Source organism: Bacteroides sp. HMSC067B03, assembly GCF_001811315.1.
In the GTDB taxonomy this organism is placed as follows: domain Bacteria; phylum Bacteroidota; class Bacteroidia; order Bacteroidales; family Bacteroidaceae; genus Bacteroides; species Bacteroides faecis.
Window position 1 is genome coordinate 197,895 of the sequence record NZ_KV804412.1, and the last position, 172,147, is coordinate 370,041.

Below are 172,147 nucleotides of genomic sequence, written 5' to 3' on the forward strand. Positions count from 1 at the left end.
AAGCAGGAGAACCTACCAAATGAATCATTTTGGGGAAATAATCACGGATAAATTCTTTACTTCCTGTTACCTCGTCATAAACATTGAGACAGAGGAACTCAACTAATTTAGCAAGTTGTACAGATTTTGTGTAGTCAGCAGGAATTAAATTATAGTCACGATCGGACTCAATATCTTCCATGCGATATTTAAAGTCTATGTTATAAGGAGTTACATAGTGTTTTACAATCCAACGATCGAAATCGTTTTCAACGCGCTGTGCTTCAGTAATAACGCTCTCACTGTTCAAGTCATCTTCTGAACAGGATACGAAGAGTGCGGCAAACAGCACAACTATAAAAATATAAATTTTATTTTTCTTCATTGTCTTTACTTCTTTTAGATGTAATACATTATTTCAATACTGAATCTTTTATCTTGGGTTTGGGGTAATACCGGCAGAGATAACATCAGTAGGGATTTGTAATGCACAACGGTTATCACGTACTTTCAACATATCTCCAATGGTGACAGGTTTCCCGCTTTGCATTGTACGACGGTAGATTTCGATGCCGTAACGTTTTATGTCAAACCAACGTAGTCCAGTGAATAGTGTTTCGTAACGCCGGGCGTAAAGCAAAAATTGTAAATATGCCTCTTGTTGTCCCTCTTCAATAGTAAATTCTGGATTTAGTTTTTTCTTAGGTGTAGGTGCATTAGGTGTATAATACTCATAGCTAGCTACCCAGTTCTCTATAGCCTCTTTCGTAAGTGTATACGGACCATTGATTGTATTATTTACCCATGTTTGAAGATCTGCCAGTGCTTTATCATATTCCTTGAGCAAGATATATGCTTCGGCGCGTGCCAACAGTGTTTCTTCAGCAGTAAAGGCTGCATAAACAGTTCTCGCATATCCGGTTTGCGCTACAGGGTCAGTATATTCTATCAAATATGGAAAACGAGGTACTAGTGTTTTGTCAAAATTGGTTCCAGTGGATGCCCAAGGATAGAATTTATACACTTTATTTGCAAACGGTCCCCATGGGCCACGGCTCATAAGGGTTTCTGTTTGTGCTAAATATGCTCCGTGTGCATAGCGAGACCCAGTATAATAAGAAGTAAATACTAATCCGAGTTGAGAATATGCAGTTTGCAATAGATAATTAGCTTTCACGTTTGCACTTACATATTGTTCGCATACTTTACTGAATGGATCTTTAGGTAGTGCATCTAGTGCGGCATAGTCACGAAGTTGTCCGGCAGGTGAAGAACCAAGTGCTTTTGTTGCACAGTCTATTGCGTCTTGCCATCTTTGATAATAAAGATAGAAACGAGTAGCAAAGGCGTAAGCTGCTTTCATATTAAAGTGATATTTAGGTACAGTATAGATTTCATCACTAATTAGTGGCAAGCCTTCTTTTAAGTCTTTTTCTATCTTCTCGTATACTTCAGCTACAGTGTTGCGTTCATATTTCGGGTCAAGTTCTGTTTCAGGTACCTCCATGTAAGTAATTCCCAAATCTGTTGCGGCATTTGCTTTTGTGTAATGCTGAGCAAATGTGTTGACGAGGATGAAGTGAGAATAGGCACGGCATATTAATGCTTCGCCTTTTGCCGCTTTTAAGGCTGACGTTTCTTCCATCTCAGCGATAGACGCCAGTGCTTGATTGGCTACAGCTATAGCATTGTAGCAGCCTTCCCAGATCCGGGAAGGGTCTTCGTTGTCTGCTTCAGTAATCACCTGCCAATTGTAAATCTGTTCCATAAAACGGTCGCCATAGGGATTTGATTCTCCGAAATCATCCACGTTATCTGTTCCTAGTTCCGTACAGAAAATATAGTCAGTTTCCGGATAGGCAGATACTAATAAACTGATGATTTTTGATTCGCTGTCCAGTTCGGCACGGTTATCAGGCATTTCGTCCAAGTAATCTTTGCACGAAGTAGCGGTCAGTATACCTGCCACAGCTAAAAATGTCAGTAATATATTTCTTTTTTTCATAACTTTTTTTGTTTTTTTACAGCAATCTATCTATTAAAATCCAACTCTCAATGTCAGCGTGAATTGTTTAGGTACGGGAGCTGCTACACCACCGGTGTTAAAGAATTCTGGGTCTTGTCCGTTCAGCTTCTTGTCGGCATAAAGCAGGAAGAGGTTGGTAGCCTGTAGTTTTAGTGAAAGGTTGGCTAAGTTCCATTTGCTTATCAAATCTTTAGGAAAGTCGTATGCTAGAGAGATTTCCTTCATACGGATAAAGTCACCTTTTGCTATACGTGCCGTTGAATAGTTATAAGAGTTGTATGCCACAGATAGATTGCGGTCATTCTTCTCTTGACGTACACTGGCAATTACAGGTATATCAGTATATTTCTCATCGCCTGGTACTACCCAGCGGTTACGAAATTCTTTTGGCATGGCGGTAAGGTCAGTATATTTTTTCTTGAATACCGGGTCAAGGCGAATTACGTTTCCAAACGAATATGTAATGAACAGGTTCAGACGGAAGTTTTTGTAGGTAAATGTATTACCTAAACTACCAATATCTGTCGGGTCTGCTGAACCGGAATATTGAAGAAAGTCTGTATGTTCACGATCTTGGAAGTATATATCAGATATACTGATGTTTCCATTCTGATCTTGGAAGGTGGGAAGTCCTTCTTCATTTAGTCCCATAAAAGGAATAGAAAAAATGGAACGTACAGGATAGCCTTCAACAGCAAATCCATTACCGGAAACGAGATCAATAATACGTTTTTTTCCGCCCTGCAATTCGGTGACTTCATTTTTGTTGTGTGAGTAGATGAAATCTGTAGACCAGGTGAAATCTTTGGTCACAATATTTCGGGTAGAAATAGAGAGCTCAAATCCACTGGATTTCATGGAAGCTACGTTTCCATATTTTTCGATTTCTCCACCTAGGCCTTGTGTTGTGATAATACCTATTAAATCATAGTTATTACGTTTATACCAGTCGGCAGTTACATTGATGCGGTTATCAAGGAAACCGAGGTCAGCACCAATATTAAGCTCATGCTTTTTTTCGTAGGTTAATGCACCGTTTTCAAGGTTCTTGATATAGAGAGCTGATTCTGTAACACCGCTTGATGGACGCCATGGGTTTCGGGAACTAATAACTACGCGTGAGTTGGTTACATTGCTTGGTCCACGGTCTGCAGTAAGGCTATATGATGCCTTTAGTGTGAGGTGGGACATGGCTGGTTGTAGTGCTTTAAAGAACTCTTCTTCATGTGCATTCCATGCGCCAGACACATTCCATGTAGGTAACCAGCGGGAAGAAGTGCTTCGCCCTAGTTTATTGGAACCTTCGTATCGAATTGTTCCATTAAGTGTATAACGTCCTTTATAAGAATAGGTACCGTTAGCGAAAAATGCGACATCGCGTGCATGGGTGTTATCCATCGTGAAATAATCTGAGTTTTCTTCTTTACTCTTTTTGAATACTTCATATGCGTAAAAAGGTATTTCCCCCATTGTATATTGCATACCCCAGCCACGGTTCCATGTTTTACGGCGGTCAATAGAATTGACTTCCATACCACCATAGAGGTTCATGATATGAATTTCATTAAATACTGTGTTATAAGCAGCTGATGCACGGAAGTCATAAGCCAACATTCGGTAGTCGGTACGCTCGTAGATACCCCCTTGTGGCAATACTGTAATGGGGACTGCATACGGATTGTCCGGATCTGTATAAAGGAAAGGGTTATTATCACGTATATGTGTAGTGGGCATTGCACGATAAGCCAGCGCTTGATTGGAATAATCAGTGATGGTGTGCTCCTGTGAGGTGGCCTGATATTTCACTGCTCCCAAAGCTGCCAGTTCCAGTCCTTTGACGGGTTTCCATTTCATTTCTCCTTGAAATTTCAAGTCAACTACATTGATGTCCAGGTAATTGTTTTCCAATTCATTGAAAATATTGAAATCAGCATAATTACGTGTGTAGATTTCTGTCGGATCAAGTGCGCGTGAAGTGTTTAGTGCATAAGAATATGGGTTGATGTCAAAGTCACGTTTTACTTCTCCGTTCACGGCATCGATTTCTGATGAGAGTGTTCCCGGTGCCCGCTGTTTGCGATAAGAAGCACTGGAAATTAAGTTCATCGATAGGTTTTTTAGGACATTGTAAGTAGCATTCAGGTTGGCTGTGTAACGATTTACTTCACTTTGACGTGACCATCCCGGATCGACCAATGCACTAAGAGAAGCATAGTAATTTGCTTTCTCATTACCAGAAGTAATGCTGACTGAGTGTGTTTGCATTACGTTGCTTTGGAAGAGCTCGTCAAACCAGTTTGTATTACGATATTCTGCATCACGGAGATAAGCGTTACGACTAGCTTCTGTATTCAGCAATGTACTATTAGATATTTTCTGATACATTTTCCCGTATACACCGCTTTCACTGGCATTAGCCAGATCGGCGTAAGTAAGCCATCCTTTCTGTTGCATTTCTTGATAAACAGCCATCTGGTCTTGCGAATTCATAATGTTGAATTCTGAATAATGGGGTTTCATGCGGTAGGTGAATTCTCCAGTGTAGCTGATGCGATTCATTCCTGCCTTCCCTTTTTTAGTGGTGACTACGATCACACCTGCCATAGCGCGTGCGCCATAGATTGAGGTGGCTGAACCGTCTTTTAATATCTGAAAGCTTTCAATATCGTCCGAGTTTAGTCCTGCAATGGCAGAACTGATTAGTGTAGTGGCATCTCCTGACGAAAGTTGATCGGCACTAACGTCTACAACATCTTCCATGATTACGCCATCTACTACCCATAGGGGTTTGGAGCTACCGTAGATGGAGGTAGCACCACGGACACGAATTTTGGGAGCGGTACCAAATGTACCGGAAACATTCTGTACAGATACTCCGGCTGCACGGCCTTCAAGTCCACGGCTGATTTCGGGAAGTCCGTCTAACTTTACATTATCTGCGGTTAAGTTGGCAGCTGCACCCGTGAAGAGACGTTTATCTACTTTTGTCATACCGGTAACAACAACTTCCTCAAGCACTTCCGAATCTGCTTTCATAACAATTTTCATCAGATCAGGTTTGATAGCGACCTCTTGGGTTTGCATACCAATAAATGATATTTTCAAAGTTCTAGAAGAACTTGGTACTTTATCTATGGTGAACTTACCATCAATATCGGTAACTGTTCCCATCGTTGTACCTTTCACTAACACGGATGCTCCCACAACAGGCTGATCATCTTCCTCAGAAATGACGACACCTGTCACCTTTTTAGGTGTTTGGGCAATCACTAGGCCTATGCTTGCCAGCAGGCAGGCCAATAACAGCATTAATTTTCTTTTCATAAACACGCTTTATTATTAATAATTAATAATCCGCTTATTTTATAAGTGCGATTTTACAAATATAAGCATATATTTATAAACGCAAAACAATATATCAAAAAATATTTGAAATTACTTGTATATTCATATTGATAGCAGTGATTCTAGTTTATGTATAAAGATATATCATTAAGGCAATTTTATTCATATTTTATTGGAATAACAAGCGGTAATATTATCAATATGTCACTTTATTCGTCTATTATTAATTGTTTAAGACTGTCAATGATAGAAAAAATATACTATTTCCGGACAATTTGTATAAAAAACGTTTATTACACAGTATGTACATATTTATTTGTTATATCGAAAGGGTGAAATATATAAAGTTCTTCTAGAACTTTGAAAGTTAGCTACATTGGAATGAAAACACAGGAAATTCCTATTAAATCTGGAACAATAAGAATCATATTAAAACCTGATGCCGAGGTCTTGGAAGAAGTTGTAGTGACCGGTATGCAGAAGATGGATAAACGTCTCTTTACAGGAGCGGCTACGAAAATATCTGCAGAGAATGCAAAAATGGATGGTTTGGCTGACGTTAGTCGTGCGCTTGAGGGGCGTGCTGCTGGCGTAAGCGTACAGAATGTCTCCGGTACATTTGGTACAGCTCCTAAAATTCGTGTTCGTGGTGCTACCTCTATCTATGGTAGTTCCAAGCCTCTGTGGGTAGTAGATGGCGTAATCATGGAAGATGTGACAGAAGTAGGTGCAGATCAACTTTCTTCCGGAGATGCGCAAACTTTGATTAGTTCTGCTATTGCGGGTTTGAATGCGGATGATATCGAAAGCTTCCAGATATTGAAAGATGGTTCTGCTACCTCTATATATGGTGCACGTGCGATGGCAGGGGTAATCGTTGTTACAACCAAGAAAGGAAAATCTGGCACAAATAAGATTAATTATACCGGAGAGTTTACTATGCGCATGAAGCCGAGCTATAGTAATTTCAATATTATGAACTCTCAAGAGCAAATGAGCGTGTATCGAGATTTAGAGGCGGCAGGCTATCTGAATTTTTCTGATTTATATCGCGCTTCTAAAAGTGGTGTATATGGAAAAATGTATCATTTGATTAATCAATATGATGCGACGAGCGGAATTTTCGGGTTGGAAAATACGCTCGAGGCACGAAACGGGTTTTTACAGCAGGCCGAATATAATAATACAGATTGGTTTGATTTGTTATTTAGTAATAGCATCTCTCAAAATCATGCTGTCAGTATGTCGACGGGTACAGAAAAGGCATCGTACTATACTTCATTGAGTGTTATGAGTGATCCGGGATGGAGTAAAAGAAGTAAGGTGTCAAGATACACAGCAAACGTCAATGCTTTATATAATATTTCCAAGCAGGTCTCATTGAATCTGATAGGTAATGCCTCTTATCGTAAACAGGAGGCGCCGGGAACCTTGGGCTCGCAATCTGACCCTGTGAACGGAGAGGTAAAGCGTGATTTTGATATTAATCCATATTCTTATGCATTGAACAGTTCGCGTACATTGGACCCTAATGAATATTATGTACGTAATTATGCACCATTCAATATATTTAATGAACTGGATAATAATTATATGGATTTGCATGTAGTTGATTTGAAGTTTCAGGGGGAACTGAAATGGAAACCCATTAAAAAGTTGGAGCTTTCAGCTTTAGGTGCCTATAAATATTCTACTACTACACAAAACCATTATGTAAAAGACTACTCTAACCAGGCATGGGCATACAGAGCGATGGATGATGCAACCATGCAAAAAGCTAATCCGTGGTTGTATACTGATCCGGATAAAATAAATACTTTGCCGGAATCAGTTCTGCCGGTAGGAGGTTTTTATCGTGAAACAAAATATGGTATGAACAGCTACGATTTTCGTGGAACTGCAAGTTACAATGATGTTTTTAACGAAGATCACATCTTAAATATATTTGCTGGTATGGAGTTGAACGCTACGGATCGTAGTAAAACGTGGTTTAATGGTGTGGGAACACAATATGGGATGGGAACATTGGCAGCTTATGATTATCTTTACTTTAAACAAGGGAATGAAGAAAACACAGCTTATTATACTATCGATGAGACCCGCTCTCGTGAAATAGCCTTTTTTGGAACTGCCACTTATTCTTATCAGGGGAAATATACATTGAATGGTACTCTCCGTTATGAAGGTTCTAATAAACTGGGTAAAAGTCGTTCTGCACGTTGGTTGCCAACATGGAATATTTCCGGTGCATGGAATGCGCATGAGGAAAAATGGTTTGAAGGGTTGCAACCTACACTTTCTCATGCTACATTAAAAGCCTCCTATTCATTGACTGCCGATAGAGGCCCTGCTAACGTCAGTAATTCTTATGTGATTATCAATAGTTATAATCCGTGGCGACCTAGTTCTGGGGTACAGGAATCCGGATTACAGATTAAAGAAATTCAGAATAATAACCTGACTTATGAGAAAAAGCATGAATTGAATCTGGGAATCGACTTAGGTTTTTGGGACAACCGTGTTAATATCGCTTTAGACTGGTATAAACGTAATAACTACGATTTGATAGGCATTACCAATACTCAGGGCGTAGGAGGTCAGATTGCAAAGTATGCTAATCTTGCCAGCATGAGATCTCATGGAGTTGAGTTTACTTTGTCTACTCGCAATATTGTTGGTAAGGACTTCAAGTGGAATACAGACTTCATTTTCTCTAAAGCAAAAAATAAAGTGACGGATCTTCAATCTAACTCTACTGTTATGGAATTGATTTCGGGCAATGGTTTTGCCATGGAAGGATATCCGGTTAGAGGTCTTTTCTCTATGGATTTTAGAGGTTTGAACGAGGAAGGTGTTCCGACTTTTATCAATGAGAATGGGGAGCTGACTACAAGTGATATTGAATTTCAGGAGCGTGATAAGAAGTCACACCTGGTTTATGAAGGACCTACAGATCCAACGATTACAGGTAGTTTTGGCAATATATTCATCTATAAGAGTCTGAAACTGAATGTATTCATTACTTATTCGTTTGGAAACGTAGTTCGTCTTGACCCGGCATTCCACAATAAGTATTCGGACTTGGATGCTACCCCCAAAGAGTTTAAAAATCGCTGGGTGAATTCTGGTGAAGAAAAATACACAACTATTCCGGTTATAGCAGATAAGCGTATGAATACGCAAGATACTCATTTAAGCCGTGCTTATAATGCATATAATTTTTCCTCCGAACGTGTAGCAAAAGGAGACTTTATTAGAATGAAGGAAATTTCATTATCATATGATTTTCCGAAACAATGGATGAGCCATTTAGGATTATCGACCGCTTCATTAAAGTTGCAGGCTACAAACTTATTTTTGATTTATTCGGATGATAAGTTGAATGGTCAGGACCCCGAATTTTTTAATACAGGTGGTGTGGCCGTACCTATGCCTAAGCAGTTTACTTTGACATTAAGATTAGGAATTTAATAGAATATGCATTATGAAAAAGAATATAATAACACTAACCTTTATAACTTCGCTTTTCGCGCTTGCGTCCTGTAGCGATTTTTTGGATACGGTGCCTGATAATCGTATTGATATTGATGGTGCTGATAAGTTTGCTCCTCTGTTGGTTTCCGCTTATCCGACAAAGTTACCTATGCTGATGGGTGAAATGTCTTCGGATAATGTTATGGATAATGGAGCGCAGTTTGATGATATGTTATTGCAGGAGCAGCTCTATTTGTGGGAAGATCCCACAGGCAATGACGATGATTCTCCTTATGGGCTGTGGGAAGCATGTTATAATGCTATTGCTTCTGCCAATCAGGCATTGGAAGGTATGGATGCTCTGGGTAATCCTGATAATGTCAAGGCCCAGCGTGGTGAGGCATTAATATGCAGGGCTTATTCGCATTTTCTGCTAGCCAATATCTTCTGTATGCCTTATAATCCCCAGACTGCAGATCAGCATTTGGGAATTCCTTATTGCAAAACGACAGAGAAAGAAGTTTTTGTTAATTATGAGAGAGGTACATTAGCTCAAACTTACGAACAGATAGCAGCCGATATTGAAGAAGGGTTGCCATTAATTAGTGACGCTTCATATAGTGTGCTTAAGTACCATTTTAATAAAAAGGCGGCAAATGCATTCGCTGCGCGTTTTTATCTTTACTATCAGAAATGGGATCAGGTAATAGAATGTGCAGACCGGGTCATTGGAAATAATCCCGGAACTTCCTTGCGTCATTGGGAAGAAGATTTTGGAGAATTGTCTTTAGTCTCTGATGTCGTTTCACAATATACGTCAGAAAAGAAAGTTGCAAACTTATTAATCTCTACGGCCTTCTCGGAATCAGGATATGTGACTGGTCCTTGGGATATATATAAGCGTTATGGTCATGGGCAAGAAATCTATAAACATCAGACAATAGATACTTATGGTCCTTGGAGTGTAAGAGGCGGATTGATGATGGCGAATTTTATCATATCAGTTCTTCAAAAAAATCCGTTCCCTAAAATTACTACATTCTTTGAATATACAGATAAGGCGAATAATATTGGTTATGCCCATACAGTTGTTGTTCCTTTTACCACAGATGAAACTATTTTATGCCGTGCAGAGGCCTATGTATTGAGTTCGCAGCACAATTACGAAAAAGCTTTGGAGGATATCAATAATTGGATTGTGTATCATAGTGTAATCAGTGAGGATGAAGGTGCTGACTTAACTCTTGAAGCTCTGAACAGTTTTTATGATGCTCTTCCATATGAACCGGCTTTAGTAAATACTGTTGCTGACAGAAGTTTGAAGAAGAAATTAAATCCTGAAGGTTTTACAGTCAATGCTGGAACAGAGGAGAATCTCATCCAGTTAATACTTCAATTGCGTCGTTTGGAGGGGCTGCAGGAAGGGCTTCGATGGTATGATTTGAAGAGATATGGAATTGAATTCTCTCATAATCGTGCTGGAAATGTTCCCATTGTTCTGACTAAAGATGATCCAAGACGCGCTATTCAGTTGCCGCCGGATGTGATTAATGCCGGAATGAAAGCTAATCCTAGAAACTAGTAAAAAATAGAAAGTATGAAATATATAAAATACATTGCGTTAGCAGCCTTCTTCGCGTATGGAGTGTGCTCCTGTAGTGAAGATAGTTTGGATGATCAGAGTGTATTTAGCACCGAGGCTCCACAAAGAAATGAATTTGATATATGGTTATTGAACAACTATGTATATCCTTATAATATCGACTTCAAATACCGTATGGAGGATAAAGAATCAGATCATGATTATAACCTGACTCCTGCGGATTATGATAAGTCTGTAGCCATGGCCAAATTGGTTAAATTTTTATGGATTGATGCATATACAGAAGTAATGGGAGATCGTACTTTTATATGTACCCTTGGTCCCAAAATGATTCATTTGGTAGGTTCTCCTGCTTACGATGAGGGGCAGATTACATTAGGTACGGCAGAAGGAGGATTGAAGGTGACTTTGTATAATGTAAATACGCTTGATCCTCATAACCCGGATATTGAAGTTCTGAACTTTTGGTACTTCAAGACCATGCATCATGAATTTACTCACATTCTGCATCAGACCGTTGAGTTTCCTAAAGAATTCTATGAAGTCTCAACAGGAAGATATACAGGAGCAGGTTGGGTAAATATTACGGATGAGAAAGCCTTGAAAAGAGGGTTTATAACAAATTATGCAAGTACTGAAGTTCATGAAGATTTTGCAGAAACCGTAGCTAATTATGTTACTCATGATGAGGCCTGGTGGCAACAGCAACTGAGTATTGCAGGTGACGGTGCTTCTTATATCGATCAGAAACTGGAACTAGCCAAATCTTATATGACAGAAACCTGGAATATTGATTTGGAAAGTCTGCGTGATATTGTACAACGCCGTTCTTCTGAGGTGGTGAGACTGGATTTGACAAACTTAAATGATTAGAGTTATGAGAAAAATATATAGTATTTGGTTTTTATTGGCTCTGCTGGCTTTTGCGGCATGTTCCCCGGAGGAAGACGATTTGTTTGATAAATCAGCGGCTGAACGAATAGATGAGGCTATTAAGCAAGATTTGTCCGTGTTGCGTGGAGCAAAGAACGGATGGGTAATGGAATATTATCCTTCTCCGACAAAGATGTATGGTGGATATACATTCTTGGTTTCTTTCGGTGAAGATGGGAAAGCGAATGTGATGTGTGATTTCTTTGCGGATGGCGAAGGAGTAAAAAGTGAATATGAAGTAAAGCAAAGTGCCGGTGTAATGCTGACTTTTGATACTTACAATGAAATCTTTCATTTCTTTTCTGAACCTTCCAATTATTTGGGTATAGGCGAACAAGGCGAGGGGATGGAAGGCGATTATGAATTCTTGATTCTGGAATGTACGCCTGAGAAAGTCGTACTTAAAGGTAAGAAAACAGGTAATAAAATGCTAATGACCCCATTGCCGGAGAATGAGGAATGGGCACACTATATGGGAACTGTGAAGCAAATAGCTAAAGAGGCTTATCCTGCTTTGTATGATGTCAAAGTTGGAGAGAATGTTGAGTATGCTGTGACGCAACGATATCATAAGTTTGTATTAGTCAATAAAGATGGCAGTGAGAAGGATCTTCCTTTTGTATATACAGTGGAAGGTATCAAATTCTCCGAACCTGTGACGATCGGCGGACAAGATGTGCAATCTTTGGTTTGGGACAGTGAAACGATGGCTTATGCTAATAATAATATCCGTATTGTAGCGCAGGAGCTTCCGGCTGGTTACAAAAAGTATGAGGAACTCTTGGGAGAATATATCTTTGTATATGGTGACGGAAATGATTCGGCTCCTGTACTTCTTCGGGAGGAATTATTTAATCATAGTTTTATAATGGAAGGCTTTCCGATGGACATCCGGATTGTTTTCAAAGCAGATAAAGGAGTTATAGGCATAGAGTCACAGCCTTTGGAAGGTAGTGTGTATTTATGCCCTTGGGCTCTTGGCGCATCAGGTTCTGGTCCTTTGACTAATATGTCAGGGACAGGTATGGTAGGGCAAAACTTGTCAAATGGTAGCATTTTACTAAAAGATAATGGAGTATGGGGAAATGTGGCTGACTCTTTCATTGCTTATGATTTAGCCTCTGGATCATCTATATTCCAAATTGCTTATGTAGTAGGAATGATAAAACAGTAAATCGGTGATTATGAATAAGATATTGTATACTTTGTTGGCTATACTCTGTATTGGGGTATCAGCTTGTAGTGACGACGACGCTGTTGAAGTTGCTTCATTGAATATTGTGCAGTCCACTGTTGATTTTAGTGCAGCGGGGGGAGAGGGCTTTATAACGTTAGAAAATGGAAATGATAATTTGGAAGTCTTATCTAATATGGAGTGGTGCAGTATTAAAAGTGTGACAAGTGATAAGATCACATTTAATGTTGCTTTAAATAATGATCTTGTTACAAGAGCTGCTGCAATAACTGTGAAATTGGGTGGAGAGATGAAGAGAGTCAGCATTACTCAATCTGGGGTAATTGCTAAATATGCTTCAGATACCTTCTATCGTTATTCTGAGAATGTAGCTTTTTCAAGAACCATAAATTTCACCAGTACTTTGCCGGTATCTGTGTCCATTAATTCTGATGCTCAGGATTGGCTCTCATACACAAATGCTGAGGGTGGCTATGTATTTACCGGTACGGCAAATGATACCGGGAGTGCACGTTTGGGTAAGGCTACTATTTCATCCGGTAGCACTTCGGTAGACTATTATTTCTATCAATATGGTATAGATGATCTGTTGGGGCAATATGCAGGAGCTATTCAAGTCTATTCGGATGTTTTTGGCCTTGATGGTGCTCTTCCGCTTGAAGATAACACTTTAATTACTAGTAGTGTAACTGGTGATGGGACCTATTTGATACAGTTGCCGATGTTGAATTTGTTGGGTGCAGTCTTAAAGATGACTGCCACTTATCGAAATGGCGCATTCGTTATAACGACTCCACAGCAGCAAGCTTATCAGATATCGGCTGGGTATGGTTCTATTATAGCTAAATCGGATGATGGACTATATTTGCAGGCATCTATTTTAATTGCTCCCACATTATTGTCTAATGGGCGAATAGGACTGGCTTATGGGTCCGATGTCTATCCAATTCTGGGATTGTTTAAGAATAGAGTACCTACGGCTAATAATTATACGGGATATTCTATCGATTTCCCTGTTCTTTTAATGCAAAAGGTTGTCCAATAATATAAGATATCAAACATACATGGATAGCTGATTGAGCTTAGCTATTCATTAATTAATAAGAGTTGCTTTCTTCGGGGAGGCAACTCTTGTTAGTTTAGCAGATTTACCTCAGAATCTTACTGTATTTTAATGTTGGGAATGGGTATTTTCTCTGCTGGAGACAAATGGGCAGAATATAAGTATTTTAATTTGAGTGTACGGGAATAGTCTTTCTCCTGTCACAGAACGCTTGATAAGTTCCATTTCATTAGAGGATAACTTGTTTTTCTTTAATGCTAAACTTGTTTTTTATTTAATGTAATCTATAAACGCAAGTTCCGTTTTTATAATTGCAAGCTTCAATTATAAAAACAAAGCTTTCATTTTTATAAATGAAGCTTGCAATTATAGATTGGTTTTATGTAAGAACCACTTTGTTATTAGGGAAAAGGAAGTTAGTATCGGAAGGAAAACAACTTTTCTATTAATGGATGACAGGGGAAAGAGCAGCCAATGTGATATAAACGAGTAACAGGTGAATGTTACGGTAGCTTTTATACCTTTGGATCGATGATTTGGGAATGTTTGTGCTCCCAAAGTACTTAAATTGCGGGCTCACTTTTATGGGAAAGTGAAGAAACTTGGTATTCTTATTGTTGGAAGAATGCTGTTGGCATCTCCTAAATGTTTGAAAATTAATAGAGTGTAAAGTCTGTGTTTTCTTGAAGTATAAGTGGCAGTGTGAGGAAAGATATAATGATGATGTAAATTAAAATGGGTTTCTACCAATAAGTTCTTGCAGAACTCTGCAAATCAGTTATATTGGTATGCGGACTCAGGAGGTTGCTATTAAATCTACTCCTTTGCGAGTGATATTGAAACCGGATGCAGAAGTTTTGCAGGAAGTTGTTGTAACAGGTATGCAGAAGATGGACAAACGTCTCTTTACAGGAGCAGCGGATCAGTTAGCGGCAGCTAATGTTAAGATCGACGGAATGCCAGAAATTAGCCGTGCATTGGAAGGACGCTCTGCCGGTGTGTCTGTGCAGAATGTATCCGGTACGTTCGGTACTGCTCCGAAGATTCGCGTTCGTGGAGCTACTTCCATTTACGGTAGCTCAAAGCCGTTGTGGGTCGTAGGTGGGGTCATCATGGAAGATGTGACGGAAATCAGTGCTGATGCATTATCTTCCGGTAATGCCGAAACTTTGATATCCTCTGCTGTTGCGGGATTGAACTCTGATGATATTGAGAGCTGTCAGATTCTGAAAGATGGTTCGGCAACCTCTATCTATGGTACGCGTGCCATGGCTGGTGTGATTGTAGTAACCACTAAAAAAGGTAAAGCGGGAACAAGTCGTATTAACTATACCGGTGAATTTACGATGCGTATGGAGCCTAAATACAATGACTTCAACATTATGAATTCTCAGGAACAAATGGGTGTTTATAAAGAGATGGAGGCCAATGGCTATCTGACTCTTGCTGGTACTTTCCGGGCAGCCAACAGTGGTGTATATGGGAAAATGTATCACTTAATTAATGATTATAACCCAGTTACAGGTGGCTATGGATTGCTCAATACGGAAGAAGCACGCAATGCTTACCTACGTGAAGCCGAATACCGTAATACGGACTGGTTTGACGAACTGTTCAATACGAATGTAATGCAGAATCATGCAGTCAGCCTGTCTACAGGTACAGAAAAGGCATCGTATTATGCTTCACTTAGCTTTATGAATGATCCGGGGTGGACCAGGCAAAGTTCTGTGCAGTGTTATACGGCAAATGTGAACGCATTCTATCATTTGAGTAAAAAGTTTGAATTGAATCTGATTGGGAATGCGGCTTATCGTAAACAGAAAGCGCCTGGAACATTAGGATCGGGCATTGATGTGGTTAGCGGTGAGGTGAAACGTGATTTTGATATCAATCCTTATTCATATGCATTGAATACTTCCCGTACGCTTGAATATTATGTCAGAAACTACGCTCCGTTTAATATCACGAATGAGTTGGTGAACAATTATATGGACTTGAATGTGCTTGACAGTAAGTTTCAGGCAGAACTGAAATACCGACCGATTTCAAAGGTGGAATTAGCTGTTTTGGGAGCTTATAAGTATTCTACAACTACTCAGTCGCACTATATCAAGGATTACTCCAATCAGGCATGGGCGTACCGTGCAATGGATGATGCGACGATGCGTGACGCTAATCCATGGCTTTATACAGACCCGGATAAAGCAAACTCGTTACCGGTAAGCGTACTTCCCGTAGGAGGGTTCTTTAAAGAAACCAAATACTCTATGAATAGCTGGGACTTCCGTGCCACGGGTAGTTACAATGATGTATACAATGAAGATCATATTTTCAACTTCTTCGGAGGTATGGAAGCAAACTCTGTTGACCGCTCGGAAACGTGGTATAATGGAGCCGGTATGCAGTACGATATGGGTATGCTGGCGGCTTATGACTATCTTTTCTTTAAACAGGGAAGTGAAGAGAATGCCCAATATTATACAGTGAAGTCTACCTCTACACGTTCGGTTGCTTTCTTTGGTACAGCTACTTACTCCTACCAGAGACGATATATGCTAAGCGGTACGGTGCGTTATGAGGGAACCAATAAACTGGGTAGATCGACCAGCGCCCGTTGGTTGCCGACATGGAATATCTCCGGTGCGTGGAATGCCCATGAAGAAAAATTCTGTCAGACTTTGGAGCCTACGCTTTCTAACTTTACATTGAAGGCTTCTTATTTGCTGACAGCCGATCGTGGTCCGGCTGACGTGTCAAACTCACTTGTTATCATTCAGAGTTATAACCCGTGGCGTCCTTTCACGAATGTGAAGGAGAGCGGACTTCTTCTTAAAGATGTAGAAAATAGTGCTCTGACTTACGAGAAGAAGCATGAGTTGAATATCGGAGCTGAAATCGGATTTATAGACAACCGTATTAACTTCGCAATCGACTGGTACAAACGTGACAACTATGATTTGATCGGATTGGTTAATTCTGCCGGTACAGGTGTCAAGATAACCAAGTTTGCTAATGTAGCAAGCATGAAGAGTCATGGTGTGGAATTGACGTTGTCTACTAAGAACATCAGAACGAAAGATTTCAGTTGGAACACCGACTTCATCTTCTCGCATGCGAAGAATGAAGTGACCGACCTTCAGTCCAATGCCCGGGTGATTGAAATGATTACAGGTACTGGATTTACGATGGCAGGCTATCCGGTTCGTTCTTTGTTCTCCATTGATTTTCAGGGATTGAACGAGTACGGTTTACCCACTTTCATCAACGAAAACGGTGAGTTGACCGTCAGTGGCCTCAACTTCCAGAAAACGATGAAGAAAGCTCATCTGGTTTACGAAGAACCTACAGATCCTACTATTACGGGTAGCTTCGATAACACCTTCCGTTATAAAGGTTTTAATCTGAATTTGTCCATCACTTATTCATTTGGTAATGTGGTTCGTCTCGATCCGGTATTTAAGAACACATATACGGACTTGACATCTATGCCTCGTGAATTTAAGAATCGTTGGACATTGCCGGGTGACGAGCAACATACCAGTATTCCGGTGATTGCAGATAAGCGGTTGAACCAACAGGATTCTCAGCTTAACTATGCTTACAATGCCTACAATTATTCAACAGCACGTGTTGCGAAGGGTGACTTTATCCGTATGAAAGAGATATCATTCGGATATGATTTTCCGAAAAAGTGGATAGAGCCATGGAAGTTGAATAACCTTTCGTTGAAATTGCAGGCTACCAATCTTTTCCTGATTTATGCGGATAAAAAACTGAACGGTCAGGACCCTGAATTCTTTAACGCCGGTGGTGTGGCAGCCCCTATGTCTAAGCAGTTTACTTTAACATTACGTGTCGGACTTTAAAGCAATTAGAAAATTATGAAGAAAATAAATCTATTATATACCGCCGTTATAGGAGTGACAATCGCACTTTCTTCCTGCAACGATTTTCTGGATAAAATGCCGGATAGCCGTACAGAGGTGAATAATGAGAAAAAGATTACTGCGATACTGGTGTCAGCTTATCCGCAGACCTATCCCATCATGTCTTATGAGCTTGCTTCGGACAATACGATGGATAATGGCTCCAACTATGATCCTTACTGGAAGTCAATTACCCAGATGTATCGTTGGGAAGATGTGAATGAAATAGATGATGACGATCCTAAGGGTATCTGGGAGGGATGTTATAGCGCTATTGCTTCTGCGAACATTGCCTTGCAGGCCATTGAAGAGTTGGGAAGTCCTGCCAGCCTGGATGCGCAAAGGGGCGAAGCGCTGGTTTGCCGTGCTTTTTGCCATTTTGTATTGGCTAATACCTTCTGTATGCCTTATAATCCGCAGACTGCAAAAACAGATGTAGGAGTTCCATATGTATTTGTATCGGAAACGAAACCTATGGAATTACCGGATCGTGGTACGATGGCCGAACTTTATGCAAATATTGAAAAAGACCTTGTAGAAGCGCTGCCGCTTATCAATGAAGATATTTATACTGTACCTAAATATCATTTCAACCGGAAAGCCGCTTATCCTTTCGCAACCCGTTTTTATCTGTTCTATACACATGCTGATAAGTCCAATTACACGAAAGCCATAAACTGTGCCAATGTAGTGCTTGGAGAAGGTGATCCTGCCAACTTACTGCTTAGTCCGATTCTGTCAGTATGGGGTTATGCACACGGACCTTATTCAGGACGTAACAGACGCTATGGTAATGCGAATACGCTTTTTGCTAGAGAAGGGCCACAGGCTGCCGGGTCATGGGGTACCTATTCTAATTTGTGTACGGTAGGAAAACAGTTCGGATTGTCTCAGAAGTCGTTTGTGCCGAAGATGAATGCTTATTTCGAATACGGTGATAAGGCAGCCGGTATCGGGTCTCTTCACTTGGTAGTTCCAATGTTTACCACAGACGAAATATCGCTTTGCCGTGCTAAGGCTTATATCTTAAATGGAAATCTGGATGCCGGAGTGCGAGATATCAATTACTGGCTGAAAAACCACACCGTGACGTATCAGGCGAAAAGTCGTACTGATCTGGTTGACTTCTATTCCAAAATAGCTTATATGCCTACTGTTCCTGAGAATATGGGCCAGCGTACAATTAAGAAGTAACTGAATCCTGTAGGTATCAGTGTTGAAGATGGCGATCAGGAGAATCTGATACAATGTGTGCTGCATTTACGTCGTGTTGAGACTGTGCACGAAGGATTGCGTTGGCTTGACATCAAGCGCTATGGTATTGAGATTTCGCACAACCGCGATGGTGAAACGCCGGATGTTCTGACTAAAGATGACCTGCGTCGTGCATGGCAACTTCCGCAGGATGTAATTTCTGCCGGTGTTCCGGGAAATCCGCGTAAGTAATACGAACTATTAACGAAATTAAAAAAGAGCATGAATATGAATAAGATATATTATTTAGTAATAGCTGTCGCAGCTCTCGTTTCGTTCGTTTCCTGCAACAACGATACAGATCTCGATCACAAAAGTATTTTCCCCGATGGCGTGGATAAGACTACGCAGAATGAGTTTGACCTGTGGGTAGATGCATATAATGAACTGATGGGACGGGATTTTTTGCGTCAATATTCTCCTCGTATGATTCAGCTGATCGGTTCGGCAGAGTACAAGGAAGACAGTTCTGAGGTGTTGGGTACTGCCGAAGGTGGTATGAAGATTTTCTTTAACAAGGTGAATTTGCTTGATCTTAAGAAACCTGATATGTCTGTTATCAGATTCTATTATATTAAGACCATGTATCATGAGTTTGGTCATATCCTCCAGCAAACCAAGAATTATTCGACGGATCTCAATACGATTTCTACCGATTATCAGGGTCCTAGCAGGGTGAATGTAGGCGATTATGAGAATGGCCGTGATACGGAAGCGCTCGAAATGGGTTTCATCAGCGCCTATGCTTCTTCGGAACCGGGTGAGGACTTTGTTGAGATACTATCTTTCTATGTCGTTTATGGTAAAGAATATTGGGAAAGAATGCTGACTCTTGCCGGTGAAGACGGTGCGGAGAAGATGCTTCGGAAATATGCTTTGATCAAAAACTATTTGAAAACGAAGTGGGAGATTGATATTGAGAAACTGGAGCAGATTGTTCAACGACGTATGGAAGAAGTGCCGGATTTGGAATTGACTGCACTGGATTAAGCAACGTAATTAATAAGAAACATTATGAGAAAACAGAAGATATATACTATGATTGGTTTGCTGACACTTTTACTATTGGGTGCCTGCTCGCTGCATGAAGAAGAGAACTTTTTCAATGACTCTTCAGCTAATCGTATGAGTGAAGCGTTGAAAAGTTATAAGGAGATACTTGTTGCACCGGAGAACGGCTGGCTTATGCAATACTATCCGGGCAATAATCAGGCTTTTGGAGGATACAACCTGCTGGTTTCATTCGATGAAAACGGAAGTGCGACCATAGCCGATGAACTTGCTGATGCTGATAAGTCTGTAACGAGTCTCTATACGTTGAAACAGAGTGCAGGCCCTGCGCTTACATTCGATAGTTATAATGATATAATGCATCTGCTCAGTGAACCTGTTGGTGGCTTGGGAGGTGATTTTGAGTTTACTATCATGAGTGCTGCTCCGGATAAAGTGGTGATGAGCGGAACAAAAACGCGGAATATGATTACGCTTACCCCGATGCCAAAAGAGCGGACATGGACTAGTTATTTGGAAGGTGTTCTTGCAAATCAGGACGCTATTTTTCTGGGAACGTTCAAATTAATGGTGAACGGAAAAGAAGTCGGGTCGGTTGTGCAAGATTATAATGTGTTTACTCTTACTTATAATGGTGCAGACGAGCGTGACCCTAAGGTGGAAATTCCTTTTTTATATACTGATGAAGGTATTAAATTGTATGAACCGATAATTATAAACGGAGTAGCGATGTCTGCTTTTAAGTCTGATGTTGCAAGCGTTTCATTTGTTTGTGCGGATGCAGGTGTAGACGCCAAACTCGAAGCTTTTTATCCTGGAGGCTATCGTTTCTACGATCAACTGGTTGGTACCTATAAAATGGGAACTAGGACGGTTACGGTGACTGCAAATGCTGATAGAAAGATTTATACACTTACCGGCTTTTATAGTCTTTCCAGAGTTCAGGCGGAATATGCGCGTTCAATAGGTACGCTTTCCATCAAAGCTCAATCTGTAGGTATGGCGTATGGTTACTATGCACAGTTGTGTGCATGGAATACTTCTAGTGGAAATTTGAACTGGATGGAAGGATTCGGCATGATGGGCGTAAATAGTACAGACGATCCATTGACTATTTCTTTCGTCGATAATGGTGTATGGGGGGAATCTGATTCATTCATTGTATATGCTTTCAGTGGGCTGCCGCCTGTAAATGGAAATGCTGTTGGATCAATCGAAAGAATAATTGGACCAGTATTGGTAAAACAAGATTAGTGGAAACATGAAAAAGTAAGTAAATTATGAAGAAATTATATAGTTTATTCTTCCTGTTAATGGGCCTTCTTTGCTTAACTTCGTGTGGCGATGACGACTATACGTATACTGCACCCGAAACATTGAATGTAACGAAAGCCGATTTATATTTCACATCAAGTGGTGGCACAGGAAACATTGAGATAAAAAGCAATAATGGGTTACAGGCAACATCATCTGTCGATTGGTGCACAGTCAGTGTGTCTGGTGGTGTAATCGCTGCCAAAGTTGCAGAGAATACTTCAATAGAGAGCCGTGCGGGTACAATAACTGTGAGTGACGGTGTCTTGACTTCTTTGGTAGCTGTTTATCAGGAAGGACTTGCCTGTACTATTGATACATCAACCTTGAAAATCGTTAATGACAATGGTGTGAATTCATCATATATTACTATAGATAGTTCATCGTCTTATGCCATTAACATTCCGTCCTATGCTACTTCCTGGCTAAGCTGTATAGACGAAGCAGGAAAGGTGACTTTCAATCTTACGGCTAATGAAACGGAAGTGCCCCGTGCGGCCAATGTTATCATAACAAGCGGCGAAAGAAAGGTTACCCTGACAATTGCTCAATATGAATTTGCAGGAACATGGACGGCTGATTTTCTGAACTCTAAAGGAGTTTCTACTACCGAGCAAGTAGAAATTGCAGACCTTGGCAATAATAAATTTGAGCTTAAGTTTAAAGCGCCTTATGCTAATGCACCAAATCCTGTATTCCAATGTACATACGCTAACGGAACTTATAAAATAGCGAATGGAACTGCAATGGGACAATATGCTGTTTATTATCTCTTTGGTATTTTCTCCTCTGAGGATGGCTATTTTTCCTGGGATACTAGTTATACTTACTCCAGTTCTTTTGATGTGGCAGAAGATTGCATTATCTCTTCCGTTTGGAGATGATGGTAGTTGGTCTGGTAAAGTGACTATAGGTATGGGAGTGGTTGCTTTTACTTCTGCTACTCCTTCTGGTTTAACGGCTGCTGCTTATTATGCAGTTTATGACAACTTGGTTTTGTGTAAATGACACCTTAACGACGTTCCGATATAAGTATGTATTATAATTCTGAAACAAGAAATACGACTTATACGGAGTGAGACTTTCCATAAATTCGACTCTTAAAGAGACAGGGGCAAAGTGATTTACTCCTGTCTCTGTTTTTATATTATATAGTTAAACTTATAATTATACGTATAAGTATGGTCTTGCATGCATGGCTTAAAACGTTTATTGTAGCAATATTTTCTATAGTGGTATACCTCCTATATCTAAGACTTTATTTTCCTCTTCTATTTTTATTAATGCATAATAACTTGGATATTTGGCAATTTGTATGCCATTTGAATTTAGTATGGAAATGGTTCCATCTTGGTTTATGTAATATGCGGAATTCAAAAAAGTTCTGGAATCCTCGTCATCGATTTGAAAGTAATTATTGTTTTCTAATGGCATTATTTGAATGCTTTGTCCTGATACAAGAATATTGTAGAGTTTGGAAACCGGTAAGGCTATGCTATCATCTGTCCCAGAATTAACAAAAGGATCGCCTTTGACTAGTTTGAGAGTAACGTTAATTCTATATGTTACTATTGGAATAATATAAAAACCTCCACTACAGACAGGTTTTGTCCACTCTGTTTTATAAGTTACAATATGAAAAGTACCCTTATCAACTTCTAATACACCTTTTGTGAAGATAGCTGAAGAAGGATCTATATGGAAATACATTTTGTCATCTTTGATGATGTAGAAAACGGTGCTTTCTGTTGTTTCTTCTTGGCCTTCTGCAGGATTGGAAATTACCAATTTGTCATTTGAATACTTTATTTTATCAGCCCTCTCCAGTTCGCTTTTCATAATTACAAAATCAGACCTTTTCGCATTATAAAAAATATCTGAATACTGATTTCTGTCAAAGTACTGTTCCGTTTGCTCCTCTTCACCTGTTTCGAATCTGATAGGCATTCCAGTAGCATTGTGGTAATATGGTAGGAGAAGGGGAGGATATAATATTTTGTTTTCACCAGTAACATAAATGTCTAATATATAATTCAGAGTTTGCTCTGTTGGCGGAGTAGATTCTGCAGGTAAGGGAAAGGCGATGGTACCTGTTCCTTTATTACTGTTCCCGCTTCCACCAGGCTCACCACCTGAAGTACCTCCAAATAGAAGTGCATAGGCATCACTAGGGAGGTAAATTAGAATAAATCGTCCTGTAGCATTATCGAAATGAATGTGATATAGAATGTCTCTAGAGTTAGAAGTACTGCCTGAATTTGCAACTAGTGCTTTATCGGCTATTTCATTTTCTAATTTTGAGTTTCCTCCTAATGAGGACAAAGATGAATCCTGTTCACAACTCCATATTATAAATACAGAGCATAGAGTTAATAAAAATGTTTTTGTTTTCATGATGTTATGATTTAAATTTAAGAAAAGATTATTACCTTAAATATAATCATAATTATCGGGAATGTATATTTGTTTCGTATGTTTTATGACATGTAATTTGGACGTATATTTAGAGGTAACAATAAAAATATCAGCTGTTAACTTTACTAAAGTATTATTCTTGATAAAGTATATTATATTAATAATCTCGGATGGAGTATAGGGGTAAATTTATTAACTGATTGATAATCAGATTTAGTTTGTCGCCAAAAATTGGTATTTGTCTGTATTTACATACATGAAGGCAACTCAAATCCAACGCATTCCAAATACAAAGGTATATGAATTTTATTAGCATTATTCACTAAAGAGCAACTTTTTAACGTAAGGTGCATATATAGAGAAAAATAAAGCATGTATGGTATCTATTTCTCCGTACATGCTTTATGAATATAACTTTATGATTATTACTATTTTACATCAATTCATATTATATACTATTAATTAGTATTAATTTAAGCGGGTGTACTCATGATGTAATTCAAAAAATGGAATTCATTTCATCCAGCATCTTTTCTTTATCATTAATTGTGTAATAATAGCGATAAATTGTTTGTGGAGTATTGCCTGTTTGTTCCGCGACCTGAAGCGGATGGTAGCCTTCATCAATCATTTTTGAAATATAACTGCTACGGGCAGAACTTATACATATCTTTTGTTTGATGCCTAATTGCAGGCATATTTTTCGGAGAGTTTCATTGATTTTTGATGACAGCCGTTTACACTTACCATATATTTGTACTTGAGTTGTTCTTTTATGCCTGATTATCGGGAATACATAATTCATATATCCTTTGTCCGCATATTTTTCAATTAGAATTTTCGCTTTCGCGATCAGTAAAGTCCTTGCTTGCCTGTCACATTTTGTCCGTTCATATACAAGCATATTCTCTTTTATACTCTCTTTAGTCAAAAGACAAATATCTATCAAAGACATACCTGCCGTATAATAACTGAACAAAAAAATATCCAAATAAAAAATTTCTTTGGACGTAAGATGCTGGCGGTCATATTCTTCAATTTGTTGTATTATTTTATGTGAAACAGCTTTTGGGGCAGTTTTAGGTGTTCTCAACAAACCTTTTACTGACGCGAAAGCAACAAGATTCACATTATACACTTTTGCCCGTTTTGCAGCCATGCATACGGCATGAAGTTTCTTTATTTTTTGATTGATTCCTCCTCTGGTTCCATTTTTCCCTCCTCTGGTCTTTTCATACAGCACATAATCCAGAAGAAACTGTTCTGTAATATCCCGGAACATAAATTTGGAAAAACATCGCCGATATTTGGACAGAGTGAAACGTTCCAAAGAACGCTTCAAATACAGATAGTGTTGGGCGTTTGGTATGCTCAATAGTATCTTTCCGTTTTTATATCGTTCTTGTTTCATGAAACGTTCGTATAATATATCAATCATTTCTGATACGCTCAAATATTGATTGCGCCGTTTAGATTTCTGCTCATAGAAGTGAGAGAGTTCCACCGGCAGCCAGTCTTTTCCTTCTGTCTCCCAACGCTCGGCAACTTTCAGATAGTTCAGTTTTTCGCGTTGGATTAACTTGTTCTTTTCTTCGCTCTCCCTGCTCTTATCAACAAACCGCTGTACTTTATTATCCCAATGTTTGTATAATCCGGTAATATGCAAAACTTTGGGAACTCTGGCATATCCGCTCTTATAGAAGATTAACTCTAATTTGACCCATTCTATATTGTTCGGGTCCCGATGTCCTTTGATATTGACTGAAAACATGGTCTTATATTTAATTTGTAAAATAATATCAGTTCAATGTTCAAGACGGCAAATCAACGGACTATGATTTATTCCAATTGGAGTGTATTATTGTCCACTTAAAGAGTCAGGAATATCTCCTTGAAACGGGTTTGACGAGCAGGTCGATGTGCTCGTGTTCAAGAATATGTTCCATAGCCTTGTAGATGGGCATTTTCTCGATACCGGCAATCTTCAGGGCTTCCATCTTGATGGTATTCTCGATGAGCAGCAGGTAGTCTTCCTCCTTCAGCTCGACATATTTCTGTGACTGTGATTTTAATTTTGCCATATTGATGTTGTTATTTGTTTCCGAAGTCGTCAGGAATCTCACCCCACAGGCGGTTGTCCCAGTGCAGCACTTCGATGTCCTTGATTCTTGCCTCCATCACTTTGAGGAATATCTCCGCTTTCTGCAATGCCGGGCATCTGCGTGAAGAGGCTGTCTGTTTGTTACGATACCACGTGATGGCTGTAATGCTGTCCGAGTAGATTGTTCGCGGACTTTCCGGATGTTCCATGACATATCTGACCGCCTCGACAATGCCGAGAAACTCCCCGATATTGTTCGTCCAGTTACCGATAGCTTTGGAAAAGAGTTCTTTTCCTGAAGAGAGGTCGACAGCCCGGAAGCGTGTCAACCTCTCTTTTGCAGAATGGGCACCGTCGGTCGCAATACCCACGACCGGTTTTTCTTTCATTGAATTCCTCCCTGATGTCTGTCTCCCGTATAGATGAACCCGTCGGATTCCATACGTCGTACCAGAGCACGCGCCTGATTCAGATAGTCGGTGATGACACCTTCCTTGTACTTGATATCCTTGCGTCCCTTGAGGATTTCCAGCACACCGTCTATTGTGCGGCTCATTACGCTCTTGCCGTCTTTCGGGTCGAAGAAAATCTTTTTGTTGCCGAACGTCACAGTTACTTGATACAATGTCTTCGGGACGATCACTGTTTCCACATGCGCCTGAAATAACACGGGGGTAGCGGCAACGACTACATACCCGTTGGCTTTGTGCATGGGTTTCAACTCTACCGAGTATAGTATGTTTGGCTCGAGAGTTCCTTTCAGGTCTTCCGAAAGGACACAAATCTGCTTGCCGAATCTTGAGTCTTCACGGACTCCCATCAATTTACGTGTCTTGGAATGGCGCGAAACGAACCCTATCAGTTCGCCCGTCTCTTCCGATCTCGCAAACTTCAGTTGCGATTTTTCCGATGTCATATTACTGTTCTTTCATATTCAATCTATTGCTTTCAATTGACAATCTGTTTTCAATGGGTCACTTTTCCATACAAATATATGCCAATTTTTCACGCCAACAAAACGTTTTAGTTATTAATTTTCAGATGGTTATGTGTAATATATATAGAGAAAAGGCTGCATTCAGTACAGCCTTTCCTCCTCTGTAAAATGACTGAAACGCTCGTCAGTATCAGAAGTTTGCAGTAGATAACGGCATTTCCAATAACGGTAAATCCGCCTTCCGTTGGGTATACAGTGATTTATATCGTCGGCATTCAGATATTGGTTCCCTTGTTCCGTGCCGTGGTGCATCCATGTGGCGCACCCGGGCAGGTCCGGGTTGTTCCGGACATAGAAGTCCATTTTCTCTTTACCGGCGACAAAGATGTTGTGTATCCGTACGTCCTTATCGATAGGAAACCGGTAGGCGTACAACGCGAAGTCACAGATGTCGGTTTCCAGCAGGTTGCCGCCAAAGTGTTCGGGAGCTTTCCGTTTCAGGTTCTCGAACCCCTCCAGAATACCCGGCCTGTCGCATATCTCGGCAAACCTTTCATCCGTTACCGGCGCAGCGGTCGCATAAACCACCCGAAAACCATTATCCGTACTGTCCAGTACCATGACATGCGCGACTATCCCCGGTGATTTGTTGATACTTTCGTCCATGCTGTCCGAGTCCGTGGTCAGACAGCATTTCAGCGTTCCGATGATTAATACCGCTACCACCAACAGTGTCCAAGGACCTATTGCTGCCGCTATCAATACCAATTCATCGGCCCGTTTCCGTATTTGTTTCATTGATTTTGAGAATGTGGCGGCCGGATACCCCCCGGACCTCGGACACGCATACCTTGCATCCTGCATCCAGCAACCGGTTTCTACATTCTTCCAAGGCGGCGTCGGAAATCCTGATGGCAGGTATACCCGCCGCCGTCATCTTGAACCGGGGCACTTCCGTGATCCGGGTAATCGTTTCGGCATCATCAAAATACGCCTCGAATGAATCTCCGACATGGAAAAGGATGATGGTTTCCACGCCATGCCTTTCCTTCATGCCGCCGTAACAGCGGCGAATAATCTCTTCCTTTTTCATATCAAACAGATATATTAGGTTTGATGTCAGCCAAACATGAAAGTGCCTGTAATCCGTTCAACTGCCGGGCTTTCGTCCGAAATACATATACAGACTTTCTTCATCTGACAAATATACAATAAATTACGGAACGACCCATGTCTATTGCATGAAACTATCCTTTCATCTTCACCTCCCTTCTTTCAAATTGTTCGTGGATGATTTCAACGAGTTGTCCGATGCTGTCGATTTTGTGACTCTTACCGCAGGCTTTGCCATGGAACAATGGCGTGAAGTACAGGTTAAAATCCTCATCGATGGAAAAACCTCCCACGAGGACAATACCCGCCTTGATACGGTAATACTCGCCGTACATGGCGTAATCATCCGTAGTTTTGGTGAACCCGTACTCCGGCAACAAGTCCGGCAAAGTGTCCAGGATCGGCCGGATGACATCCTTGAGAAAATTCGGGGTCTCAACTTCCTTTTTCCGTTTCCGACCTTTTCTGCCGGTTCCGTTATCGTCTTGCAGGTAATGGGCATCGAAACGATCCCGATACCTTTCTGTCAGTTCCTTAATATCCATATCCTTTATACATTTAATTGTTTTCCTCAAGCCACTCTTCCAGTGTCATGGAGTCCTCGAAACCGTATTCGTCAATCTGTACATAGCCGTCCTTTTCCGTGATAAACTCTTTCCTGGTCAAGATGGTTCCGCTATGATTTACCATCACCGTCGGTTCGATGGTCGCCAGACGGTCCCCGTCATCCGACTCCCGGATATCGTATGCGTACAGTCCCTCCGGAATGGCATTCCGGTCAATCCGCATGTCCGTAAACAATGCAGGCGTGTCATTGATGGTCATAGACTCAAAGGTTTCGTTGCCAATGTTTTCTTTTGTAATCATATTTATTGGTTCAAATAGTTTATTATTCCTGTTTGGGAAGTTCAATGGCTCTTACCCAATTGTTCCGGTCATCAAAACATTCATCATTGATGTTGGCTGTAAATTCCAGCGGTGTCATCTTCTCAACCCGCGTGGCGGGGTTATTTTCGTAATCACCGATAATTTTCCCGGTCGGAGCGTCACGGTCAAATTCGTCCAGCGGGAAAGAGAATATCCATATTTCCCGGTCTTTATCTTCCCCGAGAAACGCCTTGAGGTTGTCTGTATAAGCCAGGCATTTGTCCCACGAGGCTTCCACGAATGAAATGATTTCCTCTTCCGGTTTGCCGGTACGGTCTTTCAGGAATGCAACGGCATTCCCTTTCCAGATATCCTGCTCGACACAGAGTTCCAGATAACGTTCCCAGACTGTCACCAGCCAGTCCATGTTGATCTCGTGCAGGTGGCGGCAGGTGAAACGCTCCCGGCTTTCCGCGTTGTAAAGCGTGCAGCTTCCGTCCGTGCGTATCTCCTCCAACCGGTACATGGTGTATACCGGTATCCCGTGGCCATACCCGTCTTCCCCTTCCTCCTCGACATATACCGTATGGGGCAACATATTTTCCGGCATTTTCGGTATCGCACACAGGTTGGCTATAACTTCCTGTTCCAACGCTTTTTGTTTCTCCTGTATTCTCATTGTCTATCCATCTTTTAGTATGATTTTACCTTCTTGAAATAATCTCTGTTTGTAACGACGGTGGTTGCGTATATTTTCGGTATGTTTCTTCCGGTCATATTTATACAAGCCTTTTGCCTTGTTCTCTCTCAGCAGTTCCTTGTTCCGCTCTTCGCTTTCCGGATTCACGATGAAGGTTATCAGCCTGCGGCTGACACCGTATTCCCGGGCAAGCTGGCGCTGGCTGACAGCTTCTGTCATGTAACGGTGGAAAATTTCAGCCTTCTGAAAAGGAGTGAGCTTCTGCCTGCGGTCATATTGTGTCCCGCTGATGATTATTCCCGAGCTTTTGTATGGCATGGTGAAGTCTGTTTTTCGTTTGTGGTCCATGAATGGCAGATGCGTTGTTTGTCATCTAAGGAGAGCAGAAACCGGCGGCTATAAATCCGTTCCAGCGTTTCGGTGTCGTGCCCGTATATCGGTCCCAGTTCGTTTGCAAACATCGCCGCTACCTTCAGCCTCCTGGTATCGGACAGCTTCTCCCACCAGCGGCAAATGGCCTTGTACTGCTTCACGTCCGTTACAAGGTCCGGAACCGGAGCGGAGGAGATATATCCCGCCTCTTCGCCGCACGGTGCCTGCCAGAACCCCTGTTCGCAAAGTGCGCGTTGCTCGTCACAAACCCGTTCTGCAAAGGATTTGAGTGCCATTTGGAATATCTTTCTTTCCAGTTCTTTACGTTCCATGGACAGTTCATGCACACCCACGTTCAGCCCGTGCTTATTGCGTTCATCCGGGGAAAGTTTGTTGTTCAAGGCTTTCCTGACCAGTTCCAGCCGTTCTTTCAGAGGGCCGTATTCGTTGTTATCTAAATACCGGTTGAACAGTTCCTGTTCGTTTCCGGGCAGTATGAATATATTTTCCATCATGCATCATTTAAGTTATCGGATGTGAATAGGATATATCGCAGTGGATAGCGGGTGTCGGGGTGCGGAAATAGCCACGAGATCCCGTGCCGTCAAGGGACGCAGAAAAACGGCATCGAACTCCTGGGTATCGTCTTCACGGATATCTCGGACTTCAATGGTCCATGTGCCTTCATAGCGGCACCAGGCAATCACCTCCAAAATCATTTCCTTTCTGTAGTCAGCCGGTCCGTCCCCGAAACTTTCACGTATCCGCTTAATTGCATCGTCTGTCAGCCGGACAAATTCTCCTTTGCGGAACGGAGCTTCCGGCGTAACGGCAGGAGCCAGCATCTGCCAGTCTTCATGTCCGTCCAGGTCTTCCACGGCCATTGCGTAGGCTTTGTATTCAGCTTCGGTCTCGAAATGTCGGGTTATCACATATCCCCCGGATTCGGCCGTGCTCTCCACCGACGGGATATCCCCGGTTTCCCTGTATATGCTCACAGTATCCTTACCGAGTAGAACTTTTACTGTTATCATTATTGCAGATGGTGTGGTTTTATTATAAATGGAACTCCACATCTTCCTCCTCGAACTCCGTGTCATGATCCTCGTTGTACTCCTCGACGGTCGAACCAGGGACATAGGTCTCTCCGCCAATCCCATAACGTCCGGCATCGAGCAGTTTCCGAAGGGTTTCGGTGTCCCCGTTTAGAATCCTTTCGATCTCCTCCCGGCTGCCCCGGACGCTAACCCCGAGACGCAGCCAGAGATTTTCCTCTCTCGAGATGTCCGCCTCTTCCGACCGGTGGCGTATGATATGATAATCACTCCATCCGTCGGCATCGTTTACCCCGGCGATGTAGGCATTGTACTCCGCCTCAGTCTCGAACTCTTTCTCGTCCACGACGCCCCCGTTATCCGCCAGCCATTCTTCAGAAGGCAGTTCATTGTTCTCTTCATATTCCCGTACGGCGTCCTCGCCGAAAATCGTTGTTATCTTTATCATGTGTCTTTGGGTTTTGAATATTTGTTATTTAACGGTTATCAAACTCGTTTGCCCGAACCGCTTTGATTCGGCTCGCAGACAGCCACCCGGTTTCCGGCGCGTATCAGTTTGGGGAGATACACGTCCAGGTCACGAAAAGAAAACCGCAGTTCCTTGACGCCTTTCCCTTGCCAGTCGATGCGTTCGGCGGTGGCAATGCCTAAAATGCCGGAAGCGGCGATGGCATCATCCTCATACAATTCACAAGATTCCCCGTTTCGGAAAATGTACAGGGCATCCGGGTGCGCCGCTTTCATCTCGCGGTATTTTCCCATCATGTCGGAAACTCCCGGGACATTTCCGTTCCCCGTTACATTCCGGGTCTTCAGTAGGTTCCTCGTGGCGTCGATGTCGATGAAATTCGTCCAGCCGGCTTTATGAAGTTCGACAGCAGCTTCCCGCAGGGATACCTTCCCGTTCTTGACCTCCTCTTTCAGGGATTCGAGAATGTTCTTGATTTTATAATCATTCATCATATTTTTTATTCTTTGGTTACATTGTTACTTGTTCCGACGCTGTTCCGGTCAAGGGGAAAGCACCCGTGGCCTCCGGTAACCCGTCGATACACTGCCCGTCATCAGGATTTCCCCGACAGGTAATGCCCGATGGACTTGTAACGGTTGGGAATGTTCGCGTTCTCGTTGAAACCGTTCAGGCAGTGGAGCAAGGCATCTTCGAGCGTGACATAACGACGGTCGAAAGTTTGGATATTATCCAGACAATAAGCATTTACAGCGTATTTGAAAGGCGCATACATTCTTTCATTCTCCCGCTTTAGAATGACGAACCAGTCGAAATGGAGTTTCAAGCGGAAACCGTCGCTCTCGCCGACTTTCATCAGCCGCTCTTCGTCGAGGAGCCTTTGCACGAGTGCGGCATCGAGCTGACGGGTATACTCCCCGTACGCCTTGATACGGGCCGTGTAAGCCGCGGCATATTGTTCGATGTCCGTTTCTTTCAGCCGATGTTCCGCCGGGTAAAAGTCCAGCACCTCTTTCGTCGTGACGGGAATTTTCAGGTCGTCCACCCCGATCTCGTAGGTCTTGTTTTCCAACACGTCGTGGAACTCGAACCCTTGAATTCCCATGAGGGTAAATTCTCGCGCCGGGTCAGGGAGCGCAAGTGATTTGAGCTCTTCGAGGTCGCGGCACATGGCCACGACCGGATACTTCTCGACCACGTCTGACGGGCCTCCGATGCGGATATACGCCTTTTCACCCCCGTCGTAATCACCATGCCGGACAATGTCGCAGCAGGTGTAGTTGGGGGCGGCACGATGCCGCGCCGTATATTCCGTCCAAAGCTTGTCCAGCCCGGCTTTTACTTCGTCAGGGTCGGTCAGGGCAACGTTGCCGCACTGGCTGCACCGGCCGTCCGACAAGGCGTTGCGGGTAAATTCGAGGAACTGTCTGGTGTTCGGGTCGATGACGGCGGTACATTTCACTCCAGTTCCGCCGCAGATACTGCATACGATTGACATAAGTTTTTTGATTTGTGTATTTATTCGTACAATCTTTCTTTTTGACGCTTTTTCAAGGTCATCCGGAGATATTGCATCAGTTTCCCGCAGGGACACAGGGCATGTTCCCGTTGGCGGGCATAACTCAGGTCCCCGTTGGAGAGAACCATGCCTTCAGCATTGAGACAGAGGTCGCCGTAAACGTAGTTCTCCTCCGTAAGATAAATCCCATGGACAGGGTTCGGAAACCCCTCCGTGCTGCGGCCTTCCCGGAAAAGGAAGATACGCTCGGCCTGTCCCCGGACTCCGAAAAAGGGATACGGGGAAAGTGCCGCGAGCGTGGCGGCATGCTCTGCCGGATCATGGAAGCGGTCGTCGCTCATTTCGAGCATGTGGCCGGAGTCCTGTTCCTTTTCCTCCTGGTACTCGTACAGTGCGGCGCAGGCTTCTATGAATTCCTCCGAACGGGATGTGGCAGAGCCGTTGGTTACGATATAAAAGTCATTGACAGTAATACCGTAGGCGCGTACCCGTTCGAGGATATGGCGGATGGCCCGGACGTTAAGCGACGGCTCGCCGCCCGTGATGTTGAAATGGTGGATATGCCTGACATGCCGCAACAGGTTGCTTATATGTTTTAAAGAGATATCCACGGATTCGGCATCTCCCCGCATGCAATGGGCACAGCGCATGTTGCAACGTCGGGTAATCTCGATGCAGAGATTCTTGATATATAGTTCTCTCATATTCGATGTAGTTGGGCTTAAGTTTCATCCGGGATTTCCTTTCCCGTGTAAGGATTATACAGCGGTGTGTTGCCAACTGCCTCGGCGTCAATAGCGAAACTGCCACGACCTACGTCGTAGAAGAGTTCCAGCTTTAGTGGCGTTGAAGCGATGACTTTCTCAGCCTCGGCTTGTGACAGGCCTGAATACATCAGGCATTTGACACGACACCGGAACATTTCCGGATTGGTTTCCGGCGTGGTAACTACATCAACGACCTCGCACACTTCATCCGTGATGGCGAAGCGGTCGGGATTGGGTGTGCCGTTCCTTCTAGAGCCGTCCGATGCGGCATGTCCGGTGATTGAATGGTTCCGCACCTTTTCGGCGGGATAGGTCTTATCGCCTTTGGCGAAATACGACTTGCCGGAGGCGACACAGGCATGATAGATTACGCCGTGGACCTTTCGTCCATCGTCAAGTATAATTGTATAGACCGTTCCCTCCTGCAAGACAGGAACGGCATTCGGTTTATGAGACATAAGATTTGTTTTTAGCTGTTTATGAATTTCGGTCTTGCACGCCGCATGATGTGTAGGTCATCGTAACCGATGGCTCTCAGTTCGGAAAGCGGGTTGCGGTACTCCTTTTCACGGGCTGGCCGCGTCACGGCGATCACGCCCGCATAGTCGGCTGCGCCATGCTGGCCGACGTGCATGTAGGAGGTTATTACACCCCGCCGTCCGCTCCACGGTATGTCCGGGAACAGGGCGATGACCTGTCCGTCGGGATAGCGTCTAAAGACCACCTTCGTCATTTTTCCCGCAGATTTCCGTGTCGATTTCATAATCCCCGTAGTTTTTGAATTCGTAATCCACCTCGCTGACGATCTCGTCGATATCCTCTTCCGTGATCTCTTCGGTATTCGGGTTACAGATGTCGAGCCGTACCGTCAGGTAAACAGTTTTCGATGTCATAGTTGTTTCCTATCATTTAACACGGTCTACACCTGACTGATGGAGTATTCTTTTACCAGTCGCTTCCTGTATGCCTTGTCCTTTCCGGCTGCCAGGCTTGCCAGGCGGCGGATATTCCGGTTCGCTTTCTTCACGACTTGTTCCGCCGTCGGTTTAGGCGCCGCGAGCTTCCGGCAGTCACTACCGCAATACCGCCGGTTCCCCTTGAGCGGCTTGCCGCAAACCGGGCAGCGTCGTCTGCCGTCCCGTCCGAGCACTTCCAGCAGGTTGTCACGTATGCCTTCCCACCATTCCCGGCGGTCTATGTCATAATCGTAAACGGTTACCGTGTTCCCGAAGCCACGTGCCTCGACCTCGACGGCAATTCCCGTGTTTTCGAGAAAGACCTTCAACACCGGGTCGTCGTTAGGCTTGCAATGCCTGTCGTACCAGACTATGTAAGTGGGATCGTTCAGCTCGTTGGGCTCCCCCAGCGAGAGTTCCGTGAGGCCGTTGTTCACGAGGATGTCGCGGACGGCCTTCTGCAAATCATTGATACTTTCCATGAATGTTCCGTTTTATACTTGTTCCTTGTTTTGTCAGTTCATTTCCGAGGCGTGGCCGACAAACTGGAAGATGTCGGCGTATTGCTCGCTGTAGATGTAAAACTCTGTCCGTTTCTCCCCGGTATCGGGAATTGCGTACCTTGAAGGTAAAATCATCAATGAACGAGCTGATGCAATGAAGCACGTGACCGAATTCTTCCTTGCCGTAGGGCTGGGAGAAGTATGCTTTTATGTGCATTCTCAAATTCAGGATGTAGTCCGGGGCCTTGCTTCCGGTCGGTCCGGTCAGCACTATTTTATATTTTTCCATACCGTTCGTTCCGTTTAATTGTCATACCAGCCTTCGATTTCATCGAAATAGCCGTTCGAGTCCCATTCTTCCAGCAAGGTGCCCGGGTACGTCCATTCCAGGCTGTAGAACAGATCCTGGCACACTTCTTCATTACCTTTGCACAGGGCGAGCAGGGAGTTATGCGTGAAACAGCCGTCACTGTTCTCCGGCACACGCCACCCCTCATGATCTTCCGCCGCGTATTCAGGAACATAGCATACCTCATCGGGGCGGTTGAGAAAGGCATCCTCGTTCTTGTAGATGTTTCCCTCCCCGCCGTATTCCAGCTCGTAGAACACGCCTTCCGGCATTTCCACCTTTTTACCGATCTCTATCATTTCTTCCTTTATTTTAAGATTAGGTCCATCAGCAGCCGAAGGGGTGTAATATTCACCTCTTTTTTAGAAAAAAGACCGCCGCAGCCGTAGCCGCGACGGCCCGTCATCATTATGGCATGTGATGAACAGGTTCTATTTCCGTTATTCGTCCTCGTAGTACGGTACGCCGTGTCTTACCGCTGCTTTTTCCATTTCTTCCCACCAGATTTCATTATGGCGGTCGTTGTCAAAATCTATGGGCTTGCTTTTACCGAGCCGTAGCCGGTCCCGTGTCTCCATCTCCGTTTCAAATACAATCTGTTCCATCTCTTCATCCGTAACATGGTAGGTGTTGAACGGCTCCGGCAGGGATTCCAACTCCCTGCGTGACAGCCCGGATTGCCCGCAGGTGAAAACCTTGTCATAGAAAGCGTCATCTTTCGGCGGCAGTTCGGGTTCCTGTTCCGGCAGCACATCCAGATAATCCGACTCGTACAGGTAGTTCTCGTCGCGTCCCTGCGTCTGCCGGTTGTTCTCAAATTCTTCCAGGTCACTTTCCGTCAGGCGGAATTCCTTCTTCTTGCGCCGCAGGTACTCCATCATGTTTTCGAGGGAGGAGAACGGGGCTACAAGCTCCATGGAAGAACGGCTGTGCCAGGCGTCGCTCCGGTACAGCAGGTAGACCTGCGGGCGGTTCCGGGCCGCCTCCTCGCAGTATTCGCCGAACTCATACAGGGCGTTGTCGAAACTTCCGAATGCCAGCCTGATTTTGTCCTCGACGGATACGAACTCCCGGCATTCCTCGAACCGGCGTTGCACGTATCCGATGAAATCCGCATTTTCCAGAGACTCCATGACCGTGATGTCATCAGTCGAGAGTGCGATGTCGGCTCCCGCAAAATTGTCGGCTGACAGCACGTGCTTCTCTTCATTGTATTCGTCTTCCGCCTGGCAGACGGCCATGCCTGGCGTTTCCGCCTCGATCTCCACAACCTTGCGGAGCGTCTCTTCGATAGCTATCCGGTATTTTTTCATTGTATGATGTTTATTTGTTTCAGTTCACGTTTGTAGTCTCTCAATGACGGCTTGTGCCCTTTCTCCCTTACGATCTGGCGCATCTGTGCAAAGGTGTATGCCTTCTCCATGTCCAGGCCGTAGTCCGTGGCGAATGCCGTCATTCCGATATAGCAGAAGCCGAACTTCCTGTGCAGCATGTCAGCCGTATAAGGAGTCATGTCTTCCGCCAGGGTTACGGGGACAGCCATTCCCCGGATCTTGAACTTCAAGCCCTCGATAAGGGTCCCGCAGTTGTCGCTGTGGTAGGTCAGGTCCCCGCGGCGGGCGCAGTAACCGATGGTCTCGCCCATGAAGGTGTTGCGGAAGATTTCCGTACGGTTCAGGTCCTTCAACTTCTCGACACCGTAATAGCAGACCGCCTGTACGGCTTTCAACGCTTTGTCCACACGGGGTTTGACAAAGCGGGGGTCGTTTTCCGCCACGATCTTTTCCAGCCACGTGCGGTGGAAGGTTCCGACAGGCACGTCGAACACCTTCTCCGGTGTGCAATATTTTGAATCCGACCGCGTCATCATCAGATGTGCCGAGGACGGCTCGTATTGTTCTTTCAGGTAAAAGGCCAGACAGGTATTGCCGACTTTGCAGTAAGTATAGTCGTCACGGCTGTTTTTCAGCGACAGCATCGTGGTTTCCCCGCCGTAGAACTTCTCGGGCAGTCCGGTCTGTCGGCAGAACTCCGTGAGGAAATGTCCGGGGATGGCACGTGCATAACTGCGCTCCCGGTAGCACTCCTTCGCCATTTGTGGGGTGATGAACCGTTTGGCAAAGTCACAGATATGGTGATGGCCGTAATCATACGCCTCCCGCGTGTTCGCGGAGGTCTGGAACTTTTTGGACATCTGGCGGAACCAGCGGAAACACGTCCCGTGCTCCATGCAGTAGTCGACAAATTCCCGCGTCCATACATTTTCAGGAAATTCGGGACAGTTGCCGTTTCTTCGGATGAATGCCTTGCACACTTCCACCGTGAGCAGGGATTGTTCAGTTTCCTCGTCGATATAGCAGTTCGTCTCCCGTTTGCTGTTATCGATGGCAATGACCAGTCTTTCCGGTGTCTTGAACCGCTTCGGCAACTCCCCGAACATGTAAGGGTGTTTCTCCATCAGCCGGTCCGCCAGCATGTCGTCCAGATATACCGACAACGGCTTGAAAAACTGGGGGTCTGTGATGAAGTTTTTCCCTTCGGTCGAACAGACAGCCGCATGGAGAATCTCATAGGAATAGAACCGGGCGGGGACAAGCGAGAGGTCATGTTCCGCCATCTTGCGGTAGTATGCCGCAGTCTTGAAACGGGACGGCACGACGGCATCGGTAACCGTGCTCAATATTTTCATCCCGTCGAGCATCCCGTAATAGAACTCTTGAGTCTTTACCTCAACGGGGACATATCCGAGGATAAGCCCCGTTTTCATGACGGCGTCTGTCCTGCTGTCCGTGTAATACGGGTCGTAAATATAGCTGCGCAAGGCCAGGTATGCCAGTTGCGCGTCCCAAAGGCGTTCAGGTATGAAGGCGAGAATGTCGAAATCCCCGCGTCCGTTTTGGATGACCGCTTCTGCCATTTCTCGGGTAACCATTGCTTCGGGAACAGCCGTGATATTCTTCGGTTTTTTGCGCGTGGCGTAGTCACAGACTGCTCCCGAACGGTACGCCTCCGGGATATTGCGCAACTCGAAGCTGTGCCAGCTCTCCGTGCTGCCCGCGATGATTCGTTCTATACGTTCGGGTGTGAGGAAACGTCCCGGAATATGGCTCAGTACCTCTATTTCCTTGCTTTCGACGGCTGCTTCCACGATCTCTTCCGTGAACAGGTGTTCCGGCAGCCATTCTATGGCCGATACGATGTTATTGTGCCGCATACAGTTTCTTTTTAAGGTTGGATGAACGGACGATTCTCACAAGGCGGCACCCCCGGTAGACATAGAGTATCCTGGATTCCCGTTCGGCGAGTTCCTCAAGTCCCTGCCAGTGCTGCGGTGTATTTATCTTTTCGAGTCGGACATGGTTGTTCACATACACCGTGATCGGTTTCATGCTGTTATGGGAGGGCGTATCTTCGACGAAGAGCGGCGGTTCACAGTGTTCTCCCTTGTCCATGAGATGCCATCTGCCGTTATCGAACAGGAGGCACGTGTCCTCCATGCGGCCGAAAATGTCTGCGTTGTCCGCGATGCGTGATGCGGATTGCCGCGGTGTTTCCCGTCCGTCACGGATCTTTGAAAAACAGTGGATGACATCGCCGGTTCCGGTCCATTTTCCATAGGGTGACGGTCCCAGTTTTTGGATGTCGCCCAGCGACAGCAGGGCATCTACCCGTTTGTCATTGGGATAGAACACCCGGAGTTTCCTCACAAGGTCTTTTGAAAGCGTCTCGTGGAGCGCCTTGATGTGCCGGACACTGCCGTCCGGCAACAGTTTTCCGATTTGTATGCTCATAATAGTGCTATCTCTTGTTGTTGAAGTATAGCCGGGTCGTCCTTCTTTCGATTGACAGTCCGGCTTGAAAATTATGATTTACAGAAGTCTTCGGACTGGTATCCGGCCATGTCCGGCCCGAAACCGCGTGTCATTCCGTCCTGTCGTCTTCCTGTCTTTTCATTTTCAGTTCCCTGCCGGTTGCCGTGCGGCAGAGCGGCAGTTTCCCGGAAGCGGTTTGCTTGCATCCCTCGACGAGCCGTCCTTCGGACACCATTTTCCCGTACGTTTCCCTGATATAGCGGTATGCCGGGGAGGTGTTCGAATAAACGAACTTCCCACGGAGTGTCTTGACACGCAGCTTTTCGACGAGTATTTCCAGCACCTGCTCCCGGCTCTTGTACAGGTTACGGCGCTTGGTGCGGAAGGCATCGAGAAAGACACCCCCGATAGTCATGTCATGAGTCTTGTGGTAATACGCGAGTTCTTCCTCCTCCGTCAGGTCGAGAATCTCGCCGTAAGTGTCAGTACGCAGGTACTGGAAGGTCGTTCCTTGTGCCAGAATCTTCTCGATAAGCTCCATGTGCTCTTTAAGAACAGGACCCGATAACGATTGGGGATGACAGTACAGGCATGTCTTTCCGAGGTACACCTCGGGACAACCGTCTTTGTATTTGTTTTCCTTGATGCTGAACCCTGTTTCCGTGAAAAGGCGCTTTACCTCGTCGAAGAAGCGTCCGGCTTTCTCTTCCGGCATGCGACCGCCGTCATAGCCGGACTCGACGCGGAAGTATGTGTCGATATATATCGGTGTGTCCATTTGCAGTTCTGATTTTGATATGTTATATAAAGCATAGCCAGGAACCTCCCGTTCGGGTTCCGGGCATCGTTGAAAATATTCTCATAGACGTATGGAATCGAACACTTTGTCGATGTCCTCCTGCGCCAGCCCGATGTAGCGCCGGGTGGTTTCCAGGTTGGAATGGCGGAATATCTGGTTGAGCAGGATCAGGCCCTCGGCCGAGCGTCCCATCAGCTCGTAGACATAGCGCCCGAAAGTCTTGCGGAAGGTATGTGTGGAGAATGCCCTGATCGGCAGCCTGTACCTTACCCTGAATACCTTGAGCAGCCTGTTGATGTATTCCAGCGAGTAAGGTTTCCCGGTACGCGGGCTGAGAAAGATGTACTGTTCGGGGGCGGGTTGTCCGAGCATCTCGTACAGGAAACGGTTCTTCTCCTGCACGTCCCTGTTGAACTTGATCAGGCGGTTTTTCTTTGTTTTCTGCTCGATGCGGGTCATGGTGCTTTTTCCCAAGATGTCTTTCCAGCGCAGGGTCCTCACGTCGGAGGCCCTGCATGCCGTGCAGAACGACAGCCAGCAGTAGGTCTCCCACAGGTACTCGCCGTCCTTCTCAAGCCCGCGGACCAGCCTGTTATATTCCGCTATGGGCAGGTAGTCGGCTGTCGTCAGTTGTCCCTTGATTCTTGTCATGCGGCAGCCTTTTAAGATTTCGGCAACCCTTCCGAGAGCATCAGCTCGGCCAGCGCCCCGTTCTGGGGAATCATGGCCGGGATGTCCGTACGTCCGGGCTTGTAGATTTCGGTTGCCACGTTATAGATATCCCACGCCGTGAGCGTCTTCTTCTCTTCGGCGAGTTTGAGCAGGTCCTCGGTGAAGATGGAAATTTGGGACTGGTTCAGGGGATAGGTCTCCACCTTGGACGAAAGACGCTTGTCGGAACTGTCATGCGATACGCGCAATGCTGTCAGCAATCCGATGTAGGCGTACATCTCCACCGGGGTAATTACTTTCGCTTTCAGGCGGCGGATGCGTTCCCTGTCCTCGTTCATCTGTACCTCGAAGTTCGAGAGCCACTCGTCTACACGACCGAAAAGCTCTTCGGTGGAGACTTTGTCTTTCCCGTAGTTAGACACGCTGCGTTCGGGGGAGAGGATGCACTGGTTGTGGCACACCCTGACGCACGGGCCGATGGCCGCCTGGATGCCGTCCTGATGGAAGGCGATGACAATCGTTGTAGTCAGCTCGTCCGTTTCCCATTCCTTGATGCGGATGGTCGTATAAACGCGGCGCAGGATATGCGCCTCGACGGCCATCGCCCCGTACTTTTGTTCCACCTGGGGCAGGACGACCACGCCGGGCTGTGCCTTGTTCTTGTTCTGGGCGGCGAAGATTTCCTCCACCTCGTAGTTCAGGTTGTGTTTCTGGCAGATGCCCGCCATGCGCTCTATCACCTCGTAATGGTAGATTCCCTTGAGCGGGTTGCCATAGATGTCATTTTCCTTGTGTGTGCGCCGGAGCGTGTCGAGCGTCATCACCTCGACGTTGTTGTTCTGGAAATCGAACTGCACGGGGGCAGCCGTTGTTGCTAATACTGTTGCCATAATGATTGATATTAAAAAAGTTATACAATAAGAAAGGCGGTGAACCGTTGTCCATCGCCTTTCCGGAATTCATTTTGCGGTTTCAGGCAGGTAACACCTGCATATCAGGTCCGTGATACTCGGGTAATACACGTTGCCATAAGTTCCGTATGGTCCGAAACGGGCAAGGAAGCGGAAGTAAAAATCTACCGGACGCCGGTAGCTCGTCTGTATTTTGGTTTTCAGCAGGCGGTAGGCGTACCCGTCAGAATTTTCCACCTTGACCTTGCGCCCGTTGAAATAATAGTTTCCCTCCTTATCTGAAGAAAACGATACCTCTTCCTTTGCCGGACGCTCGCCGGTAACGACCCTGAAGAAGTCCCCCAGGGAGCGGCAATCCTGGTATTCTACCGGAATCGTGTCGCCCTCTCGCAGTTTCACGTCCAGCTTGTCAAGCAGTGTCTTGATGGCGGGCGTGTAGATATTTTCGGATTGGAAGCATCTTGTATCCCGCCAATATTTTTCGAAAAGAGAGCCGATTTCAAGGAGCAGGAACAGGGTTTCACGCGTTGTTTGCGGTTTATCGGCCAGATACGGAATATACTCGGTCACCAGTATGGAAAGTGAAAGATACTCCTCCGGTTGCAGTTCGCTCTTCTGGTGCAGGTTATAGTGCCTCTCGAGCAGGGAGTCGATGTCGGCTTCCCGCAAGCTTTCGTCCGTCCATGCCAGGCAACCTTCTCTCTTGCAGGCGGGACATTTATCCGCTCCATACGGCAGGAGCATCACCTTGCCGCAATCGGAACAGGTGACCAGGTCGCCTCGTTCCGTATAAACATCTACCGTTTCCATTCTCAATCCTCCGCGTAAGGCCATTCAAGGCAGCAGTCATTGCATACGGCCACGCCCTCGTCACTCAAAATGTCAATATCTGTGCCCCCACATTCGGGGCATACCGGTGCCTTTTTCTTGTCCATTCGTCGCTCTGCCGCTTCTTCCGTCAGAAGCAGCGGCACCCAGTATGCCGATGTGCCGAAATCCCGCATCCCGTTTTCATCCTGTATGGGTTCACAACCTTTCGTTCCCATGTATTTCTGGGAGTCCGGCCAGCACACGGCACGGTAACACTTGTCCCGCTCGGGCGATTTGCCGGTATGGCGTATATAGTCTTCCTCGGGCACGTAAAGCGCCCCGTTGTCCCCGCTTTCCCATGCCGGGTAACCGGTTCCTTGCTCCTCGAAAGGAGCACTTTCCTCGGGAAATTCCACGAGCACATACAGCTTGTCATCCCATGCCAGGGAACAATCGCCGCAGTGGAACCGGCTTTCGTGAATATCATAACGGATATTTTCCGAATTGCATTTCGGACAGATAATGTCTTTTGTTTTTACTTTCGGGAAACCCAGGATTTCTCCGGCAATGACTTCCATGCTGGGCCAGAACAGCTGTTCGCAGTAATCGTCGGCCATCTTTTCCGCCAGATTCCGCATGTCGTCGTCGCTGATCTTTTTCACATCGAAACCTTGTCCTTCCAGGTCATTGCGGTGGACGGACGTGATGGGGAAATACCCGGCATTCAGCTCCCGGATAAATTGTTTTTCCTCTTCTGTCGGTTCGGGTAAGTTGTTGAAATATTCCCTGAGCCGTTGATAAAGTTCTCTTACCATAATTATATTCCTGTTTTTAATCTAATATCCACCAATCGAGGACCAGTAGTTCCGGTCCATGATTTTTTCAAGTTCGAGGTCGGAACGTTCTTTCCAGAGGTCGAAGTCATCAAGCATCTCCGTTCCGTCCTCCAGAGAAAGCACCGTATCCTCATTGTCAGACAGATAGTCTTGTATGTCATATCCGGACGGATAACGGTTTTCCCGGATGATTTCTTCTGCAGTTTCCTTGTCCATTCGGTTGCCATTTTTTCAGTTCGCCGGTATTGTAACCGGATTCATTTGTTTTGTCTTTTCCCTGTAAAACCTGTCGATGGCAAAGAAGTAGTCCTCCGCATCCCAATCAGTGCCCGCATGTCCAGTCTCGAATTCCTCCGCCCACCGGACGATCTCGGCATTGACAGCACGGGAATCCCTGTCCTCCCACAGGTTGTCCGCCCCGGCATTGTAGGCAAGGTCCACGACTGTCTCCTGCAACTTGTTGTTGCCGTTGCACTCCCTGCCGTTGGAACGCAGCCATAAGTCCACGTCGACGGCATCCTCTTCCGTCGTCCCGTTGTGCAGGCACAGGCACTGCCCGTTGCCGTTATGGCATACGAGGACCGGTCGTTTGGTGTCGGGGCATATCCGTACCAGCAGCTCATTGGCGGCAAGTGTTTCTGTATCATGCCCATTGAGCATTGCAGGAAGCGCCTGGCTGACCAGACTCAGGATTTCCTGTTCCTCCTTTGTCCCGGACGGCTTGGAAGCCAACAGGTTCTGTATGCGTTTAAGAAGATTGTAAATCATAATCAGCAGTCGTTATGTTCTTTCCAGATTTTACGTTTCTCGTCATAGCTTTTGTTTTTCCACCATATATTACAGGCATCTACAAATTCCTGATAACTTTCTTTAGGAGAAAAATCATCCTGACAATATCCTGTGATACGCTTCATTTGCCGGAAGTCAGTGGAACCCCACCATTCCTCCATGCGTTCTTTGAACTCTTTTAAAGTACAGAATGGCTGATGGTCCTCGCATTCGTCGCACCAGTTGTCATAGCGGTCTATACCCGTGGTACCGATGAATGTACGGGCATTCGGATCCACCCATGCCTGGGTCTGTATATTGTCTGAACCGCACTCCTCGCATACGACAATCCCGTCGTCATTGACATCAGCGGAGATGAACCCGTGTTCTTCCAGCCAGTGGGCAATCTCAAGCAGTCCCTCGGTCTGTACCTGTCCGATGGGCTCATCGAAATCCTCGCCGGCTTCGCCGTTGAGCGTGCAGAGCAGTTTGCCGTTCCCGTCGATGAAAAGTTCATAAACGGTCGCACTTTCATAACCGCCGTATCCGTAAAAAGCGGAATTGTGGACCACCACTATCGGGGAGGTTTCATACTCCGGTGATTCCACCTCCCGGTAATGTACGCCGCAGTTGCGGTAGAACGTGCCGATGATGTTGTTCTCCTTCTTCACGGCATTGCGGATTTTCTCCATAAGTAATCTTCTGATGGAGATGATACTGAGGTGCGCATAATCCTTACGGAGGCGTCTGTACACTTCCTGCTCGAAGTTGCCTCGAACAGAGTCGAAAGGGGATACGCCGGCGTTCTCCCGGATATATTTGTCCTCGTTGAAGTTGTAGCGCCGACAGACAATATTCTTGACGCGGCGGAATTCCTCTCCGGCAAATTTGAGGATACTGTTCTCGCCTAGCGAAGTCGGAAAATAGCAGCGGGGCATGTGCGCTGTCATTTCACGGTAAAGTGCGTCATCGTCTTCCGGAAAGGTTCTGTCTGTTTCCGGCTTTGTGGATTTTTTCTGTTCCATGTTGCTTGTTTTTTATCTGTAGTTGAACAATTTCCGGTTTGCCGCCCGTTGCATGGCGGTCACCATATTCTTATGTCATAATCTTTAAAATAGTATTCCAACTCTTTTAATCCTTCCAAAGAGTGCAGCTCGTTCTTTCCGGTCACTTCGATGTCGACGGATACTGCATTTTCATCTTTGATATTTACTTTGGCATTGTCAAACACGCATCTTACATATTCTTCAATGCATGAGGCAGGCAGGTTGTTTTTTACAATATTGAGTACCATATTATTTATTGTTCATTAAATGTCTGTTACGTCCATAAACCGGGCACCGCTTGCGGTATCTGCATTCGCCCCGGGCCGCGTCGGTATGCGCCCGGTGCCATTCATCCCAGCTCTTCACTCCATTGTCTGTAAGGAACATGATCAGTTGCATACAGCAGAAACCGCGTTCCTCTCGTTTCCGGTCATGAAGGTTGGCCAGCCCGTTGTCCTTGAATCTCATTTGGAGGATTATTACAAGGAAATCATTTCGAGGATGGCACGGATCGTGTCATCCTCGAAATATCCCAGCGGAATTACCGCACAAGGAATACAGTCTTTTGAAAGCATGATATCAGGAATATACACGTTCTTTTCCGCATCAAAGATGACGGGCTTACCCGTATCATCGGTCAGGTCCCATTTACCACCGTTGTGTTTCAGCTGTCCCATGACATAGCCGAGCATCTCGGATACTTCGGCATTTTCTTCTGGTTTAATCGTTTTACTTGTTTCCATATCAATATTTATTGTTTTTCGCTTTTAGCATTTGTTCTCTCATGGCAAGCAGTATTGCCTCGATACCGCGGATGCTTTCCTCGTTCTCTTTCAGTTTGTAATAGTAGGCGTTCGCTTCGTCGTAGTCTTCCCGTGCCTTGCGCAACCTGCATTCCTTGGCGTCACGGACCTGTTCATAGGACAGGTCGTAACCGATGAACTCGTCCATGAAATAGGAAACCGTACGCCCGTAATAGTGGTCCGTGCGGGTTTCCACCGCAGTACGGATGATGTCGTCACACCGCCTTCCGAGTGTCCGGAGTACGTCGCTGATATGCCGGTCATGGTACTCGTAACCGAAGAAACGGGTATACCACTCGTGTTCCTGCCGGTTTGTCTTCCCCGCGTAATACTCGTACCATTGGGCGTCGCACTTGGTGTGCCTCTGGGTAACCTTGAATATGGCATACTCTTCACCGATCCATGTAAAACGTGAGAGTATCTCACTCGCTTCTTCCTCATAGTAGCTATCCCGCCAATTCAATTCTTCGGTCTGGCTGAGCGGGAGGAATGACTGTTTGGTGATCCACTGCCCGAAACCTTTGTGCGTGACATGCGGAAGCACTTTCACGACCTTGCTCCATGCCTCGTTGCAGGCTTCATCCAGTGAAGGGAAACTTTCAGGAAAGCGTTCCCTGTCCGTTCCGTCTCGCAACACCTCGTTCCAATCTTTGTCGCAGACAATGAGGGTGAGGTCCTCCCTCACATGGCAGTCGCGTTCGCAATAGCCGTAGGGAGCATCGCAGAGCGTGTACCACTCCTTCGGTCCATAACCGTCGTCACGTCCCAGATAGCGTCTGGGCTTACCCTTCTCTGTCTGCACCTCCCACACTTCCGTGCAGTTTCCACGGTCGATATGGTGCAGGCGTACCCTGATTTCCTTGTTATCTCGTTTTTCTTCCATGTCGTTCATTTTTAGTATGGCCTGTCTTTTTCTTTTCGAGAATCCGGTAGATTTCTTCAAGGTCATGCTCATTGTCTATCGGTTGCCCGTATTCCGTATCCACGATGACCACCCTGGCATTGGCCAGGTGACATCCTGCTATCGTCTTGTCATAGTCGCTCCATTCAGGATTGATTTCTGTTACCGTGTCAAATTCAAGTCCGTATGATGTCTTCATTGTATTTCCAGTTATTATGCGTATTTTTCTATTTTATGCTGCCGCTTTGTTCTGCCCGTCGATAATATGCCTGCATTCGGCTTCCAGTTCTTTCATACATTCCGTACCATAGAATCCCCAACAACTGTCCAGTTCATTGTCATCGTCACTTTCCGGCATGATGCGATACCCGAAAACTTCCCCGGTATAGTAGTTGTCAAGGGTACTGATTTCGTCTTGCAGGTATCCCTCGATCCGCTTCCTGCGTTTCGCGGTGATGTTCTTCCACCCGTATTCCCGGCGCACCTTGTCCAACGGTACCGCGATGATTCCGAAAAATCCGGAATCCCACGGGCAGCTGAACGGCGAGGTGGATATTGTAATGCCGCCATGGTCGTAGAGGTAGACCGACAGGGCGATATATTCCTTCAGGAACGATTCCCGGAAATTTCCGATATGCCCTTCAAAAACCTTGTCTATATCGAAGTGGTCATCGAACTCCTTCTCCGGGCGGTAGCGACGATGTGCCGTATAAAGCGTACCGAGATTGTCATACGCTTCACGCGGGCTTCGGGCGTCATCATCATAGTAGATGTTGATGTGATACCCGTTATATTTGATTTGATTATATAGGTTCATTTGCCTGGGTATTATGTCTTGTTACAAAGTCTTACAAATTGTTCCGTAATCTCGTCCCGCTCGAACTCGTCGCAGTTCAGGTCGAAGAATATACCCGAAGCCGCGAGCATGTCATGGGCTTCCCCGTAGGTAAGGTCGCTCCTGTGCCTGTATCTGTCCACCATGTCCCGATGTTCGGCTTCCGCCCGGTCGTGCAGCCTCATTTTATACTGCCTGTACCATGTGGGGAACTGTTCCTTGGAAACCATATGTTCCAGCTGCAAGTCCCGGTATCTTCCCGGTGCCAGCAGGATGTGGCTGTCAATGTAGGACTTCGCCTCGGCTATGATTCCCTCCCTGGTGAAGGGACGGTGGGAGCGTGCCGTGAAATGCACCCATCCACCATGCAACGGGTGTTCGATTTCAATCTGCACACCCTGCCTCCTGACATGTACCACGATATAGGCGGTCTGGCCGGGGAACATATCGTCCTTGAGGCTCACTTCCCGGCAGGCCGGCGGGTCAACATGGATGTAGTGGTCCTGCCTTGTGCCCTCGAGGAACCTTTCAAGCTGCCGCATCGACTGGCAGTAGATGAATGTCCCCACGCGGCACTGGCCTCGGCGGATGTCGCCGTAATAGTACTTTCTTGCCCTTGCTCCGGTAATGCGGGACTCGTCCGATGCCTCGAAATAGCTCCGGTAGGTATCGTCCGTACGGCAGAAATCATATATTTCCTGAAAAGTCCTTGTTTTCATTTGTTACTCCTTTTTATGTATTGTCTTCTTCCGGCGGGGGAAATTCCCCCGTCCTGTAAAATATCTCTCCGAGACGGTCAGCCTGTTCCGCCAGACCTCTCTTCCGGACAGCCGACACGGCATCGCATGCGGCCTTTTCGTACATGCCCAGCAGTACCGCCTCGGGCAGGCGTTTCGTCCGCCACACCTCCTGTGCGGTGGCGAGCATCTCCACCTCGCAGCCCAGATGGGCGGCTGTGAGGATAATGACGGCATTGCCGATAAAGTTCGGTATGCGTTCTTCCTGTTGTTCTCCTTTCATTGTTCCGTGCCTTTAATCCGTTTCGAACTCGTCTTCATAGACCTCGATCTCCTTCCCGCTCTCGCAGATGCGTACCAGCCAGGTGTATTGGAGCCGTTCCAACAGCTCTATACGGCGATAGCCCTTGTAGGGCACTTTCAGCGTTGCAATGTCTCCCGGTTTCATGTCAGGCGGGTATTTCAAACTGGACATGGAAATGGAATTCGCTTATCAGGCTGCAGATCTGCGGTACTGATTTAGGATCCTCCCCGTAAGGGTAGAAGATGGTCCGGCAACGTGTCAGGCATCGGATACCCTGTTTTCGTAACCGGTACAGCAGGTAGGCCCTGCGTCGTAGTTGTTTCTTGCTCATCGTATAAAGGATTATGTCGTTTTGATTAGAATAGCGGTGTGGTCGTCAAACAGGGGCATCTCTTTACGTTTTCGATGTAATGCCTCCATTGAAAGATGCTCATCTTGTGTTAACAGGGATGAGCATCATTTCAATGGAGGGAGTACTAATTTATTCTGACCCGCCACACCGTGCCGCCTACCGGGCGGGTGGAGATGACGGCCTATTTCTTACGCCATGCCGCCATCTTCTTTTTGATGTTGATATTGTTGTCCGCCAGCATTTTTTTCAGGACTGCCAGCAACCGCCAGCCTTCTCTGTTTTTATACTCTTCCGCCTTGGATGACAGGAACGCCAGTGACTGGTACTTGTCCAGACGCCGACCCCGGTCATTGACAGCCGTGCAACCGTGGAAACGAATCAGGTTCTGCATGGTAAAGAACGCCCCGGCTCCCTTATAGGCATCCATCCAGGCCTTGCTTTGAGGAGTGCCCCATGGCAGCCGGATACGACGGTCATTGAACTGTCTGACCGCGTTGTAAAGCTGTGTGGCGTCCAACGCGTGCCTGATGTGGGTTATCGCGATGGAAAGCGGGTAGTACAGTTTGGATTGCAGGTCCTCCACGAAAATATTACGGCCGTGTATACGCTTGTAGGGAACTCCCTTGCATTTTCTTGTTTCCAGGTTGCCCACGTGTTTTTTCAGCGCGTTGACATAGTCGCTCGCGATGGCCAAAACCACATCACGGTTGAACCAGCGGTTTCTCTCGGCAAAACCCGTGATGTCCTTGTGTTCCATCTTCATCTGGGCGTGCAGCTCGTTCAAGAGCATTTTCCACTGGTAATCATAGCCTTTCCGGTGAATCATCTCGGTCACCCCTGCCGGCTCTTTTTCACGGTAATGCGTGTATGACATCATATGGAACATTTGTGCCATGACCCACCGGCGGAAGAGTCGGTTGTTGGGAACGGTACCCTGTGCCATGATGCTGCCGAATATCGGGTCGTTGTCATCCAGGATGGTAAGTTTCCCGTCTTTGTTGGAGGCGATATACTCACCGCCCTCGGCTCCCTGCATGGCGAACAGGCAGCTCACGTCCACACCGGCACCGCGGAGTGCCTCGATACGCTCCTGCGCCCCTTTGGGAAGTCCGGCGGGAGAATTATGGCCGGCCACCGCCGGATAGACGGTACCCAAATCCGAATTCTTGCCGATAACGGTGCCCGTGGCGGCAAATTCCTTGTCCGCGATGGCGAATTCCGTGCCGCATCCGGGGCACAGGACTTTTGTTTCTTGTTTCTTTCTGCTCATTGTGAATTTGTTAATAGTTGATTACTTCCGGGTTCCACCCATTTTCTGAGTATCACCAGGTCCTTGTCTTTTTCGCTTTGCCAGAACCATTTGCCCATCGTTTCGGGATTCCATGTGAACCCGCCTATAATCCGGCAGAGGATATAGAATTCCAGCTCGAATTGCGCGGTATCCCGGTGTTGCCCGTACAGCATGTCCCCGTCCTCGAGGTCACTTTCGGGCAATGCCATGAAATACCGGCGGGACTTGCTCTGGCTGCGCTCCGATGGTATCGAATGTTTATAGCGGCGGTACAGCTCCTCCACATCCGTGAAAAAATCCCCGCAGCCGTACTCCGGCAACCACGGAGCGCCATCATGCCTGCCGTTCCGTATCATGTGTCTCCCGTTTACTTTTAAACTTCTGGACTGGAAATCAATCCGGAAATTTGCGCCGTTCTCTATGGCGGTGACGGTTTCTCGGTAAATATCTTCCATTTTCTCACCTGTTTACAATTAATGGCACTCAAACCCCTGGCGCGTATCTTTATAGTCCTGATAAATACAGTAGGACTTCGGTCCTGAACCAGGTAGTTGCCTGGCTCAGGACCAAGCTTGAATACTGTATCTTGAATTTGGGTCCCTCGTGCATATGCGGTCGCGCTACCTTCTGTTCAGGGGACTCATCCGGACGGCACATCCCTTTAAAAACCTGATACGGGCCGCGAGTACAGCTGGAACCTGTGTCATCTGTCGTGTTAGCAGGAGATGACACAGGCTCCAGCCGTGTGAATCGCGGCTCTGTTGAAATCCAGGCCTTGCCCCCTTTGCCCTGTGCTGTTCTTTTTGCGGTTCCCGGAATGCCGGCACGTTCCTTTACAGGTCCGATGTCTGCTGTGGCGGAAGCCGGAATGGCGCCGTCGTATAACGTTAGGGATACGACGGCGCGAGACGGGCTTATCGGGGACAGCAGGCTGAATCCATTCCCCCGAACCGCACGTTCCCGTGCTGGAAAAGACTGAAAGTTCTCATAATACCGGCACATGGCTTTATGCTTCCGATGTATCCCGCGTATGGGTCTTCTGCGGAGCCCGAAGGCGACGGTCAGCCGCCTTCAGACTCGGAAAGAAGACGTTGGTACGCGGGATGCCCAAACCTATTCCTTGAACTTTCCCGGTGTGCTCCGGTAACGGGTGCGGGACAGATGGCACATGACTTTAAATTCCCGATACATTACAGGCGCAGCCAGAATCGAGATGGGATTAACCGGGTGTTAGACCGGTTAATCTCGATATGGATTCTGGTTATAAGCCTGTAACGTTGAATAGCCTGCCCGTTCACCCGTTCTGCCGTGTGCCCGGCGTAACTTATAGCGATGCCACCAGCGTGTTGTACACCGCCCGGCTGGTCAGAAGGGCGTTACGCATGCAGCCGACAGTCAGGTAACCCGGTATGTCCCGGTCTGTTTTGTCGCGGTTGGCCTTCACGTTGCGTCCCCGTCCCCGGACGATGCAGCCATCCGGTTTGGTTCGGACATATCCCAGACCGCCGATCTTGCACCTGCCCGTCTGAACGGCTCTAAAGCAGTCCATCACGAACTTGTTCAGCTCGTTGAGGTCACTCTTCACATTACAGACCGGCAATACCTGTATCGCCCAGCTGAACTCGCCCTTGTACAGGTAACGGTTCACAGCGTCCACGGCTTTTGCCAGTGTCGTGTCCCGGCAGCGGATTGTCCGCCGCTCGATCTCGTGCTGGAAGGTCTTGATGCGTGATGACGAGAGCGAGACCATGCCGCCCTTGATACTGAATCCTAAGAACTTGAACCAGACATCGGCTGCCAGGTATTCCACTTTCTTGGGATTTAGCTTCATGGATTTATCTTCCAGGCGTTTTTGGAGTGTGTCCATCGCTTTTTCATAATCCTTGCCGATAAAAAGCATATCGTCGGAATACCGGACGTAGTAGCCGTTCATTTGTGACAGTTCCCCGTCTAGGTCGTAGAGCAGTACATCCGCCAGCCAGCTAGCCACAGCACAACCCTGTTTCAAGGATTGATACTTGCTTTGCAACCGGTTATCTTCATCGAAATAGAGGTCCGAGTGGTAATATTTCCTAAGTACGTCTATCAGGGCAGACTGGCCGTGTTTGGCCTCCACCTTGTCGAACGCCTCGTCGATGAACCGTATCGGAACACTGTCGAAGTATTTGGAAAGGTCGGACTTCCAGCCCAGACAGCCGCTATTGCCGGTTTCTGTCATCCGGTGGCTGACTTCCGTAACTACCTTGCCGCACCCTATACCGGTCTGGTAGGACTTGCACGAAGAGTGCAGCATCTCCGGCATCAACTCGAAGAGCAGGTCGTTGGCGATACCCAGTACTACGCGGTCCATCGGCTCGTTTACGTACACTGTGCGGAACTCACCGTTGTCCTTGGGTATCTGCGCCGTGTGGGGAGGGGAAATCTCGTACTTTCCCCGGCGCATGGCATAGGCCATCGCCATACGGGTATGCTCGTCGGTCAGCCGAATAAGTTGGTCTTTCCTAATGTCTTTCAGCACGCCTTTCTCAATGGCCTTCGTCCACCGGCCTATGTCGAAGAACATTTGCAATATCTTGTCTTCATTCATGGCACTCAAAACTTTTTTGGGAAAGGATAAAATTCAGTATGTCCATGCCGGATTCTACGTCACATTCCTGCTCGTACTCCTCGCCCGTGTAGTAACTGTAACCCATGATGAAGATTTTCCCGTCTTTCCGGAGCGACGCGTTCGTGATGACCAGTTCCACGGGGTCACGGTCCACAACATGGAGATAGGTCGAGGATTGTTCACCGTTGTCATCAAGGCTGCCGCCACACTCGGAAAGCAGCTCCACGGACAGGGCGTAACATTTTTCATTCAGGGCTTTCTCCGCCACGTGATGGTTGTTCATCTCTTCCGTAAGTGTTCGGATGCGGTCACCGCGTCTCTGCTCGGGAACCGGTTCGAAAGCGGCTTCGAACATCCAGACAGGCATCCATTTACGGAAGACGGCGGGTCCCAAGCGGCATATGTAAACTTCATCGTTCTCTTTCTCCGTCTCCGGGATATCCATTCCCGAGGCTCGCGCTGCCGCTACGCTCATGCGCTCGAAACCGCCGAGGCAGGAAGGTGCCGACTTCAAACGGTAGGGACGGATGTTTCCTACAGGGACACCCATTGACATAAGTAGCATCCCCTTAAAAGTGTCGGTAACGGGAGTGGTTTGCTGTTTGTTCATTCTTTTATTCATTTTCTGGTCTTTGTACATACATTATGATTTCTCACGCATCCTCCGCAAGGGCCACAAGCCGCTCTTCCGGCAGCAGGAACTCCTCGTCCGTGAAGTAATAGCAGATTTTCCGGTCCACGGCCTCCGCCTCGTCCGATATGGGTGCGCCGTCTTTGCCGACCAGCACGTCTTGCAGACCCGTTACAGAGACCAGGGTTTTGTATTCCCCGCCCGTTCCACGGAACAGCGTCAGTTCCCTGACGAAATATTCCCTGTCATTCCATGTGATAATCCCAAACATTTCCTCCACTTTCGGGAACAGCCGGCACAGGACCGGAAACAGTTTGCAGGCATCGCTCCGGAGCATCAGGAAGACACATTCCATCAGGCATAGTCCGGCATTTTTGAGCATGGGCAGCAATACGTCCGTGCCTGCTCCGTTTGCCTCTGCCACTATCAGGGCTTTCCAGTATCCTTCCTGGAATGAGTCCGTCCAAGGGATGAGTTCGGCTGCCCTGACGGAATAGGAAACCGCGATTTCTTCCGGATTGTCCTCGTCCGTGGAAATCAGTCCTATTTTCGTGTCATCTTCGACAGGCTCCTTTACCGGCAGGCAGACTTTCATTTTCCGGAACGTGTCCGTGTCCTCGTCCGCCCAGTTGACAAAGCCGCCGAATCTTATAAAATCATATCTGCTCATTTGTCATTATTGTTTATTGTTATTTACCTTACAATTCTTCCGGTTCTCCATCGTTGATACTCCGGTAGAAACGGTCTCCGTCCGCCCACTTCTTGGCGGTGATAGCCAGCTCGAACGCTTCCTCTATGGAAAGGCCGTCGGCGGGAAGGGCATCAAGGAGTTCTCCCATGCATACGTCATTCTCGCGATACTCTTTCTGCACCTTTCCGAGTGCCATTCTGCCCTTGTCCGTCTTTTTACGCCACAAAAGCATCTGTTGTATCCAATTTTTCATGCGATTCTTTTATTAAAGGAAATCCTTGGCATAACTGCGGGCTTCATTGAAAGTATTGAAGCCGATTCCACTCATGCAAGAGATTGCCCAGTATCTTAATTTCCTGCTTTCGGCACGGGCAAGATAGATTTGCCCGATACAATTCCCGTCTTTGAGAATGTCATGCCGCTTGTCTTTTGTAATCCGTACCATGTTCCGACATTCACTTGTCCATTTTCCAAAATCCGTAATCGGACCCGTCACCGGGATGATCACCGAAATAGTACCCATCCGGTGAGTAACTATCGAGCGTGTCGAACAGCGATTCCAGCAATCCCGCCGCGTCATCGCTGTTCCACCAGTCTGCTTCTCTGTTCTCCATGGCATGGGCGGGGACGGCATTCATCACCTGCACGTACTCCGGTGTGTCACGGATAACGTCCAAGAACGCCGGAATCAGATCCTGCGTGCGCATCGTGCCGTGGGAGATGCTCTCTCCCGGCACGGCATGGAGGCGGTTTTGTGTCCTCTCGTCTATGAACATGGCGTTTAGATAAAGGGCAGACGGGTATCTTCCAGCATGGGGGCCAGCATTTGACACATCTCGTATGAAGCATGGTTGCGGTCATCAATGCAGCGTGAATCACGCCCTGCCATAGCGGTAATGGAAGCCTTTACCGTTCGGAAGAATGTCTGTTCCAGTGTCTTGTGGAAATAAGGAAGAGCCTGGGCGAAACGTTCGGACTTGAATCCCAAATCGTTCATGGCGTATTCCAGCTGTTTGGCCGCCTTGTACTCGCGGCTGTTCTCCAGGCTTTCCGGAATATCACCGAACTGTGCGGTCCGGAGCTGGCGTTCCAGTTCGATGACGGCCACCGAAAGCAACAGCTTGATGGCTTCCGGGTTGCCGATACCGTGTTTCTGCCCGTCAGCGGTATGGAACTCGATCAGGTTTACACTGTTATTCTCCTGTAATTCTTTGTAGCGTGCGAGGATTTCGCTGAGCGCTTTTGCTTTTTCTTTATCCATAATTTTATCTGATTTGATTGTTATTGCACACAAGTACGTCCCCGACGATGAAGTCTTTCGATGTCGGGTGATGAGCACGGAATATCCTGCTCGCTTCAAGATTGAGGGACAGAGGGATAAGTTTGCCTTCCTCGTTGACGACCATTGTCGTGTTCCCGTCCAGTTCCACCAGTTCGATGTAGCCGCCGACAATCGCCTGCATCTCCTCCAGCGTGAAGTCTGAGCCATTGGCTGGCTGCACGGGTTGGCGTGTTCCGTCCGTTTTGATGATTTCTGTCATGGCTGCTTTGAAATTTTAAGATTCATGACTCGCCAGTATATCCAAAATCTGTTGCAAAGGAAATTTTTCAGTCCAGAATCGCTCGTCGGTATGTTTGCCGTACGCCCGGTATCTGGCTTCCCCGTTTGCAAATACCGCCAAAATATGGCTGACCAGCACATTGTCCGGCGGAACCAACCTTTCCAGTTCCGTTTCGGTCAGTTCCACAAAGCACCAGTTATTGTCTTCCGGCAAGTCCTCGCTGCCCAGTATCCCGTCCTCGTCCGGCTGGTAAAAACCAACCGATATGTCATAAAAGTTCAAAGACTGGAAACTGATGTCATCCTTGAATGGCTTGACGGCTTCCAGCCTGCCGGACTGTGTCTGTATCCACTCTTTTGACAGGTACACGATTGCAAAGTCGCAGCAATCCCATGCACTGTCAGTTCCTGCCTTGAGCAGGAGGTATGGGGTAGGTTCATTTGAGATTTTCATCGTGTTTCCCTCCTTTTATGCCACGCGTGATACCGTTTCACGGTGCGTAGCTGGTTAATGATATGGCCAAAAAGCTCGCGTGAATAGATGCGGTAATGGAACACAGCCGAATACTCGCATACATTGCCGTGAAAGTCCACGTGGGAGCGGTCATCCGCAAAGTCGAACAAGTCGCCCTGGATTTCCAGCGTGTATTTGTTCTTCCGTAGCCAGTCAAAAAACTCGAAGATGTCCTTCTTTTGGGAGTAGAAAGTGCAGTATTCGTAGCGGTTTCCGCGCAGGTTCCTCAGCAATGCCGCCATCTCGTTCCGTTCCCGGCGGTCGCCAAATTCGGATCCCGTCCGAGTGGCGAGGTTCTTCAGGAAATATATTTTACCTCCATACTCGAAATAGTACGGTATGTAGGTGACCGTCTTTTTGTACCAATTGACATATTTGACAAAGGAAGCCTTCTTGACGATGGCGGGATGCAGGTTTACTTTCTCCATGTGTTCCCGAATCTGGCGGTAGATTTCCGCATTGGAAAGACGTATGGGACGTTCCGCCCGGAAATACCTGCCGTCCGACTCGAAACAGAGCGCGTACAGGTTTCGGTAATACGGTTCCCCGACAAAGAACCAGTCGCTCTGCATGCGGGCCGGAGGCAGGCATTCCAGCAGTTCGTAATAACGTTCCTCCATAATTTCATGGAAGGGCTTGCAAAGTGCCCGGGTATAACGCTTCACAAGCAGTGTCATGCGTACCGGTGATACAGCGACCAGGTACGGGTTCTTCTCCCTTTCGCGCAATGCTTCCAGCGTCTCGCCGCCGTAGTCGCTGTGCATGTCATCCGACATCGACGTGAGGCATGTCCCGTCGAAATAACGTGAATCGATGATGTATCTCATGGGCACTGGATTAAATGGTTATCTTCAACACCTGACCGGCGGCATATTCGGCATTGCGGGTGAGCTGGCGCTGCCATGCCTGGTTGCGTGGCGCCCACTTGAAAGCGTTACGCTTCAAAGTCGTACGCATATCGGTATCGGGTATTTTGTCGAAGAGGATTTGCAGGCGGTCTTCTTCGAAGTTGTAGACCACCTTGCCGCCATCGAACGGAATCTCACGATTTTCACGGCTTGCCCGTTCCTGCTGCTTTTCCCGCACCTTGCGGACGAGTTCGGGATACTTGAAGATTGAATGGCGTGCCGTGACGACAGGTTTCTTGACTTTGTCGTTCCACTCTCGCAGACGAGCGACGGCACGGTCGATGATTTCCACGTTGCCATGGTTGACATAGGTGGAGAGTCGCCCGGCGAGGTTGCTGACGAAGAGAGCCCGGCTATAGCCTCGTGCCGTACCCGTATCGATACCGTGAATGGTCGAGGCGGCATCGTCGATAATGGCCTTGACCTTCTGCCACTCCTCCTCGAGACGCTGTTCTTCGGGCTTGGCCGTTTCGGTAGCCTTGCGAATCGCTTCGAGTGCAAGTTCTCGCCATTCCCGGAACGCCGTGACGCTCCTGGCGTGGCTGTTGCAGGCCTTTTCGTTGCGGCCCGTGTTGAAGCGTGCAGGCCCCGTAATCATTGCGCTGGCACAACGGCTGTTGGCGGCGATCATGGCAGAAAAATAGCGTTTGTAGTTTTCCATGTAACGTCCCCACTGCTGCTCGGGTATCGACTGCAAATCCTCGTGCAGTTCCTTTTCGTGCGAGGCGATGTCTGACTCACCCCGCTCGTCGGGAGAGAAGGAGGTGAGGTTGTAGGAGCTGCACGCCTGCTTGAAATATTCTTCCAGATAGCCCGGGTGCGCCACTTCCACAACTTCCCAGTCCTTGAAGTCCGCCGGGGCGAGGATTTCTTCCTTGCCCGGATTCCCTACAAGATGGGAATAGCTGCAATACCCGTGTCTCTTTCCCCTGAAAAGAAACGTTACCGGTTCACTTTCCGGGGCATCCACGCGCCGCACCATGGTCACACGATGGGCATTCTCCTTTGTCAATAATGTTGTTTCCATACCTTTCTTCTTGATTTCGTTATTTGATTGTTTCCGATTTTTATTGTTGCTTCATCCGGGCGGCATGGTCCATTACGGAGGCGAACCCCACCTCGATACCTATCTGGTATCCGCCCTTGATGGTCGATTCCAGCTCCGCCTCGCTTTCGATCAGGGATTCCGAATCATCGGCATAAAGCCTGTACAGGGAGAATACGTCTGCCTCCCATAGCTTCCGGGCATTTTCCGCCGACACAAGCAGCCACACGAAACCGTCCTCACGGGTTACCTTGACGGCGGCTTCGCCATGGTTCAGAGTCCGCCACTCCCTGATGTCCAGTGCCACCCTCCACACGATATACATCAGCGCATCGTGGCGGCTTTTAATATCAGGGGAATCGCACAGGCGGCTGGCCACATCTTTGAGCGTCCGGAAAGAATCCGCCATGAACTGCTCCACGACATACGGCTTTTCGGCAATGGCGGAACAGGCATCGTCCGCCCTGCCTGATTCCGGCACGGCCTGAATATCCTCCTCTTCAAGGAAGATTTCACGGTGCAGGTAGTCCAAGTAGTAATATGATTTCATTCCGCTTATTCTTTGGGGGTGAAAGTGATTCTCGTGTGCCCGTCATAACCGAAGGACGGTTTCAGGCCGAAGGCTTCGGCATCACTGCTGATGCAGCAGATGTCCCAAATCTCCAACCCTCCGGCGCAGGTTATGACGGTATTGTTTTCAGATATTTGCGGCGACTTGTCTTTCAATGCAGCTCCGCCGCAGATGCCGCGTAGAATAACACCACGCTGATGGGTGGTGAGTCCTTTCGTTTCCATAGACCTAATCTTTTGCTTTTACACCGAACATGTTCTCCATTGTACTGGCGAGGGCTTCCTTGAAACCGTCGCTTACGCCCCAGTATTCAAGTAACCCGTTGCCGATGATCTGCATCTGTTCGTCGGTGGGCATATCGCCGTCATACCCGTATTCCTTGAGCAGGGCACGGCTGATGATGACACCTTTTACCTCGTTGATTTTATGTTTCTCTTCCATAGCCGTCAATACATTTTTACCCGCAGACCAGATATCTGCTTTCTCGTTATTTCTGTCATTTTCTTTATCCGTTTATAAAAGCATAGGGGCATTCCGCCCCCATAGTTGTTATTAATTCATATTATTTTGCATGAATTTTTCCGGAACACCTATCCGGCATAGATGTACTTGAGCTTGGGTACTCCGTTCTGGAGCACGGTGAAGGCGTTTTCTTTCACCTGCACGTCCTTTGCCTTTGGCCACCATAGCCACGAGAGTTTCCCGTCGGGTTTGAGGAATGCCACGGCATTACCCTGCACTTTCCCGACCTCACGCACGCCGAGGTCTTTTCCGCCCTCGAGCAGCCGGACGCACCGCCACTTCGAGCCAAGCGTCATTTTCCGTTTCACGTCTGCTAATGTTTTCATACTCATTGCGTTTTTATTATTGCATATAAATTCTGCATTTCCGGTTGCACCGTCTCAGGCTGTCCGCCGAGAGCGGGTAGCTGCGGTTCAGGTGGTCGGGGAACCCCTCGCGGAACATCAGCTCCGCCGTGGCGTACTCCTTGCACCATTTCCGCCGGCGCCTTCCACGGGCAGGTTTCGTTTCCGGCATCCGCTTTTTCGGGGATTTCGGCACGCGCCATTTCCCACCGACAAACACCGCTTCATATTCCCGTTGCAACACGCCGCTGCAATACGCCGCCACGCTGACGGCGGGCACACTTCCGAGCTGTCCCGTCGCGGCAAGGCTGTCAAGCGTATCGGTGGCAGCCTTGAAACTGGCAAAGCACCCGTAACCGCGGGTGCGCTTTGCGTCAAACACTTCTATCATATTTATTCGTTTTATTATTGGCACATCCGTTCTCCGCTTCCCCGCACAGGATAACAGCGGAAGCACGGCAGGCGGTTCCGCAGAACGCCAGACCGTGCTTAACCGTGTTATATACAAGGTAGGCACAACGCCTCACGGCGCAAGGAAGTCATATCGGAGGGAATTTTAGAAAAGTGCGGGCATTTCAGGGTGCAATCCTGACACAGTGTATATCAATGCCCGAAAAAGCGCGCACGCCCCGCAGTTTCCGCAGCACGTGTGCGCGTCATGTTACTCGCCATCGTCCCCGCTGTCAATTCCGGCGGTGATGTTGCATATCTCCTGCAATGCCGATTCTATCTGCACAAGGTCGTCGATGTCGAACTTCACGGCATCGCAGTCCTTCTCCCACACTTGGCGGGCTATGAAGACGGCATCATGCAGCGACCGCTCGGACTCTTCCAAAGCGGTTTTCAGGTCGTCCACGGTGTACTCCCCGTCCTGCGGCGGAGGTACAGTCCCGGCACCGTTTTTTGCCGGGAAATTCTTTTCGCCTATCACGTTACAGTTGCTTTCGCCCGAAATGAAAAGCGCGTATCCATGGCATACGCCACAAGAACACGCGCTTACGACGGCAGATACGAAAAGGGCAGGCAGTCCCACACGTTCAGCGGGCTGTCTGCCGTCCTTTTGCCTTTTTCGGGCAGGTTTCAGTTACTCCGTTGCCCTTATGCCGCTTTTTTGCTTTCATCGGCAACCGTTCCGGCAGGCTGTTCCGCCACCTTTTCAGCCTTGCCGGTCTTGGTCGTTTTCTCGGCAGGCTTTTCGAGGCTGGCGAGGTTCGGGGCGAAATTCATGGCGTTGCGGATAGCCTTTGCAGCGGCATGGATTGTCTTTTGGAAATCACGGTTTGACTTCTCGAGGTCTACTTTGGTTGGCACAAGACCGATACGCGCCCAAACGCTGTCGGTAAGGTCGTACTTCTTGATACGGTTTCCCGACTTCTCGCAGATGATGATTTCCGCAGGGGTTGTGGCACGGAATTTCGAGCGTATGCCGTCGGCATCGGCACGCAGTTTCTTTTCCTCCGCAATGGTGTGCCACATAATTGCGACCATGTTTTTAATCACACGGAAAATCTCGTTGTCCGACTTGTCGGCAGGCTCAAAGTCCGCACCGAAAAAGTGCTGTGCCGTCTGCACGAGTTCTCCGTCCTTGTTGGTAGAGTTGTAAACCAACATGATACCTGCAAACGAACCGATGTTTGCATACTGTTCCTTGTTCAATTTAGAAGTTGCCATAATGATAAAATTTTAGAAACACTGCGCAAAATCACGCATTGCGGGCACTCGGGGAGTCGAACCCCGAACTCTGCACCATAGCGCAAAGTGTGGCATTTCCTGCCACGCGCCCAAAAATTTGCCGTGCATTTCACCCTGCACGGCAAAATTTTTCGTAACTTTGTCGCACTTAAAACGTACCCCATAGCAGAGCTATCCAAATGAGCGCATTTTCGGCATATCGTGTATCGGCTTACTCACGCATCACTCGTGTCGTGGCTCTGCGCTGCTTTACTCCAATTTCGGCAGGACGCTTCTCTGGCACGTCCCGGATCTTTCCCAATCCGGCAGCTAACTGTAAGGTGGGGCATTTAGGCGTACCGAGCCGGGTATTGGGCATAACATTAGCATATACATTTACCGGCGTCCCCTATGCGGATAGTTTTTACCGCTATCGTGCATTTTATTCCGAGCGCACAAGGGCGCAATTATGGCATTATTTTTACACGTCCTTTTTCCATACAACTCTCGCACTCCCAAATTTGCGTGCTTTGCGTATGCGGACTAAAAACACGTTTTTAGCCGTTCCAACTTGCTACATTGGTTTGTAGTCCTGCTCGGTGTGGTTATTTAACACCCTATTTAATCGCTCCAAAGCGAACAGGCGAATTTTTGATTTTCCAAGCCTCAAAAATAGGTTTCCCACAAAAAGGGCTTTTTGTTTCTCGCTCTCGGCGGTCTTTGCTTTTCTGTTTTTTAATTCTGTTTTTTTACTATCTATTTTTTTATTCGTTTTTCTCCGTACTTGTTTGCCGTTTGTTTGGCTTTCGAGTACATGACTATTATAAAACCGTTTTTCAGAACTGCAAAACTTTTTGAGAAAAAAATTTTGGAACGTTCCAAAAACAGCCTTTTTACGAATATGGAACGCACGCGCGCGAAGAGAATTTGTAAATAGTTGAATATCAATTAAATAGAAAAGTAGGTTTTCTTTGAAAAAAATTTTTTCCTTTGCAAAAATCAAAAAAGCCCCGTTTCAACGTATGTATAAAATCAAAACTTTCTTTATTGGTTGATTATCAGAATATTAAGTATTTGAAACGGATAAAATAGTATTGAAAAGATTTTTTCGCTTTCAATTTGTAAGTAATGATAATGCAAAAGACGTTTTTAGGCTTACTTTATACAAAAGTAAACCTAATAAATCATTGATATTCAACGGTGTAATAAAAATAAAAAGATTGGGGAGGGTGTGCCTGCGGGTGCGGATTCGGTCTCTGTCCTCGGGCCGTTTTTTCAAGTCCGGTTTTCCAAAACGGCTCAAAATGCGGCTTTCGGATTGAAACTGTAAGCAGGTATCAAAAAATATACAGTAAAGTACTTGTATTTATCATGGTTGTTTAGTGTGCCGGTGTTCACCATGTCCCATATTTTTGAGATATTCTCACTTGTGGATGCCTGTCCTTTCAATTTTCACGGGTGTACAGACTTTCTGCACGATTTCCGGGTTCCGGCTTGAAGCTGTTTTTTAGATACGTTGAAAACGCATCAAAAAATATATAGGACACGTCGGTATATTGACTGTTCTTAACCGGATTGGACGACGGAAAAGGAGGATGTGTATTCCTGTCATTCAGAATGTTCGGATATGCTTTTCACAATCGGGCAATCTTGTAATGTTTTGTTCCTTAATCATATAGAATATACAGAACAAAGCTATCCACATGGATTCCGACTTATTTGTACGGTTTTTGTGACTTTATACAGGAAACCGTGGAAATGCAGAAGAAATGGGGTTCAGTCACCTGCCTTTTTGGTGAATTATACGTATATTTGCCGTATTGTATCCACTTATGTATGAAGTATGGCATTTTGCTGTTACAGGAAATATCTGGATAAAGAATCGAAAGAATGGAATCATATCATAAGAAGAAAATCGGGAGTATTCCGAAAGATAGCACGGGTGGGTCGTCCATTCGCAAGGGAATGGTCGTCTTCAACGGTGGGACATCGGAAACCGGACTTGTGGGAGATGTCACGGGTAATTGCGTGTCGGTTCCGGTAAGGATGACTGCGGGTAGAGAACTCGTTACCGATGACGCGGTCATGTTTATGAATGATTGCCGGGAAGCGAGCGAAGAGCAAAAGATTGCCCTCCAACGCCTGCTGAACGAAGGCCATCTTGCATGGGACAAGCGCCGGGGTGTATGTTCGGAATCTCTCTATGCTCCCAAAGACGGGCAGTTGGTAAAACTCAGCATCCTGGATGAGCATGTAATACTGGGGGCTTTTAAGGAAATCGACGCAAAAGGACGTATTGTGCTGTATTGCCTGCTGGACGAAGACGGGAGCCTGCGCTATTCCCTGCATGAAACAGTCGGGTACGCGGTGAATCTCCAGATACTGCCTATCGGAACCAGTGGCCGCGGCAGGTTTTCCGATGCCCTACGCCAGAAAGGGCTTGCATGGAACGGACGGCTGAAGGAACTCGAACGGCTGGCAACACGTGTCAGACGCGGTGACAAGTACTATTACCTGAATGACATACTGGAAATCCGTGAATGCAGGGACAACAACAGGCCGGCGGACAGGAAACGGTTGGAATGCGGGAACTATTTCATGGAGCGCAGGGATGCCGAACTGGTGCGTGAGTGCGTGCGCTCTGTCGTCAGGCTGAACCGCGACAAGGATGCCAGACTGTAACAGGATGACGATATAAGTTTTTTTTCTGTTTCTCTCTCTTGTATCTGGGGAGGAAGTGGTCCTTTAATCCTCATCTTATCCGTTTTCAACACTTTCCGATTCAAAAAAACAAAAACAGACGGCGTGCCGTCTGTCATGATTTGTTTCTTTTTTGGTATCTTTTTTCTTTGCGTCAAAGAAAAAAGTACATCTTTCTTCTTTCTTCTTGTATAATACTACTTATAGTATTGTTGCTACATTTGTAACACCCCTCCTGTCAGATACACGGTACATTTGTACCACATTGAAGGGAAAGATGTGGCGAATTTCGCGTCTTTCCACCCAAATTCCACTATCGGGAGCATGAATCGCAAGCCGATGTTGCCGCTTCGGAAAATTACAGTCGCCTTTTGCAGGGCAGCATTGCAAGAACGAAAACGGTCTGATTTTCACGTGCAGGAAAATAACCGCAAAAAGAGATCCGATAAAACATCTATATATGAAAAATATCCCCTATATTTGCATAAAATTCACATATAACTGCGATATAATATGATTATTCAGTTCACAGTCGAAAATTTCCTTTCGTTCAAGGAGCCGGCGACCTTGTCTTTGGCTGCTTCCGCGCTGAAAGAAAAACAGCCCCGGTCCGATGAGATTGTTTTTGAGCTTGAAGGTACGAACCTCTCTTTGCTGAAGAGTGCGGTCATCTACGGGGCTAATGCCAGCGGGAAATCGAATCTGGTCAAAGCGCTCGATTTCTTCAAATGGTTTGTCATCAATTCCTCCAAAGGCGTGCAGTCCGGCGAAAGCATACGGGTGGAAAGTTTCCGTCTCAACCGGAGGACGGAACAGGAGCCCAGTTATTTTGAGGCGGTCTTTGCCGACGAAACGGTCCAATACCGCTATGGGTTTGAAGTCGATGAAAAACGTGTACACCGGGAGTGGCTTTATCAAAAGGGCAACAAGCGCAAGGCAAAGGAGGTGGAACTGTTCCTGCGTGACGGCGATGAGTATGAACTGCATCCCAAATTTTCGGTCGGCAAAGAGGTTGTCGCCAAAAAAATGGTGCGCGACAATGCGCTGCTTCTTTCCGTGGCAGCACAGTTCAACGAAAGCGTCTCGGTGGAAATCATGGGATGGTTGGCCAACACCACGATTGTTCTTGGCAGCAGCGACGAGCGGATTTGGGAAATGGCGATAGCCCAGATCGATGATCCGTCCATGAAAAGGCGTATTGTGGAGTTTGCCCGGTTTGCAGACTTCGGAATCGACGACATACGCAAGGTTGACAATACAGTCATCAGTTCACACCAGCAATATGACGAGGAGGGCAACGCCACGAAGACGGTCACTTTCCCGTTCCGCGTAAACGAGTCGGAGGGTACGATCAAATACTTCTCGCTGGCTTATCCTATAATCGACGCGTTGGATCATGGCAAAAGGCTGGTTGTCGACGAGTTCGACTCGAAAATGCACCCTCTGTTGACCAGTCGCATCATCGGGCTGTTCAATTCCAGAGTGACAAATCCCAGGAATGCACAGTTGATTTTCACGACACATGACACCAACCTGCTTAATGCAAGCCTGTTCCGCAGGGATCAGATCTGGTTTACACAGAAAGATTCGTTTGGAGCCTCGGAACTCTATTCGTTGGCGGAATACAAGGTTCGCAACAGTGCACCTTTCGAAAAGGAGTACCTGATGGGGAAATATGGCGGTATCCCTGTCATCGGCCAGTTTGAACGGTTATTTGACCTGAGGGAGGAAGAATATGGCAGCACGGACGAACAAGCGTGATCCACGCGCGGCACGGACACTCAGGCGTATCAGTTTTGTCCGTGAGGTCAAACAATCCTTCCTGATCATCTGCGAGGGGGTAAATACGGAACCGGATTATTTCAATGCGTTTCGCCTGACCTCCGCCAATATTAAAGCGGTAGGCCAGGGACTCAATACGGTAGGTCTTGTCCAAAAGGCTTTACGGATGAAAGAAGAAGAGCGGAAGAAAGGACGCGAGTATGACCAGTGCTGGGTGGTATTTGACAAGGATGACTTTCCCGATCGGGATTTCAACCGGGCTATCGGTATGGCGGAAGCCGGTGGCATGAGGGTGGCATACAGCAACCAGGCTTTCGAGTATTGGTTCTTGCTGCACTATAACCTGGTACAAGGCCCGATGCACAGAAATCAATATGAAACAAAGCTATCCGGCTTGTTGGGCTTCTCCTACAACAAGGAAGCCGGTACAGGCGGTCGTGTTTTCAGGGAGCTGGGCGGTAAACAGGCTCAGGCCATCACGAACGCAAAAGCCGTATTGCGCCGAATGGAGGGAATACCGCCGGCACAAGCGGAATCTTCGACAACGGTGCATCTTCTTGTGGAAGAACTGAATAAGTATATTTAGCATATTCTGTCGTTTGCCCGGATAATATTGTACCCGGCTACCACCTCCTTCCGGTTTTATCGGATTTTATGTCGCAAAAACACAAAAACAGACGGCAAATCACAACGATGCCGTCTGTTTTTATTCATTTACGTTCCGTGGACAGATACGCTCAAACTTTTCGGTGTCTCTCTTTCCATTGGCTGACCTCTTCGTCAGAGACGGATGCCACGGTCCTTTTTTCCACATCGAACATCCGATGACAGAATGCCCTGGTAGAAAAAGGATTTCCAAGTTCCGCCAATATCCCTACAAGCCGGTTGTAGGAATCCATGTGCCACAGGTAATCGTACATCCCGCTGACCGGCACCCGTTCAAGCAATCCCATACGCGTTGTCTTTTCCACGCACTTGTCGAAAATCCGCGAACCCATCTCCATGTTCTCCATGTAGTACCGCTTGCTGCGCAAGGTGTCGTAACCTTTTTCACGCAGGCGTGTACGGTCTGCCATGTACAGCATGAAGATGACCTCTTCCGGGGTGAACGCGCCGACCAGCCCGGTGAAGCATTTCATAAACGGTATCACGTGTTGCCTTTTGTCGTCATTCCCTTTCATGTCCGTTTTCGCGTTCGTTCGTCCGTAATGTTTCCGCTTCCCCGTCATCCTTAATCGACGGATTGACATAGAACTGGCATATCCTGCCGTTTATCATCGGTTTATACACGGCGTATCCCAGTTTTTTGGCGTAACGCCCCACGGATACGCGGTTGGCGAACTTGCCGGTATGTTCCGTCAGGTGTTCCGACATCTCCCCGACGGTCATTCTGCTTTTCAGTTTCATATCATTCGCGTTTAAATGTTTTCCTGATAAAGGATAGCCGCGACTAATACGAACTGTTTGCAAATGGTATGAATTAATAAGAGGCGGTTCCATGAAATCGGCAAAGGAGGAATCAACCGGTTATACTGATACTTCATTCATGAAACCGTCCCTCATCTATTTTCCCATTATCCGGACAATCTCCCGTATCGTGTCGAAGTTCCGCTCGTCCAGCCATTCTTTGGCCACGTTCCACGAGAGCGACATTCCGAACTTCAGGTTCTCCATGGTGATGGTATGGTGCGACAACCTGCCTTCAGTGGGCTTGAGCCCTGCCGCGTGCAGTTCACACAGTCCGTCCTGAAAGAACGTGCACCCGCCTGCTTCCTGTTTCGCCTGTACCATCGGCACGATATACGGGATTTTTCCCAACAGCAGGCCTACCGCCCACCGAGTGGGTGCAAGACGCTCCCTGTATCCGGCTTTCAGCAACCGGAGGATGTCTTCCGGCGTACCGAGGCACGGTATCCGGCATTGCTGCCTGCACAGACGGCAACGGCACTCTACCGGCCGTCTTCCTGTCTTGCGGATGATCCGCTGTAATGCCGTTTCCATCGCTATGCACCCGGTGGGCAGTATTCAGGGTTCCTCTTGCGCCACAGTTCTATGATACACTCCCGTCCGGCCTGTGTCCATCGTTTGGTGGATCCGAAAGTATATACCTTGCCCCGGCTGTTCTCCCACGTGTAAGGCACATCGCATTGCCAGGCCCGGCAGGAAGGAAAGACCACCCATTGCCGCTTCTCGTACTTGCAGATGCCCTCTTCGGCAAGGAACTGGTGCAACTGTCGCGGCGATATGCCGAGTTCGTCAGCGATGCGCGTGCTCTTGAACCAGTCCCTGTTCTCGATAAACTCCTCGTAGAATACGATTTTCGGCAGGGATTCACTCACCACCTTCCGCAGTTCCAGAATCAGTCTCGTCGCCGATTCCATATCCTGCGGCATGGGACAATCCATACAGGGCAGACCGGGTGCCGCCACCCTGGGGCGTTCGCGTACGATTGTCTTCCCTCGTTTCACGGAGAGTTTGCCGATAGCCTCGCCCAACCATTCCGCCAAAGACAGGTCAGGGGCGATCCATCTGGCCAACGGTATGACAAGCGGTGATTCCAACCAGGTCGCACCGTGCCCCCGCCCCCGTGTGGTGAAGACTTGCGACTCGTATTTCCCGGTATGTCCGTTGCCGGCCATTTCCCTGCGGAGCATATCCGTGGAAGCGATGCGTAGCCATTCAGACGGGATTTTCCCGAAGTGCATCGTGATCTGCGTGGCGTTGACCATCAGCTTGTCGCCGACACGCCGGAACGTGACGGGGAACCCTTCCTCGAAGTGCATGACGATGTCGTCCTGCGGGACGGCGTGCAGCTCCCCGGCTTCCAGTTCCAGAAGCTTGTTGCCCCACACTTCCAATTCATCAAGCAGGTCACGGGGTATAATAGTCTCCTTGCGTACCAGTTGTAAAAGCCGACGCATATCGATGGGACGGAAACCCCACTGTTCCCTGCCGTTTTTCCGGAAACTGATTTTCAATGCCGTCGGGCAAACACGGGCGATGGCGCCGTTTTCAAGCAGTTCGTCCCGCTTGAGTATATCGCATATATCCACGGCGCAGATATGGAGCTGGCCGTTATGGTTCCGGGAAACCCTTATGTTCCAGTCCCGGAACGGAACATTCCTATTTTCCCTCATAGGTATTTCCTCCTTTCTTTTGGTTATCAGACTTACGTTTGTTTTCAAGCAAGGCTCTCTTATGTGCCATCTTGCGCACCGGATAGTACGTGCGTTTCTCGCCGCAAAGGGCGTCATAATCTTTCAGCATCAGTGTGCCGAGGTCGGCCAGCTCGATTTCCACATCCGGATGCAGATGCCTGAAATAGAGTCCGCCGCTGCATACATACTTGCCCGTGCAACAGAATGAGATAGCCTGCAAGTTGCCTTTTGTCAATTCCGCCGCGCTGTGCAGCGAGCGCGTGACCGCTACAAGAACCTGTGCCCCGTTGAAGATGAGCACCATCTTGGGTCGTTTAAATGTGCTGCGTCTCATGTTGTTCTAAAATTTGCGTTAATTCCTCCTTTGTAAATCTAAGACCGGCAGCCTGTACCAGCCAAGTGTCTGAAACCGTAAATCCACCGGACAGCAGTTCGTCCACGCGCTCCAGAAGGTAGACACCGAACGCGGGATCGATGTAAACGACAAATAATAGAGCCAGACATTCATCAATTAACAGGTGTCCCGACGCCTCGTCACGGATGATCATCTTTTCCCTGTCTATTCCGTAGGCGTCTGCCAACGCCGTTGCCCAGTGATGGAAAGCGACACGGAAATCACGGACATTATGCCGGCGTGCATCTCCTTTGGCCTGGATGAAGCGTGTCGCGTCGAAATAGACCGGTCCGTCTTCCCGTAACGTTCCGAAAAGCAGATCGGGGAACTCCCTGTACCGGATTATCCGGCAGGGAATCTTTTCTTCTTTCATGTTCTCTTTTTCATTGTTCTTGGATTTGTATCTAACGTGGTGCAAAGATATATCTTTTTAATATGAAATACACTATAAATATATACATAAATTACACTTTTAATAAATTGTTAATTACTGATAATAAGATATTTACAACGCAAATAAAACCGAAATATCTATATATTTAAGTTGCATATTTCGGTTTGTAAATCAAGCATTAAGAGTCCCGTTCTCCATATATTCTTTTAGCCGTAAAAACCTCTCTTGAGGATTGTCTCTACTCTTTGAACAAGAAACAAAAAAATTATGGCTACATCGGACAAATCATTTAACGGGGAACTCTTGGAGAGTATTTTTAAGACCTCCAAAAAGACAATTCAGGAGTATGTTCGCGAAATCGAGCGCAACAACCGCTACCGTTCATGTCGTCAGGATACCGGTTCGGGATATATTCTCGATGACCGCGCCCGGCTCATTGACCTGTATGAAGCCTGCCTGCAACAGGACGCTCATATACGTTCCGTTGTCGAGACACTGGAAAGCCAGATTCTCGGCGACCGCTATATGCTTGCCCGTGTAAACGAAAAGGGAAAATACATCAAGGACGTGGCGAACTCCCTGAAGATACAGGGTTCGCAGTTCGACAAGATAATCAAGGGCATAGTGGAATCCAAACTCTACGGGTACACCCTGCTTGAAATCATGCCGCATACTGACCCCAGAACGGGCAGGCTGGCGGAAGTCAACATCATCGAACGGCGTAATGTGTTACCGGACCAGAAAACGGTACTGAAGCGGCAGGGACTGTGGGAGCCGCATTGGGATTTACATGACCCGGCATATTACCGTTGTTATGTACTGGTAAACTCCGGCGACTTGGGACTTTTTTCCGCCACGACCCCTTTGATACTGGCCAAGAAATTCACGGTGGCCAACTATGTGAACTTTTCCCATACTTACGGACAGCCGATTATCCACGGAAAGACGGTCAGCGAGAGCAACGCCGACCGCAAGAGGCTGGCTAACGAGATAGCCAACGCGGCACAGAACAAGGTGGTGGTTACCGGCATTGAGGACGAGGTCGATATCAAGACATTCACCATGTCCAACTCGGAAAAGATATATACCGGGCTTATCGAGTTTGTGAACAAGGAAGTTGCCAACCTCGTGCTCGGCTCCGAGTCGATGGCCGGAGGGATGCAGTCGTACGTGGGTTCCACGAAAGCACACCAGGACATTTTCCGCGACCGTATCGAAGTCTACCGTCGGTATATCGAAAACATCATGAACGAGGAGATAATCCCCCGCCTGGTGGCTATCGGGTATATCCCCGGAGGATTGGAGTTCCGGTATTCGAACCGGATAGAGATGAGCAACGAGGACCGCATCAAGCTCTATTCGCTGATCACGGACAAATATGAAGTGGCGGCCGATGAGATCGAGAAAGAGTTCGGTATCAATGTGGGCCGGCAGCTCAATGTTATCCCGGGATTAGGTTTCGGAGCCGAAGGCGGCTCATCCGGTCTCAGCCACAACGACCGGGGCATCATGTCGGACGAGGAGTATTTCCGGCGTTACGGACGCCCCCGGGGGGCGAAGGTCGGAAATTTTCTGCGGGGAGCGGAATAGAAGCCCGTCTTCCGCTCCCGGACAACGCTCCGTTCAGAGCTGTCAGGGCATCTGCAACCACGGAATCCGATACGGAAAAGGAGTATCGTGTCATTTTCGATGCATTCCGCAGGCTGATCCTCTATTGGGAGAACAGCGCGGAACGTCTCGACATTATAGAGGACATCATCACCCTGCGTGCCTCTTTCCTCATAGACCGTGCGCTGACAGGTCTGCGAATCGACATGGACCGGGCATTGGAGATACTGAAAAATCACAACTCCTTTACAACAGAGAGGGAACGGCAGCAGCGTGACATCCTGATTGCAGCCATAGACAACCTGGTGGATTTTGCCGCGGCAGAGGAGTATTCCATGCTCGGGGAACTGCCCGAGACAGCGGATGAACAGGACATGGAAGCACACGAAAAGATATGCCGCAGGTATAACCTCGTCCATGCGGAGGAAGAGAACAACCAGGTATTCTTCGCGGCCTCGATGGCCGCATGGTGGATGGCGGTGGATATGGATACCGTGCTTACCTACATGACACAAGGCGATGAACGGGTACGTGCCTGGCATCTTTCATTGGAAGGGATTTCCTTCCGCAAATCCGAGTTTCCTCCGGAACTGATACCGCCGATCGAATGGGGATGCCGCTGCTTTCTGGTCGCGGAGGGGTTCGCCGCTGTCCGGGCGGCTTTGCCGGATAAGGGAGACTATCTGGAAAAGGTGGATCCGGTCTTCCGGGAGAGCCTGGCAACCGGCGGGCGTATCTTTTCCGATGCGCACCGCTATTTCTCCGTCCCGCTTCCGGGTTACATGAATGATATTGTGAAACGCATTAAAGGAAAGTTCGCCTATGCCCAAGATAACGCTTGATGAGTTTTGCAGCCACTGGGTAAGCAGGACCAGTACGCGCGTCATGGCCAGCCGGCTAGAGTTCAACGTATTCGACTTCGCAACTGCTGCCGGTGACTATACCAGGCAGCAGTTCCTGTCCTCATTCGCTTCGGGGGGATTCAACGGTAGCAAATGGGCGCCTCGTACCTCCAAATGGGGAAAGAGGTTCACCCATCCTCTCATGAACGATACGGGGACTCTGGCCCGGAGCATACAGTCGGAAGCCGGCCGGACAGACATAGTGGGACGGCGTTCGGACCGTACGCGCATCTTCCGGAAAGGCGCCAGGTATTGCATGTGGACTACGGAAAAGAGCTTTCCAGTCAAGGGCAAGCGGGGACGCAGCAAGGAGCGTTACGGGCATTATGCCGCCATACACAATACCGATCCGAAGTTCGGGCTGTACACGGTAAACCAGTATTCCACGCGCCGTCCCGTACACCGGCAGTTCATCGGATTCTCACCGAAAACGGACGACTATATCGCCGTCCATTTCATAGATATGATTTTTAAAGGATTTCCACACCAGCCGCTATGATAAAAGACAAACACCCCGCACCACAGCCCGCACAACCGTCGGCACCGGCGGAGAGCCTGCCTGAAGAAGTTTCCGCGAACCCTTTCGTGGAGATATACCGGGCCGTTAAGCGGGCTGTCCTGACCCTGCGGGAGAATCCGGACGACCCGTTGTCGCCGCCCCTGTTCAAAACCGTCGCTATCGACAACGGCCAGTTCGCCCGCATTGTTCGTGACGATAACACGGAGTATGAGACTGTGTTCCCTGCCGTGTTCATCCACTTTATCAACGTGAGGTACCTGGTACAGCAACAGCGTATCGGTGAGGGACGCGCCACCATGCGCGTGCGGTTTATCCTGAATACGCTCAACAATGCGGACGAAGACAAGGAATGCGAGGCGTTTCTGGTCTTCCAGCGGCTCAATGTAGCCATACAGGATGCCAAGAACCATGAGCCGGCGCTGAGCGAGCGGTGCAACCTGACCTATTTCGACATGCCGCTTTCAACCAATATGTTGCAGGCGTACTGGATAGACTACGAGGTATGGTTCAGGGAATCTTCCGCGTGGAAATACAGGGACTGGGTAAAAAGGTATGTGGTCATGCCCCCGTTCACCCAACACAGCGATGCGCCGCAACATGACAGCGGCGGACACGGCTTCCATCCGCGTCCGGAACATGACGAAGTATCTGGTTTTTCGGATACCGGATCGAAAAATTGAAATCCATGCAGGAGATTTATCCGCACTGCGTATAAACAGACATGAATCAGCAGATAATACAAGACTCATGATACATTTTCTGTACTTGCTGAATTTAGAATGTTCAGCATGCCGGTCTTGATACAAATAGTTGCAACCGGTCTGTAATTTGAACAATCTATTATACTGTAAAGATAATCGCATTTCCATAAATGGATGGATTCTCATATTTCCACTTCCATAAATAGCAGTGCAAAACCTTTTCTTTTCCCACCGCCTACTCTTGTTCAAATAACCCTTGCATATGGATATGAACACACTTCAATATGTCGTCGGAGAGGCGAAGGCAGGCCAGCCGGCTGTTATCCGTTTCTTCGGTCGCGTGACGGAAGAGACGACCTCACGTTTCAATGACGAGTTCGACTTTTTGGAAAATATCATCCGTCCCTCCTGTATCCGTGTGTTGATCAACTCGGAGGGCGGCAGTGTCCTTTACGGCATGTCCACCTATTCCACCATCGCCAATGCCACGGTGGATACGGAATGTATCATCGAAGGGGTCGCGGCATCGATGGCCTCCATCATCTGGGCGGCGGGCAAGCGTTCTCTCATGCGTGATTATGCCATACTGATGATTCATAACCCGATGTTGCCGGACGATGACGGAGGGGAACCGTCGGACATGGTAACGGCTTTTACCAAACAGATCGAGACGATTTACCGGAAACGGTTCGGCCTGAAAGCGGAGCATGTGCGGGCCATCATGGACGGACAGGCAGGAAAGGACGGGACCTATTTCGACGCACAGGCTGCCGTCAAGGCCGGCATCATACCTGCGGAGCATGTCATCCATACCTCGAAGCAGCTTTGCCGTAAAGTGCATGACGAGATAGAAGGATTGACCGATACGGCCGCCATCCAGGAACTGATGAGCCGTGTCAGCGCGGGAAATAAACCTTTCAAAGGCATTGAACCTACTCTTACAGAAACGGAAAACGATATGGCAAACGAAAACAAGACACAAGGCTTTGAGTACGGGGCGATTGCAGCCTCGCTGGGCATGAAGGACGGTGAGGTCAAGGACGTGATGGCACGTATCTCTGAACTGGCCGCGATGGAACCCAAATACAGAGAAATACAGAAATCACTGAGCGACGCGCAGACCGTCATCGCCGGAAAAGACGCCTCCATCCGGAACTTGCAGACAGACCTGGCCGCAGCGACGGCACGCCTTTCCGCCTACGAGCAGAAAGAGAAGGACGAGCAGGCTTCCCGTATCGAGACATTGGTGGAGAATGCCATTGCAGAAGGCAAGATTGACCGTGAGGCGAAAACGCAGTGGGTGGAGATGGCCGGTTCCAACTTCGAGTTGGCGGAAAGCACGCTGGCTTCCATTCCCGCGCGGGAGAAAATCTCGAAGGAAATCGCCGATGACCCTGCCAACATCCAGGCCACGGCGGAAGCGACAAAGACCGCCGAACAGCTGATGGCCGAGAAGGTGGCGGAAGTGGTCGGTGCGGATTTCAAGTTCCGAAAGCTCTGACAGACTATCCGCGGGCGTCCGCCCGATTTTAACTGACATGCCGGAGACCGCAGTGTCTCGCGCGGAAACAGCAGGTATCCGCCAGTCGGCCGAGTTTCATTCTTCAACGGAAAACTTAAAACGACAATGGCTGATACAGTAAACTTTCTTCAAAACGGGTATAGCGGCGAAGTACTTGAGGACTTGCTGACCTATACCGTGCAGGGCAATGATACAGTCCGCGAGGGACTGATTCATATCAAGACGGGCATCCAGCACCGCTATACGCTTCCTGCCATCAAGCTGGGCAACATTATCCAGGACAACGTGCCGACCCCACAACCCATCCACGGAGCCAAGGGCGATGACGGCACGAACGAGTACCAGTTCACCGAACGCCATCTTGAGCCGTCCGATTTTATGGTCTATCTCGAGTTTAACCCGAGGGACTACGAGAAGTACTGGCGTTTCGCGCAGCCGGAAGGCAATCTCGTGTTCCGCGAGCTCGACCCGAAAATCCAGGCGACGATGCTCCGTCTCCTTATGGACAAGAAAAACGAGTATATCGGAAACGCCATCTGGACTTCCGCCCGCGGAGGAGAGACGGTGGCCAAGATTACCGCACCGGAAGGCTGCACGAAAATCGGAGCCAACAAGGAGAAATATTTTGACGGGGTCATCAAACGGATCCTCGACAATGTGAACTCCTCCGATGCCGAGGTGGTTGCCGGAGGGCAGTGCATCATTTCGGGAACGACCGAGCTGACGGACGGGGCCGCGGTGGAGGCGGCGCTCTATGCGATGTGGAGGAAATGTCCGAAGCAGATCCGAAAGAAGACATCTCTGACCTTTGTGGTCGGATGGGACGCCTGGGACGCGTATGACCAATATATCTCGGACAAGCAGGTCAAGTATTCCGAGAATACCGAGGTCAACCGCTATCGCTTCAAGGGCAAGCGCATCGTCCCGGTCGTGGGAATCCCCGAACACACGATGGTGCTCGGCGAGTTCTCCACCGGCATGGACTCCAACCTGTGGATGGGGGTGGATTACGCGAACGACACGGACATCCTGAAAATCGACCGTCTGCAGGCCAACTCCGAGCTGTTCTTTTTCCAGATGCGCATGAAAATGGACGTGAACATCGTCCGCCCGGCGGAGATCGTGGTCCATACCGCCTACAAGAAGAGCGAATAACACACCTTTCTTCATTCTCAATATCCACCCGGGGAGCGGAGGCAAGGCCCCGTTCCCCATTTTCATTCTACTGTTATGGCAAAGAAAATCAACACGGAGGAAACTCCGCAGACAGACAACAATAATATTCCTGCACCGGAGGCTCAGGCGGTGCCCGTTCCGGAAACGGCATCGGAAAACCTCGGGACAGGCGGCGAGACTGAAGACAGGCTGCCGGCCAAGACCGCGGGGAAAGGGAATGCAGGGTCGGAGGAGACGACAGAGCCTCACATCCTGTCCCTGTTGAAAAAGTTCCCGGCATATCCGTCGCTGTACATCGACACGCACGGAGGAACCTATGCGCCGGACACGGCGGCCGCCATCAGGGGCAAGGCCGTACTCTACAGGAATCCTTTCTACAACGAACTTAAAAAGAAATCATAATGGCACTCGGTAATGTATTTATCAAGGATGTGGACGGCAATATTCCTTACGATACCGGCTCGTCGGGCGAGAAGGTGACGGGACTGCTGTTCGACGTGTCCCTCCAGCCGACGCTTTTCACGGAGGGGTATGGTAAAACCAATGAGACCAGGCTCAAGCCTGGCGATGTCTGCTACATCACCTCGTTCAAGTCCGCCGTGAACGACTTCGGTATCATCGAACGTGTGGAGGCAACCGACGAGGAGGAGATGAATGTCAATTTCCTGCACGGCATCCCGGCATACCATATCCGTGAATTTTTCCGCATGTCCGGCAATCCGGGCGGTTCAGGAAAACTCTACGTGATGTTCGCGGACTGTTCGGCGAACTGGGATGCGCTGGAAATCATGCAGCGTGCTGCCGGGGGTATGATCAACCAGATAGGCATATGGACGGAACAGCCGCTGTGGAAAGCGAACGGCGCATCGGAACAATACAACCTCAATCTGGTAAAGGGGCTCAACGACGTGGCCGTGGGGCTTGCGGAGCAGAACCAGCCGCTCTCGCTCATCCTTTCCGCCAATCCTTCCAATACGGGGGCGGATACGACTGAGGGGCGTCAGATTGACCTGAATAAAATACCTTCATGCATCTGTGAATCAAGCCGTATCAGCTGTATATTCGGCCAGGCGCATCACGAAAAGATCTCCACGATGCAGATGTGCAACAGGAACCATACGCCCGTGGGATTTTTGGGAGCGGTTATGGGAGCCATAGCAAAGGCCAACGTGCACGAATCCATCGCATGGGTCAAGCAGTTCAATCTCTTCGCGGACGATTTCCAGGAAATAGAGTTGGGGTTCGGGGACATCAACCTCGACGAGGCAGAGGAGAACTTCCTCAGCCTGAACCGGTACGAGTCACTCTCCCCGTCACTGCTGGACGAACTCGACGATAAGGGGTATATTTTTCCCATCAAGTATGCCGGCCGCGAGAACGGGATCTACATCTCGAAAGACCAGACATGCTCACATGGGGATTTCCGTACCATTGCCCGGAACCGCACCATCAACAAGAGCCGCCGTGCCGTGCGTGCAGCCCTGCTGCCGTATGTGAACTCACCGCTGATGGTCAATCCTTCAACCGGGTTCCTCGCCCCGTCGAAGATTACAGCTTTCAAGACACTCATCGGGGATATACTGGCCAAGATGCAGGCGGCGCAGGAAATTTCAGGATACGCCGTCACTATCGACCCGAACCAGAACGTGTTGGTGGACGACACGCTGCGCATCTCCTATGTCCTTGTCCCGGTGGGCGTGGCCGTGAAGATTTATGTAGAGGAAGGACTGTCATTAACCGCAAATAAGACATAGCATATGGCAATAATCAACAATGTAGCATACTCGTGGTCGATGATAACCCTGTCATCGACCGCCCTGGGAATCGATGAAGGTTCCACGACCCTTGAAGGCGTGTCGGCCATCAAATGGTCGAAGAAGCGCAAGGTCGAAAGTAACTACGGCATGGGAGGACGGCCGGTGTCGAGGGGGTTCGGGAACATTACCTATACGGCGAGCATCACGATGGACTATGCCACGCAACAGCTGTTGCGTTCGGTGTACGGCTCGCTGCTCGAAATCGGCGAGTTCGACCTGATTATCAGCTTTGCCAACCCGATGGCCGGCGAGGACTGGACAACGACGACCGTAACGCTCAAAGGTTGCATCTTCACGGAGGATTGTCTCGAGTCACAGCAGGATGATACCAATATCACCCATGAATTCGATCTCAACCCGTTCGATATCCAAATCGGCTCGGGTGATACAATCTAAGCTGTCATGGATGTAACTTTCGAGGGGAAATCTTCTACCGGAAAGAACGAATGGCTCACGCCTCCCTGCCTGCTTCGGAGGCTGGGGCCGTTCGATTTGGATCCGTGTTCGCCCGTAAACCGCCCATGGGATACGGCGCGACATCACTATACCATTGAGGATGACGGCCTGCAACAACCCTGGTTCGGACGTGTGTTCTGCAATCCTCCCTATGACACTGCACTGATTGTCCGGTTTATCCGCAGGTGTGTCGAACACAGGAATGCCGTCGCGCTCACTTTTGCCCGCACGGACACGCGCCTGTTCCACGAACTGATATTCCCAAACGCCGATTCAATACTCTTTATCAAGGGACGGCTCAGTTTTTACCATGTTACGGGGGAACAGGGTGGTACGGCCGGAGCGCCGTCATGCCTGATCGCCTTCAACAAAGAAAATACCGCGGTTCTGGAAACATGCGGTATCGACGGGAAGTTGGTGAAGCCACGACTTCAATAGTCAACCATAAATTTGTTACATAATAACCCGTCTGTTTGCCGGATATTGACCTTGGCTGACAGACGGGATTTATGTATGGCAGACTTAAATCGAAATATGCGCTTCCTTATCGAATGACGTATGCTCGTTACTGAACACATAGCCCAACTGGTTGCATATGCACCGGGTGTTTCCGATGACCTTATTGATATTGCGGTGCGAGTGGCCATATATCCAGTATTCAATCGGGCTGTCTGCAATGAAACCGCCAAGCTCCACGGTAAATGCCCCATTGAGCGGACTGCCCTTGAACTCCGGCGCCATCAGTTCGAATGACGGTACATGATGAGTGGCGACAATGAGATGTCTGGCAGTACTTTGTTTTACGCTCTGTTCCAGAAAACGGAAACAGCGCGAATGTTCGTCATTGAACCTTGTCCAGTCCAGCGGTTCGCTGCCGTAACGCATCCTGCGGAAATCTGTGATGGCTGCCTCAGTTTCATAGGCATCCTGCAACAGGATATGTGACCACAGTGTGGTAGCGATCAATTCTATATCGTTACCCAATGGGATAACGGCATTATAGTGGCAGGTGATGTTTTCCCTGATTTTGAGCGACCAGCCGTTATACAGCTTGTCTATGTCGAACATCTTGTAAAACTCGTGGTTTCCGGGAACCACGATGACCCGGCTGTAATTTCCGGAAGCCCAGTCCCAGAACGGATGTCTGGAGTAGTTCTCATCTCCGATATATCCTATATCTCCGGCAAGGACAAGCACTTCTCCGGCAACAGCCAGCGGGTTGTGCTTCAAAAAACTGCTGTTCTCCCGAAACTCGAGATGCAGGTCGGATGCGTATTGGATTCTCATTGTTGTGTTATGAAATTGGCTTCAAGTTGTTCCAATAACTGTTCTCCGGAAATGCTTTTAAGTCCTGCCGATTTGAAAAAATCAGAGTTTGGCACTTCTTCTTTGACAGCCAGGCAAAACCTGTCAACATCTTGTTTAAGCGAATCAGGAACTTCGTAGGTGTCGGCAGGAGCAAGCATGGCAACCAGCCGGAATACATCTTTCTTGTGCTTGACGATATGTTTGCTGTCCACTTGTTCTCCATTGTTTTTCCGCTCGGTCATTTCTAAATAGGCCCTGCATTTCAGACAGATAAGACTTTCAATGTTCGCAATATGTACGCCCTCCTCCAACGTGCTGTGTTCAATGGTATAATTATAATAGTCATCATCCATCAAAATGGCTGACAGACTTGACAGGTCATCATCAACCGGAATGGGGGTAATGTGGGCATCGTCCGGGAATTTGACAACCCCGATATTTCGTGAAAAGAGTTCTATCTGATACGGGAAATCCGGATTTCCCGGTTCCTTGAACCTGTAATATTCATGCCTGCATTCCCCGTTCCCGGTTCCCTTATTCCTTTGTCTGTACCCTGCGGTTTTTACAAACTCCCAGAATTTTGCAGCAAAATCCGAAGACAGCGCCTCCACAATCAGTATAATGTCTATGTCCTTGGTCGCCCTTGGAGTTTGTGCATATATTTCTTCATGCATTTCACAGGCAGTACCACCTATGATGACATAGTTTCCTTCATCATTAGTGTCCCGTTAAAATTGGGACGAAGTTAATATTAATCAAATAGTCCCTCCAAGAGGGGATAATCGAGTTCTTTGACATCGTTGAAATTAGTCTTTTCGAAGAGATCTCTCAGTGGAGTCTTATCCGTTAGTGAGATGCTCAAAATCTGCAGGACCTCATAAGTTGACCGCTTTAGTCGCATGTCGTGTTGGACGATGGCGACAAGGCAATAAGTTATGATTGCAGAGCAAATTTGTATTCTGACAGCGTTCTCTGTAGTGCCCCAGAATTTCTTAATCTTGAGGTGCTGCTTGAGCCACTTGAAGAACAACTCAATCTGCCATCGGTTCTTGTAGAGATTAGCAATTTCGAGAGCGGTAAGATGGAATGCATTCGTCAAAAATGCGAAGTCTCTGTCTTGCTCGTCATCGTGAAATCTCACAAGTCGCAGCCTCTCAGGAAACTTCTTCTGTGTGTTCACATCCGTGAGTTCAATAACGGAATCAGAAAGCACATTCTTAGGCAATCTACGTTTCCATTTCGTACACTTGTACTGTAAGTTCTTCTTCGCCCGAACCACGAAGTATGATTCATTAAGACAAATCTTGTAGAGTTCCTTGAATGCATTGTAACCACGGTCAAATACGTAGTAAGAACCTGATTCATAGGGAATCTCCTTCATTGCCTTTGAATCGTGTACCGATGCAGTCGTAATATGGAAGAAAGCAGAAACCTGGGACTCCAGATCATAAAGGACATGCGCCTTAACGCCTCCTTTCTTCTTGCGGAACTTTGCCCACCAGAATACTGACAAGCAGAGCGGAATCGTTGTTGAATCAAATGCATAAACATTCCCCTTCAGCTTGAAGATGTCGGTTGCTCGTTTCTTGCGAGCCTGTTCCATCATGAAGAAGGCAAAGTCTTCAAAGATCCTGTAGTCACGATTCTGATTCGCTGTGGCAAATGTCGTTTTCGCTATTGGATTACGCCCCATTCCAAGGTGATAACATTTGGATTGGTGAGTCTCCAATGCAACGACAACATCACGCAGGCTCTCACGGTTACAGAGTTGTCCGAACATGAGTGCCATGAGCTGATTCCAGCAGGTGAAGTTCTTGACATACCTGTTCCCATCATACTTGTCAACCAGGTGACGGAACTTGTTGTTGTCGAGAAATTCAACCAATTGAGCGAATACATATTTGTCTTTGTTCATAGAGCAGTCCCTTTATGGGCTGCAAAATTACAAATTCAAATCGTCGCACATGAAAAATTACTTCTAATAGACTATGTTTCAACTATTTCAAAGACCGACTTGCCCGCTTTTACGGGACAGTAGTGTTCCTTCATATCCGGTGAAAAACTCCCTGAATTTATCAATTCCTCTTACCATATCATATTATTTATCATAGTTTCCAATTCTATTTGAATGCGTTCATCATCCATATCCTTCATGGCCAGAAATAAAGACAATTTGTCTACAATGCCGTTTTTTGAGAAAAAACATGGATTGTAACGCCATATCTCTATGCGGGTCTCGCCATATTCCTTGTCTGTCCGGATTTGCAACCGTCGAGCTTCTTCTTTTGCAATGGCATAAGTGTCATTTTTTTCCTTGTTCAGCATTGAATATTCCGACAAGGCATTTACTCCACTAATACAAAATACTTCATCAGGCAGACTATCGGTATATACAATCCGCTCGATGGGGTTCGCCAGGAACGGCAACATCCTGTCCCATAATTCACGCTTTTTGAACTGAAATATCATACTCTTTGTCTTGCCGCCGGATAAAGCGATAACTTCTTTATCTTTCAGCCATCTGACCGCCCGGTTTACATTGGCATACGACACGTTGAAAAGATCTGCAATATCATAAGTTCCTTTCCCTTCGAGAGACTTTACTTCAAGATGATAAAGGATTATGCATTGGGCAATTGCAGGAATCTGCGTTTCTTCACCGCCCCCGATATTATTTTTATGCGGTTTCAAATCTATCAACAAATCCGGTATGAACATTTGCTTTTGCGGTATGATGAAATTTACACGATGTCTGACAAGACGCCGTACATTATAGGCCGCCACTGTACGCAATACAAATATTACCGGGCATTGGGCTTTTCGCTCAACCAGTTCTTTTTGTTTCCGCATCTGCCCCGGAGTATATGCAGAACTGTCTGCACTATACAGAAGAACTACGTCATGCCCCAACAAGTTAGCCGTACAAAATGTATAACCGGCAGTAATATTGGCTGGGAATGTATGCAAGACATCCTTTTCGACCGGCCTGATGTCCGCCCTCAAATCAAGCAATTCAGCGATGTACCGGCTTGTCACATCTATAAAATCATCTATTTTGCACATAATCATTTATGTTTAAGAATATGCAAAATTAACGATTATATACTATATATCAAAGAAATATATGAAATATATTCAGCGAAATTTCCTTTAAAGACTGATCTGGGAATATCAGGAGCAAAGAAGTTTTTTGTATAACATATGGATTACAAGTGAATAAGAACCGTGTCTTCAACCTTTCCACGATTCTTTGTCCTACTCTTTCGGTGAATCAAAACAAATTCGATATGGACGAAAAAATGCTTTCATTGGAACAGGAGATCAAGATCAAGGAAAAAGCCCTCAAACTGAAAGAGGAGAAGAAACTCCGCAAGATTTGTCCGATGGTCGTTTTCGGAGACACCGCAAACGGCGAGAAAGAGATTTATGTGGCCTACATGTCCGAACCGAGCTTTCCGCAGTTCAGCAAATTCATGGCCGCTTCCAAAAAGGACGAGGTAATCGCCATGCGCACGTTGGCCCGCGACTGCTTCGTGGACGGAGATAAGGAACTCGTGGACGACGAGTCGCTCTTCCTGTTCGGTCTGATGGGACAGCTTTCCGAGCTGATCACCACCCGCCAGAGTGTCCTGGTAAACTTATAAGCCGGTGGGTAGTGACCGACGAGCAGCGCATCCGCCAGCGGATGATCTATGTCCGCCACTACTTTCCCGGCGTCAACCTCGACACGATTTCCGACGAGGAGTTCGCGATGCTTTCCGAAGAGGCGTTGTGGCTGCACGAGCAGATGCTCATCAGCCGTATGCCCGTTCCGATGTCATTGCCGGAGAGGACTCCTTGACCTGCCGCCGTAAGCTTCCGGTTTGCGGCGGCCTTCGTTTCATAATCTCCGCCCTTGCGGAAAGACTATTCTTTTAACGCAGTACCCATTACCATGGCTCAGGAACAGAACTATCAGGTCAACTACTCCATCAACGTGGATGCCTCTCAGGGCACCAAGCAGGTTATCGCCTTCGGTGAGGCGGTAGGCAAGCTGGTACAGGCGAAAGCGTCCCTGACTCCGGCCGTCACGAACATCAAGAATATGATGGACGAGATAGACCGCGTGTTCCGCACCAAGAACGGCAAGAAACGTAATTTCGATTACCGCCTGACCATCGATACGAAAAAAAGCGAAGAGAAGCTGGAACGTATCAAGGGGTTACTCACGGATATTTCCACGCTTTCCAAAGGCATCAGCCTGACCATCAATGCCGGTCAGGCTTTGGACAGCAAGAAAATCAAGGCCAACGCCAAAAGCCTTTACGAGAAAAAGGCTGCCGAGATGCGCAAAGCGGAGATCGAAAAGAATGCCGCCTCGTCCGTTGGCACGATGGCAGACGCGCAGAAACGCATTACCAAAGCCATCGGGAAAATCAACTCCGCCCTGGTTTCCATGGAACGTGACCGGGAACTGCAAATCAAGACCGGGACGGCGGAAAACAGGTTGCAGCAGATACTTTCCCTATTGGGTCGTATCAAAAGTGCTTCTGTCATTTCTTTCAACATGCAGGGAGGCATACCATCCGAAGGACTCACACCTTCCGTTCCGGTGCCATATGCTCCGCAGGCCTTCGTAATGCCCGAAAAGGCCCGGCAAAAACTGATGGAACGGCTTTATGCAGGACAGCAGCTGCATCGCCAGAAACTGGTCCACGCGGAGGAGCTCTTTACCGCAGACCAGCGCCGTAAGGCGGCTCTGGCAGAAACCGCCGCGGCGGAAAAGCGGCGTGCCGATGAAGCGCGGGCTAAAGAACGGGAGTGCAAGAATGCCGCCCGTGCTGCGGAGAAAATACGCCGGCAGGCAGAACAGGCACGCCGTAAGGCAGAAACGGAACGTATAAAGGCCGAGCAGGCTGCAAGACGGCAGGAACAGCGCAATGCGATGCAGTCCGTCAGGCTCATGCAGCGGGAACATACTGCAGCCGGTACGCTCTACCGCAGTAAACGCCGTGCCGCCATCAACCGTATCCAGTATTCGAAAGCGCCGTCACTCAGGAACCTCCCGTTCGCTTCGATGCTCAATGCCTATATGGGTTACAGCCTGATCCGTTCGGAACTGACGAAGGCCATCGACTATTCCAACATCATGGAATCGGCACATTCCATCCTCCGTGTGGCGGACAGCGACCTCAAGACATTCGAGACCCGTTTTGACAGTATGGCCCGTCATGTCCGTAAAATCGGCATCGACACGAAATACACAGCCGTGGAGATTGCCGGTGCCGTCAAATACCTGTCGATGGCGGGCATGAATATCGAGACAATCAACAAGTCCATCCGCCCGATCACGAACCTGGCACTTATCGGTGACAACGACGTGTCGTATATCGCCGACCTGGCCACGAACATCATGGCCGGTTATGATATCCATAACGACAGCATGGACAGCGTGGCGGACATTATCTCCTCCACCATTTCCCGCTCGAATGTGAATATCGTGGAGATGGCGGAGTCATACAAGATGGCTGCCGGTTACCTGCGTATGGCGGGCGTGGACTTCACGGAAAGCAGTGCCGCCATCGGTCTTTTGGGCAATATGGGTCTGAAGGGAACGCTGGCGGGAACCTCGTTGCGTGCTCTTTCCACACGTTTTGCCAAACCTACCAAGGAGGCACAGGAAGTTCTGGACCGCCTGGGCATCCGGTTCACGGAAATGCGCGACATCGAGGGGGTGCAGGTCGAGAAACTCCGTCCTATAGCGGACATTTTCGAGGAATTGAACAAGAAGGGCGCGTCGATGGCGGATGTCCAGGCAATCTTCGGGAAAATTGGCGGTAACGCGGCGATGATGTTCCTGAAGAACTACGACAAACTACGAGAACTGACTTCATATAACCGGGGGTCCCAGGGCGTTTCCTCAGAACTGGCATTGGTAAAGCAGAATACGACCAAGGGATTGTGGGCGCAGGTGACCTCCCAGCTGACCGAAGGGTTCATGCAGGCATACGAGGTGTTGGAACCCTCTATCCGCACTGTGCTCCGCACTTTTCTGGCAAAGTTCAAGGCTCCGGAATTTACCCGTGGCCTGGTGTCCATCGGGAATGCCTTGTTGGACATCTTCACCGTGATCGGCAATATCGGCGCATGGGTGACCCGCAATTTCCATTGGATAGAACCGCTTGTCTTTACAGGCGTTGTCGCGACCCGGCTGTTCAAGGTGGCGGGAGCCCTGACGAATATCGGCATCGCCATGGGGTTTATCGGCAAACAGTCTGCGGCCACGACATCAATCAGTGCCGTGCAGGGGCTGCTGGGGGCGGGTGGTATCGGTAAGGTTTCGTTTGCCCAGAAGCGGGCCATCGTGTCGGCCATGCAGTCCGCAGGCGTGGCGGGACGGGGAGCGATGAACCGCGCCTTGATGGCCGGGGGCGGTGTCATCGGAGCCAAAGGAGTCCTGCAGTCGCTGTTTGCCACACAGGTGGCTACCGGCAGCGGACTGACCGGTGCTGCCGCCTCGTTGAGTGCCATCAGTACAGGCGCGGTTGCCGCCACGGCAGGTATAGCCGCATTGGTCGGGACTTTGGGATGGGTGGCTTACAAGACCTGGAAGATAAAGGAGGCGAAGGATGCCGTACTGGAAGAGATCGAATCGAACCGCAAGTACCGTTATCCGTCCATAGAGGCACTTTACTCCTCCCTGAGCGAGACCTATAACATGGCTGTCAAGACAAAGCGTGCCGTGGACGAGGTCGTTGCCGGCAAAAGTATCGAAGAGGCTTCGGGACATAAAATCGGAGCCTTCACATCCAACTGGTGGGCCGGGTTCTTGGGGGAATTTGCCATCGCTTCATCTGAGGGGATGGTATCGCGAGACCATGTGTATAACATGGACAAAGCCCGTCAGGATGACATAAGGGATGCGCTTGTCACCCTTGCCAAACGCGACAGCCAGACACGTATCGATGCCGCGTACGCCGAGTTCGGGAAGATGGGTACGGTATTGGAAGTGGACGCTTTCCTCAAGACGGTAAAGGAGCGTTTCGGGCAACAGGAGAAGGATCTCGACAAGTCTTTGTGGCGTATGCAGGATGGCAAGGCCGTCTATGTGAATGATATCGGGGACAGGTCGGAAGCGGTTGCCGCCCGCACATACGACTATGCCCGGTACATGAACACGCAGACCGTTCCGGAGATTGTGCGTGCCGCCACCGCTTATCGGAATGCCATATCGAGTGCCGCCAATGCGCATGAGCTGATGCGTAAGGGAGGGTTCGACTTTGACCAGTTCAGGGCCTGGGGATTCGAGCAGGACGAAAACGGGCTATGGAAACAGCGGGCACTGGGGCAGAACGCCACCGATGCGCAGCGTATAGACAACATCGCGCATCGCAAGCTGGCACATACGACACTCGTGAAGTTCTTTTCATCGCTCCGGCAGACTTTCGGAGGTTCGGCGGAGGCAGCCGAGAACATCCTCCGCGTGGCGGGCTTCACTCCCGACCAGTACGGCAACGAACCGGATTCCAACGATACACGTCCGTTTGCTGCCAACCCGATTACCAACACGCATCTGGATGACGGAGGGGCCGGCGGCAACTATTCCGGCACGGGGCGGTTGTCCTCGGCGGCACCTAAACAGGTCATCGTGAACATAGAGAGCCTGCTCAGTGTCAGGACCATCGACCTGATGAAGTCGAAGGAGGGGCAGACGGAAGAGATACAGAACCTGAAAGAACAACTGGCACAGGCGCTCATCGATGTCGTGCATGACTTCGATGCCTCCTGGAACGCATAAAATGAAAGGATTATGGGAAGACTGATACAAATCGCGGCCTCGACTTTGTTGAGCGGAGGCATACTCAACCACGGTTCGCTTGGCGGATACATCAGCAACGCCACGCGTCTGGCGTTGGGCATGGGGCTTGCCGAATTGCAGGACGGGCAGGTACATTACTTCTCCAGGCACCATGACCTGCTCAAACGGGCAGCCATACAGGTTGCCTCGCAGACGGCTTACGGGTTGCTACGTTCCTATCCCCGATACCTCAAATACTGGGAACAGCAGGTGCGGGACAAATATCTTCAGACACAGTCGCAGTCCAGCCTTGCGAACAAGACCGGACAGTACTACCAGCTCATCAGGGAACAGCAGGCGGTGGCGCAGAAGAAAAACCATATCGATTCCATCGTCGGCCGGACAGTGGCGGATTTTCTGGAACTGTCCATATCAGAGGAGGGGAAGTATTATGACAACAGCGAGTGCAAGGTTTTGCCGAACAGCCGGTATGGACTGGTGACATTCGTGGACCTGGGACCGCAGGTACAGGTCAGCAGCCGGAACAATATCCTGCTGACCCGGGTACAGGGGCGGGACTATACCCGCAAGGAATATATATCCGGGGGTGACCTCGAGATTACCATCAACGGCAAGATCACCTCCAAATACCCGGACGTGTATCCCGAGGCGGAAGTGTCCAAGTTTATCAGGCTGGTACAATACAAGGGTGTCATCGATTGCGACAACACGGTATTGCGCCAGTTCAACATTTCACGGTTGATTATACAGGGCTATACCTTACAGCCTACGGATTGCCGGAACGTGCAGCCGTATTCGCTGAACTGTGTCGCCGTGGAGCCATCGGAAGCCGTGGAACTGAAACTGGCGGAACAGGAAAAGGTGGACACGGCCATCAAGCACACGAACAAGTGGATCAAGTATGTTAAATTCGGTACGGAGGTCATCGACCCCGCCTCGTTGCTTAAACTGACACGTTTATGGGTATAGCTGCAATGGATATCCTCTGCTGTCGCATCACCATCGGGGATGCCGACCCATCCAATCCGATGAGGATACAGAACGGCGTGGAGATTACGGAAGTCCAGTCGCTCGAAATCAACGAGAGTTACAAGAAGCTGATCGGAACGGCCAAAGTGATATTCCCGAAAGGGTCGGTATGCCGCTCCACGATTATCGGGAACGTGACATTGGAGGGCAAGGACGTGTCGAGGATAACGACGGAGGTGATGCAGGACGGTGTCATCATCGAGAAACGCAGCGCGCAGCGTCTGGTTGACGAGACGACATTCAAGGTCGGACAGCGCATCAATATCAAGCTGGGCTACAACGGCGTGCTGAAAAATATGTTCGACGGATACATTACCGGATACAATTCGGACAGCACGCTGGAAATCCAGTGTGAGAATATGGCCTACAAACTCAAACTGAAACAGGCACCTCATTTCGAGACCCCGGCGAAAGGGACGACGGTGAACGAGGTGCTGGAAGGCAAGTATAATATCCTGAAAGATACCGGCTTCAGGATACACTCGGATACGAAGCGGTTTGAGATACATATCGGCAAGGTAAAGGTCACGGACAACTTCACGGTAGCGGATATCCTTTCCGAATGGTCGAAGTACAAGGTCTACTGTTTTTTAAAATACGATGCCGATGATGACGGGGCCATACCGTCCATTGCCGTCGGGCGTCCTTATTCGTCCAGCAAGGCTCAGCCGGTATTCCCGGAGGATGAATCGACAGGACCGTACAGGATATACTTCAACGAGCATGTGGCGCAGAGCAACCTGAAAGTGGTCAAGACCGATCCGAAGTTTTTGGCGGTGACGGGCAAGGCACTCGGGACGGATGAAAAATTCTTTGAGGTGACAGTACGCATGAATCCTGAATACGACCCGGCGACGCCGGGCAGCAAGGAGTTTCAGACGGTCAATGCCACGCAGATTTCAAAAAAGACGCACAAAGTAACGGGCAACACGACGGCATCAGGAGCGAAGACCAGGACCAAGGTGGATTTATCCACATATACCATCGTACCATATATGTCACCTCATGTCGGAATCAATTCCGACCGGCTTGTAGAAGAGACGACGGAATACTTTCGGAATTACAATCTGAACGGAATCACCGGCAATGTGACAGTATTCGGGGATTTCGGACTGTCTCCTGCCGTACAGGTGGAACTGATCGACTACCGTAATCCTTCCAAGAACGGCGTATACCTCGTGGAAGAGGTAACGACTACTTTCGGGGTGGGTGGATACAGGCAACAACTGAGTATTCCGTATAAAATTAGGAAATAAGATTTACCGTTATTCAACAGGAGGAATTTCTATCAATGGTTCTTCGTTTATTACCTTGATAATATTCGGAAGTTCGCTATTGTATTTATCGTCAGTAGAGCAATCAAAACCTTTTCTTCCACTAATGAAATCCGGTGTCGAAGTTTCAAAAGACCCTTTGCGTACAACCGGTATAAATTTAGTGGTTCCCTGATTGTTATATATTTCATGTGATATTATACCCCCTTCATAAGCGGCACCTCCTTTACCGGATTCAGCTTTCTCTTTATACTTTGGAGTCAGAATGCACAGAACTTTAGTTGCCTTACGGATGCTTTCAAGCATAAATTTAGGCAAGTCAGTTCCATGAGGTTGATACTGGTCTATTTGAGCATCAATCCCTCGTCTTCGCAAATCTTTGGCGAAAGTTTGAATCCAATTCATAAAGACATTGTCTTCTACCTCCCACGCATACGAAATCAACACAAACGGCTTGTTTTTATTCACAATTGGTTCTTCCGCCACTTTATTGAGAATTTCAGGCAGAGGCGTATTATCGATTGTAGGAATGTCTACATCTGCCCAAGGATTCAAAGCTTCTTGTATCGCATCTTTTGGAGTATTCATTAGCAGCAGCCTGTTTATTTTGATAGACAAATCTTTGAGGAATTTTTGTACATCATTCTCATCAAGAGCTAAAAATAAAGTCCTATACCATTTAATTCTTGATGTAAATTCTTCCTTTTCCCGCAATTCTGCCATATATTCCCCATATGTATGAGGTAACGACAATGTTGTTAAATATGGCCTGATTGTATTATAAAACAATGGTCCATCTACATACAGCGGCGCATAATCATTTTCTTTGTTCGGTCCGATAATATTCCAAAGCTGTTCATATATATCTGATCTACTGGTCTCTTTTTCATAAATTGTCCGCTCAAGGGAAATTTTAGGAATAACACACTCTCCCCCATTTATAACATCGGCACCATTCTCCGTAAGAGCTATAAAATCTCTATCTTTTAAGTAAAGATAGCCATTATCAATGAGGGTATTTACCAGGAAATACAATATACCCAATTGATTACGAGTAAATTGCTTTTCAGCTGCAAATCTAAAATTTCTGAGCATGTTACCTTGCCCGGCTTTAAAGCATCTTGATTTTTGAAAGAAATCAAATATATATGTAATATAGGATTCTAAAATTTCTTGTTTCATAAGTAATATCATTGTCTTTGCAAAAGTACAAAATAATTGGCAACCAATAAACTATGCTCCTCCTATTCTTTCAAAAAACTCATGTCTTCAGACAAATCCAACCAGTTGCTTATCCGTGAGGCTATCCGCAAGATAGCCTTGGGACGGAGTATGGAGCGTATCAATCTGGCTCCCGGAGGCATGTCCGGTATCGGTACGGCCCGCATGATACACGGCTATGTCGCCAAGATACACGACAACCCCTCGGACGAGGAGTTTTCCGACTACGGCGGTACCATTGATGTCGGCGAGTACCCGGACGAGACGGCCTCCGCCGAACCTGTTATCCATAAAGGCGTGTTGCTCTCGGCCGCCACCAACAGCGAAGGCGGCTTCCTGATCGTCCCCGCACTTTTTTCCGACGTGACCATCTTCATGGATGCCGCCACCCGTTATGCCTATGTGGTTAACTTCTCCCATGTGGATATCCTGCGGCTCAATGCCCGCACGGAAACCGTCATCGGCGTGACCGAAATGGAGGAACTGGATCCGGAAAACGACTCTTCCCCGGACTACGACGAACTGGAAACCACCGGTAACGAGACCTCCACCCACTATACGCCGACGGCCGTCACAACAACCGTTAGGAATGACAAGGACAAGGAAGCGACAACCGTTATCGATGCGGAAAGCATCACGCATACGGTGGACAAGTCTGAAGTCAGACAGACAGCAGATAAAGTGGTACAAAAGGTCAATTCCACGACCGTTGCCGTTGCCGACAACAAGGTGACGCTCGGTGACGAGAATGCCACCGAGCCGCTGGTTCTGGGTAATGAGCTTGCCCGGCTGATGCTCGACTTCCTGACGGAATGTTCGAAAATCATGACTCCCACACTGATGGGCACGATGTCGCCGATCAATATGCCGAACTTCATCTCGCTGACATCACGTATCCAGAAATTTCTTTCCAAGACCAGCTATACCAAATGAGCGTACAACTGCATCCCGATATAGAAACCCTCGACAAGGAGAGCCTGTGCTATTCCATCTATGCACAGCTGTACCATAACTTTTTCAATGCCCAGCAGAAAAAGGACGACGAGCATCCTTACGGCATCGAGGAAGGCGACGAGACCAGCCTGAGACTGAAGAATACCGCTTACGGTTTTGCATCCGCCATTGCCGGAGCCGTTACGGGAGAAGGCGGTTCCGGAAGCGGTGGCTTGCTGTTGGATTACCTGAAAAAATCGGGCGGTGACATGACCGGCAAGCTCAGTGCCAATTACGGTTTCGAAGCCGGCATTGGAAACACCCGTATCCTGGAAACCTATTCGCAGGACATTACCGATCCGGAAGGTGTGGTAACTGCCATCGAGTACGGTATCAGGATTACCGGCAACCTGAAAGTCGGGGGCGACAGCCTGCATATCGGCGGCAGGCAGTTGCTCCGTTACGACGCGGACAAGGCCACCGCTACAATCAACGCTTCCCATATAGACTTTCTGGATGCGACGGTACATTCCAAAGGGGCATGGATTATCGGGGACGAGGATACAGGAATATCCATCTCCCCGACACGGCTGGCCGTGGGCGGGCAGGATGTCTATCATCGTGGCAACGCCAATACGGACACGGTGGATTGGACGATGCGGGACGGCATGGTGAGACGGAATCTGACGGTGCGAGGGAGTACGGTCATGGATGGCGGACTGAAAGCCTTGCAAGGCGTGGAACTGGGCGACAAAGGGAAATGTCTGCTTTCGTTTTCGGAAGAGGATGTCGCGCTCGGCGGGTTCCTCTCGTTCCTGGACGGATTCGGCATCCGGATCGGAGATGTTCCCGTACTGCTCTGTACCGACAAGGACAAGATACAGTTCGGGAGTATCGGCGGTGACCTTCTTTTAGGCGGCGACCATACCCCGAAGATACGCCTGTTCTCCGGCATATCGGACGTGGACGGCGAGTGTCTGATGCTTTCCCCTTACGGAAAGGCTTGTTTTCCGGGCTCGCTGACTGTCCGCCACAACTACGGCGCCGACCTGCTCTCCTCATACCGGGTAGACACTTCCGATGAAGGTATCGTTATCCACAAGCGCTTGCGGATGGGCACAGCAGAGGGATTTATGTTCACAGGCGACAGGGAGCGCGTATCGCTTTCTTCCGAGGTAATCTACGAGGAAGAGGACGTAAGGACGGCTATCCCTCACAGCACGGATTTTTCACACCGTCCGTCCGTGAGCTGTTATGCCCCGCAGAACCGTCACAGCGAATCGTTCCATATCCGCACCGATGCCGATTTCGTTACGGTCGCTGTTCCGTTGGAAGCAGCCGGGCATATCGGAATCCATGCGTCGCCCACCCGGATTACTGACAGAATCCTATACTTGACAGAGGCGTTACGCCTGCAAGCGGTGGAGGACGGTATCCGGCATTACGGAAACAGCGTCTTTACCGGGTCGCTCTCTTCGGAGTTCTTTTCCCCGGGCCTTTCCGGAAGCGGATGGGCTGTCCGCCGGAACCGGACGACAGGAGGCGTCTCCGCCACATTCGACGAGGTGGTGGCCCGCCGTAAGTTCCGCGCCTATGAGTTCGAGGTCGAAAAGACTTCGGTAACCAACGGTTCCTTCTGGATCAGCGACAGCTGTTCGGGAGACACCGTGGAAAAACTGTCATAATCCATGTCCGTATTCCGTTATCCGACATACAAGATCCGTATTGCCCCCGACTCGCAGAAGACACAGGGACTGCAAGCCGGGGATATCATCCGCAGGCAATATGCCGAACGGGAGCGTACCGTCTATTCGCTGATGTGCGTGACAGAAACCGGAACGGAGCTTGTCGGAGACAAGGACGCCCCTTATTTCATCGGGGCATTGCTGGACGGGGACGAACCGCAGGGCGGTGAACTGCTGGACTTCGTGCGGATTACCAACCTGTTCGATACGGCACGTAGCGGCGCCTTGTACCTGACGGCTTCTGACAGCGATTCACCCTATATGGATGTCATCGACGGCATGGCGACCGAACGCTCCCTGTGCTATCCCGTCATGGACGGAGGCATGGCGGGAGTGCCGGACAAGTCCAGGTACGCCGTTTATGGCAGCATGCTGCAAACGGAATATCTGGATGCCGATTCGGAAGCGACACGCATTGTCCGCATTATCCGCAACGCGGAACCGGCAGGAAACGCTTCCTTCGGGCTGATGCTGACATTGGAAGAACCGGTCGGATACCCGGAGCGCCTGCTGGTATCGTTCAAGGTCAGGTCTTCCAAAACATCAGGTTCCGTACCGATCCGATTCGGCTATACGAACCGTGAAAAGACGGATGCGGAAGATGAAATCTCCATCGGCCGGGAATGGAAGTACAAGTTATGGGTCATCACCGTGGATTACCCGGCACAGTACAGCCGGAGCCTGTTTCTTGACCTGACATCAAGCCTGGCCTCCGAGGGGGACTGGTGCGAGGTCGCCGACCTGAACATTGTTCGTCTTGCCTCCGTATCCGCTTTCAGCGAGGCGAGCAAGGCCCGTGTGGGAAAGGTCAGCGGCATCATCGATCCGGTCTTCGGCATGTTGGATGGTTACGGGGCCTATTTCCAGAATCTCTATGCCACACGCAATGTCAATATAGCCGGCACGCTTACCGCGGGAGACGAGAACGGTTTTTCAAGCACGTTTTATGTGGGCAAAATCCACAAGAATGTCATACCCGACAGCCTGTCCTGCCGGTTCAGCCATTCGGAAGAGCTGGATGAAACATCTCCCGCCGGACTCGGGCGGTGTGTACGGATAGCCGGAGACAGTCTTCTTGGTGCGCAAAGTGCCGCCTGGCGGGAGGCTCATACAGGAGTCTGTTATTGTTTCTCAGTCTGGATAAAAGCGGAAGATACGGCAGCCATCCGGTTCTATCAGGATGAACATCTTGTCGGTGATCGGACGGTGGCTGCCGGTAAAGGATGGGTCCGTTATAATGTCCCGTTCCTCATACGCGGGTCAGATTCCCCCGTCATGTGTCTCGGCATTGCCGCTTCCGTCCCCCTGTCGTTGTCCGCCCCTCAATTGGAGGCCGGAAGGAACGTGACCCCCTATCAGGCGACCGATGAAGCCTTGTCCTACACGGACGATTACGGTGCCTGGTTCAATAAGGGAGGTATCGGGGGTACCATACAGAATCCCCTGTTGCGGCTGAACGAAGACGGCTCGATCGTTTCACGGGACGGTTCTTTCGTCATCCATCCGGACGGGACGGGCCATTTCGCCTCGGGACGGTTCAAGTGGGGCAAGGATACCATCGAACTGCGCGATGTGACCATCCGCTGGGAAGACCTCGATGAGGAGGCGCAGGAACTGCTCAAGCCCCGTTCCGTCTCCCTGACAGGCGGCACGGCGTTCCATTTCAAGGACGAGCTTTCAGGCGCATGCGAGCCGGAGAATATCCCGCTTGTGGCGACCGAATACAATTTCGAGCCGGAAAGTCGGCAGTGGGAATACCTTGCCGTTGACGGCATATGGAAAGATGCCGGATGCAATGCCGCCGTATTTGAAATGACACCCCCGTTTCATGGCTGGGAAGGGCGCGACGTGCTGACCCTCCGCTACACGGCAACATACCGTAATGAAAAAATCAGTGCGACCCATACCTTTTTCAAACTTTACGACGGATCTCCCTCCTATACTGTTTATGTGGAGTCTGAAAACGGCACGACATTCCGCAACGGAATCGTCTCGACGGTACTCCGTGCCAGGGTGTACAGGGGCGGTGAAGAGATTACATCGCTCATTCCCGACGGCAATTTCCGCTGGATACGGACGAGCCGCGATACGGAGAGTGACAGGATATGGAACGCCGCACCGCGTTACGGCAGGGAGATAGAGATAACCGGCGGGGACGTGTGGCGCAAGGCCGTTTTCGATTGCGAAGTGGAAATAACAAATAACCGATAATCTATTATGGCAGTAAAAGTAGCCCGCGGGCAGGTCACCATCATCGACCAGAACGACGCGGTATCGTTGCAGGCATTCATCGGCTCCTCGCAGCCCCTGACACAGGTGTACAACAGAGACAACAATGCCTATGCCCCTTCGTGGGCGGCTTCTCCCTATCTGGTACTTACCCCTTCGCTCTTCGTCAGCGGTCAGGCGGCGACCGACCAGATCACCTCGGTAGGCAATGCCGCGACGCTTACGGCAGGCGTGAAGAGCGGCTCGGCCAAGTGGTACAAGAACGGTACGGCGATCGTCTCCGGACAGGACAGCTGCACCATCGGCGCGGCATCGGCCAAGTATGCCCTTACCGTCAAAGCCAACCACATGACCGTTTCCGCTCCGCAAGTGCGTTATACTTTCGAGGCGGTTTACATCGACGCCAACGGGCTGGAGATTCCGTTCCGGGCGGAGATTCAGTTCACGCAGCACCTGAACGCCGGAGCGATGATCGCCGCCGTGGCGTATGCACCCGACGGCATCGTATTCAAGAACGACGAGGTGGCGACGCTCAGGGCGCATTGCGACCTGTGGCGCGGAGCCTCTATCGACACGACGAACGTCACCTACGCGTGGGGCATCAAGGATTCGGCGGTATTCGCGGGCACGACACTGACAGCTGCCGCGGCAGCCGGAGCCACGACCATAACGGTCGCTTCGGTAATGAACATGGAGGCGGGAGGCAGGATAACCATAGGATCGGCACAGTACACCATTTCGGCAGTCAACGCCTCCACGAAGGTCGTGACGCTGACCTCCGCACTGAGTGCCGCAGCCGCATCGGGAGCCGCCGTTTCGTGTCCCTACTACAACTCCATGCTGGGTGCCGGCTGGGCATGCCTTACCTCGACCAATCCTCGGGGCGTGACGGCAGGCTGGACGACAAACGAAATCACGATTACGGCAGATGCCGTTCTCAACTTCGAGACCTTCAAGTGCGCCATCAAGGATACGGACACCTCGGCGGGCAACGCCTCGGCGAACAAGGTCGTCTGCGACATCATCTCCTTCACGGATATGTCCGACCCCATCACGGTTGATCTGGTCAGCCAGAAGGGGTTCACCATCAAGAACAACGGCAATGACGTGGATGCCAAAGCCGTGTTATACAGGGGCGGTGAGGAAATCGACACGGGCGGGACAGCTTATACCTATACATGGAAACTGTGGAACTCTGCCGGGACTTCCGTCGTGAAGACCTACACGGGAAAATCCATCACGGTCTCGAAAGCCGATGTGACGGGGAAAGGCGTGCTGATGTGCGAGGTATCGAAATAAACGACATGTCTTACAACGAATACGAGGGTGCCAAATACTTTTTGGGACACCCTCATTGCGTCTGACGTGTTTCCCGACAGGAAAGTCAGTCTCTTGGCATGGATTTCACGATCCCGCTCACGGGGTCGAATTGTACGGCGGCATTGTTGAACAGCCGCTCGATATGCCCGCTGCGGATCATTTCGGAGGTCGGCAGACAGTGAAGGACGGGCGTATCGATAAGGGCTATTCTGTCACTCAGCGAGAGGGCTATATCCAGTTCGTGAGTGGAGAACAGAATGCATTTGCCCTCAGCATGCGCTAACCGTGCGAGCAGGGAACACAATTCGTAACGGTTGGGCATGTCAAGAAACGAGGTCGGCTCGTCCAACAGGATGACGGGCGTTTCCTGAGCCAGAGCACGGGCTATCATAATGCGCTGGCATTCACCGTCCGACATCTTATCCATCGTGCGGCCGGCATACGCCTCCATTCCGACCGAAGAGAGCGACCGCATGACGATTTCCCTATCTTGAGGCTGCATGCGGCCGATCCAGTTGGTGTAAGGGGCGCGGCCGATAGCCACGACATCCTCGCACCGCAGGTTGGCGATGCGTGTGCGCTCGGTCGTGACAAATGCCAGTTGCCTTGCCTTCTCCGGAGTTCTCATGTTTGCGATACAATGTCCGTCGAGCAGGATTTTACCGCAATAATTATGATTCAGTCCGGCTATGGCACGGAGAAGTGTAGATTTCCCCGTGCCGTTCCTGCCAATAAGGGCAGTCAGCTGTCCTCTTTTGAAAGAGGCATCGACCTTATCGAGAAGCCTCTTCTCTGCGTAGCCTATGGAAAAATCGCACAGTTCTATCATACCGTCATCGATTTATTGCGTAAAACCACCCATACGACTATCGGGATTCCCAGCAGTGCGGTAATGGCATTTACGGGCAAAGTGAACATTTTGGAAACGATATCGCAAAGAAGCAATACCGCCGCCCCCGAGAGAAGGGTTCCCGGCAGGAGCACGCGGTGGTCGGCCTCGCGGAAGAGCATCCGCGCGACGTGAGGCATGGCAAGACCGATGAAGCCGATCGGGCCGCAGAAAGCCGTTACCGTGCCGGCCAGCAGCGTCGTCGAGAGAAACAGCAGACCGCGCGAACGGCGGATATTCAGTCCCATCGTTACGGCATATTCCTCGCCGAAGAGCAGGAGGTTGAGCGGTTTGATCGTCCATACGGCCAGCAGCAACCCGACGATGACCGACGGAAGGAGGATGGCGAGCTGCGGCACCGTCACGTCGCCGAGCGACCCCATCGTCCAGATGACGAACGCCTTTAACGCCTCCTCTTTGCTCAGATATTGCAATATCTGCACGACAGCGCTCACGCCTGACGAGAACATCATACCCAAAATCAATATCACCATAATGTCCTTTATGCGGTGTCCGACGGCAGCGATTACGAGCAGCACGACGGCCGCACCCAGCCAAGCCGCTCCGGCGATGCCTATCGACGAGCCGACGCCTGCCAGCACCACGAGCGCCACGCCGAGGCTTGCACCCGAGCTGATGCCCAGCACGTAGGGGCCGGCCAGCGGATTGCGGAACAATGTCTGCATCTGCAAGCCGCTGACCGATAGCGCCGCCCCGGCCAGCAGAGCCACAACCGCCTTTATCAGCCGTATGTTCAGTACGATTTTCGCCGTAGTCCGCGGGCAGTCGCCGCCCGTCAGGGCCGCCCATACGTCGCCGACGGGAATGCGAACCGCGCCCACAGCCAAATCCAACAGGAAGAGGCCGACCGTAAGCACGGACAACGCGGTGAACAGGATGACGGGGCGTGAACGCATCTATTTCAGTTGTTTGTAGTATACGAAATCTTCTTCGACCAACTCGGGGTGGAATATCTTCACGAGGTCGCGCAGAAGAAGGTCGGGATTCACGACGGCCGATTCGTAGTAGTCGTTGCCTCCGGCGGCATTGGTGCGGGCGTTGTTGTTATAGACATAGCCGTTTCGGACGCAGCGGGTATCGGCGAACTTCGGGCAGGCGGCTTTCAGTTCGTCGAGTGTGTTCGCCATGCCGACGTTCAGCCACATATCGGCCTCCGAAGCGAGCAGGTATGCCTCCTCCAAGTCGATAGGCGTCGAAGAGTTGCCCGTGTTCTTCTTGTAGATGTAGTCGCCTCCGGCGTCGGTAATCAGCCGCACGGCATAGTTTTCCGTCGAGGGCATGAACCACGAATCGCCGTAGGGCGTATTGAGCATGACCGACGGGGCATCGAGAACGGCACCGGACACTTTCTGTTTCAGCGCATTGTATCGGATCGGAATATCCGCGAATACCTTTTCGCCCTTCGCGCGTTTCCCGACGACCTCCGAAAGCGCCACCAGCCATTCGGCTTTGCCCAGCGGAGATTCTTCGAGATAATCGCCGACATACATGAACGGGATGCCGAGCTCCTTGAGTTTGCTCTCCATCGCACTGGCCCCGTTCACGCCGAAAAGCAGCACAAGGTCAGGGTCGAGCGACAACAGAAGTTCATAATTGATATTTCCCTCGTAACCCACGTCGCCGATGCTGTCGCGGCGTGCCTGAATGTCGGGATTGGAGATATAGTCGAGTCCCGAAACGCCGACCACACGTGCCGTCTCGCCGATGGCGTCGAGCATGGCGATATGGGTCGAGGACATCGCCACGATGCGCTGCGCATCCCCTTCGAGGACCTGCCCGTCGAAACCCTCGGGAACGGGTTCCCCGTTACGGGAGATGAACAACCGGGTGGTGACGCTATCCGCGCCCTGCCACGGATTCATGACGGAAACCAGCACGCTCTGTCTGCCGTCTGCTCTTTCAATCTTGAATCCCGAGGCATATTCGGGAGCGTAAAGCTGTTTGTTGAAATCGGCAAGTTGGGAACTCTTGCCACGACAGCCTGCAAATGCCAGCGCAAGCAGCACCATCAGGCTCAAATTCTTTAATACTTTCATATCATTACCTTATTTACGTTTACATTATTTTCTGCTTTTCCCGAATTTCGGGGTGATGCCGATGAAGAACTCGAAGTTGATGCCGGGCATAGGACGCGACAGCACCGAGAGATAGTCCTCGTTGAACAGGTTATTGACGGCAAGTTTCAACTGTACATCCAGCGGTTTGAACGACAGCATTTTCTCCAGTGAGATATTGCTCATGAAATACCGGGGCAGGTGGCCTGTCAGCGTGTAATCGTTGCTCGACATGGTGAAACGTTCCGAGTAGTAAGCCCACTTGTAGAGGAACGCCCACGTCCGCCATGACAGCCGTCCTGTCAGCGAGGCGGAGTGCTCCGGCACGTAAGGCAGTTGTTTTCCCACCGACTGGTCGGCGGGCGACATCTTTTCGCCCTCGTTGATGGAGGGGGTCCACGAATAGGAACCGTTCAGGTCTATCAGCCAGTCCTTTGCCGGCTGCACGGCAAGGTTGGCCTTCACTTCGACACCGTAGGCATGGACTTTCTTCACGTTGCGCGGCGAGAAGAACCCCTTGGTCGTCGGCAGCCAGATGATCCAGTCGTCGATGTAGGAGTCGAACCAGCTTGCGCTGCCGCCCAGTTTATATACCCCCTTTTTGCCGACATCGAAACTCACTCCGGCGTCATAGCTGAAGCCGTGTTCGTTTTTAAGGTCGGGGTTGCCGCCCGGCAGAAAGTAGAGGTCGTTCAAAGTCGGAAAACGATAGTTGCGCGATACGGAGGCTTTCACCATCACGTTCCCTTTGCGCGAAATCAGTCCGTCGATGAAGAATGCCGGGATGAGCGGAGCCCATTTGTCGCCCGACATCTCCTCGCGCAAGACCAGCGACAAGCCCAACGGCTCGACAGGCTGCCATTTGGCCGATACAGAACCGGAGAGCTCGACACGCCCCTTGTCATATCCGACGACGGCTTTGTTGCCATCCTGAAGGATGATGTTCTTGTCTTCGCTGCGCACGAGATGCTGGTACACGGATACGTTCGAGGTGAAGAACCATTTCCTGCCGGGCGAGTATTCCGCTTCCGCCTGTCCGTAGAACGTGTTTATCTTGCTCCGCGAACGGGTCATGGAGGCCCAGTTGTCCGGCGCCACCTCACGACGGTAGTCGTAGGCCATCCACGTATGGATATAACCGCCTTTCACGCCGACTTTCCATTTCTCTTTGATATGGTCCCATGACAGGACACCACGAAACGTCTGCTCCCGCTGGCGGTTCTCGAAGGCGGTCTTATCGCCGTAATCGGTCGTGAGCATCGGCAGTTCCCGGTTGGAGTTGATATACCATGCGTTCAACCCGAAACGGTCGCCTTTCAGGGTGTTGTAATATACCTCCTGCAACAGGTGCAGGTCCTTGAACGAACCCGATCGGTTGCGTTCCTTGGGATGATACTGTCCGATGATGTTCTTCTCCTCGTCGTAGATATTTATCTTCTTGTCGTGGTTGGTGTACTTGTAATCGTTGGGCGACGACGAATAGACCGCGCGGGTCGAGACCTGCCATCGGTCGCTGCCGTAGGTGAAGCGGGCGAACTCGTCGAACGTGCGGAACGACCCGATGCCCTGCACGTATTGGGCATGGAAGCCCTCGCCGACCTGCGGCGTAGTACCGAGTTTGACAAGTCCGCCGAGTCCGCCGCCCGTTTCATTCACCGACGACGTGCCATGAAGCAGCGAGGCCTGATCTATGAAGTAGGACGGTATGGTGGAAAAGTCGGTCATACCCAGCATGGGATTGTTGATGCGCATGCCGTTCCACGTCACCTGCGTGTGGCTGGGCGACGTGCCGCGGAAAGCAACGGTGGAGAGCGTGGCGCGTCCGTAACTCTTGACGAACACGGACGAATTGAACGTCAGAATGTCGGCCATCGATAAGGCAATGTTCTCTTTCAGTGCGAGCGAGTCGAACTTCGTCTTCTGCACGCCGATTTCTTTCATCGGGCGTTTGCCCCACACCGTGACCTCGTCTATCTGGTGGATGCGTCGTGTGATTCCCTGCGCGGACAATACGGACGGACAGACGAGCAGTAGCGAGAAAAGTATGTATTTCGTATAAATCATTTGATTCCGTTTTTAGGGTGGGTATTCGCGGAAAAATGTACCGTGGAGGATGCCGGCACGGACGTTTGATGCGGGTCGAACCCATTCTCTTCAAGCAGTTGTCCGTATTCTTCCTCGAACGAGATCTCCTGATGGATTGTATGCTGCTCCTCGATGTGCCGTCTGAGCCGGTGAAGGTCGCTGAACGACACGCTGAACGAGTCGAATCCGGCAGCCCAACCGGAGAAGTCGGCATATTCCGGGGTTTTCTGGTATACCGTTCCCGTGGCGCCTTTCACCTTGTTCACGATCTTGCTGAAATCCCCGGAATTCGGAATCTCGACAAGTACATGCACGTGGTTGAGAAAGGCATTGGCGGCATGTACGCGGCAACCTTTCCCTGTAAAAATCCGTGTCATCCGCTCGAGCATCAATCCTTTTCCCGTTGTCGGAATCGTCATCTTGCGTCCTTTGGTAACGAAGATGAGATGGTATAGGTGTCGTATCCTGCCCATCACTTCCAACAAAATGCGCCGGGGATTATCCCGACATAGAATTCATCGATCAGTTCACCTTCGGACGAGTAGCGGTAGACAATGCCCTGCTGCTGGTAGTCGATGGCATCGGCCACGTAGACATCGCCACGCACGGGGTCGACGGTCAGGCCGTAATAAATCGTACCGCTGTATTCGAGGAACGGGCGCACGGGAACACGTTCCGCATCCACGTCCATCGACCATATGTCCTTGTTGATCCAGTAGAGCTTGTCGCCCGTACCGTTGAGCTGCACCTCCGAAGGCCAGTCGCCCATCTTGAACTTGAACTGCTTCTCTACGGTGAACGTCTCGGCATCGATGCGGTAGAGAGACGGGGCTTCGTAGCCGTAGGGCGAACCCTCGTACCCACCGTCGGTGATCGTCCACATCTTGTGGTTCTTGTCCATTACCAGCGAGGTGGGCTGGATGCCGACTTTCAGTTCTTCTACCACCTGATCCGTTTCGGTATCGATCTTGATGATGCGGTTTTGGTACGACCAGCAGTTGCAATAGACATATTTGCCATACTGCACCATCTGCTCCGTGGAGCCGCTTTCCATCGTCATGTCCGGCACCTGGATGTAACCGGTGATTTCATATTTCTTGGGGTTGATGATGAAGATGCGGTTGTCCCACAATTGGGTGACATAGGCTTTCTCGTCGCTGAGGAAATGGATATAGCGCGGCGAAGTCAGGTTCGTGATACGGCCCACCTCTTTGAACGTATTGAGGTCGATGGCGAAAATCACGTGGGAATTGTTCACCACGACCCAGCCCTTATTGTCGTGGATGCACATCGATTGCGCCACGTCGCCCAGCTTCATGCCGTTGGCACGGAAGAACACTTCATTCTGCACCTGTTGGGTTTCGGGGTCGTAGTACGACAACGTGGCATTGCCGTACTGGAAGTTGCCCTCGTTGGTGATGAACAACCCGGCTCCGGTAGCGTTGAAATCTTCCACCGCATCTCCGTAGTCCCACTCCATGCAGCCCGCCAGCAACAGCGGCAACCCGCATAGAAGAATGATATGTCGTATCAGATGTTTCATTGGCTTGTTATAAACGGGAAAGAGTACCGGTCTTTCGGCCAGTACCCTGTTCCCTTGTAAAATAATGGGTGTTACTGCTGGGTATAGCGACCGGCTTGCATATCCTCGTAGGTGGGGTTATAACCGCAATTGGTTACAAGCCAGTCTTCTTTCTTGATTTGCTCTTCTTCTACAAAAGATTTGAAGAACGTATAATCAACAAACCGTGTCAACCGGATAAATCGAACTCCTGAGAGTTTTGTTAAAGTTGGCATATTGAAAGTCGTAAGCGATGCTGCATTTGCAGCACAAAGTGTTCCATCAATGGCCTGCAATTTGGGGCATGAAATAGTTTTTACGGCACGAACAGTCATACCAACACCCCCGACATGTTCCAATGACGGAAATGTAAAATCTTTATTTGATGCCATAAAATCTAAAGAACCATATAAAATATTATTAATCACCCCTTCTTTGATATATTGAGGATTGCTTGAACAACCGACTGACTTTAAATTCGTAAAATCATAATCATAGTTAGAAACAGCGTTCAGATTACCGATAATACATAACTGACCTCCGACAATTTCCAATTTCGGGAACGAGATATTGTTTGCCATTGTAGTTTCGATGCTTAAATATCCATCTACACTTACCAAGTTAGGGGCTGAAACGCCTTTTTTTGAACCTCTTATAATTTCCATATTCCCGTAAACTCGTTCAAATTGGAATACAGGATCTGTTGTCATATTGCTAGAATACTTAAAATTCTTAATACTCTTAAAATTCAATTCTGGATCTATTCCAACACTTGAACCGGTAATACCGCTCGGAGCTAGAAACATGCTAACTTGCGACATATCCTCTTTTGTGATAATTTTTGAGAATATAGTCCCGTCTGTAATAGAAATTAAAGGTTCGTTATCCTCAAAAGGTACAAAATTTACTTTGCTCAAATCTAAAATTCGATCAGAACACTCCAATAAACGCAGCAAGGTCAGTCCTCCGAGTTGTTCTAATTTACTCCAATCCGGTAATTTTTTCAAGACTTGGAATTTAGATATTGTCAATGTGCCTTTAACAATCGACAAGTTAGACAGTCCATCTATTTCTTGTAATTTATTATTTCCCGTAGATGTAAAAGCATCGGACGCAATATAACTGGAAACGAGATTAAGGTCGCCGTTTACTACCGATAATTCCGGCAATGAAAGGGTCTCCAACGGAATCGGTATAGAAGCAAAATCCACACTTCCAACTTCTTGTAATTTCGGAAATTCCAAAGAAATCATTTTGCCTAAATTATTAACCCCTAAGCGACCGTTTACTTTTGTCAATTCAGGAATTCTCAAAGATGTGATTTCTCCTCCTGGTTCTCCGTCACTTGTCAGACACTGGAGATCAAAATCCTTTACGACAGTGGTTAATTTAGGGAATTCAAAACTTTGTAGAGATGAAGTCCTGAATATTATATTTCCATCAATCGTTTCAAGGTTGTCGAATTGCACATATGCTACTTGATTGTTGCAGACAACGATGTCGCCAGTAATATGCTGCAAAGATCTCATACTGACCATCTGCAATTTACTGTTGGTCGCAAAGGCAGTTTCAGTTCCTATTTGCAAACCTCCAATTGAAGTGATATTATCAAGTCCCGTAAGATCTTGTCCAACATAACTTTTCCGAATGATGATGTTTCCTTCGACTTCCTTCAATATTTTTAATGCGGCGATATCCGACAATTCTTCTGCATCCTCAGCATCCGACCCGATAATCAAATCACCTTTGATAACCGTTACGTCCGTATCAATGAAAGCCGTAACATCCGCTGTTGTCTTCAATTCCACATCCCCTTCATAGCGAATCTCGTCTTTAATGACTTTATATGTATAATCATTCGCTTCTCCATTGTAAGAGGTTACACGAAACGTTCGTTCCGTATCCCAGTCAGTAATGCTTGCCGGATCGGGAATAATTGTTGCCGAGGATGTGTATTTGAATTCGACTTGAGCATTATTTAACGAAACAGTATATGGAACTGTTATGGTAATTATATTGTCAATTATTTCCGCTGTATAGGATTGACTTGCCACAGTCATCACGACTGATGTGATAAAATTGTCATCGGCATCAGCAGGACTTTCTGGAGTCTGATTATCTTCTGAACATGATAAAAAAAGAAATGGGGCAATGAATAGTAAAAGCCAAAACTGTCTCATATTATTGATTATTAGTTATTGATAAGTCTTCAAATGAAAATACTTCTGTGGATATCTCTCCAAGCCAACCACTTTTCGATAATACTCCACACTGAACTTTGATAAAGTCTATATATTGCAATTTTACTGGAGTCCCGTCATGATATATTGCATTGGCTATTTTGAATCCGTTGCGCTGACCGCTACCATCAATGACATTTCCTCCTACCAGATTATCTGAACCCATATTATCCACATACCCCCACTCATAAGCGTTATTCGCCCAATATCCTGTAACGGGATCTTGATTGTTGCGAGGAGTCAGACGCGTCCCATATAATGTATAGCTATCTTCTTTAATCCAATTGGGATAATAATATTCTTGGCCATGGTATGCATTCATATCGACAGAACCTGAATTACCTTCACTATCTACCCACGGAGTATGTGCTCTGGGTGCAGGTCTATAGTAAGTTACTTCGTAGTCTTGTATTGTACCATCGATGCCGGTTTCAGATCCTTTTAATTCATACCATTCATCGTCTGGCTGGCCATTGCCATTTATATCTTGCATTACCCAAACAATGCCCGGCTCATTTGAGCCACCGCTCGAACTGTTAAAAGCATTTCCTTGTATTGCAAAATCGTATTCTCGGCCACTCGGAGCAATACTATGGTCAAAACCGATGATGATATAACCACCGAAAGATCCCAGTGAAACATGCGCTTTTTTGTTCAATCGTTTCGTTGCATACTCTATGGCTTGTTGGGGCGTCGTTTCATTTCCTATAAATCCGGTATTTTGGGATAACTCATTAATAAACTGTCCGGGAGCAGGAATGAATTCATAAACCTTATCCCAAATACCTGAACTTGTCGCTGTCGCTTGCCGATAGCGTTCTTGTTCCGTTTTTTCTTCACAAATAACCTTAACTGTCGTTGTAATTGAAGTATTACTACGTGTTATGTTACGTGAAAGTGGCTGTGTGTTGGGCATTTTTTCTGTAACAGTAACAGCAACGAAATATTCTCCAGGAGTCGTCGGCGTGAATTTAAAAACCCTGTCGGTAGCGGCTTCCATAATTTTTCCATTGACCTGCCATTGATACTGTGGATAATCGAAATATTCCAGCAAAGGCCGCAAATATACAGGACGCCCTGCAAAAGTATAACGATCCGTAGAAGTTTGTGTATAGGATGGTGTCGGAAACCGTACGGAATAAGGCATTGTTTCCACAACTTCTACGTCGAAATCACGGATTGTTTCTCCGTCTATATTGGATGCCCGGATTGTTATCGAATATGTACCGAGTTCTTTTTCGTGAAACGTATATGCTTTTTCTGTTCCGACGATTTCTCCATCGCGTACCCATTCAATTCTAAAATTTTCAAGATCGTCATGTTGAATATCTGGAGATAAAATATAATCCGTGTTTTGAGGCACTTTTAATCCTTTAGAGGGGATTATGATTGAAATTGTAGGTGGAGTTAACTCCAATACTTCTACTTTTAACTCTTCTTCCGCATAACCCTCTGGTGTATCAACTCGCAATTTGATATATAGATGTTGTTCCTGATTCCATGTATACTTCAATATTGATTCAGATGAAAGAAGTTTTCCATCTACTGTCCATGCATAAAGTGCATTATTCGCATATTTATATGTCGGGGCAATTGTCAGTTCACGCCCAACTTTGATAGTGTAAATGCCAGTCTCACTATCGAGTTCAATTATAGGAGCTTGTTTTATTTCTTCAGTAATTACATCGTTCTTATTACAGCTTGTAATAAAAAACAAAAGTACAAGAATACTAAATATGAAAGCCTTCATAATAAAAAAGGCATAGAACTGAAATCAGTTCTATGCCAAACTATATTAAATTGTTATTCTATTGTAACGTCGTCTATACAAAGATACGCCGGAGTATTGAGTCCATATATAGGATCGACATCAGATCCTTCAAAATTGAATTTTACACTTTGCACATCCGCTACATTAATATCCCAATATGTCCATGTAGTTACGGGGGACACTGTTGGTTTATCATATCGGTAGTCGGCCAACAATTTCGATACAGTGGTGATCAAATTTCCATCTACGTCATAACATTCGATGTTGACTTGGAAATATCCTATATTGTTGCCGTCAGAATCTTTCAGATTACTCAACGGTGTTGCAACACCCGATGTTCCGAACTGATTACCATTTATAATCACACCATAGGTATATGCTGTGTTACAATACCATAAACCCTTGAATTTGCGAGGGGAGTCAAAATAGAATTCAGGTTTGGCCATCCACTCCGTATTTCCGAAATCAGAGTAGCCGTATACAACAGCAAAATTGGAACCGCTGTGACCTGCCCCTGTATTGGCCCCATCTGTGGATGCTGTATTATAGACACTACATTGATTCTCCCAAGTATACCACCAATTAGTTCCAGAAGTCTTGCCGGCAGCAGAATCAGAACGATAATTGTATTTCGACAACGCAATGGCACCACTGGAAAATTCAGTATACGCTCCATAAGAATTGGTTACAGTATTCATGTCGGAGACAAACACAAAATCGGGATCGTATATTTCCCTGATTTGGTTCTCTGCAGTATATCCATAAAGCGTGTAGTAGTTCTCTGCTTTAGGCGAAACCGCCATGAATGTTTCATCGAAGTCATCGAATGTAATGGTTGTAGTGCCATCATCATTAAAGTTGGCTCGGGTTTCGGGAGTTACTGAATCAGTTTGAGGATTCATCAAAAAGTCATCGTCTGAATTACAGCCGGTGAACAGGGCGGTTGCCGTCAACAGGAAAGCTCCCGCCAGAAAGCGTAAATTTCTTTTCATAGCTTACTTGTTTTTTAATAAAACATATTTTTAACAAACACAAAAAATCCCGTTCGCGCAGGTTTACACGAACGGGATTATGTTTGTCTTCAAATATGAGAATGACTCCTACGGCATTCCGTATCTGATCGCAACCCGATTTTCTCCCGCGGGTGTAAATCCTTTTCCGGTCATGGCAGGTCTTCTGACTCGTCCCAGTCGTCGCGCCTTCCCAGCATTACACCAGTGGCAGGTTGCGGCAACCTTGAGGGGACTTACAGCAGCGGGTACTGTCCCGGATTCTCACCGGATTCCCTTTTCATCCGTGGCGGCGAACCGCCCGGAACCATTTCCAATTACAAAAATACAAATATTTTTTATAATAATATCATTTACACGAAAAAAAATCCGCAACCTGCCGGAATCATTCCGCACTATACTTTCAGAAAAAGGTTTCATGGCAAAGATTCTCATCGCCCGGGGACAGGCGACCATCTATGTCCAGAAGGACGGGTATACCATAACCCAGTCTTTGGGTGAATACGTGTTCCCCGCGGATGACACGGGGAAGATTCTCTCGTCCGTCACTCTCACCTCGACCGTACGGGTGATGTGCGGGGACGAGGAACTCACGGCCTTTACCATCGGTGCGGTGGGTAAGCCGGCGGGATTCTCATCCGTTACCGTCAATAACGGCACGAAGACCTTAACCTACGTTATCACCGCCGGTACGACGACCCTCGCCGACCACGGAACAATAGATATTCCCGTGACAATTTCCGGTATTGTCTATCATCTGTCGTTCGTCTGGTCGAAAGCCAAGGCGGGTATCCCGGGCAAGGACGGGGTCGATGCCGACATGCTCGACTGGGTCAAGGAGTGGAATACGGGTAAGACGCTCATCAACGGCAACACGGTCATCACCCCCAAACTCTTTGCGGGCACGAAAAACAGCGACGGCACCGTCTCCGGGATAGCCATAGGCTCGTTTACACTCAATACGAAGACCTCCTCGGGAACGATCGCCGCAGAGGCGGTAAACGGCATCTATGGATTTAGGGATGGCTACAAAACCTTCTATGTAGATAACGGCGGTAACGCCCAGTTGGGTTATGGCGACCAGTATGTCAGGTATAACGCCACGACAGGCAAGGTCGAGTTCGGCAGCGGAGTGAGTCTGAACTGGGTCGGTGCGACCTACATCGACAAGGACGGCGTCTTTACCGGAACACTCTCGGCCGATACGATTAAGACGATTTCCATCAGTGCTTCCCAGATCACATCGGGGATTATCGCTGCGGCACGCATCGACACGGCGGCGTTGAAAGCCTCCTTGATTACCGCCGGAAACATCGAAGCTCTGACCTTGAACGTTACAAAAGGGAAAATCGGCGGCTGGACGGTGGATGCCGACTCCCTTTACCGGGGTACGAAGAACAACACTGTGGGGAGCTGCACCTCTGCCGCAGGTAGCATTACGCTCGGCTCGAACGGTATCCGGGGCTATAAATGGCGGCTGGATGCCTCGGGAGCCGGAGCGGTCGCGGGCGGCAACATCGCGTGGGACGCTTCGGGCAACGTCACGTTCGCCTCGACGGTCAGTGCCTTGTGGACGGCACCTATCGGCTCCCTCACCACGGCTTTGGGCGGCAGCGGCTATCCCAAGCTGACGAAGATCACGGCCGACGGAATCTATACCGGCAGTATCACCGCCTCGCAGATTACCGCAGGAACCATCTCCGCCGACCGCATAGCGGCAGGCAGTATAGCGGCCTCGAAGCTCGATGCCGCCAGCATCAGGTCCTCCATCATCAACACGGACTATATCAACGGCCTGAGCTGTACCTTCACCAAAGGAAAAATCGGCGGCTGGATGATCGGGGCTTCGGCCCTCACTGCCACGCATATCTCGATAGACAGCGGCAACAGACGCATCGCGGTGTACGGGGCCAATTCGGGTGTCGCTAGCGGGCAGCGGGTGCAGCTCTACTACAACAGCGACACGGACTTCGGGCTCTATACCACGGACAGTGCAGGGTACTGCGTGGCACAGCTGGGTTCGAGCAACAGCATAGCCGGCTGGACGATCGACACGACTTCCATTCGCAAGGGCAACGTGTCGCTGGGCAGCGACGGCTCGATCATCAACTCCACGAAATGGAAACTGAACAACGACGGTTCGGGGCAGATCGCCTCGGGCAACATTGCATGGGACACTGCCGGGAACGTTACGTTCGGGGCTTCCGTATCGCTGCAATGGAAGAACGACATCGAAGCGGCCAAGGTTACGAACTTCGGCTATCGATATTACAAGAAACTCATCATCAACGGCGACGAAGCGACCTATTATCCAGTCGTTTTCAAAGGTGGCGACCAGAACATCAAACGTACCATTCTCGTCCGTCGGGGATATGCCGAGCAGGCTCCGGTCTCGTGGAACACATCCACGCACAAAGGAGGTCTGATCGTACTTATCAAAACCAACTTCGGCGGTTGGGGTGGCATTGCCTATTCATGGGATATCTATGACCTTTCCGAGACCTACTGCCGGATGTTCGCCGGGGCGCAGCTGTGCGGCAACTACTGCATGTTCGCCGTCTTCCTGCGTGGCGGCGGCGATACGGGTGCCGTGTACCACCTCTACTCCGACCAGCCGATAGAGAGCAGCAGTTATAGTCCTTCGCCGATTCCGGCAGCTCCGCAAATCGCTTACGGCAACGACCTTATCTTCCAGAGCGGTTCCACACAAGCCTATGCCCCCGCGCCGCGCACCCTCACGGCTGCCGTCGAGGAGGAGATCCGCCGCCATCGGTTCATTGCTCTGGCGCAAAGCACGGACAGCACGCTTGCGGCGCACCCGCTGACCTATATCGGCTCGACAGGGATTTACACGGGCACCCTTACCGCGGCGCAGGTCAACGCCGTGGCGATCGATGCCGGCAGTATCAAGACGGGAACACTTTCGGCAGACCGTATCGCCGCGGGCAGCATCAGCGCCTCGAAACTCGATGCCGTGGGTATCAAGTCGTCCATTATCAATACCGATTACATCAACGGTCTCAGCTGCACGTTCACGAAGGGCAAGATCGGCGGTTTCTCCATCGGCAGTGACAACATGACCATAGGGAACGTCGGAGCTGTGGGTGCCATCCCGTTGCAAATCCGTTCCGCCTCCACGGGCAGCGGTTACTGGTACACGGGAGCCTACAAGCCGCTGGGTATATGCCTTACGTGGTATCAGAGCAGCAATGCAGGGCATATCGTCCTCGGGCAGGTGGCGGCATCCGGCAACAGTGTCAAGACCGGATTCATAGGTCTTCAGATGATGTCATGGGACAATCTGGAATACTTCTGCCTCTCGGTGAACTATACCAAAAGCGGCAGCAAGGAGGTATACAACCGTATCGCGGGGTGGGCCTTCGACCACAACCATATCTGGAAAAACAACATCTCGCTGGGCAGCGACGGATCTATCGCCAACTCCACGAAATGGAGTCTGAACAACGACGGGTCTGGGCACATAGCCTCGGGTAATATCTCATGGAATGCCGCCGGCACGGTTACCTTTGCCGCATCCGTATCCGCCCAGTGGACTACGGGCATCACGACGGCGCAGGAACTCGCTTCGGCCATGGCGTTCGGGAAGATGCTCTACCGCGACCCGACTTTCTGGAACGGAAACAACGGTGTCGTGGTTTACAACAACTCCCAGAACGGTATGGTGACCGTTACCCGGCAGCAGGATGCCACGGCACCCAATGACAGCAAGTATGTCCTGAAAATCCAGACCAGCGGCAGTGCCAGCCCTCGCAACGGAGGCTTCTATTTCGGGGCGAAATGCGGTTACCGCAAGGTGCTCGTCGCCCGCATTATCGCCAAGATCCCCGCCGGCAGAAATCTCTGTTGGGCGACGAACAGCGTCGGCACGGGAGGTTCGCACCGGTGGCTTACGTCGAACGCCGGCACGGGCGACTGGAAAGAATACGTCTACAAGGTCGTGTGCGGCACCGCCGATTTTTCCAGCACCCATTTCTTCTACGTGGACGGCACGCAGGGGACTTCCGATACGCCTGTCATCTGGTATGTGGCCTATGCCACGGTCTTCGACCTTACCTCCACGGAGAAATACACGACCACCATCGATGCCAACGGCATTTACACGGGAACCGTACGCGCCAACCAGATTATCGTGGATTCCGCCCTGACTGTCGGAGGGAGCAGCTATAACGGCAGCATCTCCGTCAAGGATGCGAACAATAGCGTAAAGGTCACGCTGGACAGGAACGGTATCACGGCCGTGAGCGGCAAGATCGGCGGCTGGATTCTCGGAACAAGCGCCCTGACCGCTTCGGCTCCGGCCTCGGGGCACCGCATCGTTATGGGGGCTTCAGGATATATTTACCACGACAACCCTTCCACCGGAGTAAACTATTGGGCGCTGAACACGGACGGTTCCGCCACGTTCGGGTGCGGGAAAATCTCCTTTGCCAATGACGGATCGGGTTATCTGGCCAACCAGAATATCAAATGGGACGCCTCGGGAAATGTCACGATGACGGGCACCATCAACGCCAATGCCGGCACCATCGGGGGATTCGTCATCGGTCAGGGGCGCATCGGCTCGACGGCGACAGGAACCGGCTCAGGCGGCGGCCTTGCCATCTACGACGACCTGTTCCGCGTGGGGGACACCATTTCGTATGTCCTGTTCGGCAGCAACACCATACCGGCATCCGCCGGCGGATCATGTGCCACCGGACGTATTGTGAACAACAAGGTGAACAGCATCTTTAATAACAACTACGGGCTTTATATCGATGTCAAAAACGGTAACCGTAACTACGGAATATGGTCCAATGCCTCTGTTATAGCCCCTGCCTGCATCGGCAACAAGATCAAGAATGTCTATTTCACAGGCAGCGGTTACACGATCGATTTCTCGCAGTTCAACATCTTTTTCGTTTATGCCAACCAGAAGTACAGCGTGACCCTGCCGTCGGCATCGTCCGTGGCCACCATGTTCGGTTACTCGACTCTGCCGTCGGACTTCGCCTGCATATTTACCCTAATTTACAACTACAACTGGGGGAATAGCCTTGTATTCACCAATATCCGTAACCACAACGGGGATCTTGCCAGTTACACGTTAGCCAAGGGAGACTCCATTACGGTATTGTGCGCCAATTACCCCTCGTTCCATTACCAGATATTAAATCACTCTTATTAAAAACTTTTCTGCTGGGAATATCCCTACACTTAATAAAAACAGAAGCGAATTATGAACATCACCAACGTAACGGTAACCAAGGTTGCCGAAGAGAGCACGGAGAATGCCGACTACCAGTTGGAATATTCCATCGTCAATGACGCGCTGACCCGCGTCCACGCCTCCATCCGCAAGAAGGATACGGATGGCTCGGGGAACGCTCCGCAGATAGGTATCATCTACATGGAACAAGGCGTTATTTCATGCAACATTCCTATGGGAGAGCCGCTTGCACCCCTGTTTCATGATTTCGATACCATGATCGACGAAATAAAAAAGAGTAACGTACAAAATGCATAAATAATATGGAACTGTCAGTCAAAGACCGCCTTTACCTGCCGTCCTTTTTGCCGGCACGGGGCAACTTCAAGGACTTCAACCTCAAAAAAGAGATTCTGCGCAAGATCGCCATTCCGGACGAGGAGCGCAAAGCCATCGGTCTTCACGAGAATGCCGAGGACAAGCGCATCGAATGGGATGTGGAGAAGGAGAAACCGCTTGCCGTGGAGTTCTCGGGGGACGAGATGGAGTATCTCCGGAAAGCCTGCGAACGCATCTCGGACGAGGAGCTTCCGGACGATATGTGGGCTACCGTGTCGCGCATCTACGATTTCATTCAGGAGAAGTAAACCATCCTTTCTTTCTGCCGCTACTCTTTTGAAAAGAGTGCCCGGTCGTACTCTGATGTATGGTCGGGCTTTTTGTTGAAGTATCGTTCATGGCAAGACAGGACATAACAATGGACGCCGAATACGGTGAGGTGGAGACTTCCGGCAATATCGCCGGCAAGAGTTTCTACGACTTCCGCCTGCTCGATGCCGTCGCGGGTGCGGACAACGACACCTTCCGCTACGGAGAGATTACCGTCCCCGTCGGCTTCGTGTACACGTATAACGACGGCAAAGGGTTCCATGTCAGGATTCCCTATACGCCCGACATGCGCCGCCTGACGGTCCGTCTGGTTATGGAAAGCGGTTCGGGCGGCACGGAGTACCTGAGAAATCCTGCGACGGGCAAACATTGGTTTCCCGTCGTGGCGGAGACGGAAGCCGGCACGGCCGATATCGCCCTGGCCGCATTTTTCTCCCTCAATGAGAAGGGAGTCTACAACCTGCTGTCACGGGACGGTTACCTTGCCGTGTACAGCGGCTCAGAGACCGACTTCGAAATAGGAGCCGCCAAAGCCCAGAACGAGACGTTTCTGCTGAAAGCTTCAGCCGGAAATCTCTACCAACATTCTACGACAGGTGTCGGCCTCGTCGACTACCTGCATTCGAGTCTGGAAAACAACGGTCTTGCCGCCAAACTGCAGTCGGAATTCCTGTCGGACAAGGTCGTCATCAAGAATGCCTATATGGATTCTGCCACGGGAGAGCTGCTTTTAGAAACCGAGGAAAAGGAGGAGAACGATGGGTAAGTACAGGGTCGTAGCCGGACAGAATATCTACGATGTGGCCCTGTACCTGTACGGCAGCATCGAGGGAGTCGTGGATTTGCTCATCAACAACCCCGATCTCTCCTTCGCCACGACATTGACTGCCGGCCGGGAACTTGTCTACACGGACGATTTCGTTATCCGCGCCGATGTAGTCGCCTATAACGGGTTGCACGGCATCGTCCCCGCTAACGGTGAACGGCATGTCTATCCCAAAACGTTCACCTTGCCGCTTGCTGTCGTCCTCACGCTCGCTGCCGGGATCATCACCGTGCAGTGTGCCGTTTCCGGTGCGGGACAGCTGGAAATCGACTGGGGCGACAACAGCGACACCGAGACCGTCCTCCTCGCGGACACGCCGCAGCTGCTCACCCATACCTTCGACAACAAAGTCAGGGACAGGCGTCGTATCCGTTGGTTTACCGATGCCTGCTTCCGGAGTATCGACTGGAGCGGGCTCAAACCGCGGTCGTTGGTACTGGTGCAGACACTGCCGGTGGAGGAGCTGACGCTCACGCACGCCACACTCTCCTTGGAGAGCCTGCGGCTGCTTTCCGGAACCTACAGCCTGAACCTGTCGAATTGCGCGTTGGCCGATCTTGCACCGCTTGCCGAATGCCGGGAACTGATGACACTCGACCTCTCCGCCGCCCGACTGAAACCGACAGTCATAGATCATTACCTGACAACCCTTGTGGAACATTACGGCGACCGACGGAATTGCACGGTCATTTTACCTACAGCCCCGACGGGAACCTATCGGGAGCCGGACCGGGATACCGAAACGGGGCGCTACCGTATCGCCTCGGGCATGGAAGCCGTATGGGTCATCCTGCACGAGGAGGCCTGGAATGAGGGTGGCGCGTGGAAATTCATTATCGACGATATAACCTATACAGTGGAATGAGCCGGACGATTAAGGAGATATACAATGAAGCCGTGCAGGAACGCAACCGGCGGCTGGAACTGACGGAGTTCGCCAGCGACTCGAAGCTGTCTGTCATGAACGGTATCCTATGGACCGTAGCCGCTGTCATCTACAGTTTCGAGACGCTGCTTGATGTCTTCGCGGTGGATATCTCGGAAGCCATCAACAACCGGATCAACGGCACGCCGGACTACTACGCCAATGCGCTGCTGCAATACCAGCAGGGCGACGAGCTGACCGTCCGCGAGGACGGACTGGCTTTCGGGTATGCCCAGGTCGATGAGACCAAACGCATCATTACGCAGGTCTCCTATGTGGAGAGCACGGACGACAGCAACCTCGACAGCAAGCTGGTACTGAAAATCGCTACCGGCACGAAAGGACATCTGGAAGCTATTCCCGCCGAGGAGCTGGTGCCCATCAATGCCTATATCGGCAAGCTGAAATTCGCCGGCACACGCATCGAGGTCATCTCGACCAAAGGCGACGTGCTGGTGCCGCGTCTTACGGTCTTCTACGATGGTGCCGTTCCCGAGGCGGAGATGTACGACAGCATCGAGACCCGTATCCGGGACTACATTATGGGCATCGACTTCGACGCTGCGGTCTATGTCTCCCGCCTGACGGATGCCATACGCCGTGCCGAACACGTTACAGACGTCTATATCGACGAGACGGCAATCCCCGAGCAGGGCGTGTTTATTGCTTGCCACGATACGGACGGGCAAATCCAGCCCCTGCAACGTGTCGGCCGCATGACATACACCGCCTCGGGCTACCTGAAAGAGTCCTCGCGCAAGGACGAGGAGTCGGAACTGCCGACCTTCCGGGAAGCCATCACGCTCAAAGTCGAAAACCATGAGATATAAGCTGCCCATAGACCGTTCGGTGAACCGGCTCGTGCCGCACTACCTGTCGGGACGGCGGTTCATCCTCTTCGTGCAGAGCTGCCTCTATCCCTTGCAAAGCCTGAACGAACGGTTCCGTACGTTTGCACGGGAACGGCATATCGAGGCGCGCATGACCTCACAGGTCATCTATTTCGAGTGGTTCCTGAACTACCGGTTCGGTAAATACATCAAGGACGGCAAGGACCGCATCTTCATCAAGGACAGCACGAGTGTCGGTGTGGACCTGTACCACGAAGGGGCGGAATACCAGCGTCCTTTCACCGTATGGTACAACGGGGAACAGGTTACAACGGACAATGAGGCGGAACGCCCCCGTCCGTTCTACCTGCTGGCGGAAGAGAAGCTGATCAACAAGGTCAGCTTCATGGTCTGCGTCCCGCCCGTCACCATACCTCCGCGGGAACTGGTCTATATGCTTTCCTATGTGGTGAACACCTATAAGACAGCAGGCAAGACCTACCTGATCAAGATCGACGAAGACGAATACACCCCCAATAAGAATACAGGACAATGAAAGAATATATTGCGGAAACCGGCGGACGGTATACCTACTCGGACGATATCCTGAACTTGCAGGAACTGGCTCTCAGCATGAGTGCCGTTTTTGACGGCTGCTCGGACTTCATCATCTCCGGATGCGAGATCGAGGGTCCCCGCGTCTCCCCGGGTTATGTCTGGCTCGGCGGAAAGGTACGCCGTTTCGACGGCTGCGCCGATGCTGTCTATCCCTATTATATATACGAAATCAACCGGCATGAATCGGTGGTCTACGCCAATGAGGTCAACAAGCGCGGGCGTACCTGTTATCTCTGTGCCGGAGCCAAGGCTGTCCCGGATACGGTCGATCCGGTTACTGACAAACTGCCGGCGGCCATCGAGGTGACGGAGAGCTATGCACCCCGGTTCATCGACAAGTTCTTCGGCCGCTATGCTGTCCTGCTCGATACACCTTTTGCCCGGCAGACCGTCAAGAAGGATCTGGTGCTGGCCGGAACGTTCACCGGGCAGAAAGAAATCAGCTCCAAGACCGCCGTCTCCGTCAGCGGCGGGAACGGCTACATGCTCAAAGGCATCGTCAAGGCGGACGGCCATGCCGCCATCGGTGCCTACCTGCACGGTCTGCTTGTCAACGAGATTGTCATCCGGACGGACGGCACGTTCAGTTTCATGAAACAAGGCAAGGAACTGGCCAGGGTTACGGAAGACGGCATATCCTGCGGTACTTCGCTGAATGAAAACGCCCGGATCGGGGCTGTCCGCATCAAGGGATACGACATCTATAACACCTCGGATGTGACGGATGAGGGTTGTATCCGTATCAATTACCACGGCACGGAGGGCGGCGGAACAAAATACCGTGACTTTGCCGTGCATGACGGAAAAGCCTGCACCACACCTGTTTTGAAAGTCATCGGGCGTACCGCCACCCTGCAGGTCGGCGGACTGCTCTCCCTGCAAAGCACCGGACGGGGTATCGATATTCAGAATACCGCCTATACGAAAGACAATGCCAGGCTGACAAACCTGATTACCTGGCGCGACAGTGCCGCCGCGCTGCTCGCCACCGTCGGCTTCGACACCGCTGACAGTTTCCGTTTTGCGCTGAGGAACGCTCTGGGCGACATCGTGCTTGCCCCTTTGGGAGCGGTGGATGTGCTCGGTACGCTTAAAATCAACGGAAAATCCGTGTCCGACACCTATGTGACCGTCAGGGCCTTTACGGAGGCGATGGGAAAGAAAGTGGATGTGGTAGAAGGCAAACAGCTCTCTACCGAAGACTTCACGACCGAATACAGGAAGAAACTGGCGGCTATCACTACCGGAGAACTGACGGAGGGCGGCGAAGGTTATGTCACATCGGGAACCGTCGCGGCGGCTTTGAAAATGAAACTCTCCGCCGACGGGAACCTTTCCGATGTCATGGACAAGGCTGCCGCCCGGAAGAATATCGATGTCTATTCCAAAGCGGAAGCCGGGGAGGTATTTCTGGAAATCTCCGAAGGATTGAAGGAGCTGGTGCGCCTGACGGCGGACGAGATCAGCGGGCTGACGGCAGAGGAAGCCGCCGAACTGAAAGCAAAGCGGCAGGCGGCCGTCAGGGATACCCTCGATGCCGAAAAGAAAGGTACCGGGGAGCTGAAACTGGCCAAGACCTCGAACCTGTCCGACCTTCCGGACAAGGGCAAGGCACGCAAGAACCTCGAAGTCTATTCCACGGCCGAGATAGACCGGATGATGGACGGCAAGCTCGGGACTGACTCCGCTTACGAGGGCATTGTCTTCACACCCGAACTCAGGGACAAACTGCTGGAAATCAAGACCGGTTCGTTCGCCTACATAGATGAAGGCGGCATTTCGCACGCGCAGGTCGAGGGATACGTGATGACCTCGCAGGTTGTCAGGGAACTCAAGAAAAAGGCGGAGCGGCTGATGGGCGGCTACAACGCTTCCGAAAAGGATACCATCGCCACCAACCTGAACCTGTATACCAAGGCCGGGGCGGACGCCCGCTTCGCCGCGCTTGAAAACCTGTTCCAGGATTACATCGACTTTTTGACCGGGCAAGGAAAATCCCCCATGGAAGCCCGGCAGCTCCTGCGGAACAAGTTGGACGTGCTGTCCAAAGACGAAATCGTCAAGGACTACCTGCGCAAGGACGGCAAACTTTCCGACCTGTCCTTGCCGACAGCGGAGGCGAAACGGCAGGCCTGCCGCGCTATCGGAGCCGCCTATGCGGAAGAATACCAGCCCCTGCTGGCGGATACGGGATGGATGCACATGGAGAACAGCGGCTCGGGAACAGATACCCAGGGGCTGTTTATCCGCCAGATCGGGAATATCGTGTCCATACAGGGGTATATCAATACCGCACGCAGGGACGGCAGCAACTGGGGCGGCATCGTTGCCGTCATCCCGAACAAGATACAGCCCCCGAGATACAGCGTGCGCTGCAGCGCCGCTGACTGGAACGATGACCACAAGTACAACCGGGGCTCCTCGTTCACCATCTACGGCGGTTCGCGCAGGATACAGCTTTACGAGCGCGGTATGTACAATGTCAATGTAGAACTCAACTTCACCTATTTTGTATAGTCATGAAACATAAACTCAATGTAAACGGCGATATTGAAAGCCGCCGGAGGATTGCGGAGCGCAGGAACGTTCCCGTCCGTGAAACCGTACAGCAAACCATTCAACCGCAACATCATGAAACAGAAGAAAATCAGGCGGCAGCCGCAGAAGAAACCGTCTCCCCGGCAGCAGAAGCCCCGAAAGCGAGAAGACGGAAGACCGCAGGGGACGCTTAAGCGCTTTCCTTTCGACGAGACACGGATAGGCTTCATGCTCCGGTATGAGATGCCGGTAGTCTATCATCTGCTCCGCAGGTTATGCGCCACGCAGCAGCCCTTCGAGCCGGACTGGCAGGTCATACGGTCGGTGGCGGAGGCATCGAAAGACCCTTCCTGCGGCAAGGCGAAGTTCCGCCGCTACCTGGACGAGTACCGCCGGGACGGGGTCTATTGCCGGCGCGGGAAACGGCTCACGCCGGAGCGCAAAGCCTACTATGAAGGCATATGCCGCCGCAAGAGAGAAGAGTATATCCGCCGGAACCGCAGGAGGCTGCTTGCCGAAGCGCGGAACGCGCCGGGCGGCGACAGACTGCTCGGAGAGATTAAAAGCATTCTTAAAATGAAACGGTAATGCGCTGAAGGACAATGCCGGTGAGAAACATTCATGTACATGTATGGCTGTTCCGGGTAATTTGCCTAATTTTGTATTCCACGGTCGCTGCAAGACCTTTCCATATTGTCAAATGAGTATCCTCTTTCGGGATACGGTCAGCGAGACATCCTCTCCCAATTTTATCAGTTGAACGCGGACGGTGCAACCGAACCCGTCCGTCCTGTTACCAGTTTCTTTGCGATGCGGGTATACCGTGTCGCATTCTTCGGGCATTTTTAAATCCATAAAACAAAGCGTTTATGCAAGAAGAAGAAAAGAACAACGGCATGGAAGGCATGTCTGTCGAGGAAATGTTCCTCGGCGTTCAGGAATCTTATCAGGAGGCACAGTTGCGTGCCCAGGAGGAGAACAGGGCGTTCGCCCGTACGGAGTTCTTCCGCATGGACAAGTTCGGGACTTACCGTCTCCGTATCCTGCCCATCGCTCCCAATCCGGACGGCTCGCCGACACGTCCGGGCTATGAGTATCCCGTCCACCAGCTGCTTCTGGAGCTGGAGAAACCCGCTACGGGGAACAAGCCCCAAAAGATGTATGTCACTGTCACCCGCGCTACCGATGCCGGATATAGCGTTGATCCCATCGAGACTTACCGCCGCATGGCCGTCGAAGCCGCAAAAGAGGACGGGGACGACAAACTGGCGGAAAAGATTGCCGGGGGCTCGTTCGGAGGCGGTCTGAAATACAGTTACGGCCACTGTCTCTATGTATTCGACCTGGGTGAACGAGCCAAAGGCGTGCAGATGATGACCCTTTCCCATGCCCAGTTCAAGGATCTGGATGAGAGGAAGTTCAAGCTGTGGAGCAAGAAACTGGCCAAGAATCCGTCTTACCCGTGCCCGATTTCCTCGGTGTATGACGCCTATCCGGTGGAGATTGAAAAGCGCAAGAACGGAGCCAAGACCGAGTATGTCATTTCCATTGACAACGAATCGGAACCGGTACCGTTGACCAAGGAGGAGCTGACCGCCCTGATGGGTGCGCCGCGTATCCCGGAAATCATCTACCGCTACACCCGTTATCATCTGGGAGCCACCGTCGAGTTCCTCAAACAGTGCGACGGTATCTACGGCATGTCGCTCATGGAGACGGATGAAATGAAGACGGTCATCGACACGCTGGACGGTGAACTGCCCAAGGAGGATATATCCGCGTTCTCGTTCGACCGCCGTACGAAAGATAACAGAGAAAACGGGCGTGAAGGCGGAGGCATCTCGCTGGACGACCTTTTCGAACGTTATGACGAGCTTCAGCGGCAGGAACTCGGTGAGAAGACCGAGGAAGGCCAGGAGCTGCGTGCGATGATCCGCGGCTACATCGAGCAGGAAGGGCTCTCCGTGCGTGTTACACGCTCCACGAGCAACCGGGAACTACTCGACCTGATCGAAAGCGAGATGGAGGGTCCGAAGCCCAGTGACGAACCGGAGGATGTCCCCGGGGAGGAAGAAGAGCAGCCGGAGGAAACGGAAGAGCGTGCCGGGCGTCCCCGCCACCGCAGATAAGCCTTTCACAAGTTCTTGAATTCTAATCCGACGGGAGGCATCCGGGCCTCCCGTCCTAATCACAATCACTTAGTATGAAAGAGAACAAACCCTGCCTTTTGTTATTGAATGACATCCACATCTCGAAAGACAACATCCCTGCATTCCAGGCCAACTGGCAGGAGGCCATGGGAATTTGCAGGGAACGGGATATCCGGGAAGTGGTTGTCGGAGGAGACCTGTTCTTTTCCCGTGCCGCCCAGACACTCGATGTCCTGCTGGCCGTCAGGGATATGCTTGTATCCGCCGCGGACCATGACATTCATGTCACGCTGGCGGAAGGGAACCACGACAAGGTGAACCAGGAATCCCTGCGCGGATATTGTCATGTCTTCGACCGGCATCCGAATGTGACTGTCGTGGATGAGTACCTGACCCTGTGCCGCCCGGAATGGAAGTTCGCGCTCCATGTAATGAGCTATTTTCCGGAAGACGGCTCTTTTGCCGAAAGGCTCGGACGATTGGCTGCGGAAGCGCTTTCCGGAGAACCGGAGCACTTCCTCTACATCCATGAGGGTATCAACGGGGCATTGGCACAGCCTTCGGAAAAGGAACTGCCTGCCAGGATATTCTCTCCTTTCGACAAGGTCTTTGTCGGCCATTACCACAACCGTACCGTCATTCCGGGGACGGGAATCGAATATATCGGTTCCTCGCGCCAGCATAACTTCGGGGAGGACGAGGAGAAAGGATACACGGTGCTGTATACGGACGGCACGTACGAGTTTGTCAAGAACCGCGTGAACATGCGGTACCGTGTCATGGATATGCCGGCGGAACGTGCCGGGTTGCACCTGATGGACGAGCTGCGTGAAATGGAGGCCGATGGTCGCTACAAGGTCAAGGTGCGTGTCCATGCACCTGCCGCCGCGATGAAATCGGTGGACAAAGCCGCCTTGCTGGAAGCCGGAGCGGCGAAGGTAGAACTGGTTGCCGATGACGAGCAGCTGCCGGAGGCGGTATCCTCTTCGCTCTTCGAGAAATTCGACAGCCGCCGCATCCGGGAAACCTACGAGGACTTCTGCCGGGAGAAACAGATCGAGGATGTGTCGATGGGATTGGAGTATTTATCTAGAATAGAAAACAGATCATGTGGAAATTAAAGACGATAGAAGCCGAAAATCTCTGCGCCTTCCGTTCGCTGTCCTACATGCTGCGGCAAGGCGTGACGACATTGATTTTCGGCGATAACCGGGACAATGAGTCCCAGCAGTCGAACGGGGCCGGCAAGTCTGCCCTGTTGGAATGCATTGCCGTGGGTATCACGGGCAGCCCGCTTAGAAAGATACGCTCGGAGGAGATTATCAACGATGCAGCGGAAGAATGCCGTATCGCTTTGCGTTTCATCAACGATTCCGCCGCCGAGGAACTGCTCGTCAACCGCCGTATCCCGCGCAAGGGGGCTTCCTCTGTCAGCTGTACGCTTTACCGTGGCGGCAAGCAGGTGGTAACCGATGAAGCGGTACAGCCTTCGGTGGATGCCTATAACCGGTATATTCTTGACAAACTGGGTATCACACGCGACGAGCTGCTCAACAATTTCATCCTTTCCAAATACCGGTATGAGGATTTCCTCTCGTCATCGGACAAGGAGAAGAAAGAGGTCATCAACCGCTTTTCCAACGGTATCCTGGTGGATGAAGCCATCGCCAAAGTGGAGGAAGACATCGTGCCGCTCTCTGAAAAGAAACGGCAGGTGGAACTGGAACTGGCCGGGTTGGACGGGCGTATCGGGATGTTACAGGAGCAGATACGCAAGGAGGAGGAAGCCGGAGCCGAGCGGGGGCGTACCCGTGTGGAACGTATCATGGGACTGGAAACGGCCATAGCGGCCAAGAGGGAGCAGATCCGTACCGGGCACGAGAACGTGGACAGGCTTGAGGAACAGCTTGCCGGAGTGCAGCGGGCGGACGAGGCTTTGCAGGAACTGGAAGCCGGAGATACCGCATTGGAAGCATGTCTGGAAAAGATAGCGGAAATGATGTCCCTCTTTCCCGATGCCCGGCAGACGGACTGGGACAAGGTCATTGCCGAAAAGAAAGGACGGTTACAGACCGCCACAGAGCGGCTGAAGGATTGCGATGCCGTCTTGAAGCAGGCGGAACAGGAACTGAAAAACAGGACTGACGGCTGGGAACAGTTCAAGAAGGAGTATGCCGCATTCTGTGAGGCATACAGGGATCAGTCCGATACGACTGCGGAGAGACTGCGGGAAATCGACATCCGTCTGCGCGACCTGTCCGGCAGCATCGAGGAACTGCGTCATAAACGGCGTATCGTTTCTGCCGGTATTGACGGCCTCTCGAACAAACTGGCCGGCTCCATCACCTGTCCTTTCTGCGGGCATGAGTTTCTGGTGGCAGAACCACAGTTCGACATCGAGGCCGGCATGAAGGAACTGAAGCTCCGTCAACGGCAGCTCACGGAAATCAACGGCCGTATCGATGAGAAGCAGGAGGAGACGGATGCCGTGGAGTTGCAGCAGAACCGGCTGAACCATGAGCGCCGGATATTGGAAGGCAGACGCACCGGATGGGAGGAGCAGCTGGCCGGGCACGAACGGGCCATCAGGAATGCCACCCGCCACGTGGAAGAGGTGGAAAGCGGGCATAAACGCATCGCTTCCGAAATTACCGCCCTGCAAAGTGAAATCGAAGGTGTCCGCCGCAAGGTATTCGACGAGGTGTTCGGATTCATAGACGAGCGCAATGCCGCACTGAACCGCGGCATACGGGTAGGCAAGGAAGATATACAGGCTGCGGCCTGCGCCATCGACACTTTGCAGGCCACGATCCGGGAGCTGGATGAGGCGGCTTCACCCGACCTCATACAATCGCTCAAGGACACTCTCCGTGAAACGCGCGGGAAGTCCAACGAGGCGGCAGGGCGCAAGACGGCCGTCGATGCCCGGGTCCGTGCCCTGGAGATACAGCGGGAACGGTTCGTGCAGTTCAAGACCTATCTGGCCAACACGAAAATCGAGGCGCTCAGCCGTATCACCAACGAGTTCCTGCAAGACATCGGCAGCGACATCCGTATCCGCTTCGACGGGTATACCGTCCTCAAGAGTGGTAAGGTAAGGGAGAAAATCTCCATCTCACTGCTGCGCGACGGCATGGACTGCGGCTCGTTCGGCAAGTTTTCGGCAGGCGAAGCCGCCCGTGTGAATTTGGCGACCATCCTTGCCATGCAGAAACTCGTGAACAGCAACTGCGACGGGGACAAGGGACTGGATCTGCTCGTGCTGGACGAGATACTCGAGGCGGTCGATGAAGCGGGGCTGGCCTCCATGTTCGAGGCGCTGAACTCGCTCGGCGGTACCGTGCTGGTAGTCTCGCACGGGAATGTGGCTGAAGGCTATCCGCATAAACTGGTAATCGTGAAAGAGAATGGCGAATCGAGACTCGGAGAATAGCGTACTGACCCGGGAGCAGGTACTGGCGCTGGACATCGCCACGCATACCGGATACTTCTCCCTGCATGAGGCCGGGACATGGAACTTCACCGAAAGCAAACGGCGCAACGGCAACAAGATGCACGGCGCTTTCAGGACTACGCTGCTCTCGCTGCTCCGTCGTTACGGCATCCGCCGCGTCGTGGCCGAGGATGTGAGCGTGAACCGCCATTTCTACGACATGCGGCGGCTCTCGGAACTCAGGGGTATCCTGCTCGAAGTGTGCGATGAACTGGATATCCCGGAACCGGAGTTCGTCAACCCGGCTGTCCTCAAGAAATGGGCGACGGGAGACGGACACGCCACCAAGACGCAGATGGTCGCGGCCTGCAAGGACAGATACGGTATTGTCCCGGTGGATGACAATGCGGCGGATGCCTGCCACCTCTTCTACTATTACATCCGCAGGCACAGGCTGTGACAAGCCGACAACGGTTTGGATTTTTTCCGGGCGGCGGTAATGCTGCCGCCCGTTTTTTCAATTGACGCTCACGGTAGCTGACAGATTAGGACATGAGATTCATTATCAACCTTTTCAGTCAGTGGAAACGTGGAAAAGAAAGATGTGTTTATTGCGGTTCTCCAGCCTGAAGACGAATCCGCGAGACAGAGGGCGGAACTTCTCAGAAAATATGTGATGCCGCACAAGAATCTGATATACAGCATTTGTATCAAATATACCTATAACCAGGAGGACATCGAGGACAACTACCTCGAGGCGTTGGCCAACTTCTTCAAGTATATGGACAGTTATGACCCGGCCCGTCCGGTAAAGACCTGGATCTATGCCGTGACCAAACGGCTTGTGGCGGACCTGAACAACCGCAACAGGAACCGCATGCCCCCGGACGACAATATCGACATTTCGGAAATATCCTCTTCGCTGTCGGATGAGGACGAACCGTCGGGAAACAGCATGGGGATGGACAACTACCGCGAGTTCTATAACGATGACATCCTCTGGGCACTGGACCGGCTCAAACCGATTTACCGGGAAGCCCTGCTCTTGCAGCAGGCTGGTTACAAACTCGGGGAAATCATGGAAATCACCTATAACAACGGTACTTTGCAGACCAGGAACGTAGAAACGGTAAAAAGCCGCATCTTCCTAGCCAAGACGCAGCTGCGCAAACTATTGACACGCGATGGAGAGAAAAGAATGGATTGACGGATGCCGGAGGCTCTTTACACGGCTGGTCCGCACCACGGTGTGGGCGGATTTTGTGTTCCCTACCGGCGGCAAGTCGGACAGGCAACTCGGGATGTGTTTCGACGGCTTGTGCCGGGAGGTCGTCTCCGTCAGTGCGGAACGCCTGTCCGACTTCTGTATCTGCCAGACATATGCCATTTCCGGATATGATACCGCGTATCGCAGGAAATGGAACGTCTCCCATTCATTCGGAAAGAAAGCCATCGGCCGCTATCTCCGCTCGGGAAAGGAACGCCGCTACCGGGAGGACCGGTGGCTGAAGAGTTTCGGGCTGTCACGGCATGATTTGGCGCGGGCAGTGGAAGACCGCCGCAGCCATCCGTTCGGGCGTTTTATTTATCCGGAATACGAGGAGACGACCAAGCGGCGACTGCTCTCCACCGAAGCGGGATATCTCGTCTGTGCGCTCTCCACGCTGATGTGGACGCCTTTCTCCCCGTCATGCTCAAAATGTGCGAAAGCGGAGCCATGCCGCAGAAGGACACAGGCGCGCTATCCGGAACTGTACCGTATCCGCTGTGAGGCGTGGCGGAAAAAGGAGGCGAAGCCATGAGTGCCGTCAATCCGCTCAGTGCCGAGTTCCTGTATGAACTCTATGCCACGGCGCTCAGACAGGAACCGTTGTGTGCTGTCCTAGCCCGGCATATGCGTAAGGAATACCTGCCGGACCGTTCGTTCCAGCAGGTACAGGAGGCGATAGCCGTACACTTCAAGACATACAAGACACCGCCGTCGTATGCCGTGCTGGCACAGACCTTCCATGAGGATTACGACGCCATCGAGCTGATAGACACTTTCCGGGAGTATGACGAGGGACAGAGTGCCGAGGTGATGACCGACATGCTGGAGTCCTACATCAAGGGGGTCCGGTTGCAGTCGGTCTATGCGGAGGTCGGAAAACTGTATAACGAGAACAAACAGGACAAGGCGGAGAAGACTCTTCGGGAATATGCCGAGTGGCTGGCAGGGTTCACGCTGAAGAGTTCCTCGTTCGTCGATGTGGCCGCGACTTTCAAGGAGCGTTTCGAGAGGAACCGCCGGCGCGAGGAGGAAGAGGAACGCTCGGCCGCCCCTCGTGTGTCCCGCTTCTACATCCCGTATCTGGATGCGCTCAATGCCGGACGTAACCTGCGAGGTCAGCTGACCTGTTTCCTGGCCAGCACAGGCGTGGGAAAGTCGCACATCGCCAAATGGATCGGTGTCAGGGCGGACATCGATGACGGGCTGCATGTGCTGCATTTCCAGCTGGAAGGTTCGGAAGAAGAGGCGTTGAACGCCTATTCCGGCGGACTGATTTCCAGGAACGCCTACTATTACGAGCGGGGAAAGATTTCGGATACGGAGATGAGACATCTGGAAAAACTGGTCGCCTCGTATGCCGGAAGCATCACGGTGCGCAGTTACCCGCGTTTCAATGCCCAGGTCTCGACACTCGACATCAAGAACGGCATTTCGGAATACAGGAAGCTCAAAGGATATAATCCGGACATCGTGATTGTGGATTCGATGGACTTGCTGACGGATGCCAACCGCCGTTCATGGGGAGCCGACCATGAACGGGCGAAGCGTATCGCGGTGGCTAATGACCTGAAGGACCTGGCGGCGGACGAAAAGGTATGGATGGTGGTGACTTACCAGTCTACCATCGAAGACCGGGAGTGGCTGAATGACGAGCGGAACGTGCTGACCGAGTACAACTGTTCGGAGGCCAAAGGTCTGGCCCGCCCGTGCACGCACCTTGTTTCGCTCAACCAGTCATCGGCTGAAAGAAAGGAGAACGTTATGCGCCTGCACGTGGCCAAAAGCCGGTTCTTCAAGAAAGGAGACACTATCAGGATTGCCACCGACTACGACAATGAGGTGTTCTATGACGGGCAGAGGACACTGAATCTGAACAGGGAATAAAAAGCCATCGATCCGGATGCGGCGTGTCGGTGGCTTTTTGACTTGTAACGACTGGAATGTTGAGAATATATGGCAGCTTACATGCGTAAAACCAATTCCGGACAGATACGATTTTTATTGTATGCCCTTTGTATTCCGCCATATCGTCCGTTCCCCATGTTATCAACAGCAGGTTTTCACATTTCAATTCCTCTGCCGCCTCCAAGGCTTTCAGTTTCCGCTCACGGGTCTTGGCGTTCGAGATATCATACGACCTTTGTTCGAGGAAAGTTCGAATGACCTCGCAAATACAAATCCGTTATTTGTAGTAATTGGAAAACGATACTTTTCATTCAGTATGTTTATTGTACTGCACAAAAAATACGCTTTTTTTATGTAGAGAGTGATCATTTTAGAAAAGTACATCTCTACACCTGATAATCAGCCAATGCTGATTATCAATCTCCTTATTTATATATTGTTTTATCGATTAGACAAAAGCAGTCATTTTTTGTCCAGCCGGGAAGACAATTTCTCTTTTCCTTTGGGTGGAAAGACCTTCCATGATTCTGCCGGTCTATTTTTATTGGGCTAATCCGGATTCTTTTTCCAAACATTTCAAACCAACCTGTAGCGGTCACGACTATACCTTAATATGGAACTGTCGGTACAGGAATATCAATATCTGGTTTCGGAGATAACCCGCGAGACGGGTGCCAAACGGGACGGGAGCGGTAAGAACCTTATCGTTCCGCGCTGCCCGTTCTGCGGAAAGTCGGGCGGTAAGTTCGGTATCTACATCGGCAAGGCGACTGCCCACCGCCGGCCTTTCATGGCCCACTGCTTCTCCTGCGGGGCATCCACCCGTACATTGGAGCAACTTCTGGCGGCTATCGGTCGCATGGACCTGATGGTTTTGCAGACAGCTGACATTGCCGCACCGTTGAACCTGCACCTGCTGGAGAAGGACGAGGCGGAAGAAATAGACGACGAACTGGTGCCGGTCGAATTGCCGGACTTTTACAAGCGCACTTTCCGGCATCCGTATTTGCAGCGGCGCGGCTTCTGTTTCGACGATTACGAGTATTTCCCGGTCGGGATAACCGGCAGGCTCAATCCGCGCTACGCGGACTATGTCGTCTTTCCGGTCATCGATGACTGTACGGTTGTCGGCTATGTCTCCCGCCATACCTGGCCGAAAGAGGATATAGACGCCCACAACCGCAAGACCAGACATAGCGGCGGGTACAAGATCCTGCGTTACCGGAACTCCACGGAAAACGACTTTTCCAGACTCCTTTATAACTACGATGCCGTCCGTATGGATGAAACCGATACGGTCATCCTCGCGGAAGGTATTTTCGATGTCATCGCCCTGACCCGCAGACTCGAACTCTATGACAATTCCCATGTCGCAGCCGTGGCCACTTTCGGAAAGAAAATATCCGATGTACAGATCTACAAGCTGCAATCGAAAGGCGTCAGAACCGTAGTCATCGGTTACGATGGTGATGCCGTCGAGTCGGTAAAGCGGACGGCTGAACGGCTGAAACCCTATTTCGAGGTTTTCATCGCGGACATTGCTGATGCCGCCAAAGACTGGGACGAACTCACGGAAGCGGAAATCTACGGGATTTTCGCCTGCCGCCTGCTGTCCGTCCTTGAATACAAACTCAAAAAAGTACAGGAAAGATGATACAGGAACTTTTCTCATGGCTCGATGCACAACGGATAACCTATATCCCGGTCGATACGGAAGTGGTGGATATTCCCGGCTTCGGGCGGCTTTTCACGGCCGACCTGTCGGGAGTGGAATCCATCTTCCGCGGCGACGGGGACAAGCTCGTGTTCAACCTGATGGAAAGTCCGGATGTGCTGATGGAAGAAGGAATCTTCCATGTGGCCTTCCCGTTCGGCAGGAACTGGTACTACTATGACCTGCGGGAAGAATTCCGTTTCAACCTGCTGAAATATATCGGCCGGCCCAAGCCTCCGGTACATGATGTACCTTTCGTGAACCTCGGCATCCATACCTCCTACGAGCTGCTGAACGCCTGCTGCTCGCCGGAAGATTTGTGCCGCAAGGCGAAATGGCTCGGGCATACGGCTGTCGGCATCTGCGACCGCAATACAATGGCCGCCACGCTGAACCTTCAGAAGGAGTGCGCCAATACCGGGCTGAAACATATATTCGGCTACTCGCTGACAATGATGCACGAAGAAGAACGTGTCGGGCTGAAGATTTATGCCTTGGATAACGAGGGGCTGCATAATCTGCTGCGCATCCAACGGGCCGTCATGGTCGATTCGGAAGACAACACCCTCCGCTATGAACAGCTGCTGATGTATGCCGCAGGTTGTGTGGTGGTTTTCGCCATCCGTTCCGTCTACTGGATGGCCGGACACCCCAAACAGGTGAAGCGTATCCGGAAAGGTGCCGAAGCGGTCTATTACCAGGTCGACGCCAACGAATACAAGGCGGACCGCATCGACAGGGAGCAACTAGAAGCCCTGAAATATTATTTCGGCAACTGTTATGATGCCGACACGGATTCATTTACAGTAGAACCAGTCCTGATTCCGGACTGCTACTACATGGACAAGGACGATGCAGGGTACAGAATCGTGGTGAACAAGATTGCCACGGGAGCCGCCCATGAACAGAGCGATGACCAGTATTTCAAGACAGCGGATGAATTGTATGACACGCTCCGTCCTCTGTTCTCCGGGCAATGGGACTTCGATTCCCTGTTTAGGCGCATGTGCCGTCCCACGGTGGAGATTGCCGGACGTGCGGACGCCTCATTCGAGACCGGGCGAATGTTCATGCCGGAATACCGTATGCGACCGGAAGAGCGGGAACGGTATGGTGACCGCCGTACGATGTTCCTCCGACTGCTTGACGACGGGCTGGACCGGAAAGTGCCGGAACCGGAGCGGGAACGCTATCGGGAACGGCTGGACGAGGAAGTCTATATCATTGAATCGACCGACAATGTGGACTATTTCCTGGTGCAGTGGGATATGGTGCGGGAGGCGCACCGGAGAGGCATCGCAACTGGTATAGGTCGCGGTTCCGCCGGGGGCTCGCTGGTTTCCTACTTGCTTGGCATAACCTCCATCGACCCGCTGAAATACGACCTTATCTTCTCGCGCTTCCTCGTGCCGGAACGCTGCGGGCTCAGCTGGAAAGACGAACTGACGGTGCTTGCCCCGGACATCACACTCGGCAAGGGCGAACGCTATGTGGAGATGGAATCTGAAGGCAAGACTTACCGTCTGTGCACGGATGCCCGGATGCGGGTAATCCGTAACGGAGAAGAGCGGACGATATACGCAGATGAATTGATGTGTGGCGACGAAATCCTTTTTGACCGCCGAGATTGCTTGTGGAACCTAAAGGAACTCGAAACCCATGAATCCGACCTACGAACACCACCGTCCCTATGACGGTTGCGACCTTTACCGGGGCGATGCACTCGATGTGCTGCCCCTGCTGGCTGAAGAAGGCATCACCGCCGACATGGTATTGTCAGACCCTCCATACGGTACGACACACTGCCGGTGGGATGCCGTGATAGACATCCCCGGGATGTGGAATGCCGTACAGGGCATATCCAGGCCCGACACTCCCGTACTGCTGTTCTGCCAGCATCCTTTTACGAGCCTGCTGGGCAGTTCCAATCTCCGCAGGCTGCGGTATGCCTGGGTATGGGAGAAGACGCAGGCGACAGGCTTCCTGAATGCCGGGCGTATGCCGATGAAGGCGCACGAGGACATTCTGGTCTTCTACGACAGGTTGCCGAAGTATCATCCGATCAAGACGGACGGGCACAGGCGCAAGGTCGTGATGGCCGAACACCAGCGGAAATGCGATGCCGGCGAGATATACCGGAAGCACGACAATTTCCGGGATTACATATCCACGGAACGCTATCCGCGCAGCGTGCTGAAGTTCAAGACCGACAAGCAACGCTCCTGCCTGCACGCGACACAGAAACCTGTCGCCCTGCTGGAATACCTGATACGCACCTACACCGATGAAGGGGACATCGTCCTCGACTTTGCGATGGGCAGCGGCAGCACGGCCGTGGCCTGCCGGAATACGGGACGCCGGTTCGTCGGCGTGGAGATAGACCGGGAAATTTTTCAGACAGCACTAAACCGTATAACCCATGGCTGACACCCGGGAAATCTGGGTGGATATCAAGAACTATGAAGGAAAGTACAGGATCAGCAACCTCGGGCGTGTCAAGAGTCTGGAACGGCAGGTTTCGCATGACGGCATTACCTGGATACAACCCGAACGCATTATGTGCCATTGGTGCGGGACGACTTCGCTCTATGACTGTGTCCGGCTCTACAAGGGCGGTGTCGGGAAGAAGTTCTCCGTGCACCGTCTGGTAGCACAGCATTTCCTGCCCGACTGGAATCCGGGACTGGAGGTGAACCATATCGACGGGAACCGCGACAACAACCGTGCGGATAACCTGGAGATGTGTACGCACCAGCGGAATATGGAACATGCCATAGCGGGTGGCCTCAAACGGGATTACGGCGAAAAAAGCGTGAATGCCAAACTGACCAACGGGCAGGCGGAAGAGATACGGGTGAGATATTCTTCCGGCCAGGCTTCCCAGAACAGCCTGGCAAAACAGTACGGCGTCAGCCGCCAGACGGTAAGCGCGATAATACGATACAAGAAATATATCAGATGAAAGTAACACATATAAGAATCAGGAAAGCAGACGGACCGCTGACGGTCATGGATGCCTTTGTGGACAAAGGACTGACGGAAGGCGGCCACGCTTCGCTGCCGGACATAGATGTCGACTATGCCTCCGACCGGCGGCAGGAGATCAAGGATTACCTGGAAGAACGGTACAACGCGGACGGCCGCCAGCGTATCTTTTCCGCCGGCACCTTTACCACGATGAAACTGAAAGCCGCCTTGAAGGACGTGGCACGCGTACACCGCGTGCCTCACTCCATCGTGAACTATATTACCGCCATGATAGATGACGGCACGGACTGGACAGGACTGTTCAGACAGGCTGCCTTCAACAGAAAACTTCGGGACTTTATCCAGACCTATCCGTTGGTCATCGAGGACGTGCAAGGATTGCTCGGACAGCCCAAAGCGGCCTCCATACACGCCTCGGCCATCGTTGTCACACCGGACACGCGGGACGGCAGGCCCGCCGAATGCTTCGATTTCCTGCCGGTCCGTAAGATGGACGGGGCACTGGTATCGGAGTTCGACGGCTATTCGGTCGATGAGATCGGATTGTTGAAGGAGGATGTGCTGGCGACAAAGGAACTTGCCAAACTGAGTGCCGTCATCGCGTTGGTCAACCGGAATTTCGGGCAGGAACTTACTATCGGGCGTATTACGCAGGATATGCTGGAAGACGGGAAGACCTACCGACTGCTCTCGGACGGCAACACGCAGAATGTGTTCCAGTTCTCTTCGCCGGGCATTACCCGGTTTATCCAGGATGTACAGCCGGAGTGTATCGAGGACCTGATCGCCATCAATGCCCTGTACCGTCCCGCCACACTCGACATCGGTGCCACCGATGATTATGTCCGTTTCAGGCGTGGCGAAGTGGCCCCGGTCTATAACTACGGCTGTTATGAAGCAACGAAGAACACTTTCGGAATCATGGTCTACCAGGAGCAGTTCATGTCCGTTGCTCATACGCTCGGGGGATTCGACCTCGGGAAGACCGACTATCTGCGCAAGGCCATAGGAAAGAAGAAAGCCGACCTGATGGCCACGCTGAAGGCGGATTTCATTGCCGGAGCCGTCGGGAACGGATGCCCGGACTATGAGGCGGAGGAAATCTGGCACAAGATAGAGGTGGCCGGGAAATATTCGTTCAACCGTTCCCATGCCGCGGCATACGCCCTTACAGCCTATTGCGGGGCATGGCTCAAGGCCAATTACCCCTCGGCATTCTACACGGTGGCATTGCAATGGGCGGACGACAAGGAGATTCCTTCGTTGATGGCGGAGATGGAACGCTGCTCGTCGGCCAAGATCGTGCCGCCGGACATCAACCGCTCCGGGACGGAGTTCTTCACCGACTATGCCACCGATGAAATCTTCTGGTCGCTTACCCGTATCAAACAGGTCGGTGTCAAGACAGTGGAATACATCGTCACGGAACGCGACCGGGGCGGGGCATATACCGGTATCGAGAACTTCATCCACCGCATATTCCGTTACAAACTCAAGAAATACAGTTACTGGGACGACCCCGACAACGCGGAAGAGGCCGTGAAAGTCCCCGTGAACGCCCGGCATGTCAAGCACATGATCCTTGCCGGATGCTTCGACCGTATCGAAAAAGTCGGGGCGGTTACCGAACGCTGCGCGCTGCTCGAACGCGCAGCACGGGAACTGGGATTCTCCCTTTCTGAAAAAGACTTCCCGCAGGACATGCGCGGGCGGCATTTCTTCTGGTCGCAGCAGCAGATTGCCGTGTCGGGCATAGGCAGCATCGATTATCGCCGCATCTTCAACAATTCGGAAGCCCGCAGGCAGGTCAAGGGAAAAGCCTCTTACCTGACCCTGGACGAGGTGGCACGGGACGAGAACGACGGCAGGCGTGCGACTGTCTGCGCCACGGTGGTGGATGTAACCGAACATACCTACAAGGACAGGGAGACGGGAAGCCGGAAGCGTTTCGCCAAGCTGACACTCTCCCAGAACAACCGTCTGGCGGAATGTGTATGCTGGAACGACTATTACATGGAACACCACACCGAGATCCAGTCGCTCAAAGACCGGGTGGTCATCCTCACTGCCGTCATCCGTTACAGCGACTACAACGGATGCAATACATTACAGACCTATAGGAACTCATTGTTATTCATTCAATCCTGAAAAGATATGGCACCCAAGACAGAACAGAAGATATATGTAGGCATCGGGCTGGACTTCGAGACCGGAGGGCTGGACTGCCGTGAATGCGCCTGTACACAGATCGCCCTGCAAGCCGTCCGTTTCGACACATGGCAGGTATTCGACCGCTATCAGGCGTATATCGCCCCCTACGGGAAACAGGACGCGGGGCTTCCCCGACGCAAGGTGTTGCGTACCCGCCATGAACAGGCGAAAGAACCGGAATATGTCCCGATGAAGTACGAACAGACGGCATTGGACTATTCCGCCATTACCATGGAGATGCTGCGCACACAGGGTGTGGACATGAAGAAAGTCGCCGGAGAAGTCATCGCCTTCGCCAAACGCAGCACCCTCTCGAAGGGCTATCAGTGCAAGCCCGTGCTGGTCGGACAGAACATCACTTTCGATATCGGATTCCTGCAACAGCTGATGAACTATGCCGGACTGGCCGCCGAGTTTGAAAAGACCTTTTCCGGTACCAAGGACTATTACGGCAACTTCCAGCCGCACTACATCGACACGCTTGTCATGGGACGGTTGGCTTTTGCCGCTGATCCGGAGGTTACTTCGTATAAACTGGAACTGGTAGCCTCAAAATTGGGGGTGGAACTGGACGATGCCCACGATGCGGCTGCGGATGTGACGGCCACGCTTGACATCCTGGGGGTCTATACCTCCCGTCTGCGCCAGACGGAAGGGGCGGCAATCGCTACGCAGAAGAAAGAGAAAACCCGTAAATATTTCAAGATATGAGTATGGACACGAATAAGGAAGCCCAAGGCATTGACCGGGAACAGATTCCCGAGACCATTACATTCCGTACGGCGGACCGGATGACCTACGGGGCGCTGGGCTATGACGGGAACGAACTGATGGCGTTCATATCGGGCTACGACCTGGAAATCAAGTTCAACCTGCGGCTCATCAACTCGCTAGCGGATGCGGAGGCGTGTGCCGATGCGTTGGCCCAGGTATTCTATGACGCATTAATGGAGCAGTTGCTCAATGAAAAGGCGGATTTTGTAAAACCTCCGGGATACAAACCCGCTACTCTTTCAGAAAAGGAAGGAAGAACCGATGTCAGACAAGATAACGAACACGCAGGATAGGCCGGAAGAGAAACCGCTCACGGAGCAGGAGCTGCAATTCTGCAACCTCTATGTGAACGGCGGGCTGGAATATGCCGGACGGCCGAAAAAATGCTTTGTGGAGGTATTCGGTGAGGATACGGTGAAGAACCCGTATGCTTCGGCCAATTACCTGATGAACAAACCGCATGTGCTGGCACATATCAAGGCATTGCTCTCCTCGGAACGGTTCGAGATGGAGACGATGGCTGTAAAGCTGCAGGTGACCGAGACTCTCAAGGCAATCATGGACGAGACGGCCACTTCGGACTATACAGACCGTTTCGGTGTGCCGCTCTCTCCGGCACCGCTCAGGGCCGTGTCGGTCAATGCCGCCAAGGCGCTGATGGATATCTTCCCCATCAGGCACAAGGAGGAGAACCGCCTGCGTATCGAAGGCAGCGACGGCAATGTTATCTTCAATGTAATCGTACCCCAAAATCCTGTAAAAGATGGCGAAGCGGAAACGTAAAATCACTAAGGAAGAAATCGCCTGGTGGGTCTATCTGGCGATGATGATCGCGCTTGTCATCTATGGGTTCCGGGATAGTGCGGCAGCCGAGACTCTGCTGAGGGCTATCAGGGACGCATTCTCACTTTTAATGGAATAAGATATGGAACAACTCAAAGAATTTGTAATGAAGTACTTCAAGATCATTGTCGTGGTACTCTCGTTCTCGCTGACACTGTACATACAGCATGTCAACAACACCGCCCAAATTGCAGAACTGGAAACCAAATGTATCGGTTTGGAAGTGGAAATCAAGAACCAGTATGACCGTATCAACGCCATGAAGCTGGACAAGTCCGTGTTCGAGGCAACCATGATGCAGCTCAACACGGTACAGAATGACCTGCACGAAATCCGTGCCGATATCCGTGAACTTCTCAAATGTCAGGGAACGCACAAGTAAAAACATCGTGGAAAGACCAGTTATGAAAAAGAATGCATACGTTACCATCATCGCTTCGCCTGAACTCTCCGAAATGAGGTTGGACGAACTGGTCGGTCGCCGTGGACTGGTCGTTGAAGACCTCCCGCAGAACCGAAAAAAGAACCGGGGCGGCCTTGTATTGTTGGAAGAAATCTATATGGATGAATTTCTGTGGTTCATCCCCGAAGAATCAGTATCATATGAGTAGATTAAACAGAATACTTCTGGCAACGGTGTTGCTGCTCTGTAGCATCCTCTGGCTGCAGCACCGGCGGACAATACGCCTCACGGAAGAACGCGACCGATTCCGCATGAACAGCACCGCACTGCTTTCCGATGTGAAGCGGATGCAGATCGATTCAGCGACGATGGTCCTCGATGCCAAGGCATTGCGGCTGACTATAGATGAGTATAAAGAGTTCCGTGCCAAGGATGCCGAGACCATCGAAAGGCTAGGCGTGAAAATCAGGAACCTCGAAGTGGCTGCACGGCATGAAGTCGAAGTGAAAGCCCCGATAGATGCCGCCATCCGTGACACGCTCATTATCCGTGATACCGTTCCACTGCTGCGGCAGAAGGTGGAGATGGTTACACCGTATATCCAACTTACCGGGTTGATCGAGAACAAACGGCTCAAAGGCGACATCAAAGTTCCGGTAACCCTCAATCAGGCGGTTTGGGTAGAATACAAGGGATGGTGGTTCTGGAAGCGTGTAAAGGCTATCCATCAGTCCATTTCCAGTGACAACCCGTATGTGGAAATCAGGTATTCGGAATATATACGCATACAGTGAAAGAACATGTGTCTTTTATATGTGAAAAGTTCCTGTGACGCCGGTGCGCCAAGGGACTTTTTGCTTTTAGATGTGTTAAAGGCAGATGAATATTCATGCAATGGTTTCCCCGGGATTAGTTTTCAGGTGAAAAATTAAATAACAGATATATTCATGGCAACAATAAAAGTTAAATTCCGTGCCTCTTCCGTCGAGATGAAGGAAGGCTCGCTCTACTATCAAGTGATTCACAACCGTCTGGCAAGACAAGTACATACCGGCTACAAGCTTTTTCCCTCGGAATGGGATGCCGGCATTTCCGAGATCGTGATGGATTCCGGCACGGAAGGGGGGCGCAGGAATTACCTGCTCTCCGTGAAGACTGCCCTAGCAGAAAACTTGTCCCGTTTGAGAAGCATCATCGCACAGCAGGGATGTTTTTAGAAAGCCTTTCAAGCTCCCGTCCGTGTTTCGAAACGATAAATATCTATGTATCTGACGCATGTATTGTCTCGTTCATCCATAAACCCAAATCGGTTTCCCTTGCGGCATTTTCAAGTCTCTCAAGTAAGACTATTGTTGTCTGTTTTCTTCACTTCTATTCCCTTTCTTGTCGATGTAATACCATTCGTCGCTTTTCCAATAGTGGTATTCTCCGTCCGAACCCGGCACTTCTTTCATTTCTCCCTTGTCGGTTACTTTTGCCTTGCCGTTCTCGAATGGGAAGCCGAAGGCGAAGCGGGGCTTGATGACCGTCCTGCCGCTTTCGTCCGCGTACCCGATACGCCCTCGCTTGTCCACGATACGGTACAATCCCTCGCTGACATAATCGTTGCCATTGTCACATTGAAACACGCCGTAGTGTTTCATGGAACTGCAACCGCATAATAACATTATCACAATTATCGTTGGAATTTTGCTCATTGTCTAAATTTTAAAATATCAGAACCATAAACTATTACCATTCTTCCCGCTCATTGATACACAAAGAAAAGCCAATAGGCTATGCCCAAATTAATCAGAAACAGACCAAGCGGCAATAGTAACTGAAGCCAGAAATAGTTTTTATCCTTTCTTTCAGGATAAAGGCGGTAATAGGCACGCTCCCGCGCTTTGGTAAAGTACTTCTTTTCAATCTTTGAATACACCTCTACTGCTGCCCAGACCAAGCCGACAGACAAAGCTGACGGCAGCCACAACGGTATTACCCAGTATAGGAATCTTATTATAAGAAGCGAAGGGACAACAGCGAAAACCCACAAGAAGATAGCATCCAACGGCATAGACCACCTGTTGTGGATGCGTCGTATGCGACCCGCATAATACAGGTGGTCTATTATGCTGAACTTATATTTCCGTTTGAAAGCCATAGCTGATTTGTTATGTAGGTCGGCGGCATTGCTGCCGCTTTCCCCATTAAGAACTGTACGTGCGACTTTCACCGCATACAGCTCCGATAATTCTAAATTTAATTCTCATAAAATTAAATCGGCTCATAATCATCTTGCGATGACTTGTTTCCGATAAAGTTTTCTTCACGCACGTTGACGGGCACTTTTGAGTTTCCGCCTTTCGAAGTATTCGTCCCATGATGGGTCGAACGGATTGGCCTCGCATCTTATCTTTGTGTGTCGCTTGATTGGAATTTCTGTCAGTTGCTGTAATGTGAACTTATCCTTTATTTCTCCACATACATATTCAAAACCGAAAATCCAATTTCTGCCACCTTTTCGGATAAAATACTTCTTCCTTATCCATTTCCTTGACTTGTCGGTATGTCTGCGATATGACCATCTTTTAAGTTGATTTATTAAGATATGGTCACATCGGCAGAACACCTCCTTTGATACCACATGGCTGTAGTAGTTACCCCATCCCTTTATTATAGGATTGAGTTTCTCTATCAGCTCCTGCTGGGATGATGCCTTACCTTTGGTCAGCACAACCTCATGCAGCTTGTCAGTGAAACGTTTCTGACTTTTCTTTGACGGCTTTATTAACAATGTGCCGTTGTACTTCCGGACATTGAAACCTAAAAAGTCAAATCCGTCACTGATATGTGTTATCAGTGTCTTCTCATCGGATAGGGTAAGTCCTCTTTCCTTTAGAAAAACTGTCAACATTTCCTTTATTTCAAGTAACGTTTTCCTTTTGTCAGCAGTGACAATGAAGTCATCCGCATATCTTACGAGATTGACTTTGGGGCAGTAAAGTTTTCCATTGACATAACTTGCCTTGTACTTCTCTTTGAGCATCCTTTCCATGCCGTCAAGAGTTGCATTTGCAAGTGTCGGTGAAATAATGCCGCCCTGTGGTGTCCCTTCAATAGTCGGTTGAAGCAGTCTGTTGAATACAACTCCACTTTTCAGCCATTTTCTTAATATCTGCCTGTCGATTCGTACGTTATCGAGAAGCCATTCATGGCTGATATGGTCGAAGCAGCCTTTTATGTCTCCCTCCAATATCCATTCGGGAGCGCAATCCCTGCTTAGCCATCTGTGAAGCGCATCTATCGCATCTGCCGTACTTCTGAACTTTCTGAATCCGTAAGAGTTTGCATCCGCTTCACTTTCCGTTATGGGTTCCAATGCCATAAGATACAGTGCCTGCATGGCTCTGTCTTTCATGGTCGGTATTCCCAACGGTCTTGTCTTGCCGTTTGCCTTAGGTATGTTAACTCTTTTCAATGGGAGGGCTTTATATCCTCTCCGTGTCAAAGAACGTATAGCTTCTATTTTATTGGCATCGGTATCCCACTTTATGTGGTCAACCCCTGCCGTGCGTTTACCTTTATTGGAGGTCACTTTCCTTACTGCCAATGCCTTGGCTTCGAACGAAGTGACAAGCAGGTGCTGCAAGGCTTTAACCTTGTTGTACCTCTTTTCTTTATGAGCCTTTGCTATTCGGACTTGCAGCTTTCTGACCTTTCGTTCACATTTGGAGAAGTCAATGCTTTTCCATGTTGTGTTACGCTCGGCTGAAGATGCACACTCGGCTTTCGCCTTGCTCCTTTGCTGTTTCTTCATTTCGTTAAAGTTCTACAATCGTTTCACAAAGAATTACCCTGCGGAAGTCTGCCTGCTTTCGCATGAGGTGACGTTTAAACCTCTATCTTCCGCATTACACGGAAGCGTTCGCTTTCTCCGCAATCCTTTACCCGCACATCATTCGGCTTCTCTTGCGATTGGCTTACCTGCCCGATAAAGGACAGGAGAGATACGGGCTTACCAAGTTCCGTACAAGTAACTTACGACCGACTTAAAGTCCGCCCATCCACCGGCAGTGTTGCATCCGTGTAGTCCTGAAAAAGAGAGAACTATCCTGACTGCCCGCCATTTTGGCTATAGCTTGTAAATATCCGTAAGCTATTCTTTTGTTACGATGGTGCAGCGGTTCACATACGTTACTCATATCGGTCAGCCTAACAGCCTATACATTGGATATTTCTGCATAGAACCATATTGTCAAGAGGGCTTCGCACCAAACAATTACTCGTAAAGCACGCCTCTTTAGGCTACTGTTGACGGAACAACAGGTTCAGACATTATGCTGAACAATTACTTGTACGACTTCTTGTCGCACCCATTTTTACAAAAATACTGTTTTTACGGCAGACAAAGAGCATCCGGCACATTGTTTTTCGGCATAACGTGGTGATTGAGTGGACGAAAAACATTATTTTTGCGTTCGGAATCACGATTATCGGCTATGGCGAGTAGATTTCTGCAAGTATTATTGTCGGCAACTGTAGTGGCTTTCATTGCCGTAGGGTGTGGCAACAGAGGTTTCAATCCTCCGTCTGACGAGGATATGATTCATAATTTCTATGCCCATGAAGATGCGTTTAATGAAATAACCGAAATTCTGTTGAATTGCCCGTATGGCGACATTTACCCTCCGTTCTATCCAATCGGGAGCGCAACGGATTCATTGTGTTTGTCAAGTCTTGGCAATGAAAAATGCACGCGTCTTGATTCCCTGCTTGCATCGGTGGGTGGTAGGAGATTGTATTTCAAAAGCCGGCATACTTTGTGGCAGATTGAACATGGCGATTTTAGCTCAATTCCTCCCATTGAGGAACTGCCCGACACCATTGTTCCAAGCATCTCTATCATTTACTATTCTGCCGGTTGGTCTGTCGGGCCGAGTGTGGACAAGCAGTATGCTTACAGGTTCGCGGAGGACTCAACCTATGCGGTCAATTGGGAACTGAACGACCTGATTGAGCTTGTTAGGAATGATCCGGATGCACCGGGCGGTATGGCATCAAGACACATTGAGGGCGATTGGTATATTGAATTATGGTATGACAAATGATAATTATGCAATGAAAGTTACCGATATATACGAAGCTATGAACAGCAAGGCGGAAGCGTTTTTCGAGTGGTTGCAGGCTCACCCTAAATACGGGTTGCTGTTTGGTGTCGGGTTGCTTGCCCTATGGCTTGCAGGGTTGCTGTTCCGTTGGAAATGGGCATGTGAGTGGCAGTTTCATGGAAAGCTATGGTTCTTTGATGATTGCAAACCCGAAACACGCCGACGGATTAAGATAGTGCTGGTCAGCGTTCTGATTATCCTCATATTGGTCGATTTCTTTGTATGGAGGTGAGAGCATGGATAAGGACAATCGCAAATACCGGTTCTGCTTCATCGACTATATGTGGTATGTAGCCGAAAAATGGAGCGAGCGAGAGCATAACAATCTCAATGGGAGAATGTTGCTTTTCCTATGCTGGCTGTTTGCCACAACCATACCGCTTGGAATACCGCTACTATTTCGCCTTTTCAGTTGGATAATTGCTTTTGCCATAGTAATGATTCTTTGCTTTCTTCCCGACTTATTTTGCCAGCTCCGTTACACAGCCGGGCGGCGTGAAGCGCTCCGTAAATATTACGGAAAGATGAAACACTCCGGCAGGAAGCTCGCCAAAATAGTCCTTATCGTCATCGCCCTGACCGTAGCGAATTTCGCACTAATGTTTCACTTCGGATTTATACATTGGGCATGACAATGCCTGCCACTACCGCCACTGCAATGACAACGGCATAGTACACCTCTATCGCCTTTTTCCAATATAGAGGACGCAAATCAAGTTCTTCTCGGATTTCCATTCTCCAATCAGAAGGTTTGAACTGAAATCCGGAGATGCACCATGCTGCGACAACCGCCCATCCGATCAATATGCCGGTAACTATTTTCTGACCGTTATTCGGGTCGTCTTTTAGCGTAAGTAATGCCACCAAAATTAATGAGAGATAGGGAAGTCCAATTATCCCACCAGCCCGACGCTCCACCCAATCATGCCCCCCTTTCCTTCGCAGCATATCGTAGGCAAGGATGTATGCGGTTTTATGTATCATCGCAATCAAGCGAAATAAATGAGGTCTTCCTGTTTCTGCTCTTTTCATACTTTTGTAGGTTTTAAAATTCCGTATCTTCCGTCCATTCCAGAGAGTCCACCGGACAAAGCCCGGTGTTTCTCACCTCGTACCACCCGGTCAGCAGTACCCTTATGCTGTCCGGCGTATATCCCTTGACCCATGTACATTCGACAAACTTCTGGCTGCCGTCTTGGATTTCATCAAAGGTGGCATGGTTCAATAGCCCTACACGGAACTCTCCTCCCATATCTTCCTCCCTTACCTGCATGACATAGACCGGTTGCCCGTATCGGGATGTGCGACCGTCCTGATTAATCAGATATTGCAAGGCTTCGCTGGGTACTTCCTGACGGGCTCCTACCGTGATATGCAGCGCAAGGTAATCCCTCCACCTTTGCGGAACTTCCGTCCGTGTGTTCTCCACCGGCTCCGCCTTGCGCCCGTCTATCCGCATCAGTGTGCTTGGCAACAGGTACATTTCGGCAATCATCAGAAAGCCGAGGGAGAACAGGAAGAAGTAACATCTGAAGGGGCTGAACCTGCGTCCCTCATAGTGCTGCATGACCGCTTCCCTTCGTGAAAACGGGTATATCCGACCATTCGATAGATAGTGGAGAATTGCGACGATTCCGGCTATCATGGCGACTGTAAACCACTCAAATACCGTGGAGCCGAAAAGGAAATGAGCGGTTGTAAGGAAGATCGGCTCATAGATAAATATCATGATGCAAAGCATCAGCATGGACTCCCCGTCGGGGCGTCTTGGCTCGCCCTTGTAATGCCTCTGTGCCATTTCTCCCAACCAGAACAGGTAGTCGAAGAAATAATAGCGCCGTTGTCGTTCTTGCTCCTTATAGTCCCGTTTCTTCATTCTAAATATAATATTTGGTGGCTAACCGACCTTTAGGGGAGGTTACGCCGTTTGCTATCTACCGTTGTTTGATTTCTTTCGTTTAATATGTCTTTGAATTAAAACAATCAAAAGAGTTGCAATACATCCTAAAGTAAATCCTATGAATCCCCACAAATAAATAGCTAATCGTACATTATCGTAAGATAGTATTTTGAATATCATTTCGGGAAAAGATTCATACAATGGAGCAGTATCGCAATAGTTAATAAAAGCATACAGAAGCAAATATAGGCAACCCATCACAAAACCTGCAATAGGTAGTAATATATGTGCTTTGTTTATTCTTACTTTCATTGTTTCTTCTGATTTATGAGGATAAATAATGTTTGACAGCGTTCCGCTTTAAGCGGTAGTAACTGTCTTTTTAATAAGTCGTGAAATAGATAACTACCAGAATGATGATTATGAGTACCAGCGAAACGGCGTGCCAAAAGCGGTAAGAGGTCGGTCCTAAAAGTTCTAACCAATGATACCCGACCCAACTTTTAGGCTCATAAGTCCATTTCCAGTTTAAGATATTGCCAATCAGTAAAAAAACAAATACTCCGATAAATATTAAAAAGGCAATATCATGATTCTTGTCTAAAAAAACAGATATTTTCTCCGAAAAGTTAGATATAGATTCTTGCATACTATTTCTTTATTTTATAAATGCTTTGGCGGATAATCACCATTAATGGATGTTATCTGCCTTTTCGAGTTATTACAATATCATCATACATCAATAATAAAGGCTGACCGTCTGGTTTATATTCCCTCCAATTTTCAATGCTTGGGTCTTCATAATCCATAATAGTTATATATTCCACGACTTTTTGGTGGCAAATCCGGAAGGCTATGTATGTCATAGCATCCGACATTTTCCAGCCCTTTTTCTTCTATCAGTTTCAACCATCCTAAAGCTTTGTCTATTTGTTGAAGATAGGAAAGTTCCTGTTTATTGCCATTTTTCAAAGCGTCAACAGTTTTAATTCGTTCTTTTTGTAATAACTCAATAATATCTTTCATTCATTTTTAATTATTAACAGGTAATGTTTAGTGGCTAACCGACTGTTCAAGGAAGATTAAACCTCTTTCCGACATCAAGCGGAATATTTACCGAATGACGACGATCCAGCGAATCCGAATAAAGCCTGACTCCTTAAGGAATCACCTGAAATAAGTTGTCTGATAAACTTCCGCTGGCGTGGGGAAAGTGAAGATGGAGTAACCCGCCAACGAGATTCCTTATGTTTCCGGAACATTGAGGCAACCGTATCCTCAAACAGTTTCTGAAATTCAGGATTTTTATAAACAAATATTCGTGAATTGATGATGTAACGGTTGGATTCTTTTGGAAAAATGGGGTCAGAATTACGCAAATAACTTCCTATAGAGTCTTCTTCAACTCTATACAAAAGAACCCGGCTCCATCCTTTGGTAGGATTTTCTTTTAATCTGTATCCGGTTTCATAAGCATAGCCATAATAAGAAGGACCAAGTACATATAACCTTTGGGGGCTGTTATTCTGTATGACAAATTCGGCAGGAATTTCTATCCACATCAGTTTGTTCTCTTTGGAAGAGTAACCGAAAACCGGATAGTGGGCTGTACGGGTTTGGACAATCTCATACTCCCGAATCAGATTCTGCCGGATTATTCTTTTTATCGTTTCGGGAGAAAACATGGAGAATACAATCGGTTTTTCGGATAAGATACTGTATTCTACATTCTTGCTTTTCTGTTCTGTATCCAGTCTGTCTATATTTTCCTCCCTGTATTCTGTTAAAATAAAATCATCGTATTTTTCTGAATAGTCAAATCGGGCATAACCGATACGGAACATATGACCGTCGCAGTATGGGATTCTGATTATAAATCCCTTGTCAGAGACTTCAACGCCTATATCCTCTTCAATCGGGCACTTTCCTGTTAATGGAAAATTTCTTTCACCGATAATCCTTCCATCCCTTGCAAGCTTTATACGGAAAAAAGAAAGTACCGTATCATGTATGATTGAATCAATGGATGTTGTAAGTTCATAAACCTGATTGTTGACATGAACGGTTACTGCATCTGTTGCATTTTTCCCGACATAACGATACTTTATTTTTTTTAATGCACTTTTTCTTTTACCTGTTTCAATCAATCCAGTTTCACATATGAGGTATTTGTAAACAATATCATGTTCCAAGGCTTCTTTTCTGTTATTCTCCCATGCCGGATAGGTAAAGCAAAGAGTTTGTCCGTCATAACGGCTTTGTACCCTTGGCGGAAATAAATCGGGCACTACATTACAGACAAGCGTGTCTTTGTTTACATTCCATGTCCCGGTAAGATAATTTCCACCTTCCCCATCCAAATTGAAAATATTACTGATATATTCAAAAGTTCCATCAGGGACAAGTTTCATCATTGCCCATATATATTCCTCTCCGTCAAAACACAACGTCTGCTGATAGGTTCCTGTCAATGTTGAAACAAGATTTTCTTTTTTGGCTGACAGCCGTTCTGTCTTATTATTGTCAGAGCGGTGCCAGCCATTATATGACTTGGGAAAGTTCCAAACATGAATATTGGTTGGAGTATCGCTCTCAGCGATACACTCTACTTGAAAGCGGAAAGGAGAAGCTGACAATACCTCTAAAACGATGGTATCTCCCCGCAAACATTTGATTGCAAAATTAGCCGTGTCTAACAAAGTTTTATTCTGCGGGTTATTTTTGCAAAACAGATTGTATCTATATTGCGTTACAATATCCTCCTCTTCCTTCATGTCGTTCGTTATATTGCCATGAAAGATGATAGAGTCCCTGTCTGTTTGCCCTTTTATCATTAGAAAGGGGGACAACACCAATATAATGCAAAAAAATATTCTCATCAAAAATAGATATGTAACACTATCTGCAATTATCTACGGCTTTCACGACTGTCTTCTCCTCATGTCTTGACAGGCAGTCCTTCCATTCCGCTCAATTACAAATATATATCATAAGGGCGAAACTTCGGAGCGTTCGGTTTTCCTTTTTTCTATGGTATGCTCTAAAGCAGTTTTTGCGGGTGGCTGTTTGGCCGTTCCCCTTCGGGTCTGGTTTTCCGTCCTGCCCGAAAGTTTCCCGGCGTTTAATCGCTAGTCAGGAATTGAAAAGCAAAACCAAATGCAATAGAAAATCAGACAAAGCCAATGGCGTAAGAATATGATTAGCGACAGCACGAAATGTACCAACAGGATTTTTTCGCTATGCCTGAAACGATAGCAGACAGATGTGATAATGCCGATAATGTCCCAAGCAAGCGCCACCCGACACCCCAAGACATAGTTCTCGAAAGATTTATAAATCCAACCAAATTCTCCTTCACCTATCGGGTAAAGTTCAGGATGCTTCGCGCATTGTATGTAATCACTGATATGCACCCATAACAGAAACAAGCAACATAAACCCCATAATATTCTTGATACAAATTGTAACTTCATCTTGTTTTACTTATCACTTCAAGTTATCGTGAATGGTCTAACTCGATGTACCAGCCTTCCTTGATAGGTTTGTACAGCGTGGTGTCGTTGTACGTCCTTCGGTAGATATCGTTCAGGTCGTCGTGTTCGGTGATACGGATGTTCCGGCGGCTTCTCAATCCGGGATTGTAAACGAAACTCTTGGATGTTCCGCCGTCCACGATGCCATGGGAATAGTACGGCATAACGAGGCTCACATATACCAAATCCGCCGTTTCCCATTCCCTGCGGTCAACAAGGAGGGGCTATAAATGTTAAATCCTGTCCGATTTACCGAAAAAAGTACAGTGTGCCGTTCGTAATGTACCGCACTCTTTTTATATTTGCCTAAGAGACAACTGAATGTAGTGTGTATCTATTGAAAATGAAAGTGAAATAATCATCCATTCCAAAAACAAAAAAAATATGAAGATGATAAGAAGAGCTTTTGCAGTTTTATCGGCAGTGTTTTGTCTGGTAAGTTGTAATAATGAATCTGAACGAATACCCATTTATGTTGAGCCGTGGTATAATTCTGAACCTTTTACAATTCAAGTAGGGAAGTTTAGCGATGTGCTGAAAAGTGAAGATGTAAAAAAACTGCAAAGCACGGCTGATGTAATTCGAGCAGAAATAGATAATACTCCCATTGAAACGCTCTATGTATTGGCGATTAGATTTTATGACTTAGGGCAAAAAGATGATGCCGTTTATTGGTTTTATACGGCACAGTTCCGCCGAAATCTTTACGCCCGTATGATAGAAAATGTAGGGGGTGTAGGAGAACCTGCATTTGAATGTCGGCAGGCGCAATTGGCATTCAATAAACTGTCCGGGAAATGGATTAACGGTTATGCAGGTGGTGTACCGGATAAATGGCTTGAAATACTTGCTCAAGTTATTGATGAAGGTCCCAAAAACGGCTATGTCGGATTGGCTTATCCTAAACTTACCTTTAAGCCGGAAACAGAACAAGCTGCGGTAGCCGAAGAAATAGCGAAAGAATTATCTGAACTGCGACAATATATTATAGACAATCGGGAAGAAATGGCACAAGCCCGTAAAGAAAATGGAATAGAAGGGAAATATTGATTGAATCTGAAAATAGGATATAGATAAACGACCATAAGATGAATATAAACTGGAGAATAATAATTCCTATCGTTCTTTTATTGATTTATGCTTTAGAATTGGCTGACAAATTAATGAAGATGAATATGGAAAAAGCAATCATGGTTGCAGTCAGCTTGTTATTGTATATATCAGCATGTTGCACCAATGTGTTTGCTGGCGGTGACAGAAATCCCGGATGGGCATATTTGCTCGGAGGATGGATTGAAATCTTTTTGGTAAAATGGCCTTCAAAGCTTTTTTATATGGCATGGCTGGCTAATATCGCTTATGGATTTTCTATTAATATGTACTTGTCGGGGAAGAACACTACATTATTATATGTACTTATTATAGTCAGTATATTATTGGCTATGCTTCCGTTGTTTTTTAATAATCCGATATTCGTAGACCCGGAACGGGGCATTGAAAGCACTCTTGGAGTTTTTCATTTGTCAACAGGTTATTATCTTTGGATAGGTAGCTTTTTGACTTTGTTATTGGGCGAAATCGCATTGTTTGTATTAAAAATAAAATAGGATGACTCACTATAATCTACTTCGTATTTTTCCATAAATGCAATCCTTGCCAAAAAGCAGTTTGTTCGGGTGGTTGTTTGGGCGTTCCCCCTTCGGGTCGGGCTTTCCGCTACAAGTCCTCGCTATGCTGTGGCTTTTCCCCTGCAATCCCTAACGTGGGTGAAAGGGTTTTCACTATCTTGCGCTTGCACTTTGACACACGGGGCTTCGGCTGTTCGCCGAAACTTCCCGCGCCCCGTCCCGCCCGAAAGAGTTCCCCGGCGTTTGTCCGGCAGCCGACATTATTCAAGGTAGTATTCTATAATATCTTTTATCAGTAGCTCTTCTCCTTGTTTCCATAATTTCCAGCCTTGTTCACTCTTTATTGTATCGCCTTGTACCTCAAACGGTTTTCGGACTTCTGTATTGTCCTTGAAGCAGACTACCGTCACCATGCGAAGATAGTCTTCCCAAGAGATATAGTAGGTGTCAAAGTCATGCGTTCTTTTCGCTGGAATACCATTTATCCGCATGAGGCTGCGGTTGCGTTGCATCCTGTTTCCATGCATCATAATCTGCCCAGATGAACAGTTGATCCATGCCGTTTTTCCGCTTTCCTCGTTCAGTACAATTTCAGCCCTTCCCGCCATTAAGCCCAACACTCTAAAACGGAGCATGGGAAAAGTGTAGATCAGACTTGCCGTCTCTTCTAAGTATTCATGTATGTTGCTTCCGGATCTCCATGCCAAGGGCATTAACGTATCTGATTCCGAAGAGTAACGATAGTAATATCTGCCATCTTTGCATGAAGCGTTATTCTGTCCGTCCTGCCATTCCTGCGGATTGTCATCCTTCCTTTTCCGCTCGGCAATATCCTTGTCAAACGGATACTGATGCAGTGCAATGCTATCTTCCGGCTCCTTGCACGTTGCTGTCCGGTATAATGGTATGACGGGGTTCTGCTCGGCTATGACCTCCATGAACCCAATACCCAAAGGAGCATATAATCCATTCTTGCGTTGGAACTGGAAATGATTGCCTTGTATGAAAAGGGAGGGAAAATCATCGGAAGCAATCCCCGTTATTATATCCGCTTCGCCAATAACATCCGCTGTCCGTTGGTCTTGTTTGCATGAAGATGTGCAAGCGGACTCATTGTCTGTCGGAGGCATAGGCGGCTTGCAACTCATGACCGATGCAGCCGTCAAAAGTAGTGTTATGATGACGGTTTTCATCTAAGTTTAAGCCCCACCTTCACCATGCCATGTGCAGGTTTGGGTATTATCTTGATAGTTATGCTGTATCCATTGCCCTGATTTCTCACCGTCGGTGTATTGTCCCTCAATGGTTATATAGGGTTTACCCTCCCATGTTGATTCCACACGATACGAACCGTCGAGTTTTCCATTACGGTAGTGGCATGTAGTCTTGCTGCGTATTGCGCGGCCGTCCTCGAAGATTTCCCATTCCTCGCCATCTTTTTTCCCGTCGATATAATGAGATTCAAAAATCTGCTTACCCGTCTTGTTGGCAAAGCGACGTTCCCGCCCGTTCTCCACACTCTGTTTGTACTCCTTTTCTATCTCTATTTTTCCGTTACGGAAATAGGTCTTTACAGTTCCGTCTATCTTGCCTTGTAGTATGGGTGTTTCCTTTCGAGGAGTAACGCCGTCTTGGTAGTATTCCGTGAATGTACCGTTACGCTTGCCCTTGACATATATGCCCGACTCACGCAATACCCCGTCACGGTAGCGATGATAGTCACCGTTTATCATGCCGTCTGAAAGTTTCACGTGTTCTTCGTCAAGCCCTCGTATAATGCGATATTTTCCCTGCAACGGCCGTTTACTGTCTTTTTTATAATATACCGTGCGGTGTGCATCATCCGTCAGGGGCTGCAAATCATTCCATTCTACTGTTCGTTGTGCGGAAACCGTGCCGCAAAGCAACAAAAAAATGTATAGTATCAACATTCTATTCATATGTCGTATATTTTTATTTTTCGAGGTTGATAATGTTCTGTGGCAAACTGACTTTCAGGGGGGGGGTAAACCGCTTATTATATTTATTTCAAAGAAATTTCTCCATTCTTATAGCTTTGCTATAAAATAAAGCATTAATCCAACTATTATATTCACTCTTCAAGTTTACTTTTCACCAATTTCAGGAATTCCTCCTTAGTCATGAACCTGTCGAGAAAATCATTCAGTCGTCCCTCATTGGTTACTTCCGTGAAAAATTCCTCATGATCCGTACTCCAGACGACAGGATTCTCAGGGTCGTTATCTGACAGGCAGATGAGATAGTAATTGGGATAACCGTCCGTATAAAGCAGCTCTACAAAATCCGGAGTGGCACAATTTGAATACTTGATGATTTCACCCAGCTCTGCATTATCCGTAAACCAACCATTCCATTCTTCAAAATCCGGTGTCCCTTTTTGGAATGGCGTAAATGGTCTGGCAACCCAAAACAGTTGGCGGCGAGGTTCTTCATCCAAGGTAAAGAACGTATCTGTCATTTCCTTATAGAACGCCTCCCTGTCAGATTTGAACAACTCCATATGCTCATCCACCCAATCGCCCAAACCTTCAATCGGCTCCGTATCTTCGGCAGCCAGCCAAGGCGTGTCCACCGGTTTAAGAAACAAGGCCGTATCGAATGTAATGGCACAGAGATCCTCTTTCAATGAATTCCCTTTCAGGTTTGCTACGTTGCCGCCCAGTAGCCTGATTCTGTCTGTTATTTCCTTTTTCATGAGTGCCGTATAATTTTGTTATTATTTTTGTTTGAGATTCACATGCCCGGACAGCCATTGGAAATATTTCCAGTCTTCCTTGAAAATCTTTTCCCCTTCGAGCATATAGGCGCGGAGAAGAAATTCAGTTGCATTGGTTTCATCCTCCATTTCCAGATAGTTCTCGCCAAGGCGCAGCAGGATGAAAGGATTGTCTGTCTCTCCGATATTGTAGCATTTGCGGAAAAACTCCAGCGACTTGCCGTAGTTCCCCATCATGAAATGGGCGTCACCGATTGAGCCGGCGAGCCAGAGATATGCTTCCCAGTCTTCCTCCGGTTCAGGAAGGATGTCCAGTGCCTCTTGGAAACAGGAGATGGCTTTCGCGTAATCTTCGCTTTCCATCGCCTCATTTCCCGTTTCTGACAGTTCTTCGATTCTGTCGTACAGTTCATCTGAAAGTTCCATATTCCTCTATTTTTCTTTGATATTCTTTGATGCCCACATCCCGATATCCTGCTTGCTCAATGCCGCAGCCATCAGGTCGGGGAATTTGTCAGGCGTACAGGCAAATGTGGGAACACCCAGACCGGCAAGATACTCGGCATTACGCTTGTCGTAGCAGGGCGCCCCGTCATCGTTCAGGGCCGGAAGCACAATCAGCTGCACACCGCTGGCCACAATGGAAGCGAAACGCTTGCACATCTCCTTCTCGTCACCGCCTTCATAGAGGTCGGTCACCAGTACCAGCACAGTGTCCTGCGGCCGTGTGATCACACCCTGACAGTAAGTCAGGGCCCTGGCTATGTCGGTTCCTCCGCCGAGCTGGACACCGAACAACAGGTCAACCGGGTCCTGCAGGTCATCGGTAAGGTCAACGACCGAAGTGTCGAACACCACCATACGCGTATTGACGGACGGCAGGGAGGCCAGTACCGAACCGAAGATGCCGGAATATACGACAGAGGTTCCCATCGAACCGCTTTGGTCGAGGCAGAGAATGATGTCCTTCAGAGCCTTGCATTTGCGGCCGTAGCCTATCCTGACTTCCGGAATGACGGTCTTGTACTGCGGCTGGTAGTTCTTCAGGTTCTTTATGATGGTCGTCTTCCAGTCTATCTCGTTGTAACGGGGATTGCGCCTTCTCGCCGAACGGTTCAAAGCACCGGTGACGGCCTGCTGGGTCGGGGAAGAGAGCTTCCGCAGCAGGTCATCCACGACCTTGCGTACAACCTGACGGGCCATGTCCTTGTTCTTTTCGGGAATGGCCCTGCCGAGTGACATCAGTGTAGCTACCAGATGTACGTCAGGGACAACCGTTGCCAGCATCTCCTTCTCGGTAAGCAGCGAATCGATATGCAGACGCTTGATGGCATCCCTCTGGATGACCTGCACGACGGTCTGTGGGAAAAACTCCCGGATATCGCCAAGCCAGCGGCTTACCTTTGGGACCGACGACCCGAGTCCGCCGCGGCGGTCACTGTCATAGACGGCTTCCAGCGAACTGTCAAGGCGCTGTTCCTCCACCGTCAGCGTTACACCCGTCCCGTCAGCGGCGTTCCCGCCAAGAGCCATACGCCATCTTTTCAAATATTCTGTTTCCATGTTCTGTTCCTTTTTTATCCGATTCCCAGAAGTCTGCCGAGCAGGGGTATTACTTTGGATGCATCCCCGTCATTGCAGGAATGTTCCCCGGTGGCGGTTCCGGTATCGGTTCCGTTCAGTTCGAATCCTTTGGCCTTCTCGCCGAGCTTGCGGCGCTCGGCCGTGGTGAAATTGCTGAATGTGCGTCTGATCACCGGCAGCAGTTCTATGAAATTCGCGTCGCTCAGGCCGCAGAGCCAGCCGTTCACGAGCTGCCACAGGTTGTCGTCCAGCAGCAGTACCGAACCTGATGCACGCAGAAATCCCTCGAACCAGTATGCGATGTCGGAAGGTGCGTTGCCCACCGATGAATAGAAGCTCAAGGTGTCACGCATCTCTTCACGCGATATCCTGCCCTTGTCGTAGAGTATGCGTGCCGCGTACCCGGAGAGCAGCGGATGCGCTCCCGATGAATTGCGGATCTGCTGCACGAACCCGTACCACATGCCGTTCAGCTCTTCGTCATCAAGCGTGGAGACGGCATAGTCGGTAGCCGACAGGTGTTCAAGAAGTTCTCCGGCTGCCTCTTCGTCGATGTTGATGCAGACGAGCAGACCTCCTGCAAGGATACGTGCCACCATGGCCCGGAGCATGTTGCCCACCTTGCTGAAATCCAAATTGCGGACATCGCCGTAACGGACGATGTTCACCAGGTCGGGAACCGCTTCCATCATCTCCACAATGTCTGTGGATGCCGCCGACAGACGGTCAAGACGGATGGTCATCGCCTCCACAAGTTCCGGAAGGTTGGCCGGAATGACCCGGTCAAGAAGTCCCGTCAGTTCAGGGATTCTGGTGATTCCGGTCATGCGGTCGGAGACGTACTTCTGCACGGCTTCCTCCACGGTATTGCCCCAGACGGCCCGTTCTATGATGCAGACAATCTGTTCCGGCCTGTGGTAAAGACTCCATTTTTCCTTGAATGTACCCTTGCCGCCTGCGGTTTCAGGCTTGGCCCAGTCTATGTCAAGCAGGGCCAGGCGGTGGAAGAACAGGCTGCGTTCCAGGTCGGTCTCCTTGCGTAGGTCAAGTGTCATCTCCTTAATTTCCGCCGTGAAAGGGACACGCAGACGTTTCTGCTGCCGTTCCACGTCAATCAGGAGAGGGACTTTGGGCACCGCTTCCGGAACTTTGCCCAGCCGGTTGCCCACGATGAGCGATTCCCTGACGAGCTGCAGCAGCATGTCGTCCCCGAAGCCCATTACGGTGGTCACCGCCTCGTTGTATTCCTCAAGCGTCGGGGCGGGCAGACCACGCAACGCCGCTGTCGTTTGCGCCAGACGGACTGTCTCGATTACGTGGGCCACCGAGATGTCCATGTCCTTCTTCCTCAGAAGGGCCGCTATACGGCTGACCCACCAGGTGCCGTCATCATCCGGATGATGCCACAGGTAATGGTACCATCCCGGAGAATCTATGCCGGCCCCGTAACCGCTGCGGAAGGTAAGCCTGTCATACGTCCACGGAATCCACGTGCATTCCGCCTTTACCTTCGGGAGCCCTTTCAGCAGCTCGTTGTCGTCCTTCACCTTCGGCATGTTCTCCAGTGCCGGGACATGCCATGCCCCGCAGATTACAGCTATGCGTTCGAAAGGCTCCTTCTGGGCCGCCCGTATCATGCGGCGCATCCACGCTTCACGGACAAGGTCCCTGCGGGAGGTATGTTCCGGGAGGGCTTCCCTGAGTGCGGTCACAGCTTCCTTGACGGCCTCGAAGATGCCGCTGCCGTCCCTGCGCTGTTCTATGTTCATGTTCCACCACGATTCACCGTCCGGATAGCTGGCAGCTTCTGCCAGCAGGTCAAACGGATCACCCGGCTGTTCATTGGCTTCATCATCCGCTTCTGCAGGCTCGCTGCCATCCTTCCTTTCCGCTTCGAAGGCAAGGGAATGGGCAAGCGGGAGATCGAAGAAGCGTAAGGTGACATTCTCCCGGAGAGCATAGCGCAAAGCCTGCCATTCCGGCGAGAAGTCGGCAAACGGATAGAATACGGCATTCTGCGGCGCATCGGGCTGATAGCCGAGCAGGGCTACCGGAGGCTTCATCTGCCCGTCGGAGACGAACGGCATGAGAGCCTCGGCCTCCGCCGGTCCCTCAAGCAGTATGAGGTCGGGACGGATACGCTCAAGTTCCTGCAGGATGTTCCGGCAGGAGCCCGGCCCGTGATGACGTATTCCCAATAGATGAATGTCTGTCATATTACTTGTCTCATGCAAAATGCGTCAATCAAATCATATCTCTTGAAGCCCTGTAGATGTCTTTCCAGCCCTCACGGTTCTTGACCACCGTCTCCATGTATTCCTGCCATACCACTTTGTCCTGCACAGGGTCTTTCACCACGGCACCGAGGATACCTGAAACAAGGTCCTCCGCATGGATCTGGCCGTCACCGAAATAGCCGGCCATGGCAAGGCCGTTGTTCACCACGGATATGGCTTCGGCCGTACTCAGTGTGCCGCTCGGGCTCTTGAGCTTCGTCTTGCCGTCACCGGTGGCTCCCTGACGCAGCTCACGGAAAATGGTGACGACACGGCGGATTTCATCAAGGGCAGGTTTCTCTGCCGGCAGTTGCATCACTTTCTCGAAGCTCTCCACGCGGCGGCGTACAATGTCAACTTCTTCCTCAAGCGTGTCGGGCAACGGGAGGATGACCGTGTTGAAACGGCGTTTCAGTGCGCTTGAAAGGTCATTCACACCTTTATCCCTGTTGTTGGCCGTGGCTATGATGTTGAATCCGCGGATGGCCTGCACCTCCTTGTTCAGCTCGGGGATGGGCAGGGTCTTCTCCGAAAGGATGGTGATGAGCGTATCCTGCACGTCAGAACCGATACGGGTAAGCTCCTCGATGCGGCCGATCTTGCCTTCCTGCATCGCCTTCATCACCGGGGTCTGCACCAGGGCACCCTCACTCGGCCCCTCGGCGAGAAGACGGGCATAGTTCCAGCCATAGCGGATGGCCTCTTCTCCCGTTCCGGCGGTACCCTGTACTATCAGCGTCGAATCGCCGGATATGGCTGCTGCCATGTGCTCGCTGACCCAGCTCTTGGCCGTACCGGGAAGACCGTACAGAAGCAGCGCCCGGTCGGTGACAAGGGTGGCCACGGCAATCTCCATCAGGCGGCGGTTGCCTATGTATTTCGGTGAAACCTCGAAACCGTTCTTCAGTGTCCCGCCCATGAGGTAGGTGACCACGGATTGGGGTGACATCTCCCAGTTTTCGGGAATCGGGTTGGTCTCGTTCTTTTTCAGTTCATGAAGTTCCTCTGCAAACTGTTGCTCGGCATGTTGTCTCAGTAAAGTGCTCATATGAATATCAATATTTATTTTTCATTTAACAAAGTGTCTGTTTCAGATTTAAGATCCATGAATTCCAGCATCTTCGAGCAGAACTCGTTCATGGACGGCGAAGCCTCCGCCGAAGAGGCGGCCTTGGCCTCGATCAGGTTCCTTAGATGCGACGGGATATGCATGGCAAGCCGTTCCGCCATGTCTGCGGCATAATACAGGTAATCCTTCTTCAGTATCCATGACAGGACGCTGGAAGAGAATTTCGGCCCCCATGCCTCGTAGTCGTTGCCGTACCATGAGTCGGGTATGAATCCGAAATCCCGGACCGTTTCCGGCCAGCTGATTTCCTCCCGCTGGGAGGGGGTGAGCATCGCCACGAGTTCCGGCTTGCGCAGATAGGAAGGGGCTTCCTTCAGGGTGTGGAAAGCCCACAGCCCGTCCGAGAAGTTGAGTATCGGGTCTTCCAGCTCCAGGAACTTCTTGAAAGGAGGATGCTTGGCGAATTTTCTCGCTGCCTCTTCCTTACCGCAGCCATATACCTCGCACCAGAAACTCAACGGCACCCGTTCGGCGAGCTGTCTCAGGATGAATTCGGAATCGCCCTCTTTCTTGTTGGAGCTTACCTCGGACAGCCCCATGGCCTTTATCTCCGGGGTGTATCCGATCTCGTCGTATGACCATCCGGTAAGCATGTTGTGTCTGATATGTCCACGCAGGAGTTCGCAGCAGCGCGTCACCATGGCTGAATCGGGAATCATGCACAGAAGTTTCTGTGCCGTTTCCTTGACAATGGAGCTGCGGTCCGACTCCAGCACTTCTTGGATGAAGGGCTCGTCGGTCTTGCTGATGTTTGTCCGGAGACATTCAAGCAGCTCGTTGCGCTGGTTGGCCGGTTCGCTCTTCCAGTCTTTCCGCAGCAGTTCAAGGGCTGCGGCAGGATCCTGCTGCCTGAATCTGGCAAGCATCTCCTTACGCTCGCCGTGGGTGGCCGTGTCCCAGGAATCGGTGGTCCCGCATTCCTCTCCGGCAAGGCCCATCTGCCTGATCAGCCACAAGCCTCTGTTCCCGACGAGATTTTTCAGCAGCCTGCGTTCTTCAAACCGCAACGGGTTGTTGCGGTCATAGGCACGCCGGATAAGCGGCTGGAGGCATTCGGGTGAAATGATTTTTCCCGACCCCTGCGCCAGACGGTAGGCATAGGCCAGCATATAGCGTGTACCGTGGAGTCTGGAAAAGAGCTGGCTCCGGTCCTTGTCGAAATACGGCAGTTCCTCTTCCGGGGCTGTTTCCACGGGGACAATGCCTTCCGCTCCGGCCGGTTCCCATCCGGCACGCCTGTAGGCGAAGGCGGATGCGGCTGTCATGTACAGGAACGATTCCGTGTCTTCGGCTTTCCCGCGGATTCCGTCAACCAGAGTCTGAAGGGACTCGGGAAAGGCTCCTGGAACGAATTCACGGTTGGCTGTTCCAAGCAGTGCAGCCTGTATGATAGGTTCAGTTACGTTCATCTCTCCAAGTATGATATTCTTTGTTGTACCAGATGGATTTCAGTTCCCATATATCCCCGTTTACAATGACCAGCGAGGCGAACGGATTGCCGCCGGTAATGGCGAGGATGTCTATGTAGGTTTCCTCGGGCATCGCCACACGGACGGCATTGCCCGCGTTGTCCAGCATCGTGTAGTCTTTCCCGTTACGGGCAACCCTCACGTCATCCACAAGCAGGGGGACGTCCTCGGAAAACGGATTCGTCAGCATGGCCGTGCGGTACACCGCGGCAGCCTGCTTCAGGTCAGGGCTGCACGCCGGCACAAAGTTTTCTTCCGCGAGTACGGACTCCCGGAACAATGCACGCCGGCATGTACCCGTGCCGTTGTAAAAGCATAGCGCCCCTTTATAGGCACTGCCCGGAATCCAGTTCTCGGTAGAAAAGGTACCGGCAACGGCAAAACTCAGGTATCTGGCGAAAAGCCCGCTTTCCTTTCCGTAAAACCAGTAGATGTCGGTATTGACATCGTTGACTTTACGGGACTGCTTGTGAAGCACGAGCCAACTGTCTGCCACCGGCTCTCCGGCAAGGACGTTGTCCTTGGACTGCGGATATCCGATCTGCGTGCGTATCTCGTCCTTCCATTCTTCGGGAAGGCCGTCCATGTTTCTGTAGCTCTGCATGAGCAGGTACAGCCTGCCCATGCTTTCCGTCAGGTCGGATTTCCAGCTTTCCGAGTCGAAGTCTATAGCCTCCATGGCTCTCAGTCTCCCCGCAAGTCCCGGTGCCTGGGCGTCCACCATCCTCCGGGCCATGTTGTCAAACAGGGTATAGGCACGTTCCGGAACATTCAGGAATCCGTTGCGCACCAGGTCCTTCATCCATACCTCAAGGTCGGATATGCCTCCCAGTACCTTCTGGTGCCGTTTCTCCTGCCTCTTGGCCTGGGCCGCTTCATCCACAGGGGTTTCGCTTTTGGCTTTCTGCTCCTTCTTTTCGGCCTTCTCCGTTCTTTTGGCAAGCCACGCCGTCACCCATTCCGGCTCTTCCGCCTGCGTGAACTGGTCAGGCTGGCGGGCGTACAGCAACAGCAGGCCAAGCCCATGCTTGCACGGGAATTTGCGGCTCGGGCAGGAACACTTGAACGCAATATCATTCAAGTCTATCACCGTCTGATAGGGATTCTTTCCGCTTCCCTGGCAATGACCCCAGACGGCACGTCCGCTGCATTCCCTCAGTACCCATTTGCTCAAGGTCGCAAGTCCTTTGCCGGCCTTTACAGACGAGTCGTCGGGAGCGAGCTGCAATATCTGTTCTTCTGTCAAGTTCAATGGCATACGCAACAAGTTAATTGGTCATTGGTAAATCATTCCCTGTTCCCGGCTGCATATTCTCCCGTGTTGATGTCAAGTACGGGACGCTTGGGCTGTATCAGCGCGTCTTCGTATTGGCATTTCCACTGGATGCTGCGGTCCATATCACCGTCTTTGATTCCATCGATGGTTTCTCCCGAATCTATTTCATTGCCGCTTGTAAGCAGATAGGACGCCACATTATAGGCATGGTTCACTACCCAGTTCGGATCAAGTCCGCGGAAGTGGTACTGCAGGTCAGGCAGGAACAGCGTGTTCATCCCGAGTGTATCGACCAGCATGTCGTCGGAACCCTGGATCGTGAAGAAACGGACGTTTACGGCATAGCGGATGAACCGGTCAGGACCTTCTATCTGATTGCCGCGGATTTCCTCCGCCTCGAACAGTTTCCCGCTGCCGCTGAAGAAGAACGCTTCGCAGGACGGGAACAGTTCGGCGAGCGCTTCAAGGTAGTCCATTTCCAGGTTGGCACGTTCCAGAGAAGACAGACCGCGGGTAAGGAAGTCCGTAGCGAGCATACTGTACCGGCATTCCTCAAGGATACGGTCACGGCTCTCCTGACAGTCCCACATCTGGCTCCGGGTGAAGTCGTCCACCGTCTTTCCGTCAAAGTCCATGCACGAAGTCATCGGGAACTGTACGGGTGCTTTCCCGTCCTCAAACTCCACCATGTGGTCCAAAGCGGTGATGAAGACAGACTTGTCATCACCTTCGCGGCATTCTACATTGCCGAAATGCTTCCGGCATACATCAGCCACCCTCTGCGTATCCGGCAATTCAACCGGTTCCTTGAACAGAAGGTTTATAAGTAAAGGTCCTCCGGGCTGCAGTTCCTTTGTATTTAGGTCTTGTTGAAATACTTGGTTCATATATTGGTCATTATTACTTATACGATATCTTGAGAGTCATTATGTCCGGTAGGGCGACACCTTGGCTGCGAATTATAGAATGCTTGTCTTCTGCTGAGAAACCTATGGTTTCTCCGTCGTTGAGAACTGCATCGTACTCCAGAACATATCCTGCCATGCTGGCCAGGAAGTCTCTCACCTTTGACGGGTCGGCATCCACGTCAAGGACCTCCATTTCGTCCTTGCCGAAACACTCCATTCCATAGGTGTAGCCGCTGATTCCCTTTTCGGTACGATAAAGCCCGAACCATATCCAGTTGTATATAGGCAGCGAATCCTCCTTCATCATTCCGGAAAAGCCTTCATAGAAACGGGGCTGGAAAACGACGCCGCTGGTATAGATACCGGTTATATTCTTCTGGAGGCAGCAGACAGACAACAGCTTCACGTACAATTTGCCTCTTTCGATCAGGGACTCCTCTTTGCCGATAACGGCAACCATGATGTGGGCCTTATGCTCTTTGGCTGTTTTTTCGGCCTCCGGCCACATGTAATTGTTCTTCGCGCATTCTTCGGCTTCGCCATTAGGTACGGGAGCAGGCATCAGGCTTACCGCCGCCATCATGTCACCCACGTCGAAGACCAGTGACTCGGGGTTCCGTTCCTCGTCAGATTTCTCTTCAGCGGTGATGTTCCACTGTTCTTTCAGATCTCTGATGTATTTTTCCTTGTCCCAGCTGTTGTCGGAGAGCAGGGCGAATCCCACGAATGTGCCGGCCTTCTTCTCACGTTCCTCGGCCTGCTTTGCCTGTTCCATCCAGTAGGAACGCACCTTCTCGACAAGGGCCGTAGCATCCTTGACAGCCGTCTTTTCGTCATAAGGTTCCATCTCACTGAAGGTATGGCCGCAGTCCGACAAGCTGTCTCCTTCGTATCCACCATTCACGCCCAGCAGCCATTCACTGTCCTTGGTATCCTTGTATTTGAAGATGTAGTAGGTCATATCGTGCAGTACGAACGTGTCTGTACACTCTATCTCTGCCGGCTCGTGTCCCAGTTCCTGCGGGTGCGAGAGCCAGGCCGTCATTGCAGCCAGAGCCGCTTCATATTGTGTTGGTCTCATATCTTGAATGTTTTTAATTTATACTTCACTCTTCATCCACATATAAGTTGCCGTCTTCCTTGCGAACCAGTCTGGTGTCATATGGAAAATCCAAATATTGCATAACGTCCGGAGAATAGTTGCAGATAGTATTCAAATCACAATATTCATATCGACATTCGTCATTATCTTCATCCCCATCAGCAAGGAAAAGCCAACCGCTGTCCCAACCCATGTCCTCAGCAAAGGGCTTTTGACGAATGCAAGTTGCTATTTCACATCCATCTACTAAAACACGGCTGCTTACAGTACATTCAATGGCTTTACTCCAATCTTTCAGCAGTAATTTGATGTTGTCCTGCGGTATATGTAAGAATTGCGGATCCGTCTGTGGTTCATCCTCCCACTCTTTGAAACGGCTGTCAATGAGAGCTGCCATATCATGATAATATTTTTCTGTCCAAGGCAGCAACAGATAAGCAGCATCTGTCTCATCCTCACTATTCCATATCCTGCCTTTGAAATAGTCCATGGCATATGCTTGTATATCTTTAATATAGGCATAAGGTGTACTACGGTTTTCCCAATTATACCATTTGGTAAACATCGTTCCCACTCTGTTTAGCAAGATAGTAGAAAGTCCGCCATGCAGATCCTCATTATCTCTAATAAATTCTCTTAAATCAATACTGTCTTCTGCTTTGACCCTATCAACCAGGTCTCCATGTCTAAACAGGAAAGGTTGGCTCATAAGATTGTGTTCTATACACCATCGTAAATAAATCGCCATGTGGTTGTAAGGAGCCAATTCATCTGCTGACAAATGCAACTCTTCTATCTTTTCTTCATGTTTCTTCGCATCGTCAATATAAGATATGTCATAACCTATTTTCTCTGCATCTGTAACAACATTTAGTCTCAACGGATTAATTGTTTCCAGCACATCATCAGGACATATTTCAAAGAATTCATCTATATCCTTATCTTGGATAAATTGTAACTCTTCCCTATATAAAGGGATAACCTGATAAAACTCAACACTTCCTGCTCCTTGTGTTTTACATGTACTTGACTTATCTCCAAATATACTTGGAGACAGGAGAACAATAGCACAGAGCTTGGTGTCTTCTGAGAATGTATTTTCACCTCCAAGTTCCATTGTCTTGCCCCAACTGATACAGGTCCTATGACGTATGCATTGTCTTGCCAACGACGTAATAAGTCGTATAGGCCAACACCATTTCTCTTCTGTCCAATCAGACAATCCGAGTTTCCAGTCAGGTGGTAAATTGATAAGCAATTCTTGATGACAGGTATTGCCGTCTATATCGTCCGATTCAAGGACTTCATGATTACTCATGTTGACTGTTATCAATGTATAATAGTTATGCTCTTTCCTCGGGGCAATAACAGCTATGTCCAATGGATATTCTGAACACGAGTCATCATGCAAGAAATTGTTAATCTTACCAAAATACTTTTCAATATGTGCTATCACTTCCTGTCGTGCAACAGAGCTTATTGAAATTTCACTGGATTGTATTGGGTTAGTTTCAATATCTATTTGATTCAGTACATTAAGACGGTGCGGATTTACAAGGAGAATATTGTCATTCATCTTGTCAAGAAGTTTCTGTGTTCCATTTTTGAGCTTATACTCCAGTTCATCTCCATATAAAGGTATTACCTGATAAAAATTGACTTCCTCTCCATCAGGTAGTGTACAAGTATTTCCACCTACATTTCCACATGGGGGATTTATCAGAATGGAAGCACAAAGCTCTGTCGTATATGAAAGAGGTCCATCATAACTGACTGTATGACCCCAACCAAGCCAAGTATTGTTTTCTCCCGGGAAGCGAGCAAGTTCTTTCAACAACCGTATAGGCCAATACCATTTTTCGTCTTTCAAATGTTCTTTATCCAATTTCCAATACTCTGGCAGACAGATGACAAGTTCTGCCCGTTTCAGCTGTTCTTCTTTCAATTGGTTAGGTACATTCATCAAGTGTGCCCCCATTCCCATTGTCACAAGTGTGTACCAGTTACACTCTTCAGATGGAGGAATCAAACAAATATCCACATGAATGTCTGGTGATACTTTTTCGTGAAAAACGAATTCAAAATTACCATAATAGTGCTCGATATGCTTTTCTATAATATCTATTTCATCTTCTGAGTACATTTCTGGAGCAATAGACTTATTGTCGCCATTATCATCATCACAACAACTTTCACACTTTATTTTTCGTTTTTCCAGTTCTTCATTACACTCATTTATTACAGCAACTGCACTGCTGTCCTCCGGATCAAGTTCCGCCCAGCGTTTGGCATATTCTATCGCCATTTCTTCCTGTTCTACAAGATATTGGTATGCGTATGCCATGCGCTTGTTCCATCCTGCCTGACTTTCTCCGGCTTCACGGATCGATTCCAGCAGTTCAAGTGCTTTATTCAACGCCCTTTCCTTTTCGTCATCTTCCGGTTCATCGCCATTATCTCCCAGAATCGCATAATTCTCATATGCCCGCACCAGCAACATGACCATGTCGTAGTCCTGTTCAGCTTCGGGAATGTCCACAAGTGCTTTGATACACTTGGAAAACTTTTCCATGTCATTCCATTTCTCTATCTGGGCAAGAAACTCTTCTTTATTTTCCTTTGTGTATAGTATAGCCTCGCTGGCCGCTTCTGTCAGTTGGTGTATCCGTCCATTACGGATGAAGTCTGAAATGTAGAAAGAGTATTCGGGGTATTCATCGAGCAGAGGTATAACCTTCTTGACAAAAGCCCTGAGGTCATAGACAAACAGGTCGATATAGCTGTATTCCGTTCCGGTTGCACCCCCTGTTATCACACCGAGATTGCCCGGTTCAAGAATCTCTTCCGTTATCCTGTCTTCAAGATCATGACGGAAGTTCAGTATATTATCTTCGCCAACACCATTCTGGAAAACCATATAAAGAGCCTGAACGCCGAAACCGTCGGCATGGTCAAATATCTCGGTTGAACCGTGATAATAGTCAGCTACAATGGAATCCAGACAGGTGGATCCTACTATCACATCGAAGCGCAGTTCGTCACTTTCCTTCGGGGTCAGTTGATATCCCGTATAAACGTCCTTAGGATTCTCGAAAAATTCATGGCTGTGGGATTTCACGGTTTCCTCTACGTGCTGTCTCAACCCGGACAAGGCAATCATACCTTCCTCAATTCCTGACGCCCTTTCTATACCATTGACATATTTGAACGAGACGCCTTCTCCCAGTACAAGTTCCAGAATGACATGAAAGTTTCCGTCACTATTTTCTTCCGGTAAGGCACAAAGATTTTTGTCGTAATACCTGATGTTGAAGTTTTCTCTCTTTTCGTCATAGGATGCTTTTACCATGATCTTGCCCATATCGACATCGGTATCGTGTACACAGTATGCGAAAGACCCGACCTTGCCCGGGTTGAAGGGGAAGAACTTCCATTTGCCTTTCAGACACTCCGGCATACAGGATATGATGTAAGGATAGATGATGAAGAGATCCGGCCATCCTTCTACCGAGAACGTGAACTCATGGTCACCTCCGATATTGAAGTGCATGTCTTCCGATATCAGATTGGTTCCTTTACTGATAAACTCCATGAAGGCATCAGCTTCCTCCATGGATTTCGGATTCATCATGCCAGACAGCTTTTCTTCGTTTTCTACAAACCAGTTCCAGAATTCTTTCACTCGTCTGGTTAACGGCAAGGCCATATTGCACTGACGGATGAAACTCAGGGTGTCTTCATCCTCCGGATTAAGTTCCCTTGCCTTGCTGAAATAATCCAGGGCCTCCCGATAATTGTTCAGAAAATACTGGGCATATCCCATTCTGAAATTCCACCGTTCATCTTCAGCGCCTTCCTCCCTGACGGATTCGAGCAGTTCTGCGGCTTTGGCATATTCCTCAATATTGTTGTACGCCCTTGCAAGAAGGCTGGTCGTTTCAAAATCCCGCTCTGCTTCCGGAATCTGTTCCAATGCATCGATGATTTCCTGATGCTTTTCGGCTTTGTGCCATTCGTCTATCTGCTTCATCAGTTCGTCATTCATGTTCTCTCCGGTATATATGATTTGCTTATTTTCCGGTTCTATAGGCTGGTCTGCAACCAAAGTCGGGAGGAATTCACCTGAAAGTTTTTTCAGGTCCTCCAGCCTGGAGGCACACAACGTGAAGAGGGTGTACTGGTTGGAACACAGTGCGTGACAGCTGTAAACGGGATAAGGTTCTTCATCCTCTGAATCTTGGCCGGTACCCATGTCATAGAGACGGTATTTTCCGCCGTCAAATTCCCTTTCTTCAATCATTTCCTCTTCCACATCAAGAAAATCCGGCTCACCATTGGTGGAGTATCCTGTACATCTGACCGTGTGCCAGTTGTCTGCAGCCGCATCATAATAGACGAGGGTACCATCATCCGTATCTTCGAGATAGCTGCCCGGCAGACTGAACCTGATCCTTCCGACCTTATGGTTGACAATTCCTCGCCGGTAGCCGATAGTAAATTCCGTTTCGTATGGCGGTATCCCGTCAGTCGGGACAGGGGTACAGCCATGCAGTCTGCAAAGTTCCTCGTATTCCTTTTTGGGGAAGGGAAGAGACGGGTCAAGTGACGCTGCCGTTTCCAGCTCGCTTACGATGTACCCGTTGATGCGGGCATCTTCTTCACTTCTTTCCGACGGCATGAAATAGCAGTCCTCCCACATGGCGTTCAGGGCCATACCTCTATGGAAACGTGCATCACGTTCCGGATTGTTCCAGATGAAGAAATCATCGGCAAAAGATTCGATTCCTTCTTCCCGGATACGTCTGATGACCTCTGAAAGGCGGAAAGAACCCAAAGGTGAGATGACAATGCCGCTGTCTGATTGAGGGTAATATTTATTGAGATCCCAGCAGATTGACAGGGACGTACTGCCTTTGTCTTCCTGCTCCTGGATGATTTCAAACAGTTTGGCCAGCCACTTGTGGAAATGTTTATTCTTCATGGCCTCAAAGTCCCTTTCCGTGTAATAGTCCGTCTCGTCTTCAACCTCAAACTGGGTTCCGGTCGCCTGTTGAAGTCTGTCGATGAACTCTACTGCTGCCTTGTGGAAGCCGGGGCCAAGTATGTTGGTCTGGCAGTCTCCGTTTACGGAAATGACGTTGTCCGTATTTCCTTCTCCCTCATGCTGATAGTTTAGGAACAAGTCGCCCAGTCTGCAAAAACTTACCGTCGAAGATGATTCATCGTGCTCTGCATTATAACCGGACTCAACAGCCTGACTTTCTACAGCCTGTTGAAACTTTTCAATGTCCTTGATTTTAGTGTGAATGGTGAATCCAAGTCCCATAATTTCATTATTTTGTTTATAAATGCAAGATACCGATTTTATTCCAACTGGCCGCGTTTAATTTGTTAATAATAACAGAAATTTGGCACTATTGTAATACAATACACCTTCCGCATGAAGATTCATGTTTTTAATCATAGTCCGGCTGCATTTTGTCAGTTCACTGCATCGGGGTATAATGCTCTTCCGTAATACAAAAAATCCCCCATGAAAATCATGAGGGATCTAAGCGCGTTTGCAGTTTTGTGTCAGAGGATAACAATGGATTCACTCATTCTGGTCATCCTGACCCAGAAAGGCAAACTGAAGTCTCAGGATTTCATCCATCGGAACGACTTTTCGGACTCTGCTCTCCAGACTTTCCGCCTCGGCCCAAAGGAAAGGATAAAAAGCTACGCCCTCGCTGCTCTTCATCTTCGAGGTATCGTCCTGCCAGCCGTCCCATCTGTAATCGGTATAGAACTTATCCGTATCACCGTGCAGACACCAATAGAAGAACTGTCCAAACTTTATCTCCATGTCTTCCATCTCCAGACAGTCGGGAGCAAAATAGCCGATATTGCCGTCATCAAGACAGATGAACAACCCTCCCAGAATGTCTTCGCCGACCACTATCTCGTTGAACGGGAACAGGCTGTTCCTGGTGACAAAGTCCAGCTCTCCCGAACCGTACAGCCTTATCCAGTTGTCAATGACTATACCACCCGTGTTGTCAAGAATTGCAGCCATCAGGCTACCGCTCTTGATCCGGTACTTCTCTTTCATTGCCAGCCTTGCTGCTTCATCCAGAGGCAGCACATTTATCGTTTTTGACGAACTTTTTATTTCATCAAGTATTCTCTGAAACATTTCATCGTTCATAGTCTTTATTTTTTTCTGCTTAAAATTCAACTTTTCATCATACTCATTCAAAATAAATTGCACATTTATCTTGAACGTTATACCCATAGCATTTGCCGGAGGCCGTTATTACTTTTTTCATGTTTCTGTAAATCTTAAAACTCCATATCCTCCGTCCATTCCAAAGAGTCCACCGGACAAAGCTCTACTTTCTTCATTTCGTACCAAACGGTCAGCAATATCCTAATGCTGTCAGGCGTATATCCCTTAACCCATGTACATTCTACAAATTTTCGTCTGCCGTCTCTGATTTCCTCGAATGTGGCATGGCTCAGCAACCCTACACGGAACTCTCCAGCCATGTCCTCCTTTCTTACTTGCATGGCATAGACTGGTTTCCCGTAGCGTGTCGTGCGCCCGTCTTGGTCGATCAGACGCTGCAAGACTTCATTGGGCGTTTCCTGACGGGCTACTATGGCAAAACGTAGTGAAAGGTAATCCCTCCACCTTTGCGGTACTTCAGTCCGCTCATTCTCCGGCGGCATTGTCTTGTCCGAAAAAGTGGGAAACACAATATTCGCCGCCACCACCATAGCCACGATAACTGCCCAATAGACTGCTATTGCTCGTTTCCAGTAACGGGGACGTTCACGGAGTTCCTGCCGGACTTCCTTGCATATCTTCTTGTCGTCAAAAAATCCCAGAGGGATGGCTGACAGCAGCACCGCCAGACCCGCCAGACCGTAGAAAACAACCTTTTGTGGCACGTTTACCAGATGTATATACCCATCTTGTCCCCTTGCCGCCAGAAATGTGCCGGCCAACAGGACGAATTCCGGGAGGATGCTCAGGAAGTATATTCCGGCAGCAAATGCCTTTCGCTTCCTTTTATTGTTCCATTCCGTGAAATGCGCGTAGGAAATTTTATGCAGCATCACCAACAGGCGGAAAAAACGGCTGAATATGTTTCTTCTATTTGTCATTTGAGTATTTCAGTTATCCATTTCAGAGCAGTTCCTAATAAAACCATTGCGGGAATAAGAAGCAAATAGAGAGGGAAAAAAAACAGGTTGCGCCGGAAGGGACTGAACTTGCGTCCCGCATAATGCTGCATGACCGCTTTCCGCCGGGAAGGCGGGTATATTTTGCCGAACAAGCGGTCTGTCATGATGACAGAAACGGAAAACACGATTACAAGAATGACTCCAAACACCTCGAATGCCAAGTCATCAAGGAAATGACCGGCTATGGTCAGAGCCGGCATGAATATAAAAAGCGTTATACAGGCCCACAGCATATCACTCCCTCGTGGTTGTTTGAAATTGACCTTGTGATAATTCTCCCATGTTACTTCTCCCAACCAGAACAGATAGTCGAAGAAATAATAATGTCGCTTTCGTTCTTGCTCTGTATATTTCTGCTTTCTCATTTTTTATTATATAAGTTTTACAGAGTTTCTTGCGATAATCATATACATAGTATCGAAAGAACCATTCGTTTGCAGCATTATCCACAATGATTTTTCTGAATCGTTTCATCCTCGCCCCTCCTCAAAAATCACGAAGCTCATCAAATTTCTCAATCAGGGCATCTTTCTGGAGCGTATCACCCGGCAGGGCATCAAGGATACCCCGCAGAGCCATGTAAATTTCATCACGCTCCTCGGTTTCGATAAAGCCCATCTTGTTGAAGGTCTGGGTATAGGCTGCCACCGCATCCAGTGCTTGGGCCTGGGTGTCCTCACTCGACTCAACGGCCAGCTTCATCAGCTGGGAACGAGTCTTGCGGTATTGATTGGCTGCCTTTTTCGCAGCGGAGGCGGGAATATGCTCCGCACCATCCCAGCCCCGGAAGGGATTGTCCAGATTTTGCGCCAGCCACTCCGGTTTCCGGGGTTTGGTGATCCGCAGATCCATTCCCGGCTTGCTTTTCCAGAGCTGTTTTGCCACTTTTGCCGCCGTCTCCGGCAGGCTGGTCATCCAGAACCAGCGAAGCTCCGGCATTTGTTCCGGGGTGGGGATGTCATCCGCCCCGAAACCGAACAGGTCGAAGGTGGATAAGTTCGTCAATTCCCGGAACCCTCCCACGGCGGAGAAGTTCCCCAAGTTTCCCGGCGCGCCCCAGAGCCGCAGTTCCTTCAGGTGGGGATGGACCGCAGCCAGTCCGGTCAGATCAAAGTCCTTCAGCTCGATGCCATGCAGCCCCCGTAGGTTCAGCAGTTCCGTGTGCGGGCGGTATTCCCCGATAAATTGGAGAGTCAAACCGCTGCCATCTTCGGGGGCATGGATGGCACAGGCGTCCAGCCCCTTGTTCTGGAACAGGAGCAGCTCCGTTCCCTCACACAGCCGCAGTTCCTCCAGCCCGGTCATATCCAGCATCAGCTTTCTGATGCTGGTGCCCCGCATATCAAGTGTCCTCTGACCGTGGTTCAGCAAAGTCACTTCATTAACAAAGGGGGTTTCCCGCAAAAACTCCAGCAGATCCGGGTGCCACCGCTCGCAGATAAGGGTGGAGAGGCAAGGTAGCGCCTTTAGTTCCAGCGCCGAATCGAATGGTTCGTAATGGTCCGTCACCCGATGGCTACTGACCTTCACCGGGATACCGCCGATCTCTGTTTGCTCATCGCTCTCCATGGCCTCTTTGAAGGCCCGCCGCCGTTCCTCCGGAATGGCCTGCCACCGGATCTGGAGGTACACATCATAGCCGTCACTCCAGCCGCCGTAGGAGCGGCAGGGTTGGTCGGTGAAGGGCGGAAGTGTACCCACCAGCGTGTACTGGGGCGGGACCTCCATCGGCACCCGCAGCAGATGAAGGTCACGGGACCAGTACATGAAGTCCTTGTAGAGCGGGCGGAGATGGGGCAGTTCCTCCGCAGTCAGAGGGGCGTCGCCCACCCAATCCAGAGAGAGGACCACCGCCCAAGATTCTTTGCTCACCGTGTCCGGCGGCGCAATATAGGCCACTTGGCAGGCGGTGTAGCGTTTCAGATATTGGTTGTAAACTGTATAGACTTCTCCAGCGCTGGCTTTCATGGCTGCCACGCTTCTTTCATCAGTTCTTTTCCAAATAGAATCCCCAGTTGTATCTAAATCAAATTTATTTTTAGGTATTAAATCTTGTTCATTCATATACATCAATAATGTTCGGTGGCTAATCGCTGTTTAGGCGATTTA

The 172,147-nt window shown here is 49.4% G+C and carries 183 protein-coding genes, 2 pseudogenes and 1 riboswitch; of the genes and pseudogenes, 71 read left to right on the forward strand and 114 right to left on the reverse strand.

Annotated elements, in window-relative coordinates; all coding sequences use genetic code 11:
• From HMPREF2794_RS19730 to HMPREF2794_RS19740, 3 genes are all read right to left on the reverse strand, one after another.
• Positions 1–364: substrate import-associated zinc metallohydrolase lipoprotein (locus HMPREF2794_RS19730; RefSeq protein WP_246839619.1), on the reverse strand; the 364-nt coding region annotated here is incomplete at its 3' end.
• Positions 365–412: 48 nt separating this feature from the next.
• Positions 413–1,984 (reverse strand): RagB/SusD family nutrient uptake outer membrane protein, encoded by a 1,572-nt coding sequence (locus HMPREF2794_RS19735; RefSeq protein ID WP_070752338.1) that lies wholly within the window; start codon positions 1,982–1,984, stop codon positions 413–415.
• 33 nt (positions 1,985–2,017) lie between these two features.
• A complete protein-coding gene (locus tag HMPREF2794_RS19740; protein ID WP_070752340.1) occupies positions 2,018–5,329 on the reverse strand; it encodes a SusC/RagA family TonB-linked outer membrane protein in 3,312 nt (1,103 codons plus the stop codon).
• Between the two features lie 381 nt (positions 5,330–5,710).
• Here HMPREF2794_RS19740 and HMPREF2794_RS19745 point away from each other — a divergent pair.
• The 11 genes and pseudogenes from HMPREF2794_RS19745 to HMPREF2794_RS19790 form a co-directional block, all read left to right on the forward strand.
• Positions 5,711–8,821: pseudogene (locus tag HMPREF2794_RS19745) on the forward strand (SusC/RagA family TonB-linked outer membrane protein); the annotation flags it as partial.
• A gap of 13 nt (positions 8,822–8,834) precedes the next feature.
• Positions 8,835–10,406 carry a RagB/SusD family nutrient uptake outer membrane protein gene (locus HMPREF2794_RS19750; RefSeq protein ID WP_055269477.1) on the forward strand — a complete coding sequence of 524 codons (1,572 nt, stop codon included), beginning with the start codon at positions 8,835–8,837 and terminating at the stop codon, positions 10,404–10,406.
• A 15-nt stretch (positions 10,407–10,421) separates the two neighbouring features.
• Complete coding sequence (locus HMPREF2794_RS19755) at positions 10,422–11,300, forward strand: zinc-binding metallopeptidase (RefSeq protein WP_070752344.1); 879 nt, start codon at positions 10,422–10,424, stop codon at positions 11,298–11,300.
• Positions 11,301–11,304: 4 nt separating this feature from the next.
• Positions 11,305–12,534: a DUF4302 domain-containing protein gene (locus HMPREF2794_RS19760; RefSeq protein ID WP_055269479.1), complete on the forward strand. Its 1,230-nt coding sequence runs from the start codon at positions 11,305–11,307 to the stop codon at positions 12,532–12,534.
• Between the two features lie 10 nt (positions 12,535–12,544).
• On the forward strand, positions 12,545–13,600 hold the full coding sequence (locus HMPREF2794_RS19765; protein ID WP_070752346.1) for a BACON domain-containing protein: 1,056 nt from the start codon (positions 12,545–12,547) through the stop codon (positions 13,598–13,600).
• Positions 13,601–14,367: 767 nt separating this feature from the next.
• Positions 14,368–17,487 carry a SusC/RagA family TonB-linked outer membrane protein gene (locus HMPREF2794_RS19770; protein ID WP_256375863.1) on the forward strand — a complete coding sequence of 1,040 codons (3,120 nt, stop codon included), beginning with the start codon at positions 14,368–14,370 and terminating at the stop codon, positions 17,485–17,487.
• 15 nt (positions 17,488–17,502) lie between these two features.
• The gene (locus HMPREF2794_RS19775) at positions 17,503–18,741 is read left to right on the forward strand and encodes a RagB/SusD family nutrient uptake outer membrane protein (RefSeq protein WP_240052941.1); all 1,239 of its coding nucleotides are present in this window, start codon (positions 17,503–17,505) and stop codon (positions 18,739–18,741) included.
• 57 nt (positions 18,742–18,798) lie between these two features.
• Entirely contained in the window at positions 18,799–18,993 is a 195-nt protein-coding gene (locus HMPREF2794_RS29640; RefSeq protein ID WP_055269482.1) for a hypothetical protein, read from the forward strand.
• A gap of 36 nt (positions 18,994–19,029) precedes the next feature.
• Positions 19,030–19,791 (forward strand): substrate import-associated zinc metallohydrolase lipoprotein, encoded by a 762-nt coding sequence (locus HMPREF2794_RS19780; RefSeq protein ID WP_168166617.1) that lies wholly within the window; start codon positions 19,030–19,032, stop codon positions 19,789–19,791.
• A 24-nt stretch (positions 19,792–19,815) separates the two neighbouring features.
• Entirely contained in the window at positions 19,816–21,066 is a 1,251-nt protein-coding gene (locus tag HMPREF2794_RS19785) for a DUF4302 domain-containing protein (protein WP_070752351.1), read from the forward strand.
• 26 nt (positions 21,067–21,092) lie between these two features.
• On the forward strand, positions 21,093–22,010 hold the full coding sequence (locus tag HMPREF2794_RS19790; protein ID WP_070752353.1) for a BACON domain-containing protein: 918 nt from the start codon (positions 21,093–21,095) through the stop codon (positions 22,008–22,010).
• Positions 22,011–22,353: 343 nt separating this feature from the next.
• Here the strand turns inward: HMPREF2794_RS19790 and HMPREF2794_RS19795 are convergent, their stop codons facing one another.
• The 26 genes from HMPREF2794_RS19795 to HMPREF2794_RS19920 all read right to left on the reverse strand — a co-directional run bounded on the left by HMPREF2794_RS19795 (position 22,354) and on the right by HMPREF2794_RS19920 (position 39,040).
• Positions 22,354–23,520 (reverse strand): hypothetical protein, encoded by a 1,167-nt coding sequence (locus tag HMPREF2794_RS19795; RefSeq protein WP_070752355.1) that lies wholly within the window; start codon positions 23,518–23,520, stop codon positions 22,354–22,356.
• 520 nt (positions 23,521–24,040) lie between these two features.
• Positions 24,041–25,312, reverse strand: a complete 1,272-nt coding sequence (locus tag HMPREF2794_RS19800) for a tyrosine-type recombinase/integrase (protein WP_004322676.1) — start codon at positions 25,310–25,312, stop codon at positions 24,041–24,043.
• Between the two features lie 106 nt (positions 25,313–25,418).
• The gene (locus HMPREF2794_RS19805; protein ID WP_004303920.1) at positions 25,419–25,622 is read right to left on the reverse strand and encodes a hypothetical protein; all 204 of its coding nucleotides are present in this window, start codon (positions 25,620–25,622) and stop codon (positions 25,419–25,421) included.
• 10 nt (positions 25,623–25,632) lie between these two features.
• Complete coding sequence (locus HMPREF2794_RS19810) at positions 25,633–26,031, reverse strand: ribonuclease H family protein (protein ID WP_004322677.1); 399 nt, start codon at positions 26,029–26,031, stop codon at positions 25,633–25,635.
• Positions 26,028–26,558, reverse strand: a complete 531-nt coding sequence (locus tag HMPREF2794_RS19815; RefSeq protein WP_004293684.1) for a hypothetical protein — start codon at positions 26,556–26,558, stop codon at positions 26,028–26,030. The genes HMPREF2794_RS19810 and HMPREF2794_RS19815 overlap by 4 nt, the downstream gene beginning before the upstream one ends.
• Before the next feature lie 162 nt (positions 26,559–26,720).
• A complete protein-coding gene (locus tag HMPREF2794_RS19820) occupies positions 26,721–27,377 on the reverse strand; it encodes a hypothetical protein (RefSeq protein ID WP_004322678.1) in 657 nt (218 codons plus the stop codon).
• The gene (locus HMPREF2794_RS19825; protein WP_004293682.1) at positions 27,349–27,672 is read right to left on the reverse strand and encodes a MutS N-terminal domain-containing protein; all 324 of its coding nucleotides are present in this window, start codon (positions 27,670–27,672) and stop codon (positions 27,349–27,351) included. Before HMPREF2794_RS19825 ends, HMPREF2794_RS19820 begins: the two co-directional genes overlap by 29 nt.
• Before the next feature lie 154 nt (positions 27,673–27,826).
• Positions 27,827–28,237 carry a hypothetical protein gene (locus tag HMPREF2794_RS19830; RefSeq protein ID WP_004322679.1) on the reverse strand — a complete coding sequence of 137 codons (411 nt, stop codon included), beginning with the start codon at positions 28,235–28,237 and terminating at the stop codon, positions 27,827–27,829.
• 13 nt (positions 28,238–28,250) lie between these two features.
• Positions 28,251–28,559: an LPD28 domain-containing protein gene (locus tag HMPREF2794_RS19835; RefSeq protein ID WP_070752357.1), complete on the reverse strand. Its 309-nt coding sequence runs from the start codon at positions 28,557–28,559 to the stop codon at positions 28,251–28,253.
• A 22-nt stretch (positions 28,560–28,581) separates the two neighbouring features.
• On the reverse strand, positions 28,582–29,238 hold the full coding sequence (locus tag HMPREF2794_RS19840) for a hypothetical protein (protein ID WP_004322681.1): 657 nt from the start codon (positions 29,236–29,238) through the stop codon (positions 28,582–28,584).
• A 3-nt stretch (positions 29,239–29,241) separates the two neighbouring features.
• On the reverse strand, positions 29,242–29,577 hold the full coding sequence (locus tag HMPREF2794_RS19845) for a helix-turn-helix domain-containing protein (RefSeq protein ID WP_004293678.1): 336 nt from the start codon (positions 29,575–29,577) through the stop codon (positions 29,242–29,244).
• Positions 29,553–30,146: a hypothetical protein gene (locus HMPREF2794_RS19850; protein WP_070752359.1), complete on the reverse strand. Its 594-nt coding sequence runs from the start codon at positions 30,144–30,146 to the stop codon at positions 29,553–29,555. The genes HMPREF2794_RS19845 and HMPREF2794_RS19850 overlap by 25 nt, the downstream gene beginning before the upstream one ends.
• Before the next feature lie 12 nt (positions 30,147–30,158).
• Positions 30,159–30,665 carry a hypothetical protein gene (locus tag HMPREF2794_RS19855; protein ID WP_004322683.1) on the reverse strand — a complete coding sequence of 169 codons (507 nt, stop codon included), beginning with the start codon at positions 30,663–30,665 and terminating at the stop codon, positions 30,159–30,161.
• Positions 30,666–30,687: 22 nt separating this feature from the next.
• On the reverse strand, positions 30,688–31,134 hold the full coding sequence (locus tag HMPREF2794_RS19860; protein WP_004322684.1) for a hypothetical protein: 447 nt from the start codon (positions 31,132–31,134) through the stop codon (positions 30,688–30,690).
• A gap of 38 nt (positions 31,135–31,172) precedes the next feature.
• The gene (locus HMPREF2794_RS19865; RefSeq protein ID WP_044919097.1) at positions 31,173–31,649 is read right to left on the reverse strand and encodes a MutS N-terminal domain-containing protein; all 477 of its coding nucleotides are present in this window, start codon (positions 31,647–31,649) and stop codon (positions 31,173–31,175) included.
• Between the two features lie 101 nt (positions 31,650–31,750).
• Positions 31,751–32,653: a hypothetical protein gene (locus tag HMPREF2794_RS19870; RefSeq protein ID WP_004322686.1), complete on the reverse strand. Its 903-nt coding sequence runs from the start codon at positions 32,651–32,653 to the stop codon at positions 31,751–31,753.
• 20 nt (positions 32,654–32,673) lie between these two features.
• A complete protein-coding gene (locus tag HMPREF2794_RS19875; protein WP_004322687.1) occupies positions 32,674–33,378 on the reverse strand; it encodes a radical SAM protein in 705 nt (234 codons plus the stop codon).
• A gap of 17 nt (positions 33,379–33,395) precedes the next feature.
• Positions 33,396–33,899 carry a hypothetical protein gene (locus HMPREF2794_RS19880; protein WP_004322688.1) on the reverse strand — a complete coding sequence of 168 codons (504 nt, stop codon included), beginning with the start codon at positions 33,897–33,899 and terminating at the stop codon, positions 33,396–33,398.
• A gap of 11 nt (positions 33,900–33,910) precedes the next feature.
• Positions 33,911–34,204, reverse strand: coding sequence for a hypothetical protein (locus tag HMPREF2794_RS19885; protein WP_004322689.1), 294 nt, complete (start codon positions 34,202–34,204; stop codon positions 33,911–33,913).
• Positions 34,155–34,334 carry a hypothetical protein gene (locus HMPREF2794_RS19890; protein WP_070752361.1) on the reverse strand — a complete coding sequence of 60 codons (180 nt, stop codon included), beginning with the start codon at positions 34,332–34,334 and terminating at the stop codon, positions 34,155–34,157. The genes HMPREF2794_RS19885 and HMPREF2794_RS19890 overlap by 50 nt, the downstream gene beginning before the upstream one ends.
• Before the next feature lie 26 nt (positions 34,335–34,360).
• Positions 34,361–34,879: a hypothetical protein gene (locus HMPREF2794_RS19895; protein WP_070752363.1), complete on the reverse strand. Its 519-nt coding sequence runs from the start codon at positions 34,877–34,879 to the stop codon at positions 34,361–34,363.
• Positions 34,863–35,189: a hypothetical protein gene (locus tag HMPREF2794_RS29285; protein WP_004322692.1), complete on the reverse strand. Its 327-nt coding sequence runs from the start codon at positions 35,187–35,189 to the stop codon at positions 34,863–34,865. Before HMPREF2794_RS29285 ends, HMPREF2794_RS19895 begins: the two co-directional genes overlap by 17 nt.
• A gap of 14 nt (positions 35,190–35,203) precedes the next feature.
• Entirely contained in the window at positions 35,204–35,548 is a 345-nt protein-coding gene (locus tag HMPREF2794_RS19905) for a hypothetical protein (RefSeq protein WP_004322694.1), read from the reverse strand.
• 141 nt (positions 35,549–35,689) lie between these two features.
• The gene (locus tag HMPREF2794_RS19910) at positions 35,690–36,562 is read right to left on the reverse strand and encodes a DpnD/PcfM family protein (protein ID WP_004322697.1); all 873 of its coding nucleotides are present in this window, start codon (positions 36,560–36,562) and stop codon (positions 35,690–35,692) included.
• Entirely contained in the window at positions 36,559–38,463 is a 1,905-nt protein-coding gene (locus HMPREF2794_RS19915) for a hypothetical protein (RefSeq protein WP_070752364.1), read from the reverse strand. The genes HMPREF2794_RS19910 and HMPREF2794_RS19915 overlap by 4 nt, the downstream gene beginning before the upstream one ends.
• Complete coding sequence (locus tag HMPREF2794_RS19920) at positions 38,450–39,040, reverse strand: hypothetical protein (protein WP_070752366.1); 591 nt, start codon at positions 39,038–39,040, stop codon at positions 38,450–38,452. Before HMPREF2794_RS19920 ends, HMPREF2794_RS19915 begins: the two co-directional genes overlap by 14 nt.
• A gap of 73 nt (positions 39,041–39,113) precedes the next feature.
• Here HMPREF2794_RS19920 and HMPREF2794_RS29290 point away from each other — a divergent pair, with 73 nt between their 5' ends.
• Together HMPREF2794_RS29290 and HMPREF2794_RS29295 are read left to right on the forward strand one after the other, a co-directional pair.
• Positions 39,114–39,629, forward strand: coding sequence for a hypothetical protein (locus HMPREF2794_RS29290; RefSeq protein WP_210403602.1), 516 nt, complete (start codon positions 39,114–39,116; stop codon positions 39,627–39,629).
• A gap of 9 nt (positions 39,630–39,638) precedes the next feature.
• Complete coding sequence (locus tag HMPREF2794_RS29295; RefSeq protein WP_210403603.1) at positions 39,639–39,851, forward strand: hypothetical protein; 213 nt, start codon at positions 39,639–39,641, stop codon at positions 39,849–39,851.
• Between the two features lie 69 nt (positions 39,852–39,920).
• On the opposite strand, the gene HMPREF2794_RS19930 is transcribed toward HMPREF2794_RS29295, so the two are convergent.
• The 18 genes from HMPREF2794_RS19930 to HMPREF2794_RS20015 form a co-directional block, all read right to left on the reverse strand.
• On the reverse strand, positions 39,921–40,511 hold the full coding sequence (locus HMPREF2794_RS19930; RefSeq protein WP_044919099.1) for a tyrosine-type recombinase/integrase: 591 nt from the start codon (positions 40,509–40,511) through the stop codon (positions 39,921–39,923).
• Positions 40,512–40,522: 11 nt separating this feature from the next.
• Complete coding sequence (locus HMPREF2794_RS19935; protein ID WP_070752371.1) at positions 40,523–41,422, reverse strand: DUF932 domain-containing protein; 900 nt, start codon at positions 41,420–41,422, stop codon at positions 40,523–40,525.
• Between the two features lie 69 nt (positions 41,423–41,491).
• Positions 41,492–42,277 (reverse strand): hypothetical protein, encoded by a 786-nt coding sequence (locus HMPREF2794_RS19940; RefSeq protein WP_070752373.1) that lies wholly within the window; start codon positions 42,275–42,277, stop codon positions 41,492–41,494.
• Entirely contained in the window at positions 42,256–43,068 is an 813-nt protein-coding gene (locus HMPREF2794_RS19945) for a hypothetical protein (protein WP_070752389.1), read from the reverse strand. Before HMPREF2794_RS19945 ends, HMPREF2794_RS19940 begins: the two co-directional genes overlap by 22 nt.
• Positions 43,069–43,089: 21 nt before the next feature.
• Positions 43,090–43,305: a hypothetical protein gene (locus tag HMPREF2794_RS19950; protein ID WP_070752391.1), complete on the reverse strand. Its 216-nt coding sequence runs from the start codon at positions 43,303–43,305 to the stop codon at positions 43,090–43,092.
• Between the two features lie 15 nt (positions 43,306–43,320).
• Positions 43,321–43,857, reverse strand: coding sequence for a hypothetical protein (locus HMPREF2794_RS19955; protein WP_004322715.1), 537 nt, complete (start codon positions 43,855–43,857; stop codon positions 43,321–43,323).
• Positions 43,858–43,859: 2 nt separating this feature from the next.
• On the reverse strand, positions 43,860–44,882 hold the full coding sequence (locus HMPREF2794_RS19960) for a hypothetical protein (protein WP_070752393.1): 1,023 nt from the start codon (positions 44,880–44,882) through the stop codon (positions 43,860–43,862).
• A 59-nt stretch (positions 44,883–44,941) separates the two neighbouring features.
• Positions 44,942–45,151, reverse strand: coding sequence for a hypothetical protein (locus tag HMPREF2794_RS19965; protein WP_004322717.1), 210 nt, complete (start codon positions 45,149–45,151; stop codon positions 44,942–44,944).
• Position 45,152: 1 nt separating this feature from the next.
• Positions 45,153–45,371 carry a hypothetical protein gene (locus HMPREF2794_RS19970; protein WP_004322718.1) on the reverse strand — a complete coding sequence of 73 codons (219 nt, stop codon included), beginning with the start codon at positions 45,369–45,371 and terminating at the stop codon, positions 45,153–45,155.
• A gap of 11 nt (positions 45,372–45,382) precedes the next feature.
• Positions 45,383–45,646 (reverse strand): hypothetical protein, encoded by a 264-nt coding sequence (locus HMPREF2794_RS19975; RefSeq protein ID WP_070752395.1) that lies wholly within the window; start codon positions 45,644–45,646, stop codon positions 45,383–45,385.
• Between the two features lies 1 nt (position 45,647).
• On the reverse strand, positions 45,648–46,589 hold the full coding sequence (locus HMPREF2794_RS19980; RefSeq protein ID WP_070752397.1) for a hypothetical protein: 942 nt from the start codon (positions 46,587–46,589) through the stop codon (positions 45,648–45,650).
• Positions 46,570–46,806 carry a hypothetical protein gene (locus HMPREF2794_RS19985; protein WP_004322721.1) on the reverse strand — a complete coding sequence of 79 codons (237 nt, stop codon included), beginning with the start codon at positions 46,804–46,806 and terminating at the stop codon, positions 46,570–46,572. Before HMPREF2794_RS19985 ends, HMPREF2794_RS19980 begins: the two co-directional genes overlap by 20 nt.
• A 33-nt stretch (positions 46,807–46,839) precedes the next feature.
• Entirely contained in the window at positions 46,840–47,424 is a 585-nt protein-coding gene (locus tag HMPREF2794_RS19990; RefSeq protein WP_004322723.1) for a hypothetical protein, read from the reverse strand.
• An 11-nt stretch (positions 47,425–47,435) separates the two neighbouring features.
• Positions 47,436–48,161, reverse strand: coding sequence for a hypothetical protein (locus HMPREF2794_RS19995; protein WP_070752399.1), 726 nt, complete (start codon positions 48,159–48,161; stop codon positions 47,436–47,438).
• A gap of 13 nt (positions 48,162–48,174) precedes the next feature.
• Positions 48,175–48,462 carry a hypothetical protein gene (locus HMPREF2794_RS20000; protein ID WP_004322729.1) on the reverse strand — a complete coding sequence of 96 codons (288 nt, stop codon included), beginning with the start codon at positions 48,460–48,462 and terminating at the stop codon, positions 48,175–48,177.
• 12 nt (positions 48,463–48,474) lie between these two features.
• Positions 48,475–48,654 (reverse strand): hypothetical protein, encoded by a 180-nt coding sequence (locus HMPREF2794_RS20005; RefSeq protein ID WP_004322731.1) that lies wholly within the window; start codon positions 48,652–48,654, stop codon positions 48,475–48,477.
• 362 nt (positions 48,655–49,016) lie between these two features.
• The gene (locus HMPREF2794_RS20010; RefSeq protein WP_070752400.1) at positions 49,017–50,105 is read right to left on the reverse strand and encodes a ubiquitin carboxyl-hydrolase; all 1,089 of its coding nucleotides are present in this window, start codon (positions 50,103–50,105) and stop codon (positions 49,017–49,019) included.
• Entirely contained in the window at positions 50,102–50,581 is a 480-nt protein-coding gene (locus HMPREF2794_RS20015; protein WP_004322734.1) for a hypothetical protein, read from the reverse strand. Before HMPREF2794_RS20015 ends, HMPREF2794_RS20010 begins: the two co-directional genes overlap by 4 nt.
• A 245-nt stretch (positions 50,582–50,826) precedes the next feature.
• On the opposite strand from HMPREF2794_RS20015, the gene HMPREF2794_RS29300 reads away from it, so the two are divergent.
• Complete coding sequence (locus HMPREF2794_RS29300) at positions 50,827–51,105, forward strand: hypothetical protein (protein WP_210403604.1); 279 nt, start codon at positions 50,827–50,829, stop codon at positions 51,103–51,105.
• A 345-nt stretch (positions 51,106–51,450) separates the two neighbouring features.
• On the opposite strand, the gene HMPREF2794_RS20025 is transcribed toward HMPREF2794_RS29300, so the two are convergent.
• The 20 genes from HMPREF2794_RS20025 to HMPREF2794_RS29305 all read right to left on the reverse strand — a co-directional run bounded on the left by HMPREF2794_RS20025 (position 51,451) and on the right by HMPREF2794_RS29305 (position 62,195).
• Entirely contained in the window at positions 51,451–52,713 is a 1,263-nt protein-coding gene (locus HMPREF2794_RS20025) for an RNA-directed DNA polymerase (RefSeq protein WP_070752404.1), read from the reverse strand.
• The gene (locus tag HMPREF2794_RS20030; RefSeq protein WP_246839621.1) at positions 52,706–53,344 is read right to left on the reverse strand and encodes a hypothetical protein; all 639 of its coding nucleotides are present in this window, start codon (positions 53,342–53,344) and stop codon (positions 52,706–52,708) included. Before HMPREF2794_RS20030 ends, HMPREF2794_RS20025 begins: the two co-directional genes overlap by 8 nt.
• A gap of 43 nt (positions 53,345–53,387) precedes the next feature.
• Entirely contained in the window at positions 53,388–54,035 is a 648-nt protein-coding gene (locus HMPREF2794_RS20035; protein WP_070752408.1) for a hypothetical protein, read from the reverse strand.
• 28 nt (positions 54,036–54,063) lie between these two features.
• Complete coding sequence (locus HMPREF2794_RS20040) at positions 54,064–54,309, reverse strand: hypothetical protein (RefSeq protein WP_070752410.1); 246 nt, start codon at positions 54,307–54,309, stop codon at positions 54,064–54,066.
• A 12-nt stretch (positions 54,310–54,321) separates the two neighbouring features.
• Entirely contained in the window at positions 54,322–54,501 is a 180-nt protein-coding gene (locus tag HMPREF2794_RS20045) for a hypothetical protein (RefSeq protein ID WP_044919104.1), read from the reverse strand.
• A gap of 10 nt (positions 54,502–54,511) precedes the next feature.
• Positions 54,512–54,832: a hypothetical protein gene (locus tag HMPREF2794_RS20050; protein WP_004322740.1), complete on the reverse strand. Its 321-nt coding sequence runs from the start codon at positions 54,830–54,832 to the stop codon at positions 54,512–54,514.
• A 5-nt stretch (positions 54,833–54,837) separates the two neighbouring features.
• Positions 54,838–55,317 (reverse strand): hypothetical protein, encoded by a 480-nt coding sequence (locus HMPREF2794_RS20055; RefSeq protein WP_070752413.1) that lies wholly within the window; start codon positions 55,315–55,317, stop codon positions 54,838–54,840.
• Positions 55,318–55,321: 4 nt separating this feature from the next.
• Positions 55,322–55,597, reverse strand: a complete 276-nt coding sequence (locus tag HMPREF2794_RS20060) for a DUF3846 domain-containing protein (protein WP_032577794.1) — start codon at positions 55,595–55,597, stop codon at positions 55,322–55,324.
• A gap of 15 nt (positions 55,598–55,612) precedes the next feature.
• Positions 55,613–56,071, reverse strand: coding sequence for a hypothetical protein (locus HMPREF2794_RS20065; protein WP_070752415.1), 459 nt, complete (start codon positions 56,069–56,071; stop codon positions 55,613–55,615).
• Entirely contained in the window at positions 56,068–56,958 is an 891-nt protein-coding gene (locus HMPREF2794_RS20070) for a hypothetical protein (RefSeq protein WP_070752417.1), read from the reverse strand. Before HMPREF2794_RS20070 ends, HMPREF2794_RS20065 begins: the two co-directional genes overlap by 4 nt.
• 10 nt (positions 56,959–56,968) lie before the next feature.
• Positions 56,969–58,066, reverse strand: coding sequence for a hypothetical protein (locus HMPREF2794_RS20075; RefSeq protein ID WP_070752419.1), 1,098 nt, complete (start codon positions 58,064–58,066; stop codon positions 56,969–56,971).
• Between the two features lie 40 nt (positions 58,067–58,106).
• A complete protein-coding gene (locus tag HMPREF2794_RS20080) occupies positions 58,107–58,634 on the reverse strand; it encodes a hypothetical protein (RefSeq protein WP_070752420.1) in 528 nt (175 codons plus the stop codon).
• 5 nt (positions 58,635–58,639) lie between these two features.
• Positions 58,640–58,879, reverse strand: coding sequence for a hypothetical protein (locus HMPREF2794_RS20085; protein ID WP_055205406.1), 240 nt, complete (start codon positions 58,877–58,879; stop codon positions 58,640–58,642).
• A gap of 4 nt (positions 58,880–58,883) precedes the next feature.
• Positions 58,884–59,096, reverse strand: a complete 213-nt coding sequence (locus tag HMPREF2794_RS20090; protein WP_055205407.1) for a hypothetical protein — start codon at positions 59,094–59,096, stop codon at positions 58,884–58,886.
• 149 nt (positions 59,097–59,245) lie between these two features.
• On the reverse strand, positions 59,246–59,503 hold the full coding sequence (locus HMPREF2794_RS20095; RefSeq protein WP_070752422.1) for a hypothetical protein: 258 nt from the start codon (positions 59,501–59,503) through the stop codon (positions 59,246–59,248).
• Positions 59,504–59,519: 16 nt separating this feature from the next.
• Entirely contained in the window at positions 59,520–59,912 is a 393-nt protein-coding gene (locus HMPREF2794_RS20100; RefSeq protein ID WP_070752423.1) for a hypothetical protein, read from the reverse strand.
• A gap of 270 nt (positions 59,913–60,182) precedes the next feature.
• Positions 60,183–60,452: a hypothetical protein gene (locus HMPREF2794_RS20105; protein WP_008143004.1), complete on the reverse strand. Its 270-nt coding sequence runs from the start codon at positions 60,450–60,452 to the stop codon at positions 60,183–60,185.
• 167 nt (positions 60,453–60,619) lie between these two features.
• On the reverse strand, positions 60,620–61,192 hold the full coding sequence (locus HMPREF2794_RS20110; protein WP_070752425.1) for a hypothetical protein: 573 nt from the start codon (positions 61,190–61,192) through the stop codon (positions 60,620–60,622).
• Positions 61,193–61,424: 232 nt separating this feature from the next.
• Positions 61,425–61,571, reverse strand: a complete 147-nt coding sequence (locus HMPREF2794_RS29060) for a hypothetical protein (protein ID WP_168166618.1) — start codon at positions 61,569–61,571, stop codon at positions 61,425–61,427.
• Positions 61,572–61,766: 195 nt separating this feature from the next.
• Entirely contained in the window at positions 61,767–62,195 is a 429-nt protein-coding gene (locus HMPREF2794_RS29305) for a hypothetical protein (protein ID WP_070752427.1), read from the reverse strand.
• An 887-nt stretch (positions 62,196–63,082) separates the two neighbouring features.
• Here HMPREF2794_RS29305 and HMPREF2794_RS20120 point away from each other — a divergent pair.
• The 3 genes from HMPREF2794_RS20120 (at position 63,083) to HMPREF2794_RS20130 (ending at position 66,260) form a co-directional block, all read left to right on the forward strand.
• Positions 63,083–63,874 (forward strand): hypothetical protein, encoded by a 792-nt coding sequence (locus HMPREF2794_RS20120; protein WP_070752429.1) that lies wholly within the window; start codon positions 63,083–63,085, stop codon positions 63,872–63,874.
• A gap of 531 nt (positions 63,875–64,405) precedes the next feature.
• Complete coding sequence (locus tag HMPREF2794_RS20125; RefSeq protein ID WP_070752431.1) at positions 64,406–65,653, forward strand: AAA family ATPase; 1,248 nt, start codon at positions 64,406–64,408, stop codon at positions 65,651–65,653.
• Entirely contained in the window at positions 65,628–66,260 is a 633-nt protein-coding gene (locus HMPREF2794_RS20130; protein WP_004293618.1) for an RloB family protein, read from the forward strand. Before HMPREF2794_RS20125 ends, HMPREF2794_RS20130 begins: the two co-directional genes overlap by 26 nt.
• A 151-nt stretch (positions 66,261–66,411) precedes the next feature.
• On the opposite strand, the gene HMPREF2794_RS20135 is transcribed toward HMPREF2794_RS20130, so the two are convergent.
• From HMPREF2794_RS20135 to HMPREF2794_RS20160, 6 genes are all read right to left on the reverse strand, one after another.
• On the reverse strand, positions 66,412–66,903 hold the full coding sequence (locus tag HMPREF2794_RS20135) for a hypothetical protein (RefSeq protein WP_229032689.1): 492 nt from the start codon (positions 66,901–66,903) through the stop codon (positions 66,412–66,414).
• Entirely contained in the window at positions 66,842–67,081 is a 240-nt protein-coding gene (locus HMPREF2794_RS20140) for a hypothetical protein (protein WP_004293616.1), read from the reverse strand. The genes HMPREF2794_RS20135 and HMPREF2794_RS20140 overlap by 62 nt, the downstream gene beginning before the upstream one ends.
• Before the next feature lie 156 nt (positions 67,082–67,237).
• Positions 67,238–67,675, reverse strand: a complete 438-nt coding sequence (locus tag HMPREF2794_RS29985; protein ID WP_004293615.1) for a hypothetical protein — start codon at positions 67,673–67,675, stop codon at positions 67,238–67,240.
• Positions 67,676–67,677: 2 nt separating this feature from the next.
• A complete protein-coding gene (locus HMPREF2794_RS20150; protein ID WP_004303966.1) occupies positions 67,678–68,811 on the reverse strand; it encodes a phage antirepressor KilAC domain-containing protein in 1,134 nt (377 codons plus the stop codon).
• Positions 68,798–69,136, reverse strand: coding sequence for a hypothetical protein (locus HMPREF2794_RS20155; RefSeq protein ID WP_004303967.1), 339 nt, complete (start codon positions 69,134–69,136; stop codon positions 68,798–68,800). Before HMPREF2794_RS20155 ends, HMPREF2794_RS20150 begins: the two co-directional genes overlap by 14 nt.
• A gap of 10 nt (positions 69,137–69,146) precedes the next feature.
• Positions 69,147–69,599 carry a hypothetical protein gene (locus HMPREF2794_RS20160; RefSeq protein WP_004293612.1) on the reverse strand — a complete coding sequence of 151 codons (453 nt, stop codon included), beginning with the start codon at positions 69,597–69,599 and terminating at the stop codon, positions 69,147–69,149.
• Positions 69,600–69,887: 288 nt separating this feature from the next.
• Between HMPREF2794_RS20160 and HMPREF2794_RS20165 the strand changes: the two genes are divergently transcribed.
• From HMPREF2794_RS20165 to HMPREF2794_RS20210, 10 genes are all read left to right on the forward strand, one after another.
• The gene (locus HMPREF2794_RS20165) at positions 69,888–71,210 is read left to right on the forward strand and encodes a phage portal protein family protein (protein ID WP_004303969.1); all 1,323 of its coding nucleotides are present in this window, start codon (positions 69,888–69,890) and stop codon (positions 71,208–71,210) included.
• A 224-nt stretch (positions 71,211–71,434) separates the two neighbouring features.
• A complete protein-coding gene (locus HMPREF2794_RS20170) occupies positions 71,435–72,070 on the forward strand; it encodes a phage minor head protein (protein WP_004303970.1) in 636 nt (211 codons plus the stop codon).
• Complete coding sequence (locus HMPREF2794_RS20175; protein ID WP_004303971.1) at positions 72,051–72,629, forward strand: hypothetical protein; 579 nt, start codon at positions 72,051–72,053, stop codon at positions 72,627–72,629. The genes HMPREF2794_RS20170 and HMPREF2794_RS20175 overlap by 20 nt, the downstream gene beginning before the upstream one ends.
• The gene (locus tag HMPREF2794_RS20180; RefSeq protein WP_004303972.1) at positions 72,626–73,330 is read left to right on the forward strand and encodes a hypothetical protein; all 705 of its coding nucleotides are present in this window, start codon (positions 72,626–72,628) and stop codon (positions 73,328–73,330) included. Before HMPREF2794_RS20175 ends, HMPREF2794_RS20180 begins: the two co-directional genes overlap by 4 nt.
• 283 nt (positions 73,331–73,613) lie before the next feature.
• Positions 73,614–74,852, forward strand: a complete 1,239-nt coding sequence (locus HMPREF2794_RS20185; RefSeq protein ID WP_004293607.1) for a Clp protease ClpP — start codon at positions 73,614–73,616, stop codon at positions 74,850–74,852.
• A gap of 126 nt (positions 74,853–74,978) precedes the next feature.
• Positions 74,979–76,028, forward strand: a complete 1,050-nt coding sequence (locus tag HMPREF2794_RS20190) for a hypothetical protein (RefSeq protein ID WP_004293606.1) — start codon at positions 74,979–74,981, stop codon at positions 76,026–76,028.
• 75 nt (positions 76,029–76,103) lie between these two features.
• Positions 76,104–76,451, forward strand: coding sequence for a hypothetical protein (locus HMPREF2794_RS20195; protein WP_004293605.1), 348 nt, complete (start codon positions 76,104–76,106; stop codon positions 76,449–76,451).
• The gene (locus HMPREF2794_RS20200) at positions 76,451–77,803 is read left to right on the forward strand and encodes a DUF2586 family protein (RefSeq protein WP_004303973.1); all 1,353 of its coding nucleotides are present in this window, start codon (positions 76,451–76,453) and stop codon (positions 77,801–77,803) included. The genes HMPREF2794_RS20195 and HMPREF2794_RS20200 overlap by 1 nt, the downstream gene beginning before the upstream one ends.
• 3 nt (positions 77,804–77,806) lie before the next feature.
• Positions 77,807–78,262, forward strand: coding sequence for a hypothetical protein (locus HMPREF2794_RS20205; RefSeq protein ID WP_004293603.1), 456 nt, complete (start codon positions 77,807–77,809; stop codon positions 78,260–78,262).
• Positions 78,263–78,268: 6 nt separating this feature from the next.
• Positions 78,269–78,760 carry a DNA N-6-adenine-methyltransferase gene (locus HMPREF2794_RS20210; protein ID WP_004293602.1) on the forward strand — a complete coding sequence of 164 codons (492 nt, stop codon included), beginning with the start codon at positions 78,269–78,271 and terminating at the stop codon, positions 78,758–78,760.
• 84 nt (positions 78,761–78,844) lie between these two features.
• Here the strand turns inward: HMPREF2794_RS20210 and HMPREF2794_RS20215 are convergent, their stop codons facing one another.
• The 4 genes from HMPREF2794_RS20215 to HMPREF2794_RS20230 form a co-directional block, all read right to left on the reverse strand.
• Complete coding sequence (locus HMPREF2794_RS20215; protein ID WP_004293601.1) at positions 78,845–79,609, reverse strand: metallophosphoesterase; 765 nt, start codon at positions 79,607–79,609, stop codon at positions 78,845–78,847.
• The gene (locus HMPREF2794_RS20220; RefSeq protein WP_246839623.1) at positions 79,606–80,304 is read right to left on the reverse strand and encodes a hypothetical protein; all 699 of its coding nucleotides are present in this window, start codon (positions 80,302–80,304) and stop codon (positions 79,606–79,608) included. The genes HMPREF2794_RS20215 and HMPREF2794_RS20220 overlap by 4 nt, the downstream gene beginning before the upstream one ends.
• Before the next feature lie 77 nt (positions 80,305–80,381).
• Positions 80,382–81,545, reverse strand: a complete 1,164-nt coding sequence (locus HMPREF2794_RS20225; protein ID WP_070752435.1) for an IS4 family transposase — start codon at positions 81,543–81,545, stop codon at positions 80,382–80,384.
• A gap of 170 nt (positions 81,546–81,715) precedes the next feature.
• A complete protein-coding gene (locus tag HMPREF2794_RS20230) occupies positions 81,716–82,693 on the reverse strand; it encodes a hypothetical protein (RefSeq protein ID WP_004303975.1) in 978 nt (325 codons plus the stop codon).
• 224 nt (positions 82,694–82,917) lie between these two features.
• On the opposite strand from HMPREF2794_RS20230, the gene HMPREF2794_RS20235 reads away from it, so the two are divergent.
• From HMPREF2794_RS20235 to HMPREF2794_RS20250, 5 genes are all read left to right on the forward strand, one after another.
• The gene (locus HMPREF2794_RS20235; protein WP_008860783.1) at positions 82,918–83,274 is read left to right on the forward strand and encodes a hypothetical protein; all 357 of its coding nucleotides are present in this window, start codon (positions 82,918–82,920) and stop codon (positions 83,272–83,274) included.
• Between the two features lie 11 nt (positions 83,275–83,285).
• Positions 83,286–83,471 carry a hypothetical protein gene (locus tag HMPREF2794_RS28040; RefSeq protein ID WP_004293597.1) on the forward strand — a complete coding sequence of 62 codons (186 nt, stop codon included), beginning with the start codon at positions 83,286–83,288 and terminating at the stop codon, positions 83,469–83,471.
• A 93-nt stretch (positions 83,472–83,564) separates the two neighbouring features.
• Positions 83,565–87,407, forward strand: a complete 3,843-nt coding sequence (locus HMPREF2794_RS20240) for a phage tail tape measure protein (protein WP_004293596.1) — start codon at positions 83,565–83,567, stop codon at positions 87,405–87,407.
• Positions 87,408–87,419: 12 nt separating this feature from the next.
• Positions 87,420–88,397, forward strand: coding sequence for a DUF6046 domain-containing protein (locus tag HMPREF2794_RS20245; RefSeq protein WP_004293595.1), 978 nt, complete (start codon positions 87,420–87,422; stop codon positions 88,395–88,397).
• Complete coding sequence (locus HMPREF2794_RS20250) at positions 88,388–89,713, forward strand: hypothetical protein (RefSeq protein WP_004293594.1); 1,326 nt, start codon at positions 88,388–88,390, stop codon at positions 89,711–89,713. The genes HMPREF2794_RS20245 and HMPREF2794_RS20250 overlap by 10 nt, the downstream gene beginning before the upstream one ends.
• A gap of 9 nt (positions 89,714–89,722) precedes the next feature.
• Here HMPREF2794_RS20250 and HMPREF2794_RS20255 read toward each other — a convergent pair whose 3' ends face one another.
• Positions 89,723–90,913: a toll/interleukin-1 receptor domain-containing protein gene (locus HMPREF2794_RS20255; RefSeq protein ID WP_246839624.1), complete on the reverse strand. Its 1,191-nt coding sequence runs from the start codon at positions 90,911–90,913 to the stop codon at positions 89,723–89,725.
• An 81-nt stretch (positions 90,914–90,994) separates the two neighbouring features.
• Here HMPREF2794_RS20255 and HMPREF2794_RS20260 point away from each other — a divergent pair, with 81 nt between their 5' ends.
• From HMPREF2794_RS20260 to HMPREF2794_RS20275, 4 genes are read left to right on the forward strand one after another with little or no spacing between them, the layout of a single operon-like run.
• Entirely contained in the window at positions 90,995–91,885 is an 891-nt protein-coding gene (locus HMPREF2794_RS20260) for a hypothetical protein (RefSeq protein WP_004293592.1), read from the forward strand.
• A complete protein-coding gene (locus HMPREF2794_RS20265) occupies positions 91,882–93,570 on the forward strand; it encodes a hypothetical protein (protein ID WP_004293591.1) in 1,689 nt (562 codons plus the stop codon). Before HMPREF2794_RS20260 ends, HMPREF2794_RS20265 begins: the two co-directional genes overlap by 4 nt.
• Before the next feature lie 3 nt (positions 93,571–93,573).
• Positions 93,574–95,841, forward strand: a complete 2,268-nt coding sequence (locus HMPREF2794_RS20270) for a hypothetical protein (protein ID WP_004293590.1) — start codon at positions 93,574–93,576, stop codon at positions 95,839–95,841.
• Between the two features lie 6 nt (positions 95,842–95,847).
• Complete coding sequence (locus HMPREF2794_RS20275; RefSeq protein WP_004293589.1) at positions 95,848–97,158, forward strand: hypothetical protein; 1,311 nt, start codon at positions 95,848–95,850, stop codon at positions 97,156–97,158.
• An 85-nt stretch (positions 97,159–97,243) separates the two neighbouring features.
• Here HMPREF2794_RS20275 and HMPREF2794_RS20280 read toward each other — a convergent pair whose 3' ends face one another.
• The 9 genes from HMPREF2794_RS20280 to HMPREF2794_RS20320 all read right to left on the reverse strand — a co-directional run bounded on the left by HMPREF2794_RS20280 (position 97,244) and on the right by HMPREF2794_RS20320 (position 108,792).
• Positions 97,244–98,008 (reverse strand): ABC transporter ATP-binding protein, encoded by a 765-nt coding sequence (locus HMPREF2794_RS20280; protein WP_004293588.1) that lies wholly within the window; start codon positions 98,006–98,008, stop codon positions 97,244–97,246.
• Complete coding sequence (locus tag HMPREF2794_RS20285) at positions 98,005–98,985, reverse strand: FecCD family ABC transporter permease (protein ID WP_004293587.1); 981 nt, start codon at positions 98,983–98,985, stop codon at positions 98,005–98,007. Before HMPREF2794_RS20285 ends, HMPREF2794_RS20280 begins: the two co-directional genes overlap by 4 nt.
• The gene (locus HMPREF2794_RS20290; RefSeq protein WP_004293586.1) at positions 98,986–100,125 is read right to left on the reverse strand and encodes an ABC transporter substrate-binding protein; all 1,140 of its coding nucleotides are present in this window, start codon (positions 100,123–100,125) and stop codon (positions 98,986–98,988) included.
• A 24-nt stretch (positions 100,126–100,149) separates the two neighbouring features.
• Positions 100,150–102,207, reverse strand: a complete 2,058-nt coding sequence (locus HMPREF2794_RS20295) for a TonB-dependent receptor (protein WP_070752440.1) — start codon at positions 102,205–102,207, stop codon at positions 100,150–100,152.
• Positions 102,204–102,701 (reverse strand): transposase, encoded by a 498-nt coding sequence (locus HMPREF2794_RS20300; protein ID WP_004303978.1) that lies wholly within the window; start codon positions 102,699–102,701, stop codon positions 102,204–102,206. Before HMPREF2794_RS20300 ends, HMPREF2794_RS20295 begins: the two co-directional genes overlap by 4 nt.
• Entirely contained in the window at positions 102,701–103,771 is a 1,071-nt protein-coding gene (locus HMPREF2794_RS20305; RefSeq protein WP_004293583.1) for a glutaminyl-peptide cyclotransferase, read from the reverse strand. The genes HMPREF2794_RS20300 and HMPREF2794_RS20305 overlap by 1 nt, the downstream gene beginning before the upstream one ends.
• 71 nt (positions 103,772–103,842) lie before the next feature.
• Positions 103,843–105,969: a receptor L domain-containing protein gene (locus HMPREF2794_RS20310; RefSeq protein ID WP_004303979.1), complete on the reverse strand. Its 2,127-nt coding sequence runs from the start codon at positions 105,967–105,969 to the stop codon at positions 103,843–103,845.
• Position 105,970: 1 nt separating this feature from the next.
• On the reverse strand, positions 105,971–107,779 hold the full coding sequence (locus tag HMPREF2794_RS20315; RefSeq protein WP_004293581.1) for a PKD-like domain-containing protein: 1,809 nt from the start codon (positions 107,777–107,779) through the stop codon (positions 105,971–105,973).
• A gap of 53 nt (positions 107,780–107,832) precedes the next feature.
• Positions 107,833–108,792, reverse strand: coding sequence for a DUF4465 domain-containing protein (locus tag HMPREF2794_RS20320; protein ID WP_004293580.1), 960 nt, complete (start codon positions 108,790–108,792; stop codon positions 107,833–107,835).
• Between the two features lie 156 nt (positions 108,793–108,948).
• Positions 108,949–109,137: riboswitch (cobalamin riboswitch) on the reverse strand.
• Positions 109,138–109,228: 91 nt separating this feature from the next.
• Here HMPREF2794_RS20320 and HMPREF2794_RS20325 point away from each other — a divergent pair.
• The 10 genes from HMPREF2794_RS20325 (at position 109,229) to HMPREF2794_RS29660 (ending at position 121,013) form a co-directional block, all read left to right on the forward strand.
• On the forward strand, positions 109,229–113,998 hold the full coding sequence (locus tag HMPREF2794_RS20325) for a hypothetical protein (protein ID WP_004293579.1): 4,770 nt from the start codon (positions 109,229–109,231) through the stop codon (positions 113,996–113,998).
• A gap of 51 nt (positions 113,999–114,049) precedes the next feature.
• Positions 114,050–114,337, forward strand: a complete 288-nt coding sequence (locus tag HMPREF2794_RS20330; protein ID WP_004293578.1) for a hypothetical protein — start codon at positions 114,050–114,052, stop codon at positions 114,335–114,337.
• Positions 114,338–114,342: 5 nt separating this feature from the next.
• Positions 114,343–114,666 carry a hypothetical protein gene (locus HMPREF2794_RS20335; RefSeq protein ID WP_004293577.1) on the forward strand — a complete coding sequence of 108 codons (324 nt, stop codon included), beginning with the start codon at positions 114,343–114,345 and terminating at the stop codon, positions 114,664–114,666.
• A 110-nt stretch (positions 114,667–114,776) separates the two neighbouring features.
• A complete protein-coding gene (locus tag HMPREF2794_RS20340) occupies positions 114,777–115,454 on the forward strand; it encodes a hypothetical protein (protein WP_004293576.1) in 678 nt (225 codons plus the stop codon).
• Positions 115,447–116,379 (forward strand): hypothetical protein, encoded by a 933-nt coding sequence (locus HMPREF2794_RS20345; RefSeq protein ID WP_004293575.1) that lies wholly within the window; start codon positions 115,447–115,449, stop codon positions 116,377–116,379. The genes HMPREF2794_RS20340 and HMPREF2794_RS20345 overlap by 8 nt, the downstream gene beginning before the upstream one ends.
• Complete coding sequence (locus tag HMPREF2794_RS20350; RefSeq protein ID WP_004293574.1) at positions 116,376–117,269, forward strand: hypothetical protein; 894 nt, start codon at positions 116,376–116,378, stop codon at positions 117,267–117,269. The genes HMPREF2794_RS20345 and HMPREF2794_RS20350 overlap by 4 nt, the downstream gene beginning before the upstream one ends.
• A gap of 151 nt (positions 117,270–117,420) precedes the next feature.
• Complete coding sequence (locus HMPREF2794_RS20355; RefSeq protein WP_227225037.1) at positions 117,421–117,825, forward strand: hypothetical protein; 405 nt, start codon at positions 117,421–117,423, stop codon at positions 117,823–117,825.
• Entirely contained in the window at positions 117,822–120,404 is a 2,583-nt protein-coding gene (locus tag HMPREF2794_RS20360; RefSeq protein WP_004293569.1) for a hypothetical protein, read from the forward strand. The genes HMPREF2794_RS20355 and HMPREF2794_RS20360 overlap by 4 nt, the downstream gene beginning before the upstream one ends.
• A gap of 2 nt (positions 120,405–120,406) precedes the next feature.
• A complete protein-coding gene (locus tag HMPREF2794_RS29655) occupies positions 120,407–120,619 on the forward strand; it encodes a hypothetical protein (RefSeq protein ID WP_191835317.1) in 213 nt (70 codons plus the stop codon).
• 34 nt (positions 120,620–120,653) lie between these two features.
• On the forward strand, positions 120,654–121,013 hold the full coding sequence (locus HMPREF2794_RS29660) for a hypothetical protein (RefSeq protein ID WP_224241394.1): 360 nt from the start codon (positions 120,654–120,656) through the stop codon (positions 121,011–121,013).
• Positions 121,014–121,121: 108 nt separating this feature from the next.
• On the opposite strand, the gene HMPREF2794_RS29065 is transcribed toward HMPREF2794_RS29660, so the two are convergent.
• Positions 121,122–121,280 (reverse strand): hypothetical protein, encoded by a 159-nt coding sequence (locus HMPREF2794_RS29065; protein WP_008672739.1) that lies wholly within the window; start codon positions 121,278–121,280, stop codon positions 121,122–121,124.
• Between the two features lie 14 nt (positions 121,281–121,294).
• On the opposite strand from HMPREF2794_RS29065, the gene HMPREF2794_RS20370 reads away from it, so the two are divergent.
• From HMPREF2794_RS20370 to HMPREF2794_RS20465, 20 genes are all read left to right on the forward strand, one after another.
• Positions 121,295–122,554, forward strand: a complete 1,260-nt coding sequence (locus tag HMPREF2794_RS20370; protein ID WP_004293566.1) for a hypothetical protein — start codon at positions 121,295–121,297, stop codon at positions 122,552–122,554.
• 74 nt (positions 122,555–122,628) lie between these two features.
• Positions 122,629–123,696, forward strand: coding sequence for a metallophosphoesterase family protein (locus HMPREF2794_RS20375; RefSeq protein WP_004293565.1), 1,068 nt, complete (start codon positions 122,629–122,631; stop codon positions 123,694–123,696).
• Positions 123,684–126,008, forward strand: a complete 2,325-nt coding sequence (locus tag HMPREF2794_RS20380; RefSeq protein WP_004293564.1) for a hypothetical protein — start codon at positions 123,684–123,686, stop codon at positions 126,006–126,008. The genes HMPREF2794_RS20375 and HMPREF2794_RS20380 overlap by 13 nt, the downstream gene beginning before the upstream one ends.
• Entirely contained in the window at positions 125,983–126,468 is a 486-nt protein-coding gene (locus HMPREF2794_RS20385) for a crossover junction endodeoxyribonuclease RuvC (RefSeq protein WP_004293563.1), read from the forward strand. Before HMPREF2794_RS20380 ends, HMPREF2794_RS20385 begins: the two co-directional genes overlap by 26 nt.
• A 144-nt stretch (positions 126,469–126,612) precedes the next feature.
• Positions 126,613–127,215, forward strand: coding sequence for an RNA polymerase sigma factor (locus tag HMPREF2794_RS20390; RefSeq protein WP_004322848.1), 603 nt, complete (start codon positions 126,613–126,615; stop codon positions 127,213–127,215).
• Entirely contained in the window at positions 127,193–127,810 is a 618-nt protein-coding gene (locus tag HMPREF2794_RS20395; RefSeq protein WP_008672745.1) for a hypothetical protein, read from the forward strand. The genes HMPREF2794_RS20390 and HMPREF2794_RS20395 overlap by 23 nt, the downstream gene beginning before the upstream one ends.
• Entirely contained in the window at positions 127,807–129,162 is a 1,356-nt protein-coding gene (locus HMPREF2794_RS29990; RefSeq protein ID WP_004293560.1) for a DnaB-like helicase C-terminal domain-containing protein, read from the forward strand. The genes HMPREF2794_RS20395 and HMPREF2794_RS29990 overlap by 4 nt, the downstream gene beginning before the upstream one ends.
• 634 nt (positions 129,163–129,796) lie before the next feature.
• Complete coding sequence (locus HMPREF2794_RS20410) at positions 129,797–130,837, forward strand: toprim domain-containing protein (RefSeq protein ID WP_004293559.1); 1,041 nt, start codon at positions 129,797–129,799, stop codon at positions 130,835–130,837.
• Positions 130,834–132,591 (forward strand): PHP domain-containing protein, encoded by a 1,758-nt coding sequence (locus HMPREF2794_RS20415; RefSeq protein ID WP_004293558.1) that lies wholly within the window; start codon positions 130,834–130,836, stop codon positions 132,589–132,591. Before HMPREF2794_RS20410 ends, HMPREF2794_RS20415 begins: the two co-directional genes overlap by 4 nt.
• On the forward strand, positions 132,557–133,324 hold the full coding sequence (locus tag HMPREF2794_RS20420; RefSeq protein ID WP_004293557.1) for a DNA-methyltransferase: 768 nt from the start codon (positions 132,557–132,559) through the stop codon (positions 133,322–133,324). Before HMPREF2794_RS20415 ends, HMPREF2794_RS20420 begins: the two co-directional genes overlap by 35 nt.
• A complete protein-coding gene (locus tag HMPREF2794_RS20425) occupies positions 133,317–133,859 on the forward strand; it encodes an HNH endonuclease (RefSeq protein ID WP_004293556.1) in 543 nt (180 codons plus the stop codon). Before HMPREF2794_RS20420 ends, HMPREF2794_RS20425 begins: the two co-directional genes overlap by 8 nt.
• The gene (locus HMPREF2794_RS20430) at positions 133,856–136,033 is read left to right on the forward strand and encodes a helix-hairpin-helix domain-containing protein (RefSeq protein WP_070752442.1); all 2,178 of its coding nucleotides are present in this window, start codon (positions 133,856–133,858) and stop codon (positions 136,031–136,033) included. Before HMPREF2794_RS20425 ends, HMPREF2794_RS20430 begins: the two co-directional genes overlap by 4 nt.
• Before the next feature lie 6 nt (positions 136,034–136,039).
• On the forward strand, positions 136,040–136,807 hold the full coding sequence (locus tag HMPREF2794_RS20435) for a 3'-5' exonuclease (RefSeq protein ID WP_070752444.1): 768 nt from the start codon (positions 136,040–136,042) through the stop codon (positions 136,805–136,807).
• Positions 136,804–137,163, forward strand: coding sequence for a hypothetical protein (locus HMPREF2794_RS20440; protein WP_009316565.1), 360 nt, complete (start codon positions 136,804–136,806; stop codon positions 137,161–137,163). The genes HMPREF2794_RS20435 and HMPREF2794_RS20440 overlap by 4 nt, the downstream gene beginning before the upstream one ends.
• On the forward strand, positions 137,132–137,653 hold the full coding sequence (locus tag HMPREF2794_RS20445; RefSeq protein ID WP_009316566.1) for a hypothetical protein: 522 nt from the start codon (positions 137,132–137,134) through the stop codon (positions 137,651–137,653). Before HMPREF2794_RS20440 ends, HMPREF2794_RS20445 begins: the two co-directional genes overlap by 32 nt.
• On the forward strand, positions 137,634–137,792 hold the full coding sequence (locus HMPREF2794_RS29070) for a hypothetical protein (RefSeq protein ID WP_008860769.1): 159 nt from the start codon (positions 137,634–137,636) through the stop codon (positions 137,790–137,792). The genes HMPREF2794_RS20445 and HMPREF2794_RS29070 overlap by 20 nt, the downstream gene beginning before the upstream one ends.
• Positions 137,793–137,795: 3 nt before the next feature.
• Positions 137,796–138,095, forward strand: coding sequence for a hypothetical protein (locus HMPREF2794_RS20450; protein ID WP_004322861.1), 300 nt, complete (start codon positions 137,796–137,798; stop codon positions 138,093–138,095).
• Positions 138,096–138,117: 22 nt separating this feature from the next.
• Positions 138,118–138,324 (forward strand): hypothetical protein, encoded by a 207-nt coding sequence (locus HMPREF2794_RS20455; RefSeq protein ID WP_008860768.1) that lies wholly within the window; start codon positions 138,118–138,120, stop codon positions 138,322–138,324.
• On the forward strand, positions 138,317–138,910 hold the full coding sequence (locus tag HMPREF2794_RS20460; protein WP_008860767.1) for a DUF6549 family protein: 594 nt from the start codon (positions 138,317–138,319) through the stop codon (positions 138,908–138,910). Before HMPREF2794_RS20455 ends, HMPREF2794_RS20460 begins: the two co-directional genes overlap by 8 nt.
• A 153-nt stretch (positions 138,911–139,063) precedes the next feature.
• Positions 139,064–139,333: an Arm DNA-binding domain-containing protein gene (locus tag HMPREF2794_RS20465; protein WP_070752446.1), complete on the forward strand. Its 270-nt coding sequence runs from the start codon at positions 139,064–139,066 to the stop codon at positions 139,331–139,333.
• 129 nt (positions 139,334–139,462) lie between these two features.
• On the opposite strand, the gene HMPREF2794_RS20470 is transcribed toward HMPREF2794_RS20465, so the two are convergent.
• The 3 genes from HMPREF2794_RS20470 to ltrA all read right to left on the reverse strand — a co-directional run bounded on the left by HMPREF2794_RS20470 (position 139,463) and on the right by ltrA (position 141,915).
• Positions 139,463–139,813: a WG repeat-containing protein gene (locus HMPREF2794_RS20470; RefSeq protein WP_009316569.1), complete on the reverse strand. Its 351-nt coding sequence runs from the start codon at positions 139,811–139,813 to the stop codon at positions 139,463–139,465.
• A 50-nt stretch (positions 139,814–139,863) separates the two neighbouring features.
• Positions 139,864–140,259: a hypothetical protein gene (locus tag HMPREF2794_RS20475; protein ID WP_009316570.1), complete on the reverse strand. Its 396-nt coding sequence runs from the start codon at positions 140,257–140,259 to the stop codon at positions 139,864–139,866.
• Positions 140,260–140,424: 165 nt separating this feature from the next.
• The gene (ltrA, locus tag HMPREF2794_RS20480; RefSeq protein WP_070752448.1) at positions 140,425–141,915 is read right to left on the reverse strand and encodes a group II intron reverse transcriptase/maturase; all 1,491 of its coding nucleotides are present in this window, start codon (positions 141,913–141,915) and stop codon (positions 140,425–140,427) included.
• A gap of 682 nt (positions 141,916–142,597) precedes the next feature.
• On the opposite strand from ltrA, the gene HMPREF2794_RS20485 reads away from it, so the two are divergent.
• From HMPREF2794_RS20485 to HMPREF2794_RS20495, 3 genes are read left to right on the forward strand one after another with little or no spacing between them, the layout of a single operon-like run.
• Positions 142,598–143,206 carry a DUF4948 family protein gene (locus HMPREF2794_RS20485; protein ID WP_009316571.1) on the forward strand — a complete coding sequence of 203 codons (609 nt, stop codon included), beginning with the start codon at positions 142,598–142,600 and terminating at the stop codon, positions 143,204–143,206.
• 10 nt (positions 143,207–143,216) lie between these two features.
• On the forward strand, positions 143,217–143,498 hold the full coding sequence (locus tag HMPREF2794_RS20490; RefSeq protein WP_009316572.1) for an Imm17 family immunity protein: 282 nt from the start codon (positions 143,217–143,219) through the stop codon (positions 143,496–143,498).
• Between the two features lie 4 nt (positions 143,499–143,502).
• Positions 143,503–143,898: a hypothetical protein gene (locus HMPREF2794_RS20495; protein ID WP_070752495.1), complete on the forward strand. Its 396-nt coding sequence runs from the start codon at positions 143,503–143,505 to the stop codon at positions 143,896–143,898.
• Here HMPREF2794_RS20495 and HMPREF2794_RS20500 read toward each other — a convergent pair.
• From HMPREF2794_RS20500 to HMPREF2794_RS20530, 7 genes and pseudogenes are all read right to left on the reverse strand, one after another.
• Positions 143,882–144,250 carry a hypothetical protein gene (locus HMPREF2794_RS20500; protein WP_018665651.1) on the reverse strand — a complete coding sequence of 123 codons (369 nt, stop codon included), beginning with the start codon at positions 144,248–144,250 and terminating at the stop codon, positions 143,882–143,884. The two genes, HMPREF2794_RS20495 and HMPREF2794_RS20500, sit on opposite strands and share 17 nt — an antisense overlap.
• Positions 144,251–144,311: 61 nt before the next feature.
• Entirely contained in the window at positions 144,312–145,142 is an 831-nt protein-coding gene (locus tag HMPREF2794_RS20505) for a hypothetical protein (protein WP_070752450.1), read from the reverse strand.
• A gap of 54 nt (positions 145,143–145,196) precedes the next feature.
• Positions 145,197–145,478, reverse strand: coding sequence for a hypothetical protein (locus HMPREF2794_RS20510; protein WP_070752452.1), 282 nt, complete (start codon positions 145,476–145,478; stop codon positions 145,197–145,199).
• A gap of 70 nt (positions 145,479–145,548) precedes the next feature.
• Complete coding sequence (locus HMPREF2794_RS29995; RefSeq protein WP_070752454.1) at positions 145,549–145,815, reverse strand: immunity 17 family protein; 267 nt, start codon at positions 145,813–145,815, stop codon at positions 145,549–145,551.
• A 149-nt stretch (positions 145,816–145,964) separates the two neighbouring features.
• Positions 145,965–146,192 carry a hypothetical protein gene (locus HMPREF2794_RS20520; protein WP_246839626.1) on the reverse strand — a complete coding sequence of 76 codons (228 nt, stop codon included), beginning with the start codon at positions 146,190–146,192 and terminating at the stop codon, positions 145,965–145,967.
• Between the two features lie 74 nt (positions 146,193–146,266).
• Positions 146,267–148,000, reverse strand: a complete 1,734-nt coding sequence (locus HMPREF2794_RS20525) for a hypothetical protein (protein WP_139147278.1) — start codon at positions 147,998–148,000, stop codon at positions 146,267–146,269.
• A gap of 662 nt (positions 148,001–148,662) precedes the next feature.
• Positions 148,663–148,920 (reverse strand): annotated as a pseudogene (locus HMPREF2794_RS20530) (DUF4948 family protein); the annotation flags it as partial.
• 163 nt (positions 148,921–149,083) lie between these two features.
• On the opposite strand from HMPREF2794_RS20530, the gene HMPREF2794_RS20535 reads away from it, so the two are divergent.
• The gene (locus tag HMPREF2794_RS20535; protein ID WP_083312142.1) at positions 149,084–149,749 is read left to right on the forward strand and encodes a hypothetical protein; all 666 of its coding nucleotides are present in this window, start codon (positions 149,084–149,086) and stop codon (positions 149,747–149,749) included.
• Between the two features lie 38 nt (positions 149,750–149,787).
• A complete protein-coding gene (locus tag HMPREF2794_RS20540; protein WP_139147279.1) occupies positions 149,788–150,306 on the forward strand; it encodes a hypothetical protein in 519 nt (172 codons plus the stop codon).
• A gap of 281 nt (positions 150,307–150,587) precedes the next feature.
• On the opposite strand, the gene HMPREF2794_RS20545 is transcribed toward HMPREF2794_RS20540, so the two are convergent.
• The 16 genes from HMPREF2794_RS20545 to HMPREF2794_RS20620 form a co-directional block, all read right to left on the reverse strand.
• Positions 150,588–151,520, reverse strand: a complete 933-nt coding sequence (locus tag HMPREF2794_RS20545; RefSeq protein WP_004328511.1) for a hypothetical protein — start codon at positions 151,518–151,520, stop codon at positions 150,588–150,590.
• A 6-nt stretch (positions 151,521–151,526) separates the two neighbouring features.
• A complete protein-coding gene (locus tag HMPREF2794_RS20550) occupies positions 151,527–152,267 on the reverse strand; it encodes a toxin-antitoxin system YwqK family antitoxin (protein ID WP_070752460.1) in 741 nt (246 codons plus the stop codon).
• Between the two features lie 152 nt (positions 152,268–152,419).
• Positions 152,420–153,043: a hypothetical protein gene (locus HMPREF2794_RS20555; protein WP_070752462.1), complete on the reverse strand. Its 624-nt coding sequence runs from the start codon at positions 153,041–153,043 to the stop codon at positions 152,420–152,422.
• 21 nt (positions 153,044–153,064) lie between these two features.
• The gene (locus HMPREF2794_RS20560) at positions 153,065–153,490 is read right to left on the reverse strand and encodes a tetratricopeptide repeat protein (protein ID WP_070752464.1); all 426 of its coding nucleotides are present in this window, start codon (positions 153,488–153,490) and stop codon (positions 153,065–153,067) included.
• A 6-nt stretch (positions 153,491–153,496) separates the two neighbouring features.
• Positions 153,497–154,627: a VWA domain-containing protein gene (locus tag HMPREF2794_RS20565; RefSeq protein ID WP_070752466.1), complete on the reverse strand. Its 1,131-nt coding sequence runs from the start codon at positions 154,625–154,627 to the stop codon at positions 153,497–153,499.
• A gap of 14 nt (positions 154,628–154,641) precedes the next feature.
• Positions 154,642–156,864 (reverse strand): DUF5682 family protein, encoded by a 2,223-nt coding sequence (locus HMPREF2794_RS20570; RefSeq protein ID WP_070752468.1) that lies wholly within the window; start codon positions 156,862–156,864, stop codon positions 154,642–154,644.
• Between the two features lie 28 nt (positions 156,865–156,892).
• Positions 156,893–157,972, reverse strand: a complete 1,080-nt coding sequence (locus tag HMPREF2794_RS20575) for an ATP-binding protein (protein ID WP_070752471.1) — start codon at positions 157,970–157,972, stop codon at positions 156,893–156,895.
• 14 nt (positions 157,973–157,986) lie between these two features.
• Positions 157,987–159,462 (reverse strand): DUF5691 domain-containing protein, encoded by a 1,476-nt coding sequence (locus HMPREF2794_RS20580; protein ID WP_070752473.1) that lies wholly within the window; start codon positions 159,460–159,462, stop codon positions 157,987–157,989.
• Positions 159,449–160,780, reverse strand: a complete 1,332-nt coding sequence (locus tag HMPREF2794_RS20585; protein WP_070752475.1) for an SWIM zinc finger family protein — start codon at positions 160,778–160,780, stop codon at positions 159,449–159,451. The genes HMPREF2794_RS20580 and HMPREF2794_RS20585 overlap by 14 nt, the downstream gene beginning before the upstream one ends.
• A 29-nt stretch (positions 160,781–160,809) precedes the next feature.
• Positions 160,810–161,685, reverse strand: coding sequence for a DUF4261 domain-containing protein (locus HMPREF2794_RS20590; protein ID WP_070752477.1), 876 nt, complete (start codon positions 161,683–161,685; stop codon positions 160,810–160,812).
• 13 nt (positions 161,686–161,698) lie between these two features.
• Complete coding sequence (locus HMPREF2794_RS20595) at positions 161,699–162,787, reverse strand: DUF4261 domain-containing protein (protein ID WP_070752479.1); 1,089 nt, start codon at positions 162,785–162,787, stop codon at positions 161,699–161,701.
• Between the two features lie 25 nt (positions 162,788–162,812).
• On the reverse strand, positions 162,813–168,134 hold the full coding sequence (locus HMPREF2794_RS28050) for an immunity protein Imm33 domain-containing protein (protein WP_083312143.1): 5,322 nt from the start codon (positions 168,132–168,134) through the stop codon (positions 162,813–162,815).
• Between the two features lie 267 nt (positions 168,135–168,401).
• Positions 168,402–168,995 (reverse strand): DUF2625 family protein, encoded by a 594-nt coding sequence (locus HMPREF2794_RS20605; RefSeq protein WP_070752501.1) that lies wholly within the window; start codon positions 168,993–168,995, stop codon positions 168,402–168,404.
• 134 nt (positions 168,996–169,129) lie between these two features.
• Positions 169,130–169,957 carry a hypothetical protein gene (locus HMPREF2794_RS20610; RefSeq protein WP_070752481.1) on the reverse strand — a complete coding sequence of 276 codons (828 nt, stop codon included), beginning with the start codon at positions 169,955–169,957 and terminating at the stop codon, positions 169,130–169,132.
• Entirely contained in the window at positions 169,954–170,403 is a 450-nt protein-coding gene (locus HMPREF2794_RS20615) for a hypothetical protein (protein WP_070752483.1), read from the reverse strand. The genes HMPREF2794_RS20610 and HMPREF2794_RS20615 overlap by 4 nt, the downstream gene beginning before the upstream one ends.
• Before the next feature lie 121 nt (positions 170,404–170,524).
• Positions 170,525–172,102, reverse strand: coding sequence for a hypothetical protein (locus tag HMPREF2794_RS20620; protein WP_210403605.1), 1,578 nt, complete (start codon positions 172,100–172,102; stop codon positions 170,525–170,527).
• Between the last annotated feature and the right edge of the window lie 45 nt (positions 172,103–172,147).

Bases quoted from the DNA above. Each gene is read 5' to 3' on its own strand.
- HMPREF2794_RS19735 (WP_070752338.1), bottom strand. From the start codon at position 1,984: ATGAAAAAAAGAAATATATTACTGACATTTTTAGCTGTGGCAGGTATA.
- HMPREF2794_RS19740 (WP_070752340.1), bottom strand. From the start codon at position 5,329: ATGAAAAGAAAATTAATGCTGTTATTGGCCTGCCTGCTGGCAAGCATA.
- HMPREF2794_RS19750 (WP_055269477.1), top strand. From the start codon at position 8,835: ATGAAAAAGAATATAATAACACTAACCTTTATAACTTCGCTTTTCGCG.
- HMPREF2794_RS19755 (WP_070752344.1), top strand. From the start codon at position 10,422: ATGAAATATATAAAATACATTGCGTTAGCAGCCTTCTTCGCGTATGGA.
- HMPREF2794_RS19760 (WP_055269479.1), top strand. From the start codon at position 11,305: ATGAGAAAAATATATAGTATTTGGTTTTTATTGGCTCTGCTGGCTTTT.
- HMPREF2794_RS19765 (WP_070752346.1), top strand. From the start codon at position 12,545: ATGAATAAGATATTGTATACTTTGTTGGCTATACTCTGTATTGGGGTA.
- HMPREF2794_RS19775 (WP_240052941.1), top strand. From the start codon at position 17,503: ATGAAGAAAATAAATCTATTATATACCGCCGTTATAGGAGTGACAATC.
- HMPREF2794_RS19780 (WP_168166617.1), top strand. From the start codon at position 19,030: ATGAATAAGATATATTATTTAGTAATAGCTGTCGCAGCTCTCGTTTCG.
- HMPREF2794_RS19785 (WP_070752351.1), top strand. From the start codon at position 19,816: ATGAGAAAACAGAAGATATATACTATGATTGGTTTGCTGACACTTTTA.
- HMPREF2794_RS19790 (WP_070752353.1), top strand. From the start codon at position 21,093: ATGAAGAAATTATATAGTTTATTCTTCCTGTTAATGGGCCTTCTTTGC.
- HMPREF2794_RS19795 (WP_070752355.1), bottom strand. From the start codon at position 23,520: ATGAAAACAAAAACATTTTTATTAACTCTATGCTCTGTATTTATAATA.
- HMPREF2794_RS19800 (WP_004322676.1), bottom strand. From the start codon at position 25,312: ATGTTTTCAGTCAATATCAAAGGACATCGGGACCCGAACAATATAGAA.
- HMPREF2794_RS19805 (WP_004303920.1), bottom strand. From the start codon at position 25,622: ATGGCAAAATTAAAATCACAGTCACAGAAATATGTCGAGCTGAAGGAG.
- HMPREF2794_RS19810 (WP_004322677.1), bottom strand. From the start codon at position 26,031: ATGAAAGAAAAACCGGTCGTGGGTATTGCGACCGACGGTGCCCATTCT.
- HMPREF2794_RS19815 (WP_004293684.1), bottom strand. From the start codon at position 26,558: ATGACATCGGAAAAATCGCAACTGAAGTTTGCGAGATCGGAAGAGACG.
- HMPREF2794_RS19820 (WP_004322678.1), bottom strand. From the start codon at position 27,377: ATGAAACAAATACGGAAACGGGCCGATGAATTGGTATTGATAGCGGCA.
- HMPREF2794_RS19825 (WP_004293682.1), bottom strand. From the start codon at position 27,672: ATGAAAAAGGAAGAGATTATTCGCCGCTGTTACGGCGGCATGAAGGAA.
- HMPREF2794_RS19830 (WP_004322679.1), bottom strand. From the start codon at position 28,237: ATGGATATTAAGGAACTGACAGAAAGGTATCGGGATCGTTTCGATGCC.
- HMPREF2794_RS19835 (WP_070752357.1), bottom strand. From the start codon at position 28,559: ATGATTACAAAAGAAAACATTGGCAACGAAACCTTTGAGTCTATGACC.
- HMPREF2794_RS19840 (WP_004322681.1), bottom strand. From the start codon at position 29,238: ATGAGAATACAGGAGAAACAAAAAGCGTTGGAACAGGAAGTTATAGCC.
- HMPREF2794_RS19845 (WP_004293678.1), bottom strand. From the start codon at position 29,577: ATGCCATACAAAAGCTCGGGAATAATCATCAGCGGGACACAATATGAC.
- HMPREF2794_RS19850 (WP_070752359.1), bottom strand. From the start codon at position 30,146: ATGATGGAAAATATATTCATACTGCCCGGAAACGAACAGGAACTGTTC.
- HMPREF2794_RS19855 (WP_004322683.1), bottom strand. From the start codon at position 30,665: ATGATAACAGTAAAAGTTCTACTCGGTAAGGATACTGTGAGCATATAC.
- HMPREF2794_RS19860 (WP_004322684.1), bottom strand. From the start codon at position 31,134: ATGATAAAGATAACAACGATTTTCGGCGAGGACGCCGTACGGGAATAT.
- HMPREF2794_RS19865 (WP_044919097.1), bottom strand. From the start codon at position 31,649: ATGATGAATGATTATAAAATCAAGAACATTCTCGAATCCCTGAAAGAG.
- HMPREF2794_RS19870 (WP_004322686.1), bottom strand. From the start codon at position 32,653: ATGTCAATCGTATGCAGTATCTGCGGCGGAACTGGAGTGAAATGTACC.
- HMPREF2794_RS19875 (WP_004322687.1), bottom strand. From the start codon at position 33,378: ATGAGAGAACTATATATCAAGAATCTCTGCATCGAGATTACCCGACGT.
- HMPREF2794_RS19880 (WP_004322688.1), bottom strand. From the start codon at position 33,899: ATGTCTCATAAACCGAATGCCGTTCCTGTCTTGCAGGAGGGAACGGTC.
- HMPREF2794_RS19885 (WP_004322689.1), bottom strand. From the start codon at position 34,204: ATGAAATCGACACGGAAATCTGCGGGAAAAATGACGAAGGTGGTCTTT.
- HMPREF2794_RS19890 (WP_070752361.1), bottom strand. From the start codon at position 34,334: ATGACATCGAAAACTGTTTACCTGACGGTACGGCTCGACATCTGTAAC.
- HMPREF2794_RS19895 (WP_070752363.1), bottom strand. From the start codon at position 34,879: ATGGAAAGTATCAATGATTTGCAGAAGGCCGTCCGCGACATCCTCGTG.
- HMPREF2794_RS29285 (WP_004322692.1), bottom strand. From the start codon at position 35,189: ATGGAAAAATATAAAATAGTGCTGACCGGACCGACCGGAAGCAAGGCC.
- HMPREF2794_RS19905 (WP_004322694.1), bottom strand. From the start codon at position 35,548: ATGATAGAGATCGGTAAAAAGGTGGAAATGCCGGAAGGCGTGTTCTAC.
- HMPREF2794_RS19910 (WP_004322697.1), bottom strand. From the start codon at position 36,562: ATGAAAAAATACCGGATAGCTATCGAAGAGACGCTCCGCAAGGTTGTG.
- HMPREF2794_RS19915 (WP_070752364.1), bottom strand. From the start codon at position 38,463: ATGCGGCACAATAACATCGTATCGGCCATAGAATGGCTGCCGGAACAC.
- HMPREF2794_RS19920 (WP_070752366.1), bottom strand. From the start codon at position 39,040: ATGAGCATACAAATCGGAAAACTGTTGCCGGACGGCAGTGTCCGGCAC.
- HMPREF2794_RS29290 (WP_210403602.1), top strand. From the start codon at position 39,114: ATGATTTACAGAAGTCTTCGGACTGGTATCCGGCCATGTCCGGCCCGA.
- HMPREF2794_RS29295 (WP_210403603.1), top strand. From the start codon at position 39,639: ATGACAGTACAGGCATGTCTTTCCGAGGTACACCTCGGGACAACCGTC.
- HMPREF2794_RS19930 (WP_044919099.1), bottom strand. From the start codon at position 40,511: ATGACAAGAATCAAGGGACAACTGACGACAGCCGACTACCTGCCCATA.
- HMPREF2794_RS19935 (WP_070752371.1), bottom strand. From the start codon at position 41,422: ATGGCAACAGTATTAGCAACAACGGCTGCCCCCGTGCAGTTCGATTTC.
- HMPREF2794_RS19940 (WP_070752373.1), bottom strand. From the start codon at position 42,277: ATGGCCTTACGCGGAGGATTGAGAATGGAAACGGTAGATGTTTATACG.
- HMPREF2794_RS19945 (WP_070752389.1), bottom strand. From the start codon at position 43,068: ATGGTAAGAGAACTTTATCAACGGCTCAGGGAATATTTCAACAACTTA.
- HMPREF2794_RS19950 (WP_070752391.1), bottom strand. From the start codon at position 43,305: ATGGACAAGGAAACTGCAGAAGAAATCATCCGGGAAAACCGTTATCCG.
- HMPREF2794_RS19955 (WP_004322715.1), bottom strand. From the start codon at position 43,857: ATGATTTACAATCTTCTTAAACGCATACAGAACCTGTTGGCTTCCAAG.
- HMPREF2794_RS19960 (WP_070752393.1), bottom strand. From the start codon at position 44,882: ATGGAACAGAAAAAATCCACAAAGCCGGAAACAGACAGAACCTTTCCG.
- HMPREF2794_RS19965 (WP_004322717.1), bottom strand. From the start codon at position 45,151: ATGGTACTCAATATTGTAAAAAACAACCTGCCTGCCTCATGCATTGAA.
- HMPREF2794_RS19970 (WP_004322718.1), bottom strand. From the start codon at position 45,371: ATGAGATTCAAGGACAACGGGCTGGCCAACCTTCATGACCGGAAACGA.
- HMPREF2794_RS19975 (WP_070752395.1), bottom strand. From the start codon at position 45,646: ATGGAAACAAGTAAAACGATTAAACCAGAAGAAAATGCCGAAGTATCC.
- HMPREF2794_RS19980 (WP_070752397.1), bottom strand. From the start codon at position 46,589: ATGGAAGAAAAACGAGATAACAAGGAAATCAGGGTACGCCTGCACCAT.
- HMPREF2794_RS19985 (WP_004322721.1), bottom strand. From the start codon at position 46,806: ATGAAGACATCATACGGACTTGAATTTGACACGGTAACAGAAATCAAT.
- HMPREF2794_RS19990 (WP_004322723.1), bottom strand. From the start codon at position 47,424: ATGAACCTATATAATCAAATCAAATATAACGGGTATCACATCAACATC.
- HMPREF2794_RS19995 (WP_070752399.1), bottom strand. From the start codon at position 48,161: ATGAAAACAAGGACTTTTCAGGAAATATATGATTTCTGCCGTACGGAC.
- HMPREF2794_RS20000 (WP_004322729.1), bottom strand. From the start codon at position 48,462: ATGAAAGGAGAACAACAGGAAGAACGCATACCGAACTTTATCGGCAAT.
- HMPREF2794_RS20005 (WP_004322731.1), bottom strand. From the start codon at position 48,654: ATGTCCAGTTTGAAATACCCGCCTGACATGAAACCGGGAGACATTGCA.
- HMPREF2794_RS20010 (WP_070752400.1), bottom strand. From the start codon at position 50,105: ATGAGCAGAAAGAAACAAGAAACAAAAGTCCTGTGCCCCGGATGCGGC.
- HMPREF2794_RS20015 (WP_004322734.1), bottom strand. From the start codon at position 50,581: ATGGAAGATATTTACCGAGAAACCGTCACCGCCATAGAGAACGGCGCA.
- HMPREF2794_RS20025 (WP_070752404.1), bottom strand. From the start codon at position 52,713: ATGAATGAAGACAAGATATTGCAAATGTTCTTCGACATAGGCCGGTGG.
- HMPREF2794_RS20030 (WP_246839621.1), bottom strand. From the start codon at position 53,344: ATGAACAAACAGCAAACCACTCCCGTTACCGACACTTTTAAGGGGATG.
- HMPREF2794_RS20035 (WP_070752408.1), bottom strand. From the start codon at position 54,035: ATGAGCAGATATGATTTTATAAGATTCGGCGGCTTTGTCAACTGGGCG.
- HMPREF2794_RS20040 (WP_070752410.1), bottom strand. From the start codon at position 54,309: ATGAAAAATTGGATACAACAGATGCTTTTGTGGCGTAAAAAGACGGAC.
- HMPREF2794_RS20045 (WP_044919104.1), bottom strand. From the start codon at position 54,501: ATGGTACGGATTACAAAAGACAAGCGGCATGACATTCTCAAAGACGGG.
- HMPREF2794_RS20050 (WP_004322740.1), bottom strand. From the start codon at position 54,832: ATGTTCATAGACGAGAGGACACAAAACCGCCTCCATGCCGTGCCGGGA.
- HMPREF2794_RS20055 (WP_070752413.1), bottom strand. From the start codon at position 55,317: ATGGATAAAGAAAAAGCAAAAGCGCTCAGCGAAATCCTCGCACGCTAC.
- HMPREF2794_RS20060 (WP_032577794.1), bottom strand. From the start codon at position 55,597: ATGACAGAAATCATCAAAACGGACGGAACACGCCAACCCGTGCAGCCA.
- HMPREF2794_RS20065 (WP_070752415.1), bottom strand. From the start codon at position 56,071: ATGAAAATCTCAAATGAACCTACCCCATACCTCCTGCTCAAGGCAGGA.
- HMPREF2794_RS20070 (WP_070752417.1), bottom strand. From the start codon at position 56,958: ATGAGATACATCATCGATTCACGTTATTTCGACGGGACATGCCTCACG.
- HMPREF2794_RS20075 (WP_070752419.1), bottom strand. From the start codon at position 58,066: ATGGAAACAACATTATTGACAAAGGAGAATGCCCATCGTGTGACCATG.
- HMPREF2794_RS20080 (WP_070752420.1), bottom strand. From the start codon at position 58,634: ATGAAATCATATTACTACTTGGACTACCTGCACCGTGAAATCTTCCTT.
- HMPREF2794_RS20085 (WP_055205406.1), bottom strand. From the start codon at position 58,879: ATGGAAACGAAAGGACTCACCACCCATCAGCGTGGTGTTATTCTACGC.
- HMPREF2794_RS20090 (WP_055205407.1), bottom strand. From the start codon at position 59,096: ATGGAAGAGAAACATAAAATCAACGAGGTAAAAGGTGTCATCATCAGC.
- HMPREF2794_RS20095 (WP_070752422.1), bottom strand. From the start codon at position 59,503: ATGAAAACATTAGCAGACGTGAAACGGAAAATGACGCTTGGCTCGAAG.
- HMPREF2794_RS20100 (WP_070752423.1), bottom strand. From the start codon at position 59,912: ATGATAGAAGTGTTTGACGCAAAGCGCACCCGCGGTTACGGGTGCTTT.
- HMPREF2794_RS20110 (WP_070752425.1), bottom strand. From the start codon at position 61,192: ATGGCAACTTCTAAATTGAACAAGGAACAGTATGCAAACATCGGTTCG.
- HMPREF2794_RS29060 (WP_168166618.1), bottom strand. From the start codon at position 61,571: ATGCCCAATACCCGGCTCGGTACGCCTAAATGCCCCACCTTACAGTTA.
- HMPREF2794_RS20120 (WP_070752429.1), top strand. From the start codon at position 63,083: ATGGAATCATATCATAAGAAGAAAATCGGGAGTATTCCGAAAGATAGC.
- HMPREF2794_RS20125 (WP_070752431.1), top strand. From the start codon at position 64,406: ATGATTATTCAGTTCACAGTCGAAAATTTCCTTTCGTTCAAGGAGCCG.
- HMPREF2794_RS20130 (WP_004293618.1), top strand. From the start codon at position 65,628: ATGGCAGCACGGACGAACAAGCGTGATCCACGCGCGGCACGGACACTC.
- HMPREF2794_RS20135 (WP_229032689.1), bottom strand. From the start codon at position 66,903: ATGACGGGGAAGCGGAAACATTACGGACGAACGAACGCGAAAACGGAC.
- HMPREF2794_RS20140 (WP_004293616.1), bottom strand. From the start codon at position 67,081: ATGAAACTGAAAAGCAGAATGACCGTCGGGGAGATGTCGGAACACCTG.
- HMPREF2794_RS29985 (WP_004293615.1), bottom strand. From the start codon at position 67,675: ATGGAAACGGCATTACAGCGGATCATCCGCAAGACAGGAAGACGGCCG.
- HMPREF2794_RS20150 (WP_004303966.1), bottom strand. From the start codon at position 68,811: ATGAGGGAAAATAGGAATGTTCCGTTCCGGGACTGGAACATAAGGGTT.
- HMPREF2794_RS20155 (WP_004303967.1), bottom strand. From the start codon at position 69,136: ATGGTGCTCATCTTCAACGGGGCACAGGTTCTTGTAGCGGTCACGCGC.
- HMPREF2794_RS20160 (WP_004293612.1), bottom strand. From the start codon at position 69,599: ATGAAAGAAGAAAAGATTCCCTGCCGGATAATCCGGTACAGGGAGTTC.
- HMPREF2794_RS20165 (WP_004303969.1), top strand. From the start codon at position 69,888: ATGGCTACATCGGACAAATCATTTAACGGGGAACTCTTGGAGAGTATT.
- HMPREF2794_RS20170 (WP_004303970.1), top strand. From the start codon at position 71,435: ATGGACCGGGCATTGGAGATACTGAAAAATCACAACTCCTTTACAACA.
- HMPREF2794_RS20175 (WP_004303971.1), top strand. From the start codon at position 72,051: ATGCCCAAGATAACGCTTGATGAGTTTTGCAGCCACTGGGTAAGCAGG.
- HMPREF2794_RS20180 (WP_004303972.1), top strand. From the start codon at position 72,626: ATGATAAAAGACAAACACCCCGCACCACAGCCCGCACAACCGTCGGCA.
- HMPREF2794_RS20185 (WP_004293607.1), top strand. From the start codon at position 73,614: ATGGATATGAACACACTTCAATATGTCGTCGGAGAGGCGAAGGCAGGC.
- HMPREF2794_RS20190 (WP_004293606.1), top strand. From the start codon at position 74,979: ATGGCTGATACAGTAAACTTTCTTCAAAACGGGTATAGCGGCGAAGTA.
- HMPREF2794_RS20195 (WP_004293605.1), top strand. From the start codon at position 76,104: ATGGCAAAGAAAATCAACACGGAGGAAACTCCGCAGACAGACAACAAT.
- HMPREF2794_RS20200 (WP_004303973.1), top strand. From the start codon at position 76,451: ATGGCACTCGGTAATGTATTTATCAAGGATGTGGACGGCAATATTCCT.
- HMPREF2794_RS20205 (WP_004293603.1), top strand. From the start codon at position 77,807: ATGGCAATAATCAACAATGTAGCATACTCGTGGTCGATGATAACCCTG.
- HMPREF2794_RS20210 (WP_004293602.1), top strand. From the start codon at position 78,269: ATGGATGTAACTTTCGAGGGGAAATCTTCTACCGGAAAGAACGAATGG.
- HMPREF2794_RS20215 (WP_004293601.1), bottom strand. From the start codon at position 79,609: ATGAGAATCCAATACGCATCCGACCTGCATCTCGAGTTTCGGGAGAAC.
- HMPREF2794_RS20220 (WP_246839623.1), bottom strand. From the start codon at position 80,304: ATGCATGAAGAAATATATGCACAAACTCCAAGGGCGACCAAGGACATA.
- HMPREF2794_RS20225 (WP_070752435.1), bottom strand. From the start codon at position 81,545: ATGAACAAAGACAAATATGTATTCGCTCAATTGGTTGAATTTCTCGAC.
- HMPREF2794_RS20230 (WP_004303975.1), bottom strand. From the start codon at position 82,693: ATGTGCAAAATAGATGATTTTATAGATGTGACAAGCCGGTACATCGCT.
- HMPREF2794_RS20235 (WP_008860783.1), top strand. From the start codon at position 82,918: ATGGACGAAAAAATGCTTTCATTGGAACAGGAGATCAAGATCAAGGAA.
- HMPREF2794_RS20240 (WP_004293596.1), top strand. From the start codon at position 83,565: ATGGCTCAGGAACAGAACTATCAGGTCAACTACTCCATCAACGTGGAT.
- HMPREF2794_RS20245 (WP_004293595.1), top strand. From the start codon at position 87,420: ATGGGAAGACTGATACAAATCGCGGCCTCGACTTTGTTGAGCGGAGGC.
- HMPREF2794_RS20250 (WP_004293594.1), top strand. From the start codon at position 88,388: ATGGGTATAGCTGCAATGGATATCCTCTGCTGTCGCATCACCATCGGG.
- HMPREF2794_RS20255 (WP_246839624.1), bottom strand. From the start codon at position 90,913: ATGAAACAAGAAATTTTAGAATCCTATATTACATATATATTTGATTTC.
- HMPREF2794_RS20260 (WP_004293592.1), top strand. From the start codon at position 90,995: ATGTCTTCAGACAAATCCAACCAGTTGCTTATCCGTGAGGCTATCCGC.
- HMPREF2794_RS20265 (WP_004293591.1), top strand. From the start codon at position 91,882: ATGAGCGTACAACTGCATCCCGATATAGAAACCCTCGACAAGGAGAGC.
- HMPREF2794_RS20270 (WP_004293590.1), top strand. From the start codon at position 93,574: ATGTCCGTATTCCGTTATCCGACATACAAGATCCGTATTGCCCCCGAC.
- HMPREF2794_RS20275 (WP_004293589.1), top strand. From the start codon at position 95,848: ATGGCAGTAAAAGTAGCCCGCGGGCAGGTCACCATCATCGACCAGAAC.
- HMPREF2794_RS20280 (WP_004293588.1), bottom strand. From the start codon at position 98,008: ATGATAGAACTGTGCGATTTTTCCATAGGCTACGCAGAGAAGAGGCTT.
- HMPREF2794_RS20285 (WP_004293587.1), bottom strand. From the start codon at position 98,985: ATGCGTTCACGCCCCGTCATCCTGTTCACCGCGTTGTCCGTGCTTACG.
- HMPREF2794_RS20290 (WP_004293586.1), bottom strand. From the start codon at position 100,125: ATGAAAGTATTAAAGAATTTGAGCCTGATGGTGCTGCTTGCGCTGGCA.
- HMPREF2794_RS20295 (WP_070752440.1), bottom strand. From the start codon at position 102,207: ATGATTTATACGAAATACATACTTTTCTCGCTACTGCTCGTCTGTCCG.
- HMPREF2794_RS20300 (WP_004303978.1), bottom strand. From the start codon at position 102,701: ATGGGCAGGATACGACACCTATACCATCTCATCTTCGTTACCAAAGGA.
- HMPREF2794_RS20305 (WP_004293583.1), bottom strand. From the start codon at position 103,771: ATGAAACATCTGATACGACATATCATTCTTCTATGCGGGTTGCCGCTG.
- HMPREF2794_RS20310 (WP_004303979.1), bottom strand. From the start codon at position 105,969: ATGAGACAGTTTTGGCTTTTACTATTCATTGCCCCATTTCTTTTTTTA.
- HMPREF2794_RS20315 (WP_004293581.1), bottom strand. From the start codon at position 107,779: ATGAAGGCTTTCATATTTAGTATTCTTGTACTTTTGTTTTTTATTACA.
- HMPREF2794_RS20320 (WP_004293580.1), bottom strand. From the start codon at position 108,792: ATGAAAAGAAATTTACGCTTTCTGGCGGGAGCTTTCCTGTTGACGGCA.
- HMPREF2794_RS20325 (WP_004293579.1), top strand. From the start codon at position 109,229: ATGGCAAAGATTCTCATCGCCCGGGGACAGGCGACCATCTATGTCCAG.
- HMPREF2794_RS20330 (WP_004293578.1), top strand. From the start codon at position 114,050: ATGAACATCACCAACGTAACGGTAACCAAGGTTGCCGAAGAGAGCACG.
- HMPREF2794_RS20335 (WP_004293577.1), top strand. From the start codon at position 114,343: ATGGAACTGTCAGTCAAAGACCGCCTTTACCTGCCGTCCTTTTTGCCG.
- HMPREF2794_RS20340 (WP_004293576.1), top strand. From the start codon at position 114,777: ATGGACGCCGAATACGGTGAGGTGGAGACTTCCGGCAATATCGCCGGC.
- HMPREF2794_RS20345 (WP_004293575.1), top strand. From the start codon at position 115,447: ATGGGTAAGTACAGGGTCGTAGCCGGACAGAATATCTACGATGTGGCC.
- HMPREF2794_RS20350 (WP_004293574.1), top strand. From the start codon at position 116,376: ATGAGCCGGACGATTAAGGAGATATACAATGAAGCCGTGCAGGAACGC.
- HMPREF2794_RS20355 (WP_227225037.1), top strand. From the start codon at position 117,421: ATGACCTCACAGGTCATCTATTTCGAGTGGTTCCTGAACTACCGGTTC.
- HMPREF2794_RS20360 (WP_004293569.1), top strand. From the start codon at position 117,822: ATGAAAGAATATATTGCGGAAACCGGCGGACGGTATACCTACTCGGAC.
- HMPREF2794_RS29655 (WP_191835317.1), top strand. From the start codon at position 120,407: ATGAAACATAAACTCAATGTAAACGGCGATATTGAAAGCCGCCGGAGG.
- HMPREF2794_RS29660 (WP_224241394.1), top strand. From the start codon at position 120,654: ATGCTCCGGTATGAGATGCCGGTAGTCTATCATCTGCTCCGCAGGTTA.
- HMPREF2794_RS29065 (WP_008672739.1), bottom strand. From the start codon at position 121,280: ATGGATTTAAAAATGCCCGAAGAATGCGACACGGTATACCCGCATCGC.
- HMPREF2794_RS20370 (WP_004293566.1), top strand. From the start codon at position 121,295: ATGCAAGAAGAAGAAAAGAACAACGGCATGGAAGGCATGTCTGTCGAG.
- HMPREF2794_RS20375 (WP_004293565.1), top strand. From the start codon at position 122,629: ATGAAAGAGAACAAACCCTGCCTTTTGTTATTGAATGACATCCACATC.
- HMPREF2794_RS20380 (WP_004293564.1), top strand. From the start codon at position 123,684: ATGTGGAAATTAAAGACGATAGAAGCCGAAAATCTCTGCGCCTTCCGT.
- HMPREF2794_RS20385 (WP_004293563.1), top strand. From the start codon at position 125,983: ATGGCGAATCGAGACTCGGAGAATAGCGTACTGACCCGGGAGCAGGTA.
- HMPREF2794_RS20395 (WP_008672745.1), top strand. From the start codon at position 127,193: ATGGAGAGAAAAGAATGGATTGACGGATGCCGGAGGCTCTTTACACGG.
- HMPREF2794_RS29990 (WP_004293560.1), top strand. From the start codon at position 127,807: ATGAGTGCCGTCAATCCGCTCAGTGCCGAGTTCCTGTATGAACTCTAT.
- HMPREF2794_RS20410 (WP_004293559.1), top strand. From the start codon at position 129,797: ATGGAACTGTCGGTACAGGAATATCAATATCTGGTTTCGGAGATAACC.
- HMPREF2794_RS20415 (WP_004293558.1), top strand. From the start codon at position 130,834: ATGATACAGGAACTTTTCTCATGGCTCGATGCACAACGGATAACCTAT.
- HMPREF2794_RS20420 (WP_004293557.1), top strand. From the start codon at position 132,557: ATGAATCCGACCTACGAACACCACCGTCCCTATGACGGTTGCGACCTT.
- HMPREF2794_RS20425 (WP_004293556.1), top strand. From the start codon at position 133,317: ATGGCTGACACCCGGGAAATCTGGGTGGATATCAAGAACTATGAAGGA.
- HMPREF2794_RS20430 (WP_070752442.1), top strand. From the start codon at position 133,856: ATGAAAGTAACACATATAAGAATCAGGAAAGCAGACGGACCGCTGACG.
- HMPREF2794_RS20435 (WP_070752444.1), top strand. From the start codon at position 136,040: ATGGCACCCAAGACAGAACAGAAGATATATGTAGGCATCGGGCTGGAC.
- HMPREF2794_RS20440 (WP_009316565.1), top strand. From the start codon at position 136,804: ATGAGTATGGACACGAATAAGGAAGCCCAAGGCATTGACCGGGAACAG.
- HMPREF2794_RS20445 (WP_009316566.1), top strand. From the start codon at position 137,132: ATGTCAGACAAGATAACGAACACGCAGGATAGGCCGGAAGAGAAACCG.
- HMPREF2794_RS29070 (WP_008860769.1), top strand. From the start codon at position 137,634: ATGGCGAAGCGGAAACGTAAAATCACTAAGGAAGAAATCGCCTGGTGG.
- HMPREF2794_RS20450 (WP_004322861.1), top strand. From the start codon at position 137,796: ATGGAACAACTCAAAGAATTTGTAATGAAGTACTTCAAGATCATTGTC.
- HMPREF2794_RS20455 (WP_008860768.1), top strand. From the start codon at position 138,118: ATGAAAAAGAATGCATACGTTACCATCATCGCTTCGCCTGAACTCTCC.
- HMPREF2794_RS20460 (WP_008860767.1), top strand. From the start codon at position 138,317: ATGAGTAGATTAAACAGAATACTTCTGGCAACGGTGTTGCTGCTCTGT.
- HMPREF2794_RS20465 (WP_070752446.1), top strand. From the start codon at position 139,064: ATGGCAACAATAAAAGTTAAATTCCGTGCCTCTTCCGTCGAGATGAAG.
- HMPREF2794_RS20470 (WP_009316569.1), bottom strand. From the start codon at position 139,813: ATGAGCAAAATTCCAACGATAATTGTGATAATGTTATTATGCGGTTGC.
- HMPREF2794_RS20475 (WP_009316570.1), bottom strand. From the start codon at position 140,259: ATGGCTTTCAAACGGAAATATAAGTTCAGCATAATAGACCACCTGTAT.
- ltrA (WP_070752448.1), bottom strand. From the start codon at position 141,915: ATGAAGAAACAGCAAAGGAGCAAGGCGAAAGCCGAGTGTGCATCTTCA.
- HMPREF2794_RS20485 (WP_009316571.1), top strand. From the start codon at position 142,598: ATGGCGAGTAGATTTCTGCAAGTATTATTGTCGGCAACTGTAGTGGCT.
- HMPREF2794_RS20490 (WP_009316572.1), top strand. From the start codon at position 143,217: ATGAAAGTTACCGATATATACGAAGCTATGAACAGCAAGGCGGAAGCG.
- HMPREF2794_RS20495 (WP_070752495.1), top strand. From the start codon at position 143,503: ATGGATAAGGACAATCGCAAATACCGGTTCTGCTTCATCGACTATATG.
- HMPREF2794_RS20500 (WP_018665651.1), bottom strand. From the start codon at position 144,250: ATGATACATAAAACCGCATACATCCTTGCCTACGATATGCTGCGAAGG.
- HMPREF2794_RS20505 (WP_070752450.1), bottom strand. From the start codon at position 145,142: ATGAAGAAACGGGACTATAAGGAGCAAGAACGACAACGGCGCTATTAT.
- HMPREF2794_RS20510 (WP_070752452.1), bottom strand. From the start codon at position 145,478: ATGAAAGTAAGAATAAACAAAGCACATATATTACTACCTATTGCAGGT.
- HMPREF2794_RS29995 (WP_070752454.1), bottom strand. From the start codon at position 145,815: ATGCAAGAATCTATATCTAACTTTTCGGAGAAAATATCTGTTTTTTTA.
- HMPREF2794_RS20520 (WP_246839626.1), bottom strand. From the start codon at position 146,192: ATGAAAGATATTATTGAGTTATTACAAAAAGAACGAATTAAAACTGTT.
- HMPREF2794_RS20525 (WP_139147278.1), bottom strand. From the start codon at position 148,000: ATGATAAAAGGGCAAACAGACAGGGACTCTATCATCTTTCATGGCAAT.
- HMPREF2794_RS20535 (WP_083312142.1), top strand. From the start codon at position 149,084: ATGAAGATGATAAGAAGAGCTTTTGCAGTTTTATCGGCAGTGTTTTGT.
- HMPREF2794_RS20540 (WP_139147279.1), top strand. From the start codon at position 149,788: ATGAATATAAACTGGAGAATAATAATTCCTATCGTTCTTTTATTGATT.
- HMPREF2794_RS20545 (WP_004328511.1), bottom strand. From the start codon at position 151,520: ATGAAAACCGTCATCATAACACTACTTTTGACGGCTGCATCGGTCATG.
- HMPREF2794_RS20550 (WP_070752460.1), bottom strand. From the start codon at position 152,267: ATGAATAGAATGTTGATACTATACATTTTTTTGTTGCTTTGCGGCACG.
- HMPREF2794_RS20555 (WP_070752462.1), bottom strand. From the start codon at position 153,043: ATGAAAAAGGAAATAACAGACAGAATCAGGCTACTGGGCGGCAACGTA.
- HMPREF2794_RS20560 (WP_070752464.1), bottom strand. From the start codon at position 153,490: ATGGAACTTTCAGATGAACTGTACGACAGAATCGAAGAACTGTCAGAA.
- HMPREF2794_RS20565 (WP_070752466.1), bottom strand. From the start codon at position 154,627: ATGGAAACAGAATATTTGAAAAGATGGCGTATGGCTCTTGGCGGGAAC.
- HMPREF2794_RS20570 (WP_070752468.1), bottom strand. From the start codon at position 156,864: ATGACAGACATTCATCTATTGGGAATACGTCATCACGGGCCGGGCTCC.
- HMPREF2794_RS20575 (WP_070752471.1), bottom strand. From the start codon at position 157,972: ATGAGCACTTTACTGAGACAACATGCCGAGCAACAGTTTGCAGAGGAA.
- HMPREF2794_RS20580 (WP_070752473.1), bottom strand. From the start codon at position 159,462: ATGAACGTAACTGAACCTATCATACAGGCTGCACTGCTTGGAACAGCC.
- HMPREF2794_RS20585 (WP_070752475.1), bottom strand. From the start codon at position 160,780: ATGCCATTGAACTTGACAGAAGAACAGATATTGCAGCTCGCTCCCGAC.
- HMPREF2794_RS20590 (WP_070752477.1), bottom strand. From the start codon at position 161,685: ATGAACCAAGTATTTCAACAAGACCTAAATACAAAGGAACTGCAGCCC.
- HMPREF2794_RS20595 (WP_070752479.1), bottom strand. From the start codon at position 162,787: ATGAGACCAACACAATATGAAGCGGCTCTGGCTGCAATGACGGCCTGG.
- HMPREF2794_RS28050 (WP_083312143.1), bottom strand. From the start codon at position 168,134: ATGGGACTTGGATTCACCATTCACACTAAAATCAAGGACATTGAAAAG.
- HMPREF2794_RS20605 (WP_070752501.1), bottom strand. From the start codon at position 168,995: ATGAACGATGAAATGTTTCAGAGAATACTTGATGAAATAAAAAGTTCG.
- HMPREF2794_RS20610 (WP_070752481.1), bottom strand. From the start codon at position 169,957: ATGACAAATAGAAGAAACATATTCAGCCGTTTTTTCCGCCTGTTGGTG.
- HMPREF2794_RS20615 (WP_070752483.1), bottom strand. From the start codon at position 170,403: ATGAGAAAGCAGAAATATACAGAGCAAGAACGAAAGCGACATTATTAT.
- HMPREF2794_RS20620 (WP_210403605.1), bottom strand. From the start codon at position 172,102: ATGAATGAACAAGATTTAATACCTAAAAATAAATTTGATTTAGATACA.